Below are 230,686 nucleotides of genomic sequence, written 5' to 3' on the forward strand. Positions count from 1 at the left end.
GCTCATGCTTTAGTGTCCATTTTAACATTACGCAACATGAGCAATTCAAAAAATCATTCATTAAGTACTTTACTGTATGTAAAGAAGCATCGCATCAAGGAAGGTTTAGCCCCTTTGTATCTGCGAATTTCAACCACCAATTCGAGAGTAGAATATTCACTCAGTAGAAAAGTAGAATTCAAAAAGTGGAACTATAACAAGCAAAGGTTAGGAGGATCCACTCAGGAAACAAAAAAGTTAAATCGTTTCCTGGATCAACTAATAGATAGAATTCACAAAATTTATGAAGAGCTGATACTGAACCAAGAATATGTAACAGCCGAAGTAATTAGAAACAAACTTTTCAACCTGGAAGAAGAAAGCGAAATCACCCTACTCTATCTTTCAAAGTATCACTTAGAGAACTTCACCAAGAAACTAAAGTGGAGCACACTAAAACACTACAAAGTGACAGAGAGATATTTTCAAAGATTCCTAAAGGCAAAACACAAGTTAAGCGACATCCCTTTGAAAAGTATTGACTATAAATTTCTAATCGATTTTGAAGATTTCCTTCGCAATTGGAAACCAAAGGACCATCAAAAGGCACTAAATAATAATGGTGTGATGAAGCACATGATAAGATTTAGGAAACTTTTAAAACTAGCCCAAAGGCTCGATTGGATAGAAAAGAACCCATTTAAAAAATATCAAACCCATTTTGAAAAAGTTGAAAGAGAATATCTGGATGGGAATGAACTTCAAGCCATTGAGGAAAAAGAGTTTAATATCCCAAGGCTCGAAATGGTAAGAGATATCTTTATATTCAGCTGTTATACAGGCCTATCTTATGTTGATATCTATCATTTATCGAAAGATAATATTTCTATAGGCATGGATGGTGAGAGATGGATTCATTTGAAAAGAAAGAAAACGAATACATCCTTCTCGGTGATGCTTTTGCCAAAGGCAGAACACATTATTGAAAAATATACAGATCATCCAAGAGCTTTTGAAAATCAGCTTTTACCTGTTTTATCTAACCAAAAAACCAACGCCTATCTAAAGGAAATTGCAGATCTATGCGGCATAAAGAAAACGCTAACCTTTCATATAGCCCGACATACCTTTGCCACCACGGTTACTCTTACGAATGGAGTACCGATTGAAACAGTGAGCAAAATGTTAGGCCATACCAAGTTGGCCACCACACAGATTTACGCTAAAGTGGTCGAGAATAAAATAGGTGAAGATATGGCTGCACTAAAGCAGAAATTATCACAATCCGAGCAACTGAAAAAGGCAGATTAATCTGCCTTTTCTTTTTTACCAGAGCAATATAATTTAATACCCAATAGTTTTAATTATTATATTTTAAATACAACAGTATACTTATGGAATAATATTTGATATCAAACGAACCAATATTTCAGTCAAAACAGAACCATTCTCCCCACTTTTGAACCAATAATTAAACTATTAAACCCTATTGAAAAGTGAGATATGAATTAGACCTATTTGACTATATCGTCTCTGAGTATTTTAAAAATGAAAAACAACAACTATCAAAATCAGAATTTCATGAATGGAAGCAGAACCTCTTAAAAGAAGAAGAACGGCTAAGGCAAAGCTTAATGAAAATGGTCTTTGTCAATCAGGATGACCAAGCCATTGAAAGGCAAGTACAATTCTACCAGCACAAACTGATTACCATTTCAAAAGAGGTAGCCAATCAGATTGAATACCTCCCAATTCCTTATGAGCGCATTATCAAAAAAGATGACTACAGATCTCAATTAGGGCATCTATTTCTTAAAATTCTCTCTGACCTATTAACCTTTATTGAAAATCACTTTGCCCGATATTTCAATCAGGACAGCGAAGTACCCACCACTTATTTTGAAAGGTCCAGTACACAGCTGCGCTATAAATTATTTAAAATCAAAGAGCTCGGAGACCTTAAAAATATAGATCCTCCCCTTTTGAAAATTATTATTCATCACATTCAAAAAGCAATAGACAACCCAAAAGGCATCTCCTACCGCAAGTTTATCTATTGTAAAACATTCCTTTCTGAAATGCTGGTTATGCTTTCTCGAGATCCGAAAGGCATTAAGATGGAAAAACAGATTATTACCAACTTAATATATCTGAACTTCAATGTATTTGCCATTTACAATTACATTAGCAACCGACTTACTGAGCACTATCAAGCCAAATCCAATTATAATGATCAGCTACTGCAATTGCAGCTTTTCAAAAAGTTGATCAATCAATCTCATATAAAGCCTGATTTTGAATTTCATTCCAATACTCCAAGTCTTAAAGAAAGCCTTTTAATTTGGATTGAGGAGGAAGTATTCTACTTCAAAGAAAGAAAGCAGCTTTCAATTCAATACCAACAACCAGAGGTAGCCTGGAATAAAGCACATAAAACCAAAAAGCTTTACAGTACACTTTCAGTATCACAGCTAGCCTATTTCATGAGGTTATTGTCAAATGCTAACATTATAACCCTTGAAAGTAAAGCCAAATTAATTGAATTAATATCAGATAACTTTTCTACTACGAGTCAGAAAGACATCTCCGTTAAGAGCTTAAAAAATAAAATCTATTCACCCGAATTTTCAACAATTGAGAACATTCAAAATCTGTTAGAAAACTTAATCCAAATGACCGAAAAGGATAAAACGATAAATTAATTTCATTTTTTTTCGTTTAAAAACTCTATTTAAACAAAATGGAAAGGGGTTATAGGGGGTTATATAACCCCTTTGCAACTGTTTTAGCATTCCTCCTTTTTGCAGCTTTGCCATGACAACAAAAACAAGTAAATAGTATGGCAGCGGAAATAATCACAACAGATGACTTAAGAGAATTCAAACTGGAATTACTCGATGATTTCAGAAAGCTTTTAGCAGAACAAAAAGGGATCCCCACCAAAAAGTGGCTACGATCCGAAGAAGTCAAAAAGCTTTTAAACATCAGTCCGGGTACACTCCAAAATTTGAGAGTAAACGGCACACTCCCCTTCACAAAAATGGGTGGTGTTTTATACTACGATGCACAGGATATTCAAAATATCTTACAATCAAATAAGATAGGCTGATGAATACAGCAGAAAATAGTATGAAGAAACCGGTGAATTTTATTCACCAGTTTCTTTCCGCTATGGATAAAATATCTGAGGAGAAAAGCTTCAATCCAACACATGTAAGTCTTTATGTGAGCTTATTCACAAGGTGGAACTTAAACCATTTTAGAAACCCAATATCCATCAACAGAGAAGAGGTGATGACGATTTCTAAAATAGGTTCTAAAAACACCTATCATAAGTGCTTAAAGGATTTACAAAAAAGTGGATTTATTGATTACCTCCCTTCTCATAACCCTATGAAAGGCAGCCAAATCAACATGCTCAAAATCAGTACAACTACTGATACAAGCACTGAACAAGTGGTGGACAAGTACAATACAACTACTACACAAGTAGTGAGCCCTTCATTAAACAATATAAACAGTATAAACAATACAAAGAATATAGATATAGGCTCGAATAAAAATTCAACTAAAAAATTTAAGCCACCAAAATTAGACGAGGTGAAAAATTATCTAAAGGAGAAATCAAAAGAATATGAACTACAGAAAAAAGAAATCGACCAGGAGGCCGAAAAATTCCTCAACTACTATTCAGCCAAAGGCTGGATAGTAGGCAAAAATTCAAAAATGAAAGACTGGCAAGCTGCTCTTCGCAACTGGTTATTGAATTACAAAAAATTCAACCCATCAGACACCAAACAAAACCAAGCCGGCCACCTCCACAACAACGAAATCAAAGACTATGATATACCCCTCTAACCTCTGCAGCATAAGGTCTGCAGAAACCAGCGCGCAGGAAGGTCAAAATAGCGGGCCAGCTGCTGGATGCAGCGTTGAAGCATCATATTGTTGTGCCTTTTGAATACTTTTTGGCTAGAAAAAGTTGAACTGACAGCTCCTTTCTTTGAGCGAGGGAAGGACAAAATAGCGGGCCAGCGGTAGCCATGCGGGTGGAAGCATCATTTTGCCTTGATTTTTGCAATACTTTTTATCAAGAAAAAGTATGAAACAGAAAACCTAAAACTATAAAGATAAAACTAATGAAAGCAAATACTCAGCAAATAAGCACAATCCCTAGGCGGGCTGGATTGGTGAAAAGGCGGGCCAGAGTTGGCCAGTGCATGGCAGCATCTTTTCACCATGCTTTTTGCATACTTTTTAGCTAGAAAAAGTATGAAGTAAATGACTTCAATATTTATTAATAAGGATTACGATGGCATCAAATGAAATAAACTTAAAGAACTATAGATCAAAAAAATTCCAATTCCACCACTGCTTAAACTTCCTTCAAAAAGCAGGACAAACAGAATTCGGAAATCACTTCAAAATCCATGAAGCCGATCATGAAATTCTCTTCAAAATACTGGCCTACTTCTATGAAGATGAAGAAATCTGTAGTGATAATAACATCTCATTGCGGAAAGGATTACTACTCACAGGACCAGTAGGCTGCGGCAAAACAAAACTAATGATGCTCTTCAGGCACTTCCTCCACAAAGTCCATAAATACTCAGTAAAATCAACTAGAGATATTGCTTATGAATTCATGGAACATGGCTTCTCCGTAATCAACAAATATTCAAAAGCTCACTTTCAACGTTATCAAGACCAGCTGGTACCCAAAACACTATGCTTAGATGACCTAGGACTTGAATCCACTATCAAACACTTTGGTAACGAAACCAACACCATAGCTGAAATCCTCCTAAACCGTTACCACCTTTTCACCACCAGGAGCATGATCACCCACGCCACTACAAACTTAATTCCTACTGAATTAGAAAACCTCTATGGAAATAGAGTTAGGTCGAGAATGAGAGAAATGTTTAATTTGATTGCATTCCATTCTACTGATAAAAGAGCTTAACTTAATATTCAACAATTTTTCTTAATTATGTAGTGTAAATAAAGTAATGTAATTTTATTTACACGTAGAGTAAAATTGTTTACTTTATGGAATTGTTATATACCATTAAGATAGTGCAATGAAACAGTATAGTAGAATTTTAGGAATTGTAAGTTTTATAGCCTGTATAGGTTTGTTCGGTCTTCTGATTTTTGGCTTCATCGAATCTGAAGAAGAACGATGGATACTAATACTTCTTTCTATACCTCTATACGCTTTTATTCACTTCATTCTTCTTCATAGGTTTGGCTTCAATTATAAAGCTGAATTTACTAAGCCTCAAAGTATTGCTGTAGTTAGTCTCTCTTTAATATTTGGATTGTCATTTTTATTACTAATTCCACCTAATATCGTCAGATTTAACTCAATTATAAAAGAAAATGAAAAACTTGCAGAACCATTGAAACTTGGAATTGATACAACAGCATATGGTTATTCAGCTGGGTTAAATACTAAATTTCTTAATGGTCAGATTAATTACCAGTTTCAGACTCTAGCAAGCGAACCCTTTAAAAAAGACAGACCCAACGTTCCTTCGTTCACTATTAAATTTTATGATGAAGATGGGTTTTTTATTAATGAAATAGAAATCAGTAACTACACTCGAAATGTTGATAGTGAAGGTAACGTTACAGGTATTTCAGCTAACTCTAGTGAATACATGAATTCAGGTGACTATAAAAGAATTGCTGACTGGGGTCTAGTAATAAATAAATCGAAATGAAAGTCATTGGCACTATTTCTAAAAAGCTTAAAGAAAAACCCTATATCTATAGAATTGAACTACTTGACCGATTTGAAAAGCTTCTATCAGATAAAGAAATTGTTTTTGTAAGACCATCAACTTGGCAGGACCCTCTTGAAAATCTTATTTTCAATGCAAAACTGGTAAAGGATGGTAAAGAGTATCACCACCCAGTTAAAGAAAAAATCTATTCGCAATGTTGGAGCTATGAAGGAGATTCCTATGCTCTATGGCAGATTTACACTACAAAAAAGAATGATAAGGGCGAATTCAAAAGACATTTGGGCGTTCGAATAACAACAAAACTTGACAAGTTACAACAAATATCAAATCTCAATAATGGCGATTTTTACTATGGTCAGGTAAATTATTTATGCAAATACCAACTTGAAAAACTACCTAAAGACCTATCTATAATTAAATCATTAAGAGATACGAATTTGAATGAAAATCATCTAAAGACACTTCTGATAAAACGTAAATCATACCATTATGAAAATGAGGTGAGATTAATTGCAAATCCTATTGACAAATTGATAGATAAAACTGATAATCGCTTATGCAGATTAAAAATAGAACCAATGAATTTCATCACCTCTGTCAGATTTGACCCTGCAATGCCTTATAAGGACTTTAAAAGCAAGAAGGAGGAACTAATTGATAAGTTTGGTTTTAGACCAAAACAAATCACGCAATCAACTTACTTTAAGAAAAATAAATTCGTTATTAAATTATAAAGGCAAATAGTAAATGCTAAAAATGAATATGCATACTGAGCCATTCAAGGGCTTATGCTAGAATTAAATACCAGCGCTGTTAGCAACTGGGTCACATACTCATTTTAGCTGTGCGTAGTGTTTTATTTTTTCAAGCTTATTATTTCTTCGTAGGTAGCTTTTTTGACATCGTGAAATTTACTCCAAACCTTTCTGTATTGTCGAATTATTGTGTCATCCTTGTTTATTTCTTTCATAACGTGATTTGCCTTGTTCAGATAACTGATAAAATTACCCCAATCGTAATGTTTAGAAGGACTATAACCAGTTGCACTGTTCTCATCTGGTAACCACTTTAGCCGTCTTTGCGAACCTAAATGTGTAAATCTCTTATATAGTCGCGTTTCAAAAAGTGAGTCAGAGGGTATGTGAGCTGATTTTGCAAAATGAACACCCCTTCTAAATGACCTTTTCATAGTTCTATAAAATTTCGAAAAACCTGCTGTTTTTACTCTGATTTTTGAGCCGTCATACATGAACCCCAAATATTCTAATTGTTTGTTAGGATTTAATATCTCATTTTTTATTAAACCGCCTTTAAATTCTGTGTTTTTGTTTAACTCATATCTGTAGATATTAGTTTTTTTTGGTTGAATGTCAAGATTTGCTTCGACTTCAATTTCTTTTTGAATTAATTGATAAAAGTGCTTTTCATCTTTCTGGTCGCAAATTATTATTAAGTCGTCACTATATCTTTGGTAATATGCGTTTCTTGATGTTGTCTCTGAATAAACTTTTTCATCAAAGTCTAACATATAAATATTTGCTAGTGTTGCACTTATTGGTGTGCCCTGTGGTATTCCTTTCTTTTCTTCTTTATTCAGTTTTTTTCGAATACCCTGTTTATATGGCTTGTCCGCTCTTATTAAATCAGTAGCTTCTTCAAAGAACTCATTCTTATCACAAAATGCGACTACATTTTCGTGTCGCATATTGTAAATTTCACTAACCTTTTTACGCTTGAGTTCTTTTTGAGAAGTATCATTTGGTAAAAATCTTTCAATTATAAGTTTATGCTGAAACCTTTTAAATAATTCGTTTTCATTTACATATTTGTTATCCACCAAATTTTTAAAAATTGTATAATGGTCATCTGGTAAATTAGTGGAATTCAAAACTCGTTTCCATTGACGATGTAAGATCCGATGGTCTAAATTGTCAAAGAATGCAGTAACATCAGCAACTATAATTGATAGTTTTCGATGTTTGTTGTTTTCTACAAATTCAAAAGACTCAAACGCAAATTCGATATTGGATTTATTTCCGCTTTTACCATTTCCAATTGGTATTTTTCTGTAAGCAACAGCGACAGAGCCATAAGGCTTATTCTCTAAATATTCTTCATAGGCTTTTGTTAGAAGATGGCTGTAATAGCTATAAATATTAGAATCTAAATGGGTTGGAAAGTAAATATGACGTTCTTTTTTATCACTAACTGTACGTTGCCTTTTACCACTGCTGTTTTTTGGCGCATTTTCAGTGGGTCTATATTTTCTTTGACTTAAAGTTCTGTGCAACAGAGGTACAAACTTGTGATTGGCAATATTCTCAGGATTTTCAATATAGTCTTTTAACCAACCTTTGTCTTTTTTGCTTGTTAGTGGTTTACCAATGTGCGGATACTTTTTGAATTTAAGCCATTCATCATTCATAGGCATATATTAGTTAAAAAAAGGATTGAGGTTGGTCGTGGCTTACTTTTCGATAGATACAATCCTGAAGTTGCTTTTCACTTTCGCTATAGGCAACGCCACTCATTGATAGAATAGAGTTCGTATCTTTACTAACACCATCAATTATGAAAGTATTCGCAGAAATAGAAACTAAGACAGTTCATCTCGCATTCCTCACAATGCATCTTGTAATAACATTGATAAAGATTTGCAAGATTGGAATCTCTCTTCACACGTCAGCCAAAGTCTGCGTGTGGGACACTAATGTGCACTTTACATAAAACGTACCTATCAGTCTTGACCCAACTCTCAACCATTATCATCAAGTTGTCACAAATCATTCCAATGTTAAAATTGTGACGAAATCAGTTTGATTTATTGCAATTTATGCCATTTTGGCATTATTACTTGCAGTTTCTAAGGAATCTTAATGAATTGTCGAGTTTTATCAATCCCTATTTAGTTTTCACATTGAGTACAACATCCCTGTTTTTAATTCTTTCTTCCTATTAATTTTTGCCATTCCTTTATATTAAATCTATTTTTGTCCATACATTTTAATAAAATTTAGCCCTTAATGATTATTTATCATAAAATTGACAACTTCATATTTTCGTTATTCAATATCCAGTCTGAAGATGAAGGAAAACTCATAGAGGCTGCCAAGCAATTTTATTCCTTCCAAGGCATGGAACCAACCGTTTCTATTTCTGAAGGCCTACTCAAAATAGAACTTAATGAAAAAGCTTCAAATCAGGCTAATCAGGAGTTTCGAAAGGTATTGGATTTATGCAATAGCCGTCAATTTGAAGCAGCAAAGCCACTAATAGAGTCCATTATAAAGGATTCACCTCAAGTTTCAGAATTCCATAGAGTCTATGGCCAAATCCTATCTGAATTGGGCGATCAAGAAGAAGCACAAAACGAGTTGATTGACGCTTTAAAATGGGATCCAAATAATGAATGGGCATTACTCATGATGGGCAATATTTTAGTCAAAGAGAAAAATGATATTGATGGAGCCCTGAAATACTATGACCAAATTCTTGAGACCAATCCAGAAGAAAACATCACGCTTAATAATATTGGTGCAGTCCTCATGAACCAAGGCAGATTCTTAGAGGCTCAAAAATACTTTCAAAAATCAATAGAAATCCAGCCTGAGTTCCCTAACCCTTACTATGCATTGGGCAGATGTCATTCAGCACTCAAGCAACATTCAAAAGCTTTTGATTTAGCAATTACCGCAGCTAAAAAGAATAATCAGCGAGATGAGATTTATACAAGCTCGCTTCAATTAGCTTTAGATTCTGCCACAGCCATTCGTGAAGAAAGGGATGAATTCGAAACAGTAGAGGATTATAAACTGCGATTGCAAGATAGAGCAGGTATCGAAATTAGAATTGAGGATGATATCAGCATCCAAACGGCAGCTAAATTGGAAATTGATGAGAAATACAAACGAGGCTACCATTTAGTCAAGTTCAATCCCAAGCATTCAAATGTCGAGCATTTAATTATGCACGAGCTGGTGCATTTGGAGTTTATTTTGGACGCTCGTGACAACGGTGAGAACTTCCTTTTCACCTCCTCTCAAGAGCATAAATCCAAGTTCGATAAGTCTTTTGCCAAATATCGAGTTAAACTTATTAAAAATGGGCTTGCGCCCGAAAAGGCAGATAACTTCCTTACCTCTTTGTTTGATGGGCTCAATGGACAATTATATAATACACCCATTGACATCTTCATTGAAGATCTCCTATACAAAAGACATCCAAATTTAAGACCAACCCAATTCCTTTCAATCTTCAATATTGTTAAGGATGGTATCAAAGCCACTACTTCAAAAGATATTGTCAATCTAACCCCTGCAAAAGTGGTTTCCGTTTCCAAAATTTTAAACTTGGTCAATGCCTTTCATTTTAAAGACCTATTCGGGGTAGATTTAATTCAACAGTTCAAAGCTACTCCTTTAGAGAAAAAGCAAGCCGAAGAATTTTTTGAAGAGTTCAGTGAATATAGGCAAGACAAACAACCAGGGGAAGAATATGAAATCATTCAACATTGGGCGGAAGATCTAGAAATTGATACTTACTTCGAATTAAAAGATGAAAAGAAAGTTTACAAATCTCAATCAGCAAAAGTAAATTCTCCTGAAGATGTATTGGAATCAATTGAGAAAGATCCTTACGGATTAGATCAAAAGAATCCTGATAATGAAGCAGAGATGAAAACATTCATCGAAACTCATTCCAAAGGAGATGTGAACATGGCGGTGGCCATGTACATGGTGGAAGCTTTAAAATACTTCTCCAATATGCCGCAGGAAGATATTAAAAAAATAGCTTTTGAAATTGCTCATATTGGCATTACTGGTATCAACCCATCAAGTAATTATAAGGTAAGTTCCATTCCGGGTAAATCCTTTTCAGGTTATCACCTTTTAGCATATTATTACACAAGCTGGGCTTTGGCAGTCCCGGAAATGCTTTCGCAACTCCAAATGCCATTCGATGAAGAATTCAGACTGGCTACACTACTTAATGAAAATTAATCATGAAACTACCTCCACTCTCCAAATGCTTTCCTAACACCGAATCTTTGGCTGAACTATATGGCGGTTGGTCAGAAGGCCCAATCTTCAAAGTCAGCTTTACAGCTGAAAGCTTTGAGTTGGCAATTGAGAAAACCAACACCTATTTAGCTCAACATGGCTTTAACTATGAACTTCAATTGGAGGACTTTGAGGAAGAAAAATCTATCGATTTTGCAGATTTAACATTTGCCAGAAACATCACTGCAAAAAATCAAATACTTTTAGCCTACCACCAACCACTTGATAATAACCCTTTAGATAATATCTTGGCTTTCCTTAACAGCTTCAGAGAAGAAAGAGACTGGAAGAAGTTCCACACTTCCAAAGACCTATCCCTTGCCATTAATTCCGAAGCAGGCGAATTAGCAGATCTATTCCTTTGGGATCGAGCGGAAAGGGTCAACGAGGAAAAGGTAAAAGACGAATTAGCAGATATTATAACTTATTGCATATATTTAGCAGACAACTACAAAATAGATTTATTGGATGCTATAGTATCCAAAACCATATCAAATTCAGAAAAATACCCTGTGGCCAAATCAAAAGGCTCTGCGAAAAAATATAACGATATATGATTGTATACAAATCAACCAAAAAAGATTTTCTAGTAGATGTGTATGATGCCGATATTCAAGACATTGTCAGGGAAGCAGTTGAGAAAAAATTGTTTATTAAAGTTGGTGATAGCGAGCTTAATTCATGGGGCAACTCAATTCCTCAGGTCGAAATAATTCTTAGGGATAAGGACATCCCTGATGATGCTTTGGTGGCGATTGAATATAACATTCCCCGAACACAAAACAGGATTGATTTTATCATCAGTGGCACCGGTGAAAATGGAGAGGATAATGTAATCCTGATTGAATTAAAGCAATGGTCCAAAGCTACGCTTACAGAAAAAGATGCCATCGTAACTACTCGCTTCGCTCATGGCGAAAAAGAAACAGTTCATCCTAGTTATCAAGCTTGGTCATACTCTATGCTTCTCAGAGGGTATAATGCTGCAGTCTATGAAGGAAAGATCAACCTTTTTCCATGTGCCTATCTCCACAATTATAATGATGATGGCATCATATCAAATGAATTCTATAAAGATCATATTACAAACGCTCCGCTTTTTTGTAAAGGAGATAAAAGAGATTTTAGGGAATTTGTCAAACGCTTTATAAAATATGGCGATAAAAAGGATTTGATTCTAACCATTGAAAATGGAGAATTAAGGCCTTCAAAGAAGCTAGCCAGCAGTTTAGCTTCATTACTTAAGGGTAATAAGGAATTCACTCTAATTGATACGCAAAAGGAAGTATACGAAACCGCAAAAACTTGCGCTATTGCAGCAAAGAACGGCCACAAAAAAGTGCTGATTGTGGAGGGTGGCCCTGGTACTGGAAAATCGGTAATAGCCATTAATTTATTGGTAGAGCTCACTAAAAAAGGGCTTATTACTCAATATGTCACAAAAAATTCAGCTCCTCGCGCAGTTTATGAATCCAAATTAACTGGAACAATTAAAAAAACACAGTTCTCAAATTTATTTTCAGGCTCAGGATCTTATTCTTCTGCCAAACCTAATTCTTACGATGCCCTTATTGTAGATGAGGCTCATCGATTAAATGAGAAATCTGGTCTATATTCCAACTTAGGAGAGAACCAAATCAAAGAAATTATATCATCATCCGTTTTCTCTATTTTCTTTATAGATGAGAAACAAAAAATACACATCAAGGACATAGGTTCTATTGAGCAAATTAAAGCGTGGGCAGAATTGGAAGATGCAGAAGTTCAAGTGATGGAATTAACTTCTCAATTTAGATGCGAAGGTTCTGATGGTTACTTATCATGGCTTAATAATTCCCTTCAAATTAAAACAACGGCAAACAGAATTCTAAATGCAAAAGAATATGACTTTAGAGTTTACGATAATCCCAATGAACTACGTGATGAGATTTTCAAATTAAATAAGGTAGATAATAGTGCTAGGCTTTTGGCTGGTTATTGCTGGGATTGGAACAGTAAGAAGGATCCTGATCTGATGGATATTGTGATACCGGAACATAACTTTGAAATGCAGTGGAATCTAAATAAGAATGTCATGCTATGGATGATCAAACCTGATTCAGTATCTGAAATAGGATGTATTCATACATCTCAAGGCTTAGAAGCTGATTACGTAGGTGTAATTATTGGTCCTGACCTAATTGTCAGAAATGGCAAGATTATCACTAACGCATTCGAGCGGTCAGGAATGGATCATTCGATCAGAGGTTTCAAAAAACTTCATAAAGCTGACCCAAAGTCAACAAATTTGTTAATGGATCAAATTATCAAGAACACCTATTACACTCTTATGACAAGGGCAATGAGAGGCTGTTTTATTTATTGCACTGATGAAGAAACATCTGATTATTTTAAAAATTTAATTGAGCATTAAATTAATATAGCCTCGAAAATTCCCCTGCCATGAAACTATATTCCGGATCATCTTCCGATTTTATAAATGACAATAACCAAAACTTAATAGTCTCAAAGCTTCAGTCAGAATTCTTTAAGCATTTCCGCCAAGATCCCCAGCCAAGTGAAATCAGGTCCTGGAAGGAATCACTGCAAGCAATGAGCAGCATTTTTGAAAAACTAAAGTTCACCTCTCATGGTGTCCTACTAGAATACCAACTTCCATTAACATCCAAAAGACTCGACTGCCTAATCTGCGGTAAAGACGATAATGGAAAAGAAAATGCAGTTATAATTGAGCTTAAACAATGGTCGGAAACCTTTGATTCAGATTGTGAAAATTCCCTTTCTGTCAATTATGGAGTAGAACTAAAAGAATTATTGCACCCCTCAGTGCAGGTCGGCCAATATGCCGAATATCTTTCCGAAAATCATTCGATTTTCACAAGCAATACCGATATCCCTCTTTTCGCTTGCGCTTATTTACACAACTATGATTACTCATCCACTGACCCTCTCTTCAATAATAAGTTTTCAGATCAGATCTCCAAATACCCTATTTTTTGTAAAAAGGAAGAATCAAATCTAGAGGAATTCTTATTATCTAAACTTTCTAAAGGAGATGGCTTGCCAACTTTGGAGAAAATCCAGGAGGGTAAATATAATCCCCCAAAAAAATTACTCTCTGAAGTCAGTGAAATTTTAAAAGACCGATCGCCTTATATTCTTCTTGATGAGCAACTGGTCGTTTTCGATAAGGTGAAAACATTAATTAAAAATGCATACCAGACTAATAAGAAAGCAGCCGTTATTGTAAAAGGTGGCCCTGGCACTGGCAAATCTGTCATAGCTTTAAACTTACTTTCTTACTTTTTACACAACAAGTATAAATCACATTACGCCACGGGCTCAAAAGCTTTTACTGAAACTTTCAGGAAAATATTTGGAGCAAAGTCAAGAAATTTTTTCACCTACTTTAATGAATACAGAAATGCCTATCAAGATGATCTCGATGTACTTATCTGCGATGAAGCGCATCGCATAAGGGAGTCTAGTAACAACAGGTTTCAAAAAAATAATGGAAAAACAATCCCACAATTATATGAAATCTTAAAAGCTTCTAGAGTTACAGTTTTATTTATTGATGATTTTCAAATAGTGCGCCCTGGTGAAATAGGTTCAATCAAATATGTAAAGGAATATGCAGAATCAAAAAATGTCCAAGTCTTTGAATATGAATTGGAATCTCAATTCAGATGCAATGGTTCTGATGGTTTCATCAATTGGCTAAATAACACATTAGGCATCAAAGCCACAGCCAATGTCATTTGGAAAGAAGCGGATCACTCTACTTATGACTTTAGAATTATCGATTCCCCTCAAAAACTAGAACAATTAATTATCAAAAAAAATAAAGAAGGTCATTCTGCCAGAATGGTAGCAGGTTTTTGTTGGCAATGGTCAGATCCTGATCCAAAAACAGGGCAGTTGAAAGAAGATGTTATAATTGGAGACTTTAAAAGATCATGGAACGCAAAAGAATTTTCTAAGAACAAATTAGCCCCTAATATCCCTAAATCCTCATTATGGGCATATAGCAAAAATGGCATTGGCCAAGTAGGTTGTGTTTACACTGCTCAAGGATTCGAATTTGATTATGTAGGTGTGATTTTCGGGAAAGACATGGTCTATGATCTGGATAATGGAACATGGAAAGGACTTCCTGAAAACTCACATGACAGACCTGTAAAAAAAGATAAGGTCAATTACGAAAACTACATTAAGAATACCTATAAGATATTAATGTCACGAGGCATAAAAGGCTGTTATATTCATTTTATAGATAAAGACACAGAACGCTTTTTCAAATCGAGAATGGAATAATACAAATGAATTAAAATGGTCTTAAAAAAGAAATTTATGTTATTTGACTTAATTGATGAAACCTTTGATAAAACAATAAAGACTGATTTACAAAATAACTACCTCAATCAAGTACAAGTATCAAAAAGATGGGCATGTTATAGTGATTATTGTTTTGATGATCCACAAAAGCCAAATGATGTTGTTTGTTTTACTTTAATTCCCTATTTCGATGATTTCCACCAACTATCAGATAAAATTCAAGATTTGGCTAATGTTGATATTAAAAATACAAGAAAGGTCAGAAAAGAATTTACAGAATTTCTAAAAACATATCCTTTAATTAATTTTTCATTTATACTAAATGATAAAAAGAAGATTTTTGGTAATAATCATGAAGAAAGGAAAAAGACACTCAAAAAAGAATATACCGACCTAAAGAAAAAATATAAAGAATGGCTTAACAATCAACCAGATCAAAAAGAATATTATAGTCAAATTATTAAAAAAATTGACTGTGTTTTACTATCTATTGAGAGGAATAAAAAAATTAAACAAATTATTGGGATGACTTTAGTAACAGCATTAGGTGCATATGTCTCCAACCAGGTAGTTAAAAAACTGGATTTAGATATTTTTGGTTGGTTTTCAGACAGAGATAGTATAAATGAAGTTTGTGATAATTTTTCTATTCAGTTATTTCACACTTATTTACATAATTTTTCAGATGGTAAGCAATTCAAATTTTTAGCTTCTCCAGCAGGAAGCACAGCTAATGCTTTTTATGAACAACTAGTAAGAATTCCAGACTATATATCTGGAACAATTTCTGACTATGATAGGAAACTTAATCAGATCAGTAATGATAAGTTTGACGCAATGCTTACAAACTACATGGCAGGTAATACTCATAATAACTTTGTATTGAAATTATCGACTGATGTTAATGGATTATATTGCTCAAGAATATTAATAGATCTAAAGGAATAAGCCTTCCTAATTAATATCCATTCTGTTAAATTTTAGATGTAAAAAGCGAATTTGCATTTCGATAATTTGCAAACCAAACAGCCGGTTTTTTTTTCAAAATTAATCATCTAACTTCATAACTATATTTTAAAATAAAAGAATGAAATATCAGAGGATACCCACTCAATCAATTTTCATAGATTAAATAAACCTAGAAATAAACGATATAAAACTATACCTTAACTCAAATTCAACCAACATGAAACCTCAACTAACCTTATTTTTAGCATTTCTTGTATTTTCGCTTTCAGCTCAAATCCCCGAAGGCTATTATGAAACTACAGCTGGTCTCGATGGTGAAGAACTAAAGGCAGAACTTCATGAAATCATTAACGACCATGAAATTTACACCTACACAAGTTCCAATACCGATACTTGGGACATCCTCAAGCAAACCGATAAAGACCCAGAAGATGGAAGCTATGTAATTGGCTTCTATTCTGGTTTCAAAATGGATGCATCTAAAGAGTACGATAATGGCAATGGCTGGAACAGAGAACACGTTTGGGCTAAAAGCCGTGGGAGTTTAGGCACAAATAGGGGTCCAGGCACTGATGTTCATAACCTACGAGCTGCAGACATCTCAACTAACTCAGCACGAAACAACCGCAATTTTGACGAAGCAGATGACCAATACATAGATGAATCAGGTCAACACCAAGGAGAAACAGACAGCTACACAAGTTCATCCGAATGGATATGGGAACCAAGAGACAAAGTTAAGGGAGATGTAGCAAGAATACTTTTCTATATGGCCACTCGCTACGAGGGCACAAACGGAGAACCTGATTTAGAACTAAGAGAAGAACTACTAAGTAATGACAGCAATGAACCCTACCATGCGCGTCTTTCAGTTTTGCTCAAATGGCATGAAGAAGATCCCGTAGACGAAATAGAAAGAAATAGAAATGATGTCATTTATTCATTCCAGGAAAACCGTAATCCTTTCGTTGACCATCCCGAATTCGTTTCACTCATCTGGGAGGGTGAGGAAGCTGAAGAACCGGAACCAGTCCTATCCACAAAAGAAGAAATCAAAAACAAATTCAAATTCTACCCTAATCCAGTAAAAACAAATTTCACAATTGATGCTCCGAGAGGTACAAAATTCACAGTTATAGATTCAACTGGTAAAGTTATAATTGAAAATAACTCGAAAAGAAAAACTCAAAATAAGATAGCATCATTTAATGCTGGTATCTATACCCTGCTTACTCAATTTAAGGATATAGAAATTTCATTTCAACTAATAAAAAGTGAGTGATTTTTTTACTTATTAATTACCTCTTTTTTTTCTATCAAATTAAACACCCTAAATAAAACATATTCGATCAAATACCTTTAAAATATATTATTTTCCTTAATTTAACTACTTATACTCCAAGCATACATTAATTAGTAACAATTTATATCTGCAATATAATTATTATCTGTATCTGGTATGTGCTAAGTAATTGAAGCCAAATAAAAAAACCATGAAAATTAAATTACCCAAAATAGAAAAGCACATCCATACTAATGGCAGTAATTCTATAAAGCAATATTATAAAGAGTCAATTACAGCAAACTTCGAATTTGTTAAAAGCACACCTTTTATAATTTCCTCAAACGAAGAATCATATTTTATCACTAGTAGAATTGATGATGAAATTCCTAATAATTGTAAATACGCTTTACTAGCTTCAAAAAAACCAAAAAAAAAGGATTTCTTATCAAATTCATTAAAATTAAAAAGATGGCTAAAGCATCCTTTATTTAAAGACTTGTCACCTCAAGAAGTTGTTTCTTCATGGAAAAATAACTTTAGGTTTATAAAAGAAGATGTTGAGAACGGAATTAAAGGATTACGGCCTCCCCAAATTGGTGCTCTTTATTCCATATTAGCTCATATCCAAACACCAGAGGAAAAGGGCATTGTAGTTATGCCGACTGGAACAGGTAAAACAGAAACAATGATATCAACCTTAGTAGCTAATGAATGCAAAAAATTATTAGTTGCTGTCCCATCAGATTCATTACGTACTCAGTTATCAGCAAAATTTAGCACCCTTGGATTGATTAGGGATTTTGGGATGGTCAATGATTCTTGTCATAATCCTATAGTAGGGATAATCAATGAGAAATTTGAAAGTGAAGAATATCTTTTAGAGTTTATCACTAAATCAAATGTAGTCATTACAACAATGAGCATTCTTGCAGGTAGTTCCTATGAACATCAAATTGCTTTTTCTAACTCATTTAGTCATTTATTTGTTGATGAGGCTCATCATTCCGAGGCAAGTTCGTGGAAAGAATTTATCAATCATTTTAATAAAGAAAAGGTCTTTCTTTTTACTGCAACTCCGTTTAGAAATGACGGTAAGAATTTAGATGGTAAATTTATTTTTAATTTATCCCTTAAAGAAGCACAAAGACAAGGGTACTATAAACAAATCAACTTCTTACCTATAAGAGAATATGATAAAACTGAAGCAGATAAGAAAATAGCAGTAAAAGCAGTAAATAAATTAAAAGAAGATATTGCTAATGGGTATCCCCATATAATTATGGCAAGATGTGTTTCAAAGAACAGAGCTGTAGAGGTCTTTGAACACTATAGGATATATGAAGATTTAAATCCAATCTTAGTGTACACTGGTATTCCAAATCTGAAAAACAAATTAAAAGCAGTAAAGGAAAAAAAACATAGTATTGTTGTATGTGTAAATATGCTTGGAGAGGGATTTGATCTTCCTGAATTAAAAATTGCTGCTATTCATGATGAAAGGCAAAGTTTACCAATTACTCTTCAATTTGTAGGTAGGTTTACCAGGACATCTTTTAATTCTCTAGGAAATGCTAGCTTTATAACAAATATCGCATACCCTCCAATTCAAGAAGAACTCAATAATCTTTATGCCAAAAATGCTGATTGGAATCTTTTGCTTCCAAACATGAGTGAAGGTGCAACAGACAAAGAAATTGATTTCCAAGAATTTTTAGATGGTTTCAATAATCTAGAGGATTCTAAAATACCCTTTCAAAATATAAACCCTGCAATGAGTTCAGTTGTGTTTAAAAATAGTGGAAGAGAATGGTACCCTAATAATTGGAGGCAGGGTATTAGCAACATAGGAACATATCAACATCAATTTAGTAATCATAATCCTGATAAGAAAACATTGGTAATAATATTAGGAAAGGTAGAAAAGGTAGATTGGGGTGATTTTGATGTTGTGCAAGATATGGAGTGGAATATGATTGTTGTACATTGGGATTTGCGCCACGATAGGAATTTGATATTTGTTCATACATCATTAAAAATTTATCATCAGAAAAGTTAACTAAAGCAATTTTTGGTGAAGACGTTAATCAAATTGACGGCACTAACATGTTTAAGATTTTTCATAATGTTAAAAGACTCACATTGTATAATGTAGGCGCTAGACCAGGTGCAGGACGCGATATTAGTTTTCAGTCTTTCTTTGGGAAAGGTGTACAGGACGGCTTAAGTTTATTAGAGCAAGGCACACTTATCAAAAATAATATTTTTGGTGTAGGTTTTAAAAATGGAGAAAAAATATCGTTAGGATGCTCTATCAAAGGTAAAGTTTGGTCTTACTTAAGAGGGAATTTAAATGAGTTAACTCAATGGTGTGAGTCTATTGGAGATGCACTTGATGATCCTAATATAAATCCAAATACTGTTTTAGAAAACACGCTTGTCCCAGAAATAATAACCCAACGGCCAAATGTAGCTCCCATTGCAGTTGAATGGCATTATAAAATGTTTCAGTACTCAGAGAACAGATATATAATTAGCATTAATGGTAACGATTATGACCTTTCTAATTCAGAACTAAATATTGTTGATAGTCCTGCCGATTCGCCTTTAAGGTTTTGCTTCAAATGCAAAGACTATATTATAAATTATGAATTAGTATTAGGGTCTAAGTCTGTCAATAGCAAACCAGAGGCTTTCTTTGAAGTGAAAAAAAAATCTACGGAAGATCCTATAATAACTTATGGTAGCACTAGAGAAAGTCTCACTTACTTTTTACAAAAATACACTCCCACTTTTTGGTTTGCCAACGGTGCCCAATTATTTCAAAATAATCTTGTTACGCCTAAAGAAAGTGTTGATGGAATTTCATTAAAAAACATCATTCCAATGAATTGGAATGGGGTTTCTATAAGAAAAGAATCCCAAGGCATTGCTCCATACGAAACAGATTCAATTCAATATCATTTTATAAATGAAGTTCACAAAGATTTTGAAATCATCTATGATGATGATGGTTCTGGCGAAATTGCAGATGTTATCGGAATAAATAATGGAGACAAAACAATTGACATCCACTTATTTCATTTGAAATATGCTAAAAACGGTCGGACTAGTAACGATATCAGTAATTTTTATGAAGTCTGCGGTCAAGCACAAAAATCTTTGAATTGGAAGTATCGTGATGGTAAGGATTTCTTTAATCATCTATTAAGAAGAGTAACAAAATCAAAAAACGATGTCACTTGTAGCAGAATAATCAAAGGCAACGAGGAAGATTTGGAACTTTTATTAAATGCTGCCAAATGGACTAAAGAAATGAAATTTCATATTTACATTGTTCAACCTAGTCTAGTCAAAAATGAGGCCTCGAAAAGTATTTTGCTATTATTAGGCAATACTCAACATTATTTACAGACTGTCGGAAATGTTGAATTAAAAGTTTATTCAAGCTAAAAGTAATTATTTACATAGAATATTAAAAAAATAATAAGAAAGGGCTTTTATGATTAAAGCTGGAGATATGAAAAACTTCTTATTAAAAAAAGCCGAAAGGCCCCCTTCCATCGGCTTATTTCAACCAAAACCTACAAAGTCAGGATTGACTTATAAGAGCTTCAACGTAAATTAATTACTTTGGTATATACAAATATTTTGAAGAATAAATCTTAAAATTTCCTTCCTTAATCCCACCAATGCAGCTTTACTTCAACAAAAGCATTTCATCTTACAGTTATAAAATCCCCCACCATGCGCATTGCCTAATTTCCCTCCATCCCTTTCACAATCCAAAAAATTAGCCAAAGCCCATGGCTCCCTCAGCCAAAAGCCTTTAATTTCCCTAAAGGGTAAATCAAAGGCCCTCGGCTAACCTGCAGCACTTACCCGCACAAACCTTCCCTCAGAGGCTTTTGCTTTTTTTTGATAAAGCATTTAAAGCAGTAAAAAAGCAAAAGAAAGTGGTCTTTTTGGCTCCCAAGCCAAAAAGCTGTTGTTTGATATACCAGCCGCACGGCCAGGTACAATGGTGTGATGCCCTTGAGCTGCGGCAAAGGTTCTCGCCAGCATTGGCTTCAGGCTTTCAAATAAGTGTTAATTTATAAGGTATTGAAAGCCAAAAGCCAACCCCTTTGGGGCTGAGGTGCTGTCATGCCCTTTGCAGCTTAGCCCAAGTGCATCACGGCAACCTACTTTGTCTGTTGCTTTAAAATTCCGTTAACTCCATTCAAAAGCAACAGCCATCGGTTGCCAGTGTTAGGCTCGCCTGCGGGCGACCCCGGGCTGCGGCTTGTCATGGTTTTTGTAGCCCTACGTGACTAAAGCCCCTTATGATAAAGGCGCTTTGGCACTCCCGCAGCAAGAATAAGCCAGCCATCCTGCCCTCATATCCTTTACTTCCATGGCTGCCTTAACCTTGCTTTTACCTTCCCAACAAAAAACCACGCCAAGCCTTGTTCGCTCAGTTACTCTTCTCTCATGGCTAGCCCCCGTTCCCTGCGGTCACTCTCGGTCTACCACCCGGGGTCGCTCTCGCAGACGGCTCGACACACAGCGGATTGCAAACCATTCCGTAAACTCCATTATTTGCAACCGCTCTTCCTGCGTTCTTCCATTCCTCAGCTTCACGACATCAGTGCCTTGATTTACCTTAGTGCAAATACGATAGGTCAGCATTCCACATCCTTTCCCAAATTCCCCACCTCTCATTTAATGTGCATCTGTTAGCTGCAATGCGTTAACCCCAGGAATTTGATTTGATGACTTTTTGCTTCTTATTTAAATATTTAACTAATAAAATAAAGAAAAGAGGAAAGCAAAATAGGGCTGCTTTCGCTTTTAGGCCGCAAGCCCAAGCCTTTCAGGTTTTTTGAGAAATCTCCACCGCCAGCTGGCGGTTGTATTTCCCAAAAAAGGCTTGCCCCCTGAGCGAGCAGCCCAAAAAGAAACCGCTTTCTCTTTTCTTTTTTCCCTTTTTGTTTTCTCTTTTAATAATATTATATATGGAGGTGCAGAATATCAAGAGGAGGTTTTCCATAGCTGATTTCCTACAAGATTGCGTGCTTTTACAAAAAGCTTTAAGCCAATTACCCTGCAACTGGAAACTTAAAAAAATAACACAAACATAGGCAATTTACAGGCATGCGGATGAGAATGATGACAAGAGTACGCGTTGCCGGCTACAAAAAAAATCTCCAGCATCCTTCCCGACTTCCAAACCCTTCATGCTCGTATTTTTTGTTTTGCCGCTCTTGCATCTATCTCACCGTTCCTGTGTGGAGGCGCACTATGTTTAAATTAATTTTTAAAGTACGTATCGCCAGCAAGTGGCTGGTGGCGTACGTTCGCCTGCGCCCTGCTTTTCGCTTCACGCGCTTCTATGTTCAATCTGAAAGTTATTATTTCTCTCAGTTCTTATGGCTTGAGCTTAATTTCTCGCCCTTGCCTTTTTAATCTTTTTGCCCAGTAGGTTCTGCCTGCTGGGTTTTCCTTTTTTTTGTGGATTGTAAAATAGATAAAAAAAAAGCCATAGTCATGAACTACGGCTCTTTATTTTCCTGACTACCCATTTCATAGCCAGTGACACACAAAAACTGACCAGGGCTCCAATGGCAGCCAGAATACAGGTCTTTACCAAATCAGCGGATTGCAAATTCACTAATACAGTGAGCAATGTTCCTCCTGCTACTCCTGCCTTATCATGGACTTGCATGATCCTGACTTTTACTAAGCTTCTCTTTCGAATCTATTGATTCATTTTCTACCGTTACCTGACTGACTGCAGTCAATACACTAGCCCCTACAGTCAAATAACCTGCTAGGGTAATCACTCCAGCGGGTAAACTTATCGGTGCACTCAATATAGCACCTCCTATGGCGGCCAATATCAGTCCTGCAGTTCTTAGCTTCTTAAAGAATTTAGGGGTTGGCTGCTGAGCTCGTTTTATAATATTCATATTTGATTGTTTTTTAATGGTGAGATATACCAATTCATTTTCTTTTTGAACCTCCTCAAAGGATTCTAAAAGTTTATCCATTGCTTTTCGTGAATGAATACCTTTACCTATACCGCTAAGCTTCATCACAGGAGCTATACATCCCTGCAATTCCGTAAGCGCATCATTCGCAGGATGGATTAAAATCCAGCTTCGTCCTGGTAAATTTTTCAAGATCAGATGAAATCCTCTTTCATGAGTAATCCTTTTTTCCAAAAGGTATCTCCCCTCAGGAATGCAACTGATATTTACTTTATTCTCCCTCCAGGGAAGTTCGATGGTATGACAGACCAGTGATCCATCATACCAAAGAGCTCCATTAGTTCCGCTTGGTTTATAGGTTCGCTTTAATTCAAACTCCACTATAAATACTATTTAGCGTCATTTTCGATCTCAACCAATGCCAGTGAATTGAATGCACCATTTTTAAGCGGATACATTGTCCCATTCACTTCTTGAAGAAATTCAACTCCAAACAGCAAAAAGATCGGCTCTTGTCCTCCAGCAGGAAGAGTAGCTGTTAAAGTAATAGCAGCTTCAGTTTGAGGACCTATAACAATTTCGCTGCTTTCATCAGTATCCAGATTAAAAGTTTCCTCAGCAAAATCCACTTTACTTGCAGCGGCTACTAAACGCATATGAGTAGCACCTCCAGGAGCAGCAAAAGTATTCTGAGGAATAAAATCCGGAATGTTTACTGTTGCTTCACCCGTTGCTCTGTCTATAGCAGCCGTATAAGGCGCATACATGGTCGCATTCAGCTTTCCATTCTGATTGAACTCAAACCCTCTTAATAATTCAATGTCTCCATCAACAGCCGTTCTTTCTCCTCTAGCATTAGAGGTATCGCTTTTCACAACCTTCACCAATTCTCGAGTCATTCTGCTGGTCACCCGACTATCCGCAGCTTTCAAAAGCAACGGCCTTACAGAGGTTCTCAAAAGCCTCCCAGCTTTTCCAGCTCTCCCAAATTCAGATCCATTTTCTCTGGTCCTTTGGAAAGCAGGATCATTCTGAATTCTTGCTTTATCAACGCCTCCTTTTTCCCTGGCTAAATAGCCATCCTTAGTTTTGTAAAAAGACAGATCCCCGATCTTTCCCTTTAGCTTAATCACTCCTTTTTGTCTTGCCATTTCTAAAATTATATTTGATGAGCAAGCAAAGTATTCTCTCTATAGGCTGTTGTCAAAAATCCACTTCCGCCCCTGTTCATCATGACTTAAATGGCAAGTATTGTCGTTATAGCCTAAAGGAATTTGGCTATATTAGTGTATAGCATCCTTATGGATAAAGTATAGATAAAGTATGAAGTCATGTTATTGAAAAGAACCGTCATATATCCAAAGGACATTCAGCGCATCACAGGTAAAAGCGAACGCACCGGAAGAAGAATATTAGAAAAGATCCGAGAAAGAAAAGGAAAAGAAAAGCACCAGCTCATCACCGTTGCCGAGTTCGCAGACTACACTGGAATTGATGCCGAAACAGTCCAGGAATACCTCACCGATTAGCAGAGAAAAAGCCTATTCTAATCCCCAAATTACCCGCCTTTTATACATAATATTTGCCCTTTTTTGTGTATATTTAGTATATCAAAGAAAAGTTCTTTGGAAGTATGTAGCAGGAATACAGTCATTAGATAGCACCAATATTATATAATAAATCAGGTGTCCAATTAGTGTCCATAAAAATTAAACCACTAATATATAACTGACAATCAACACCTTATAAGATTTAACGGTAGCCCAGGTGGGCCCACTTTCAAAAATCATTTTGAACTACAAAAAGCCTTAAATCTTACGATTTAGGGCTTTTTTTATTTTTATGGTTCATTAAAAACCAATCTCTAATAAATAATAAATGGCCTGACCTTTATTTTTCAACAGTATATCAATACCTAGTTAGAATCCTATTCATAGCAACTCGTATTTAGTAACTAGATATAAATTGCTTAAAAATCATCGGTAAGAGTAGTATTTTTAGGAAGGATTGATTTTGTTGCTTGCTCTTAAACTACTATAAATGAAAGCAGCAACATTAGCAGAAATCAAAAAGGAATTAAAGCATAAATCAGAAGATGATCTACTATCTTATTGTTTGAGTTTATCTCGTTTTAAAAAAGAAAATAAAGAACTTCTCACTTATTTGCTTTTTGAAGCCTCAGATGAAGAAGCTTATATCCAATCTGTAAAAAATGAAATAGATTTACAATTCTCAGATATCAATACTCAGAATTATTATTGGATGAAAAAGACAATAAGGAAGATATTGAAGGGAACTAGAAAGTTTATCAGGTATTCAAAAAAGAAGACTACTGAAGTAGAATTGCTGCTATATTTTTGCTCTCAAATGGATTCATTATCTCCCTCAAATAAAGAAAATACAGTACTAAGCAATCTGTATGAACGCTTGATTATATCTATTCGAAAAACAATTTCAAAAATGGAAGAGGATTTGCAGTATGATTACAATCTACAAGTCGATGAGCTTGAAAACAAATCATAAATAACTCAAATCATTTATGTATGATTATCGTAATCAATCAGCGTAAAAGGTAAAAAAGACAAATGGAATATAAGAAAGTTGTCATTTCAGAATATGGAGCTCCAAACGTATTAAAAACAGTTAGTGAAAAAGAACTTCCCAAGCCTAAAAAAGGTGAAATCAGGATTAAAGTTTTAACTACAAGCGCTTGCTTTACAGACACACTTATACGAAGAGGTGTTTATCCTGCAGTCAGAAAAAAACCACCGTTTTCACCTGGATATGATTTAATAGGTGTGGTCGATGCTTTAGGTGAAGGAGTTGATAATTTAGCTGTTGGGCAAAAAGTTGGCGATTTAACTGTAATTGGTGCTTACACAGAATACATTTGTCTGGATGCTAACGCTGTAGTTCCAGTTCCAGCTCAATTAGATGATGCAGAAGCAGTTAGTATGATATTATCTTATCTTACAGCCTATCAAATGCTTCATAGATTTACCAAAGTGAAGAATGGGGATACGATTTTGATTCATGCCGTTTCAGGTGCTGTGGGTGCAGCATTAGTAAAGCTAGGTAAACTCATGAATCTAAAAATGTATGGTACTGCTTCTGAAAAAAAACATGAGTTTGTAAAAGACTTAGGAGCAATTCCTATTGACTACAAGAATAATGATTTTGAAGAGGTAATAAAAGCAAAAGAACCAGATGGTATTGATGCTGTTTTTGATCCAATTGGAGGAAATTATTTTCCAAAGTCATTAAATACTCTTAAAAAGAATGGAACTTTAATAGCTTATGGCTATCAGAATTCAGTGGATGGAAAAGGTGGTAATGTAGTATTCGATTTCTTTAAAGTACTTTTTTGGAATTTACTCCCAACAAAACCTTCCGCTAAGTTTTATGTAATCACTTCTGAAAGAAAAAAACATCCTAATTGGTTTAAAGATGATCTAAAAACACTTTTCAAATTATTAGAAAAGAAAAAGATCAAACCAAGTATTGGTAAAATAATGAACTTAGAAGATGCTGCAGAAGCACATGAGTTAGTAGAAAATTATAAAATAGAAGGGAAAATTATTTTACGAGTAAACAATCCATAAAAGACACTTTAAACTATGGTGTACCTAATCAAAATTAGTTCTAGTATCGTAGGAGAAAATAGCAAACCCTCAGTTCATAAACTGAGGGTTTTTAGTTTTTCATAGATATTAATTACTGTTTTTTAATAATCTTGAGCATACTTTGATTACCATTTTCTGATTTCAGGTAATATACTCCTTCATCTAAATCTGTTAAATCGATCTCCTGATTTTGTTCATTTCTTAACCAAATAGTTTTAACTATAGCACCATTACTTGAGACGATAGAGACTTCTTGTTTCTCTCCTTGATATCCATTTAGATAAAGAATGCCCGAAGTTGGGTTAGGGAATAAGTTCAGTTGATCTATAGCTAAGTCATTGGACAAAATAGTGATAATTTCAAAGTCTACTATACCCTTATCATTTATATAAACCATTACACTTAATTCAATTATTTGCCCATCAATAGGTAATTCAAAAGAAGTTGCTGACTCTTCAAGGCCTGGTATATCTAACAGTAATTCGAACTCACCATTAGTTAAGTTTTCCATTTTGAAATTCCCTTCTAGATCAGTCACGGCACCGTTTACTACCTCACCATTTGCATCATTTTTAAGGTATAAAATCACCTCACTAACGCCTTCTCCATCTTCTAATTTACCAGTAGACACCCTTGAGTTAGACTGATTGTCAGACCACACAACTTTACCATTAATTTGACGATTTCCATTTGAGGCACTCCTTTTAGCCTTCATTTTCATGTTTAAGCTTAAATTATTATTTAACCTTAGTGGGGAAGCAGCCTTATTAAATAAGGTATTAGCATAGTAAGTAGGGAAAATATCAGACGTAAGACTACCCACTGGAATTATCTGTAATATATAGTCAGCAGAACGCACGTCTTCAAAGCTTAAATCACCATTGGTAAATTCAGTTCTTTGATACAGTCCACCATTTAGGTAAAAAAGCTTTGCTATCCCCTCTTCTAAAGGAGAGTCATCTGGTCGCTTAACATTAACAGAAATATCATAGGTACCTAGCACAGCTACCGTTTTAATTACCTCAGCGCTGTTTATGGTATCATTTCCTACTTGATAGGCTTTAACACTAACCACTGATCCGCTGGTTATGATAAGTTTGTTATCAAAAATACTAGCTGATCCTCTTTCTACGCTGAAACGAACCGGCAGACCACTAGAAGATGAAGCTACCAAGGGATAAGGAGACTGATCCTGAGACAATGTATCTGGAAGATTGAAGGTAATGGTTTGATCTTCCTTAACTATCTCCGCTTTTGTCACAATAACTTCCCAATCTTGAGTTGTACTTTCATCTTGAGCAGTGACCGTATATTGCACAGCTTCGGTAAAGTCCCTACCTATGTTAGTCGCTGGAGAAATAGAAGCACCCTCTGAAATTTCAATTTCCGGAATTAAATCAGTGAGATCGGTCAAGCCTTCCACTTCAATTTCTACCGTATGATTTTCAGTATTAATAATAGCATCGGATGTAGAGGATTCTAACTCAAAGCTAAGGATATCGGTTGCTGTGTTAGGCTTGGTAAATATTTCAGCGGAAAGGCTAGCAGTACAAGCTGAGCTGGTATCGGTAAGCTGAATATTATAATTACCTTCCGATAAACTATCAATTATGATCTCCTGCGTATTTACATTGACAATACTAAAGAATTCTCCATTTAAAAGAATTTCATAAACACGATTTGGTCTGCTTATCTCAATCGTAATAGAACCATTGGCAACAGAACCGAAATCTTTATCTTCGCTATTCAATATGCTTGCGGTAAATGAGGCCTCATCAATAATTTCAATTGTTTCAATATTAGTCAGGCAACTCCTATTATTATTCATTGCTTGAACTGTATAAAAGCCAGGTGCTAAACTATCTAATATTGCGCCAGTTTCATCAAAATCAGTCTCGTTTTTTACTGCAGATCCTTTATACCAGAAGAAAGTGTAATCAGCTTCCGTATCTAAATCAACGATTGCTTCTATCCTACCATTATATGGATTACAAGTGGTAACAGGATCTGTTGTTACAGTTAAATTTGGAATAATGATGTTATTATTGATCGTTACAATTTCAGTAGCCGAACATCCGGTGTCATTATTGGTCACTTTTGCCGTATACTCTCCACCGCCAAGTCCGCTAACACTTGTTCCTGTTCCAACAATTGTAGCTGTTGTTCCGGCACCTGCGAACCATTCAATAGTATGATCAGCTACATTACCGATTATAGAAACGGTTACCGTACCATTTGGATTACTAATATCACATGAGTTATTTTCTGTGCTTGAAATAGCGTCTATTTCCGGAGCTTGAGTTTGATTCACATCAACTGTTACCAAGTCAGATTCACAACCACCTGTATTATCAGTTACTTTAACAGTGTAGCTTCCTTCAGGAAGATTATTTACAGTAGCCCCAGTATAATCAGGCGTAGGTTTTTCACTAGTCCCTATATACCATTCAAAAGTATATCCTGCAGTATTGCCTCCTACAGAGGCCGTTACTACTCCAGAATTCGTATCCGAACAAACAATATCTGTGGCACTCGCTGTTGCTACAGGAGGGTTAGTTTCATCAGGTACATTAATAGATTCAATAGTTTGGCAACCTGTTGCTATCTCAGTTACCAATACCGTATAGGCAGCTGAACTCAAACCTGTTGCAATATGACTGTTACTGATTTGAAGTCCACCCCCAACAGTATTTCCTTCATACCATTCGTATTCAAAATTCCCAACAGGCTCTCCGCCATTTACTGCTACTGATAATTCTCCATTCGGAATTTGACAGTTTGAATTTCCACTGTTTACTGTAATTGTAGCATTTAATGGTTCTATATAATCTTCTACTACCACTTGAATTGTATCAGAACTACAGCCTACTAATGTGTTGGTAGCAAACACAGTGTAAGTACCAGCTTCTAAACCTGAATAAGTGGAGCCTACAAAATCAGGAGTACCTAATACTGTAGTTCCATCAAACCAATAGAAATCATAGTCAGCGGTAACTTCAGTAGTTCCTTCTAACTTAAATACTCTGACAGAGCCATTTGGTGGCAAGCCACCTGAGCTACAAGTTATATTATCTATTACTTCAGTGGATAATTCAAAAGGTATTGGATTGATTTCTGCTGAAATAATATTATTGAAGAAATCACATTCTAAAAAATTAGTATTTGGTAGAGTTATAGGGCTAGGATTAGAAGAACCATCATCATTTAGAACAGCATATAACCTAAAATTAGCTCCTGTACCATTAACCGTAACATCCTGAGCTGAAACAGTTTCACCTACATCAATATTAACTGAGATCAATTCAGTATTTAATTTAGTAGCACCTGCAACTAAAGGATCACCATCATAAAAGGTAACTGGAATCTGTCCATTAACAGCCACATCACCTATGTTTTCAAAGTCAAAACTTAAGGTGAAATCCTGATCAGGACAGGTTGGTTCGGAAATTGCAAAAGTTGAACTAATAATACTTAGATCAGAGGAAGGATAAGTCGGACATCCATCAGAACTTAAAAAGGGTGACTGATTTAAAAAGTTATTTAATGGACGGCTCGGTCCAGCGGTACACACTCCATTAGAAAATACTGCCTGATGCTTCTGCTGATTTTGGGGAACGGTTAAATCATCATTGATATTGACATTAAAATACGCATTCTGATTCCAAACCCTTCTTGCAGGTACCCATGGTGCTCCAGCTGATTTATAGATTCTTACTTCAGCAGGATCACCCAATCCCAGTTCAACTCCTCTTGAACCAGGCCTGAAATCTTCACTAAAGCAAGTCACACAAATTTCGGCAGCTCCATCAGCATCTATATCTGCAACTATGGGGTTTTCAATTTGAGTTCTGGAACGACATGATAGTTGAGTGTCAATACTTCCATCATTTCCATTGATTATATAAAGATAATCTTCATCTCTGTAAATGATTTCGGTTAGTCCATCTCCATTTAAATCAAATAAAGTACTACTTGTTATACCAGAAGATTCTTCATTTATTACGATTGGATTTGGGTCACCAAATGAATCATTCCAATGAGACTCCCAGTTCTCGTCTAAGGCATAGAAATATCTTCCAGAGACAAATACTGCATTTAGTAGCCCATCTCCATCAATATCTCCAACATTAACTCTTCCCATCCCTCTTCTCCAGCCAAACTGGTAATCTCCAGTACCACGTGGATCGCTAAATAATTTAGTAGTATTATTAGCAACATCCCATAAGAATACAGTAGTGACATTCGTTGTGGGATCACCATTTGTGGCCCCAGTGACAATCACATCTAAATTACCATCTAAATTATAATCAACAACAGTTGTGCTTGAAGATGTACCAGAATTATAACTACCGCTTTTAACACGAAAAGATGCTGGCATAGTAGCTAGAAGCGTTAAATTACCCGAATCCTGACTTCTATCCCCCAAATTAACCGCATAGATTTTATTACCTAATACTAATTCTAAATCTTCATCTCCAATTATATCTACTGCAACTCCACCCCCAGGAATTTCATCCCAATTTACAGTTTGAGACTCCACGATTCTAGTTCCTGTAAGAGGGTCTCTAATTTCATCCTTATAATACATTTCGGGCACACCATCTCTATTAAAATCTGCATAATTCAATTGAACTGGATTTTGATTTAAACTATCTGAAACCCACAATAGATTCAATTGACAATCTAAAGAAGCTATTGTATACCTATTTAAAGAAACCTCACTAATTACAAATACTTCTCCACAATTATCATCTTCAAGATTAACCATTGAAGCTGAATAAAAACTTGGATTGTTAATTGTAGCTTGGTGCTTTACTGTGGCATCATCACCACTTAAAATATAAACTCTGTCTCGATATCTATTTGTAGATAATATTTCAGGAATTCCGTCCCGATCTAAATCTCCAACTGCAATACGGCTCAGACTTAAGGTCACATCATTATTTGATTTATATCCTTGCTGTATTGAAAATGGGGAGAACATATTGGGCTCGGCATTACAGGAAACATCGTTGCTCATATAAAAGCCATCACAAGCTGTATCTGACGCACAATCTCCATCGAAACAGTCAATAAAACCGTCTCCATCATTATCAATGCCATCATTACAGATTTCTTGAGCGATGCTAATTGTTAAAAAGGAAAAGAGGGAAATGATAAATAGAAATAATTTTTTCATTATAGGTTGAATTAACTAACTGGCTATTGAAATACCGAAATCAAAATAGCGTGCAACATACTAATTTTTTAGTATATTGGTATAGTTACAGTCAATTAATTTAATTAAATCCACGAATTGTTATATAATTATAAGAGGATTAATATCTATCTACCACCTATCTCAGCAAAGTAATGCTTCCTGCTTTAATTTTACCTCTCTCCGCACTTTTAACAACATAGTAATACACACCATCCGGTACTTGGGTTCCGCTGCGAGTTCCATCCCAATCATTGTTATAAGGAATCGCGTTATAGATTAGATTTCCTTGCTGGTCGTAAATTTCCACTTCAAAATCAGAGAAAAATTGTATATTCTGAATTCTCCAAAAATCAGCTACTCCATCTCCATTTGGCGAGAAAAATTTCATAGCCTCTAACTGATCTCCTAAATCCTCCCCTTGCTGTACTTCAATTATGACCTCTGCAAAACCAAAGCATCCGTTTTCATCAACTCCCTCTACTATGATAGAGGTGGTAGATAATGGAGTTATTTGAATCTCATCAGATGAACTTTCAATTAATGTGGAATCAGCATACCATTGAAATGAATCTAAACCATCCACCGCAAGTGTCACCGTATCGCCAATACTCACGGCTAAACTAGAAGCTTCAATTTCCACTTCAGGAATAGGATTTACCTCTATTTCTATCTCAGAAAATCCCTGACACCCATTAGCATCTACAACGGTTAAACCATAGGTACCATCTTCTGTAACAGTAATTGATGCAGTTTCTTCACCTGTATCCCATGAATAAGATTCAAACTCACCTTCAACAGACAAACTCACTTCATCACCTTCACAAACAGAAGTCTCCGATGCGGTTATTGAGAAATTTATTGAACCCAGTACTGTTATCTCCTGAGTGAAAGTTTGGCTGCAGGATGATAAACCTTCGTAAGATACTTCCAAGCTTACCTCAAAAACTCCTTCCGAATTATAAACATGAGTAGGGTCCTTTTCATTTGAAGTATTTCCATCTCCAAAAATCCATCGATACCGTGCTAGTGACTCATCTGCTACAGTTGATTCATCATTAAAAGCAACTGCTGTTCTTATGCAGGCATTTTCAGGTAGAGAAAAATTTACTTCAGGAGCTTCTAAAAAATCTACATTGAGTGTATCAGTATAAATTTTCGGACAAAAAGCATTGACTTGATCGGTAATTTCAACATAATATTCACCAGACTCGGAAGGATTATAGGTAACATTGGTTGCATCAGTAATTGGGCCATTAGAATCGAACCACTGATATGTGTAATTTGAGTTATTAGGTGAAACAGTCAACTCAGAAGATTCTCCTTGGCATAAAATCCCACCCTCGGATTGGGTAATAGAAAAATTGGGGCTTGCAACAGCTTCTACTATTATACTTTTGCTATCTATTATACATGAACCAGAATACACATCAAGAAAATATCTTCCCGCTTTAGTTGTATTAAAATTTCCTACTTCAACTGATATTCCTTCTGCAGTGAAATCTTCTGGGCCACGCCATTCGTATTTATTGGCTCCTACATCTGTAGAAGTTAAGGTAAGAGTCCCACCAGTGCAAACAGGATCATTAGCACTTAACTCTGCACTTGGCAAAGTTGAAGCATCAGTAATTGAAACCTCAATTTCTTCAGACACTTCATTACATGCTCCATTTTCAGTTGATAAACTTACAGTATAGGTTCCGGAAGAAGCAATATCAGAAAATTCAATAAAATTCTCAGGACCAGTCTTAACGGAAGCACCGTCCTTAAACCATTCATAGGTTAAGCCATCTATCTTTTGTGTTTCTAATCGAACCGTATTCCCCTCGCAAAAATTGATTGGACCTTCGGGTGTAATAATGGGCTTAATACACCTATTATTCCTTAATATTGAAATTTTAGAAGCTACAATATTATTGTTGTCATCATCTACGCTAGAGAAAACAATATCTGGTTTGCTATCTCCATCGATATCACCAACCTGAATGTTTCTATTGATAAAATCTACTGGGATAGAAACAGTATTAAAGCTTAAATTATTTCCACCTTCATTATTTAAAACATTGATTGCTTTGTCTTCTCCAATTGTGGAAGTAACAATATCAATATCACCATCACCGTCAATATCTCCAAAATCAAGGCCCCAAGGTCTTCTATCTGTGGAAATATTCTGTGCTGAACCAAAATCTGGTACACCGCCATTAGGTGTTTGATTTAAAAAAACAGCAACAGCCGAACTTAAAAACAAAGTAGCCACTACATCCGGTTTATTATCATTATTAAGATCTGCTACTTTAAGGTTTACGAATGTACCTGCCGAATTGAATTGCTTAAAATCAGTAAATGATATATTTCCTACACTCCCTTGATTGGTAGCAACATAAAATCCACCACCATCCGTTAGAAATTGATTTGTAATGATTTCAGGCTTACCATCATTATTCAAATCCTCAACTTCTAAACCTGCAGTACTTTGTGCGTTATCAACAGTTAAATAAATAGGATTATCAAATGATACACTTCCATTAGATGTATTTTTTAAAATGATAATCTGATTGTTTGTTTGGTCAGATATGGTTAAATCAATTCTACCATCCAAATCAAGATCTTTGGCAACAATTCTTTTGGTTGAAGCACCTTCTATCCTGATATTTTGTATAGAAAAATTAGGGTTACCTGGGGTACTATTGTTAATAAGAATTAATATTCGATCTCCATCATTCCCTTCAGAAAAAATGAGTTCTGGCTTCCCATCACCATTCAAATCTCCAGCGGTTACATTTAAGGATGAGGTTTGAATATTCAGGTTGTTTCTAGCTAAACTTAATGAGCCTGGCGTACTTAAATTCCTGGCTATAGTTACAAAATTAGCATTAGAATTAGCCCCAACTATATCATTCTTTCCATCTCCATCTATATCAGTAATAACAACATCGAACAACCCACTTGCAGCATCTATATTAGTTTGAGGTGTATCAAAATCTGAACTTTCAACACCTTGATCTCCCCCAAAACTTAAAAAGAAATCATCTGCTGAATAATATAAGCCAGTGGTAGAATTAAAAAGAAGGACATTATCATAAGTTGCACCTGAAGGTACTTCTGCTTCAACTAGTTGATCTGAAGAACTAATTACCACACCTTCTGAAGCTCCAAAAAAAACTCTATCAATTCCTGTTAAGCCTGATCCGGTAATTTCAATTTGATTACCTGAAAAAGTATTTTTAGGCTTAATGGATTCTACAAAAGTATCCTGAGCTATGGAGGAATATCCAAAAAGGGTAAAAATAAAAAAGATGATATATTTTTTTAATAATTTCATTCTAAATATTAAAGAATACAATTTCTTATTCTGGATCTACTACAATTACCTTCACATTTTTGAATTTAGTTACTTCCTCAGCAATTTTCTTGTCTTTATAAGCATCTCTACGTGAGTAAGTTTCATAAATATACACATAATAGATTCCATTTCCTTTGTTGAAGAAAATATCTGCCACTATATCATTTTCTTTTTTCAACTGTTTAACCAACTTATCAGCAGAATTAAAATCTTTATATTCTTTTACTACAACATAATATTTAGTTTGTTGAGCCTGCCCCTCATCCCCTCCGTATTGTACATTTTCGCTAGAAAATCTTGGAGCTCTCTCCTCAGTTCTGCTTAAACTTTTTAGCTTCGGCCTTTCTCTCAGTTCTTCCAGTTTACCCCCAATATTAAATTTCAATTGAATTTCATGCGAACCATTTACAATACCATTTACAATATTGGTAGAAGGCTCATAAGCATAGCTGAAAGCAAATTTTTGCATATTTAAACCCACCATGCCAGCAAACCCATAATTAAGCCGATATGATGCCCCAAGCCAGAAAAGTTCGTCAAAACTGAGTGTACTCATGAGTTCTATTCTTTGACCCACCACTTGAGAATATTGATATATCGCATAAAATTGTAAAGGCGCATAAACATCTTCTAGCTTAATTCTTTTTTTAAATCGACCCGTGCCCCTTGTCACTAATTTGTAATCAACAGGTTTCTTGAAATAGGCCATCACCAAAAATTCATCAAAGGGCGAAAAATCAAATCGCTCGAAATTTTGGATACTATTATATCTCGAATTGAACATGCGAGGAAGACTAGCTCCAAAATTAATTCCTGTCGCACTTTCAATCTTCAACCCAACATTGGCTAATGGCTGAAGGTTATTATTTAAAAAATTGGAGATTGAAGGATCACTTAAATCGGATACTTGAGTGAAATCCAGACTATTAGAAGTAACACCACCTGAAATACCAAAACGCAGTTTTGTATCTTTTGTCAAATTCACAATATAGGAATAGGTGGCTAATACATCATTTGTTGAAAGTAATCCGCGATTAAAATTTCTTAAAGTACCGCTCAAACCAAACTTTTTATATTGAAAAGGAGATTCGAAAGTTAAAGTTGTAACCATTGGAGCTCCTTCAACCCCTATCCATTGTTGTCTATGATTTATTGAAGCAGTTCTAAATGGAAACATAGCCGCTTCTGCAGGATTATATAAATAAGGCGTAGTATAAAAATGATTATAAACAGGTAATTCTTGAGCACATATTTGCCTGACAAATAAAAATAATAAAGAATATAGTATGAATGCTCTAATCATGAACAAGATAAGCCAACAGTTGCTTTAATTATCAAATTTTCTTCTAAATGTAGCGAACTTTAAAATCTAAAAATATTAATCGTGAAACATAAAAAAAAATAGTTTGCTAATAAAGATTAATCTTTTCAATTAATTAGCTTTGAACTTACTATGAAAATATCTTGTCTAAATTATTAATATGAACTAACGTAGACCGATGAGTTACTTTAAGCCTATAAAATCATTCTTTATTATAATCTTACTTATTCTAACAATAGATTCTGCTTATTCTCAAATCTACCTGGGATTAAAATCAGGCGCTAGAATGAATTGGTTAAAATATGAGGAATTTAATAGTGAAGACTACTCAAGGGCTCCATTCTACGGTTTTAGTGCAGGATTTAGCTCAGCCTTTAAAGTTCAGAAACGATTTTTACTTCAGTTTGATGTACTTTATGCACAAAATGGTAAAAACATTATGGGTATTGAAGATCCTGTATTAGAAAACAATGCACGCTATCATTACATAAACACTCCAATTGTTTACAAATTAGATTTTATTGAAGCGATAGGGAAAAGAACATTTAAATGGCATGTTGGAGTTGGCCCTAATGTTGATTTTTGGTTAGGCGGCAACGGAAAATTAAAATCAGTAGAATTATTGGAGGAAAATATTGATGAAATTGAGTATAAAGTGAAATTTGGTGATTTCCCAGCAGATCCAGAAGATGGAACACTTTATTTTAGGGATGCCAATAGAGTGCAATTAGGTTTAATAGTATCGACTGGTTTAATATTAGAACCAGCTCCAGGGCAGGTTTTCCAACTTGATTTTATGTATTTGTGGGGACATAGCAATATAGCAAAGGAAGAAGGCAGGTATTCAAATGTAATCGGATATCGAGATAACTTAGATGCCTCTTTTCAAAGTTTTCAGGTAACAATTTCATATCTCTATGACTTTATAAACAAAGGAAAAAAAGAGAAGAAAAATTATTATGAAAATAAATGACTTCTACAATTGTTTGTAATTTTATCGAAGTTTAACCCTGCTTTACCTTTTATTTATATCTATTCGTAGAATAAGAAAATTATTATTCTTAATTAATCGAATTTTTTCAACCCATGTAAGGAAATCCTTGCAGATCACAATGTCTTTTCTAATTTTAGTAGTATTTTTCGAATTGATTTTAAAATCCGCTAAGGATATGAATGCGTAATTTCAACTGCTATGAAAAAATATATACAACTAGTCTTTTTTATATTTATAATTCCTGCGTTTTCATTTGCACAAGAGATTTGTAATGATGGGATCGATAATGATGGAGATGGATTCGTAGACTGCTTTGACGGTGATTGTACTGATACTGCAGACTGTGATGGCTTTTTCCTTGGTAATGATGCCTCTTGTGAAGCAGAGCCTTTGGGTTTTCCACGTTTTGTGCTGGAAAGAGGATATACTTCCCCAAGAAATGTAGTAAATAACTTGAATCAATTAGTAGTTGGAGATTTAGATCGAGATGGAACTCCTGAGATTATTACGAATAACGCATATACAAATAGGGTATATATTCTCAATGGTGATGATGCAACAATAAAACACCAAGCAACCATAAACTATCCAACATTTAGAGGCGGAGCCATTGCGAATATAGAAGATGATAACTGTGCTGAAGTATTCTTTATTTACTATAATGGTAGCGATCGTAGATACAGAATAGTAGCATATGACTGCGAATTAAATTTTTTATGGGAATCTGAAAATCTTCGTAATGACCCCGTATTCCTTAGTTTTGCTGATTTCGATAGAGATGGACAGGCTGAAATGTATTACAAAGATGAAGTACGCGATGCACTAACCGGAACCAGAATTGTAAGATCTCAAACTACAAATTGGGAAAGAATCAATAGTGGAGGAGTTGCAGTAGACATCCAAGGAAATGGCGACTTAGAACTAGTAATTGGAGACAAAATATATGGAGTAAATTTAGGTAATCGTTCTCAAGATGCAGGTAACCTTACTCTTCTAGCTTCCATGCCAACCAGCATGTTTAATTATAGAGTTAAAAATAATGATCAAGAATACAGTGCTACAACTTCTGTAGCAGATTACAATTTAGATGGTAACCTTGATGTAATTTTTACTGGGGCAACCAACGGAACCCCTACTACAAACGTAACTAGTGCTTTCTTTTGGGATGTAACCAATGATACAGTTGCTATTTTTAATGACCCAAGAGGTGGAGGAAATTATAGTGCCGGTTGGTATAATGGTATGGGTAGAATCAATATCGCTGATTTAGATGGAGATGGGCAATTAAATGCAGCCTTTGTTTCAGGTAGATATTTATACGCATTAGATGAAAATTGGGAAATCCTATGGGAAGATGAATTCGGAAATCCTGGTCCAAAAACAGTAAATGAAGAAACTTCTGGTATTACGGGTTGTACTTTATTCGATTTTAATGGAGATGGACAATCAGAGGTAGTATACAGAGATGAAGATTTCGTATATATTATTAATGGTTTTGATGGTAGCATAAATACGCAAGTTCCATGTAGGTCAAGAACAAATGTTGAATATCCAGTTGTAGCAGATGTGAATGCTGATGGCTCTACAGAGATATGTGTAGTATGTACCCCTGAGAACTATAGAGCTGGAGATTTTGGAAGACAGTTGCCGATTTCAGGAGATGCTGAAGTAAGGGTATATGTTTCAGGTGGTGAACCCTGGGTTCCTGCCAGAAGATTATGGAATCAGCATGGGTATTTTAATGTCAATATCAACGATGATCTAACTGTACCTCAAAACCAGCAAAAACATCAAGCAGTATTCTCAACAGGTGTTTGTACAACGGGACCTTCAAGACCACTAAATAGTTTCTTAAATCAGTCTCCATTCTTAAGTTCGGATGGCTGTCCAACTTATGCCTCTCCAGATTTAAATATTTTAGAAAATACACTAACTATTAATGCACCAGAATGTCCTAATCAGGATTTCACCATTAGCTTTGATTTAGAGAATATCGGTGATGTTCCGCTAACAGGTTGGGTTCCTATTACTTTCTATGATGGAGATCCTTTAGTGGCAGGAAGTAATAAATTAAATACAGATTCGATTTCATTAACAAACTTCACTCCAGGATCAGTAGCATCATCGCCAAGCTTAACTGTAAATGGAACTGGAGGAAATTTCACATTGTATGTGTCTTTAAATGATGATGGAGCAAGAACTCCTACGCCTATCTCTTTTCCAGCTTCTAATTTTTTGGAATGTGATTACTTTAATAATATAGTTTCAGCCGAAATAAATCCAATACCTTTTGCACTGTCATCAGTTGTTACGAAAAATATTGATTGTTCATCTGGCGGGGTTCCTGCTAACGGCTCTGCCAGAGTATTTAAGTTAGAAGGCACTACTGAGGTGACGGCTAACTATGATTTCTTTTGGTTTGATGGAACTACGGTTACCGGAACTCCTGATTTTGTTGGATCTACTTATTCAGGATTATCGGCAGGTACTTATACCGTATTTGCAAATAACACTTTAGTAGGCTGTACTTCCGACACCATACAAGTTGTTATACAAGACAGTGCAAGGAATGTTACTGCTGACTTAACGGTTGTAAGAGGTAATTCAAACTGTTTAACTCCAAATGGGGAATTAACAGTTAGTGTTAATGGTGGCCAAGCTGTTGGTAATTTTGAATACGAATGGTATGAAGGAAATACTGTTGGGGGTGGACTTCAAATCAGTAACAGTCATATTGCAACAGGTTTGAGTTCAGCTGCCTATACGGTATTAGTAACTGAGATAGCAACAGGTTGTCAAACTATTGAATCTATTAATGTTCCTGATGAAACTAACCCTCCTGTAGCAACAGCGAGTGCCACAGATATTGTTTGTTCGGATACGAATTCTGGAGTAGTAACGGCCTCTGTAGGGGGCAGTACTGCAGGATATACTTTTGAATGGTATATAGGGACTAGTGAAAAACCTACGCCTGATTACACTGGGTCAACTGTTAATAATTTACCAGAAGGAAGCTATACCGTAAAAGTCACAGATAACAGTTCTGATTGTGAATCTGCATTAGTAACTGTAGAAATAAACAGAACACAATCTCCAGAAATAGATACTATCTCTAGTACTGAAAATAACTCATGCGACACTAGCAATCCAAATGGAAGCGTAACCGTTTCTATAATTGGCAATGTAGCTGATCATACTATTGAATGGTTCGCGGGTGCTGGAACAACAGGTACCGTTGTTGGAACAGGAACAAGCGTTAGCGGACTTGGCGGTGGAGAGTACACAGCAAGAGTGACCAATAATGACACAGGATGTTCGGCTACTGAAAGAGTAACGATAAATAACAACATCATTATTCCGAATTTGTCTGCAACAACAGAGCCTGTTACTAACTGTGATCCCTTTAATGGTAGAATAGAGGCAAACGTTGATTTAGATACTGAAGCAGATTATACTTTCTTTTGGTATAACGGAGATCAAGTTATTGCTGCTTCCCAAATTCCAGATGAATCTACCAGTATATTGGCTAATCAACCTCCTGGCTTGTATACTGTTCAAGCCTTAAATAATAACAGAAGCTGTTTAACCGATCCTATTACTGTTGAGATAATAGACAACGCTACTGTTAATATAAGTCAAAATACCACTAGGGTTCAACCTGCAACAGCTTGTGATTTAGATAATGGAGAATTAGAAGTGGAAATTTCTTCACCTGGAAACACTCAAGGTTTTGATGTTGATTGGTATGAGGGCTCAAATGCAAGTGGTACCGCTTTCCTCACAGAAGAAGGAGTTACACAATCAGTAGCTACAGGGCTTTTTACAGGTCTTTACACTGTAGTAGCTACAGATCTTAATACAGGTTGTTCGAGCCAAAGAATTTTAAATTTACCATTTATCGGTGCTCATGAACTTGATTCCGTTGAGGTGATCAATACAACCACATGTAATCCTTTTGATGGAAGTATTGAAGTTTCATTAACTGAAGCAGCAGGTACTGATAAGGACGATTATTCATTTACCATCACTAAGGAAAATGAAGCTGGTGATTACGATCCCGTAAATATAGCTTCACACCCAACAGCAGGTGTAATTGGACAAAACAATTACATTTTTGGTGATTTAGATGAAGGGAATTACATTATTGAAGCGATTAATGACCTTACGGGATGTTCTGTTTTCTACACTGAAACTGTAGGTAGAAATTCAGTTGATCCTGTTTTCAGTATTGAGGAAAGAATTGCCAATACTAATTGTGAACCCACTTTTGCCAATGGTTCATTAGAACTTAATATAGATAATGGCGCAGATCCAGCCGATTACGATGTTTTCTGGTATGAGGGTACAGACACCTCTACTCCATTAGGCACTAATATTGGTACCACTGCTGGGATAAATGGCGAAATTGCTACTGGTTTAACTGGCGGTAATTATACAGTTGAAGTCATTAATGATTTTACAAGATGTTCTACAATCAGAACCTTTAGTTTAGTTGATAATCCTACCATTGTTTCAATTCCTACATCTGAGATTGAAATTGACCCGATTACACTTTGTGATACAAATAATAGCCGAGTAGTAATCAATAACATCTTTGAAAATGGTGTTGTAGCAGATTTAAGCGATTATAATTTTGAATGGTTTGATTCAGATATGACGCTTATTTCAACTGCTCGTGATAGTATTAGTGGCTTAGATTCAGGAACATACTTCCTTCAGGCTACCAGTACGGTATCAGGCTGTGCAACTTCTTTGATTGAATTCGAAATAGAAAGAGATATTACAGAGCCAGTAATAACGGTAGATTTTGCTAATCCTGAGCAGTGTGTTAATCCTGCCTTAGGCTTTTTAACGGTAAATGCATCAGCTCCAGGTGCAAGCTTTTCATACACTTGGTACAACGGTCAAAGCGCTTCAGGAACTGTTGCTCAAAATGGGCAAGATTATTTTGATTTAACAGAAGGTTTTTATACCGTTGAAGTGTTCGATAGTCTTACAAACTGTAGCTATGTTGAAACCTATGAATTAGTTACAGAGATCAATCCTGTTAATTTAAGTATTTCAGCAACTCCTGTTACGAATTGTGATTCTCCAAATGGATCAGTATTCGCAACTGTAACTTCAAATGGAAGCGCAGTTTATGATTATGAATGGACAGATGCAAATGGAAACATTGTGGGTACTACTAAAGAAATTGACTCCTTAGCAGTTGGAGAATATACTGTAACTGCAATTGATGTTGATGACCCATCATGTCAAAATACAGCGACTATCACCGTGGAAGATCAGCGAATAATTCCTGAAATTACAATGGAAGAAATAGCTCCGCTCACTGTTTGTGATTTAAGTAGAGCGAATGGCGCAGCTAGAGCCTCTATAAATGGAGAGTTTATTGGATACACTTTCGAATGGTTTGAAGGAAGTTCAGCAAGTGGAAATGTTTTATATGTAGGCCCTGATTTCTCAGGTTTAGAAGCCATAACCTATACAGTACGAGTAACTGATAATATTACACAATGTAGTAATGAAGCCTCAATCACCATTTCATCAGACATTCCTGAAGTAGATAGACCTACAATTGAAGTTATTGCTAATGACACAGACTGTCAAATTGATAATGGTGTTTTACGTGTAGATGTAAATGGAAATATTGCTAACTATGAATTTAATTGGTATGAAGGAGATGAAGGACGAGGCACTGTAATTGGAACAGGTGATAGAATTACTGATTTAGCTGCAGGAGAATATTCAGTAACTGCAACCGATTTAAGAACTGGATGTATTTCAGAAGTTGTAAGTGCAGAAATTGAAGAAATATTGGTTTTCCCAGTTCTTGAAACAGAAACAATAGCCGCAAACTGTAATCAGGAAAATGGTTCAGCTTCTGTATTTGTTAGTGGTGAAGCTGAAATAAAAAATATCACCTGGTATACTGAATTTGGGAATTTAGTTGCAAGAGGCCCTGTTTTAGACGGAGTATCAAGTGGTAATTACTTCGTTAGTGTAGAATCTTTAAGAGGTTGTATAACCGAAGCAAATGTTACGATTCCTACTTCTATTAATGCCTTTAATGGAATCTCTAGAAATGGGGATGGTGCGAATAGCTTCTTTAAAATAGAATGTATAGAAAATTATCCTGACAATTTGGTCAAAATTTATAACCGAGCTGGTACATTAGTCTATGAGGCAGTAGGATACGACAATAATACTGTTAAATTTGATGGCGTTTCCAATAGAGGGATAAATATTTTAGGAGAAGATTTACCTGATGGAACATATTTCTACGTGATTGATAAGAAGGATGGGTCTAAACCAGAGAATGGTTACTTAGAAATTGTTAATTGATATTTATGAATAAAAGCAGAATCTATAAAACTTTATGTATAACGGTATTTCTGAGTATAATTGCTTTAACTAGTGTTGCTCAGCAATACCCAATTTATTCTCAGTATATTTTCAATGGCTTAATTCTAAACCCTGCTTATGCCGGCAGTCATGTGCAATTAAGTGCATCTGCCATGTACAGAAATCAATGGGTGAATTTTGAAGGTGCTCCAAAAACTTTATTTTTTAGCGCCCATTCCTCATTTATGGATGAAAGAATGGGCTTAGGCTTGATTGTTAATGATGATAGAATTGGAAGCTATTCGAATCAAAATATATATGGCAGCTACGCATTTATAATCCCTACACCTAAAGGTAAATTGGCATTAGGGGTGCAAGCTGGGATAAACATATTATCGGCTGATTTTTCAGGCTTAAATCTGGATGACATAGGCGATAACTCTTTTGCAAGTATTAGTGCTAATTTGAAGCCTAATTTTGGAACTGGTGCTTATTTTTATAATAAAACGATGTTTGCAGGCTTTTCAGTACCGTTTTTAATTAATAATGGATATGAAAACGTAAATTTTGAAAATACACTAAATGAATTACGTTCTGCCAGATATTATTACTTACATGGTGGGCTAATGCTTCCACTTAACATGGAGAAAAATATTCATCTGCAACCATCTGTTTTAATTCGAGGCCAAGAAGGTGCTCCGCTTAATTTTGATATCAATACTAGCTTCGTTTTTTATGATATTTTAAATGTTGGAGTTTCATATCGTAATATTGATGCAGTAGTATCCTATATTGATTTCAAACTATCTGACTCATTTCATTTCAGTTATTCATATGATTGGACAACTTCAGCCATCAGAGCTGCATCAGCAGGTACTCATGAATTTATGTTAAATTATAGAGTCCGTATAAAAGACATACATGATGATGTAAAGTGTCCTAAGTTTAACTACTTCATGTAAAAAAGCTTTTATCATTTTTGATATTTTTAAAGCCTATGGATTGTGATATCCATAGGCTTTTTCGTTTATTTTAAATCTTTCTGAACCCTAAAGGTTTCTTAAAGTTAATACTATGTGGTTTTGATTCAGAAATGAAGAAAAAGACATTTTTATATTAACTTTTGTATCATTTTTTATTAGCTTAAATCCTTAATGGAAAACTATCTTAACCGATACCAAGATATTAGAAGGACTACTGAAAGTATATGTGAACCTCTTGCAATAGAAGATTATGTATCCCAACCAATAGAGGATGTCAGTCCACCAAAATGGCACTTAGCCCATACGACTTGGTTTTTTGAAACTTTTCTGCTCAAAGAATTTGCTACTCACTATAAAGAATTTCATCCTAAATATGCTTATCTGTTCAACAGCTATTATGTTTCAGCTGGTGAACGAATGTTAAGACCGAATAGAGGAAATATGACCCGACCCACTGTCGAAGATATTTATAAGTATAGAAAATATGTGGATGATGCAGTTTTTGAATTATTAGGAGGTTTTATTTCAGATGAAATGAAAGAAATTCTTGAAATAGGATTTAATCATGAGCAGCAACATCAAGAGCTTTTATTTTATGATATAAAATACATATTAGGTCATAACCCTTTATTTCCTGTATATGACAAAGGCTTTGAAGAATACTTCCCTGAAGATTTTAAACACGATTGGATTCAAATTAACAAAAGGAATTATAAAATTGGTTTTGATGGAAAGGGTTTTTCTTTTGATAATGAGCACAATAAACATGAAGTGCATTTAGAAGGAGCAAAAATCAGCAATAAATTGATTACCAATGCTGAATATGCTGAATTTATTGAAGACAAAGGCTATGAAAATCACGAGTTTTGGCATTCTGATGCCAGAAGCTGGTTAGATGAGAGCCAAATTAAAGCACCCTTATACTGGCATAAGATTGATAAGCAATGGCATTATTATACATTAGCAGGATTAAGACCTATTAATGAAGCTGCGCCCTTGATGCATATTAGTTTTTATGAAGCTTATGCATTTGCTGAGTGGAAAGGAATGAGACTACCTACAGAATTTGAATGGGAAACTGCATCTAATCTATTTGACTGGGGTAAAAGATGGGAACATACTGCTAGTGCTTACCTCCCTTATCCTGGTTATAAAAAACCAGCTGGAGCTATTGGAGAATACAACGGGAAATTTATGGTAAATCAAATGGTTTTAAGAGGTGCATCAAGAGCTACTTCAAAAAATCACTCTAGAAAAACATACAGAAACTTTTTTCATCCCCATCTGCAATGGCATTTCAGTGGGATAAGACTTGCTAAAGATTTATGACAACAACTACTACCGAAAATATTAGCTTTTCTGTAGCCGATGCGGTTAAAGATGGCTTATCAAAAAAAGAAAAAACATTACCCAGTTGGTTATTTTATGATGCAGAAGGAGATCGACTCTTTCAAAAAATCATGAATATGCCAGAGTATTATCTCACAAACTGTGAGTATGACATTTTTCAGAAGTATAAAAATGATTTACTGAACCTCATAACGAAGGAAACAAATAAGTTTAGCTTAATAGAATTCGGGGCAGGTGATGGCTTAAAAACAGAAATACTGTTAAAGCATTTTGTAGAAAATGACACTAATTTCAGCTACAAACCTGTAGATATATCAGAAAATGTTATTCAACTGCTACAGAATAGAATGGAAAAGTCAATTCCCGATTTAGATATCACTCCAATAAATAAAGAATATTTCTCAGCATTGGATGAGTTTAATGAAGCTAGAACTAATCCTTGTATTGTACTATTTATGGGAGGAAATATTGGGAATTTTGAAATGGAAGATGCTCAATCTTTCGTAAATAAAATTGCCGCAAAATTAAGAACTGGGGATCGCTTTATTCTCGGATTTGACTTGAAAAAGGATCCACAAATGATTTTAGATGCATATAATGATGCAGGTGGAATCACCCGACAATTTAATATGAATTTGCTTAAGCGAATGAATAATGAATTGGATGCTGATTTTGATAGTTCTGCATTCAAGCATTTCCCAACTTATGACCCGCAAACAGGGACAACCAAAAGCTTTTTAATTTCACAAAAAAAACAAGAAGTGAATTTAAACGCTATCGACACTATCATCTCATTTGATAAATGGGAACCTATACATGTTGAGATATCCCAAAAGTTTGATTCGGAAATGATTAACGAAATGGCTACTAAAGCAGGATTATCAGTTGAAAAATACTTTTATGATGATCAAGAATATTTTACTGATGTAGTGATGAGAAAGTTATAAATAATCATCTATGACTATCCTCATCCTCCAAAATACTTAAATAGCTCTCATATCTACTGGGGGCTATTTTTCCTTCTTCCATTGCTGCTCTAAAAGCACAACCTGGCTCATGGGTATGGGTACAATTATTAAATTTACACTCTCCAATATATTCTCTCATTTCTGGGAAGTAATGACTCAGTTCCTCATCTCCTATATCCCATAAACCTAATTCTTTAATACCTGGAGTATCAATTACAAATGTGTTTTCCCAGGCTTCAAACATTTCCGCAAAAGTAGTGGTATGTACCCCTTTTCCTACTGATTCAGATACCTCTCCAATTCTTTGATCGATGTGAGGAGAAATAAGATTTAGTAAAGTAGATTTACCCACTCCAGAGTGGCCTGAAAATAAAGAAGTCTTCCCTTCTAAAACTTTTTTCAAATCCTCTATCCCTTCATTTTTCTCTGCGGAGACTAATAAAACTTTATAGCCCAATTCTTCATAATCAAATTTTAAAGCTTCGTAATATTCTAAAGCCTCATCATCAAGCAAATCTGATTTATTAAATACCAATACGGCTGGAATTCGAAAGGATTCACAACTCACTAAAAAACGATCAATAAATCCTAAACTAGTTCTTGGAAAGGCTAAAGTCACTACCAAAACAGCCTGATCTATATTAGCAGCAAGCCTGTGGCTATGCCTTTTCTTACGGGTTGATTTACGTATTATATAATTTTCGCGAGGAAGAACTTCTTTAATTATGGCTTCTTTCTCATTTTCAGGAGTTATCTCTACCCAATCCCCTACCGCTACAGGATTAGTAACCTTTTCCTCATCTAAACGCATCTTCCCCCTTAATCTACATTCATAAAACTTCCCCTCGGCCAAAACAGTGTACCAACTACCCGTAGATTTATAAACTCTTCCTTTCATGATGCAATTTCTAATTTGTCGATTATGGGAGCAATATGATTCAAAATAATTTGAGTGGCTCCAATATTCTCATCCACATATTTTAGGGCCGAATTGGAAGCCTTTTCCAAATCAAAATCAGCACTGTTAAATATTGAGATAAATTCCTGCGAATCTTTTAATGGATAAGCCGCTTTAAGTCTTATCAGATCTACTGCTTCTTGAAACTTCATATAATTTTGATCTCCAAAAAAGATTGGCATTCTAAAGCAAGCTGCTTCTAATGTATTGTGTAATCCATCTCCATAAGCACCACCAATAAAAGCTATTGTACCGTATTGATAGAGAGAAGAGAGTAAGCCTATATTATCTATAATGATCACTTTTGTTTCAGTCTTAATAACACCATCAATTTTAGTAAACCTTTCAGATGATCCACCAATTAGTTGTTCATGTAATTTCAAATTCTTTTCAGAAATATCGTGAGGTGCTATTATGGCTTTCCAGTCTGGATATTCTTTTAAAAATGGAGCCATCACTTTAATATCTTCCTCCCAAGTGCTCCCTCCTATCAATACTTTTTCATTTCTAGCAAAATCATCAAATAACTTAATTGATTTAACATTTTGAGAAATGGAATAAACTCTATCAAATCTAGTATCTCCACTTATGGTGACATTATGAAGATTTATCCCTTTTAAGAGGGACTCTACTTTTTTGTTCTGAACAAAAATATGATCAAAATGATGTAATATTTTTCTATGAAAGCCACCATAAAATTTAAAAAACCTTTGATTAGCTCGAAAAATGGCAGAAATAGAATAAACCCAGCAATCTGAATTGGATAAAGCTTTTAGGTGATAATGCCAAAATTCATACTTTATAAAAAAAGCAATTTTTGGCTTAGTTATTTCCACAAATAGTTTTGCATTACTGGCAGTATCTAAAGGCATATAGTTCACATAATCCGCGCCTTCGTAATTCTTTCTTACCTCATAACCAGAAGGTGAAAAAAAAGTGAGTAAAATAAAATAGTCAGGATATTGCTGTTTGAAAGCTTCAATGATTGGCCTAGCCTGTTCAAACTCTCCTAAAGATGCACAATGAAACCAAACCACATTTTGATTAACTTGACTGAATCGATTCTCTAATTGCTCAAATAAATTTCTGCGGCCTTCAACAAACTTTTTAGATTTTGTATTGAACAGTGAATGAATTTTCACTCCAATACCTAATAAACTTATCCCAAATCGATAGAATAACTCGCCCATAAGGTAAAATTAAGGGTAATAAATTAAACCACCTTCAAATATGTTTGAGTTTATATTAAAAGACTTATTTAAAGCATTTATTTGATTGACTATACTTCAATTAATTATGAACTTTCTCTAACAAATAATGCAACTAATGCTGAAGTAAATATACCTAAGACTGCCGCACCTATCATAGCTTGCCAAAGGTAATTACCTAAATTAAAGTATTGAAGCGCTTCTTCATTAGTCTTTTGACCTTGATTAACAGCATAAGCACTTACGTTTTCAAAGTAATCTGGCGTGATCAATTCATGGGTTATGAGCTGACTTAAAGGAGTTAAAATCACTACTACTGCTGTTATAATTAAACCAGAAATAAAGCCTTGTTTCCAGCTCATTACATTATCAAAATGCTTTTTTCTCTTATCTATCAATGCAAAGACATAAATCAAAATGGAAGGAATAGCTACTAAGTTAGTATAGGTAGCATGATCAGCAATATTTACATCATGCCAACCCATAGCTTTTTCGAAGTACATCCAAAGGAGCATCATGATAACGAAAATTAATCCCCATTTAATTTCAATTAGGCGCTTCTTCATTTTTGGTTCTTTTTTGTTGACTTACTAAATATACTCCAAAAAATATCATCAAAGCAAATAAGGCTTTCTCCCATTTGAAAGTCTCTTGCCCGAGCATAATCGTAATGAAAGTTGCGAAAACAGGCTGTAAATAAATATAGTAACCAACAATGGTAGAATTAACATGCTTCAAAGCCATAGCATTTAATAAATAGGCTAAAAAAGTAGTACCGATGATAACATAAACAATACTACTCCAGATTTCCGTAGGAAATGAAGAAAAATCAACTTTAGTGATAGGGAAAATCCCAAATGGAATAATCATGATGGTTCCAAATAAAAACACCCATTTCACAACAGTAATGGGTTCATATCTTTGCATCAATGGTTTTACCATTACCAAGTAAATACCATAAAAAGTAGCATTTAAGAAAATAAAGATGTCACCTAAAAAAGCATCATTTTCTATGCTCACCTCCTTATTCAATACTAATAGGATCACACCAATAGCACCGAGTGAAATACCAATAATTTTCCGCCAGCTTATTTTTTCATTTAATAGCCAAAAGGAAATCAATAATACAATAATAGGATTTGCCGTCATGATAATACTGGCATTTACAGGACTTGTTAAACTCAATCCATTAAAAAATATTAGTTGATTACCCATTACTCCAAAAATTGCACATTTGGCAAAATGTAAATAATCCTTCTTTCTGATTACTTTTTCTGTAGATGTTAAAGCATGATAAATCCAAAACAAAATAGTGGCTATTGTAGCTCTTAATAAGATAAAAGCATTAGGACTCATGTAATCAGGCATAACGCCTTTTGCGATCACATAATTACCACCATATATTAAGCCTACTATTGCTAAAGCCCCATGTACGTGCCACTTTTTATTCATTTGGCAAAAGTAAGGGATTATATGGATATTGCAGTTTTAAAAATTGAAAGGAATATGATGTTTGGAGAAGAAAAACCATTAGCTGAAAGAATGCGTCCCACCAAGCTTGAAGAATTAGTTGGTCAAAAACATTTGGTTGGGGATAAAGGGGTTTTAAGGCTTACCATTGCTCAAGGAAAAGTACCTTCTATGATTTTCTGGGGACCTCCAGGAGTGGGTAAAACTACAATTGCCAATATCATTGCCAATCAAGTGAAAGCACCTTTCCAGACTTTAAGTGCAATTAGTGCAGGCGTAAAGGATGTTAGAGAAGTAATTCAGCGAGCCTCGCGATCTGGTAAAATCATTCTTTTCATTGATGAGATTCATCGATTTAATAAGTCACAACAGGATGCTTTATTGGGAGCCGTTGAAAAAGGTGTGATTACGCTAATAGGCGCAACTACTGAAAACCCATCATTTGAAGTAAACTCCGCATTATTATCTCGCTGTCAAGTTTATACCTTAAAGGCACTTGAATTAGATGACTTAAAAGGATTGCTTCATAACGCAATGGAAGAAGATGATAAACTAAAAGAAAAAAAAATAACAATCACTGACTATGAGGCACTGATCCAGCTTTCAGGAGGTGATGCACGAAAATTACTTAATTTATTCGAATTAGTAACCGATGCTTTTTCATCCGATGAAGAAATTGAGATCACAAATGAAAAAGTAAGAGAAATTGCTCAAAATAAAATGGCTGTATATGATAAGTCTGGAGAGCAACATTATGATATCATATCCGCATTTATAAAAAGTATTAGGGGTAGTGATCCAAATGCCGCTTTGTACTGGTTAGCCAGAATGATTGAAGGTGGTGAAGATGTTAAATTTATTGCTAGAAGATTATTAATCTCTGCTTCAGAAGATATTGGCCTAGCAAACCCAAATGCTTTGCTCATAGCTACCAATACTTTTCAGGCCGTTAGCATGATTGGATATCCAGAAGCTGAAATAATTCTTTCGCAATGTGTTACCTATCTTGCATGTTCTCCTAAAAGTAATGCCTCCTATTTAGCCATTAAAAAAGCAAGGCAATTGGTTCGTGAAACTGGCGATTTATCAGTTCCTCTTCATTTAAGAAATGCTCCTACAAAATTGATGAAAGACATGAATTATGGAGCCGGATATAAGTATCCTCATGATTTTTCCGGGAATTATACCTATCAAGAGTACATGCCGAATGAAATTAGTAAAAACACCCTTTACGAGCCACAGGACAATGTTAGGGAAAAGGATTTTCGACAAAAGCTTAAAAATCTCTGGCGAAAAAAGTATGATTATGACTAATCTAAGAATTATAGTATTTTTTTTATTAAATTAAATCCCTACCTTTAATTATTAAGTTAACTAAGAAAAATAATATTATAACAAAACATGGATCCAAAACTGGAAAAGTGGAAAGAGATCGAGTTTAATGTTGATCTGCCTCACGCAAAATATGAAGTCTCCAATTACGGCAGAATTAAAAGCTATTCTACTCGTGAAAATGGAAAGATAATTAAAGGCTCAAATGTAAACGGCTATCAGGCCATAATGGTAAGATTCGATAAAAGAATTACTCAAAGCTATTATGTTCACCGCTTAGTTGCAGAATCATTTATTCCAAAAGACAGTGATGACCAAGTTTATGTAACTCACCTAGATTATGATAAATCAAATAATCACATCAGTAACTTAAAGTGGGTTTCTGAAAGACAATTGGCTGATCACAATAATAAAAACCCTAAGGTTTTGAAGAAAAGAGTGACTGGTTATAAATTAACAGAGTCAGATGTTAAAGTGATTAAGAAAATGTTGAAGAACGAGAAAACGCGCTACAGTCAGATAGCTCGTCAATTCGGGATCACTCATACTCAGTTAAACCGAATAAGAAAAGGACATAACTGGGGGCACGTGACAATCGATGATTAACTTATTCATTTTAGAGATATTTTAAAGCATGCAAATTAAGATTTAGCATGCTTTTTTATTTTCATACCTAGAGCAATTTATACTTTACAAATAAATATCTGTTCGATTCAAAAAGCTTCACGCTAATCAATTGTTTATCCCGTAAATCTGCGCTAATTTTAAGGTCAAATTGGATTAGAAAAATGCAGAGAGATAATTTAATATTTGACCTTATAAAAAAGGAGCAAAAAAGACAAGAGGAAGGGATTGAACTAATTGCTTCTGAAAACTTTACGTCACCAGAAGTAATGGAAGCTATGGGTAGTGTGCTGACCAACAAATATGCTGAAGGCTTACCCGGAAAAAGATATTATGGTGGTTGCGAAGTGGTTGATGAAATTGAAAACTTAGCGATAGATAGAGTAAAAGAGCTATTTGGTGCTTCTTGGGCTAATGTTCAACCTCACTCAGGGGCTCAAGCTAATGCTGCAGTTATGCTTGCTTGTCTTAATCCTGGAGACAAAATTTTAGGGTTTGATTTATCACATGGAGGTCATTTAACGCATGGATCAACAGTCAATTTCTCTGGAAAATTATATCAACCCTCTTTCTACGGTGTAGAAGAAGAAACTGGTCTTATTGATTGGGATAAGGTTGAAGCTACTGCTAAGAAAGAAAAACCAAAGATGATTATCTGCGGTGCTTCTGCTTACAGCAGAGAATGGAATTATAAAAAGTTAAGAGAAATAGCAGATGAAGTTGGAGCTATTTTGTTAGCTGATATCTCTCACCCAAGTGGCTTAATCGCAAGAGGATTGTTAGATGATCCATTGGATTATTGCCATATCGTAACTACCACTACGCACAAAACATTAAGAGGCCCAAGAGGTGGATTAATAATGATGCGTGATGATTTCGAAAACCCATTTGGATATAAAAATCCAAAAGGCGAGTTACGCAAAATGACTCAATTATTAGATTCTGGTGTTTTTCCTGGAACTCAAGGTGGACCATTAGAACATGTGATTGCTGCAAAAGCAGTAGCCTTCGGACAATGCTTAACCGATGAATATTTCAATTACATCCTTCAAGTAAAGAAAAATGCTGAAGTTATGGCAAAAGCATTTATGGAGAAAGATTATAAAATCATATCAGGTGGAACTGATAACCATTTAATGCTTATTGATTTAAGGTCTAAAGGCATAACTGGTAAAGTAGCTGAAGCTGTTTTAGGTGAAGCTGATATTACCATTAATAAAAATATGGTACCTTTTGATGATAAATCTCCATTTGTAACTTCTGGCATGAGAATAGGTACTGTAGCAGTGACGACCAGAGGCTTGGTAGAAAGTGATATGGAAAAAATAGTAAACTTTATAGACACTGTAATTACGAATCATGAAGATAAAGCGCAGATAGCTTCTATAAAGAAAGAAATTAATGAATGGATGGTAGAGTTTCCTTTGTTTAAATAAGATATGCCTGCAGATCAACCACAAGCGGAGATGAGCTTTTTGGATCATCTGGAAGCCTTTCGGTGGCATATCGTAAGGGCTTTATCCGCAGTAGTAATATTTTCAATTATTGCCTTTGCTTCCAAAGAATTTGTATTTGGAACCTTAATTTTAGGCCCTTCAAGACCTGATTTTTGGTTTTACCAAATGGCTTGCAAGCTAGGCGAAACTGTTGCTAATTCAACTGCCTTTTGTATTGATGATTTACCTTTCATTATTCAAAGTAGGAAAATGACTGGGCAGTTTAGTATGCATATCACCTCTTCTGTTGTGCTTGGGATAATTGTAGCTTTCCCTTATTTTTTCTGGGAAATGTGGCGTTTTGTTAGTCCTGCACTTTATGAAAACGAAAAAAAGACCAGCAGAGGTGCTACATTCTTTGTGAGCTTATTGTTTTTATCAGGTGTACTATTTGGCTATTATATAGTATCTCCAATATCAATAAACTTCCTAGCAAATTATCAAGTTGATCCGAGCGTACTTAATGAATTTGACATCACCTCTTATGTATCGACTGTAACCATGTTGGTATTAGCTTGTGGTTTGATGTTTCAATTACCTATGGTAATTTTATTCATGAGTAAGGCAGGGATTATAGATCCTCAGTCATTAAGAAATTACCGGAAAATTGCGATTGTAGTAATACTTGTGATCAGCGCATTTATAACGCCTCCAGATCCCATAAGTCAAATTTTAATTTCTTTACCATTGCTATTATTGTATGAAATCAGTATTTATATTTCAGCAATTATCCATAAGAAAAAGCAAAAGAAAGAGGCTGAAGAATTAAAGAAATTAAAAGAGCACTAAAAAAAATAAATAATGCTTTTTGCCGATATACCAGGATTAAATGATTTAAAGGAGCAACTTATCAAAGGTGTGAAGTCTGGAAAGATTGCTCATGCTCAATTATTCTGGGGTAAATCGGGTGCTCCTAATTTACCTTTGGCATTAGCTTATGCTAATTATCTCAACTGCGAAAATCCTGGTGAAACAGATGCATGCGGCACTTGTAATTCGTGCCATAAAAATGCAAAATTCATTCACCCGGATTTTCAATTTTCTTTTCCCACTGCAGCAAATGATAGCATAAAAGGTGATGATGCTAAGCTAAGCAATAACTTTTTGAAACATTGGCGATCATTTCTTTTAAAAGATCCGTTTGCTTCAGCATTAGACTGGATAGACCACATTGGATCAGGTAATCGTCAGCTTAATATTGCAAAAGACGAAAGTAAGAATATCATCCGAAACCTTTCACTAAAAGCATTTGAGGGGAAGTATAAAATTATGCTGATTTGGCTACCAGAATATCTACACCCTTCTGCCGCCAATGCCCTGCTTAAAATTATTGAAGAGCCTTCCGATAAAACCATCTTTTTACTAGTCTCTAATGATAGAGAAAAATTAATTGGAACAATTACTTCAAGGACTCAGGCAGTACATATTCCAAATTATTCCGATCCTGAATTAAAGGATATATTGGTTTCTAAATATGGAGTGGAAGAATCTCATGCCAAACAATTAGCTCATATATCACAGGGCGATCTTCACAAAGCAGTCCAGCTCGTTGATGATGTTTCTGACGATGCTCAGCAGGAGTTCGAACAATGGATGCGCGAATGCTGGGCTAATGACTACACCAAGTTGGTTAAACGCTCTGAAGACTTTCATAAATGGGGTAAAATGAACCAGCAGCAATGGTTGATTCATGCTGAAAATATCTTAAGAGAATCATTAGTAGCTTTGATGCAAAGCACTGAATTAATGCGGGTTCCTGATGAACACGAGCAATTCGTTTTGAAATTCAGTAAGACATTAAGTCTAGAGAAAATTATTCAAATGACTGAAATACTAAACAAGGCCATCTATTACTTAGAAAGAAATGCAAGTGCTAAAATGACCTTATTGAATGTTTCATTAAAAATTGCTTCCATTCTAAGAAGTAATTAAAGACTTCCCTAAAAGTTAATGCTAGCGAAGTGTATCAACTCTTGATCATTTCCTCTAATTTCTAGATCAACTCCTAAGCCATTATTCGTTTCATTAATTTTAATAAGGCCATAGTTCAGTTTTGTAACTAATTCTCCTAATCTATATCGGTTATCTTCCTCAGCATCTTCCCATACATGCGTTAAACCGCTTGATGTAATCTCAACCAGTGGATAATCTAAACCCTCTAAATCTATTCTTGATATCTCACCTATATGACGATCTCCACTAAGTAAAACAACTCCTTTAGGTTGTTTTTCTTGAATTAGATCAAGTAGTCTTTGCCTTTCTTTAGGGAAATTAGCCCACTTCTCGTAATCATGATCTTCTGGAATCATTTGTATACCACTTGCTATAATATACAATGAGACAGCATCGTCAGAGAGTTGATTTTCCAGCCAATTCCACTGTTCTTCACCTAATACCGTTCCTGTTTCATTCTTTTGATAAACACGGTTTATCCTTTCTAAGCTATCTCGAAAATACCTGGCATCCAGCAAAATGACTCTAATAGTTTTAGAATTCCAATTTATATCATGAGAAGAATAGACTCCTTCTCTCTTTCTTCTAGGATCATCTTTTGGAACATCAAAAAAATCTAAAAATAACTGCTGGCTTTCTTCTTTGAATTCATATTCTTTTCCTGCATCATTCTTACCGTAATCATGATCATCCCATACTCCAATAACCGGTGTTTCCTGTCTAAGCTTAGTATACCCTTCATTTTGTTTTTGGCGATTATATTTTTTCTGCAACACCTTCATATTGTCAGTATCACCATAAATATTATCGCCTAAAAACATAAACAAATCTGAATTATGGGCACTGATCGAAGACCATAATGGTTGAGGAAGATTTTCTCTATTACATGAACCAAAGGTTAAAACCAATTCATCTTTCGATTGAATTTCGAATGTTTGATCTTGGGCCTTTATTGAGTTTGATAAAATCAAAACACAAAATGCAACTAAAAGATAATTTCTCATGATTTCTAAATTTTAAACCGCAAATTAATGCTTAATAAAATTTAAATTTAGAAAAACGGATTATTTTTATGTAAACAACAGGAATGTTGTTTTTAATTAGTGAGCTATAATATTAAAAACTGTATTGATTCTTTCAGAATCATACAGATTAAGTGCTTGTTGCAGCCTTTGGCTAGCTAATTTTAAATCCTGATTATTAATTGCAATCAACCCTTGATTAAAGTACTGCAGAGCTACTAGCTGTCTTAGGCTAATCTGTTTATAAATAGTTCTTGAATTAGGATTTCCATACTGGAGCTCGCCTACTTTCTCATTATTCATTAAAGTATTAACCTGACCCATGGGTAAAAACTCCGCTTTAAATTGAGCTACTTTTTGAGGATCAGAAATAAATCCAGCTTGAGCATCCGTAGATTCAAATATGTATTCTTTTTCCTCAAGCTCGGCTATGATAAAAACATGATAATCCGTTTCAATGATTCGGTGAGAAATATTAAAATAATTCAGCAGTACAGAAAACATGATACTTCCTGAAACACAATCGTAATCTCCACCAGATAACAATTCATTTATGGTAGTACCCTTATTATAGTTTTTAAGCATTTTTTGATGAGAAGTGTAAAATAAATACTTCAAAAAATACTCTTGATCATAAGCTGATCTGCGTTCCAATTTATTGATTAATCTGTTCCATTTTTTATGAGTTTCGAAGTCTTTTTGTGAAACTGCAAATTCCTTATCCTTCAAAAGAAACTTATCTTCTAGCTTTAGGGGCTGCCCCAAAACTGGTGCAATGAGTAAAAGGCAGAATGCTGCTATTACTCCTAATAGGATTGAAACTTTGTGATGATATGGTTTTTTAATGTTATCCAATATTAACAAATTGTTAACATATAACGATTTTTACTAATCCAAAGTTAACAATTAATTAATAAAAATAATAAATAGATAACATTATTTAAGCATAGCCCTTACATAAAGGACTGATTAACATGTTTTTATAAGATCGTGTTAATGTTAAAGCTTGTTAATATTATCTAAATAATAGTTGGCTTGATTGAGTAATTCCTCTTTTTCTTCTTTACTCTTTTTATCCCATGTTCTGTACATCATGGAAATTCTCTGGTTCTTCTCTAGCTTTTCTCTGTGCTTATCATAAAAATTCCAGTAAAGACTATTAAATGGACAGGCATTTTTTCCGGTTTTCTTTTTATGGTCATAATGGCATTTGGAGCAATAATTACTCATTTTATGCATATAATTGGCACTCGCCAAATATGGCTTAGAACCTACAATTCCACCATCTGCAAACTGACTCATACCCCTCGTATTGGTAATTTCCACCCATTGAATAGCATCAATGTAAATTCCTAAATACCACGCATCAACCTCATCAGGATCCGTCATATTCAATAATGCAAAGTTCCCGGTCACCATCAACCGTTGTATATGATGAGCATAAGCATCAGATAAAGATTGTTTGATAGATTTTTCAAGGCATTTCATTTTAGTATCACCTGTCCAGTAAAATTCAGGTAATTTTCTTTTATGCTCAAAGAAATTAAGCTTCTCATATTCTGGCATTTTTGCCCAATAAATTCCTCGCATGTATTCACGCCAGCCAATAACCTGTCGGATGAAACCTTCTACTTGCGCTAAGCTAATTCGATCTGAATCATCTTCCCATGCTTCAATCACTTTATCAACCAATTCTTTAGGATGAATCAATTTTGTATTTAAAGCAAATGATAATCTAGAATGGAAAAGAAATTTCTCATCCGTGTGCATTGCATCTTGATAGGTTCCAAAATACGGCAACAGTTCTCTACAAAAATACCTAATAAATTGTAAGGCTTGTTTCCTGTTAATCGGCCAATCAAAATGATCCGCATTAATTTCCCCCAAAGTATCAATTTCCGCATCTTTTATTTCTTCAAGAATATCTTCTACATTGTTTTGGTAACTATATTCCTCTGGTATTGAAACCTCTCCTTTATATTTGTTGCGATTATCATGATCAAAATTCCATTTTTCACCAACTGGATCTTCCCCATTCATCAAAATATCATGATCCTTCCTCATTTGACGATAGAAGTTCTCCATCAAGAACTGCTTTTTACCTTTAAAGAAATTAGCGATATCTTCTCGTTTGGTCAGAAAGTGTTCTGTATCCATAGATTCTGAAGAAATTTCGATCTGATTACAAAATTCTTTAAGCTGCTGATCGAGCCTGTATTCATCGGGTAATAAATATTCAAAATGCTCAATTTTTTCGCTTTTTATTATCGCTTGCAAATTCTTAGTTAAAGAGTGTTGATTATTATCGTCATTGATTTTATAATATATTATGTGATGGCCCTGATCTTTAAGATATTCTGAAAAGGATCGCATAGCTGTAAAAAAAGCTACAACTTTCTGGATATGATGTTTTACATAATCTGTCTCTTGACGCATTTCCATCATCACATAAATAATTTCATTATTTACATCTGAAAACCAGGAATGACGTTCGTATAATTGGTCCCCTAGAACTAATCGCAATGTCTTTTTCATATTAAAAATTTGTATATCAACTCTAGGATAAAATAAATGTTGATAAAATACATTGATAATAAAACGACAATGCTGCCTAAATAGGAACTTTATGAATTGATAAATGACGCTATACTTTTGCTATCATTTTTTATTTATAAATTTACATTTGCATTCAACTAAGAAAAAATTATGAAAAAGCTATTAATCATTCTCGCCAGTATTGTAGGATTATTGGTTTTAACTATTGTCCTGGTACCTATAGTATTTAAGGATAAAATTATATCAAGCATTCAAACTGAGATTGACAAGTCACTAAATGCAAAAGTTAATCTTGACCCTACAAAAATCAGAGTTTCATTGATTTCAAACTTTCCAAATATGACCTTAGGAGTGGAAGATTTCTCCATTTCCGGAAAAGAAGTATTTGAGGGAGACACCCTTTTTGCAGCCAAAGACTTCGCTGTAGAAATGGATATAGTAGCTATTATTAAAGGAGAACCTCTGAATATTAAGGGAATCACATTAGACCAGCCATTAATTAATATTTTGGTATTAGAAGATGGCTCAGCCAATTATGATATCACCTATCCTTCTGAAGAAGAAACTCCTGAAGAAGAAACTACTTCAGAGGATGAATTCACCTTTGGTATTGACCACTGGGAAATCAAAAACGGTAGAATTAACTACATGGATCAGATGTATGGAGTAGCTATTTCGTTGTTAGGAGTAGATCACTCTGGTAATGGTGATTTCTCACTTTCTGTTTTTGATATGCAAACCAATACAACGGCTGAAGATTTTTCTTTTGCCTATGATGGAGATGTATACATTGCGCATAAAAAATTGAAAGCCGATCTGTTGTTTGGTATGGACCTAGATAATTTTAAGTTTACTTTCAAGAATGCCAAAGCATCCTTAAACGATTTCAACCTAAATTTTGATGGATATTTTGCGATGCCTACTGATGACTATGATATGGATATCGCATTCTCAACCACTGATACTCAGTTTAAGAGTTTACTTTCATTAGTGCCGGGTATGTATGCTGAGGGATTTGATGCGTTAGAAACCAGAGGTGAATTTGATTTCTCAGGTTATGTAAAAGGAATTTACAGCGATACTAAAATGCCTGGGTTCTCAGTTGACCTTGCCGTAAGAGACGCCTACGTTAAATCCCCAGATGTACCATTGCCAATTGAAAAAATAGCTATGGAGATGCATGCTTCATCTCAAAGTGGCGATATGAAAGATGGTTATCTTGAAGTCAAAAATTTTGGCCTCAGCATTGATAAAGACAGATTTACAGCCAAAGCAAAAGTTAATAATTTCGATTCTCCTATTTGGGATTTAAGTGTAAACGGAGGATTAAATTTAGATATTATTTCTAAGATTGAACCTACCGAAGATTTCACATTAGCAGGAATGATATCCGCAAACCTAAATTCAAAAGGTTCCTATGTTGATGTAGAAAGTGAAAACTATGCTAAGCTGAATACAAGTGGTAGCATGAGCATGAAGAACTTTTCATATTCAGAAAAAGGTTCGCCAGATTTTAAAATCACAACTGCAGACATGAGCTTTGATCCTAAAGCCATTACGCTTAGTAATTTTGCTGGGAACTATGGTAAAAGTGATTTCACTTTAAATGGAGGTGTAAGTAATTACATTGCTTATGCTTTAGATAAAAAAGCCGTTATTAAAGGAAATATGGAATTAAAATCATCCTTATTAGATATTAACGAGATGATGGGAGTATCTGAAGAAGAAGCGACAGAGACTCCTGAAGATACTACAGCTATGGAAGTAGTAGTTATTCCTGAAACTATTGATTTCACTTTTGATGCCACTGTAGGAACAATCAAATATGATAATTTTGATATGAAAAATGCAGTAGGTAAAATCATTATAAGAGATGGAATCTTAACATTGGATCCAATGAAAGTGGATATGTTAGGCGGATCAATCAAAATGGCAGGTATTTATAATAGCCAAGATGAATATGAACCTAAGTTTGATTTTAAACTAGATATATCTGAATTCAGCATACCTGAAACCTTTAAGAATGTTACTACAGTTCAAAAATTCGCTCCAATAGCCGAAAAAATGGATGGTAAATTCAGCACGAATTTCTCCATGAATGGATTATTGACTCAAACTATGATGCCTGATTTGAATACTTTATCGGGTGGAGGATTGATTAAAATCGTGCAAGCTGCCGTTAAAGATTCCAAAGTGATTAGTGGAGTAACCTCCTTATCTAAACTAGATAATACAAGCGAAGTGAAAATTAATGATGTTAAGGTTCAGGCAGAAATTAAAGATGGCAGATTGAATGTAAAACCATTTGATGTGAAAATAGGAAACTACAATGCCACTATTGATGGAAGCACTGGATTAGGTGGAGACATTGCCTATAATTTAAAAATGAATGTTCCTACAGGAAGCATGGGAAAAGCTGCTAATTCGGCAATTTCAAGCCTCTTAGGCAACAACTTGAATGTAGTAGGTAATTCCATCAATTTAAACTTCAATATCGGGGGTACTTACGATGATCCAAAAGTTAAACTAGGCAGTACAACTTCTGAAGGCGGAAGCACAGTTGCTTCTTCAGCAAAAGAACAGATAACAGAAAAAATTGATGCTGAAAAAGATAAGTTAAAAGCCGAGGCTGAAGCCAAAGCTAAAGCAGCAAAAGATAGTGCGACCGCTGAAGCAGAAAGATTAAAGAAAAAAGCTGAAGAAGAGGCTAAAAAGAAAGCTGAAGAGGAAAAAGAAAAGCTTAAAAAGAAAGCCAAGAGCAAGCTTAAAGATATGTTTGGTGATGGTAAATGATCAGAAATAAATAATTCAAAATAGCATTAAAGGAAAATCAGTTTGATTTTCCTTTTTTTATGTCTTCGAAAATGCCGCTGTACTGTTTCTCAATTTTAAGAAAGACCAGATTTAAGAAAAAAGGCATTTGCTACAACAAAATATTTTAAAATCGTAAGCATGAACAAGGGGTAAAAATTCAGAAGGTAAAATCGAGGCAATCTGAAATATTTACCTAATTTTAGACTTTTATTTTTCAAGCATAAATTATTTAATAATATGTCAACAGCAATTTACAAGGTGCCAGTACCTAAGAACGAACCTGTTAATAGCTACGCTCCTGGAACTCCAGAAAGAGCTTCTTTACAAGCTAAGTTAAAAGAGCTAAGATCTCAAGAAGTTGATGTTCCAATGTACATTGGTGCTGAAGAGGTAAGAACAGGAAAAACACATCCTTTAAATCCTCCACATGATCATCAGCATAAATTAGGTCAATTCCATGAAGGCGATGCCAGCCATGTAGATCAAGCTATAAAAGCGGCTTTAGCAGCTAAGCAGGAATGGGCTGATTTACACTGGCAGCAAAGAGCTGCAGTATTCTTAAAAGCTGCTGACTTAATCGCTGGTCCATACAGAGATAAAATTAATGCGGCTACAATGTTAGGTCAATCTAAAAATGCTTATCAAGCAGAGATTGATTCAGCATGTGAGTTAGCCGATTTCTTAAGATTCAATGTAAAATATATGACCGAAATCTATGAGGAGCAACCATATTCTCCTGATGGAATTTGGAACAGAATGGAATACAGACCATTAGAAGGTTTCGTATTTGCCTTAACTCCATTCAACTTTACTGCTATTGCAGGTAACCTTCCGTCTAGTGCAGCCCTTATGGGTAATACAGTAGTTTGGAAACCTGCTTATTCTCAAATCTATTCTGCCAATGTAGTAATGGAAATCTTCAGAGAAGCAGGAGTACCAGATGGCGTTATCAACCTAATTTATGTGGATGGTCCAACTGTAGGTAAAAAAGTATTTACGCATCCTGATTTTGCAGGTATTCACTTTACAGGTAGTACTGCAGTATTCCAGACGATTTGGAAAACTATCGGTGAGAATATTGAAACCTACAAATCTTATCCAAGAATTGTTGGGGAGACAGGCGGTAAAGATTTCATCTTAGCACACAAAACTGCAGATGCTAAGCAAGTGGCTACGGCTATCACTAGAGGAGCATTTGAATATCAAGGACAAAAATGTTCTGCTGCCTCAAGAGTTTATGTTGCGAATAATATTTGGGACGATGTTAAAAAGAATCTTCTTGCAGATATCAAAGATATCAAAATGGGAGGACCAGAAGATTTCGATAACTTCTTTAATGCAGTAATTGATAGAAAAGCTTTTGATAAAATTAAAGGTTATATCGACCATGCGAAAGAAAGTAATGTAGCAGAAGTGATCGCTGGTGGTGAGTGTGATGACTCAAAAGGTTATTTCATTCAGCCTACCGTAATTGTAACTAAAGATCCTCAGTATGTTACTATGCAGGAAGAAATATTCGGTCCAGTGGTTACCATTTATGTTTACGAAGCGGAAAACTTTGATGAGACCTTAACATTAGTTGACGAAACATCACCTTATGCATTAACTGGAGCAATCTTCAGTAATGATCGCTACATCATAGAGAAAGCTACAAAAAGATTAAGCCAAGCGGCTGGTAATTTCTATGTAAATGACAAGCCAACAGGTGCAGTGGTAAATCAAAACCCATTTGGAGGAGCTAGAAAATCAGGAACTAACGATAAAGCAGGTTCTAAATTGAACTTATTACGTTGGTGTTCTGCAAGAATGGTGAAAGAAACATTCGTTACTCCATCTGATTACAAATATCCGTTCATGGGAGAATAAGATCTAATTACTCATTAGAGTAACTGAAAGCCTTCGAGTTTATTCTTGAAGGCTTTTTTCATGCACTTACTTTATCCTTATTTATTTCCCCCTATCCTCTTTCTTCACCTTCTTAAATAATTAATATTTTCGAAACTTTTCGATGTAATATTTGTATTATATTCGCATTAATTTTAAAGTAAATCAATTTAAAACCAATCAACTTATGATGAAAAGACTTATAATCGGGTCTTTGTGCTTAATGATGTCAATAGGCGCATTTGCACAAAAAAAAGAGATTGAATTCACTGAATTTGATCTTGACAATGGAATGCACGTGATTTTACATCAGGATAACTCTACCCCAATTGTAGTTGTTTCTGTAATGTACCATGTTGGTTCAAAAAATGAGAATCCTGAACGTACTGGATTTGCGCATTTTTTCGAACATTTATTATTTGAGGGTTCAGAAAATATTGAAAGAGGTAAATTCAATAAATACATCACCAATGCAGGTGGTGTTAACAACGCAAACACTTCAAATGACAGAACTTATTATTACGAAATACTACCTTCAAATCAATTAGAACTTGGGCTTTGGCTTGAATCTGAGCGATTAATGCACGCAAAAATTGAAGATATTGGGGTTGAAACACAAAGAGAAGTAGTGAAAGAGGAAAAAAGACAGCGTGTTGATAACCAGCCTTACGGAAGCGTGTTGGAGGAAGTAATGAAAAGAGCTTACACAAGGCACCCTTATCGTTGGACGCCAATTGGTTCTTTAGAGCATTTAAATACGGCTTCATTAGATGAATTTGTTGAGTTTTATGAAACATTCTACGTCCCGGAAAATGCAACATTATCTATTGCAGGTGATATTGACACTGCAGAAGCAAAAAAAATGATAGAAGATTACTTTGGCACTATACCAAAGGGAGGAAAAGAAATTCCAAGACCTAATATTGTAGAACCAGAGCAGAAAGAAGAGGTGAGAGATACTATCTATGATAACATCCAATTACCGGCCGTAATTCAGGCTTATCATATGCCAGCACAAGGTACTGAAGATTCATATGCTCTTGAAATGTTGAGTACAGTATTATCTGGTGGTCAGTCTGCCAGAATGTATAAATCATTGGTAGATGAACAGCAAAAAGCTTTACAGGTAGCCGCTATCCCTTTTTCGTCAGAAGATCCGGGCCTATATCTATTATTTGGATTACCAACTATCGGGGGTGATTTAAAAGAATTAGAAGCAGCTATGGATGCTGAGATCAAGAAGGTACAGGAAGAATTGATTTCTGATAAAGAATTTGAGAAAATAAGAAATCAGAAAGAAAACGACTTTATCTCAGGAAACAGTAGAATGGCCGGTATAGCTGAAAGCTTAGCAAATTATCATGTTTACTATGGCGATGCTAATTTAATCAATAAGGAAATTGACAGATTCATGAATGTAACTAAGGAAGATATCAAAAGAGTTGCTAATGAATACCTTAATGAAGACAATCGAGTGGTATTGTATTATCTACCAAAATCGCAACAAAACCAATAAGTCGTTTCACTTTATAAATGAATAATGATGATTAAGAAATTATATATAAGCTTAATTTTTACCCTTATTGCAAGTTTTGCAATAGCACAGGTAGACAGAACTACGGCTCCTGAACCAGGGCCGGCAAAGGAAATTAACATTGGCGAACCAACTACTTTCACTCTTAAAAATGGACTAAAGGTATTTGTAGTAGAAAACCATAAGTTACCAAGAGTTGCATTTTCTTTAACCTTCGACAGAGATCCAATCTTAGAAGAAGATAAAGCAGGCTATGTGAGCATGGCGGGTCAAATGTTAATGAAAGGAACTAAAAATAGAAGCAAAGCAGAATTAGATCAAGACATCGATTTTATTGGGGCTAACATCAGCACATTCGCAACAGGAATGTTTGCTACCTCTTTAACTAAGCACCAAGATAAATTAATGGAGTTGATGACTGATATCTTATTTAATCCATCTTTCCCGGAAGAGGAATTAGATAAGTTAAAAAAACAATCATTATCTGGTTTAGCTGCATCAAAAGACGATCCGAATGCTATTGCTTCAAACGTTAGAGGTAAATTAGTATATGGAGACAATCACCCATACGGTGAATTCGAAACTGAAGAAACGATTGAAAATATCAATTTAGAAGGCATCAAAGAATATTATAATACCTACTTCAAGCCAAATATTGGCTACCTAGCGATTGTAGGTGATATTACGCCTAAAGATGCTAAGAAGTTAATCAAGAAAAATTTCGAAAATTGGGAAAAAGCAGAAGTTCCAACAAAAGAATATGAAATGCCTACTCCTCCGGAAGAAACTTTCGTGGCTTTAGTTGATCGTGAAGCTTCCGTACAATCTGTGATCAATGTGACTTATCCAGTTGAGCTTCCAATTGGTAGCGAAGATGTAATTACAGCAAGAGTTTTAAATGAAATTTTAGGAGGTGGTTTCTCTTCAAGACTAAATCAAAACCTTAGAGAAGACAAGGCCTTTACTTATGGTGCTGGCTCTTCATTGAGTGCAGATGAATTAGTCGGAAGCTTTAATGCAAGCGCTAGTGTGCGTAATGAAGTGACTGATAGTGCTGTGAATGAGTTTATGGCTGAATTAGTGAAAATCAATAAAGAAGGTGTAACACAAGAAGAATTAGATGCTGCTAAAGCTTCTATTTCAGGCAGTTTTGCCAGATCTTTAGAAAGCCCACAAACGGTAGCCTCATTCGCGATCAATACTGCGCGATACAATCTTCCAAAAGATTATTATGCGAACTATTTGAAGAATTTAGAAGCGGTAACTTTAGAAGATGTAAAAGCAGCGGCTCAAAAATATATCCTTCCCGAGCAAGCTAATATTTTAGTAGTGGGTAAGGGATCTGAAGTAGCAGAAAAATTAGAGCGTTTTGGTGAAGTGAAATACTTTAACCGTAAAGGCGAAGAGTATGATCCGAATGACAAAAGCGCGATGCCTGCTGACTTAACAGTTGAGAAAGTATTCGAAAAATACTTTGAAGCATTAGGCGGAAAAGAGAATATCGAAGCAGTAAAGTCTATCAAAACAGTTTACTCAGCGAGTGTTCAAGGTCAGAATATAACCATTACGGAAGTAAAAAATAATGCCAACTACAAAAATGAGACTGCTATGGGACCAATGGTATTAAGTAAAGTATTGGTAACTGATGAAGATGTGAAAGTTTTTCAGCAAGGACAGGAAGTTCCAGTACCAGATGCGGCAAAGGATAATATCAAATTTGGCGCTAAAATTTATCCTGAACTTTATTACGATGAAATTGGAGCTACTTTAAAATTGACGAATGTTGAAGAAGTAAATGGCAAACCTGCCTATGGTGTAAGTGTCACTTTACCTTCCGGAATAAGCTCTACTTCTTACTTTGATGCAGAATCAGGATTAAAAGTGAAATCAAGCTCTGCTCAAGGATCTGAAGTCATTAAATCATACAAAGAAGTGGATGGAATCATGGTTCCTGAAAAAAGAGCGATCAGTCAGGGCTTTCAATTAAGTGCTGATTTAGAATCTGCAGTGATCAATTTCGAAATCAAAGAAGATACTTTTAAATAAAGGATTAATAACATTTTAAGAAAAGCCCGAATAAATCATCTTTATTCGGGCTTTTTTTATTGAATCTAAAAAGATTAAAATTGGCGATTAAAGTTAAATAGTTATTTAAATTGTTCTTTATTCCTCTTAACAAAGCCAAGGAAGCTTTCAGGCTTTTTTCCACTTATCTTCAAAACAGAATCACTTATTTCCGGAGTTGTTTGAAATCTTGGGAAATAGTGTAGCATAATCATTACAAATATCAGCATAGTAGGCACTCTCTCCTTCCTTTTTCTAAAAAAGAAAGAGAGCAAGTTGGGGGATATGAATATAATATTTTGACCTGTCACTTGATTGATTTGACTTACCATTTCTCCAAAAGTCAATTTTTCATTATTGGTTAAATCATAAGCTTTATTTTGATGCATTTCTGGATTTTGCAATATTTTAGCTCCTACTTGACCGATATCGTTTACATCTACAAGGGTGAACTTCGCATTACCCGCTGGTAAATACACCTCCGCTTTTTCAATTATATCCTTCCTTAGGGTGGTAGTAAAGTTTTGCATAAAATAAGCTGGCCTCAAGAAAGTATAGTTAATACCTGAGCCCATTATCATTTTTTCAATTTTATGATGAGGAATAATACTGTTTTTGTCTGCACCCTGAACTGATAGAAAAACAATATGTTGAATGTCCACTTGAACTGCTGCTTCTATTAAAGGCTTAAAATATTTTTTCGTATCGGATATTTGAGGTGGTCTCAATAAAAACAAAACGTCCACACCGCTTAAGTAGTCGTTGAATTGATTGACATTTTCAAAGTCAAACTCCTGAAATTCAAGAGAATGAGACTTTTCAAAAGCGGTACTATCCTTTTCTAAATCTCGAATTCCAGCAATTATTTTTGATTCGATTTTGAGTTCCAATAAAGCCGCTATTGTTGCTTTCCCAATATTTCCGGTGGCACCAGTGATTAAAAGTTTCATGATTTTAATTTGATAAATTCTAAAAAATATATTTCTAATGCTTCTATAGCTTCAACATAATTCTGAAGAAGCCATTCAGCTTTTAGCTGTTTTATGATGCTGGGCCCTTCATATTGATCAACATATTACTTAAGCTTAAGGGAAAAATATTGATACAAGGTCCATCAATAGCTTACAAAAGGCATCTGTTTATTATACTTTGCAAAATTTTCATCCTTGCAAAGCTGGAGAATATAATCGGCTAAATCTTCTCTTCCTATTTTGGTACTTGCATTAACACCGACCCAGCCCACTCGATAATCATCTTTTTTGGGCTCATCTGTCAACCTTGGCCCCCTTACAATAATCCAATCCGTAGCACTATTTTTCAACAATTCAGCATGCTCCACAGCATCATTAAGTATTTTAGGAACCGCCAACTTCATGATGAAACGAATCATCTTGTCCATGAATTTTGGTTGGTCTTTATCAGGAAAAGGTAGCCCACCACCTGATAGAGAAATAATTTGGTTAACTCCTGCTGTTCGCATAGCTTTTATGATATTTTGGGTACCTTTTGTTTGTAATCCTTCTGGTGATCCTTTTACATGACCGAACAAACTTATTACCATGTCTGTACCACTCACTGTTTTAGTTACATCTTCTGGATTTAAAACATCTCCTTGAATGATTTCTATTATTGACTTTTTAGTTTTGATTTTTTCAGGATTTCGAACCAATGCTTTAATCGAATAGCCTGCGTCAAGTGCTTGTTCTACAAATTTCTCTCCTGTTTTTCCACTCGCTCCGAATACAGCTAATTTCTTCATATCTTTAATTACTCCTTAGTTATTTGCTATTATACCCAATAATTAGGTACTTGTTCAGTAATTATATACACACCTTTTTGTAAGTATGGAAAAAGACATTGCTAAAGTAAGTCCGAGATGTCCTATTAGAACCACGCTTGAATTAGTAGGCGGAAAATGGAAGCTTCTAATTATCATTCAACTAGCGCATGAACCGAAACGTTTATCAAAATTAAAACGGGATATTCCTGACATCAGCGAAAAAATGTTGATACAAGAATTAAAGAATTTAGTAGATAGTGAATTAGTATTCAGAAAAAATTATGGAGAGGTACCCCCTAGAGTAGAATATGAATTAACCAAAAAAGGAAAACTAGCTTTGCCGCTAATAGAACACATGAAAGATTTTGCAGAACAGTATACAGCTCTATAACAATCAAAAAACTATTCTTTTCATGTTTATTGATTAAGACTCTCCTCCAATAAAATCATCCAATTCTGTCCTAATTCAACATATGGGAGTTGAAATTATATGCTTCCATATCAACACAGACAATTCCACTTCTTCCTACATTTATGTATTATTACATCTATAATGTGAAAGATATAGAAAAGCTGATCTGCAATTAGGGGATAATTTACTACATTTTTTTACTTCATCGCATAATTTTCTCTAATGAATAATCGCAAGAGAACGCTAAAAGAGCAGCAAAATTTCTATTTGATTAAAACAGTGAACAAGAGAGCTCAGCATTTAGAGTTAGCCCTAAAAAATTACCACTAATTCAATTTTGACCTCTTACTTAAAAAATTGCAAGATAGCTTCAGAAAGCAAGTCTGCATTTACTCTTTCAATAGGATGCTTCGTTTTGGGGAACACCTGCATTTGACCATTCTGAAGTGCTTTGTAAAATGCATTCGTTTCCTCCAAACTCACCATATGGTCTTGATCGCCTAAGCCCAATCTTATCGGAAGTTCTAACTTATTCACATTGGTGGTATTTAGTAAAGGATGACTTCCTAAATCCAACATCATTTCAGCTGTTTGAGTACATAGGGCTGACCAATTTTCAGCATGTTGAGATTTCAAATGCTCGGCAAACTGAGGTACTTTCTCCTGAATTTTCTCTGGATCTAACATCTTCACTTCCTGCTTAGCTTGTTCTGCTTTCCAGTCGAGCTTAGTACCCAAAGTCATGATTCTATTAAACAAATCCGGCTTTTGCAAGGCAAGTGCTAATGCGACATATCCACCCATACTGAACCCAAAAACAGCTGCATTTGAAATATTATCTTTCGTTAAAATAGATTCCAAATCATCCACTAAATCTTGCATTTTAAAGCCAGCGCCACCCTCGGCCCTACTTCCGTGCCATTTAAAATCAGGGGTAATGAGTTTGAAATCCTTTTCCAGTTTCGGAATTAAAAATTCGAAAGATTTTGAGCTTCCTAAAGCTCCGTGTAATAGAATAAGGGTTGGTTTATTTGCCATAAAACTGTTTCCTTTTTTATTAATTTATCATTTAATTTTCTTCTGATAAAAAAACTAAAACCTGTCAGGTTTTATCTGCTCTTTATTCCGAAAATGACTACTATTCTACTCTTTTTATTCTGTGAAACCTGACAGGTTTAGAAAATTTTGCTGAACTGCTTTAAAATGAAAACCGTCAGATTAATTCGGCTCAAATAGTTCAAGCGTCCGCTTGGACTTTTCATCTTAAATTATCAGCTTTCAATTGACTACCAAAACCTGTCAGGTTTATATCTGCTCTTTATTCTGAAAATGACTACTATTCCACTCTGTCAATTCCTCGAAATCTGATGGGTTTACTTAATCGCAGTATCTGATATTCTAAACTAGTTCAAGCGTCCGCTTGGACTTAATAACTTAATATAACTGTTTATAAATTACAAATAACCTGCTAGCCAATAAGCGGTATAGCCCATCCATTCTTTAAACAAGGTGTGCCATTTGAATAGAGCATCATCTGAAGGAAGAAACATGGACGGACTAATGAGCTGGTCGTTTGTATAATAAACTGTTGGGTATTCTGTCAATTGAAAGCCTTGCTTTCTAAAGCAGCCTGCCGCCCTGGGCATATGAGAAGCACTGGTAATCAGTAATAAGGGTCTGCTTTTATCAATGAAGTCAGAAGCTAAACGAGCGCTTTCCACTGTATTTCTAGATTGATCTTCAATTTTTACCCGAGCCACAGGAAAATTGATAGATTTCAAATAACCGAGCAGCACTGCAGACTCTTGTAAGTCCTTTCTTAATGCGGTAGCACCTCCTCCTGAAATGTATAGCGTATCGATTATTCCTTGCTCAAAAAGCATGATAGATTGTAAAAGTCGATCCGCGTTCTGATTGAAATAAACTCTATCTTTTGGCTCTTTGAGGGTATTGGTCATCCCTGTGAGTAAAACTCCATAGGTATAATGCCTGGATTTAATCTGTTGCAAGTCGGCAGGCGGAGACTGATATGCCTTTAGAAAACTATTGGCTAAAAAATCATTGGTAAAAATGACAAATAAGCTAAAGCCCAAAATGGCTAAATATTTTCGGAATTTCCATCTGCGGAAAATGAAAAAAGCTAGCCAAACAAGGCCAATCAAAGTGGCTGGCATTAATAAATAACTTATGGTTTTGGAGAGGATGAAGAACATATTATTTAAAGATTCAACTTTTCCAAAGTTTGGAACTTTGGAAAAGTTATTCCCACTTTATTGATAAATCCTTTTATACTGATCTTGCTTTACAGTACAGTTGATCCATCCTTCATCTAAATCTGCACCAATGGCTTTATAAAATTCAATAGAAGGCTCATTCCAATCCAGCACTTGCCAGGTTGTTAACCTACAATTTAGCTTATCCGCTTCTTCAAGTATAGCATTTAACAATTTTCGACCATAGCCATTTCCTCTTTCTGACTCGGTTACAATTAAATCTTCCAAATACATCACCTTTCCGTTCCAGGTAGAATAGCGGAAATAATATAAGGCTATGCCTACAATTCCATTTTCCGTTTCTGCCACAAATAAACCATAGGCAGGATTATCACCAAAACCATCTTTAATGAGTTCTTCCACATCCACCACTACAGCATCTGGCTCACGTTCGTAAACCGCTAATTCCTGGATTAACTCTAAAGTTCTTGGTATATCTTTTTCGCTTGCTTTTCTTATCGTTACACTCATAAAAATAAATTTAATCGCTTAGAGGATAAGGCGCAAAGAAATGATGGAAATAAATTGGCAAGATGCCATTTGGTGAAAGCTTTAAGCTGTCTCCATCGCTTTCTTTGATTTTCTGTATAAGAAATTCTGGAAGATATTTCTTTTTGCAAAGCGGTAGGGTTTATCAGCATTACAAAGCTTTTGATAGACATTCTTATTCACACCAAAATATTCGTAAGTCGTTCCGTCTAAAAAGCTAACCTCTAACAATAATCCCTTATGTCTGAAATCCAAAATATTCGATTCGGTAGTAGTTTTGGTATACTCTTCCAAATTGGCCTTATGGGTTTCAGGTGCAATACTGATTAAGAAATGATAGCCATCAATGATCTGCTGACTTTTGATTTCAGCTTCTTCTGCTTTAGGATCGCCAGCCTGAAATTTATCGGGATGCCATTCTTTTACTAGATTTCTATAGGTGGTTTTTAATTGCTTTAAGTCAATAGGACCTTCCACATTAAATAATTTTTTGTATTCTTTAATACGCTTCATAAGGGTGCTTTCTAATTAGAGCGCAAAGGTAGTTAGGACATGCTTAAAAACGCATTTTCCAATAAAAATTTGTTTGTGGGAAAAATATATCAAAAACTATTACGCTTTTGATAACATGAGCAAGGATTTTCTCTAGATCTCTCCACTTTTCCTTGCACTTCAAAAAATTTGAAATTCAATTTTTTGAGCTAGCCTCAGGCACGCCACCTACTGCCCGGTCGAAGATTAAGGTATAGGCATACCCCTGCACTTCGACCGATTGTATCTGACGTACCTGAGACTTTTTCAGCAAGCCCTAATTAAATAAAGTTCGTAAAATGCTGTTGATGAAAAATATAGCATTGAAATTAAAGTAGATTTTGCAGAACTGTAGTCCGAAAAACAACTAAAATTGCTAGCAAACAAGACCTGTCAGGTTTTGAAAACCTGACAGGTCTCAGCAGTAAAGCACTTAGCCGTAGTTAAAACTCATTCGCAATTTCTATCATCTTCAGATAATCTTGTACGAGCTCTTTATTTAGTTTTTTCGGGTCAATTTTACTTAATAATAATTTCAATTGTTGAACCGCTGCCAGTCGATCATCCAATTCGTCATCATCTATGCAATTGATTAAATCAATGCATGCATCATATTTAATGGCACTACTTTCAGCTAAGAGCTCTACTCCTGCTATTAATGATTGTAAGCTTACTTTCTGGCCATGGCTGTCACGCAGGAAATTGGATAAATCCAGAATTAAATTCTCCAGTGAATTCGTTTTAAAACTCGCCAGATTTTCATTGATAATGGTAGCCGCTTTTTCCTTGGCGAAGGAAGTATCTACACCCGGTGGTTTATCAAAATAGCCTACTAATAAGCCCATCACCATATGGAAATGATTCAAGCTCACCTGCTCCTTTTGATCAAACTTCTTTTTCTCCTCCTCCGACAGGAAGTAGGGCAAACTAAAATCAGCATTCGCATTTAGTCTTTTCCCTACTGCAGAATCTTTTTCAAAATGCTTCCAGATCACGGCATACTTTTCTGAACTCATGGGCTTCTTTTTTGGTGAATTGAGATTACAAATCTGCAAGCTTTAGGTAGGATTAGCAAGAGAGGAACTAGCTATTTATTAAGTTCAGATTTTATTAAACTGAAATTAGTATAAAAAAACCTGTCAGGTTTATGTGCTCCATTAATTGTTGGACTTGTTATGTTACTTCACTGAAATTTCAGGAAACCTGACAGGTTTAGAATATCTGTAATCTCAGGCCTACTTCCTTGATCTCAACACCTTTCCTATTGCTTCTCCAATTGGCTTAAATTCATCAGGTGTAAATTCATCAGTTTTGGCATTGTTGCACCAGTAGCAAGCCATAACTAAATTATCATAAAAGTATTCCTGATTAGGTTCTTTACGATCTATTTCTAAATTCCAGCCACGCTCATTCTTTTTATAAATTTTACCAGCTTCAATAAGCTCCTGTATCTTTTCTATGCTGGTATTACAATAGTAGCATTCTGTCTCTTTTATCAACTTTTCATATTGATTTTTAGATAAAATCCTTGAAAAGACCTCAATAAAATACCCCACTCGCCATTCTTCTAATCTTGGCTTTAGTTTGTTTTCCGAGTCTTTGATAAATTTATAAATCTTATCTATTTCAACTCCGTCTACTGAATCATTTCTCTCCTTGTGATAATACTCAGCAGTGTATTTATAAATTAACTCTTCTTTGTCTCTTAAATCGAAATCCATAAACTCCTGAAGTGAGGGTTTGAATTCAGCATTTTTATGCTTTAATACTTTTTCGAATAAGTAAAACCTTAAGCGAGTGTTAAAGCTGTCAGTGGATTTGGATTGATAAGACATTCTTATGTTGAAATCTTATTGATAAATAAAAACATGAAAAGATTTTCATCCAAAAAAGGACTAATTATAAAAAAGATATTCCACTTTTCTAGTTGTGAAATAAGGTCTGACTTTAATCAGGAGGAAATATCCCAATAGAAAAAAGAATATCGATATTAAAACAAGAGATATACTCGGAATAAAATCAAGAGAAAGGAATTTAGTTGCGTAAATAGCAATAATAGGACTGCAAATTAAAAATGTTAGAGAATACCCAATAAATCTCTCTTCCCATTTTTTCCACTTCGGACAGAAATAAAATTTCCCATTTAAATATGTTATTGTTCCACTCAAGTATAAAATCCGAAGCTTTTTTCTAGTAATGAGTGGATTAGCTTCCCTTAATTTTATCAACCAGGGCAAGTCTTTTTTCTTAGCTTCTGGGAACATTAATTGAGATGACTTTTTGTATTCTGACTCTATTCGTTCTAATCTATTTATGAACCTTGATAGTTTTATTTTTCCTTTATCATATTTTGATTCTTTAGCTCTCAACTTGTAAACGTTTAAAACTAAGTTAGCAATACTTATTAAAACTGATATAATTTTTATTAACATAGCTCCTATTTCTTTTTTATTAAAACAACTCTATATTCTCTTTATACTCATTAAACTGGCTAAAGTGAATCACTTTTTCATGTTGTAGCCTTCCAATAATAATCCCCGGATGCATTTCAATTTCATTGGCAAATCTTTCTAAATCTTCTGTAGATTGTACCTCCTCCATCATTCTAGAATAGTTCGCTCTAGGGATTAATTGGTCTGCAGCAAACTGATCTGCTTCTGCTTCCTTTTCCAAATCTGTATTGTCTGTATCTAAACCATCTAGGAATATCTCTTTCTTACCATGCAATAAAATGTGGCCAGCTTCATGGAAGAAAGTAAACCAAAATCTGTCATTTGTTTTATAGCGATCGGATAATTGAATTAAAGGATTATCTCCCTCCCATTTAGTGGCTCCGCTAATTGCGGCTTTTGGAAGTTTTGGTGTATACACCAAATGGACACCAGATTCTCTACACAATTTAATTAATTGTTGTGCGAAATCACTAGGCTGTTGAAACGCTAAGTTTCTAGCTTCTTTCAGTGCAGCTCTAAATTTACTTTTGTTGAATTCAGTCAGTTTTTCTTTTTGGGCTTCAAGTTGTCCTTTGCGTAACCAAACCGATAAAGCTTGAGGAGAAGAAGTATGTGCTAAAGATGCTCTGAATGCCACCGCCACTTCTTTTTCCTGCACATAAATATGATTCCATCTTTCGGGACTGTTAACCCCAAAATACTTTAATAATTCATCGCATAATATTGATTTGTCTTGAGTATCTGACAACCAGCCAAATTTCTTCATTTCTTTGACAGGAAATGATTTTAACCAATCTTTACATTGCTCCAAAAATTCTTCAGCCTCTATATCGGCTAATTGTTCTCGATATTCCCTTTCTCTATTAAGCCAAAATGATTTAGGAATTCCTAAAACTCGCTCGAGACCTATTGCAGTAGTCATGGTTAAAGGTTCATTACCCTTAATTAAAGAGTTGATTTTCTCTTTAGGTCTATCCATTCTTTCTGCCAATTCTTTTTGGCTCATCCCAATGCCATCTATAGTTTCTTGAATATCGTCTCCAGGAGGTGTGAGTTGTTCTCTGCGTAATTTCAATACATCATTCATCATTGAAATAGTTAAGTGCTTAATGGTAATCTGTTATCTCTTGAACTTCTATGATGGTAACTGACTCCCAATCCAGTCCACCACTTTTATTTTCTGGGATCGGATCATGATCAGGTTTAAATATCAGTCGATAATTACCTGATACATCCACAGCCAAACAGCCTTTATAATTTTCCTTTAGCTCATGACAGCCACCCGGTAGTGTTTTCATCACCGCCAGATTATCGGCAGCCTTCAACATTTTCAATCGCTGATTAATCTTTCTAGCCAGCTGACCATAATGTTTATTGAGCTGCTTGGGGTCAGTCAATTGCTTTTGTAATTTTTTGGTTTTGTAGTTTATTAACAATGCAAATGTAATAAAAGTTAACGAAAAAAGGTAATTATTTTTAATATTTAGTTTTACTGTTCTTTTAATTCAAATAAAACTTATAATTCTACTTAATCAAACTCATTAGATAATCTAAGTCAGTATCTGGAACCACCAATGCGTCAAAATGCCCCAAATCCTAATGGCAAATATTGAAAACATCTGCAAAGAGTTGTTTATGGTCATCCAACTTCTTACACTTTTTCAAATAGTAAATTTAACTTCGTGACCTCTTAGGTGAAGCAAATTTAATTAACGGACCTGAGTAAGTAGGAACCACCTCAGGTTTCCCTAATGACCAATTATTTTCTTGCCGAAATACTTGCTGATGATATCTGACTTGTTCTGAGTCAGTATAAATAATAGAAATGTTATCATCTTCTGATAATGAATCAATTTGAAAACTTATTGGACCAAGCACCGCATCTTCTTCTAGAAGTCTACTATTAGTCACTCCATTAACCGAATATGCTCTACTGTTCGAGACATTAATATCTTTAAAAGAAATAGGTCCAATCATCACTTTTAAGGAAAACAAGTACCCTCTCACAGATTTTTCAAAATCTATTATTTTAAATTGAGGCAATATTTTATCAGCATGAATAATTTTATTAAGCCTTACCATCTCATTATGTGCTTTAGCGCTAGATTCAAGTTGCTTGCGGTTTTCACGTAATTCCTCACGTTGTAAACGTAATTCTTGTGTTTGTAATAAAGAAGTGTAGATCAAAAGAGAAAAGGCTAATGCTGAAAAGAGCGCATTTACCATTCCAAAACTGTCACCAACTTGGCCAGGTTCTTGAGCAAAATACAAAACAATAAACGTTGTCGCCCAAATTGTAAATACTGCTATTATTGATATTACTAAAATTCTACCAATTCTTAATTGTCCGTTTTCGCCTTTTATAAAACTCATATTAAAATCCTTATTCCAACCACTCAAATAATTTAACCAGTTCATTTTCTATTTCCTTTTTGCTATTACCTCTGTTTTCCAACTCTCTAGCAAATTTATCTTTTGGACTTACCCCAAACTGAGTTAAATTAAATGGTAGGTTTTTAATAATTCGCCAATTGAGAAAATAACTTATCAGTGACCCGTCTTTATTTCTACTTTTAATTTTGTCGTCACCCCACCAAACATTCCCAGCTTTAAAGAAACTATTAAAATAAATCATAGCTTGTTCATGATTAGAAAGCTGAGCCCTCAAGGTTTTAATGTATTCATACTTAATTTTCTGATCTTCTTCTAAATCATCAGAAAAAGGAGGCGCTAATACAACGAATTTTATGGTTTGATAAAGATGTCTAAAATAATGGCCTAGTTTCGATGCATGCCCCATCATGGGATTATATTTCGCATCCCATATTTCAATCTGGGTTCCCTTATTTGGAATTCTGGCGCTTATATGACCTGCTTCTTTTTTTTCAGTATGCACTTTATTATTACAGTATTCTATTACTTCCTCAAAAAATTTATCATCCTTGCTTTCGTATATCAAACTACCTTCTTCTAAATCCCCTACTCCAAAAAAGAAAATTGTATAAGCAATTTTCATGTAGTAATCTTCATTATCGTTAACTGCTTTGCCTTTCTCTTCCCAATTTTCTCTAATAGCATTGACAATAAAATAGATAAATCTAAATTCTACATACATCTTAATAAAAGCCTTCCTACCTTTATAGTTATTTCGAATCTCTACTTCATTTATGTTCTCTTTATGTAATCTTAACATTTCATAGAACTTATTTTCAAATCGCTCACGTTGAAATTGCTTCGTGATTTTTTGATTGGCATCATATTGAGCAATAAAAGCTAAAAAGGTAGTTATTACCGCTAATCCACCCATTAATGGTGCGAAAATGCCATTGATAGTATCTCCAAGACTACCAGAAGTTGAAAAAGCATCTTTGGTACTTGTAATAGTCTCTTCAGAAAGACCATGAATAGAAATTATCGATACTATATAGACAACACATAAGAAGATTAATATAGGACCTGCAACCCTTAATGCAATTTTGATTAAATATTGTGTTGTAAAATCCTTGTTCATATTTTCAAAATTTAGATTAAGCCCTCATCCCTTCCACAAACACCTGCACAAATTCTTTCATTTTGGTGATGATTCGCTCGCCTATGGTTCGGGCTTGTAAAACACTAGGTCGATCGTCAAGGCATTCAAAAACTTCATCTCTCAAGGGTTCCTGCTCACTATAGATGTAGGCATCGATCAAGGCTTTGAATTGCTGTTGGTCTAAATTCTCTTCATCACATAATTCCTTTAGAGCCATTATTCGCTCATTTTCCCAAAAGCTCTCAAATTCATCTGCAATTTTATCTGTGTCTTCTATCTTAGGAAGATGCTCATCTATGAATTTCTCTATCAATTCTCGCTTAGAACGTAGCTCGATCTCCCCTCCCATTAAATCCATGATATGCTTTTTCTGAGCGGCTCTTTCACTTTCCTTCGACTCCTTATATTTTGCCAATAGCTTGAGGATGTAACTCACATTGATTTCATCTCTATGGATAAGCTCCAATTCGAAATCGACATCATTTAAAATGGATACCTTTTCTTTGGTATGCTCATTTTTGACTTTATCTCTTAGATCTAGGTATTTACTGGTATAATCAAGAAACTCCTGCTCTGTCAGCGGCATATCTTCCCAGTCAAAGTCAGTATATGAGCCTAGCACATTCTTTATCCGCATTAAGGAACGGAAAGCCTGCACAAAGGCCAATTCATCTTCTTCGGTCAATAAATCATCTACACTTTCCACGCTTGGCGTAACTGCTTTCAATTCCTCAAAAGCATTATAAAATTGATTGACTACCTTCTCATAATCAGGCATTAATATCTCTTCCTTGGCCTCTTTATTGGAGAATAAAGTAATTGCCTCATCGGTGGACTTCTTTAGATTTCTGAAGGATAAAATATTTCCCTGCGACTTGGTGTCATTAATGATGCGATTGGTACGCGAGAAAGCTTGAATCAATCCATGATATTTCAGATTCTTGTCAACATATAAGCTATTGACCATCTTGGCATCAAAACCTGTCAAAAACATGTTTACCACTAAAAGAATATCCAGACGATCTTTATCTTGAAAACTTTCCTTTTCTCTTTCCTTCAGCCGCTTAGATAGGTCTTCATAATAATTCTGAAATTGTTGACTGTCTTTGGTAGTAAAGCCCGTCTGATAGAGTGCATTGTAATCTTTGATGAAAGACTCCAGCTTATCTCTTGTGTGGCTATTTTGATACTGTGCCTGTGGCTCCGCTGCCATGGGTAGATCATCACCCGGCAACATTCCTGAGGCATCATCATCTTCCTCATTAGCAGCATAAGAAAATATAGTAGCCACTCTTAAATCGTGCTTACCCTCTTCCCGTTTCTTACGGAATAGCTCGTAATATTTTATCAAATTGGGAATACTACTCACCGCCATGATAGAGGAGAACATGCGGTTGTGGGTTTTGACATCATGATAATCAATAAGATAATCCACAATCTTTTCCAGTCTCACTTCAGAATCAATGACCTCTTTACGATCAATATCTTCTACTTCAATATCCAAAAGCGTTCTTCCCTTCTGCTTATATTTGCCTACATATTCAATTCCGAATTTGAGGACATTCTGATCGCGAATAGCATCTGTAATCACATACTTATGCAAACATTCATCAAATAAATCTTTGGTGGTCCTCTTGCCTAATTCATTTTTAGCAGCATTATCAGCAAAAATTGGAGTACCCGTAAATCCGAAGAGCTGACTATTGGGAAAAAATTCTACAATCCGCTGGTGCGTCTCTCCGAACTGAGAGCGATGACACTCATCAAAAATAAAAACTACCTTTTTATCTCTTAAACTGCTCAATTGCTTTTCATAATGCTTTTTACCTATGGCATTATTTAGTTTTTGCAAAGTAGTTAATACCAGCTTGGATTGCTCATTAAATTGCCTCACCAATGAAGCCGTATTCTTGGTGACGTCCACACTATCCTTCTTGAAGCTATTAAACTCCTTCATGGTTTGGTAATCCAGGTCTTTACGGTCCACCACAAAGACTACCTTTTCCACAGAAGGAATATCCATAATGATTTGGCTAGCCTTAAAGGAAGTCAAGGTTTTGCCTGAACCTGTAGTATGCCAAATATAGCCATTGCTATTGGTATCTTTTACCCTTTTTATTAGGGCTTCCACCGCATAATACTGATATGGTCGCAAGGCCATCATGATCTTATTCGACTCGCTCATCACTATGTAGTGCCCAATCATTTTTGCCAAATGAGAAGGCGCTAAAAAGCTATCGGTAAATTTGTCTAATGGCTTAATGTTACGGTTCTGTTCATCCGCCCAAAAGAAAGTTTGCTTAAAAGATTGCAGTCGGTTGTTAGCCAGGTACTTAGTATTAACTCCATTACTGATAACAAAAAGCTGCACATATTGAAAGAGCCCATGATTACTCCAAAAAGAATGGCGCTGGTAGCGATTAATTTGGTTGAAGGCTTCCTTCATTTCCAAACCTCTCCGCTTGAGCTCAATCTGTACCAAAGGTAGACCGTTAATGAGTAGCGTCACATCATAGCGGTTTTTATAACTTCCTTCTTGAGTGATTTGGTGGGTAACTTGAAATAAGTTGCGATCGAGTTGCTCGGAATCAAAGAATTGAATGTAAACAGCTTCTCCATCCTCGCGCTTGAAAGCAAAACGATCTCTTAGGGTTTTCGCTTTTTCAAAAACGTTTCCTTTTCCTAAATGATTGAGAATCTGGTCAAATTCTTGGCTAGAGAGTTTAACATCATTAAAAGCTTCCAGCTGCGCTTTTAGGTTTTGCGTAAGCGCTTGCCCATCCGTAATGGCAACTTTCTTATAACCCAGTGAGTTTAATTGATCAATTAATTCTTGCTCAAGTTGGGCTTCGGATTGTGGACTCATTTCCATAGATCCTCCTTCTCCCAGTTTTCCTTCATTCCTAATGCATTTGGGTCAACACTAGGATATTTTTCAAATAGATTCAAGAGTCTTTTTGTAAAAGTATTTTCTGGAGCTATTATATTTACCATATACTTCATAATACACAAATGAATATATAATCTTTGAAATTCATGTTGCTTTGGCACATCTGCAATCCAAGCTTTGGGTGGTTTCGATAAAAGCTTCACAGTACCAGGAAGATTCTTATTCCATAAACGAGCGTGGTGCGCACAAATATTTCGAATTTGAGCTATGGACTGAAGCCAACTTGGTAAATAGGTATGATTGACCGCTCCGAAATCCTCAGCTATTACATCTTTTGACTTTATCGTATTTTTAAGATTTCCGTATAATTTCGATAAGCCTCCAAAGCTTGTTAACTCTAATGTCTTCCAGGCTGGCGGAAATCTGCAATCATTTTTATATTTTTTCTTATGCTCTTTCATGAAGGTTTCTTTCGACCTTTCCACCTCTTCCTGAAGACTGTAGAGTGTTTTAATTAATGCTTGACTGTCATTAAACAAACTAACATTTTCGAACCACCATGGATCATATTCATGTGATAAGTGATATATTAATTTAGTTCGAAGTGAAATCTCGATTTTTTCTATTACATCAAATACCAAGAGTTTTAACTCTCTATCGAAATTGTATAGATGAATAACATCAGAGAATAGACTACCCTCTTTAAATATGTGTTTCTCTTTATCAGATTGCATTGGCCACCAATAGCCTGCAAGCCTGTAGTAGCTGACATGGGTCAAGTAATGATTAGCTAGATCCTTCTCATCTATTGTAAGTCCTCGCTCTTTCAGGAGTTCAATTTGATCATCGATCGAGTGGGGAGACTTTTTATATTGCATTAAGGATTAAAATAATTGCCTGAAATGCTAATATAATCTTTATTATAAGAAATTGAACGGTAAGAAGAAGGAAATTTATACAGATTAATAGGATGGGCTATAAAAACAAAAGACTCGCCCTGGGACGCTGTTCTACGGGTAGCGTGGCGAGTACTGTTAATACAAAAGTAGTGTATATTATTTGTATATAAAAATATACATTAAATATTTTACAGAAAGCTCCTTATTGAGTCTATTTTTTAACCTTAATCATTATTATCTATTGCTCTCCCAAACCTTCCTTTACCAAAAAGAAAGACATTTTTTAATTGTAATATATAATCCTTCTTTGCTTGCTCTAAAACAAAATCTATATTTTGATCTGTTGCTTTTGGAGCCCAGGGTTTATTCTCCTCTATTTTTTGATAGTCTTGTTTAATTCCGTCAAAAAATCCCCTTTTTAATTCAGGATTTGAATTAATATCCTCATCCCATTTTATAAGAGCTTCATCAAATATCATTTCAACATCCTTATAATAAAACTTGGATTCAAAGTTTTCTCGTGCCTTATATGCCAAAATGAAATCACGTAGTTTAATAAGTTGATCAAAAAAAGGATCAAAATATTCTCCAATTTCTGAAGGACTTATTTTTTTACTTGTGGATAAAAAAGCGCAAAAGGGTGCTTTTTTTGCAGTGTCAATCGTTTTATAAAGAAATCTGCCATAGCAATTGGCCATACTAATATAGAGCTTATTGTCTGCTTCATAGTTTATAGTATAAAGAGGTTCCTGCAACTCAGACCAAGAAACCATATCTCCATTAGCTAAATGAATACCATCCTCAGAACCATGAGACTCAATATGAATCAACAGACCTAAATTCATGTTTGGAATTGTAGATTTCAAGTGATCAAGAAGATTGAGGAGTTCGTCTTTAGATGATAGTTTGATATGATAAGTAATAAGTTTTAAATCTCTTTGAGAGAATTCTGCATATCTCTTGATTATATCATTATACAACTCAGCCCCAGTTTGTCTCTCATCTTTTGGCAAACTCTCAATAACATATATAGTATTTACCGAGGCACTTATCATTCTAAATAAACATCTTTTGCAATAAACCCTTTTTAAACTCCTGAGCCTTTTCAATTTGCTGCCCCACCTTTTCCACCTTCTCATCCAAGGCCGATAAGAAATTGGCTATTTTTTGTTGTTCTAATAATGATGGGAATCTCAGATTGAAATTTATAAAATCAAGATAATGAACTCTTTTCTTTTCTTCCAAACTTCCAGTAGCCATCTTATTGTAGTATTGAATCATATTATAGGAAGTCAAATAAGTCTCAAAATAAAGGTTATTGGCAAACTCATTACAATAAAAGATATTGTAATATTTTGACACAGAAACTACTTTATTTTCTTTATGTCTTGCCAATGCTCCATATCTTAAATTCATAGGATTAAATGCGAAATCGTTTTGCCTCATTACTTTATAGGCCTTCCTGTTGTCTTTTACTAAAAAGCTTCTTTCATATCTATCTGTCTTAGGCACTATTCCATTTTCAATTGTCAGGCTATAAAGCGGGAGTTCCTTATCAGGATATTCCGATCTTTCCTGTAAAAAATGGCCCAACTTCTTCTCTTCCCAATCAGGAAAGTCACTGCCATCTTCCTGTTTAAAGCGGATTTCCTGAGCAAAAAGATTTTGCATCATGCCCTTTTTGTATTGCTCCAACAATTCCTTTTTGCGCTGCAGCTGCTGTATTTTTTGATCTACCGCACTTAAGAAATCGGCTATCTTTTGCTGTTCGGGGAAGGAGGGAAAATAAAACTTTAAATTTTTAACAATCTTTGCTGAAAGATTACCTTGGCCACCTTGTAGATATCTAGCAACAATCTTGTTCTCATTATAGCTTAATAAAAGTGCAACGAAATATATATTTAATTCCTCTGTCCTTATGCACAATATGGCTTGATTAATTGCCCCTTTAATTTCGGAAATTGCTACATCACCACTATTCGCTCCGTACAAAGCATATAATAAATCACCCTTCTCTACTAATTTAGCCGAAGAATGTTGCAAGGCTTCTTTAGTTATAAATGATTCTACTTCTTTATGATGAATATTGCCTGAGCCGATAAATGGTATATTACCATCGTAGTAGTTTTTATTGCTGCTAGTGGGCGTTCCTCCTGAAAAAAAAGTGCAAGATTCATTTAATCTCTTTTTTACCCATCTTTCGTTAAACTCCTTAAACCTTAATTCAGGCACTTTCTTTTCTGCTTCACTCATGATTAAAAAGGGCTTTCAATTCCTAACTCCTTGCAATAGTCCGCTATGCTTTGGTCGGTGCTTTGCATATCCTTTTCCAAATTTTTTAGTTCTTTAGCAATAGCTTGTATGTCCACCGGCTCTTCTTCTTCAAAGGTATCTACATAGCGGGGTATGTTCAAGTTATAGTCGTTCTCGGCTATTTCTTCCAAGCTAGCTACATAGCTGTATTTGTCTTCTACTTTTCTTTCTCGGTAAGTACTGATTAGCTTATCCAGATCTTCTTCCCTTAGATAATTCTGTGTTTTCACCTTTTCAAAATGCTGGCTGGCATCAATAAAAAGCACATCATTTGTATGCTCTCTCTTTTTCTTTAACACCAATATCGATGTAGGAATACTGGTGCCGTAGAATATATTGGCAGGCAGTCCTATCACTGCATCAAGGTAATTCATTTCCTTTATCAGATATTCTCTGATATGTCCTTCCGCTGCTCCTCTAAATAAAACGCCATGTGGTAGCACGCAAGCCATGGTTCCGTCTTCTGAAAGCTGGTGCACCATATGCTGTACAAAGGCAAAATCGGCTTTACTACTGGGTGCCAGCTTCCCATAAGAAGAGAAGCGATCGTCATTGATCACAGCATCCGGGTTCCATTTAGCTGAAAAAGGAGGATTTGCCACAATGGCTTCGAAGCGTTCGTCTTCATGCTGTGGCTGCTCTAAGGTATTTTCATTTTTAATATCGAACCTACGGTAATGCACATCATGCATGATCATATTCATGCGGCACAAGTTGTAGGTGGTAGGATTCATTTCCTGTCCGTAAAACTTCCCTACTTCTGTTACTTCTTTAGAAACCCTTAACAATAGAGAGCCTGAACCACAGGTGGGGTCGTATACACTTTTCAATTTCTCTTTGCCTGTGGTCACAATGGCCGCTAAGAGCTTACTCACTTGTTGAGGGGTATAAAACTCTCCAGCCTTCTTCCCTGCCCCACTGGCAAATTGTCCAATAAGGTATTCATAGGCATCACCCAATACGTCTGAATCACTGTCCTCCAATTTAAAATCGATCTGATCTAAGCGATTCATCACTTTTACGATCAGCTCGTTTTTTGCATTAGGCGTTTTACCCAGCTTACTACTGGTCAGGTCAAGGTCTTCAAAGAGGTTATCAAAGTCTTCCTCACTATCAGTACCCATTGTACTCTGTGCAATGTTATTGAGCACCTTATCCAGATCATCCAAAATGAACTTGGTCTTGCCTTCTGCATTCCCTCTTTCCGCAAGCTTATGAAATAACTCTGAAGGCTTAAGGAAATATCCCAAAGCTTCTAAAGATTCTGCTTTGATGGCTTCCAGGTATTGCTGTCCTAAATCGGTTTCTTCATCGATATCATCATAGGTAAGCTTATCTGGCGCTAGAATTTTGTTAGCGTAAAGCTCCATTTTACGACTTAGGTATTTATAAAAAATGAAGCCTAAGATGTAATCCCGGAAATCATCGGCATCCATTTTCCCTCTCAGGTCATTGGCAATATTCCACAGTTGCTGTTCAAGCTTTTGTTTTTCTTCGGTCATGGTCTTTGATTAGGCTAAGGATGGTAAAAATCCAAATGCAGGCTCTAATTTAAGGGAAAAAGCTTGTAGAGAAAGCTAAAGGAGGATAAAAAGTTGGGTAGTAAATAATTCGATATTCTTTAAGGATCATTGCAGGTGACTATTTGTCAATTACCGATTTCTTAAATTTTCACAAAACTCTAAGGAGAACTCTCAAGCTTTCCTATTAATTCTTTTTGAATTTAAAAAGATAGGCAATTACTTCACATTGTCTTGAACAGGATTTAAAAGGATTATAGGATGGACAGGATTTTTAAAAACGAGATAGATATATTTACGGATTACACAAATAGTCTCGAATAGGATTAAAATAGATTAGAAGATGGACAGGAATTTTAAGAATGAAATAGATTTACTGACGCATAAGATTATTGGATGTGCAATGGAGGTTCATAACTCTTTGGGTAATGGTTTCCAAGAGGTCATATACCAGAGAGCGTTGGCGATAGAGTTTTCAACACAAAAATTGGATTTCAAAAGAGAATTAGAAATGGAATTGCATTACAAAGGTGAAAATATTGGCACTAGAAGAGTAGATTTTTATGTGGAAAACAAAGTTATGGTAGAAATAAAGGCTCTTGAAAAATTAGAAGGAGTGCATAAAGCACAGGCAATTAACTACTGTGAAGCCTATAATATAGCAGATGGGCTGCTAATTAATTTTGGAAGTCAATCCTTACAATTTCATCGTGTATATAATAGAAAATTAAAGCAATAGTAAATCTTGAACATCCTGAAATCAAAAAAATCATGTTCAAGACTATTTACTGGATTAAGGCTTTTCAAAAAAACTCTGACCGCCCTTTTATAGACAGCCAGAGTCTTTAAAGTCCTTTCTTTAGCATTTACATTAAAAAAATAGCTTAAAACCTGTCAGGTTTTCATTGGCAACTCATTGTGAAAAATAGTTCCATATCCACTATGAAGTTTCTGGAAACCTGACAGGTTTTGAGATCAACTTATCTTACATCTCATCTTTAAAAGGCTGCACGCCCATATTATACCAAGCGAATGAATATTTATCCGCTATTCCATCGATGATTTTATCGGTTGGCTTTCCTGCTCCGTGGCCTGCATTGGTTTCAATTCGAATTAAAACCGGGCTATCGCCTGCATGCTTTTCTTGTAGCTCTGCGGCAAATTTAAATGAATGCGCAGGTACCACTCTATCGTCATGATCAGCTGTAGTAACCATTGTAGCTGGGTAGTCCACTCCTTCTTTCACATTATGCACTGGAGAATATCCTAATAAGTATTCAAACATCTCTTTGCTGTCTTCTGAAGTACCATAATCATAAGCCCAACCAGCACCGGCTGTGAAAGTATGGTATCTTAACATATCCATTACGCCTACAGCAGGGAAGGCAACTTTCATTAAATTAGGACGCTGAGTCATGGTAGCTCCAACTAATAAACCACCATTCGAGCCACCTGAAATGGCTAACTTATCAGAACTGGTATAGCCTTCTTCAATTAAGTATTCAGCTGCTGCGATAAAGTCATCAAATACATTTTGCTTTTGCATTTTTGTACCCGCTTTGTGCCATTCTTCTCCATATTCTCCTCCTCCTCTTAAGTTAGGTTGCGCGTAGATTCCGCCATTTTCTAACCATACCAAACGGGCAACGCTAAAGCTTGGTCTTAAACTCACATTAAAACCACCGTAAGCATAAAGCTCGGTTGGGTTTTTACCGTTTTTCTCCATTCCTTTTTTATAGGTGATGAACATCGGGATTTTTGTTCCGTCCTTACTTTCGTAAAATACTTGCTCGGTTTCGTAATCTTCCGGATTGAAATCTATTTCTGGTTTCCAGTACAATTCTGAAGTTCCTTCCTCAATATCATATTCAAAAATGGCGGAAGGATAAGTGAAAGAGGTAAAGCTATAATACAGTTTTTCATCTTCTTTCTCCGCACCAAAACCACCGGCTGATCCAATGCCTGGCAATTCTACCTGACGAACTTTATTGCCTTCATAATCAAATTGATGCACTTCAGTTTTCACATCTACCATATAATTGGCGAAAATATAACCGCCAGCAGTACTCACATTTAATACATTTTCCGTTTCTGGGATGACATCTTTATAATTCTCCGTAGAAGGATTATTGACATCTACTTCCACCAATCTTCTATTCGGTGCATCGAGATTGGTTTCAATCAAAAGGCGATCGCCATCATTATCTAAGACCCCATGTTCGCTATCAAAACCTGTAGCAATAGGCACAATAGGGTTATTCCAATCGGATAAATCCTTTACATATAATTCATTACCGCTAGTGCTTACAGAGGCTGAAATGAAAAGAAAACGCTCATCATCGCTTACATAGCCGCCAATGTATCGTCTAGGGGTTTCGCTTCCGCCAAAGATCAATTCGTCTTCAGACTGAGGTGTATTCAATTTATGGTAATACAATTTATGCTCTTGCGTTTTGGCAGAAAGCTCACTTCCTTCCGGCTTATCATAACTGCTGTAGAAAAAGCCTTCATTGCCTTTCCAGGAGATGCCGCTAAATTTCACATTGCGGATGGTGTCTTCTACTATAGATTTATCTTCAGTATCCATTACAATTACTTTTCGCCAATCAGAACCGCCTTCGGAAATAGAATAAGCCAAGAGGCTTCCATCTTTAGTAAAAGAAGTTCCGGCTAGGGAAGTCGTAGCATCATCAGAGAATGTATTAGGATCTAAGAAGACTTCCTCTTCTCCATCTAATCCTTTTTTGCGATATACTACCCACTGATTTTGTAGGCCATCGTTTTTGTAGGTGTAATAATAATCTCCATGCTTACGAGGTGACCCTTCTTTGGCATAATTCCAAAGCTCAGTTAATCTCGCTTCAATTTTATCCCTGAAAGGAATATTATTCAAATAGCCAAAAGTCACTTCATTTTGTGCTTCTACCCATTCGGCTGTTTGCTCCGATCGGTCGTCTTCTAACCAACGGTAAGGATCTGGAACCTCAGTCCCAAAATAGGTATCTACAGTATCAACCTTTACGGTTTCTGGATAAGAATTAATCTCCATTTTCTCCTTTTTTTCTTCACTATTGCAGGCAAATATTGCCAAAGCAAGTGGAAAAGCCCATATTTTTTTCATAGTTGTAGCATTTAAATTTGAACTAAAATAAGGGCTTTTCGGGAGAAAATCAGCAGATTTATAAAAGCGGTGGAAGTTGGGGATGGTGGGTTTTAATAGATAATTAATTCATTTCGATTAAAACTGAATCTTTTTGTATCTCTATTTCAAAACTTCTATTTAACGAAGCTCCATTTGTATAGTAGCCGAAACACTTTTGATGTTTAAGTTCGCCTTTATTATAAACTTCTAATTGATAGCAACCATCACCTATTACTGTAGTGTCAAATCTAATGGAACCAGCATGTCTGCTATCAATTTTAACATTTCTGAATACTGTTTGATTGGCCTCAGATACAAAAATTAATGCACTGTCATAATCAATATCCGATCTATTAATTAAGACCACATCTGGTTCATTCTTAATGCAGCTCACTAGCAATAAAGTAAATAGTATTAGAACTGTTCTCATATCTTTTCAATTCGCATTTAGGATTCGGAAAAAATATTACAAGCTAAAGCTTAGCTCTATTGAACCATTTTTGGCTCGGTATGGATCAATAGTATATTTAACGACTTTTTTACCGTAGTAGTCACCATTAATTAAGGTGTCTATAGTGCCAGTAAGTACTATATCATAATATCCATCCCTTTTTATCTTAATGGAATCATTAACATAGCCTTTAGCTTGAATAGTCCAACTTACATAGGTTTTGTCCTCATACGGGATCAATTCTACCTCCTGAGGAGAGTCGAAATCAGAAAATGTGATGTCAGCTTCGTCTGTAGTTGGACTGCAAGATATAAATGCGAAGGAAATAAATAGTATGATAGACTTTTTCATCGCTCATTGATTTGTGGGTATCATTTCCGAATTTGACGTTGCTTCACCAAAAGAACCATTTTGTAAGTGAGATAATCTTCTCAAATCTCCCTAAGAAATTGCGATTGAATAATCTCTTCAAAAGAGAAATAATTCTGTAGAAAATCATAACTTTTATAAAAGCGGTGGAAGATGGGGATGGTGGCTATTATTTATTTAATTCTTGAGCATATCTACTGTTATTCAAGAAAATTCATATACCCTTTTAAAATAAATTTAAAAACAGACTCCAAACCTAAACATAATTAGCAATTTATTTTGTAAATACCTTGATACAAAGACTGTACTAATTTCCTAAAAAAAGAGGGCTTCTCATTTTGTACATCATATTCCTATTCTTATTTTTTATCGATTGAGTAACAATTGCATAAAGGTATTGATTCGATATATTTACTTTAAAAACTCTTCCTTTCGGTAGTTTATTAGATAAGTCGATGACTTTATCTTTATCAAAATACATCAATTTATACACACGATTTTCGGTTTCTTTATTAGCGAATAAACTATAAAACACAATGTGCCCATTCTCAAAATGGAATAACTCTGATGAAGCAATCTGATAATCTTCAACATTTGGTAAATCCGGAACTTTGAAAGAATTAAAGTTTAGTTCCTTGTCGAACTGATAAAGTTCTTTATTGTAGATGTCTATTATAGACATATTACTTTCTGATACACTGGCAGAAAAAGGGAAAATAACATCGAATGTGTGTTTTCCATCTATTTTATAGTTGATCACTTCTTTATTATCAATAAATACGCTTTGTTCACTATATTTTCTTCTATCTACCTGACTAAAGCTTACTAAATGAGATTGGAAGTAAAATCTTTCTGAGTCCTGATTTCCTTTACCTATATTTTCGCAGTTAACTGGATATACCACTTCATTATCTATTCTAAAGAATAATAACCCAGGCTCATAATCCAATGAACAAAAATCATTTTTATAAAAAAATAAAGGCTTAAAACTAAATAACTGTTTGTCATAATCATAAAATAAAGAAAGTTCTGCTGGTGCACATTTTACTGCAATGCTATCGAGATGTAAATTTTCTTTACTTAATAATATAATATAGGCTATAGAATTTCCAGGCTCTGTGGTTACAATCACTTTTTGATGACCATAAGTGATCATATCATGGATAGTTCCTTGATCATTGCCATAGATTAACTCGAAATCAGTAATAAATAAATCATCATCTATCGATTGTGCTTTCGAATGATTAGCCAGTATTATAAGCAAAAGCGTAAATACAATATTACTGAATATTGATCTCATATAAATATATTTTCTCGGAGTTAAAATCATTGGTGATCAGTGTGTCTTGTAAAACAGATAAATTTACAGCTGCATTTGGAAGTTTTATAGAATTAAGAAAAAGCATATCTTTATTAAATACACTAATTGTATTTCTATAATTTTTCAATATCACTTCTTCATCTGATAAATCTTGACCTATTTCGTTAAAGTCTAATTCCCTAATGATAAAAACTAAACTATCATTAAACAAATAGCTATCATAGGCTTGATAATATGGGGGCTTCACAACACTTTCATCTAAAAAGAAATCCATATCACCGCTAAACGGTAGAAGATCGGTCTTGATTGTATTGTATGCTTTATCAATTAGAAAATACTCTCCGTACCAATCGAATATTAATAAAAATCTACTATTACTGATATTAATTAATTTATGAGAGTAGTACATTCTTTCTTCAATATATTTAGATTCTACTTCTAGTTGTTTTACTAACTCGATTGAGGTGGCAGTTCTAGAAAAATCAAAACTGTACAGAGAAAAATGTTCATCTTCTTCATTGAATCCTGCAGTTAAAAAGCCACCATTCCATTTGATGACACTGTAGGCCATATCTAAACTAAAAGGGTATTTACCTAGCAGCTTCAGACTTTCGTCAAAGACAACTACAACATTAGGGCCAATTATAAATACATATTCATCAGTGATAGAGTGTGAATAAATATTGAGAATTTCATTAGGTGCTTCTCCTTTTTTAATCAAAGTCTTATTAAAAGAAAAATCAGAATTTAATGCAATAATAGACTCATTGAAAGGATCTTGGTATATCAAATATTTTTTAAATCGTTGAGGAGCTGTCCTGAATGCTGTTTGCATGTCAGGAATATTTAACTCTATATCTTTTAGCAATTTAATGTCAATTAAGCCCTTTTCAGTATTAGATTTTTTAGGATTGCAAGAAATAACGGCAATTACGAGCAACACAAGATATTTAGACAAATTATTCATTTTAAGGACAATAGAAAAGACGAGATTTCACTCGTCTTAAATTAATTTCAAAAATTTCACAAACAAACTTTAACAACAGCTCCACCATGACATTTAGCTACTGCTTGTGCGCTTTCGGAACTTAATTCACCTCCATCAATTTTTTTTAGTGCTTTTTTCAATTTTCTACAGCCACAATTAATAGCCAATGCCTGAGCTGTCATTCCACTACCTAAGGAAAGTAGGAAAAATGCTATGAATGTAATTCTTTTAATTCGTTTCATTTTTAATGAATTTGAGATTATAAAATAGATTTAATATCAATTCAATACTATACTACCATAAAAGAAAATGAAAACTAAACTTTATCCGTGGCGCCTTAGGGATAGGGAGGATAGTCATTCACTTTACAAGGTTTTGGTCAAACTAAATTCAGACTAAATCCTAACTTTTGAGTGTTAGTATTTTATTGATATCCAAAGAAAAATAAACTATTTAATTTTTCCTAATTCATTACAAGTGTTTTTTTGTATTCAAATTATTTTAGTAGTTCTTTATAGCCCTTAAAATTAATTTGAGCTTGTTTTTAGTACATTTCACTTTTATATAAAATATTTTTATGTGTTAAAACATACATTAACAATATAGATGAATCACGGGTATGGATTCACTCAATACCCATAAATTCGAGCTCATAGGCAGGCTCAAAGGCGGTGTTTTCTTCATAAGATAGTATATTCCAATTCACCATTTGTTTTTTGTTTCTTATAAAGCCCTTATTATTTCCCAATCGCATTTCAATTCTTAATGCCTGGCTTGATTGCTTATATTGTTGGAATGATATTTCATTATCAATTTGATAACCCACCAATTCAATGGCTATGACGATTGGATCATTTTTTGAAAATATGATTTTTTCTGCCAAAAAATCAGTTTCAATTACTTACTTTATTTTTCTGGCATATACCTTATTTGTTCTACTTGTAATCAAATTGGATGGCCGTCCATTGTCAGCTAATTCGTAAACATTTATCTTAATCAAGGGAGGGTGCTTACCTAATTTCACTGGTATTTTAACATTTGTTAATTGAACTTGATTGAATTCCTTCAACTCCACCACCATTCCTAATTCAAAGGAAGACATACTTAATACCATGAAGGTAGTCTTGTATTTGCCTTCAGGATAGATTGAAATTTGAGAGTCATCCACTGTTTTATTACCACTCACCTTAACTTCCTCAAGAAGGATTGGACTAGGTTTTAAGTAAATGATGTTTTCCGATAAATCATTTAAAAGGATGAGCGTATCTTTATAATTGATATGCGTGATTATTATCGAATCTGCTTCAATTGAAAGATTCCCTTCTCATCAGAATAAGTACCTGATCCATTTATCATGTTAATATGAGCAAATTGAACTGCAGCACTATCTTTTTTGATTTAATAGATGAAATTCTTGAGCATTGGTAAAAAACAAAGGTACACTAAGAAAAAGCGTCAATAAGTATTTCATTTATTGGGTTTTAGGTTAAAATAAATCAAAGTAATAAAAATCAAAACCCATTAATCTCGCACTTCACAATAGCAAGATTATCTCCATCTTCAAAGTTTTGAATTTTTGATAGTAGTGTTTGGTTGAGATCACTTTTTGATGAGTTTTTAATTAGCTCTTCCTCCAGATTTTCATTTTGGGCTTCTAAGCTTACTATAAAATAAATATGGTTGCCATTCATGGCTATGGGTCTATGCTGATATCCGATTTTTTCTTCAGTTTGCAACCCGAAAACATCATTACTGATCTTATCAACAACAGTTGATTCGCCTGTTTTGGTATTGGTATATACATGAAAATCCTTTTCCTTTTTTCTTACTAAAGCAAACATTAGGTCTTCTTCCAACAGAAAATTTCCTAAGCCATAGGCATATCCGCTTTTGGCCATAGCTTGGCTAAATTCTCTGACATCTTGATAGGAATTATCCAATAATTCGGCTGGAATGTTATCTTGACCAAAATCAAGATATAAAGAGTCTTTTACCCCATCTTCAATCAATTCATAAACATGTTGATTATAAACCTGATAGAAACTGGCGGGATTTTTCGAAAAATTTCTTGGCTCGATAAAAAGCATAAAATCTGCTTTTTGCTCATCAAAAGGGAGATAGCTTGCTTTCACTTTTCCTTTATTTCTATTCCAAATTTGCATTTGATAACCTGACTTTCCAGCATAGAAATTTCCTCCATAGAGGAAATAATCTTCTCCATTCAAACTCATTAAGCTTTTTGTCCCCTGCATAAGCTCATTTTGATAGACTGATTTCAAATTACCTTCCAAATCAAATGTTAATATTTTTCCGGACTGACCATCCAAAAGCTCGATTTGGCCATCTGGATTGATAAAAAAATTACTTAGTTCCTGATATTGATTAGGCCCCTCTCCTTTTTCAGATATCAATATCTCATTACCTGTAATCATGTTTTTAATGAGGAGATAATCTAATCCCCAACCGCAATGAAGCACTAAATAGTCATTATGTACGGAGACTTTCATTAGATTATCCACCACTAAACTGTCAGAAAAATAAATAATATCCTTAAGCTTGAAATGATCACTTGCTTTGAGCGTTTTCGCTTCATCCAGGTTAATCTGAATGGATTGGAAGGAAGTTTTTTCACCTTCTTTACTACCTCCACATGAAACAATTAAAAAACTAACGGCTACTAAGCATAAAACTCTAATCATAGACTAAATTCCAAAAACGAATAAACTGTATATCTTAATTTTACTTCAATAATTTCTTTAACTCTTTATCCTCCACATTGAGCAATCCTACTTTAGGTAATCTCTTCGTCAGCTCGCGCCAATTTGCATCTTCAGCATATATTTTTTGAAGCATTTCAACTGCTTTATCAGTTTTCCCGTCATTGGCTAGAGTAATAGCCGTCCAATATTGCATTTCCAAATTGTCCGGAAACATTTCCATGGCCGCATTATACTCATTCATGGCTTCTTGCATCTGCGCTTTTTCTACATATAGATCACCTTGATTCATATGCTGGTAGGCACGATACACCTTAACTAATCTGTTCAATTCCTTTACAGGATTCTCATGATCATCCACTCTCAAATCTAATACACTATCATTCCATGGTTCATCGCTAGCTTCTGGCTTAACAATTAACAAGGCAGCGGATTGCTTTCCTCTTATATCTCCGCCTTGAGCTTGAGCGGCTTCTAAAACTTTCACCATTCTTTCCGCTAATGGCAAATCGCTGTATTTTTTCCAAGCCTTTTCCATTTCGGGAACCACGGTATCGTTTAGCATCATATTGGCTTGCACGGAAAAATTTTTTCCATTCGCATGACCTGCTTCATCAATACATTTAGCTCCCGTGTGAGTTGCCACTCTTCCTTTAACATCCAAAATAGCAACTTGTCTGAAGGCTTTACCTTCATCATTATTCAATAGACTATCCAAGGCTTCCTGTGGGCTTAAACCAGACTTTAGCATAGCTAAACCTCTCATGCCAAATGATTTATTGGTGAAGGATTGAGTCGCTACTACTCCAACACCTGCTTCTCCCCAAGATACTGCTGTACCCACACTAAACCAATGGCTTTGAACTGCCACTGCCATTTCTCCTGTATTAGCATCTCTAGCAACTATTGAATAAGTATGCGCTAAAGGATCTGTCGGTCTATTTAATTGAGCAAATAGATTTAAATTCAAGAAAGTGATAAGTATTATTAAGAATGACTTTTTCATATTTAGATATTTATAGTATGACTATTCAATAGAATTTAAAAAGCTAGATAAAATTTCATTATACCCCTCCTGATTATCATTTAAGGTTGAATGACCTGCACCCGCAACTACGGCAAATTCAGAGTTAGATGTTTGTTTACTGAAATACTCGATCGTTTCAGGTCTTGCTTCATCAAACTCCCCTGTAACAAATAATGTTGGGACTTTTATATTCGGTAATTCATCAGAAGCATCAAAATCTTTAAGAGTACCTGTACATCTAAATTCACTTGGCCCCCACATATAATTATAAATCACACTATTAGATGATGCATCTACCGTATCCATTGGATGTTTCTTTCTTTCCGTTCTTACACCAAATTTTCCCCAATAATAATTATTAGCTGAATCATATGAAGCAGTGGTGTAGTTTCCAGTCTCATTTGCTTCATATATAATTTCTTGATAACGCTCAGGCAATGTAGTTACTAAAGTATCAGCATCTGCTTCCCATCTTGGCGTGCTAATTAGCGGACTACTCAATATCATAGCCTTTATACCTTCTGGATGTTGTGAATAATATTCAAGAGCTAGGGCTCCTCCCCACGAATGACCTAACAGATAAAATTCATCTAACTGAAGATCATTCACCACTTTATGAACTTGCTCCACAAAATGCTCAACTGTCATAAGTGTAGTATCAGTATGATAATCTGATCTTCCGCTTCCTAGTTGGTCAAAAAGTATAACTTTTCGGCTCTTATTTTGGGGGCTTAATTTGTAGAAATACCGATGAGTTCCTCCGGGGCCACCATGCAGTGTTAAGATAGGAGTTCCATCTCCTTCTCCCATTACTTTATACCAAATCTCCCCTCCTTCAACTTTAACTTTCCCTTCATGAGGTTTTAAACTTTCATTTTTCTGGCACCCAAAAAATAGAATTGTAAAAACCGCTGCTACTAAAAATCTCTTCATACCTTATTTTTCAATTAAATCTCAAATTAATAAATATAAAATTAAAAATAGAAGTAGAAATTATAGACATAAAAAAAGCGTATGAGACAAGGCCCCATACGCTTCATATTTAATTAATTTAAACTTACTTAACCATGAAATTAGCACTCACCGCTTCTTTAACGGTATGAGCTTTAAGAATATACATTCCTTTCTCTAAGGTACTAACATCAATAACATTTAATTCGTCTGCAGTAGAAATAGTTCTGATCAATGCACCATTGCTGCTGTAAATTTGAATTCCTTTAGAAGCATCAATATTCTTGATATTTACATTCAATTTATCAACAGCTGGGTTTGGATACATATTATAAACTGAAATATTATCTTCTTTCCCTAATAATTCAGAACCTAAGTCAGCCATTGCAAAATTAGCAGGACTATCTGTGATATTTATGGTATAATCTTCCACCTCACCGTATGAGAATACTTCACAAGGAGTAGCTTCTGCATTATACTTCATCGTTACTCTCATTCTTGTAGTACCTGTTAAAGCAGTAGAAGGAATATTTAAGGTTGCACTTAGTAAATTGCTGCTGCTTGATGATCCGTTTACTAATCTTTCACCAGATGAGAAAGTACCATCCTGATTTAAATCAACCCAGATGCTCCAGTATTCAGTATAACTGCTTCCGCTAAATGCAGCTTGAACGTTCATAGAAGTAGCTGCACCTCTCTGTACATTTGCTACCTGGCTAGTGAAATCAGCATATCCACCATTGTCTCCACTTGTATTGTCAATAGAACCTAATACTACTCTCTGAATCCATTCGTAGCTAGAGTTATTTCCGCTTGAATTACAATAAGTAATTACAACTGGTGCATCCGTAGTAAAGAAACTAGAAGATGAATAAGCACTATTACTGCTTGAACAGTTACTTCTAACCTGCCATTCATATTGAGTTTCAGCAGATAATCCACTAACACCAGTTGAATTTGAAGAAGAAGCTAAAGTGGTCCAAGTAGAAGTTCCGTTTACTCTAATTCTTAATGTATAATCATTGGCAGCGCTTTCGCTCGACCATGATAAGGTAGCCGTATTTTCACCTATACTTGAAGCTGATAAGCTAGTAGGTACAGTACATACTTCAGGAGTACCTTCGGTAATATTAACTGTATAATCCTCAACTTCACCGTATGAGAATGATTCACATGCAGTTGGCACGCCATTATACTTCATTGACACTCTCATAGTGGTATTACCAGAAAGAGCTGATGCAGGAACTGTAAAGCTTCCGCTTACTGGTGTAGCTTGAGTAGCAGATTGCGTCCAAACTTGCTCACCAGCGTCAGAGAAATCTCCATCCTGATTATAATCAATCCATACACTATAACCTTCACTGTAAACAGTACCTGTCCATTCCGGAGTAACCGTAATAGTTGCAGGATCCCCTTTACCTAAATTAGTTGATTGAGAAGTGAAATCAGCATAACCAGAAGCAGCAGCACCAGAAGAATTATCTAAACTTCCTAACTGTACTCTACCAATATACTCATCTGCCACGCTGTTTCCATTAGAATTACAATATACTAATTGAACTTCAGTAGTAGTGAAATTAATACTTGCCGAATAAGCAGAATTTGTTCCGCCAGAACATTTGCTTCTCACTTGTGCTTGATATTGAGTAGTTGCACTTAAACCTGTTAAAGTAACAGAGCTAGCAGAAACGCTTTCTACAGTCCAAGTTGAAGTACCAGCTTGTCTGTATCGAACATCATAAGTAGCACCCGTAACTGCATCCCAACTTAAATCAGCTGAGTTAGAACCTACATTTGATGATCCTAAATTAGTTGGTGTAGTAGCCTCACAAACAACTGGAGTACCCGATACACCAGTTACAATTAATGAGAAATTTTGGCTGCCACTATTTAAAGACCCCTTATGAGTAACTGTAATAGTATAAGTACCACTTGCATTATTTATATCAACTCTCTCGTAAGGATCTACATTATTATCACCTTTAGCATTGCTATTTACGCCTGTTAATCTGTATGGCTGATAGGTATTTGAACTTTGAGTTACTCTGATATCTAAATCATTTACTAAAACTGGAGTACTTAAATTAGTTGTACCCGTGTTTGCAGTTCCTCCTAAATCAGTCCATGAAATTGACGCTAATAACGGACTAACACCATCAGACTCTACCGTGATAGTATAAGATTCACCATTATTTAAAGTTAATTCTTCAATTTTACTTTCATTGCCAGCTGCAGTAATCGTTTCAGCAGCTCTTTTAGTATTCATTAATCCCCATCCAAAAACAGCATCAGGACCTGTGATCCCTGCATCATCTGCAGTATGAAGTGCTAATCCTTTAAGAGTAGCCGCTCTCATATAATTACCAAAAACATTGTTAGCATGCTCTTGTAATAATAATAAGCTACCTGCTACATTTGGAGAAGCCATTGAAGTACCTGTAATGGAGTTATAAGCAGTATTACTACTTTCATAAGTTGAATACACGCCAGTACCGTTACCTGTAATATCTGGCTTAATTCTGTAATCATCAGTAGGACCTTCACTCGAAGAGCTATTTATGGCAACCGCAACTAAATTACCATTAGCATCAATATTTGCGTCCTGAGCGTTAGCCACAACCATATTGTTTTTAGCCGTTGAATGACCTGATAATTTATCGAATGAGCTATTACCACCTAATGGGCTACCATTATAACTGTTTTGGTTTCCATCATTACCGGCAGCTACAACCATCATGTAATAAGGTGAATTATACATTAGATTATCCCAATCTCTTGATTCCGCAATGTAAGCACCAAAATACCAATCAGGTAATTGATCACCTCTATATCCATAAGAGTGGTTAGATATTAACATACCTCCTGCAGCGGCAGATGTAGCTTCAGATAAATCGTTATTCCAATCATACCCTACTGCATTTGCATGGGGAGCCATTCCTTTCGCTTGTGGATCAACACCAGATGCTATAATAGTACCTGTAACGTGAGCCGAGTGATAATTCAATGTGGTAGTTCCATCTCCGATAGAAAACCTATTTGTACCACCTGCTCCATCATACTCTTGGTGAGAAGCTCTTGCAAGGCCCCCATCCCAAACATGAGCAGTCATGTCATCACCCATTAAGTTTAGGCCTAAGCCTCCACCAGAGTTTAACCAATTAGCTCTTGTTGATCTTGCTGCATCTACATTGTAAGTGATATAATAAATGGGTTCTCCACTAGGGGTCAGCTTTTGTAATTCAGCTATTCTTCCATCATCAAACTGCATTCTAACTTCCCAACCTTTTTGTTTGGCAACTTTTATAGCCTGCTCCTTTTCTTTTTTTGCTTTGGTTGCAAAATCAACTTCAAGTTGTTTTAGTGTTTGAATATTATACTGATTAGAAATTTTCTTCCTCTGTTGCAATGTTTGAGCCATTGCTGTGCTTGTGAGCAACACGCAAGCAAGCACCAAAAAATTTAGTCTAGTAAAAATTGTTCTCATGTGATTTAGTTTAGGTTTAAAAATTATTGTTAGTTAGTGATAAAAAATTTATAATATAATTATTCTAATATTTACATGTGTTTAAATTTATATTTTTAACTGAATACTCTTCCCAAATGTCAATCGAGACTTTTAATACACTCAATAAAATTAATGTAAGTACATTATATGTATTTGATATTTTACTAAAAGAAACGATACAATAGTTATTAAATAAACTGAAGGGTTTAGGGAGCATTAGGGTCAGGTTTTGATCTTGATATTTGAACTTTTAATTGCATACAATTACAATTATAAGAATAATATTCTGTAAATCTAAAATTTTACGCAACATATCACTTTCAATTTTACGAGCTAATAAATATATACTTATGTAAAAACTAAGTTTAAACCATTATAAAACAGAAATTAAACCTATGTAAGTTTTTAATTTTTTTTCATATTTTTTATTAATGATCCTAACGGAAAAGTTATATAAATCTAAAAGAGATAAAATATCTACAAAACATACTATTATTGAATAATTCCTATATATTGACTTATCAATTCAAGATAACAATAAACAAAATCATAGAATTTGATTTAAATTGTATTTCCAAACAACTCATCAGTACCATGAAGAAAACACTTTTAGTATTTATAGTATGCTCATTATTCTTTTCAGAATTATTCAGCCAGTATTATCCTGATCAAAATTGGGAAAGAAAATCTGCAAAAGAACTAAAGCTTAATCAAGCATTATTAGATAGCGCAGTATCTGTGGCTGAAAATAATGAAAACGCTGTTAATAAAGATTTAAGAATTGCCATCATGGAAGCCTTTTCACGTGAGCCTGATTTTGAAATACTGGGGGAAGTAAAAGAAAGAGGTGGACCTGCAGGCGTGATTATTAAAGATGGATATATAGTAGCTGAGTGGGGCGATATAAACCGAGTGGATATGACCTTCAGTGTAGCCAAAAGTTATTTATCTACTGTAGCTGGACTTGCACTAGACGAGAACTTAATTTCTGACATTAATGATAAAGCCTACCATTACGTTTGGGATGGCACTTTTTCAGGAGCTCACAATAAAAAAATCACTTGGGATCATTTATTAACGCAATCCTCTGATTGGTCGGGTCAACAGTTCGGATTGTATGATTGGGCCGACAGACCCCCAAGAGAAGGTGAAATTGATGATTGGAGAGCCAGAAAGCTTAATGAACCTGGTACTTTCTATAAATATAATGACGTTAGAGTTAATGTATTAGCCTATTCACTATTACAAGTTTGGAGAAAACCATTGCCAGTGGTTTTAAAAGAAAAGATCATGGATCCTATAGGCGCATCTACAACCTGGCGATGGTTAGGCTATGATAATTCTTATGTGAATGTTGATGGATTAAAAGTACAGTCTGTTAGCGGTGGTGGTCATTTTGGTGGCGGTATATTTATCAATTCATTAGATCATGCCAGATTTGGATTACTATTCTTAAGAAATGGTAAATGGGGCAATAAACAACTAATATCTGAAGACTGGGTGAAAAGTGTTCAAGAATCTTCAACCGCAAACCCAGACTATGGTTATTTATGGTGGAACAATAGCCAGGAAAAATGGGAGGGTGTATCCAAAGATGTTTATTATGCAGCTGGTTTTGGTGGAAACTATATTATCATCGATGAAAAAAATGATATGGTGGTAGTAAGCAGATGGATAGACAACTCGAAGATTGATGATGTGATGAGATTATTACAGGAGGCAGTGAAATGAAGTACTACTCATTATATCTTTTTGTTTCATGTTTATTGATTCAGCCATTATCCATTTCAGCACAATCTACTTTTCAGAATGGTTATATTGTTACTAATGAAAACGACACTATATTCGGTCAAATAAAGGATCGAAGTGCAGAACCTTTTGGAGAAATATTCAAAAAGGTTAAAATGAAAAAAAAGTGGATTTTCTATAAAAAGTATAGCCCAAGAAGTATCAAAAGCTATAAGATTGGTGATAAAACCTATGAATCTATTTGGTACGATAGCTATACAGAACTTTTTTCCATATTTCACATAAGCAAAGCAGACCAAGGCGAAAAAACCTTTATGCGCCTAGCGGTAGATGGGGAACTGAAATTATACTGGAAAGAGTATAGAGATCACGCTAATAGTGATGGCTATGAAATAGCCATCCCCTTTTTCAAAAAAACAAATTCTTATGAAATGGTAAGAGTAACCCAGGGTGTTTTAGGATTTAAGAAAAAGCTATTACGGAATTTCTTTTCAGACTGCCCATCAATAGTAGAGAAAATTGACAATGGTGACTTTGAAGTGCCGGAACAAATAGCTCTTTATTACAATTCAAGCTGCAACTAAAGGCTGATTATAATGTAAATTTCAACTTTGTAAAGCTTTTAAACCCTTTCAAAAAATAGGCTATAATTATAGAGCGTGAAAATACTTCAGGGTGAGTAAAACCTTCCTTTTCATTTTGGGAATACTTTTTACTCATTTTTCGGAAATCACGATGTGCTTTACTTATAGATTTAGCATTTGAATACTTCCCTACTACCGTAAGCTGAATAAAGGCTATATAATCAAGTATTGTTCTTTTGAATTTAATTTTTACAAATTCTTTTTGGCTTAAATTCTTATAAAGCAATAACCAGTTATTTCTAAAATTAAGATAGGTTTTAAAAGGACTTTCGGTATTTAAGGTTCCACCCCCAACATGATAAACCGTACTTTTCCCACAATAGTAAATCTGTTTTCCTCTGTTTTTAGCTCGCCAGCAAAAATCTATCTCTTCCATGTGAGCGAAAAATTCAGCGTCAAGCTCGCCTAATTCATGAAAATCTTTTGCTCGTACGAATAAACACGCCCCGGTAGCCCAAAAAACCGATCGATTATCATCATATTGGCCTTGATCCTTCTCTAAAGTAGAAAAGATACGGCCTCTACAAAAAGGATAACCTAAAAAATCTATATAACCACCTGCAGCACCAGCATATTCAAAATATTTTTTATTATGAAAAGACCTAATTTTAGGTTGACAGGCTGCAATTTCTGTATTCTCATCCATGAGTTCAACCACAGGTTCAATCCATGATTTTGTAGTTTCAACATCAGAATTAAGCAACACATAATACTCTGCTTCTACATATTTAAACGCATAGTTATAACCACCAGCATAACCTAAATTTTCAGGTATCTTAATAAGTTGAATTTCAGGAAACTGAGATTCTAAGAAGTGAACAGAATCATCAGTTGAGGCATTGTCAGCCACAATCACCTGATAAGGGCTTGAGTTTTCTAATACATTAGGCAGAAATTGTTCAAGATAATTTCTGCCATTATAATTTAATATTACTACTGCTACTTTATTAGCCATTGAACATATTACCTAAGTCCATTCCAGGTATATTAGGCAATACCCCATCAGTAGCTTTTTTCATTTCTTCTTTAGCAAGACCATCTACCTCTTCCATAGCTTTATTTACAGCCGCTACAGTCAAATCTTGAATCATTTCCTTGTCTTTATCATTCATTAATGATTCATCAATCTCGATGCTGATCACTTGTTTTTTACCATTTACTGTTGCCTTCACCATTCCAGCACCTGCTTCACCATCTGCTGTAATGTGAACAAGGTTCTCCTGAGCTTGCTTTACTTTGCCCTGAACCTCTTTAATCTGTCCCATCATTTTCATCATATCAAACATAACTATCGAATTAAATTAAATACTCCACTTTTAAAATACTCTTCACCAAATTCGTCTACAACACGAATTGAATACGCATAGGTTCCCTCAGGAGCAGGGCGATTAGTTAAATATCCATCCCAGCCTATTTCTATATCATTACTTCTAAATACTAGTCCGCCCCATCTGTTATAGATACTAAATTCAACCTCATTTATAAATTTACCCCTTACTCGTATCACTTCATTTAATGCATCACCATTTGGCGTGAAAGCTGATGGAACAGAAAAAATGGAAGGTATCTTAAATCTCACAAGATTAGAAAATGAAGTTAGACCTGTCTCAGAAACTGCCTGAACCTGGTAAAAAACTAATTGATCATCCGTATCCGTTAAGTCCTCTTGAAAAGTAGTTTCTAAACCTATTTGCTCTCTTGAAATAAGATTCAAATCATTATCATATTTTGATAAGAAATAATTCGCGAGATTATTGGAATATCCTGTATATTCATTCCAGTTAAAATTTAGTATGTTGTCGTTTTGATTTAGTGTCAATAATATGTTTGAAGCTATGGTAGTAACTGGCGATATTCCTCCACAATTATTAGTGTAAGAAACTGAATAATAAAATTCTCTTTCAAAAAAAGCAAAACCAATATCCGTAAAACTATTTTGCTCTATCTCTGCAATTCTGGTAAAGTCATCTTCAAGCCTTTGCTTTTTATACACTATGAAATTATTAGGATTTAGTCCTGCTGGTACTTCCCAGCTTATTTGTAGCTCTGTATCAGATATAACATTCAATGATATTTGATCGATAGGGATAGTAGGTGAGCCTGTAAATGAAGTTACAGGTTTAATCAATGAAGATATTTCTATTCCTGATTCACTTACAGCTACTATTTGATAATCATCGCTTTGTCCACACAATAAATTCTCATCTAAAAAGGTGGAACTGCCTGAAAATATCAGTTCACCATTTTTAAAAACTCTACTTTCTTGAAAAGATTGAGAATTCCAACTTAATAAATTCCCTCTTTCCTGTGCTTGAGCAGCAAACTGAATAGTACACAACTCCTCTGAGCTTAAAGTTTCTCCTGAACATAAGCTTGAAGTAACAATTCTAACGCAGTAGAAATTTCCATCAATATCTAAGTTCTCAAAAGTATAATTACCTGAAGTTTGCCCACTGATTAGTTGAACATTCTGATAATTATCTTTCCCGTTCTCACTTAATTGTAATTGATAAGTTTGGTTTGCGTTCAATGAGTAGGCAATCTCAAAACTTTCATCCGATAGTATTTCTAAACTATTAAGGCTTGCAGCAGATTCTTGTTGATCAATGGGTATAAAAGATTCAGATGAGGTATTATTTTGACAGTTATTATTTCCAGTTCCATCGAAAAAGGGAGTTATTGATACGGTATATTCTATTTCAGGATCAGCGTAAGTATGACTTATTGGAAAATCACTGGACTGAACGCCTGTAAGATTAGAACCATCACCAAAATTTATATCATAACGGTCATAAATATCATTTTCTTGATTTAAATCAAAAATTGTATTGTCAGTACAATTCGATATTAACACCTCTACGGGTATTGATTCAAATATACTAACCGATATACTGTCATATACTTGATCATTTGGCAATTGCCTTAAAAATAATATATCGAAATTTCCTGCGTCATTATAGATAAAGCTGAAATCATCTGAAGACTGTGCTGGATTACCGAAGCATGAATTATTTGCTGCTAGATCCGATAAATCAGCATCAAAACAGATAAATACAGTACCTACGGTGTCTGTTGGAGTAAGAGTAATTCTTGTACCTTCACAACCTTTCAAATAATTTACTGTAAATAAACCATTTTCACTTTCAAAACTTCCTTGAGCTAAAAGTGCAAATGATAAAACAGTAAGAAATATAGATAATAATAGCTTTCTCAAATCTTGTAATTTTTAATAAAGTGTACTGCCTTCACTATGTCATCATGCAGTACTCGATCATCCTCAATCAACGAAACATCTTTTCTAAAATTACTAATTATTTTTTCTAATTGAGAACTTGTCCTCAATGGCCGTCTAAATTTAATAGCTTGAGAGGCATTTATCAACTCTATTGCTAATATCTGATATGTATTTTCTATGATTTTATACAATTTAGTTGCGGCATTTGCTCCCATACTTACATGGTCCTCTTGTCCGTTTGATGAAACAATGCTATCTACGCAAGCAGGAGTACATAATTGTTTACTCTGACTCACTAAACTAGCAGCACTATATTGTGGTATCATTAAACCCGAATTTAAACCCGGATTCATTACCAGAAAATCAGGTAATCCTCTGCTTCCAGAAATCAACTGATAAGTTCTTCTTTCTGATATATTACCCAGTTCAGCTAGCGCTATAGCTAAAAAATCAAGCGCTAATGCAAGAGGCTGACCATGAAAATTCCCACCTGATATTATTTCACCTTCTTCAGGAAAAATATTGGGATTATCCGTTACTCCCGCTAACTCTTTTCCAACTATTGACTTAACATATTCTATGGCATCGTAACTTGCACCATGCACTTGTGGAATACACCTAAAACTATAGGGATCCTGCACATGCACTTTTTCCTGCTTGATTATTTCGCTACCCTCTAGTAGTTCCAAAATCTCTTTTGCTACGATCTTCTGCCCATCCTGATTTCTGATCAGATGAATTTTTGAATCGAAAGGTTCGGGTCTTCCATCAAAAGCATCTAAAGAAAGAGCTCCAATATGGTTAGCCCAATTTATAATTTCCTCCGCAGCTAAAGCAGAATGCACTCCAAAAGCATTCATGAATTGAGTACCATTTAAAAGAGCAAGACCCTCCTTCGCTTTTAAATGGATAGGCTCCCAATTTTTCTCTTTTAATAATTGCTCACCACTAATTTTTTTGCCTTGAAAATAAACTTCACCTTTTCCAATTAACGGTAGCGATAAATGAGCTAATGGTGCTAAATCTCCTGAAGCCCCCAATGAACCTGATTCGTAAACAACTGGAAATATATCATCATTATAGAAATCTATGAGCCTATTAACGGTTGCTAATTGTACACCACTATGACCATAAGTTAGGGACTGAATTTTTAGCAATAGCATAATTTTAACTATGCGTTGATTAATTTCAGGACCAGTCCCACAAGCATGAGACATCACTAAATTAACTTGAAGTTGCTCTAAATCAGATTTTGAAATATTTCTATTGTATAAAGAACCAAATCCTGTATTAATTCCATACACTGGATCCTCAGAGCTTTGTATATGGTTATCTAAAAAATTTCTGCAGTTCTCTACAGCTTCAATGGCTTTATTAGCTAATTTGATTTTTAAATCATCAGCTAATATCCTCCTTATATTGGCAAGGCTTAGGTCGTGATTACCAAGCTCAAAAAAATTGCTCATAGTTTTAAAAATGTTTCAATATGCTATCCAAATTAAGGTTATCCTGAGTTCCATCCTGCATATTTTTAAAAGTAAGTTGGCCGGTTTTCACCTCTTCTGAACCAACCAAAATCACATATGGAATCTGTTTATCATTGGCGTATTTCATTTGCTTTTTTAGCTTTACTGGCTCAGGATAAAGCTCCGCTTTAATGTTAGCATTTCTTAATCTTTGTAGAACCTTCAAACTATATTTCCAGCTTTCATCATCAAAGCTAACAATTAATACTTGAGTGCTACTCTCGGAATTTTCAGGGTATAATTCTAATTCATCCAATACGTCATAAATTCGATCTACACCAAAAGAAATTCCTACTCCTGACACATCAGGCAAACCAAAAGTATCGGTTAAGCCATCATATCGACCGCCTCCACAGATGCTTCCCATTTTTACATTTTGTGGCTTTACTTCAAAAATAGCCCCTGTATAATAGGATAGCCCTCTTGCTAAGGTAACATCTAATTCAAGTTCTGGAACATTGGCCCCAAATGAATCTAATATATCAAAAACTTCATTTAACTCAGCTAATCCTTTTTGCCCTAGCTCAGAGTTTGAAAGGAAATCCTTTAAAAATGCTAACTGATCTTTATTACTACCCGATAATGAAAATAAAGGACTTAAGGTATCAATAGCAGATTGCTCAAAACCTCGCTCAATTAATTCTTCTTTTACCTTTTCTTCACCAATTTTATCAAGCTTATCAATCGCAACTGCAAAATCAGTTTCTTTACCTGCAGCGCCCATTACTTCAACTATACCCGAAAGAATTTTTCGATTATTGATTTTTATAGCATATTCTAAACTATCAGGCTTTTTAGTTTGCAGAAGCTTGAAAACTTCTTGGATCATCAAAACAATTTCCGCTTCGCAAAGCATAGAGTCAGTACCAATAGCATCTGCATCACATTGATAAAACTCTCTATATCTTCCTTTTTGAGGTCGATCTGCCCTCCATACGGGTTGAATTTGATAACGCTTAAATGGAAAGCTTAAGTTATGTTGATTCATTACTACATAGCGCGCAAAAGGAACTGTAAGATCGTATCTTAGGCCTTTCTCCGAAATCTTAGGTTGTAGTAATTTGGAATCTTTTAAATCTGACTCTTGAGTTTTTGAAAGAAAGTCTCCAGAGTTTAATATTTTGAAAAGTAATTGATCGCCTTCATCTCCATACTTACCTTGTAAAACACTTAGGTTTTCCATGGCAGGCGTTTCAATTGGAGCATATCCGTATTTTTGATACACCTTTTTGATGGTATCTAAAATGAAATGCCTTTTAGCCATTTCTGCTGGTCCAAAATCACGAGTTCCTTTAGGTATTGAAGGCTTTTGCTTACTCATTTCTTATTCTTTAATTTGGCGCAAATCTACGAATTTTGTTATAAAAATCTGCCTTTAACAAAAGTTTGACCCAAGTTTCACTCACTACTTTTCTTTACCAGCCGAAGTAAAAAAAGAAAAGCTTTTGAATGAATCAAAGCTTTTGAATGGATTAGTTAGAAAATACTGAATGTACTCAGCTGATCTATAAAATGAGGAATCACTCCAGGCCAAATCGCAACGGTAATCACTATTCCATATAAAGCACCAAATAAATGGGCATCATGATTAATATTTCCAGCTTGCCTTTTCCCTTGATAATAGGAATAAATAATATAAATAGCACCGAATATAAAGCCTGGCAAGCATAGAATACCATATAAACAAAGATCAGACATTGGGTTAAAAAGAATACTGCTGAAAACAACAGCAGAAACTGCTCCTGAAGCACCTAAAGCATTATAATTTGGGTTGTCCTTATGTTTTATTAAGGTTGGAATATCTGCTATTACGATAGCTGACAAATAGAAGGCAACATAAAGTATAGTTCCATAACTACTAATCTGGTTGAAATAGAATTCAACAGCATCACCAAAAAAGTAGAGCGTTAGCATATTAAAAATCAAGTGCACATAATCAGCGTGTAGAAAGCCTGAAGTAATCAGTCTATAAAACTGTTTTCTATGCACTACTTGATATGGATTAAACATCCAGGCATACATTCTTGTATGATTATTAAATGCAGGAATACTGATAATGCAGGTAACAATTATAATGATTAAAGTAGTACTCATTATTGCTCTCTGTTTATTAAATAGGTGAAAAATTCTTTTATGATTTCTTTCTTGTCATTCGATGCTTCCAAATCAGATAAATTTTGAAACGCCTTCTCGAAATACTCATTCATCTTTCTTTCTGTAAGCTCTTTTATTTTTAGCTCATCATAAATCTTTCGAACTGCTATTACTTTCTCATTCTTATCAAACTCCTCCTTTTGTAGCCAATCATTAAGCTCTACTTTATTTTCACCTTGCGCTAATTCTTTTGCTTTTATTAATAAATAAGTCTTTTTGTTTGCAATGATATCCCCGCCTACTTGCTTGCCAAATTTATCTTGATCAGCATATACATCTAATAGATCATCCATCAATTGAAACCCAATTCCCGCATTTACTCCCATTTGATAAAGCAAAGCTTGATCTGCTACATTATCCATTGCCAGTATACCTCCAAATTCTAAACTAAAACCAAGCAAAACTGCTGTTTTTAGTCGAATCATATTGATGTATTCCTTTTCATGTACAACATCTTCCTCTTCAAAATTCATATCAATTTGTTGGCCTTCACAAACCTCTATTGCACATTGATTAAATTTCTCAAGAATTACCTTCAACTTATCAGTAGGGCAATATTCAATTAACTGTTGGTAGGCTTTCACTAACATCACATCTCCAGATAAAATAGCCACGGGACTATTCCACTTTTCATGAACTGTTTCTTTCCCTCTTCTTAAAGGAGCATTGTCCATGATGTCATCATGCATCAGCGTAAAGTTATGAAACACTTCAACCGATACAGCTGCAGGGATTATATCCTTGGGTTCCGGATGATAAAGCTGATAAGCAAGCATAGTTAAAAGAGGTCGCATTCTTTTCCCTCCTAATGACATAATGTAGCGAATGGGTTCATATAATTCCCTAGGTTGTTCACCAAAATTTTCTTTTTCAATTGCTGAGTTAATTGATACTATATATTCTTTAATAGATGCGTTCATATTCAAATTTTAAAACCTAAATATAGCCTTAATTAAAAGCCCGAAAAATGAAAACTAGCTAAAACTAAAAAGGATTAAAGTTTTTGACTGAAATAGTGTAGAATAATTTGATCCTTTACTTTCTTCTCAAGACAAAATCTGACTTTAGTAAGAATTTTTTATTATAGATATTCTCTATTTTATTATCCAAAATATCAATCTATTCTTTTAGAGTAAGAATTGCTAAAAAATAATGATAGCCTTACCTTTGCAACTCAATTGGACGGGAGGTTTTGTAATCATTAGATTGAGACCAACTGATAAATTGAATTAACAATTAGAAATTTAATTTTTTAAATCTAAAACTTAAAAGAATAGTATGTCTTTAGTAGGAAAAAAAGCCCCAGTATTTAAATCAGGAGCAGTAATTAACGGAGAAGAAATAGTAGAAGATTTCTCATTAGAGCAGTACATTGGTAAAAAAGATGTTATGTTCTTCTTCTATCCAAAAGATTTCACTTTCGTTTGCCCAACTGAGATATTGGCATTCCAAGAGAAATTAGCTGAGTTCGAAAAAAGAGGTGTTGCTGTTATAGGTGCATCTACTGACACAGAAGAAACTCACTTAGCTTGGTTATTAACTCCACAAGAAAACGGTGGTATCGAAGGTGTTAATTACCCATTAGTAGCTGATGCTTCAAAAACTATTGCTAACAACTTTGGTGTTTTAGCTGGTGATTGGAACTATAATGAAGAAGGTGAATTAATTTTCGAAGGTGCTCCAGTAGCATTTAGAGGTACATTCTTCATCGATAAGCAAGGAATTGTTCGTCATGAAACAATCAATGATTTACCATTAGGTAGAAATATTGACGAAATGTTAAGAATTGTGGATGCTTGGCAACACGTTGAAAAATACGGTGAAGTTTGTCCTGCAAACTGGGAAGAAGGAAAAGAAGCAATGGAAGAGTCTAGAGAATCTGTTTCTTCTTACTTAGCAAAAAACAAAAAATAATCTAATTGATTATTAAAAATAAAACCTGCCCTTTTTAAGAGCAGGTTTTTTTATGTTCATTGCCTAAAATACCATTAGCTTAAAACCAAGAGATTTTATACTCATCGAATTCATCCCCGTCAGCTACTGATTTAACGTACTCTACCTTTGGACTCACTGCCTTGGTTTTTCTAATTAGCTCATCAATTAAACCAAATTGTAAAGTACTATTAAATGTTTGAGTTCTTCTCATGATGATATGCTTAGGAGCTGTTTCCAAAATTTCCCATCCTCTTCCTTCCGGATCTTTAATCATCATGGATGCTACTTTTGCCAAACCTTCCATCATTTCTTTTGGAGAAGCATCACTAGTAATTAAACCATTCGCTAACATTCCAGAATAAGCCGTTGCACCAATCTTTCTTCCTAACCTTCTTGTATTAGCCTGACCTATTTGTGACTCAATCCAATTACACATTGAATTATAAGTTTCCATAGGTACAAATTTCATTGCGCTAGATAAGTCTAACCCATTTGCCATTCTTTTTAGCTCTCTTTGGTAAGAGTCTTTGCCTTCATAAAGATCAATAATGTCTTTTACGAAAGCTGATGATAACGTAACCCCCTCTGTTGAATTATTCATAACTTCATATTTTTTCTTCAAAAATACAAATTGAATACTTACGATATAAGGGTTAAATCACTTAGAAACGTATAGGTAAAATTACTTATTTTTCATTTTTTTGGCTAATCTATTAACTTTTTAATGGTCTACTTTCAACTAAATTTCGAAGCTTTAAGAATCGCTAAATATTTTGCATCTCTGATTTAACAAAATTCATCAATTGACTAATATTTTCTTTACTAAAATCAAACTTAATATTTGCTTTTTCATATACCTCTGGAATTGACTTTGTATATCCAAGCTTTAAGGCTTCCATATAAGATTCCAATCCTTTTTCAGGATTTTCCTTAAAATTCTTCCATACTGCAATTGCACCCAGTTGAGCCATCCCATATTCTATATAATAAAAGGGTACCTCAAAAAGATGCAGCTGTTTATGCCATAAATAATCCTTTATCTCTTCTAAATCTGACCAATCCGTAAAGGAATCAGAAAAGGTATCAAATATTTTATTCCAAGCTTTCTTTCTATCTTCTAAGGTATGGTTAGGATTCTCATACACCCAATGTTGGAATTTGTCAATGGTAGCTACCCAAGGAAGTGTTTGAATAATCCCTTCTAAATGTTCTGTTTTGGCTCTTTTCAGCTCTTCTTCATCATCAAAAAATATATCCCAATAATCTAAGGTGATCAATTCCATACTCATTGAAGCCAATTCCGCTATTTCAGAAGGCGGATTCTTAAATTCTGTTAATTCTAAATCATTCATTAAAAAAGAATGCACAGCATGCCCACCTTCATGTAAAAGCGTTACCATATCTTGTAGCGTAGAGGTAGCATTCATAAATATGAAAGGTACTCCTGTTTCTGACAATGGGTAATTATAACCGCCAGGTGCTTTCCCTTTTCTGGATTCTAAATCGAGATGTTTCATCTCAATCATTTTCAGCAAACAATCGCCTAAATAAGGATCGAGCTTATTAAAAACCCTAATGGTTTTAGCGGTTAAGTCTTCTGCATCATTAAATGGTTTTAGTGATTCCTTGCCCGAAGTATCCACAGCTTTATCCCATGGTTTTAAAGTAATTAAATCTAATTTCTCCTTTCTTTCCTTAGCTATTTCATTTAAAAGTGGAACTACTTCTTTTTTTACGGATTCATGAAAATCAAAGCAATCTTGGGGAGTATAATCAAACCTTCCCATTGATTTGAACATATAATCACGGTAGTTGGCAAAAGCTGCATTTTTAGCCACATCTGTTCTGAGCCTTATAAGTTCTGAAAATAATTCATCTAATTTTGTTTTATCTTCTAATCTTCTGTTGGCTATTTTTTTATAAATACTTTCCCTTAATTCTCTGTTGGTTGATTTAAGCATAACCGCTGCTTGCTGAAGGGTTAATTGCTTGCCTTCATATTCAATTTCCATTCCGCCTAATATGGTCCCATATTTCTGGGAAAGACTTGATATCTCAGTTTCTAACGGAATATTCTCTTCTCTATAAATTTCAACATCTTTCTCCATTTCTCTGATCATGATGTCAAAACCATCCTTCTCTCTTACAGCAGCAAGAAATGGAGAAGATAATGCTTTTTGATTTAACTTATCGGTATAGGGAGCTATATGTGGTTGAATATTTCTTACAAAATCTTCAAATGATTCTGCTAGCTTTTCATCGGCAGTATCACAAGTCATCTTTATATATCGCCAAGCCATTTCCTCTGAAACAACCGCCTCCAATTCACTTAATTTATGAAACCAAGACTCTAATTCTTCTCCTGAATTAATTTCATCATTCAGCAAAGTCTCAAAATAAGGCTTTAATGTTTCCCAATCCTTTACTTTAAAGTTTTTAGGTAAATACTTTCTTTCCGGTATATGAAATTCCATAATTTAACTTTTTAAAATAAAAAAGAGGACAATGTCCTCTTTCTGTATTACTAATATTTTGGATGTATGTTTTATCCTATTTCGATTTTAACATCATTTGAAGTAGGGTGTCCTACACAATTCAATACAAAGCCCTCTTCTTTCTCTGCTTCTGATAATCCTTCATCTTCTTCCATTTCTACAGTACCAGACAATAATTTACCTCTACAGGCTGTACACAAACCACTTTGGCAAGAGAACGGCAAATCAATATCTAAGTCTAGGGCCGTTTCTAATATTGTTTTACCTGCAGGAACAGGGAATTTGTGCTCCTCACCATCAAAAAGAATAGTCACTTCATATTCTTCTCCTCCTTTAGATTCAGGTGCTTTTTTCTCGGCTTTATCAATAGTGCCCTGAACAAAACTTTCCTTAAATACATTTGACTTATCTACCCCGAAATTGTCCAGATAGATCTCAACATTTTTCATCATCCCTTCAGGACCACACATTAAATATTGAGTTTGATCATTACCCCAGTTTGGAATTCTATCTAAAATTTTCTTTAGCATTTCCTCATTCAACAAGCCTGATTCACCTTGCCAGTTAATAGGGGCATCATCCAAAATATGAATGACATGCATTCTACCTTCATATTGATCTTCAAGCTCATCAAACTCTTTCTTAAAAATTACTGATTCAAGATTTCTGTTGGCATAAATTAATGAGATAATGCTATCAGGTTCAGCATGAAGTATTGATTTTGAGATTCCCATCATTGGAGTAATACCACTTCCTCCGGCAAACATAATCAAATGACGTTTCTTGCTGGCCTCTACAGTAGTGGTAAAATTACCCATTGGTTCTAAAACCTGAAGTTTATCACCTTCTTTTAGGTTATCATTCAAATGGTTTGACATTTTACCATTCTGAACTCTTTTTACTGTTACCGCAGGATAATCATCAACCAAGGGTGAAGTACATAAGGAATAAGCCCTTCTTACACTTTCTCCATCTATATCTGTTATAAGTGTTAGAAATTGACCAGCCGTATAGGTCATTTCCCATTCAGGCTTCTCAAATTCTATGATGATAGAATCTGCTGTTGCATTAATCACCTTACGAACCGTTAGTTCTTTATATCTGCTTGATTTCTTAGTTTCTTTATCTTCTTTCTTTTTGAAAAAATTAAATGCCATTCCTTTTAAGTTTTATTTGAGTTAACTCAATGTTTCCATAATAGTTAGACAAAATTAATAAGCTTTATCAATTAATGCTCATTAATTACAAAAATGCTCAGAAAATCAATAATTTTAGTAAACTTTCCTTTTCATTAGTTAGTTAAAAAATAAAAAATTGAGATTATGGCAAGACCGAATATAAAATTGATCAACGCGATTAGGACTGCAGCCAAAAGAATTAATGATGGTTCGCATTATCAATGGGGACATATGGGTGGATGTAATTGTGGACATTTAGCTCAGGAGTTAACCCCATATTCTAAAAGAGAAATTCATGAATATGCAATGCGTAAATCAGGTGATTGGACTGATCAAGTTCAAGATTACTGTGGCACCAGTGCTATGCCTATGGATGAAATCATTTCAAGCATGATGGAATCTGGCTTGGAAAGAAAGGATATGATCGATTTAGAAAGATTGAAAAATCAGGAAGTAAGAAGATATATGGGAGACAGAGGGGTGAAGCTTTATCATAACAATAAACAAGATGTAGTTGATTACATGATAGCTTGGGCTGATTTGCTAGAAGAGCAGCTTATATCTGATATTCAATTACCTGAAAATATTGAAAAAGAAGAGCAAATCTCCATTGAAGAACTAAGCCTTGTGGAATAACATTTTAATTATCCGAAGCTTGATGGTTTCAGGCTTTTTATACTCCTACATAATAAAAAAGGGATGTTAAAACATCCCTTCATTTATATTATATAGTAATATATTATGCTATTTGAGCATCAATTTTGTCAGCCAATACTTGTTTAGGCACTGCACCGATTTGTTTGTCAACTACTTCACCGCCTTTAAATACTAATAATGTTGGTATACTTCTGATACCAAACTTAGCAGATACATTTGGGTTTTCATCTACATTCACTTTACCGATGACAGCCTTACCATCATAATCTCCGGCTAATTCTTCAACTAACGGACCGATCATTTTACATGGTCCACACCACTCAGCCCAAAAGTCAACCAATACTGGTTGATCAGATTTCAATATTTCTTCAAAATTGCTGTCAGTTATTTCTACAGTACTTGCCATTTTCTTTTTATGTTTAATTCTGATTTTCGAAACGTAAAGATAGAAAAAATTGTTGCTACATGTATTTCAATTTCAGTAACAAATGTCACATGAACGACTTTTATTGTTATATAACAAGAAAAATTATAGCTTCTCTTCTACTTTACCACATTTTAACATTTTATCCCCAAAATATGGGTTTCTAATTTCTTCCTTATCACTTAACCAAAAAGCCCCCTTATTGTTAAATGCCATTGGGCAGTATTGCTTATAAACCGTCTCCTTTTTGCTATCTGCATTTTCTTTCACTAAAGAGTAAACTTCCTTACTTAAGTCTTCAAATCCTTTTCTTATTTCTTCAACATCTTCTTTTTCATGCATGCTTTCAGAAATAGATTTAATTTGTTCCATTTCAGAACTTACAGATTCTAATAATTTAGCTAATGAAGATTTCGCTTCTTTCGCATCAGTTTTTACTAAAGCATCTTTAACACTGAAGTATGAAGACAATATACCCTTCAATTGCTCAGAACTCACTTCAGTTCCAGCTTTTAAAACCACTTCCTTCTTTGGCTCTTTTTCTTGGGAAGCTTGTTCTTCAGACTTTTTCTCTTGATTACAAGCGGATATCGCTAAGGTTAAAGCAAAAATTGATAAAAATACTTTTTTCATTTTCTTAAGATTTATAATGGTTACAAAATTAATTAATAATGTTTACTAATTGAGTCTTTTATGACATCATTTGGTACTTACAAAAACTGTAAGTAACAAATAGAAAAACGATTCGAATTAGAAGGTTTTTGAAAACATCTCCGCCCACTTATTTCATAAATTTGAGATATTAATTGATATAAAAGAGATTCAAAATTATCCCAATGGATAGCCATCCATAGGCTATAAAAGCAATATATTTTAAGGTTTTTTCAAATGCTGGACTTTTAGGAGCCATTTCTTTGTGATACATGATATCTTTTCCCTTTGCAAAACCGAAATATATCAATACAGCTGAAATCAATACAAAGCCGACATTCATGTAAAACGTATAATTGAACTTAAAAAATTCTTGTTCGGATATGGATACTGAATTGAATTCAGGCAGCATATCAAACCACTGAAAACCGTAATGTAAACCTAAAGAGGCTACAATTAAGGAAGTAAATAATAGGAACAAAATGAATAAACTCATTTTCCATCCATAGTATTTGGCGTTAATTCTTAAAACTGGAAATACGACCAAATCACTGAAAATAAACGCCATGACTCCAGCAAAACTTACCCCTTTACCAAAAAGTAAAGCTGCTAAAGGAATATTACCCATAGATCCAATAAAAGTAAGGAATGCAGCAAAGGGGCCAACCAATACATGTTCTAATAAGGTAAAAAAACTAAATGATGCCGTTTCGGTATTGGTATTGATAAATAATGTTTCAAAAAACCTATCTGGTACAAAAGCCGCTACAATTCCAGCTATTGTAAAGCCTATAGTAACATCTTTCCAAACCATTTTCCACTCCATGAAATACTGCTTCCCTACTTTTGACCATTCTTTTTGAGATTTCACTTTTTCACTAAAGGATTTATCATCACTATGATCATGTTCTTCAGAGCCTAAGTTTTCCTTTGCTTTTTTAATTAGCTTTTTTGGCTTAATAATTTTAATTAAAAGCCAACTTACTAAAATGAGAATAATACCTCCTACATATTCACCTACTACAAATTGCCATCCTAGAAAAATTGAAATTACAATACCCAATTCAATGACGAGGTTGGTGGAGGATAATAAAAAGGCAATAGAAGAAACAAAGCTTGCTCCTTTTTGAAATAGGGATTTAGCAGAAGCTAAGGCCGAAAAACTACAAGAGCTGCTAATAAATCCAAAGAAAGTTCCTAAGAATACAGACCTAGCTCCTTCACCGCCCATTGTTTTCTGCATTTTATCTTCTGTAATAAACACTTGAATAAAACTGCTGATGGCGTATCCTAAAATAAAAGCCCATAGAGCCATCCAAAAAAAACCTATAGTTGTTGAGGCGGCATTAGCCCAATTCATCAAAAAATCATTCATAATAATTAGTTTAAAATTTAACTAGCTATTGATGTTCTAAAAAAAATAAAATCATTACTTATAATACTTCCGTCACTTCACCACAACTGAGCATACTCGAGCCAAAATAAGGGTTCATTACAGGTTTCTCTCTACTTAACCAATCCGCTCCTTTATTATTGTCTGCCATTGGGCAGTGTTGTAGATAAAGTGTTTCATTATGCGGTTTGAACGTCTTTGTTAACTGAATCATCCAATCTGATAAAGCAATGAAGTTTTTTCTCAGCCCTTCTATATCTTCTTGATGCTGAATATGCTCTAGGATTTTCTGCATTTTTTTATGGTAACCCATCCATAATTCATGAGAATCATCCCTAAAAACTTCCATATCTACATTTTGAAAAGCTAACTTTAGTTCTTTTGATTTAGAAATTGAAGTAGAAAAATCATCTTGTATTAATGCATCTTTTAATTCAAAATAAGAATCGAAAAGTGGCTTAAATTCAAGTTTAGCTTCTTGAGAAAGCTCTACTGATTCCATTTTTTTAGCACTCATCATGCTAGGCTTTCCTGCTAACTGTGCAGCAGCATCAATACTAAAAGTGCCTGCTACTGCTATTACTTCTCCTTCATTCAAGCCTGATGTAACTACAAAGCTATCGTTTAGCGCCAGCCCTAAATCTACTTCTCGCATAGTGAAACTGATGCCGGATTGCGTTTCTTCTTTTACATAAACAACAGATCTTTTACCTGTCCACATAACGGATGATTTTGGAACTATGATTGCTGAACTATCAAACTGTTTAAATTGAATATTTGCAGTTACCAACATTTCAGGCTTCAATAGTCCTTCCCCATTCTGAATATTAGCTCTTACTTTTACGATTCTACTTATAGGATCCACTTTAGGAGATATGAAATCGATTTTAGAAGTAAACTCTTTTGATGGAAATGATTGAACATGAAATTTTACTTCACTCCCCAATTTCACAAATTGAATATCTTGCTCATAAACATCTAAATAAACCCATAATTTAGATAGATTATCTAGCTCAAATAAAGGCTCTCCCTTATTTAGGTACTTCCCTTCGGTGATATTTAGCTTTGATATATAGCCCGAAAAATCGGAAATGATATTAAATGTTTCTTTTACTTTGCCAGCCTCAATAATGCTTTGAATTTGCTGATTTGATAATTTCCAATTCTGTAATTTCTGTTGTGCAGCTTCATAATAGGAAGGATTATTTTCTCGCTGCTTATATGCCAGCAATAATTCTTCTTGCGCGGTAAGCAATTCAGGAGAGTATAGTTTCCCTATTATTTGTCCTTTTCTAACAAACTCACCTTCATAATTAACATAGAGTTCCTCTACCCTGCCTGGAAAATGTGCTGATTGAGTATATTCTTGATTTTCATTTTCTTGTAGTTTACCTGCAACCAAAATTTCCTTTTCAATCATGGCTTTTTCAACTGTAGCAGTTTCTACACTTGCTAATTTCATTGCAGTTGAAGACATACTCACTGCATTTGCACTTAATCCGTCTTGATTATCCGATTCTGAAAGTGGTATTAAATCCATTCCACAAATCGGACAATCTCCTGGTTCATTTTGTCTTACTGATGGATGCATGGAACAAGTCCATATCTGATTTTCTGCTTCCATATTTTGTGAATTGCCTTCTTGCTCATGTTGAGGATCAGAGGAACCATTTAGAAAAAATCCTATTAGCGTGCCCACTACAACACTAGCTAAAATGATAATGATATTGATTTTATTTAATTTCATGATCTTCATGATTTAATTCTATTTAAATATTTATTAAAGCTGTCTTTTAGAGGTTAAGTAATTATACTTTTCAATTAAAGTCGCTTGTTTTGCTTTTGCTATAGTTTCTAGCTTTTGGTATTTCAATAATTGTTGTCTACTTCTTAATAACTCTTCAAATTCTACCCCAGAAGCCGTATAAGTCTTTTCCAATATTGACAGCCTATTATTTACCTTTTCAATTTGTCGCCCGAACAACGATATGTACTCTAACTGTTTATTAATTTCATAAAGTGTAGAAGCATTCTCTGTACTTAAATCATTTAATAAATTTTCCTTTTTTAATTGGTATTGCTCTTGGATCAATTCTGCTTCCTTGATTTGAGCTTTATATTTTTTCCTGAAAATGGGTAAGCTAACACTTACCATTGGCATCAAAACATCCTTACCATTATCACTGGAGGTGACATCGTTTCTTTCACCTACAATCACATAATCGAGCCCCACTCCAATTTTTGGAAGTGATTGCTTTCTAATAGATTCAATCCTTTCTTTTGAGGACTCTTTTTTATAATCAATAGCCTGAACTAAAGGATGGTTTTGAAAAGCTGTATCCAAAGATATTTTAGACTCAAAGCCTGCTATGATAGGAATTGAATTAAGCTCGGGTTCCGTTTCCGAATTCAAAATATTCTGAAAAGCAGTCAATAATGATGGATACTTATCTTCAAGAAGTAATAGTTCGGTTTCAGCCTCATCAATCATGATATCCACACGAAGAACATCCACCATGCTCGCTTTTGAATTACTCAGCTTTCGTTCTGCTAAAGCTTTATATTCGTGAAGAATATCAATATTCTCCTTTTCAAGTTTTTGTAGTTTATGGTTTTCAAGAATATCATAATAAGATTGAGCTACTTTCCAATACAGCTTATTTCTACTATCTAAAAAATTCTGAAAGTATGATTCTGCTTCTAAAGCTGCTGCATTTTCATTTGCCTTTAATGTCCCAAACCAAGGAAACATCTGACTCAGACTAAACTTTGCCAACTGCGGCCCCACTCTGGTTTCTACAGGTGAAATAAAATATCCTATTGAAAAATTTGGGTCTGCTAATGCTGAAACTTGAGGCAACTTTTGAAGTGCCGCTTCATACGCTTTATAATCTGACAGTATAGCTGGATTATTTTTAACCGCAATTTCAAAGTACTCTTGCACTTTCAATTGAGTTTCCTGAGAATTAGAGCTATAGGAAAACAAAAGCATTGAAATAATGCACAGGAAAAATTTGCAATATTTATTTTTTATTGATGTGTCCATTTTCATCTATTTAATAATCTAATTATTAGATTTATTTGTCATCATTTCTTTTTTAAGCTTACTCTCTTCTTTAATTGCATAAAGCACAGGAATTAAAAAATAGGTAATAGATGCAATTAACATTCCCCCAAATGCTGGAATAGCCATAGGCACCATTATATCAGAGCCTTTTCCGGTTGAAGTTAAGATTGGAAGTAAGGCAATAATGGTTGTAGTAGATGTCATTACCGCTGGCTTTATTCTTTTTTGTCCTGCTGCAATCACAGCTAGCTTCACATCCTTTAAAGTATTAGATTTTCTTTTAGCAAAACTCTGATCAAGATAGGTAGCCATTACTACACCATCATCTGTAGCAATACCAAACAAGGCTATAAATCCAACCCAAACTGCCACACTCAAATTGATAGTTTGAATCTGAAATAAGGATCTAAAATTAATACCGAAGCCGTCTATATTTAAAAACCAACTTTGATCATATAACCATAACATGATGAACCCTCCACTGAATGCCAAAGCAATTCCTGTGAATACCATCATACTCGTTAAAACAGATTTAAACTGAAAATAAAGTATTAGGAAGATAACCAAAAGTACTATTGGTACAATGAAACTTAATCTCTTCTCTGCTCTAATTTGATTTTCATAACTTCCTGAAAATTTATAATTAACTCCTGTAGGCACTTCAATCTCACCAGCATCCATCTTTTGCTGAATTAATTTTTTTGAATCTTCTACTGCCGTAACCTCTGCAAACCCATCCTTTTTATCAAATAATACATACCCTACCAGGAATGTGTTTTCACTTTTAATAGCTTGAGGACCTCTCTCATATTTTATATCTACAATTTGCCCTAAAGGAATTTGATAATCAGTGGGTGTACTAATTAACATTTTTGATAAATTCTCAGGATTATCTCGCAGCTCTCGTGGATAGCGAACTCTAACAGGAAAACGTTCTCTACCTTCCACTGTATTGCTAATCACCATTCCACCAATTGCAGTCTCAATAAACTGTTGAACATCTTCAACAGTCAAACCATACCTGGCAATTTCCTGCCGATCAATATCCAGTAGCATATAAGGTTTCCCAACTATACGATCCGCAAATACCGCTTCAGATTTTACAGAGTTTACCTCTTTCAACACATCCTCTAATTCGAGGGAGAATTTTTCTATTGAACGCAAATCAGGTCCAAATACTTTAATCCCCATAGGTGCTCTCATTCCGGTTTGAAGCATCACTAATCGAGTTTCTATAGGCTGTAGTTTTGGAGCTGAAGTTACACCTGGGATTTTAGTAGCTTTAGTAATCTCATTCCATATATCATCTGGAGTTTTAATATGATCCCTCCAATTTCTAAAATAAAGACCGTCTTTATCTGAGATTAGGAACTGTTTGAAATTACCATTTACTATCTGTTCAATTTCAGTTTGAATTCTTTCATCTAACTCCTGACCTTCCACATTAATGAATTTCCTGCTTTTTGTAGAAAAATAGATTTCCTCAGGAATATCATTTACTGATTTTAAACGCTCAGAATTTATGTAGAAATTGCCATCAGAATTAATTTTAAACCTCTGCCTTTCTCCTTTTTTATTTAGAATAAATTCTGGTTTATAATTTATGATATTTTCGAACATTGAAACCGGTGCAGGATCTAAAGCGGATTCTGCCCTACCTAATTTCCCTACCGTTAAGTCAACTTCAGGGATATTGGTTAGGATCATATCAAGCTGTCCTAAAACTTTACGGTTGTAGGCAACACCAGAGTGAGGCATAGAAGTAGGCATAAGCAAAAAGCTTCCTTCATTTAATGATGGCATAAACTCTTCTCCTATACCTGGAAATGTATTCGATAAAGTAATCCAAGGTTCTGATTCATCAATATCAAAACCTACTTTTTCAAAGACCGAAGAAACAAATCCGAAAACCGTATTAAAACCCAACCAAATTACAATTCCAATCAGAATCAAAAATGAAGGAATCGTTAAAAAGGTCTTTTTGTATTCTAAACATAGGTGTAAAATAGACTTATAATAAGCTTCTATCAAAATGAAAGCCGATAGAATTATTCCTACAATAATCCCAACAAAAATAAAATTTGAAAACAATGACTTGGCAGGTCCAAGAGGCAGCCAATATTCAGCTAACAACCAAAGCACTGCAAACAATATGATAATTATATCAGCCTTATTGATTATCCATTTTAGAATCTTATTTAAACTTATATCTCTTTTGACTACTGCAGATTTTACAATCCCCATGATTCCAAAAAGAAATAGTACAACACCTGACCAAGTATGACCAAAAATGATCAAAATTAAGCCTGCAAATAGTAAAACTGGATCTATTAAACGGATAAACCACTTATTTTTCAATTTCAAACCAAAAAATAAATGAGCCAGAGCAGGTAATATTAATAAGCTGACCAAAAGAGCTGCAACCAATGCAAAAGTCTTAGTAAATGCCAGTGGGCTAAATAATTTCCCTTCAGCAGCCTGTAAAGAAAAAACAGGGATGAAACTGACTATGGTAGTAGAAACCGCAGTCAAAATTGCACCTGATACTTCTGAAGCTCCTCTATAAATGACATCAATTAGTTTATCTCCAGCTTTTGACTCATCTAGGTGTTTTATAATATTCTCAGTCAGAATAATTCCCAAATCCACCATGGTTCCAATAGCGATGGCTATACCTGAAAGGGCTACTATATTTGCTGTAATTCCCACATAGCGCATGACTATGAATACAATTAGAATGGCAATTGGCAACAAAGAAGAAATTAATAGAGAAGCCCTTATTCTGTAAACCATTATGGTAATTACCAATATTGAAATCAGTACTTGCAGGCTAAGAGCATCCTCAAGCGTATTAAGTGTTTCATAGATTAAATCAGATCTATCATAGAAAGGCACAATGGTAAGCTTACTTTCTGTTCCATCCGTTAAAGTTTTAGAGGGTAAGCCTGGTGCAATTTCTTTTATTTTTGTCTTAACATTGTTGATCACTTGCAGTGGATTTGCTCCATACCTTGCCACTACTACACCACCTACCACTTCAGCACCATCTTTATCCAAAATTCCTCTTCTTGTAGCGGGCCCTAAGCTTACACTTGCAATATCTTTAATACGAATCGGTGTATTATTCTCAACTGCTACTACAGCCGATTCTATATCTTCTTTATTCTTTATATATCCTAAACCACGAACTAAGTATTCCGCCTGGTTAATCTCTATAGTTTTAGCGCCAACATCTCTATTAGAATTTTTAACAGCTGAAAGAACTTTATTTAAGGATATATTATAGATTTTTAAAGCATTCGGATTTACATCAATTTGATATTCTTTTACAAAACCTCCAATTGATGCTACTTCAGATACATCTTCAGCTGCATTTAAACCATATTTCACATAATAATCTTGAACAGATCGGATTTCATCCAAATTCCAGCCTCCTGTAGGATTTCTATTCTGATCCCGACCTTCAATGGTGTACCAATAAACTTGTCCTAAAGAGGTTGCATCTGGCCCCAGGCTAGGCTGTACTCCTTCAGGCAATAGACCTTGAGGTATAGAATTCAGTTTTTCCAGTATTCTAGATCTGGTCCAGTAAAATTCATTTTCTTCATCAAAAATGATATAGATACTAGAAAAGCCAAAAATTGAAGAGCTTCTAATAGTTTTTACACCTGGAATACCTAATAAATAAGTGGTTAAAGGATAAGAAATTTGATCTTCAATATCCTGAGGAGAACGTCCCTTCCATTCTGTAAAAACTATTTGCTGATCTTCACCATAATTAGGAATAGCATCAACAGGAACTGGATTTGAAGGCAGGAAATTAATATTCCAACCAAAAGGAGCTACCGCTATTCCCCAGGCCACAAAACCTATCAATAAAATAAAGGTGACTAACTTATTATATAAGAAAAATTTAATAATTCGATTTAACATAAAATTACCATTGATTTAAACATAGATGTTTCATCAAAGGAGCATTTGCTCTCTTTGCTTGTTTAAAGCAATGGTAGTATTAAATCAAAAAGCTTTGGTAAAGTACTTCTAAAGAGGCTTTATAAAGTGGGGGATCGTCAAAATCTACAACGCTAAATCTCGCCTGATTATCTAGTGGACTAGAAAATAAATAATTAACCAAAACATAGATAACTGAAACAAAAGAAGATCCAGATTTCAGAATGGAATTACTTTCCTTCTCTTGCTGTATATCATCAACAGATATTTTTTGTGTTTCAGTTTTACAGCAGCCTTCATTATCAGATTGGTGCTTATGACAAGGCGGCATTTGTTCATCATCCTGATGGTGTGTGCAGTGCTGGTCACTTTTCGCCAAAGCCACATCTTGTAGGTTATCACCACAGTAGTGCTTATACATCACCGCACCCAAGCTTGTACTCAATACAAGAAAGGATAAAAATAGTGCTAGTATAGTTTTCTGCTTTGGCATGAGTTTCAATTACGAATGTAAATGTAAAAGGTTTTAAATGAACATAAAAATGTTACATTATCCAGATGATTTTAATAGAGCAATAATATTCATCTAGGTTAAGAAAAAATAAACTTTTTAAAACTTCTTATATAAAGCCCTGAATTTGAAAACTATTTATTCTCATTCAGGTTTATAGAAAAGTTATTTCAGATAACAATTTAGTTTTCATGTTCAATTAGGTTTGGCGACACGTTTAGTTCACGTGTCGCTTTTTTTATCTATTGCAAATAGTTCTATAAGGACAATACGTACAATTCTCTATTTTATTAGTTTGATCGAATTCTTGATCACTGATAAATATTTCCTCCAAGATTTTTTTTAATCCCTCCTCAAATTCATCCATCAGTAATACTGCATTATTCAGCTCTTTAGAATTCATTTTTAGTTTCTCAGAAAAATCATTTTGAAATAAACCTTTCCCATTATATAAACCTGGCATCACGCTCTTTTCGCCATCATAATCCGATGATTTAATGTATAGAAATGAATAAATTAAAGTTTGCATAGCAGCACCATTTCTATCTTTATGATCCCGGTCAAATAAGCTTTCAACATCCGGAAACCTAACCTCATCTCCTCCAGATTTATAATCGATAACTCGAATTGTATTTTCCTTTTCATCCAATCGATCAATAGAACCTTTCATTCTGATGTTGCAACCATTATCCAATGGTACTTTGTACTCAAATTCACCTTCAACGGCTTTTACAGTAAAAGGAGCAATTTTGATATCATAATCAAGAATTTGCGCTATCATTCTTTTCACCACATCTCTAATAATGATATTTCTTCCTTCAAACTTATACTCTTCTACATCTTTTCCATTTCCGTATAGATCAGCAAATTCTTTACGAACTATTTTATCTATATCCTTTTTTAATAAAATGATTTTATTCTGGTCCAGCGGTTCTCCTAAAACCTTCCCATAAAGCTCCTCCATGGTATGATGTAAAATATTACCAAAGTCAGCTGCATCCAAATCCTCACTTACTTCTTCCCTTTCTTTTAAGCCTGCTATGTATTTAAAATAAAACTGAAGCCTACAGTTTAAATAAGTTTTAAGTGCTGAGGCCGATAAATATCTTTCATCAGAATATTGATCAAGAATTGAACGAATCTCTTCATTTTTCCCAATACTGATGGGGTATGATTCTGCTGCCTGAGGATCTTGATTTAAATTTTGAAGTTTTATCTTTTCAGACTGAAGTCCTAATTCATATTGTAATTGTAAAAGATAACGACTAGGTTCTCCTCCTTTTCCACCAGTATTATCACTATTAAACATTAAATTAATTTCCTTAGATCGCTGAAGAAGTCTATAAAATAAATACGCATAAATAGCATCTCTTTGCTCTAAAGTGGGAAGGCCGTACGCTTTACGAATATTATAGGGGATGAAAGATTGATTACTAGCACCACCAGGAAAACTGTCTTCACTAATGCTTAGAAAATAAATGTGATCAAAATCCAGATTCCTAGATTCAAGTACTCCCATAATCTGAATCCCCTCAAGCGGTTCTCCTGAAAAGGGCACTCTTATAGATTGAATAATTCTATTAAATAACCGTATAAAAGCATTGATATCGAGTGATAGATCAAAATCGCTAATTATTTGTTCTAACTGACTTATTTGTTTGTATATCTCAGCAGTGAATTCTTGTTCAGTAGTTTCTATTTCCTCAGAATGAACAAATTGTAATATATTCCTTAAGTAAAGGAAATAATTTTCTGATCCATCTTTAAATAAAATCTTTATCAGCTCATTGTGTTCTTGAGTTTCTAGGAATAAATCCTCTAATTTCAATCGAATTAAATTATTGCTTTCTATATGTTGAATAAGTGATTTCGCCTCTTCCTCTAATAAATTCCCTACAAATGGATGCTTCAATACTTTTAACACATCTCTATGATTAAAGGAAATTTTGTCTTCATCAGTCCTACTATTTTTCTGTAAATGAAGGCAAGTATTCATTAATTGATAAATAGAAGCAAAACGCAGTGGATAGCCCATTGTAACATTCACCTTTTTGATATTTTCAGGTAATGCATACAAAACAGGGAATAGTAGGGTTTCATCTCCTAAAATTATTGCAGTTTTTTCAGGAAATTCTAAATTTTGCTTCAACAATAATTGCCCTAAAAATTTTGTCTGTGCAATATTTCCTTTTACCTCCGTAATATTTATTTGAGGTGTATTATCTAAGATTTTATTAGGCAAATCAGAAGGCATTGTCTTCCCTAAAATACTATGATTTGCGTATTCCCTGAAAAAATTTCCTGCTTCCTGATTTATATTTTCTTTTGAAGCATAATAAGCATCCAAATCCCAAAAAACCTCTGCTCCATTTTTAACTGCTTCAGAAATAATGACTTCTTCTGTTTTGGTTAAGGCGTTAAATCCAGCAAAAATTAATTTATCAGATATCCTTTCTTTACCTGAAAGTAATTTTTCTGCATAAATCCTATATAATAATCCGTTATACGCCTTTTTATGTTGTAATAATTTATTTCTAAAATCTTCATAAACTGGGTATAAGATATTCCAATTACGTGTAAATTTCTCTTGGGCTTCTTTGGGTTTTGCTTCAAAACTTCTCCAAAATTTCTCTATCAATAGAAGTTGTTCTTTTGTTAAGAAATCTGTGTCTGATAATTTTTTCCATTCAAATAAATTAGCAAATAATGGTTTAGCATCAGCCATATAATGATCTACATCATTAAAATCTTTCACTAACATATCCCCCCAGAAATAGAACTGCTCAAAATCCTCCTTAAAAGGAGCATGTTTTTGAAAAACTTCATGTAAAGTAAACACTAAACTGAGCTGATCAGGAACAGCATATTCACTTTGCCGTTTCACAAAATCCTCTATTGAAATAGATTCGGGTGCCCAAATGGGTTTATTTATCAATTTCCTAAGAGCTGTATTAAAAAATAAACTAGCTCTTCTATTCGGAAAAATTATAGTGTAGTCGGAAATGTCTTCTCCGTATTTATGATGAATATTTTGAGCTATTTCTTCTAAGAATGTCATTTTGATATCAATTAAATTTGATATTTGTAAGGTTATTTATTTTACTAAACTTCTAAAATTTCAAGAGGATCCAGATAAGCCAAATGAGCCGTTACTTTTTGATAGCCCATTTTTTTCAATGTCTTCTTATAAAAGTTTAATTGCTTTTTGTCTGCTTCAGATTTTTTACCTGTTTTGAAATCTAAAATTCTGGCTTCATTTTCTTTTATTAAAACACGATCCAATCGGATTAATGATCCATCTGGAAGTAAAACCGGAACTTCGGTTTTAACCTGCCAATCCGTTTCAAACCATTCCAGTAAGTCACTTCCTTTTTCCAAGTTTGAACTAACAATTTCTTGTATATCATTAAAGTCACTTTCTGACAATGATTTCTCTGCCTTATACTTATCAAGCAGTACAGGTAACTCTTGAATATCATTTAACTTTGATAAAATATCATGTACATAAATTCCAAAATCTGTTCTAGATATTCCTGAATCATCCTCTATTAGTGCATTAGATTCTTTTATTTGAAGCTTATTATGCCAGTTATGACTTTCGTAATATGTCAAATTTATAGACTCATTAGTAGCATCATCTTTATTTCGATTAACCTCTTTTGCAATTGAAACTAATTCTTCATCACTACCTATTTGCAGTCTGAATTCTTCTATATTCCAATCAGAATGTTCAGAAGCAAACTCTTGAATAAGTTTTGATATATAACCTGTTTTACTTTTAGCATTTGAATTGACAATCAAAGCATCTCCTGCTCTGGTCATGGCAACATATAACACATTCAAATTATCTAAATAGCTTTTTACTTCTTCCTGCCAATACGCATTTTCAAAAACTGAATTGATTAAAGAAGAACCATGTTTTACTGGCAAATATGAAATTTTATCAAAAGGGGTTCCATTTGTATTCACCCAAAGTGTTGGAGCCATTAATCCGTTCGGACTCAGTTGCCAATCCAATAATGGAATCATACATACTGTAAATTCCAAGCCTTTTGATTTATGAATAGTCATTAATCTAGCAGCATTTTCATCAGATTGTAATTTTATAGCATAGGAACTATTATTCTGCTCCCACCATTCCATAAAATCAGGTATGCCGCCTTTATTTCCAAACTCTAATAAAACATCTTGAAAAGCTGACAAATAAGCCTTTTCTTGTTGAATCTTTTTCAATTCGAAAATTTGAATTAATTGCTCACTCATTTCTAGTAAACTCAAACTCATTAAATGCTTTTGAGAGGATAAAAAGTGTGAAGGAATCAAATCATCAGTTGAGTTCTTTTTAACCAATTGATGAGTTGCCTGATTTTCATTCAGAATGATTTGGTGGTAATAAAATTTAATCTGTGCTAAGGCTATATCATCTTCGGTGTAGAGATAATTAAAACAGTTTAAAAGAAAATTCACAATATGAGCACTTGAAAGTAGGAGTGTTTCATCTGAAATAATATTATAATGATAGCGCCTCAGTTTTTCAGGATTCTCTTTTTTGTACACTTCAATATAGTCTTGAATCTCAATCCCCTCAGATTTTTTTCTAACTAAAACTCCAACTTCTTTTAAATTAATGCCCGCATCCTGAAGCTTTTCTAAATCTGAAATGAATTTTGAAATCGCTTTAGCTTTCCAGCTAATTTTATCTCCATTTTCTAATACTTCCTCTTCAAAAAACTGTAGGTCCACATATCCATCGAATGGATACTTATCTTTCTTTTGTTGAACTACCTCATGATATGCAGCGGGTAAATCTTGAAGTAAATGTTCGACATCCTCTGAAAATTGATTTGTCTTCTTATTAGTTGCTTGGCTAATAATTAATTCTGGAAGACTAGTAAATAGATCATTATTAAAATCTATAACATTAGGCTTACTTCGAAAATTATGAGTTAATTCTTTCTCTTGATAAAATGCAGTTGGTATGTCATCTTTAAGGCCCTTTAGTAGAAGTCTCCAATCACCACCTCTCCATCTATAAATAGATTGTTTTACATCTCCTACCACTAAATTTTCATTACCTTCGGCTAATGAGTTCTCAATTAAGGGTTTAAAATTTTGCCATTGTAAAGTTGAAGTATCCTGAAATTCATCAATTAGAAAGTTATCATAAAAACTTCCCATTTTTTCATACACAAAAGGACTTTCTGTAGGATCAGTACCTATGATTTCATTTAAAAACTGAGTGGTGTCTGATAAAAATTGTATTCCTTCTTCTTGTTTATAATTCGCAAGTCTTTGATTAAAGTGTCGAGTTAATCCTATTAAATAAATATTCTTATGGATATTTACAGCTGTTCTATAATCGCTACCTTTTTTCTTAATAAACTCAATCGCTTCATTAAAATAATCTAACAATCCCTCTTTAGCAGTTTGAATAATTAGCTCTTTATGAGTAGAAGTTTTTGCTGCTAAAGTTTCACCTTCAGAATCTAAAGCTTTTTTAACAGTACTATTTACAAGGTTTGCTAAATCATAATTTTTAGTAGTCTTATTGATCTTATTAAAAAAGTTTGGTGCAGATCTTCTTTTACCACTAAAATCATCTAGGCTTAAGCCCTTCGTTTCTATTAGTTTTAAAGCCTTCTTACTAATTCCATCTAACGTATTTTCAAAACTGGCAATTATTTCCTGAATATACTTTTTAAATGCGTCAAGCTTTTTATAATCACTCAAGTCATAATTTAAAGCCTCTTCTATAACTTTAAAATCATCTTTTAATAGTTCTTCAGTAAATGATAGTATATCATTTCTCACATCCCATCTTCCTTTATCTTCTAACTTATTGATAGAAAAATCAATTACCCAGTTCTTTAAAGATACATTATTGGGATCACTAATATCTTCTAACAATAAATCCAAAACTGATTGACGAACTTCATCAGTATTCAATAACAGCTCACCATCACCCTGAATACTTAGTTCTCTGGCAAAGGAACGGGTTACATTTTGAAAAAAAGTATCAATTGTTTGAACTGAAAATCTACTATAATTATGTAGAATGGCGCTCAAAAGATCTTTTGATTTCTGCTTTACTTGGCTATCGTTAATATTCAGATATGCTTTTAGCTGTTGAGCCATAACTGAATCCGTAGAGCGTGTAAATTCAAATAAATTTTGAATAATACGCTCCTTCATTTCTTGAGTAGCCTTATTTGTGAAGGTTACAGCTAATATTTTTTTGAAATGATCAGGAAAACGGAGAGCGAGTTTTAAATATTCTTTTGTAAGTGTGAAGGTCTTCCCACTTCCTGCAGATGATTTATATACTTTAAACAATTTATCTTCCTCTTGCATAAAGGAAAATTAATTGAAGTAGAAAGAAATAAAAAGCAGTTAGTTTAATATATTAACAAGTATTACAGCAGAAGCTATAATACACTCAATACTAATTACTATTGCTGAGATAATATCTCCTGTGGAACTAGCATCGATAAACGATTTATATTTAACTTTTACATTCAAAACTTCTCCCCTATTATAAATATCTTGTTAAGATAACAAATATAATAACACACACAGAGAGAAAGAAACTTACAAATAGATTAATTGATAAAATATACGTTTTACTATATTTTTTAGATTTATTATTATATTTTTAGGTGTTTTAACTATATTAACAGGTGTTTTTTCAATCAAACATTACATCTCTTCCATACCGCTTACACCTCCAGAAACAATAAATTTCATTGCATCAGTACTATTAATATTCCATGGATGAACTAATTCATTTTTCACAATAATAATGTTACCAGAGAAATTATAAGAGTGAGGCATATAAATGGATGAAAACCCATCAAGGCTTAGCTTACTTAAATCATTTTGAGTAATAAAACCAGGTTTAAAAATTTTAGCATTCTCATCAAACTGAACCATAACTGGTTGATTGAATTTTTTCTTGTCGCCTACAAAAGCACCGATTAAATCTTTTATTGAATTATAGATTAAACTTAAAAAAGGGATTCGTTTAATAAATGTCTCAAATACCTCAAATACAGGCTTCATAAAATAAGTGGTACCTAAATAGCCAATTCCTATGATAGCAGTAAATAATATCAGTATTCCTAAACCTGGAATTTCAACAGGTAGCAAATCATCAAGCCAATTAAAAACTGCTTGAATAACTAATATTGTAAAGGCAATGGGCGCAACAAAAAGTAGTCCTCTGAAAAAATAACTTCCTATTTTACTTAAAATCTTCTGTTTCATAATGCAATAAAAAAGTTAAAACGAAAAAAGCCTTGATGATATTCACCAAGGCTTGATAATATTTTATTTGGATACCTTAAATTGAGATTCCCATGAATGACATGAAAGCAATTCCCATTAATCCAGTGATTAACATTGTAATTCCTAATCCTTTTAATCCATCAGGAACATTTGAATATTTTAATCTTTCTCTAATTGCAGCTAAAGCAATAATAGCCAAGAACCATCCAATACCTGATGAAAATCCATAAACTGCAGATTCAGATAAGCTGTAATCTCTTTGAGCCATAAATAAAGAAGACCCTAAGATTGCACAGTTTACAGCAATCAATGGCAAGAAAATACCCAATGAACCATATAATGATGGAGAAGTTTTTTCAATAACCATTTCCACTAACTGAACCATAGAAGCAATTACTGCAATATACATGATAAAGCTTAGGAAGCTTAAATCTACAGTTGCAAAATCCTTACTGATCCAAGCTAAAGCTCCTTCATTTAAGATATATTCACTTAGTAACCAGTTTGTAGGAACAGTAATTGTTAATACAAAAACTACTGCTAATCCTAATCCAAATGCAGTACTTACCTTTTTAGAAACCGCCAAAAATGAACACATTCCTAGAAAATAGGCAAATACCATATTTTCTATAAAAATTGATTTTATTCCTAAATTAATTAAATCCATTGTATAAAAATTTTAGCGATTAATGTTCTACGTAACCAGTCTTGTTTCTTTGTACCCAAATTATTAATCCGAGTATGAAGAAGGCACCCACAGGTGTTACCATAATACCATTGGCTTGATAATCAACTCCCATCCATCCCTCTTTAGAGAAACCAATTGCTTCGAATACCTCGAAACCAAATACAGCACCTGAGCCAAATAATTCTCTAAAAAAAGCGACCGCTAAGATTATCCAAGCATAGCCTAGACCACTGCCTAAACCATCCAAAACCGAATCATAAGGTTTATTACCTAAAGCGAAGGCTTCAAGACGACCCATAATGATACAGTTTGTGATAATCAAACCTACAAATACACTTAATTCTTTGTACATATCATAAGCAAAAGCTTTTAGCACCTCATTTACTAAGGTTACCAAAGTAGCTATCACTGCTAATTGCACTATGATTCTAACACGGTTAGGGATTGCCTTTCTAATTAAAGATATAGAAAGGTTAGAAAACACAATTACGAAAATAACCGCAATCGACATTACCATTGTTGGTTTCATTTGAGTGGTAACCGCTAATGCAGAACATATACCTAATACCTGAATGGTAATCGGGTTATCATCATTTAATGGATCAGAAACAATTTTTTTTCTTCTTTTGGAAAGAAGAGCCTCTGATTCTTGTTTTACTGGTTTATCTACAGTTTCTGTACTCATATCTTTGTCTCTTTAAATTATAAAGATGCTGTTGCTCCTTTTTTATTGAAATATGACTTATAATGACTGAAGTAATTCTCAAGCATGGCATTTAAACCATTCCCTGTAATAGTAGCTCCAGACATTCCATCAACATGGTGCGCATCAAGCTTACTTGGAGGATTGTTTTCCCCTTTTAACATTTTAACTGATACTAATTCACCTTGATCGTTATATAGCTCTTTACCTTCAAATCTTTTCTGAACCTCACTTTCAGTAATTCTTGCCCCTAAACCAGGAGTTTCGCCAGCATGTGCAAAAACAGCTCCTTTGATTGTTTTACCTTGAGTATCAAGTGCTACATATCCCCAGATGTTATCCCATAGACCATTACCATAAACAGGTAGGATATAAGATTCGATTTCTTCACCTCCATTTTTACCAAAAAATTTAAAAACAGGATAAAGTCTATCTTCTGGAGCTTTTTCAAACTCTTTTTCAACATTTACATCCTCTGCAACTATTTCATTGCCTTCACTATTTTCAGTAACAATGTTTCCTTGATAATCAACTACTTCAGATTGAATAACTTTCTCATAGGTAGCCAATACATCCATATCGGAATCTACATCCATTACTGCACCAAGAATTTGTTTCTTTGTATCCAACTCTACTGATTTTTGTTGGATTGGCCCTAATCCTACTGATGTAGCCGCTAACAATCCGCCTAATACTACAGTAAGAATGACGGAGAATATGATAATATAAGAATTAGACTGTTGCACGTTTTAACCTCCTCTTTTTATTTGATTCAACAACATAATGATCGATTAATGGAGCGAATACATTCATCAATAAAATGGCTAACATAATTCCCTCCGGATAAGCTGGATTTACTACTCTAATTATTACAGTAAGAACACCAATTAATAATCCATAAATCCATTTACCAGTTTCGGTATGAGAAGCAGACACTGGATCCGTAGCCATAAAAACTGCTCCAAATGCTAAACCTCCAATTACTAAATGGTAATGAGCTGGCATATCCATAAATGCGTTTACACCAATAGCATTAAATCCTAATCCCATTAACCAAGCACCTGCAAAAACACTCACTATGATTTTCCAGCTACCTACTCCTGTTATAATTAATATTAGAGCACCCACTAATGCTAGCAAAGTTGAAGTTTCTCCAATTGAACCTGGAATAGCTCCTAAGAACATATTTGAAAATGAATACATACCTTCTGCCCAATAATTTCCAAAAGCAGAAACAACAGATCCTGTACCATTCAATGCAGTATCGTATGCTACACCTAAAGCAGTTGCACCAGAATAACCATCAACAACTGCTGCATCACCTAAGTATGTCCAAACCTCACCTGAAATATCAGTTGGATAAGCGAAGTAGAGGAATGCTCTAGCAGTTAATGCTACGTTAAGTACATTCATCCCAGTACCACCGAATACCTCTTTAGCAATAACAACTGCAAAAACAGTAGCTAAAGCAACTTGCCATAATGGAATACTTGGCGGCATAATTAAAGCAATAAGCATACCCGTTACAAGGTAGCCTTCATTTACAGGGTGATTTCTTATCACACATATAGTAAATTCTGTACCTAAACCTACTGCGTAGGATACGATTACAATTGGAAGAGCTTGCATAGCTCCTATTCCAATTTTTTGTAAAAAAGTAGCTGTTTCACCTATAGCTAAAAAATGCTGATGACCAATATTCCAAATTCCGAATAGTAAACAAGGAATCATAGCGATCACAACAGTGATCATGGTTCTCTTTAAATCATTTGCATCTCTAACCTGAACACCTTTTTTACCCGTTACTAATTTAGGCCTAAAAAGGATTGTACGGTGACCTTCGTACAATGTGTAGTACTTCTCGTATTTCCCCCCTTTCTCAAAAAGAGGTTCAATTTTATCGAAGAATTTTTGTATTGGATTCATATTGTATAGTATGATTATTTTTATTGATGTTAACCATAAAGATTAACTATCTATTATCCATTTATCATTAAGTTGATTCCTTTTCTTAAAAGGATCTGTAATTCATGTTTTGAAACATCAATGAATTCACATAGCGCAACATCTTCTTCCACAAGCTCGAATATACCTAAGGCTTCCATTTCATCAAAATCTTCAGCCATTATAGCTTTGAATAAATAATTAGGAAGAATATCCATTGGTAAAACTTTCTCGAATTCACCTGTCATCACAAATGCTCTTTCTTCTCCGTTAGTATTGGTATTCAATACATATTCTTTCTTTTTATTTAAGAAAGATAAAAGACCAATAGCTCTATGGAAGCTTAATTTTGAAGTAGTTGGTTTAATCCATCCTAATAATTCTTCAAAATCACCTTCCGGCACGACTGTGATTTGCTCGTCATAAAAGCCAAGATAACCATCAGCATCAATTCGCTCACCTGTAAGTACGTTTCCTGAAACATATCTTACGTGATCACTTTTAATATTGTCTTTAATGATGTTTTTGATAGATGCTCCTGCATAAGTATCATAATACTGAGGTTCTTTAACTTCAGACCCTGTTAATGCTACTTTTCTAGAGGCATCGTATTTTCCATTTAAGAATAATTTACCTATTTGAATTACTCCAAGAGGCTTAATCGTCCATGCTACTTCTCCTTTATTAATAGGATCGATGTGATGGATTTGAACGCCAACATTTCCTGAAGGATGTTTTCCTGAGAATCTGTTAATTTGAACACCTTCTGCTTGGCTGAACATTTTCAACATTTCTCTATCTTCCGAAATATTGACATGAACCTTTCCATCAGTAAATTTCTTAATTATTTCTAAACCTGCCGCAAAAGCTTCCTCTTCTTCTTTAAAAGTGAAGTTATAGTCAGGAGCTAAAGGATGGGTATCAAAAGCTGAAATGAAAATTGCTTTTGGTTTATCTTCAGGATTAGCTACAATACCATAAGGTCTTTGAACCAAATTAGGCCAAACACCACTTTTTAGCATCAATTCTTTTGCCTTTTCAACATCTAAAGAATTAATATCTGATTTTGAATGAGATCCGAAATCTTCAAATTCAACCTCTTTATCCGCTAAAATCCTAATTTCTAGTAATTTACGCTTTTCACCTCTTCTAATTTCTGCAACTTCACCGCTCACTGGAGAGCAATACATTACATTTTCAGCCATTTTATCATAGATAAGAGGTGTTCCAGCTTTAACTGAATCTCCTTCCTCTACTAATAACTTAGGCCTAGTGATAGCTGGGAAATCCGTTGGTTTTATAGCAAACGTTTCCGGTTTAGGTGCTTTTGATATACTTTTTTCAGCTTTTCCAGCTAAATTAATATCAAATCCTTTTTTAAGTTTAATGGTATGAGACATGTCTTTATTTAACAATGAACCCTTATTTGAAATTGAGGCAAAATTAAGAATTATTTTGCTAAAAAAAATCTTTTATTATAATAATGCTACACGAAATCCAATCTACACAAAACTTTTACTTAACAGCTAAGAAGGCTTTCCTGTTTAATATTTTCTACAAATTTTTTCACTTCCTTCATTAGCCACATTGGAGTTGAAGTTGCACCGCATATTCCAACAGTTTTTTTACCCTCAAACCAAGCAGTATTTATTTCTTTTTCATTCTCTATAAAAAAGCTATTCTCGTTCTGATTTTTACAAACTTGATAGAGCGCTTTGCCATTTGAACTTTTCTTACCACTTACAAAAAGGATAACATCGTGTTCATTGGCAAAAACTTTCAATTTTGGCTCGCGATTGGATACTTGTCTACAAATACTATCATTTGCATTTAAAGTAGCCATCTCCCCTTCTCTTAAGTCTGCTTGAGAGTTTTCTAATCTCTTTTCTATTTTCTCTTTTATATCGTAAAAGCCTTTGGTACTTTTTGTAGTTTGACTAAATAATGTAACAGGTCTTGTATAATCAATTTTATCAAGATCATCATCATCCATAATTATGATCGCATTACCATTTGTCTGACCATTTAGACCTGTAACCTCGGCATGACCTTTCTTACCATAAATCACTACTTGACCCTTATCAGCACACATTTTATCATGCGCATTTTTAACTCTATTCTGTAGTTTAAGTACAACTGGACAGCTTGCATCAATCAACTCAATATTATTATCCAATGCCAGCTTATAAGTTTCAGGAGGCTCACCATGTGCACGAATTAATACTTTACAGTCTTTAAGTTCTTTCAACTCTTCGTGAGAAATCACTCGTAGCCCTTTGTTATAGAGCCTTTTGACCTCCATATCATTATGGACAATATCACCAAGACAGTATAATTTCTCTGTATCCTGCATCGCATCTTCTGCCATTCTTATAGCATATTCAACGCCAAAACAGTAGCCAGAATCTTGATCTATCGTAACTTGTAATTTATCCATCATTTTCAATCATTTTCTCAGTAGCCAATTGTAATACAAATTCCACTTGCTCTGGAAAAGTAAGCTCACTTGTATCTAAGATGTAAGCATCTTCAGGTATAATTAATGGATTCTCTTTTCTTTCAGAATCCATTTTATCTCTTGCCAATAAATTTTCCTCAATTTCTGGTAAAGGGACAAGCTGATCTTTTTCTAACAATTCTTTTTGTCTTCGTTCAGCTCTAACAGTTAAGTCTGCCTTCATAAAAACTTTTAGTTCAGCATTAGGAAAAACATTAGAGCCTATATCTCTTCCATCCATCACAACCCCTTTTTTCTTTCCTAACTTACGCTGTTGATTTACCATATCTTTTCTCACCTCAGGAATAGCACTTATTTTACTTACCTGATTCGAGATGTACATTTTTCGAATTTCCTCTTCAACATTTAAGCCATTCAAATAAGTTTCGCTAAAAGCCATTCTTTCATTAAAATTAAATGAAATGTCTATATTTTCTAATGCTTTTGAAACTTCTTTAGGATTATCACTTGTGATATAATGCTCATGAAAATATAAGGTAACTGCCCTATACATGGCTCCTGAATCGATATAATTATATCCTAATTGATTGGCTACTTCTTTTGCTGTACTGCTCTTTCCACAAGCAGAAAATCCATCTATTGCAATAACTATTTTCCTCATTTTAGCAATCTTTTACAGGGCATGGTAAAGGCTTCTTTTTTGGCATTGATTTTCTAGCTCCATTATTTATACATGAAGAAGCTATAAAAGCTGTCAGCATGAATATGACATATATTGTTTTCCTTTTTGAATTTAGCATGATTTGACTACCCTGCATAATGTTTGCAAATATAAAGCATAGTAAAGGAAAACCATTGGTTTTTAATTGAAATACTAATCTTCTATTACATCTATACAAAAAAATACAAATATGAGAGATTCGTAACAATAGTAAATATTGACTGTTGATATGATGAACCAATATATGTTTACCTATGAAAAAAGATTCAATTGAATACAATGGTATTGTTGGAGGAATTGGTGTTTTACTAGGACTAATTGCTCTGTTTATAATAATGAAGCTTACTGGTCTTGAACATAATTTAGAATTAAGAGCACTCAATATCTTTATTATGGGGGCAGGTGTATTATACTCTATAAAATCGATTAAAAAGCATAATTCTGAATTCAATTATTTTAAAGGAATAGGAACAGGAATGCTTACAGCAGCGATTTCATCCATAGCTTTTGCCACATTTATTTTCATTTACTTAATGGGGAATCCTGATTTTTTAATGGAAATTAAAAATGTAGAACCATTTGGGAATTATCTGAATGCATTTACCATTTCATTCATCATAATATTAGAAGGGGCTGGATCAGGTTTTTTCTTAAGTTTTGGAGTTATGCAATGGTATAAAAAAAGGCATTCTGATGATTTCTTAAAAAGCCAGCAAGAAAATAGAAAAACTAATTAAGTTATTAATCAGATGCTGATAGAGAAATTGATAATTGATTTTATTAAATTTGATTACTACATAATTTAATAGGACATGGAATACACTAGTGGTAAAGCCGAAGAATTCTTCAGAAAGGCTGGAAGAAGAATAGATGAATTACTTCAAGAAGTAAGCAGCAGCAATATTTCTGAAAAGCTAGAATTAAAAGAAAGGCTTGCTGAGTTGAAAAGGAATAAAGAATCTTTAGAAAAAGATTTCGATAAATTTACAGAAGACAATAAAGAAGTATTGCGCGATATATCAAAAAGCTTTGAAGAATCTATAGAGGATATTAAAAATGTCTTTCGCAATAAGAAAAATCAGAATGGATAACCTATTCCAATATTAAGGGCAGGGCCATAGTTCTGCCTTGTTCCTAAATTCCATTCTGAAATAGTCCATCTTTCTCCTGGCTCTCTAGCAGGATCGTATAATTTAAATCCTAAGTCAAATCGGAGAATAAGGAATGAAAAGTCAATACGTAAACCAAAACCTGTTCCAATCGCAATTTCTTTGTAAAACTCATTAAGCTTGAATTGACTCCCAGGGTTTTCTGCATCATCAGCAAATGTCCAAACATTTCCTGCATCTAGGAATAAAGCCCCATCTAAGAAATTGATCAGATTTCTTCTTACTTCAAAGCTTGTTTCCAATATTATTTCTCCCGGTTGCTCAAAATTATAGATGAAATTACCTTCATCATCGGTCTCAACAAAGCTACCTGGACCTAAACGTCTTGGAGCCCAAGCGCGAATACTATTACTACCCCCTGCAAAATAATATTTTTCATAAGGAAGAATATCCTCGGAAAAACGTCCATAAGGTCTCGCTACTCCAACATTAAAACGATAAGCAAAAGTACTTTCTTTACCATAAGGAATATAGGTTCTGTAATCAATTGAAGCTTTCAAAAATTGAAAATATTGTAATGAATCTTGATTTAAGCTTTCATTGATTGCATTAATATTTAGTAAATTCCCACCTGTTTCCGCAAATAACCTTAGATAGCTCGCTCTACTTTTCGCCTGACCATAATTATTAAAATTCTTGGAGACTGTAATTGAACTACTAGAAACAAATGAGGGAAGGAAAGATCTACTTAGCTGGCCTCCAAAGCGGCTTTCTCTTTCAAGCAACTGTTGAAAAGTACTATCGAGGGCGGATTCAATAAAGTTAACATCAGTTACAGTAAGATCATATATCCATCTCTTCTTATTTTGCCAAGAATAACCAAAACTCCCATTCAAATTACTTCTCTCATATTCAGGTCTCTGCGTAAAATTAAACCCGACACTTGTTTTAGTTTTAGGGTTTAATAAAGCAAATTTTGACTTAACGGTTGTTCCTAATGGAAAAAGAAAATGAGGAAATGTAAACCCTAAATTAGCTCTTGCTTCAGTAGCTGTTGTTACATTAGTTTGATCCGATAGAGTTGCCACTGCTTCATATCCAATCCTTCCAGATAATTCCATTATCTCTACGCCACCAAATGGATTTCGATTCTTCAGCGACACATTATAAAAAGGCCCGGGTAAACCAAAGGTTACATTTACATTAACCCCTACCTCATTACTCAGCTGAAATTTCTCTAATGGACTTGTGAAAATATTAGCAATAAAATCACCACCCGCTGTATCATATTTTATGTTTACGAAACGGAACATATCTAAATTTGCAAGCTGTCGCTGAGTATTAAGCGTATTTTCTAAACTATAATATTCTCCTGGTCTAATGAATACTCTTTGGTCTAATACTTTTTTTCGGTATGAATAATTATAATAGGAATAGTCAATTCCATTAAACTTTTCTGATGTTCTTTTAAGTCCACCTATCTGAGTATTAACATCAGTAGTGAAATTAACTTTATCTAAAGCGTATCTTTTGTGCTTACTTAAACCTTGTGGTTTATTTATAAGAATTTCTAAACCGAGAGCTGTAGTATCAGGATTTCTGAAAACATTATATTCTACATATTGTCTGGAAAAGGTATAATACCCATTATCCTTCATAATATTTTCTATTCGCTCCCTTTCTGATGTGAGTTTACTTTGTTCATAAACATCACCTACTTTAATTAGGCTATTTCTTTTGGAGCCAATCAATACGCTCATTATCGTCTTATCATCCCCTGCATCATAAAATATAGTATCTATTCTATAGGCTGAATTCTCTTTTACATGATAAGTAACTATTGCATGTTTTTTAGTAACCCCTCTAAAATCAACAGTATAATCTACTTCTGAATCAAAATACCCTTTTGATTCCAGATATAATTCCATTTGATTTTTAGTATCCTCTATTCTTGATGAATCATATACTGCAAGTGGTTCTCCCCAACGCATAAAAAGATTACCGTCTTCAAGTTTTGTATTGAATTTTTGATTTTTCTTGTTCAGTTTTCTTTCTAAACGAGTAGCTTTATTAAATTTATCATTATTTCTAGCTTGCTCAATTTTAGACGATAATTTGGCTTGAGTATTCTCCTTTTCTTTTTGAATTTCCTCTGCATCATACTCCGCTTTTCCTAATTCATAAATTGCAACAAATGGTGAAAAAGGAAGAAGTAATATGCGTCTGTTGGCCTTCTGTCTATATAGGTCTTCTAAGCGATCAGAAGATATATTTTCATTACCTTTGATTTTTTGCTTGTATAGAAGCTTTTCATCTTTTTGTAGGTAACTTGTACCCACACAAGAACTAAAAAAGACTATACTTAACAGTAAAAAGGTTTTTATTAATTTTATAATCAATTTGAGCGCTATCGATTAAATGCTTACTAAGAATAATACAAAGTTCATCAAATCTCTTCAATTAAAGAAATTCCGACAGAAAGAAGGGCTTTTTCTAGTTGAAGGTGCCAAAAACACCCTTGAACTGATCCATTCTTCCTACAAAATTAAAAACTTATTGGTTACGGATTCATTTTTATCTCAAAATCAAAATGTAATAAATTCAAATAATATTGAGGTCGAAATTTTAAAAGAGAAAGAACTTAGCAGCATCAGTACATTTAAAAGTAATGCTGATGCGCTAGCAGTAGTCTATGAAAAAACTCCGCCAACATATAACGCTGCTGGATTTGATTTAGTTTTAGATGATATCAGAGACCCAGGAAATTTAGGAACCATTATCAGGTTAGCAGATTGGTATGGAATCAAAAATATTATTTGCTCCTCCACAACAGCTGAATTTTACAACCCTAAAGTTATAAGCGCTTCTATGGGGTCTATTTTCAGAGTTAATTTATATAGAGAAAATTTATCTGAATTCTTAAAAAAGCAAAAGGATAGGGAAATCTATGGCGCATTATTAAAAGGAGAGAATGTACACAAAACAGACTTTAAGCAAAACGGATTATTAATAATAGGGAATGAATCACATGGTATTAATCAAGAGTTAATTCCAATGATTTCCAATCACATTACTATCCCAAGAATAGGGGAAGCAGAATCATTAAATGCTGCTATGGCTACTGCTATTATTTGTGATAATGTGTTTAGAAATCAATAAATCAAGCTTTCCAACTTTTGAATGAACTGACCTAAATGATAGCCATCCACAAATGCATGATTTACATGAACTGAAAATGGCATAAAAGTCTCTCCATTATCAGTAAATATCTTTCCAACTGATATTTTCGGCATGCTATCAGGAAACTTAAAATTTCTGGCATGTGATATTGAAGTGAATTTCATCCATGGTACAGCTGTAAAATGAATAACATCTACCATCCCTCCCATCAAATCAAGGCCTTTTTCATTTTCGATTCTGTCAATCTCACTTTGAACATTTTTTGAAAATTCATCAAAGGAATCTGAATAGAGCATACGAGAATAACCAAAGGTTTTATCGGACCTTAAAACTGTAGCAGAAATATGAACAGTTTCAACATCATATACATCACCCTCAATTAATCTATAACGCATTTCGGGCACGCTATTGACAGCTATTATAATTTTATGGAGATAATATTTATAAAATGATATTTTATTTTCCTTGCAGTAGTTATAAGCTTCACTACACTTTAGATTTATATTTACACCATAAAATGGCTCATCAAATGAATTGAAAAAATTAAAATGATCTGATCTGGGATGATTATTAAAATCTATTTTTTTCACAGCTCTATAATTTGAAGCATCAAAGGTAAATAATATTATTTCTTTTAATCTTCTATAATACCACCAATTAACTTACGTTTGTATTTAGTTACAAAATCAAACTATCAACCACTGGTATTACATGAAACATTCTTTACTCCTTATACTATTCTTTAGTATTAGCTATCACTCTTTTGCCCAAAATAGAATTAGTGGCTATATTAAAGATGCAGAAACAGGTGAAAACCTTATTGGTGCCAACATTTGGCAACCCGCTACCAAACAAGGGACATCCGCCAATAATTATGGTTTTTACAGTCTGAATTTATCTGCTGATACGGCAACTTTAGAAGTATCTTATGTTGGATATTCTACTGTCAAAAAATTCATAAAATTAGATGGAGATACTACTATTAATTTTGAGCTCTCCATATCCGATGATCTCTCCGAAGTAGTAGTAAAAGGAACCAGACCTGAGCTGGAACTCACAAAAATGAGTAGCATTACAATAACTTCTCAAAATATTAAAGCCATACCCGCATTATTAGGAGAGGTTGATGTTTTGAAAACGATTCAATTGATGCCTGGAGTTCAAAGTGGCTCCGAAGGAAGTAGTGGAATTTACGTAAGAGGCGGTGGACCAGATCAAAACCTTATTTTATTAGACGGAGTACCTGTTTATAATGCCTCTCACCTCTTCGGGTTTTTCTCTGTTTTTAATGCTGATGCTATTAGTAATGTGGAAGTCGTAAAAGGAGGATTTCCCGCTCGATATGGGGGTAGGCTTTCTTCAGTGATCGACATTAACATGAAAGATGGTAATATGAAAAACTGGCAAGCTGATGGTGGGATTGGCTTAATATCATCACGACTATCAGTTGAAGGTCCATTAATTAAGGATAAAGCTTCTATTATTTTATCCGGCAGAAGAACTTATATAGATGTATTGGCTAGGCCAATTATCAGAGCCAGTACAGATGATGTTGATCTAGGTTATTTCTTCCATGATTTCAATGGTAAAATCAATTATAAGTTCTCTGATAAGGACCGAGTATATTTAAGCGCTTACACTGGTAAAGATAAGTTTTACGCCAGAGATGAATACGAGTTTGAGGATGCAATATCTGTAAATGAATATAAAGATGAATCAGGAATCCAATGGGGTAATTGGACTACTGCTGCAAGATGGAATCACCTTTTTTCTAATCAGTTATTTTTGAATACAACCGCAACCTATAGTCAATATGACTTTGATTTATTCAATGAAAGTTATTACAGATACGCTACTCCAGATGATGAAACAGTAGAGAACTTTTATGCGGAATATAATTCAGGAATTACAGATTACGGTCTGAAAACTGATTTTGATTATTATTTGAATAATGGTCATTCATTAAAGTTTGGTACTAATTATATCTATCATATTTTTCGACCTGAGGCTTTCAACTTTGAGGCCGACTTTCAAGAAGATATTAATATCCCAGATACAAAACCTATTTATGGAAATGAATTTTCTGTTTATGTAGAGGATGAATTTGAGCCTTTACCAAAACTTAAAATAAATGCAGGTATTCATGCATCTGCTTTTAAAGTAAATGATGAATTCTACACTTCATTCCAACCCAGAATCAGTACTCGGTACTTAATCAATCAAAACTTATCTCTTAAAGCATCTTATTCGGAGATGGCCCAGTTTTTACACTTGTTAACTAATTCAGGTATAGGTTTGCCTACTGATTTATGGGTTCCTGTTACAGAAAATATTAAGCCACAATATTCGCAGCAAACTGCTGTTGGAATCTCTTCTTTACTAGCAGATGGGAAATATGATATGTCGGTTGAGGGGTATTACAAAAATATGAATAACCTTATTGAATATAAAGAAGGCTCCAACTTCCTAAACCTTACAGAAAGCTGGGAAGATAAAATAGCTATAGGTAATGGCTGGAGTTACGGTGCGGAATTCCTTTTTAGAAAAAAAGAAGGAGATTTTAACGGATGGATTGGTTATACCTTATCCTATAACAACCGCCAATTTGATGAGCTTAATTTCGGCAGAGTATTTCCTTATAAATATGATAGAAGACATGATATCAGTATTGTAACTAATTATCGCCTTAGTGAAAAATGGGAAATAAGTGGAACTTGGGTATATGGCACTGGAAATTCAATAACGCTTCCTATTGCAAAAATCCCACCACTATCAGAACAGCCTAGATTTTCTGACGGTTATTTTTACGGAAGCAATGAAGTATACCAATATAGTAATCGAAATGCTTACAGAATGCCCTCATACCACAGAGCTGATTTTGGTATAACCCGACATAAAGAAAAAGACTGGGGCAGTTCAAGCTGGACTATAAGTGTTTATAATTTATACAATAGGCAAAATCCATTTTTTATAAACACTACTACCAATAGCATAGGAGAAACATCTTTTAACCAAATAAGTCTTTTTCAATTAATTCCTTCTTTTACTTATAACTTTAAATTCAGGCCAAATGAAAAATAATCTAAAGTTTATCCTATTTTCATTAATTCTGCTCTCAGCATGTCAAAAAGAAGTGGATTTGAAAATCGATGAAAATGAATCCAAAATAGTATTAAATGCCTGGTTTAAAACTGAACAACACCCTGTTGTAGAAGTAAATCGATCAACTTTTATTTTTGACAAAAGAGGAACTGACATCATTCAAAATGCAGAAGTAATCTTGTTTGAAAATAACGAGGATATTGGCTTTTTGGAGCACTTTGGTTCAGGTTTTTATCAGAATGAAAACATTAAAATTAAACCCGATACAGAATACAAGATCGTTGCGAAAGTTGATGGTTTTGAAGATGTTACAGCAATCGAAAAATCATTAATGAAATTTAATGATAGTGAATATGAATTTGAATATGAATCGTTTTCAAACCCTGCTGGAAGTAATTATCAATCGCTATCAGATATTAAAATAACCCTGAAAGATAATAGCTCATCAGAAGACATCTACCTTTTCTTGGTAAAAGACACCAATAAAAGTTGGAGTAATGAGAATCCATACGACACGCTCTACAATGAATTTATTACCAATCTAAACTCATCCGATACTCAAATCGAGTATATCTATTCACCAGGTTTAGGGCAAATGCAAATTCTAAGAGATGAATTGTTTAATGGGAATGATTACACCATAAATTTCAGAACTAATGATTTAAGAAAATATGAATACAGTGATGAGGAACGCAGCTATATTTCTCAAAATGTAATTGAAATTCATAAAATTAGTAAATCCTTTTATTTGTATTTAAAAAGCATTGAAAATAATCAATATCCCGACCCCTTTACCGAGCCATCTCAAATTTACACGAATGTTGAAAATGGATATGGTATTTTGGCTACTTCTACAGTAAGTAGAATACAAGTTGATGAATTTACTGAAGAACTCAATGAATAATAATCTTGGTAAATATTTAATAATAATAGGCGGACTTATCATATTAGTCGGAATTTTGATCTACTTTTTCCATGATAAACTTCAATGGTTAGGAAACCTACCTGGAGATATTAGAATTGAAAGAGAAAATTTCAGGTTTTACTTTCCTTTGACCACCATGTTACTCGCCAGTTTGGTGATTTCAATTTTAATACGCTTATATAGATATTTCTTCTAATGAAAAAGGCTCAGTAGTGATTTACTGAGCCTTCTTATTTTTAAATATTGTTGATTCTATTTTTGATATACTACTTTGCCATCGAAAATAGTCATGGCTACATTAGTTTCCAAAATTTCATTCTCCTCAACTGTCATGATATCTTTATCGAAAACCGTGAAATCAGCAAGTTTGCCTACTTCTATTGATCCTTTTATATCTTCTTCAAAAGCACCGTATGCAGCATCTAAAGTGTAAGATCTTAAAGCCTGTTCTCTTGTCATTTTTTGCTCTGGCTCATATCCTCCTTCTGGTTTACCCTCTAGAGTTTTTCGCGTAACACTTGCATAAAAAGATGCTAAAGGATCAATCGGTTCAACTGGAACATCCGTACCATTCACAATAGGCACTCCTGATTCTAATAAAGCCTGCCACATATAAGCCCCTTCTTTTATTCTTTTTTCACCTAATCGATCAATCGCCCAAGGTCTGTCTGATGACATGTGAACTGCTTGCATAGCAGGAATTACACCTAACTCGGCAAATCTCGGTATATCATCAGGATGTAAGTGTTGAGCATGCTCAATTCTAAACCTATGATCTTCTGTTTTTTCAGGCTGTTCTTGCATTGCCTTTTCATATCGATCCAAAATTTCACGATTCGCTCTATCCCCAATTGCATGAGAACAAACTTGAAAACCATTTTCTAAGGCTTTTTGTGAAGTGGTGTAAACAAAACTCATCGGTAAAGTTTCATGTCCAAAGTGGCCTGGCTGATCTGTATATTCTTTTAATAACCATGCTCCTCTTGAACCTAAAGCACCATCACAATTTAATTTGATAGACCTAATCGTCAGCAAATGGGAAGAATCTACTTCAATGCCTTTCTCATACCATTCTTCTAAAAGCTCAGGGTCCCAGCCAGTTAACATTGCATACATACGAACCTTTAACTTGCCTTCTTCTTTCATTTTTCTGTATAAGGCAATGTTCTCTTTTCCAATACCTGCATCATGGAAACTCGTAATTCCATTTCTATGACTGGCTTTAACCGCTAATTCGAATGCTTTTCGGTCTTTTTCAGGGGTACTCTCTGGAATATGCTTAGTAATCAGGGTCATGGCTCTTTCATTAAAAACCCCTGTAGGATTACCCTGCTCATCTCTAAAAATTTCACCTCCTTCTACATCTAAATTAGCCATGCTTTCTTTCGATAAAGGTAAAACGCCAGCTATTTGCATTGCTTTTTCATTTGCCATACCCGCATGTCCACTTGCATGTCTTAAATACACTGGATTATTTGGAGAAACTTCACTAATCGCATGATGTAGCGGAAATCCATTTATAGTATTTTCAGGTAATTCATTCCATTTACTTTGATGCCATCCTCTTCCAGTAATCCATTGACCTGGCTCAGCAGCATCCACGGCTTCCTTAACTTTCTGGATAACTTCATCAAAACTTTTCGTTTGTAAAAGGTCAACATTCAACTCATTATAACCAAGGCCCATAAAGTGCCCATGGCCTTCTATAAAGCCAGGGGTCATGGTTTTACCCTTAAGATCAATGACTTTGGTATTATCATTTTTATACTGATCTATTTGAGTGGCTGCTCCTGCAAAAATGATTTTATTATTCTTTACGGCTACTGCTTCAACAGTGGGCATATTATCATTTACAGTATATATAGTACCTCCTGAAATGATTAAATCAGCCTTTTCTTGTTCATTTTGATTTTGACAACTCGCAAATACTAAAATAAATAGCATTGCGAGTATGGTTCTTATATTTCTCATACTTTTTTAAATTTGATTGAAAGTAATCTTAAAAAGCAAGAAATACAATAAGGATTATTTGAATGGAAGCAGCCCATATCAGGCTGCCTATTTTTAAGACCTTAAAATTTGAGCAGCCTCTTTTGCAAAGTAGCTTAGAATCACATCCGCTCCCGCTCTTTTTATGCTTAAAAGGCTTTCCATCATAGTGGCATCACCATCTAACCAGCCCTTTTCTGCAGCCGCTTTAATTAAGCTATATTCACCACTTACATTATATGCAGCAATCGGTAATTCATTATTTTCTTTCAAAAGATGAATGACATCAAGATAAGCCAAGGCTGGTTTCACCATTAAAAAATCAGCTCCTTCCTGTGCATCAAGTTCAGCCTCTATCATGGCTTCATGTTTATTTGCAGGATTCATCTGGTAAGTTTTTTTATCTCCTGACTTAGGAGCTGAATCTAATGCATCTCTAAACGGACCGTAAAATGCAGAAGCATATTTAGCGCAATAACTCATGATAGAAGTGTTTTCAAAGCCATTTTCATCTAATGCATCTCTTATGTATTCCACTCTACCATCCATCATATCAGATGGGCCTATGATGTCAATCCCTGTTTCTGCTTGCGCTAAGGCCATATCGGCTAATACATCCAGCGTTTCATCGTTTAAGATATTTCCATTTTCATCCACAATTCCATCATGGCCATCACTGCTATAAGGATCCATAGCGACATCAGTCATAATACAAGCTTCAGGAAATTTAGATTTTATTTCTTTTAAGGCCTTTATGTAGAAGAAATTCGGATCAGCACTTTTGGTAGCCATTTTATCTTTGTACTTCTCATCTACGACTGGAAAAACATCAAATGCTTTTATTCCCATATTTAGGCATTCCTCAATTTCCTTTAACATTAAGTCTAATGTAAAGCGGTAAATGCCTGGCATGCTATCAACTTCCACCTTCTTATTGGTACCTTCTAATAAGAATAGAGGGAAAATAAAGTCTTTAGTAGTAAGTGTGGTTTCTTCCACCATTTCACGAATGGCGGCTGATTTTCTATTTCTTCTAGGACGAATAAGCATATCTCTAAATTTTTCTTTCTCAAAGTTAAGGTTAATCTAGCGCATAAGAGATTAGATTCTAAAAAAACTCAAATGCTTTACAAATTTATATATAAGATCAAAAATAGACTCTATTTTTGTAGAAGGAAAAAACAACCGTTATGCGATTACTAATCATATTCATTTTTTCAATAGGAATTACAGCTTGCAATCAAAGTCTAAAAAATAAAACTATGAGCGCTGATGAAAAGCTCTCTTTACAACTGGGAAATGCTACCGTCTGGTTTCAGCAGTCTGCCGAGATGGAAGCTCTTTATCTGCAAGCTTATGATAGAGCAAAAATGCTTTTGAAATTGAAAATGGACACCTTATCGAAAAGTGATTTAGCACCAGCCGTTGTTTTAGATTTGGACGAAACTGTACTAGACAATAGCCCTTTTGAAGCCAGATTATTCTTAGATGGCGAAAACTACAGTCCCAGTAGTTGGGAAAAATGGTGCAAAGAGGCTAAAGCTGAATTATTACCAGGAGCAGCAGATTTTCTCGAATTTAGCGACTCACTAGGGGTTCGTATTTTTTATATCTCAAATAGAAAAAATGAAGTATTTGATGAAACTCTTAAAAACCTCCAAAATTTAAATCTTCCTCAATCAAATGCTAATCATTTACTTTTAAGAACTACTACGAGCGATAAAACTGAGAGAAGAGATTCCGTAAAAGCTGGTCATCAAATCTTATTATATATAGGGGATAATCTGACCGACTACAGTCAAATATTTGCCGACAGAGATTCAAATTTGGGTAAAGATTTAGTGCATAAGAATAAAAAAGAGCTGCTTAATAATTTCATTATGTTAGCTAACCCTATGTATGGTGAGTGGGAATCAGCTGTTTATAAAAACGATTACAGTAAATCCGCTTCTGAAAAAATTGAATTAAGAAAAGATATTTTAGACCCCTCCTATTGAGGTTTTGCTAAAATAAACGGAGATAAAATATAATTTATTTTATATTTTTCATTAATCTTCATATTTTGTGAAACTGTTTACAATTATATGAAGATTAATACATCGTTTTACCTTTTCATTCTTTCTTTTTTTGCTTTAAACTTAAGTTCCTATTCTCAAGAAGATATAAGTTGGGCTGAAGCTAAAGAAAAGAAAAGTGCCTCTTTAGATCTTCATTGGTATATTTCCAAGCCATTCATTTATCTTAATTCTCATCAAAAACTCGAAGGTTTAGAAGTTGAAATAATTGAATCTTTCAAAACTTATGTAAAAGAGGAATATGAAGTTGATCTTCAATTAAACTGGAAGGAATCGAAAAGTTTTTATGATATAATTAAAAACACATCCAATACGAATAAACCCAATTCTTTTGGCGTTTCTGCTTTTTCTATTACCAATAAGAGAAAGGAGATCGTAAAATTCAGTTCTTCCTACCTTCCTGACGTAGCCGTTTTAGTATCAAGTAAAGGAACTCCAATAGTAAGGACTTTAGATGGGATCAATAAGATGATGAAGGAAATGACAGCCGTTACTATCAAAGGGACTACTTATGAACAGCTATTAATTGACATAAAAAGGCAGCTTAATTTAGATTTTAATACACTTTATATTAAATCAGATAAAAATATCTTAGACGAAATAAGTAAAGCTGATGATAGATTTGGCTTCATAGACCTTCCAATATATTTAATGCTAATTAAACAGGGCGAAAGTCTTACCAGGCAAAATTTCTTTACGATTAAAGGTGACGGCTATGGTTTTATAATGCCAAAAAATAGTGATTGGAGCATTATTTTTGATGAGTTCATTCAAAACCCCAAAACTACCACACAATTAGCTAGGATAACCTCGAAATATTTGGGGCCTGAGCTTTATAATTTTATTGATGGATTATATAATGAAGAAAATATAAGTGCCTCTATACTTACAAAAGAAAAAGAATTACAACTTGAACAATTAAAGACTGCTAATCTTTTAATTCAACAAGAAAAAAACAATCAATTCACATACATAGCATTAGCTATATCCTCTTCAATTTTAGTAGCCATAACACTCACTTTATTTTACAGAGAGCAAAAATCATCTAAAGCATTAAGTAAAAAAAATGAGCAAATCGAAAAACAGCAATTAAGTATAAAAAGTAAAAATGAACAGCTTTCAAATAGAAATCTTCAGCTTACTAATTTAAATGAAGAGAAAAACAATTTAGTTAAAATACTAGCACATGACTTACGATCACCAATAAATCAAATTACCGGTCTATTAGAAATCTTAAAATTAAGTGAAGAAAACATAAGTAATAACGGTAAAATTACAATTAATCAAGCGCAGGATTCAGTTACTCGCATTAGCCAGATGATCAGTAAAATATTAGATTTTGACGCTTTAGAGGGTAATCGGATGAAAGTAATGTTGGAAGATATAAATGTTAGTGAGTTACTTGATTCAATTGAAAAAGAATTAGAGGTGCTTGCTGATAAAAAAAGTATTAAAATTGACTATAAAACTAATGAGGTTATATCAATTAAATCTGACCACCTGTTTTTAACTCAGATATTGGAGAACATTATTGTAAATGCTATAAAATTTTCAAATAAAGATACATCAATAGATGTTCTAGCTTTCAAAAAAGATAATGAAATCATCTTTTCCGTTAAAGATCAAGGCCCTGGCTTTACAGATGAAGATAAGTCCATGCTTTTCAAAAAGTTTCAAAAATTAAGTTCTAAGCCAACTAATGGTGAAAACTCAACAGGTTTAGGCTTATCAATTGTAAAAAAATATGTGGATTTATTGGAAGGTGAAGTGTGGGTAGAATCAGAAAAAGGAAAAGGAAGCACATTCTATGTAGCGCTTCCTAATGTTTAATAATTTTTTATTTCTCAGCTAACTTCTTTTTCAACTCTTCATTTTCTTTTTGAGTTTCATCAAGTTTAAGCTCATAATCTTTTTGTGTCCTCTGCATTTCTTCCTGAGTTGCAGAAAGCTCCTCCATATTCTGACGCATTTCCTCCTCTTGAGCTCTCATCTCTTCAGTTTGTTGCTGTGATTGCTCATAAAGCTCAGTAGTTCGTTGTGTTACTTTTGCTGTATTTAATGCCACTGCAATACTTTCGCCTGCCTTCTCTAGGAAGTCTTTTTCATACTCTTTCAATACTCTAAAACTTGCTAATTCAATTACACCTTCAATGGTTTCATCTCTTTTAACAGGCGTAATAATTATAGATCTTGGATTTGCATCTCCTAAACCTGATTTTATGTTAATATAATCATCAGGTACTTCTGTCAAATAAATGCTATCCTTTTCTTGATAAGATTGTCCTACTAAGCCTTCTCCTGGCATTAATTGCTTTTTAATTTTCTTCCTTCTATCGTAAGCGTAAGCTCCCTGAAGTTCAAGTACAGTTTCTCCTTTTTCATCTTCGGTTACAATAAAGAATCCTCCTTGATTTAGCTTCATATATTTCACTAGGAATTCAATCACCTCATAAGTTAAATCCTTAAGGTTAGTACCATTATCGCGGATGATATTTGATAACTCTGCAAGCCCTTTATTAGTAAAGCGTTCCTGCTCTTCTCTTAATGAACTTTTCTTGAGACTATCGCGCATATCAATTAGCGCTGCACTAAGCGGATTATCTTCGTCTACATCAAATTCCTTATCGTAATTATTATTGGCAATTTCTTTTGCAAATTCAATATTTACTTTAGTTGCTTTTTCTCTATCTTCACTTTCTATCAACTTTTCAAATAGAACAAAAGACCTTTGCTTACTATTAATTGAATATATTGATGCAATTATTACGGCCACCACAACTAAACCTACATGAAATGCGAAGGTTTGTAAATCCATATAATCTAGTTGAGTAAAATAGATAGATTGATAAGCTTCATTTCCTTCAATAAACCCTAAATATTGAATATATGCAAAAGATGCATGATGAATCGCTATAAATAAGGTAGCCGGAATAAATACCCTATAATCCTGATAAGCCATTAAAACTATAATAGCAACAAATGCAGTAAAGTGCATTTCAAAAAGGCCATGCATTTGATAGATGAATTGAGCCATGAATATACCCACTACCAAACTTCCTATATATTGGTGAGCTCTCTTACCTCTCAATATAAATTTAACACCGAAATACAATATTAAACTCAAAGAGCCAACTCCTAAACCGACCAACCATGTATCATAAAAGAAGGCTAAAAATATACCAAATATGTAATAACCTAATAATGTCCTTTCTATTAACCTATCCGCTCTGCAATTGATTTCATTCATAAAGGGTTTAAAGCGGTCTACAGAAATTTTGCTCATTTTTCTAAAAAATTAAAAAACTTATCAATTCTAGTTAAATCATTACCATTAGCTGGTAATTCACATCCATACGCTATAGTTGCTAACTCTGGAAATACGGGTGCTTCTTTTCCAGTGGTCATAGCCTGTAATGCTATGGAAGCAAACTTCGTATTTTGGGTTGTACAAAATCTTGCTTTATTGTAATTACCACTGAAATATATAACATTATTTTTAATTAAAACTGCTTGCGGAGTACTATAAATACCCAACTGATTTGCAATCTCGCCTGAGGTATCCAAATGTAATCGAATACCTAAATCATATTTTTCTCTGAATTCTTTAATTTCTTTAGGTGATTTATCAATGGATTCTAGAACCGCAATGAATTTCACCTTATCGCTATATTGTATTGTCAGATCCTTAAATTCTTTAATATTAAATCTGGAACAAGGGCAATCATAGTTGTAGAAGTGGACAAATACATCCTCTTCATTTTGAACTCCTAAGGCCTTTAATACTGAAGCTGAAACAGAATCTCCTGACTCTATTTCTATTAGGTTTTCTGGTTTTGGAGTAGGCTTAGAAAATTTCCATTCCTGATTCCAAAATATAAACCCGATTGTAGTTAGAATCGATAATATAAATATTATCGCAATTGTAATTCTCATAAATTCTCCCCTATATATCAGCAAGTTAGAAATATTAATAGGTTTTAAAAGTAGATACGAAATATAATCTACAAATAGATTTAATTTACGGATGTATATAAGGAAAATGAGGACAAAAAAAAGAAGTAGTAAAATCTACTTCTTTAAATTAGTTATTTATCAGGTCTATTTTGATGACGATCTTTTACCTTCTCTTTTATTCTGCTGAGATTACTCTTTGCAGTATCGTAGCAATCTTGTGCTGCTGTAACAAAACTATCTCCCTTTCCAGTTACAAAAAGATCGTTTCCTGGCAAAAAGAACTTTGCCTCAACTGTTTTTTCTCGATCATCATTTTGAGCGTTTGATTTTAAGTAAAGATCAATTCCCACGATTTGGTCATTATACTTACTTAGTTTGTTAAACATGTCTCTAACATGATCATTCAGTTCCTGACTAATATTAAAATCTACTGGTTCTAGCGTAATATCCATTATGATAAGTTGTTTTGGTATAAATCTGATTGTTCAATAGTTTCAGCTACATTCCTTAAATCCGCCAAAACATTAAAAACTTGTTGATGAGCGGTTTCAGCCTCTTGATTATATCGAGCATTTCTGAATGCCACTAAAGGCTCAATATTAATTTCTGCTGGCAGTTTTTGATTTTCCGATAACTCTCTCGCGGCCTGACCAATTTCCTGAAGATATTCATAAACTGTTTCTTTTACAGTTTCGTTTTTACGGAAATCTTCATAAGTCATGCCATCTGTTTGAGCATTAATTTGAGCTATATTATCTACTATCCTATTTAAATGTTGTACGGTTTCTTGTAATTGCATCATACTATAGAAAGCGTTTAAATCAGGATTTTGTTACGATTAATTCAGATTTACGGTAAGATAAGTAATTAAAAAAGCGCCTAATAATCTAGTAATTAATCCTTTGCTACTTCTTTTCTTTTTAAGTTCTCACAATTTTCAATAGTGCAATCTCCATAAAAAACTAAAGAATGATTTTTGATATCTGAACTTAGTGATTTCCCTATTCTCTTTTTAATTTCCTCTATGCTAGGGTCTAAAAACTCCTTTATTTTTAAGCAGTTGTTGCAAACTAAATGGTCGTGGTGCTCATAAGTTAATGCCGGCTCATATAGTGCATTCTTATCTTTAAAATTATGTTTTACCACTAAACCGCATTCCACTAATAAGTCTATAGAATTATAAACTGTAGCTCTTGAAATCGTATATTCCTTATTTCTCATTCTTAGGAATAAAGTCTCAACATCTATATGTTCATCCTGAGGGAGATAATATATTTCTTCTAATACAGAATAGCGTTCTGAAGTTTTTCTTAAATTCTGATCATTCAGATACTCATCTAATATGTTTTTTGCGCGCTGCAAAATTTCCTTCATCACTGGTTTAGAGATCGACATTATTAGCTTATTTTCTTTTTCAACCACTAAAGTTAAGTTTTGATTATGAAGTACAAAATAGCATAGGATTAATTTATTGAAGTTTAAAGCCATTCTAAACTAAATTTTTTAGTTACTTCCGTCTCCTTTACATATGTTATTATTTTTTTGTAGATTGAAGTGTGTGATAAATCTCAAGCCAAACCATGATAAATGTCATGTTTTTAGAACTAGACTGCTGCTAGTTTTGAATCTAGAAAATTTAGCTATTAATGAGTTTAGAAACAGCACAGAATAAAGCCTTAAAATGTACCCATTGCGGAGAGCCTTGTGTGGATGAATTAATCCAAAGCCAGGGAGAAAACTTTTGCTGCGAAGGTTGTAAGATGGTTTATGAAATCTTGCTGGAAAATGACTTAGATAACTTTTACTGTGTAGCAGATTCACCAGGAGTTAATAAAAAGAAAAATAATAGTTTCGAATATTTAAAAGAAGAAAGCTTTGCGAACAGCCTGCTCGATTTTAAAAATGATGAAATAAGTAAAGTTCGATTCTTTATTCCAGCAATTCATTGCAGTGCTTGTATTTGGTTACTTGAGAAATTATACAAATTGAATTCTGGCATTGTAAGCAGCAGGGTGGATTTCAATAAAAAGACGGTTATCATCTCTTTTAAGCATAATAATCTTTCACTGTATGAACTAGTAAAATTATTAGATTCCATTGCTTACACACCTGATATTCAACTTGAAAATAAAAAAACTAATCCCTCTCCTTATAGAAGAATTTGGCTTCAGATTGGCATAGCAGGTTTTGTTTTCGGTAATAGCATGCTTTTCAGCTTACCAGAATATTTTGGACTTGATATCCTGAATGAAGATTTACTAACCAAAATATTCCCTTATTTAAATGCTTTATTAGCTATTCCAGTACTAGTTTTTTCAGCCCAAGATTATTTTAAATCTGCTTGGGGTGTCATCAGGCAAAGACAAATCAATATGGATGTTCCCATCAGTATCGGGATCATCACTTTATTTATTTATAGCTATTACATTATATTTATTCAATCCGGTTTAGGCTATTTAGATTCCTTATCTGGCCTGATATTCTTTTTATTACTAGGGAAATATTACCAACAGAAAACTTTTGATCACCTTCGATTCGATAGAGACATTAAATCATTCTTTCCTCTTTCAGTAAGTAGAATAAAAGGAAGGTTAGAAGAACAAGTGTTATTAAATAATATTCTTCCATCTGATATTTTAAAAATCAGAAACGAAGAAATTATTCCAGCAGATAGCTTATTAATTTCAGATTCTGCATCAATAGACTACAGTTTTGTAACTGGCGAATCTTTACCGGAAATCAAGCAAAAAGAAGAGCTAATTTATGCAGGTGGCCGTTTAAAAGGATCTGCAATCTTAGTTCAGGTAAAAAAGAGACCTTCTCAAAGCTACTTAAATCAGTTATGGGATGATGAATCCATTCAAAGTGGTGCGAAAGCAGCCGTACAAAGTACTGCAGATAAAATTAGTAAATATTTCACTGGAGTTGTTTTATCAATTGCTTTTATCGCCTTCTTAAGCTGGTTATTCATAGGGTCGTTTGAAAATGCCATCACCGCATTTACTACTGTCCTGATAGTGGCTTGTCCGTGTGCCTTAGCACTAGCTACACCTGTTACACTTGGTTTTGCAATGAGAATACTGGCTAAAACTGGATTCTTTGTAAAAAACACCCAAGCCGTAGAAAACTTATCAAAAATTGACACAATAGTATTTGATAAAACGGGCACATTAACTTATTCAGATAAAGCAGAAGTAGTATTTGAAGGAAATATGCCAGAGCATAAAGTTTTAGCAGCTGTAAAAACCTTATTTAACCAATCAAAGCATCCATTAAGCAGAATTATTTACAATTGGCTTCCATCCTATCCCGTTCAAAATATTGAGGATTATAAAGAAATCAGTGGCCAAGGCATTTCTGCAAAAGTTAATGGCCAAATCATTAAATTAGGTAAAAAGGAATTTGTTGATCACCAATTAAAAAGTGATAATAATACTGTAAATAGAACGCAAGTCTATATTAATGTAGATGGTTTAACTTATGGCTGCTTTAATGTTAAGCACGTTTTTAGAGAAAACATAGGTGATTTATTCAATAGTCTCACTCCTGAATACGAATTAAGTCTGCTTTCTGGTGACATTTCTACCGAAAAAGACTACTTAAAGAAGTGGATAAAGGAGGAAAACCTTTATTTTGAACAGCTTCCTGGTGATAAAAAGGAATTCATACTAAAATCTCAAGCTGCAAATCAAAAGGTATTAATGGCAGGAGATGGATTAAATGATTCTGCTGCATTAAAGAGCAGTGATTTTGGATTAGCCATTACTGAATCAACCAGTCAATTTAGTCCTGCTTGTGATGGAATTTTATTAGGAAATAAAATTCAACAGTTGCCAAAAATCATGAAATTCTCAAAATCTGCTTTCAAATTAGTGATTGCTGGTTTTATAGTATCATTCCTTTACAACATTATCGGTTTAAGCTTGGCAGTTCAAGCCTTATTATCCCCTGTTATTGCTGCTGTCTTAATGCCTATTAGCTCCTTTTCTGTAGTGCTTTTAGCTACTGTAGGCACAAGGTATTATGCTAAAAAATACTTCTTCAACCCTCAAAATAAGAATGAGATATGAGTGTAATGATCATCCTAATTATAGTGAGTTTGTTCGTTGCCAGTGGATTTCTGGCGGCATTCATCTGGGCTGTAAAATCAGGCCAGTTCGATGATGCCTCCACTCCATCTTATCGCATGCTGTGGGATGATGCAACCACTCAAAAGAAAATAAATAAACAATCGTCTAATCATAAACAAAAATCAAATGGGAATTGAAAAATTTCACTATGACAACAAAGTCGTCAAATACTTTGCAATAGCAACAGTAATTTGGGGCGCTATAGGAATGCTGGTTGGCTTATTGGCCGCCACGCAATTATTTGCACCTGAAGCCAATATGGGTAATGAATATACCACCTTTGGCCGAATAAGACCTCTCCATACAAATGCCGTAATTTTTGCATTTGTAGGGAACGCAATTTTTGCTGGGGTTTATTATTCGATGCAAAGACTCCTAAAAACAAGAATGTTTAGTGATGCTCTATCATGGATAAACTTCTGGGGATGGCAAATCATCATTCTTTCAGCTGTTTTAACCTTACCATTAGGCATCACCACTTCTAAAGAATATGCTGAATTAGAATGGCCAATTGATATTGCCATTGCTCTAATTTGGGTAGTATTCGGTATCAATATGATTGGTACTATCATTAGAAGAAGAGAAAAACATATGTATGTTGCTATTTGGTTTTACATCGCTTCTTTTGTAACAGTTGCAGTACTTCATGTAGTAAATTCATTTGCACTTCCAGTTAACTTTTTAAAGAGTTACTCTGCTTTTGCAGGTGTACAGGATGCTTTGGTACAATGGTGGTATGGGCATAATGCGGTTGCATTTTTCTTAACAACACCTTATTTAGGTTTGATGTACTACTTCTTACCTAAAGCTGCAAACAGACCCATTTATTCTTATAAACTATCGATCGTTCACTTTTGGGCTTTGATATTTTTATACATCTGGGCAGGTCCACACCACTTATTATATACTTCTTTACCAGAATGGGCACAAGCTCTAGGTACAGCTTTCTCTATTATGTTGATTGCGCCATCTTGGGGTGGTATGGTGAATGGGTTATTAACCTTAAGAGGTGCTTGGGATCGCGTTAAAGAAGATCCTATCTTGAAATTTATGGTAGTGGCGATTACTGCTTATGGTATGGCAGTATTTGAAGGTCCTATGCTTTCATTAAAAAATGTAAATGCTATTGCTCACTATACAGATTGGATTGTAGCACATGTGCACATTGGTGGTTTAGGCTGGAATGGATTCTTAACCTTCGGTATTTTGTACTGGATGATTCCACAAATGTGGAAAACACAGCTATTCTCTAAAAAATTAGCAAATACACACTTCTGGTTAGGTACTCTAGGAATTGTATTCTATGCATTGCCAATGTATGTATCAGCCATTACACAAGGCTTAATGTGGAAAGAATTTACAGCAGAAGGTATCTTACAATACCCTAACTTCTTATCTACCACCTTACAGATCATCCCTATGTATATGCTAAGAGCATTTGGAGGATTATTATACTTATCAGGTGTTTTTGTTATGGTTTATAACCTTATCAAAACAGCTAAGCAAGGAACATTTGTGCCTAACGAAGCTGCTGAAGCTCCTGCTTTAGAAAAAGCAGTAAGCACAGGAAAAGAATACTGGCACAGAGTATGGGAAAGAAAACCTGTTTTCTTCACTATTTTAACTACAGTTGCTATTTTGTTAGGAGGTATTTTTGAGTTGATACCATCTTTCATGATGAAAACGAAAGATGTTACAACCATTGCATCCGTTCAGCCTTACACGCCACTTGAGCTTGAAGGTAGAGATATTTATATCAGTGAAGGTTGTGTAGGGTGTCACTCTCAAATGATTCGACCATTCAGATCTGAAACTGAAAGATATGGAGAATACTCTAAAGCGGGTGAATTCGTTTATGACCGCCCATTCCTATGGGGTTCAAAAAGAACGGGACCCGATTTACACAGGGTAGGAGCAAAATACCCGGATTCGTGGCACTACAACCATATGTATGATCCAAGATCCATGTCTCCAGGTTCTACCATGCCTCCATATCCTTGGTTATTGAGCCAAGCTTATGATTTAGAAGGACTTCCTGATAAGATCACTACAATGAGAAAATTGGGAGTTCCTTACGAAGATGGATTTGAAGAGGATGTACAAACAAATGCATTAACACAAGCTGATAAAATTGTTAAAAGCTTGAAAGCAGATGGAATTGAAACAGTACCTGAAGCCAAAATTGTAGCCTTAATTGCATACCTACAAAGACTGGGTACTGATATTAAAACTGAAGTAGCAGAAAATTAAAATAAGAAGACATGTTTAAACACTATTTTGAAAAAATCGATAATGTGGAAATTTTTCCAATCATCTCTTTAAGCATATTCTTCATATTCTTTATTGGGTTGATTTGGTGGGTAATCAAAGCAGATAAAAATTATATCAGCAAAATGAAATCCTTACCGGTGGAAGAGGAAACTAAAACACTTAAAACGGACCAACAATGAAAATTTTTAATAAAAAGTTATGGACTGGCCTTTTCCTATTTGGGATAGGCCTTCAGCCAATTTTTGCTCAAACTGAAGAGGTTTTGGAAGATATCACAATTGAAAAAGTTTCTATCTGGGATCAGTTAATGCAAACTGAACAGGGTAGAATGTTACTGTTGATTGGTGGATTGCTAGCGACTTTAATAGTACTACTAATTGTACTAACTATCCTTATGGTTAAAACTGCTGATATAATTCTCAATAAAAGAGCAGCAGAAAAAGGAGAAGTTAGATTATCCTTCTATCAGCAGTTTAAACAAAGATGGATTACAGGTAAATTAAGACCGGTTGATCAACAAGGTGACATGATGCTGGATCACGATTATGATGGCATTAAGGAAATGGACTATGGAATGCCTCCATGGTTGAGTTATGTTTTCTTAGGCACTTTCCTATTCGCTGTATTCTATATCCCTGCTTTTTTAATTTTTGATATTGTACCAGATCAGCAAACTGAATATCAACAACAAATTGAAGAAGCAGCTTTATTAGCAGAAGCCAGAGCTAAAGCTGGAATGGTAGCTATTTCGGCAGAAACTGCAGAGTTTTCAGATGAGCAATCTGTAATTGAAGCAGGTAGTGCTATATATCAGAAAAACTGTGCTGTATGCCATGCAAATGATGGCGGGGGTGGTGTTGGTCCCAATTTAACAGATGAATACTGGTTGCATGGTAATGACATTTCAGGAGTTTTTACTACGGTTTCTGAAGGTGTACCGGCTAAAGGTATGATTCCTTGGAAAGGGAATTTAAGTCCTAAAGAAATTCAAGATGTATCAAATTACGTCTTGAGTTTAGTGGGAACAACTCCTGCTAGTCCGAAGGAACCTCAAGGTGAGATTAGAAAACAAGAAATGGCAGAAGAGAGAATAGAAGAAAAGGTTGAGGAATTACCTGAAGTAAAGGAAGTAGAATAAATATATTTTAAAAACCTGTCAAGCATATCAATGCCTGACAGGTTTAAATTACAGTAAAATGGATAGTTTAAATCAAGAGCAGTTTAGAGGTCAATTAGCCACCGTTGGCGAAAAAGGAAAAAGAAATTGGATTTTTCCCAAGAAGCCTAAAGGCTTTTACCACAATTATAGAAGGATATTGGCGTGGCTTTTATTGATTTTGTTTTTTGCTGGTCCATTTATCACCATAGGTGGTCACCCTTTACTATTATTCAATATTTTTGATCGAGAATTCGTAATTCTTGGTAGTGTTTTCTGGCCTCAGGATACTCACCTACTCATTTTTCTTTTACTGATCTTTGTAATCTTTGTATTATTATTTACAGTAGTTTTTGGAAGAGTTTGGTGCGGATGGGCCTGCCCTCAAACTGTGTTCATGGAAATGGTATTCCGTAAAATTGAATATTGGATCGAAGGTGATGCCAATCAACAAAGAAAACTTGCGGCTGCTCCATGGAGCTTTAATAAAATCTGGAAAAAGAGTTTAAAACAAGCAATATTCCTAGCCATTGCATTTTGGGTATCGCATACTTTCATGGCCTATTTATTAGGAATAGATGAAATGACTACCGTCATAAAAGCGGGGCCTAACGCTAATTGGAGTGGCTTTACAGGGCTCCTAGTTTTTACAGGTATCTTTTATTTTGTATTTTCTTATTTCAGAGAACAGGCTTGTACCGTAGTTTGTCCATATGGTAGACTTCAAGGTGTTTTCCTTGATAAAAAATCAATAGTTGTGATTTATGATTGGCTTAGAGGTGAACCAAGAGGGAAAATGAAAAAGAGAGAACCTCAAGCGGATAAAGGTGATTGTATAGATTGTAATTTATGCGTTCAGGTTTGCCCTACAGGCATAGATATTCGAAATGGTACGCAAATGGAATGCGTAAACTGTACGGCTTGCATTGATGCTTGTGATGAGGTAATGACTAAAATTGATAAACCAAAAGGTTTGATCCGATTTGACTCTGAAGAAGGGGTTGAAAAGAAAAAGAAAAAATTGATTACGCCTAGAGTCATGGCTTATTCAGCAGTACTTGCTATTTTAGTAGTAGCCATGGGCTTTTTATTAGTGCAAAGAGCTCCCATTGAGGTGACCGTTACCAGAACGCCTGGTTCAATTTATCAAATAAAAAATGATTCTATTATTAGCAATATGTACCAGATGGAAATGATTAATAAATCATTTGATGATATGAATCTAAGCTATAAAGTGATCCCAAAAAGTGCAACACTATTTTTCCCAGCAGGTCCTATAAAAGTTTTAGAAGGTCAAGCAAAAGAGGATACTTACGTATTTATAGAAATGACAAAAGATTCCTTCTCAAAAATTGATGAGGAAATAGTAGTTGAAATATACCGCGATGGAAAGTTAATTCAAAAGGTAGATTCTCGCTTTCCGGGACCAAAAACATTTAATAACGCATTATAATATGAATTGGGGAAATAAAATAACCATTGTTTTTATCAGTTTTGTGATTTTAGTGATCACTATGGTAACGATAAGCATGAAGCAGGACTTTTATTTAGTAGAAGAAAACTATTATGAGGAAGAGATTGCCTATCAATCGAAAATGGAAGAAATAAAAAATGGGCAAAATTGGCAGGGGAAAATTCGCACCATTCAAAATGGAAATATAGTATCCTTAAGTTTTGAAGATGCTGATAAGGTGTCTGGAAAAATAAGCTTTATAAGACCTGCCGATGCTAATCTAGACTTTTTCATTCCACTAACCGAAGAAGCCAATATTCCAGTAGAAAAATTTGAGGTAGGAAATTGGAAAGTTGCCTATGAATGGGAACAGGGTGGAGTGAAATATTTCAAAGAAGATAAAATCTTTATTCAAAAGTAATATGATTTGGGCAGCACTTAGCATCGGACTTTTAGGAGGAATGCATTGCACCTTAATGTGCTCTCCATTAATGCTAGGTGTTTTCCGAAATCAGCAATTAGCACTTGGTTTTGCAGCCTATCAATTCGGCAGAATAATAACCTATATCATCCTTGGTCTTGTCCTTGCTTTTGTAGGTGAAAGTTTATCCATATTAGGCTGGCAAAATGGTCTGTCTTTATTGATGGCAGTTTTCATAGTTTATTTTTATGTTATACCTAGCCGTTATAGGTTTCTAAACTTTATCAATAAAATAGAATCAATTCCTTATCAGAAAGTAAAGAATGGCTTTAAAAAATTCATTGGAAAGCCAGATCTTATTTCAAGATTTTCTATTGGTCTTTTGAATGGCCTATTACCTTGCGGTTTGGTTTACCTGGCATTATTAAGCTCCTTTACGACTGAAACCATAATGGATTCCATCGTATTTATGGCAGTATTTGGTTTGGGTACTTTACCGTGGATCATAGCAAGCGTTTGGGCTGGAAAAATGACCTTTAAAAAACTAAATGGCTTCACTCAAAAACTTAAACCAGTATTAGCCCTCACCTTAGCTCTGTTTCTATTTTTACGAGGCATGGAAGTGCAGTTTATTCATATCCCCCTTCCTGATTTAGGACAAAATCAAACCGAAATGCAAATTCCTATTTGTGGCGAAAGGTGAGAGAATGAAAAAACTTTTCCAAAGTGCTAAATTTTGGAAAAGTTATTAAGTAAGCTGGTTGTGAATTGCTTTCGAAATTGTATCTTATGAGATGATTCACAGGGCTGGTTACTTATTAGGCTATGGTGATGTTGTTGTGAATTGCTTTCGAAATTGTATCTTATGAGATGATTCACAGGTATCAACTTTAGGACCACCAATCATTTTTCGTTGTGAATTGCTTTCGAAATTGTATCTTATGAGATGATTCACAGGGGAGGAACAAACGCAACGCCTTTTGGTATTGTTGTGAATTGCTTTCGAAATTGTATCTTATGAGATGATTCACAGGTTATTATATCTTGATATAACTTCCTCTTGGTTGTGAATTGCTTTCGAAATTGTATCTTATGAGATGATTCACAGGGAAGCTACAGAGTTAGTAGAATCTACCTGGTTGTGAATTGCTTTCGAAATTGTATCTTATGAGATGATTCACAGGTAATTCAACTTCGCTTAATCTTCTTGTTGTGTTGTGAATTGCTTTCGAAATTGTATCTTATGAGATGATTCACAGGCCCATGGAAATGGTTGTATAGAACTCTATAGTTGTGAATTGCTTTCGAAATTGTATCTTATGAGATGATTCACAGGGAATCATCAATGGTAAAAAAGCACCTTATGGTTGTGAATTGCTTTCGAAATTGTATCTTATGAGATGATTCACAGGAAACTGATAGAGCATTCCCCAAGGGCTATGGTTGTGAATTGCTTTCGAAATTGTATCTTATGAGATGATTCACAGGTTAAAGCGCACCGCCCACTTGCTTCCCACTGTTGTGAATTGCTTTCGAAATTGTATCTTATGAGATGATTCACAGGGCTTTGAGCAGCTTTTCTTTAGTGAACTGGTTGTGAATTGCTTTCGAAATTGTATCTTATGAGATGATTCACAGGTAGCTTGTTCATTTTATCGAGCTTCTCGCAGTTGTGAATTGCTTTCGAAATTGTATCTTATGAGATGATTCACAGGGAAGAGGTGCAGGTTGATTTGGAAGCCGAAGTTGTGAATTGCTTTCGAAATTGTATCTTATGAGATGATTCACAGGTCTTCGAAAACGAAAGAATTACAACATCGTGTTGTGAATTGCTTTCGAAATTGTATCTTATGAGATGATTCACAGGGGATTTTTATACTTCCAAACTGATTGAAGGTTGTGAATTGCTTTCGAAATTGTATCTTATGAGATGATTCACAGGAGGCCTCCATGATCTTTGAAGCCAATTACCGTTGTGAATTGCTTTCGAAATTGTATCTTATGAGATGATTCACAGGGTTGGTCAAAGCACATTACCCACAGGTGTTGTTGTGAATTGCTTTCGAAATTGTATCTTATGAGATGATTCACAGGGCTATGTAGGTCGATAGCTGCTTGCTTATGGTTGTGAATTGCTTTCGAAATTGTATCTTATGAGATGATTCACAGGTTACCATGCTCTAAAAAGCTGGTAACCTGTTTGTTATGTCCAAAATTAGAATTTTAAAAAATACCTCCAATCCTCCCAAGTTTTTAAAATCTTGAAGGTTATTTTTATCCTGCTTTAGAAACAGAAAGGAGCAATTAACTTTTTCAAAGTTGACTTCGAAGAGCAATTTTAATATTAATCAATCTACTCACCTTATATAAATGAACTTTGGAAAAGTTTTATAAAAGTAAGCAGTTCAAAATAATTCCAATTGCTGCGCAGGTCTTTGGTTTTCCTGAGGAGCAGTACCATGAAATATTTCCATCATGCCAAACTGCCTGTCGGTTATGTGCATAATGCAGACTTTTCCTTTATCGGGTAAAATGTTTTTTACTCTTTTAATATGAACATCTGCATTTTCGCGACTGGCACAAAAGCGCGAATATATGGAAAACTGAAACATAGCAAAACCATCATCCAGTAAATTCTTGCGAAATTTAGTAGCTATCTGCCGGTCCTTTCGGGTTTCGGTCGGCAAATCAAAAAACACCATCACCCACATACTTCTATATTGGTTAAGTCTGGAATAATAATTAGCGTCCATATTCAGGATAGATAATTTTCCTGCTCACGCCCGCAAAACAATCAAAAAGCGAACTGGTCGTTCGACTAGCTGCCACCATTAACGGACTTCTACTTCCATCAATAAAAACATCCATAGCCGCAATGCTCAATAATTCAGATTTAAGGACAGTATTCAATTCTGAATAATCATCCTCATTTTCCACTATATGCGCCACAATCAAATCTACATAGGGTCGATAAGGCTCCATTAAATCATCTGCCAAGCAAAAAGGATTATATTTGTTCCTATGCCAAATCCCTAAAACGGTCAACATGCCTGAACTTACAATGGCTCTGGCTATAATGGCTCTTAAAATAGCATAGCCATAATTCAATAAATTATTGGGAGGAATCCCATGTTGCTCTCGGTTAAAATCTTCGATATCGAATAATGACTGCCAATAAACTGCCGCAGCTTGGGCCTCATGATTTCCACTGTCCCCTGATTGTACATTTCTAGAAAGATATTCCAATCTTACTGCATCCAGTCCTCTTTCCGTTAAGTGTGCCGCTTGATTTTGGATTTTAGCCGATACGGTTTGCGCCCAAAGATTTTTTTTCAAAGGTTTGCTGGCATTAATTTGGTAGCGAACCCTTTCGGTTAATTGCGTATGTCCATGGGTAGGTAAAAGTAAAGCTGTTGGCAAATGCTGTCCGTTACATGAAATCACGCTGCTTTTGTTTTCGGTTAGTTTCTGCAAGAGTCCGTTGGTAATGGTAATCTGTTGATTTTCCAGCACAATTATTCCAACATCTTCTATAGGAATCAATCGATCATCTTTTTCCTCCTCGGGAAAACTAACTTTCAGTTGTTGATTCTGGGTGCTTAGGTAAGCAGGATTTCCGAAAAATAAAGTACGTTTGATCATAGCTTTTGTCAATTATAAAATTTCTAAAGTTTCCAACTTTAAGAAAGTTGGAAACTTTCTTATACCCTTATTCTAAATTCATATTTAAAATCCTTCTCCTTTTCTCTTCTGAGCAATACAATAAGTTATCTATATTATCAAAATAGCCTATAGCTTTTGGTCTAGCTAATAGACTTCTAGACTCCATATTGTTATATGCGTGCCAACTACTCCAGTTCCAATCCTCAATTTTATTAGAGAATTTATGTTTTATAGGATTAATATGGATGTATAAAAAGGCCTCCTGCCATTGTTCAATCGATTCTATTGGTTTTCTTTTAAAATTCTTCATGAATAGGCTTCCTTTTCTGTTATATTTTTTGTTGAAAGCCATCGTGTAACTAATAAAAAGATTTGCAAATTGCTTTGAGGCTTTTGCTTCGATTTCATCCAAAGAATCCAACTTTTCGAAAGTTGGATTCTTTTTGAGCACATCAGCTTCTTTAACTTTTACTAAAAAATGAAAATGGTTGGGCATCAAGCAATAGGCATAAGTATCCACTACATCTGCCAAATGCTTTTTATATTGCTTTAAAAAGAAACGATAATTCTCTTCCTCTCGAAAGATATTTTCGCTTCCGTTTGCGTGGTTGTAGATATGGTAGGTTTGTCCTGTTTCCATTCTATTGCTATTTAAGGTTTCCAACTTTTGGAAAGTTGGAAACCTTCCTATTATCAGTTAATATTCTCCTACTTGTACTATTTTACCTAAATGATTAATTCTCACTTTGATAATACCATTTAATGGAGAGGTACTTCTAATATTTCTAAAAGCTTTATTTTTTAGTTTTTCATTTTCTTCAACATTTGTCTCTAAATGATGTCTAAACATATAATTTTTTGTTGCAATTTTCTGAACTCTATATAAATTGGGACTTATAAGATCATAATTATTTGGATCTAATAAATCAATTTCAGCAGGATTAAATTCATCGTTCGCAAAAACAAAAAACTCATTCTGCTTCATACTAAATAAAAACTCCCATCCTAAAGGGTGTTGCTTATTGATTATTGGTAGATTTTCATTTTTTCGAATAACTGCTTCAAAAAATGAAACCACTTCTTCTTGTAATTTACCTTTATCATCCTTGTAAATCGCTACATGATGATTATTACCTGTACTCACATAATCAGCAGGAATTTCATTACCATTTTGATCAAGTATTGGATTACCAAAATGGTCTCGTTTTATATGAAGGACTTCGGCATTATTAACTCCACTTATCTTCACTCGATTAATAGCGATTCCTTTATCTTTGTTTTGCCAGATAGGATTCTCTTCCAAATTGCCAAATGCCTCTTTTGCATTCCCATTGAACTCATCTAATCGGCTTTGCAAAATTCGTTTCAATCCAATATCCATTACTTTATCCACCTTAAGATCAGGTGAAACATCTTTTCTTATTGTATAGCCTGGTACCAGCTGAACCGTTTTTACTTTTTCATCCAATTTAATGTTCTGAGATAAATTAAGATAAATAGGATTTTTACTCAATGCATTTTTTCCTGTAAAGGCCTTTTTTGCATTGCCAGTATATTCAGCTAGCCGCTTCTTCAATGCTTCCCTTTCTGCTTTCCTAGCTACTGTTTTGATTTTTTCATAATCAAAGGCAGCCCCCACTTTTTCTAGTTTAGTTTCGTAAATATGTGATTTACCATAAATTGTTTCTTTATGGAGTTGTGCTCGTGGAGTATTTACTTTTTGTTCGTTAAATCCTCCTCGCTTTTTAGTTTTGTTGGTGTTTATTGTAACTACCTTGTTTTTTGCTTTATATGAAACTAGAATATTTGAAAGGTGCTTTTTTGCTTCTTCCCGGATATTATCAATTGGACTTTTAAAAAGAAACTTACCATTTACTTTTTCTAAATATTTCTGTTCAATTCCATAAATTTCTTTCCCCTTTTTATCCTCTCTACCCCTTGCATTTAATCTGTTTAAATATTGGATGAAAGCAGGCTTGGTAAAGGCAACGGCCAAGGCATCCATAGCATGATGACGGTGGTCATTGCGTTTAGTCCAATCCTTAATTTTTCGAAGCTTCTCACCATTTTTACCTTCAATAATTGTGGTTAAGCCTAGTGCATCATATTTGTCCCAATTCAGTTCTTTCATCACTTCTATCAGCCCCCAGTCTTCTCTTAACTTATCTGTAACCTTTCCAGTGGTAACGGTTACATTTCTTACAGCATCAAAAAGCACCTCAACTGCTTTTCTACTGATATATCTGGTTTCTTGTATCTGGCGTTCAATAAAATCCTCAGGGATTTTATCATTTGGCATTAGTAGTTTTTGGACTTTTGTTTTGCTGATTTTTCCATAAAAACTTTTTACACGCTCTTGATATTGCTCAAATTCTTCTTTAGTGAAAGTATCTTCTAAGAAACTATAAGCCGTGCTATTACTCTTATCTATATTAAGCTGTCTTTCACATAATGTTTTATTGGAAAAGGAATCATCAAATAACCTTGATTTAGGTATGATATGCTCAATGTCATACTCCTTAGAAAACAATTTACTTGCTTCAATAGGTTTTCCAGTGTATAAAGATATTCCGTCTGTTTCTAGCCAAAGCTTGTACCGTACTAAATCATTTCGAGTAACTCGTGACAGTCCAAATTCCTCTCTCAGGACTTTCCTATACTTTTCATGATCTCTGGTAGCTGCAGCAATATTACTTGTCATATTTTTACGCTGCTCAGCATTTGCCTTAAGTTCTCTAGCCATTTCTACCCTGATTTCATCTGGTTTACCTAGTTTAGGATCATCAATAATAGCATTTACAACATTAATCATTTGGTTGAGAATTTTCTCAACCACTGGGTTTCTTAATGAATTCTTTTTAAGTAAATCTATTTTATCAACCAGTTCTCTTTTTTCATTATCTTCTCTTGTTAATGAAGATGAATGATTATAGCCTGCAATTTTACAAGCTTCAGTATAATCCAAACCTTCTTTTAAATGCGGTAGAATTTTTTTAATAGCTTTACTACTCAACTCAGCATGTTCATCTTGCAAACTGATGTTAAGTAAAAACTTACAATGGCTATCCTTGAAGCCAAACTTTTTGATAAGGTTCTTTTTAAGACTATCATTTTCTTCAGCTGAATAAATTAGATGCCAAAACTGAATATAAGGCTGTTTTTCGTATTCCTCTCCCTCAAATTCTTCAATCAATTTAAGTAGATCAGTATTAATATTAAATCTTAAAAACGCTTCGGAAAATTGATCTAAAATATCGTCTGAGGTCATCTTGGAAAGATCAATTTGTTCACCGTCCTCTAATTCAATTATTTTTGCAAAAGCCTCAAAAAATACTGAATTTGTCCTATTACCTTCTACTTTAGGGAAATTTAATTCAAACTGCTTACTATTAAGTGGCATATGTTTAAACAAATCATTTTCAGTCATTTGATTTTTAAAAGCCAACTCTTTTGCTATTTCTTTTTTTAACTCTAGTTCAAGTACTCTCTTGTCATTAGGATTACCTTTTTTTGTTACCAGGAGGTTATTAAGGTTCTGCCAAATTCTAAATTCTTGAAATAATGGATGTGATTTTGGAACTACCTTATGGTTGGGCTCAAACTCACACTTACTAATTAAATGTTTTTGTGATTTGAGCTTTCTTTGGTAAAAAATTGTTACATCCCTTACTTCCTTCTTTAATTTTTCCGTTAGCTCTGGATGAAATTTGATCTGAGTTTCCCAAATTCTTTCAAATTCATCCAAATAATCTTGTCTGTAAAACACTTGCCCCTTTAAACGGGTATGTGGTTTTTTTAGAATTTGCTTGTATAGGTTCTGACCTACTGTTTCATTGTTGAAATAAAGTTCTTTGCTTCTATCACTAATGGCTCCCAAATAGCCACTAGAAGCGTTTATTTGGCTGTTAATTTGAGATAAAATAAATGCTATTTCTGACAATTCAAGTCTTTCATATACTGACTTATTCCTCAATTCAAATTCAAATAACTTCTTTTCATCTCTCTTACCCTTTACTTCTACCAACTGGATATTGACATGATTAAATGCTTTTTTGGTATCGTTAGCATTTTTCCCCCTTATTTTTTCTAGAAAATCATCTGTAAAAGTTTCAGGATGATGTATTTTTTGACTTTGTACAATTTCATCGAACTCTTCCTGTAAATCCGAGCGATAAAAATCCGGTACTTTTACTGTCCCCTTTTGAAGTCGTTCATAAGTATATTGTCCTGGGGTAAGTTCTCTTTCGTATAGTTCTTTGGCAATACCCATGCTATCAATTGCCTGACCTTCATCATCAGCTTGAGCTTTCCTACTACTTTTATATCCTCTTTTTTTATTGATTTGAAGCAGGACTTTCACTAACTCTTGCTTTGATATTTGTTCGCTTGCTGCTTTAGCTCTTAATTTTAAGGTTGAAAAAGTAGATGAAGGACCATCTTCTGCATATCGAAAATTAGTAGGTATGAAATCATTCTTTTTAAATATTTCTATTAATGCATTTCTACGTTGCTTGTAGCGTTGAAGGTTTCTTCTTGCTCCTCTTTTCAAAGTCCTATCAGCATTTACAGAAATCGTATTTCCTTTAGCAAAATCATTTTCCTCATCAGAAGTAAGCGGTACAATTCGCACACCCAAATCTATAATTTCGTTTACTTCATTTTCATTTTCTGCTTCATGAACATAAGCCCAACCAATCGATGTTGTCCCTAAATCAAGTCCTAAAATCTTTTTCATTTGTTTTTATCTAAAAGTTTTGGTTATATTTGAGTACAATTTCGAAGCAATTCACAATAAGGATTATTCCGTTGTGAAAACACTTAAAGGAGTCCCAATTTTCTATTGAAGGTTGGGATTGCTTTTTTATACACCTCATAATACAAATATTCTCCTTAAAAATTATACTTTTTCGATAAATACTATTCTATTACCGTTCAATATGTAATCTATTTTTAGCTTCCTTGCACTAATACAACTTTTCCAAAGTTCTAAACTTTGGAAAAGCTTACTGCAAACCCCACCAAAATCCTTTATTTTCCATACTTTTGCTGTGCAAAGAAACATTAGACTATAACTCAACTACTATGGAATTGAAAAAAGTAGCAATAAATGACATCCACGAGCAATTAGGGGCGAAAATGGTACCTTTTGCAGGCTACAATATGCCTGTTTCCTACTCAGGTTTAATTGAAGAGCATAATACCGTTCGTAATGCTGTTGGAATTTTTGATGTTTCCCATATGGGGGAATTTTTAATTTCTGGGCCAAAAGCTTTAGATCTAATTCAAAAAGTAAGCAGTAATGACGCTTCTACTTTAACAGTAGGGAAAGCTCAATATACTTATTTACCCAATGATGAAGGAGGAATAGTAGATGATCTATTGGTTTACAAAATAGGTGAAGAAGAATATATGTTGGTGGTTAATGCCTCCAACATTGAAAAAGATTGGAACTGGATTTCTAAGCATAATGAGGCATTTGGAGCCAAAATGGTAAACATATCTGATGACTTTTCATTATTTGCAGTACAGGGTCCTAAAGCAGAAGCTACGCTTCAAAAGCTCACTACGGATATGGACCTATCCGCTATTAAATTTTATAATTTTCAGGTAGCTCCTTTTGCTGACGCTAAATATGTCATCATGTCGAATACTGGCTATACAGGTGCTGGTGGTTTTGAAGTCTATATGCACAATAAGGATGCTGAAAGCATCTGGCATAAAATCATGAATGCGGGTGAAGAATTCGGTATTAAACCAATTGGCTTAGGCGCCAGAGACACCCTGAGAATGGAAATGGGATATTGTTTGTATGGTAATGATATTGACGATACTACTTCTCCTATTGAAGCTAAGTTAGGATGGGTAACAAAGTTCACTAAAGACTTTGTTAATTCTGAAGAAATAAAGAAACAAAAAGAAGAAGGCGTGGAGCGCAAACTAGTAGGTTTCTATATGAAAGACAGAGGTATTCCAAGAAAAGGATACGAAATATTGGATATGGAAGGAAATACTATTGGATTGGTGACCTCTGGAACACAATCCCCTACTTTGGGTCATGGAATAGGTTTAGGGTATGTCAAAACTGAATTTGCTAAACCTGAAACTGAAATCCAGATTGCAGTGAGGAAAAATAAATTGAAAGCAGAAGTAAAAAAATTACCTCTTATTTAAATATATCATACTTTTAAAAAATCCTTATCAATTCATTTTGGTAAGGATTTTTTCATTAAGGGCCCATTGAATTTCAATTATCCAACAGAATCTAAATTGTTATAAGATCTACTTTTTTCAAGCTAAAAAATACCCTATCTTAAATCAAATTAAAATAATCACACATTGGAAGTATTAGGCATTGACATTGGTGGCACTGGAATGAAAGCCGCTATTGTAGATTTAAAAACTGGCGAATTTATTACAAAAAGAAAGCGATTTAAAACACCTCAGCCCGCTACTCCTGAAGCTATGATGAAGACGGTGGTAAAACTCCAGAAACATTTTGAATGGAATGGCCCAATTGGTTGCGGATTTCCCGCAGCTATAATCAACGGAACTGTAAAAACTGCCTCTAATATCGACAAAAGTTGGATTGATAAGCCACTGGCCAATATGATCCGTAAAGCAACAGGCTGTGCCACCCGTGTAATGAATGATGTGGATGTAGCCGGTTTAGCTGAAATGAGATTTGGGGCAGGTAAAGGACATGAGGGTACCGTACTAGTACTTGCTTTAGGCACGGGTATAGGATCAGCCTTGTTCCACAATCAACAATTAATGCCAAATACAGAATTAGGTCATATCCAATTTAAAGGTGATATAGCAGAAAAATATGCCGCTAATTCCATAAGAGAGAATGAAGATTTAAGTTGGGAAGTATGGGGAAAACGCCTGAATCAATATCTTGTTGAGGTCAACAAACTTTTTTGGCCAGATTTAATCATCATTGGAGGGGGAGTAAGCAAAAAATTCAAAAAGTATGAAAAGTACATTGATGACAAATTGAATGTCATTCCTGCCGAGCTTAAAAATCATGCGGGTATTGTAGGAGCAGCCAGTCAGTTTTTATAAATTAATCAATTGAAGTTAGTTTATATTCATATACCCTATAATCTTTCCAATCCTCTTCCCCTGTCATTAAGTATTGTTGAAAAAGTAATAGACTCATCAGGTGATTGGCTTTCCCAAATGATGAGATAAACATTTTTGCTCTTTCTATCGCTTTAATTTTATCTGTTTCTTCAGCTTCTATTTTAGCATATAATACTGCTTCATATGCTTTACCGTATTTTTGAAAGTATACTTTATCAGAACTCAATAATTTGTTTATCATAAGCTTTAGTTCTGGAGAAAAATCATCTAGTGCTAAATGAGTTTCAATGTATAATTCATAAAACTTCAAATTATTTGGATATTGAGCATTCAGCCATTCAACATATTGCCGTGCCTTTTCAGGTTCATCTTCAATTCTTAAATAAATATGAGCCAAATAAATATTGGCTTCTGTCTGAACAAAGCTTTCTTCTTGAGCTACTTCTTCTAACCATTTTAAGCCTGTATCTTTATCTCCCTCTTTGAAAATCCAACTGAAAGCGAAAAATGCAGGTTTTTGTTCCTTATAATAATGGTAATAAAAATGGTAAAGCCCCGATAAAAATTTTATCTCACTAAGCTCCGGTTCTTGCTCCAAATGGTCCGATACTATTTCGTAAATATCGTTTCCATATTTAAAAGCCCTGTAATAATTCCCCTTGTTATAATGGTATTCAGCCTTTAATAAAGTAGAGTTAATTTCACTGTAGTTTAAATCTTTCAATAAATCCTCATGCTTTATGTCTTCAACTCCAGACAAATAGTCTTGATAGCGCTCAATTATTTGATCAGATTGCTCATGAATAGGCATCATATACCAGCGATAATAATGGGATTTTAAAAAATTGAAAAGACTTGGGTTTGCAATAGAATCTATTGCTTCAATTTGATGATTGGCACCTTCAAAATCAAATCTGTAAAGTGATTTCAAAACTGAATCCACTTTTGATAAGGATACTTGAGCACTTAGCGATGAGGAAATGCACAGCAAAATCAAGCTTAAAATGATAGTTTTAAATTTCACCTTCACTGTTCTTATTTTAGCATTGCGGGATGCAGTTTCAGTAAAGACTGATAAGCTTTACTTCTATATAAATCAATTTTTTCTTCAGCATTCTCCTTTGCTCTAAGATATCCACCTTTATGATAGCGCTCAAACCATGGAAAAACAACGAGATAAGCTTCAATTAAAGAAAACTGATCAATATAATTAATATACAAGGCGATGAGCCCTGTAGTTAAGGCTAAGGAATTGAGTCCATTCTGCCAATCCCCATATAAAATCTGGCCAGATCCTGGTAAAACAACACTCATCCACATGGCTAAATTAGGCTTTATTTTAGCCGCCTTCTTTTCCCACTTATTATGCAAAAGCAATTCATCTTTACCTTCAATATTTTGATCAGCAGTATATTGACTCAATTGCTCATGGTAGGAAGCAAAATCACCTTTCAGATAATAGGTTAATGTTTTATAAAATGTCTTTTTTTGGGCTACTGTCTTATTTTGAAAACTATTAATAGAGGTTAAAGAGATCAAAGCCTGATCATAATTCTCCAATTGAAGATAGGCTAGACTCTTTTTGAAAATAATCACATTTTTCAAATCTGGATCATTCTCAGAAAAATAAGCAATATCATAAAACCTTATCGCTCGCTCTTGATTGCCAGCTGCGAAGTAGACATCTGCTAATTTTGTATAAGTATCAGCAGAAGTATGGTCCTCAAAAAATATAGCACGCTCAAAAGCCAGTAAACTATTATTATAATTCCCTAACTTTAATTGCTCCTCGGCAAATTGATAGGTTTCTTCAACATTCTGGCTAAATACTGACCATGAAGAAAATAAACTAATAGCTAGAACGAATAATATCTTTTGCATCCTTTTCAATTTCTAACCAAAATTCAGTATTTCTAACTTGAGCTGATTTAGCTGAACCATAAATATTTCCGGCATAAAAACCAGTTGCCACTGCCCCAAAAATCCATCCGGAGGCTGAAGAAACTCCATTTTTAGAAAACCCTCTATAGGATTGAAAAGCAAGCCCACCTATTGCAATGAAACTAAAAGCACCATCTTTCCAATTCCCTGTATAAAATTTCCCGCCTCCTGGAATTACAGCTGATAGTAATCCTGCAACCCATGGCTTTTTAGGCTTATAACTTTCATGCTTATTGTATAGCATTAATAAATTACCCATTGACGGATGATCATCTTCAGACAATTGTATGGTTCCTTGCTTTACTTGTTCCCAATTCTGGGATAAAAAGTCCTTATGAAACTGATAAATTCTCTTATCATTTTCTTTAAGAGGCAATTCTTTGAATTCATTATCAAAAGTAGAAAACCGACCACCCAGTATTAAAATCTGAGTATATAACTCAGCCATTCGAATGCTCAAATCCGCTAAAGATGGATATAAATATTGTGTTCTATCCAAAGCTTTATCAATTTGTTCATTTTGGAAATAACTGTTTATTAAGTTGTATTTAAGGGTGTCATTATCCTCATCCAGAAATAATAGACGTTCGTATTCCATAGCAGACAGATCATATTGACCACTCTTGAATAAATAACTTGCAAATTTTTTACTTTTCTCAAGCCCATAAATATCTTGCGAATAGCTTCTGAAAACTGCTAGCAGTAGTAGAAGGAAAAGAAAGTTATATCTCATTATAATGTTAAAGGATCTTTTAATAATTGTGTCTCAGGATCTAATTCATACTTTTCAGGTGAGAGTGAATTACATCTTGTTAATCGATCAAATCCGTTGAGCATCCCCCTTAAAACTCCCTGCTGTTTTACAGCTTGTAGTGCATATTCTGAACAAGAAGGAGTGAAAGAGCAGTTTTGTGCATCCTGTGAGGAAATAAATTTTTTATAGCCTATAAATAGACCAGAGAATAGCATTTGAAGCTCATTTGTATTCTGATTTACCGCTTCATACTTATCCTTGATTTTTGAGGGCTCCTTTTTTTCTTTTACCTCTCTCAATTCACTTAATAATTCCAACTCATTAGGTATTTGAGAATAAGCATTTAAACTAATTAGATTAATTAGACAAATCAACATTATACATCTCATCACTTTCTAATTCATCAATTTTAACATTACTAAAAGTAGTCATTTTATAATATTCAGCCCCATCTATATAGCTGATTTGAATAACTTTTGAAGGGAAAGGTAAACCTTTTATACTTTTATATTCTTGATAAAACTTTTTTGCGGTTAACTCGCCTTCAGGATTAAAAAGTGCGATCCCAAAAAGTTGCCCTTCTTTAAGTGATAAAACCACTTTCCCCATTTTATCTTCTAAATAAGATGGAGGTAGCCATTCTATTATGGTTTGATCGCCATTCTCTTCGATGGTGTTAATGGCATAACCCGTTTTTTGTAAACCGAAATTTCTTAGATCACCACTTAAGGCTAAGTTAAATACCGTAAACTTATTGGTAGAGGGAACAAACTGTTGACTTACTACTTTTTTATTGACCAACTGATACATTTGGGTATCAGCCATAACCAACATCTTTTTATCAGGAAAACTTATATTGTAAACTACTTTATTTACCTCTTTATCAAAGAATACTTTGCCTTTATAAAATTCTGATCCTTTTGGATTTTTGTCCTTAATAGAAAAGTCAGCACTGATTCTAAAATAAGCTTGTGAAAAAAGTGTGAATGAAGAAAACGTTAAAAACAGGAATAGATAAAAGAAATGTACTCTCATAAAAACTAAAAAGGCTGATTAAAGGATTAATCAGCCGTTTAAATGTTATTAATTCTTAATTATAGACCTATATAATAGGTTCCTAATCCTCCACTGAATAAGAACCCAAGGCCTGCTCCTATAAAGTAAGATATTTTGTGATCACTTCCTTTATTATCATTCAATAATACAGTAAAGACACCAATCGCAGCACCAATAGGAAAACAACAGAATCCCCATGCAAAAGAACCCCACTCAAAGCTGTCCATTGAAAAGCCATTGTGGCCCATCATACCCTCAGCACCATAGGATAAATTCATCCCTGCTACTAAATTGGAATTCTCTGAATAAACAGTATTCAGGGTAACGTCTTCATTCATTGCAACGAATTCTTCTAATTCATTCAATTCTTTGAACTCTGTATTTATCTTTTCTTCATTTAATGTGAAAAGATCAGTATTAGAAGCATAAGAAGTAGAGGATACTACAAATACAGCTATTAAGGCTAAAAATACTTTTTTCATGTGTCAATAGTTTTTAGTTTTTCAAATATCAGGCACAATTAACAGTTTTAATATGTTATTTCATAACCTTTATATAACTTTTTTTACTTTAAACTTAAATTTTATCATCCTATTCTGGCAAGTTTTTTGTGTAGAACAAGTATTCAAATATTTTCTTTATTTAAGAATTATCAATCAAAAGAAAACACATTTATTAAACACCAACGTAATAGTTAAATATTTATAAGTTTACATTAAAAAAAGAACCATGAACAAAATAATTATCTCGTTAATTATCGCCACAATTTTAAGTACTTCTTGTACAAGTCTTCAAAGATCTATGCAGCAGCCAAATACTTTGGTAAATCTTGAAAAAGATGACTTTGAATTTTCAGATCAAGTGGCAGGAAGTGCAAAAAGCACTAGAGTTTTCGGTATAGATTTTCAAAGACTCTTCAAGCAGGAGGGTGCAAGGGTGGAAAAAGAGTCAATTGTAGAGGATCCGTTTACCAGAGAAGTTTCTAATCTATTTGCAAGCATTCCGGTTTACGGGAATCTGCTTAGTGACCCCACCGCTAATTATGCATTATATGATATGATGCAAAAAAATGAAGGTTACGATGTTGTTTTCTATCCTCAATATGAGGTTAAAGTGAAAAGACCCGTACTAGGTTTAGGCTTTATTTTTAAAACCACTGAGGTTGAAGTAAAAGCAAAATTGGCTAAAATAAAATAATGGTAAATGAAGGGGTGGTTTTCAAAAAACACCCCTTCATTCTTATCTCTATTCTACTACTTTTCTCGGAATATCTTGAGGTAATCGACTTAGCAACTCATAATTCAACTGGTTACTTAATTCTCCAAAACTGGCTACAGAAACCGTCTGCTTGCCATTGCTCCCAATAATGATCACTTCGTCTCCTTTTCCGATGTTTTTGCATTCGGAAACATTTATAATCATGAGATTCATATTTACAGTGCCGATAACGGCTACTCTTTTTCCGTTTACAATCACCCGACCTTGATTGCTAAGCGATCTTGCAAAACCGTAAGCATACCCAACAGGAACAGTGGCTATCTTCATTTTTTTTGTAGCCTGGTAACTGGTGCCATAGCCAATGAACTCTCCCACTGGCACTTCCTTTACAGACATTACCTTACTTTTCCAGCTGATTATTCGTTTCAGAGGATGTCTAACTTTCCTTTTTACATCATCTTGCCCGTAGCCATTACTTCTTTGATAGGCGATAAAAGTCTCCTGACTAGGCCAAAAACCATAAAGTAAGATTCCAACTCTTACCATATCCATTTGCGTTTCAGGATAGGACATGGCCGCTGCTGAACATGCTGTATGCTTATTTTTAGGCATGAATCCGTTTTCTTCAAAAACATCGGAAATCTTATGATATTTTTTGATCTGGTCCATTACTCTTAAGTAATTCGTGATGCTTTCAGCACCTGCATAGTGTGTACACAAGCCCTCAAAAATAAAATGGTCTTTATTATCCTGCATCAAGTCAATTACTTCTTGAAGATGCTCCTCTTCAAAGCCTGTTCGGTTCATACCGGTTTCAACTTCGATATGTAGTTTTGCTTTTTTACCTAATTTCTTAGCATAATGAATTGCAGCCTGTAGTCTCCCTATTTCAAATACATAAAATTCAATATCATTGGCTATGGCCCACTCAACGGCTTCATCTTCCATCCAACCCATAACCATCACTCCAGTAGATTTACTTTTGAATTCACAGACTTGTGCAGCTTCATGAGTTGAGAATACTGAGAAATGCTTAACGCCAGCAGCTTCAAATAAAGGTACCATTTGTTCAATACCATGGCCGTATGCATTTCCTTTTACCACAGCAGAAAGTTTAACACCTTTATGCAATTTTCGCTTTACAAAACGGACATTTTGCTTTACCGCCTTTTTACTTAAACTGATATTAGAAGTGCTAAACATATTTTGATGCATTTATAAAGTATATCTTAAATTATAAGCTTAATCAATCTTGATGACCTACAGTAACTAATAGAGTAAAAATTGGAAAGATTAAATAACTTTAAAATATTTCATTAAACCAATATACATTTTTACTCCCATTGGAATAATGTCATCGGGAAAGTCATAAAATTCATCATGCAAATGAGCGCATTCCACCCCAGATCCTAAGCCAAAGAATCCGGTTTGTGACTGTAATTTATAATGCCCAAAATCTTCACTCCATTTAAATGGCTTTTCTAATGGAACATAATCAAGGCCCATGGATGAAGCTGATTGTTTCAGAATATTAACCGTTTCTTCAGAATTTTCGGTTGAAGGGAATATTTCAGTATAGGATATTTCACAACCCAAGCCTTCATCTTCACAATGCTTTCTAGCTAGATTTTCAGCCTCCTCTATCAGGATTTCCATATCCTCATCCTTCATTGCTCGTAAGGTAACCCTGATTTCAGCATAACCAGGGGTGGTACCAAATGCAATCTCACCTAATTCCGCATGAATTACAGTTGCTAATGCTAAAGATGAAAAGTCTAATTCTTTATGAAGATTCGTCATCTGAGTGGTGATTTTTGCCATGGCCAATACTGGACTGATCCCAAATTCAGGTTCTGCAGCATGGCTGGTTTTCCCAAATAGCTTGATCACCATACCTCTTGAAGCAGCTGCAAAAGTTCCGCTTTTGCTTAGTATTTTCCCTTTAGGGAAATCAGGTAGGTTGTGCAATCCAAAAATATAATCCAGATGGATATCTAAATCTTTCAAGGCTTTATTAATTCTCTCCGCTCCTTCTCCCGTTTCTTCTGCAGGTTGGAATAAGAGATATACATTCCCTTTCTGTACTGGATTGTTTTTTAAATAAGCCGCAATTCCTGCCACCATGGTCATATGTCCATCATGACCACACTTGTGAGCCGTATGAGGTGTTTTAGAAGCATATTCTAAGTGGATGGTTTCTGCAATATGTAGTGCATCGGTATCGGCTCTGAAACCTATATTTTCACCAGGCTCCTTGCCTTTGAACACAGCAATAACACCATGGCCACCCTGATTACTCCAAATTTCATCAGGCTTTAAATCTTCTAAAAATTCAACAATGATTTTTGCTGTTTTCTCCTCATTATTAGAAGTCTCAGCATTTTCGTGTAAGAGATGTCGTAACTGAATAAGTTCCTCTACATCTAAATTCAAATCCATAGGTTTACCTATTCTACAGTTTTTTCAATATAATTTGAATTGAGGATCCCTAAAGCTCCCATATACTTTAGCTTGAAATTTATTAAATCTCCCACTTTTCTTTTTTCCTTATTATCCCCTAGATCAATAACAATCATATCAGAACTTGAGCCAACAATTTCAAAGTCGTAATCATCAAGTATTAAGTATTTTGGATCAATATCCAATACCCCAATATCCAATATGGCTCTGTAACTGGTTTCACCATATAAGGACTCATCAATTTCCGTTACTTCTCCTTGAGGATTAGCGGCCATTTCACCCATTGGCACTTTCGGTTTTTCAGTTATTTCGATTATTTCAGTGAAAAGCTCTAAACAATCATCATGCATACCCTCAATAGTAGTTTCTTCAAATAAGTTTGCTCCGAAATATAGGGTTTCACCTATTCTAAAATGATTGATACCAGCGGGTATTTGCTTATTCATTATTAGTGGAATGGTAACCGATGTACCACCAGAAACTAAAGGCAATTTTCTATTGAATTTTAATTCAATTATCTGTTTATACAGACTAAGTTGAATTAATTTATCTTGTGAAGGCATAACTCCGTGTAGGCAGTTCAAATTGGTGCCTATCCCCTCAATCTGAATATTGGGCAATTCAAAAACCTTAGCATAAAAATCAATCAAATGATCCCCCATAACCCCTTCTCTGAGGTCACCGGTTTCCACCATAATGATTACCTTATGTGTTTTATTTTGCCTAACTGCTTCATCTGACAATAATTTGAGTGTGTAATACTCGGTATTCATACTCATATCAGCATATTTTACAATATCCGATATACTTCTTTTTGCAGGAGGCTTTATGTAGCAAGTCTTAACGTTTGAATTTATTTCCTTTACCTTTTTAAGATTCGCAATTCTGGAATCATGTATTTCTTTAAATCCAAGGTTGATTACTTCTTTTAAATAAAGCTCGTTACCGCAAAAAAGCTTAGTTACCGCTCCCCAGTCTAGATTATTGTCAGTAAATAGCTTATGTAGGAATTCAAAATTATGTTTTAGTTTATTTCTGTATAGTTTTAAAAATGCCATTTTTAGTTCTTTAACCTCATCTCCAAATATTTATTGGTGAAGCCTAATTTTTCATAAAGGAATTTTGCAGGATTATTGGGTTCAACATGAAGGGCGATATCTCCTTTAGCTGTATTAATTGCTTTTTTCATTAATTCCTTTCCAACACCTTTACCCCTCTGATCAGAATGAACGGCTATATATACTAATATGTTTTCAGGAATATAACCCGACATACCGGTTTGATTCACCACAACGGCACCTTTTATACTTCCATTTTCTCTGGCTAAAACTACAAATCCACCTTGATGACCAAATGAACTAAGCGCGTAATCCAAGCATTTCATGATGTCGTCTTTGGGATCACCGAATTCATCTAGATGAGTATAGAGAAAATCTGCTATCTCATTTTTTTGTAAAGTAGTTGCTGAGTCTATCGAAGTTAAAGTTTGATATTCCATGTATTTATTTAGTTTTTGGGTATATTAAAGAGAAAGATACAAAAATTATTGCTGAAAAAAAGATACCAAATACGTTAGGGTCTAAACCGAGCGGCAATTTGAATAGAAAATCACTAAATGGCAGCTCAATTATTTGCATTTTATTCACCACATTCACCATTTGGCCTGGAGTCATCTCCGCTAAGTTCAAATCAGCAAAACCAACATAATTAGAGGCTCTCTCTATAAATGTTCGTATTTCATCCATTTTAGTTGCAGTTCCAAAGGTGATTTTATTGGCTTGAAGAACAGCAGTTATAAACCCACCGGTAAGCATAGAAGCAAAGGCAGCATTATTATTACTTTTTTTCCAAAATAATCCTCCCAAAATAGGAACGAATAAGCCCGATACCATAAAAGCATAGCTATAGAGCATTAAACTCAAAACATTTTCCATAGCACTGGCGAGCAATAAAGCTAAGGCACCCACTATCAAGGTAACCACTTGTGATAATCTTAACTCCTTTTTATCAGTGTTAAATTTATTGGTAAACTGCTTAATGAAATCAGAAACAAAGTTTCCTGAGGAAGCCATTAAACAACTATCCGCAGTAGAAAGAATAGCTGAAAAATAAGCTGACATCATAATTCCTAGTAAACCTACCGGCAATACGGTGGCCAGCATCATAGGCAAACCTTTTTCAGGATCGGCCTGAGCAATATTATCAGGACCTAAAGCTGCGAACATCCCTTGATCAGCTGCCACTCGAGCCAATAATCCTAAGGCAACGCCCATAAAAGCCATCACTGGCCATTCAAATAAGCCTGCAATAAACCATGCTTTTTTAGCTGTTTTCACATCCTTACTCGCATAAATTCTTTGATAGAGGGTCATGCCCACAAACCAAATGGGGATGATGGTAACTACCCAATATACTATATCCTGCCAATTTAAATTAGTTAAGGAAAGCATTTCAGGATCGAGCGTTTTTTTAATGGCTGACCATCCGCCTACTGAATAATAGGATAAGGGTATCCCGATTAGAATTAAGCCCCCCAGTAAAATAATCCATTGAATAGTGTCAGTATAGATCACCGCTTTTATTCCTCCCATTACGGTATAAACCACTGCGATAACACCCATAATGATCAAAGCCTGGTTCAAGCCGATTTCAGGAAATGTACCTGAAGCCAATTTTGCCCCTGCCAATATTTGAGAACTAGTAAAGCCTAAATACCCAACTGCAGAAATTAATGCGGCAGCAATGGCCGTCTTCTTATCAAAGAAATAAGCAAATAACTGTGGCATGGTATGAAACTTTTCAAAAGCTTTATTGCCTCTTACTTTCGGGATTAGAAAAACAGCCGCTAACCATGCTCCTATTAAACCGGTGAACAACATCCATGAACCGGATATTCCAATCGTAAATCCTAAACCACCCAATCCTATAGAAAAGCCTCCACCAACATCGGTTGCCACTACACTTAATCCAATATGCCAACTGCTCATTTTTCTTCCGCCCACATAATAGTCATCCATACCCGTATTTGATCGCAAAAAATAATAGCCTACCGCCAGCATAGCCAGCATATATATGACGAATATTGAAATATCTATAATGTGCATATCTTAAGCTTATTGATTGATTTAAAGAATAGTTAATCTTTAAACTACAAAAAATAAGTTGGCTAGTAAAATGAACTTATTTTAATGAGGTTTTTATAGGGATGAGTGAACTTTCTTAAAAGCTAACTGATAATTTTACTTAGCCTAAAAGAATGATATTTGTCATGTTTAGCAACATTTATTATTATTTTATTTACATAATAATCAAGTTGTTATGATTTTTTAATTAATTATTTCATATATTTACTTGTGTACAGAAATTACAAACTATATACATTAAAGTTATGCCTAATTATAAAAATTTAACTATTCAGGAATTTGATCAAGGAATCAAAGAAAATCCTGAAGCAATAATTTTAGATGTTAGAACTCCATCAGAATTTGCAAGCGGTCACTTAGAACATGCAGTTAATGCACCTAACATAAGTGAAGCCATCTCTTCACTGGATCCTGAGAAAGAGTATTTTGTTCACTGCCGAGTAGGAGGCAGAAGTGCAGTTACTGCACAATACTTATCCATGAAAGGCTTTAAAAATATCAATAATTTGAATGATTCAATTGACAATACCAGTTTGAAACTTCATAAATCGAGCGTAAAAGTAGCTTAAAATAATTTCTAATTCTTCTATGATACAATAAGGGTCTTATCGCATACTAAGGCCTTTGTTGCATGCATTAGTTTTCAACACACAGAAGATGAAAACTATACCCCAAGATATTCTTTTACTACTTTCACCGACATATATTCCATCTGTTGCTCGCTAAATGCTTTCTGGAAATTACCGTAATAGTTTTTAAACGCTATACCCTGAAGCATATTTAAAAAGTAATCACTACCGTACATAATTCTACTTCTGATTTTTTGATTATCAGCAGTATCTGTTTTAAAATAGCGTTCTGCTATAGTTTGAAGCATCTCAGGCTTAGTTTGACAGGATAAATCAGTATATACATTATCAAAATCCAGGATCAGGCGTTTGATTTCTTCTTGCCATTCGTGACTTCCTCCACCAAAATGAGCTAAGCATATTTTCAGATCAGGATACTTTTCTAAAACCTTACGCCATAAAGTTGGATGGTTTAAGCGATGCGCTCTTTCTTTAATCGACTTATCAAAACCACCCTGCAGTAGGTTGTATTCGAAATCATGATAGGCTTTATCTTTAAAAACTAATTTATAGGTATAGTCATTGTCGCTAGTGTCCTCCTCTTGGGTGCACAGGTCACCATAAATTTGAATGCGATCCGTAAAAGTAGCAAAGCCAGAATCAGAGCAGTGTGCCATAATGGGAATCTGGTTTTCCTCGCACCATTTGTACAAACTTGTACCATGCACAAAGGCATTATCAGGATCAAATAGATTTAAATCGGTGGGCGAATATCCGTTTGGCGTGTAGAGCTTTACCCCATGGAAAACTTTGTCCTTCCCGATATTCTCTTCCACTTCCTGAGCCATGCCTTCTCTACGAGGATCAACAGCTAGGAATGGAAAGATATCATTTCCGTAAAGCGTCTTTAATTGCTCTAATTCCTGCTTCTGGGTTTTATAGGAATTCTTTGCATCCTCTAAAACCGCAGCGTTCACAAGGTTCAAGCCTTTTATAATCTTTTTGGCATATTTAAGAATTCTCACTGAATCTTCATTTGGCACCTTTTCATCGCTAAAGATAAACTCACCATTCTCCTCAAAGCGCTGAACCAGACTATCCATTTGATCTAAAAATTCAGCATGTTTCACTTTAAACTCTTGCATTTTTTCAGCAATTACGGAAGCTGCATTATCCGCATCATAATCATTTCTGAAAGTCATTTCTAAATCGAACATAAGGGGAATGTAGCGAAAGGTTTTAGGCTGATGCGCTCTAGTTTCCCAATAATCTTCTTCCAAATCATCTAGCATTTGGCGAGCGCCTTTATTGAATAAGAAATAATTAAATACATTACGAATTACCCTGCCAATTCCATGTTCACTTCCCTCTCCCTCTCGTGTGTTGATCGGTTCAAGCTGCTCATCAGGATTGTCCTGATCAAGATAATCTATTATATCGCCCAATAACATTAAGATAAGCCTACCCGTGATCACATTTCGACCAAACAGATGACAATGCGCATCAAAATGATCGATAGATTTTAGTTTGTTATAATCTACTTTTTCAGCTTCTTCGGTAAAGAAAAAGCTTTCAATTTTATCCTGACAATCCTGCTTTTCAATCAATCTGCCATGTAGGGCATCATTAATCATATGCTTTTTGTATTTAGCTGGATTATAGCCGGCTATGGCCACATATTGACTCGGCAAACTGAATTGATTTTTGGTGCTGATCACCCAATCATTATGTTCCGATAAGATCTTATCAATTCCTAACTCTAGCTTTCTAGCGCCCCACCCATTATTTTCATAATTTCCAGCTATAGGCAGATAGCGCGTAGTCTCTTGAATAGGCGTATTATAAATAATTTTATTTAAGGCTTCACTTCCCGGCTTCATCACCTCCACACCCGGTTGCTTAATCACCCATTCGAATGAATGTTGCAATAAAGCTGAGATAAACACAACAGGCGCTCCAATCCCAATCTTTCGCATTACCTTTTTCAACATTTTAAAGCCAAAAGCCATGCCTTCTGCAAAAGTGAGATAGCCTACCCCATTTCCAGAAGCTACCAAAGCTACTTTGCCGACTCGAAGACTGTCCTGCCCGTAATTGGCTAGAAATTGTGCCAACAATCCTCCCTGACTGGTTCCTATTACATCCACTTCCTGATCAAAGGCCTGAATATCTAACTCATTGAGCATGCTAAACATCTTCTTGATATTGCCTTCAGCATCCCAGAAAAAGGTAGGATGATCAAAGGCAATCACTTGCTCATAATTCCCCTCCTTTAAGAAATCATGAAGCCAATCATAAACTTCACCAAAGGAGCCTTTTGTACTGGCGAAGGTTCCATGTAGCAGCAATAAGGTTTTCTTACTTTCCTTTATAGAACCAAAGTTTGCATTTCTAAATTTACCCTTATCATTCATTACCAATAGCTGATGATCCTTCACAAAAAGGCCCGTTTTATAGCTGGCCAATTCATCTTCAATCAATTCTACTATTTCCTGACTATTAGAGGGTAAATCCTTTTCCTTATTCTTTCTGTAGGCTCTTTTGAATACCAACACTTTCACAATGAATTCCTCCTGCTTGTATTGGGTGGATAAGCGATAGCGATTCGGAATACCCGGAACGGCTTCTATGGCTTTATGGGGTAGCGCATTAAATATATAGGTGAGGCGATCGCGCTCATTGGTATTATGAGCTGGAGTAGCTATCGGTAAAATGTAGTCTAATTCTGCCGCTTCATTATTTTCTCTTTGGTGCTGATAAAAGGCCAAAGCGCCCTGTTCAGGACCAAGAAAAGCATCTAATCTTAGCTTAGGAATTTCTTCTAAAGCAAAAATATCAGGATAGGGAATGTCTAACTCACTAAGGTTGATTACCTTTTCTTTGATGTCATTTTGAAGATCCAGCTCAGGATACATCTCCTTAATCAGCTTTACCTCCTCCCCAATGGTAGATTTATCCTCAAATTGATCATTTCCCTCATTCGAACAATACAGCTGCCCTTCCCAATCGACAGGAGTATTATCGGCATAGCCCAGAGTACCCCAAACGCCCGGCATTTTATCCGCGTCCTTCCGGTTCAGGATTTTAGGGATGGCAAAATTTTGAAGGTAGTTAAGGTCCTTATCCGCTTTTTCAGAACGTAATAAAATAAATTTCTTTTCGATGGGTGATGCCATAAAAGAACGGGCATCAAGTGCTATAGGTCTCATATTGGAAGGTTTTAGTTGAACTTGAATCCTTATACAAATTCGCACTTTTAAAGCAGGAATGCAATACCTATTTATGGGTAAGTTCGCTTTGAGTGGAGAATTTGAAATCTGTAAAATTTCAAAAAACTCCATTTTTTCATTACATTTAGCGCATCAGTTCATTTACAACCAAAACCTAATGCTCAGCTTTATTTTTTGAATTGTGAGGACTGACAAAATAGATATATCATCACCTAGGGGTGACGATATATAAATATAGTCACCAGGGGGTAACTATATTCAGTTGTTAGCCACAAGGTGAAAACCAATCTACAAGAATAAAAAATGGAGAAAGATTATTTTCTTTTAGAGGACAAAAAAAAGGAAATTGAATCCAAGTTCTTAATCAAAAATGGTTGGCTGAAAATTTATGAAGATGATTCTAAAGACTTTGACGATTCTGCTGGATTATATTGTTGTCTAATATCAAACGACAAAGTTGAGAAATACAGTCAAGATTATAATTGGCCACTTTCAATGGGAAGTGAAGGAAAGCCATCTGTTTACGGAGACAACACGTATAAATCAAATGACGAAGAAGGTTTAGAACCTTTTTTATTCTACAAAAGCTTTTCATTACAAGAAACTTCAATAAAATATATAGATGTTGCAGAAGAATTTATTCTCTACTTTCGACTTTACGAAAAAGGGAATGACAAACAAAACCGCACATTTTATTATGTAAGCGATTATGGAGAATTAGATGAAGTTCTAATCATTGAACCAAAATTGATTAAGGTAAAAATCAAGTATTTGAGGGAATATATCACAATGAGAGATATGAACTTCGTAGTATGCTATGATTTTATGAGATTGCTAAAAGAAATCCCTTCAGATTGGAACATCAAACACAAGGATAAATTAATCAAAGAAAACGACTTTATTTATAGTCATTTAATTCGCAATGTATCCGACAAAACTCAAAGTTGGATTATGGGAAAAGTATTTATTAAACCAAATGAATTAAAGAAATCACATTTTGACTTTGGAGAAGCAAAAAATGAAAGATTTATAATCGGAATTGATGACGAAGGAGAATTAATTTATGAAGATTGCGGAAAAACAGACGGCAATCATTTTAAAGTTACTTATTTCAAAAAAGAGGTTTTAAACAAATACTACAATGAACCAAACAAATATCAAGTTGATGGATTTAGTGTTGGCTCAAAGTTTTTTAGATTAAAAATAGACAATAATGTAGATGAATACATTCCTGTCTTTCTTACCAATTTGAGAATGCTTCCAGAAAAGGAACAACTTCATTGGAAACAATATAATATTCCACCAAAAGAGGGAATGAATATTAGTAGAACTTATTACAGAACAATGATAGAAGGTCAATGGGCAGAACAACCTGAAACTGTTGACTTGTTCTTTAAATCAAAGTATAAAAGCTTCAATAAAAAATGGCAAGAAAAGTTTGGTTGGCAATTGTACAAACCATTATCAAAAAAAGATGAGCATCTATTTACTGCATTACATAAAATAACAACAAATAACGTTAAAGCTTTCTGTGAGCAAACTCTAACAATAGTAAAACTGACTATTGATAGACTTAATGAAAAGGAATTGGCAAAAGGGTTAGATTTAGAGTCAAAAATTCGAGGAATTGGAAAGTTTGAAAAGTTTTTAGAGTCAAAAGGAATGAATATTCCCGATATGTTTGTGTTTTTAAGAAATCTTCAAAATTTAAGGTCTGGACTAATTGCCCATACATTTAGTGAGTCTAATAAAGACTGTAAAAAAGCTATTGAATATTTTGGAATTACAGATAGCAATTACATTGAAGTTTTGGAAGAAATATTTGTAAAATCAATATTTACATTTAATACTCTGGAAAAATTTTTTGAGTTGAAAGAATAAAAGCCCCATGGCTAACAATGTATATAAAAAATAGCGGTTTTATCGCTTTAAGGAAACAAAATGAATAAATTAAAGGTCAGTAATAAACCAAAAAGTCAGTGAGGAAAACTCGCTACTTTTCATATACGAGACCGTTAGGCTAAATTGATATGTCATCAAAAAAATGATTTATATATTCCTAAGTATCTGTTTTCAGTTAATCAGCATAAATTCAACTTCAACCTTTGATCAATTCTTCAAAGCTTCATTGGATAACTATTTAAGCAAACCTTTAGATTTTCCGGCAAATCTGGAAAATGAAATTTTATATCGCTGTATTTATGACTTTAATAATGACGGTTTAAATGATGTGGCTCTAAGTGGTCAAAAATCAGGAGTCTTCGGAAAAGGCGGAGGAGAATGGTATATATATTTTCAAGGAGACTCATTTAAAAGTAATGAGAGCCAAAAGACTATGCTTCTAGGTTGCGACTTTAGTGGTATTATTGATCAAAATAAAATACTATTTTTCAATTCTTATGGTTGTTGTGCTGGTGAATTAATTGAGTACACCTTTTATGGGAATTCTTTCGAAATGATATCTAAAACATTAGAAAACAGTGAAAAATACGACCTGTGGAGCGAAATAAATAAAAGCTTCGAGAAGCTGGATAAATTACCATTTCAAGAAATTAAATATTCTGATTTAATTGAAGGTAAAGCATGGAACGATAAATAAAACGTAGCCTTCATTCCCGCATGCTTTGCATGCTTAGAAATTATTATCAATACCTTAAGACTTAAACACCAAGCCTGCTTATGAAATAGGCTTCCTGCGTCATTTTACCCTCTCCTGCGTGAATATGACCCTTTCCTGCGAGACTATTGAGGCTTCCTGCGGCACTAATACCCTTTCCTGCGCCATTTTTACCCCTTCCTGCGGTACTTTAATGGCTTCCTGCGTGACTTATACCCCTTCCTGCGCCAAGTTGGGGGCTTCCTGCGAGACTTTTGACCTCTCATGCGCCAAATTATCAATTTCCTGCGCACTTATCAGCATGGCTGTATGAAAAAAGCCCTCCTGAATTCAGGAAGGCTTTGTATTATGAGGCTTGTCTCATCCTAAAATATCGGCTCGAATAGCCTTTTCGTCTCGCTTCATCTTTCCAGAAGACGTATTTACCAGCTTCATAGATTTCATCTACTGCTTGTTTTAAATAGCTGTAGGCTTTATCACGGGTAATTTTGGGGCTGCTATTTTCTTTACGCTCACCATTCGCCTTGGCTAATAAAATGCTCATTTCAGAAGCCTGACTAGCCGCAAGGTGTAGTTTATCTTCCTCAAAATTAATAGCTTTTAAGAGCGGTAAATTGGCTAAACCCAAGGCTGCTAAGTCACTTAAATCCTGCACTAAGTCGGCATTGGAAGTGCCTTGCTCCACTCCTTGCACTTTGGATAGTAAATCCTGTCTTTTTCGGAAAGCAAAACGGAAGGCGTGTTCAATTTCATTTTTCAAGTCTACCGCTTTCGGGCTCATTTCGTCCCACTCCTGCTGGGCTTCTTCTTTGGTGTATTGATCTTTATTCCAGATGGATTGAGCATAGCGTAAAGCTCCAATTCGAGCCTCAAATTCATCGAAATAATTTTTGGGCACTCCTACCTCAATTAATTGCTTTTGATCGGCTTTACTCCATTCGAATAAATCGGAGGCTTCCTGCAAGTAAACGTCAACAGGCATGTTAGGAATTTTCGTTTCTGCCGCTTCCATAGCCGCAATGCTCCCCTTTAGGGTTTCAAAGTTCTCTTTGGACATAATCTTATGTTTTGGTTGATACTTATTAAAGCCTCAATATATAGCGTACGAAAGTATATGTCAAGAACTTTTAGTGTAAATATTTTAGGAGTATTAGATTTATCATATAAGCTTATCCTATTATCTAGCCGTTATCAACTACTATTTTCTTTCTTTAAGGATTTTAATTACATTTATTGCATCAGTTCATATACAAGCAAAACCTAATGCTCAGCTTTATTTTTTGAATTGTGATGACTGACATAATAGATATATCATCACCTATAGTTGTATATAAACAACTATTGTAAGCACCGATATGAATACAATAAAAAATCCGTTAGATTAGTGCTAAAAATATATAAACGCAATAATAGCGTTTGCACAATTGTTAGCGGTGATTTAAAATACTAATCACAACTGAATGAAGCAACATTTGAAATATATAGGGATACTGATAATAACACTTTCAATATCCAATTTGAAAGCTCAGGAATCTATTGACTCACTGGTGGGCACTTATATGTCGACAAATAAAATACCAGGACTTTCTCTTGCCATTATTGAAAATGACAGTGTTAAAACAATAAAAGCTTACGGTCTATCAAGTATTCAAAATGATGTGAAAGTTGACGTCAACACTACTTTCGAACTTGCATCTTTAACGAAACAATTTACTGCGGCTGCCATTCTAAAACTTCAACAAGATGGCAAATTAAACGTAGATGAATATTTGCATCAGTATTTCCCTGAATGTCCAGAGCGTTGGAAAGCGATAACTATAAAACAATTGCTATGGCATACTTCAGGATTACCGGGTATGTTTCCACATGACAATTTCACACAAAAATCATTTACGGGCTATTCTAAAATGACAGCTGCGCAATTAGACATCATGATGCAAACAAATACTGTCAGTAAAGATTTAGCAATAAAGTCCATTATTACGGATTCACTCGATTTTAAACCAGGTTCTGCCTACAACTATAGTGATGTTGGATATTTATTGTTAGGGATTGTCATTGACAATATAACAGGTAGTTATAAAGACTATTTGACGGATATTTTTGACCAAAATGGTTTGCTGAATACTTATTTCGTTAATCAGGAAAAAGTTGTTAAAAATCAAGCAAGGGGTTACTCTCTAAAAGATGGAGAATGGATAAACATAATGAGAACATGGGACTATGAAATACCTTCCCATTTCGGTGTCTTTTCGAATTTATCGGATTTAATGAAATGGTATAAAGTAATCTCGGGAAATGACTTTCTTAATGAGACTAACCAAAATTTTCTGTTCTCGAAAGGTACACTAAATGACAAATCAAAAATTGCTTATGGTGGTGGTTGGGAGATTAATGATATCAATGGATTAAAATTCATTAGTCACACAGGAGTAACAGGAACTATTTTGGTCAACATTCCGCAAAAAAGCACCACAGTTATCATACTTTCAAATTTAGGATATAATGGAAACGACATGGTAAATCCTTGGAATTTAGCTTATGAAATAATTAATAAGATAGGAATAGAAACCAAAATTAATCGCAGTCATGTTACCTCAAGTGGACTTAAACAAATAGAGCCGAATAAAGCAGCTTTTAGAAATCTGACGGGTACATATTTTACAGCGGACAGCCTAGAAGCTAAAATATATATAGAAAGTGGGAAGGCTTATTTTGAAAGTCAAGGAAGTAAGAATGAATTATCTCTATTAGAAAATGGAAGTTGGCTTGTGCTATGGTTCGATTATGAGTATATACTAACGTTAGATGAAAATGGACAAATATTGGAATCGAATTACGGAAGAATATTTAAGAAAGAATAAAAACCACAGCTAACAAGGTATATAAAAAATAGGCGAAACAGTAGTAAAATCAAGGGTTTTAGCTCGTGTCAAACTTTATGCTTAACCTAAAGTAAAGCGCTTCGAAATCGCCTACTTTTCATATACTAATCGTTACAGTAAATCCTCCATGAATCACTCATTAATGACGACAATATTTTTGCTTTTCACAATAACTGTTTTCGGTCAAACTGATGGAATAACAGAGATTAAGAAACTATACAATGAGACTCAAGACAATAAATCAACCTATAAGACGCTGACAGCAGATGATTTTGAAAATTCATCCGAGGGCGGAGAATTAAAAGCATTTAAGGATTCACAAGAAGTTCGTTTAATCGAGGCAAGGTACTATGGGCACATGGGTAAGACCGTGGCGGAATTCTATTACCTGAACGGACAAATTTACTTTATTTTCCTCAAGGAATTTAGATATAACATGCCACCTACAGAATCGGGGTACGATCAGGACAAAACCACAATTGAAGAATCTCGATACTATTTTTGGGACAACAGAATGATCCGCTGGATCAGCCCAGATGGTGAGTATGTGGATACGAAATCACCTGAATTCCTAAAGACATCAAAAGAGAATTATGACTGGGCTGATGAACTTTTGGAAACAGTTAAATAAAGTCTGTAACACTAAGTATAAACCATACGCTTCAGCAGTTTCTTGCAAGCAAAACAGTTGATTACCGCAATTTTTGGCTGGCAGGATCATAGTCTCATTGGAACTTTAGTAAGCAAAGCAACCGAGCCATTGGTAACAAAGTAAAAATTGCTATCTTCATTACCTTAATTAATAGTGGCACACGGTATTTACACGCGCCCGATACTTGCAATTAAGAAGATGAAGTATGAAAGCTGTTTTTATAGTAATTAGTCTACTTGTCTCAATAAAATTATATGCTCAGTCAGATAGTGTATATACTCAATCCTATTTAGACAAGAGTACTCGATTTGCTTGGCTGACATATGGTGGTGATTTGAACTATTTGAGTGGTGGCACAACACAGCAATTTATTAATGGTGTTAAGCAAGATACCGATTTTGGAAGTACCTTAATGCCCAGGTTGACTATTGGTGGTATTCACTTTTGGGGTCATGCGGACTTCTATGTAACTTTCCCATTATCCTTTTTAAGGCTGCAAGATAAACCAAGTGGACTAAATCAATTAGATATTTATCAAGGAGTTGAAACAGGTATGCGACTCTACCCCTTAAAACTTCAACCCCAAAGATTAAGCCCCTTTTTAGGTATTAGTTTCAGGAGGTTTCGTTTTTCTCAGGAATCAGAACAGAGTAATAGTAGCAAGGGTGTTCCATCCTATGGTCGCTTTATTCATCCCTTACAGTTTGGATTAACTTACACATCTGATAAGTGGCATATTTCGGCATCAGGATATAATAACTATCAAAATGAATTTGACTATTATATTTCCCCAACCGAAACAGCTAATGTCAGATTGAATCCCGTATCGGTTAATTTAAGTTTGCTGAGATATATTGACACAGACCGGCACTTTAGAACACCTAGTGCAGCGAGGCAATTAAATGATTATTATAAAAAACTTAAAAGTGAAAACTTATTGAGTGCCTGGTTTTTTGGAATAGGACCTTCAGCTGCCTTACAAATGAATAAATCTACTTATTTGAAGGAAAACCATCCATTTTTATATGATAATTATTCTGCTGCTATTCTACCTGACCTCACTTTTGGTAGATATTTCAATAATATCGATGCAAATTTAAATTTGGCTTACCGAACTTATGGTGACCGGTTTGAAGGTTTTGGCACTGAAATTAGAACTAGAAGACATTCAGTTGGATTTGAGTCCGTTAAATTCCTTTTCAACTACCTCGGTTTTGTCCCTTTTGTAGGGCCAATCCTTTCCTACGAAAACCTGAATACCACAGTAAATGGTATCAATTACTCTGAAAATAAATTGGCTTTAGGCGTTACATTTGGTTGGGATATCAGGGTAACAAAGACAGGCATAAGTCTTTTGAGGACAAATCTACGTTATAATCCTAACTTACACATGAGTGTTGAAGGGGAAAAGATGATGTTCGACCATCTCGAATTCAATTTTATTCAATGGGTACAATTTATTGGCAGAAAAAAGGCCCTAAGGAAATAAGTTCTGATTCGTATGAAACTAGGTAATTATCAGAAATCTTGACTCTTACTAATCACTTAATTATGATATACTTAGTATTATTTTCAATAAGAACGCACGACCATAAAATATAAACTTCCTTAATTTCATTTAGTCTTTCCGAGAAATCATTAAGTTCCCTCATTTTGATTCATAGAAATTTGTGAAACAAATAAAAAAATGAGGAACCATGATTAAAAAGATATTCGGAATTGCCCCTACAAAAGAAAAAAATGGCTCAGCTTACATCCCATCTCCCATGGGAAGAATGCTTGGAGTAGATAAGGTAAGTGGATTTAAAGCAAGCACATTTGAAGGAAAAAAATATAGAGGCGATAAAAAGATCTTAGTGCTTTGCACTGAAGAACGCTATTTTGAAATGGCCAATGGTAAACAGTTTTCTACAGGTAATAATGTACAGGAAACCATGGTCCCGATAATGCACTTAGTGAATGGCGGCTTTGATTTTGAAGTAGTGACGCCTACAGGTAAAAAAGCTATTTTAGAAGAATGGTCAGTACCTCTCAAAGATGAGGCAGTAATCAAATTTAGAACTGAAAATCAATTAAAATTTAATAATCCATTATCACTCAAAAAGCTTATTGAAAATGATGAGCTGAATGATACCTCAAAATACATTGCACTTTTTCTACCAGGCGGCCATGGTGCTATGGTAGGCTTACCTGAAGATGAAAATGTAGGAAAATTGCTTCGTTGGATAAAAACATCTGATCGATACTTGGTCGCTGTATGTCATGGCCCCGCTGCTATGATAGCAAAAGATAAAAAGGATGAGCCGAACCCTTACAAGGGATATAAAATGGTTGCTTTTCCCGACAAGTTTGATAAACAGTCCCCTTCCTTGGGTTATTTACCCGGACAACTTCCATGGTTTCAATGTGAAGCACTAGAGAAAGAAGGGATTGAAGTGATCAATGACAAAATCACAGGCGCTACTCATATCGATCGAAAGCTTATTTCAGGGGACAGTCCGAAGGCTTGTGACGAGCTAGGGAAAATAACCGTGGATACCTTATTTAAGGAATTAGAGGTTAACTAATAGCTTTTATAATGACGGAAAACATGGAAATTATGAAGCAGTTCGAAATATATATCGCTGCCCAGAGAGCCACTGGAATGCAAATCACCATTTTTGGTATAGCCCTTCTCCTAGTCGCTGTCCTACTGCATTTTAGCCAGCTTAACCCTATCACTCAGGGTTTAAGAAATAGCTTTTTAGTGATCAGCATATTACTGCTAGTGAGCGGAATTGGGTTTATAGTCAATCAAAAAAGTCTTTTGAAGAGCAAAACGGAAACCTATCAAGCAGATCCTTCTGAATTCAAAAAGCAGGAAGTAGAGCGAATGGAAGGTGTGAACAAAAGTGTGCCTAAAATCATCTTGGGGCTAAGCATTATCCTGATAATCATACTCTTGGCCTTAATTTTATTGATCAAGCAACCTTTATGGAGAGGCGTATCCTACGGTATATCGATCTATTTCCTGGGTCTTTTGATCGTAGAATCTATCTCTTACCTCTCAGTAAAGACTTACCTAAACGCTTTATTAAACTAAACACATAAAAATAAAAAAACATGAACAAGACCATTTTAATAACAGGAGCCAGCTCAGGAATAGGAAGAGCAACTGCCTTATTATTTCAAGAAAAAGGATGGAATGTAATCGCTACCATGCGAACACCCGAAAAGGAGTCTGAGCTTAAAGCCTTAGATAAGGTATTGGTGAATAAGCTTGATGTATTAGAAATCGATACTATCAAAAGTTCAATAAAAGAAGGAATAGAGAAATTTGTTAAAATTGATGTGGTACTCAATAATGCCGGATACGCTTTGATGGGAACCTTTGAATCCGCCAAACGCGAAAGCATCATCCGTCAATTTGGAGTGAATGTACAGGGGCTATTTGATGTTACGCAAGAAGTATTGCCCCACTTCAGAGCCAATAAAGACGGAATGTTTATTAACATATCTTCTATCGGAGGAAAAATGACTTTTCCTTTAATGCCTCTTTATCATTCCACAAAGTGGGCGGTGGAAGGATTTTCAGAATCATTACGTTGGGAAATGGCGCAAATCGGAGTTGCTGTTAAATTAGTTGAACCGGGTGGTGTAGCCACTGATTTTGGTGGTCGTTCTTTAGACATGCAACATAATCCAGAACTGACAGAATACAATGAGTTTGTAGGCGCATTTACGAAAGCTATGCAAGCTTCCATGGATCCTTCCAATATGAGCAAAGCAGAACAAATTGCAGAGGTAATTTACACAGCTGCTACCGATGGAAAAGATACTTTACGATACAGAGCAGGGGCAGATGCAGAGCAATTATTAGCAGCTCGTTCAAAAATGTCCGATGAAGAATTTTTTGCCATGCAAAAACAGCAGTTCAGCTTATAATGAGTTAAATTAGAGACAGAGATAGGGAACAATCCTATCTCTTTATATACAAAAACAAGATGGAATCTTATCAAATCAATTCAATCAGTCAGGCGCATCAAGCCATGGGGCTCCCTGCTCCCAAGCATCCTTTGGTCACGGTAGTCCAAACAAAAGATTTTGATACTAAGCTTGACTTTAATGGCGTAAAAGTCATTAATAATCTGTACCAAATTACGCTCAAACAATTAGGCTGCGGGAATTTATTTTATGGTAAAAACTCCTACGATTATGAGGAAGGCACCTTGGTATTTACCTCCCCTGGGCAAGTAACTAGGTTTGAGGGTGAAATGCCCGCACAAGAAAGTGCTGCTGAAGGTTGGACTCTGGCTTTTCATCCTGATTTAATTAGAAAATCCACTTTATCGGATAAAATCGATAGTTATTCTTTTTTCAATTATGATGTGAATGAAGCCTTGCACCTTTCGGAGGAAGAGTTGGCTACTATAGAAGGGCTTTTAGAAAAAATAGTAAAAGAGTATAGTCAGAATTTAGACAAACATAGTCAGAACCTGATTATAACTAACATTGAACTCCTGCTGGATTATTGCACACGATTCTATGATCGCCAATTTTATACAAGAACCAATTTAAACACCGACATCGTCTCAAAATTTGAAAGGCTCATCAAAGCCTTTTATCAAACAGAGATGGTGCATGAGATCGGTATCCCCAATGTGCAATATTTTGCAAATGAATTAAACTTCTCTGCTAACTACTTAAGTGATTTACTGAAAAAAGAAACCGGTAAATCAGCGCAAGAACACATCCATCTTTTCTTGATTGAACGTGCGAAAAACACCTTACTGAATTCTAAGCAATCCATTAGCGAGATTGGCTATGCGCTGGGTTTTGAGTATCCGCAACACTTTAGCAATCTGTTCAAGGCCAAAACAGGTATGAGCCCGAGTGAATTTAGGAGTTTGAATTAAAATATTGTACCAAACGGGGTATAAAAGCAATAGCGATTCAAGTATAAACTTGAGCCGTTTTTTTGCTTAATTAGGTATATTGCTATGTGAAATGAAATTTAAGAGCGCTAATTCGATAATGTTCTTAAACAGAACGTTAGCCTCAATTAAAATAAACAATGTACCAAAGAATAGCACATATCGCTTTAGTAGTTGAGGATTATGATGAGGCGATTGAATTTTATACGGAAAAGTTGGATTTTACACTTCTTGAGGACACGAGAATAGATGAAAAGAAAAGATGGGTGATGGTCGCTCCACCAGGAGCAAAAGAATGTTGCTTATTACTAGCTAAAGCTGCTAATCAAAGACAAAAGGAAAGTATAGGAAATCAATCTGGAGGACGAGTTGGATTTTTTCTATTCACAGATGATCTGTGGCGAGATTATAACAATATGATAAATAGAAAAATAGATTTTATAAGACCTCCTTCTAAATTTGAATATGGGACTGTTGCTGTGTTTACGGATTTATATGGCAATCTTTGGGACTTGATTGAACCCAATGAAAACAATAAAGGATTAATTAAAGAATAAAAAAGGTAGGTAACATTTTTAAATGAAACCATTGCATCCTATGAAATGCTATGATTTCAACGACTTAGCGTTTTGTGTCAACATATAATCATCCCAAAATTTAACATTTGAATAAATTTTAAATTTTTAGAAAAAAATGTCCAAAATTGAATACACCAAATGTTTTTAGAGTGAACTAAAACATTTTACAATGAAAAAATATTTATTGCTTCTTCATGAAGACATAGAAAAAATGCAAAAACTTTCCCCTAAGGAAATGGAAGAATTAACAAATTCCCATATGGCTTGGGCGGAAAAGTTAGGCAAATCGGGTCATTTTATTTCTGGCGAGGGCCTTGAAGAAAATAGTGTTAAAATTTCTGGAAAGGATAGTATCGTTAAAGATGGGACATTCTTGGAATCAAAAGAAATGATTGGTGGCTACTATTTACTACAAGCCAAAGATTTAGATACGATTATAGAATTGGCAAAAGGTTGTCCTTGCCATTTATGGGGTGGAACTACCGAAATCAGACCGATAATGGAATATGAAGAATAAAATTTCTTCGGTTGTCGAATCGAGTTACAGAGCTTTTTACGGAAAATTATTTTCGGCTCTTTTCAGTCAATTCGGTGCGAATTATGTAAGTGAAATCGAAGATGCAATTCAAAATTCATTTTACAAATCTTTAAAAAGTTGGAAACCTAATCAAGTTCCTACCAACAAAGAAAATTGGCTTTTTATTGTTGCCCGAAATGAAGTTTTGAACCAAATAAAAAAAGACAGCCGACAGCAATCGCAATCTGATTTTAAAAGCAAGGTAGAAACAGAAAATCCAAAAGAAGATTTAAGGCTAAAAACTATCCTATTTTTATCTAAGTCTAAAAAGGCATCTTCAAAAGTAAAAGTGATTTTTGTTTTAAAAAATATCTTTGGACTGCACATCAAAGAGATTAGCGAATGTACTTTACTATCTCAAGATGCTATTTACAAAAGCATAAACAGAGCTAAAAAAGACTTTCAACAATCTACAAAAGATGAAAATTTTGATTTGACTTTTGAGCAAATAGCCGATCAAGAAATTAAAATTGTAGAGGAAATTCTATATGCAGTTTTCAACATTGGTTTTGACTCTTTCAACGAAAAAACCAATTCAATAATCAATGAAGATTTGTGTTTAGAGGCTTTATCACTTTCAAAAATTTTGTCCGATACGTTTCAGCGAGTAAGCACAAAAAATCTTCTTGCATTATTTTGCTTCCATCTTGCAAGAATTCCGGCAAAGATTAAAAATGACAAAATCGTTTCATTCTTTGAGCAGGATAAAACCAATTGGGATTACGACTTTATAAAATTAGGTTTCCACTATATGGAAAAACCTGAAAAGCTTAATAAATACTATTTAGAGGCTGTAATTGCAAGTAAACATATAACAGCAAGTAAGAATGACATTGAGCATTGGAACGAAATAATAAAACTATACCAATTATTGATTTCGGTTTCTAATTCGCCAATTACGAAATTGAATCTTTGTTATTGTTTAAGTAAGGCACATAGGATCGAGGAGGCAAAAGAATTATTGGAAATTGTCGAAAATGAATTACCTGACGAACACATCTATCTTTCTTTGGTAAAGGCTAACATGCTCTCAAATAAAGAAAGCTATGAATCCGAAAAAATAATTAAGCAAGTATTAAAAAACATTAAGCAAAAAATCAGACGGGAATACATATTAGAAAATATGTCAACTAGCTTCTGAATAGAACATTAGAATTATGTAAACACTATATAATCCTCATCATAACTTAAACAAAGTCTAGTACAGAAAAGAGCGACTTTTCTACACAAAAAGACAAAAAATAAAAAGTAGTTGAGCAGTATTTTGAACATTTCTCCAAAATCTGACAAGTCTGTTTTAGCAGGCACAAGTTAGGGAGGTTTTGCATCAAGCTATATTACCTTTAGGCACTCGGATGGTATTGGGAATGTCCTCTCGCAATCAGATTCCTATTGGATATATCCAGAAGAAAATGGGAAACTAATCAATCTGTATAAACAGAGTGAACGATTGCCTATCAAATTCTATATGGATACCGGATTATACGATGCGGGTGCATCAATGCTCAGAGTGAACCGACAATTTCGAGATATCCTTGAAATAAAAGGCTATAAAGTAGATTATCGTGATTTTAAAGGCGGCCACAATTACATAAATTGGAGGGGAACACTTTCAGACGAATTAATATCCTTGATTGGAACTGAATAAAGGAAGAAAACCTATATTACATTACAAATGAAATTTTGGCTGTTCTTCGCTATCATTTGTAATTTAATCTTGAATATTGTTTTTGAATGAAAAGATATTTTCCAATAAACAGGAGGCAACTTCAACCGAACAAACGAACTGGTTTATTCGGTATCATAACTCTTGTGGCTATACTTTCAGGACTTTTACTTTTTTTCACAAATGAAAAACAGAATGCAGAAATTCTATCCTCTTATTGTGGGGGCTTCGGTTTATATGGGAAATCGTTGGTGTTAATGAAAGACAGCACCTTTAGGTTCAGTTATTATGGATGTAGTCAAACAAATGGATATGTCTCGGGTCAATGGAATTCTAATGGCCAAATTTTAACTTTAATACCGGCTCAAATAGATGACGTTCTAAATTTAAAGTATCAAAAATATAAATCTAAACTAATTCCATTGAAAGATTCTTCAGAAGCTGAATTTGTATTGTGCAAAAACTACGAGCATCCTACCAAAAAAGAATATTAACCTCCAATTGCCATAATAATCAAAGGATTATCTTTTTATGCCTTTACTAAAATTCAGATGAAACATTAGCCAATAAAAAAAGGGCCGAAGCCCTTTTAAATATATTTTAATGAGGTTTTATTCTTGAGAGCCTACTTTAGCACTAAGAAATTCTCTATTCATTCTAGCAATATTTGAAAGATCGATACCTTTAGGGCATTCAGCTGAACATGCACCTGTGTTGGTACAAGCACCAAAGCCTTCAGCATCCATTTGCGCTACCATTTTCTGTGCTCTTTCTGCTCGCTCAACCTGTCCTTGTGGTAACATTGATAATTGAGAAATTTTAGCACTTACAAATAGCATGGCTGATGCATTTTTACATGCTGCAACACAAGCTCCACATCCAATGCAAGTAGCAGCATCAAAGGCCTCATCTGCAACTGACTTAGGAATTGGAATTTCGTTAGCATCAGGAGTACCCCCAGTATTAACACTAACATAACCTCCAGCTTGTATAACTCTATCAAATGCGCTTCTGTCCACTGCTAAATCTTTCACTACTGGGAAGGCTTTTGCTCTCCATGGCTCAATAGTAATCGTTTCACCGTCTTGGAAACTTCTCATGTGAAGCTGACAAGTAGTAACTCCTTTTAATGGACCATGTGGCTCACCATTAATGTACATGCTGCACATCCCACAGATACCCTCTCTACAGTCGTGATCAAAATGAACAGGGTCTTCATCCTTTTCAATAAGTTGCTCATTTAAAACATCAATCATTTCTAGAAATGACATATCAGATGATACACCATCTAAATCGTATGTTTTAAAAGCTCCTTTATCTTGATTATTCTTCTGTCTCCAGATTTTTAATTTAAATTTCATAATTAAAATATTTTGATGACCTCAGGATTATTTATAGCTCCTTTGCGTCAGTTTTACATTTTCAAATATCAATTGTTCTTTATGAAGGGTTTCTGGTTTTTCAGGACCAGTGTATTCCCAAGCAGCAACATATGCGAAGTCTTCGTCATTACGTTTTGCTTCTCCTTCAGGAGTTTGATGTTCTTCTCTGAAGTGACCTCCACATGATTCTTCTCTATGCAATGCATCATCAATCATCAACTCACCTAATTCTAAGAAATCAGAAACTCTTGATGCTTTCTCTAAAGAACTATTGAATTCTTCATTTGAACCTAAAACTTTCACATTCTTCCAGAAATCTGCTCTAAGCTCTTTGATCATTTCTTTAGCTTTTTTCAAGCCTTCACCAGTTCTAGACATACCGCAGTAGTCCCACATAATTTTACCTAATTCTTTGTGGTACTGGTCTACTGATTTTGAACCTTTGATAGATAATAGCTTATCAATATTATCTTTCACAGCTTTTTCTGCTTCTTTGAAAGCTTCGTGATCAGTGCCTACTTTCTCGTATTTTTCGCCTGCTAGATAGTTACCGATAGTGTAAGGTATTACAAAATAACCATCTGCTAAACCTTGCATTAATGCACTAGCACCTAATCTGTTTGCTCCGTGATCAGAGAAGTTAGATTCACCAGTCGCATATAAACCATCAATATTAGTTTTCAAATTGTAATCTACCCAAAGTCCACCCATAGTGTAGTGTACTGCAGGGAATATTGTCATTGGCTCTTTATATGGATTACTTCCTGTGATTTGCTTATACATATCAAACAGGTTACCATATTTACCAGCAATCACATCCTCACCATCACGCTTAATAGCATCTCTGAAATCTAGGTAAACGGCTTTACCTGTTTCATTTACCCCTCTACCTTCATCACAAACATATTTAGCATTTCTTGAAGCCACATCACGAGGCACAAGGTTACCGAATGCTGGGTATTTTCTTTCCAAATAATAATCTCTTTCGTCTTCAGAAAGATCATTTGGATGGATTTCTTTTTTTCTAATTTTTTCTGCTAACTCTTTCGTAGCCGGCACCCATACTCTACCATCATTTCTTAATGACTCTGACATTAAGGTCAGTTTTGATTGATGATCTCCACTTACTGGAATACAAGTCGGATGAATTTGAGTATAACATGGGTTAGCCATTAAAGCTCCTTTTCTGTGAGCTCTCCAAGCTGCTGTCACATTCGATCCCATCGCATTAGTAGATAAATAGAAAACGTTTCCGTATCCACCTGTAGCTAAAACAACTGCGTGAGCTGAATGAGATTCAATTTTACCTGTAACTAAATTTCTGGTTACAATACCTCTTGCTTTTCCATCTACCATTACTAAATCAAGCATTTCTGTTCTTGGGAAAAGCTCAACTTTACCGTTGGCAATTTGACGGCTTAAAGCACTGTAAGCACCTAATAATAACTGCTGCCCAGTTTGACCTCTAGCGTAGAAAGTACGTGATACTTGAGCACCACCAAATGATCTGTTTGCTAATAAACCACCATATTCTCTTGCAAAAGGAACCCCTTGCGCCACACATTGGTCAATGATATTAACACTTACTTCAGCTAATCTGTAAACATTAGCCTCTCTTGAACGGTAATCACCCCCTTTGATAGTATCATAGAATAGACGGAAAACACTATCACCGTCATTTTGATAGTTTTTAGCGGCATTTATACCCCCTTGAGCGGCAATAGAGTGGGCTCTTCTGGGGCTATCCTGAAAACAGAAAGACTTTACATTATAACCTAATTCTGCTAAAGAAGCTGCTGCAGAAGCACCAGCCAAACCAGTACCTACAACGATTACATCGTATTTACGCTTGTTCGCTGGGTTAACCAGCTTCACATTAAATTTATGATTCGTCCATTTCTCTGCTAATGGACCTTCAGGTATTTTTGACTCTAAATTCATAGTACAGTAATTATCCTTAACTATTCAAAAACATGATTATTGGAATTATTGCAAAAGCAGCCGGTATTAAGACTGCATATACAACACCTAATTTCTTAATAAATGGAGTGTATTTGCTATGATTTAATCCTAGTGTTTGGAAAGCACTTGAGAAACCATGAGATAAATGGAATGCAAGTCCTATCATACACACAACATAAATCGCAACATACCACCATTCACTGAATGCAGCACTAACAACTTTATATAGGTCTTTGTTTCCAGCTTCATCCATTGGGATAGATCCCCAGTGCATTTCATACCAAAAGTTTCTTAAATGAATCACTAAGAAAACAAAAATGATGAAACCGAGAATCCCCATGTTTCTAGATGAAAAAGAACTGTTTGCAGACCCTTTTACTTCTGCATATCCAACTGGTCTAGCCGCTTTGTTTTTCATAGCCAATGCGATAGACATTGCAATATGGATTAATATGAATGCATATAATCCATAGGATGTTGTTTTAATTATGGGATTAGAAGTCATGAACTTTGCATAAGCATTGAATGCCAATCCACCATCATCAGCTAACAATTGAAAATTTCCTGCTAAATGGACAACTAAAAAAATGATTAAAAACAAACCGGTAAGCGACATTACAAGTTTCCTACCAATTGTACTCGTTAACGTTTCAGAAAGCCAACTCATATATTGTATTAGTTATGGGTTTATAATAAAATATTTGTTTCAAAGTTACATTTGGAACAATTAGAAAACAATTGTGTTTTCTATTTTAAACAATTCTAAATAATGGCATGATTTTAGAAAGTAATATTATTTAGGAATTCAAAAAGAATTGATGTTTTAAGAACATATTTTTATAAATTAACGTTTTTTAATTTCGCTAAGTAAGCATATTGTGAAAAAAATACTCATATTTTCTATTTTAACCCTAAGCTTTTTAGGTGAGGCTCTAGCCACCCATATCAGGGCTGGAGAAATTACTGCCAAAAGAATTGGTTGTAATAGTAGAACTTATGAATTTACACTTACCGCCTATCGTGATACAGGATCAGACATTTTATTTGGAAATGGAGAATTTAAATATGGAAATGGAGAATCCATAATCTTAAATCCTGACGGCTACAGTCGAAAAGAGATTATTGATGATGAAGTTGAATTAGTTGAATTTAAATTTGAATATACTTACAGGTCGGATGGAAATTATATAGTTTCTTATGTCGAAGATTATAGAAATCGTGGCATTGTAAATATGAGTCAGTCAGGACAAACTGCTTTTTATGTAGAAACCTTGATCAGAATTGATACATTTTTCGGATGCAATGATACACCCGTTTTCTTAATCCCTCCTGTAGATAAGGCAGCAGTTGGCGCTTTGTTCTACCATAATCCTGGAGCTTTTGATGTAAATGGGGATAGTATAGCATTTAAAATGGTGATTCCACAAAGTAGAGAAGATGTAAACGTGGGTAATTATCGATCACCAGAAGTGGCAGCTGGCGGGCAAAATAGTCAACAAACTGGGCCCGCAACCTTAACCTTAGATGAAATCTTGGGTGATCTCATATGGGATGCTCCAGGTTTGAAAGGAGAATACAATATAGCTTTTATAGCAGAGGAATGGAGGAGTATAGAAGGTGAATGGATTCTTTTAGGAAGTGTTACTCGAGACATGCAAATCATTGTAGATGAAACCGATAATGATCCGCCAGAATTAGAAATTCCAATGGACACTTGTATAGAAGCAGGAACACTTTTAGAAGCGGATATTATTGCTACTGATCCAAATCCCGAATCTTTAGTAAGAATTGAAGGCTTTGGTGGTCCTTTTGTTTTAAATCCTCCTGCAACCCTTACTCCTAATACAAATGCATTTTTCGAATCCCCTACCACATCAAAATTCTCATGGCAAACTGACTGCTCTCACATCCGGGAGAACCCATATTTAGTTAGGTTTAAAGCTACAGACAATGGGCCAGGTATTCGTTTAACAAGTTTTGAGACTTGGAGTGTTACCGTAGTGCCACCAGCACCTAAAAATGTAATAGCTGAAAGTAAACCTCAACGTTCAATTGAAGTATCATGGGATGAGTATAATTGTGGCGATGCAGAAGTAATTCAAGTTTACAGAAGAGTTGATAGTTTTGATTTTACTCCTGAAAATTGTGAGATTGGAATTCCTGAAAATGGAGGTTATGAATTAATTGGAGCTGTTCCGGTAGATCAAACTTCTTTCCTTGATGATAATGCTGGTCAAGGTTTAGATTTTGGCGCAACTTATTGCTACAGATTAGTTGCTGTTTTCCAATTACCAAAAGGAGGCGTAAGTTATGCTTCAGAAGAAGTTTGTCAAAAAATTGAGGCAACTGGTCCAGTAGTTACCAATGTTAGCGTAGATCAAACCAGTGATGTAAATGGAGAGATAACCCTAAGCTGGCTTCCACCTTTAGACATAGACACGGATGTTTACCCAGCTCCGTACAAATACCAAATATTAAGAAGCAATGGCGGAGGATTCGAAGCTGTGGGAGTAATTGAGGATGACACAACATTTATCGATACAGGATTAAATACTTTATCGATACAGTATGAATATCAAGTTGAGCTTTATTTAGTAAATGATGAGATAAATGAAGATAATTTGATAGAGGTTTCTGCTAACGCTTCTTCTGTAAGGCTATCATCAGTAGGTTTATTTGAATCAATTGAGCTAAACTGGGAGGCAAATGTTCCGTGGTCAAATACTAATCAAGATCACCCTTATCATTATATATACAGAAATAAAGCAGGATCGAACGCCAGCAGCTTAGTGCTTATCGATTCAGTTGATGTTACTTTAAATGGATTCCATTATTTAGATAGCGGTCAGTTTAATGGGGAAACTCTTATCAACTCTGAAGAGTATTGCTATTATGTTACCACAGCGGGCGGGTATGGAAATGATGAAATCTTTGAACCTTTATTGAATGATTCTCAAATAATCTGTGCAAGGCCAGATGATCAAATAGATCCATGTCCCCCATTTGAAGTTGCTTTCGAATTAGATTCTCCTGAAAAATGTCTTGATTTCTTGGCCGATAAAGATTGTGAATTCAATCAATTCCAAAATGAACTTTATTGGAATGCTAATCTAGCCGATAGTTGTGACAGTGATATTAGCTATTATGAGATTTTCTTCCAGGAAGAACTCGATACTGAATTTGAATTAATAGGAACTACCAGAGACACTTTCTACATCCATGATAACTTACCTGAATTTGCAGGATGTTACATGATCAGAGCGGTTGATCAGTCAGAAAATAGAAGTAGTTTTTCAGAAGTTTTCTGTAAAGAAAATTGTCCTAATATTGCGTTCCCTAATATTTTCACACCAAATAATGATGGAAAGAATGATACCTTCACTCCTTTCTTCCAGAAAGAATTTGAAGCTGAGTCTATTCCATTAAATAAATGCCCTAGATTTTTAGAGCAAATTGTATTTAATGTATATAATAGATATGGAAAACTAGTATATAGCTATAAAAGCGGAGGCGAAAACGGACTATATATAAACTGGGACGGTACTAATTTTGGAGGAGAAGAGTTGCCTTCAGCTACCTATTTCTATGAGGCTATTGTAACCTTTGATATGTTAAGACCAGAGAATAGAGAAAAAAGGTATAAAGGATTTGTTCAAATTATCAGATAGCTTGAAAAATTCTAATCCTATCATATATTTCGATGGTATTTGTAATTTATGTAATGGCGCAGTAAATTACATCATTGACAGAGATTCTAAAGCCATATTTAAATTTGCTCCTCTGCAATCTAAACACGCTGAAAAAAACCTTCCTGTTGAATTAATAAAAAATACCGACAGCATTATTTTACAAGTAGATGGTAATTTTTATCAAAAAAGTACTGCAGCTCTAAAAATTGCCTCTCAATTGGGTGGGTTTTGGAAATTATTCTATGTTTTTATTATTCTACCTCCCTTTCTAAGAGATTTTATTTATGACATAATTGCAAAAAACCGTTATAAATGGTTTGGGAAAAGAGATGTATGCAGGCTACCAACTCCTGAGCTTAAAAATAGATTTTTAGAAATGGATTAACCCATAGTTTTATATAGATTTTATAACTTGCCATCATATTCAAGAAACAAAAAAAATCGATATGAAAGCTTATGTATTTCCGGGCCAAGGCGCTCAATATCCTGGAATGGGAAAAGAACTTTATGATAATAATGCAGAAGCAAAAAAATTATTTGATCAAGCAAATGAAATATTAGGCTTTGAGATCACAAAAATAATGTTTGAAGGCACAGCCGAAGAGTTAAAAGAAACTAAGGTAACTCAACCCGCTGTTTTTTTACATTCTGTAATCAATGCCATAATTCATCCAGATTTTAAACCTGATATGGTAGCAGGTCATTCTTTAGGAGAATTTTCTGCCCTTGTTGCTAATGGCACCTTATCATTTGAAGATGGATTAAAGCTTGTTTACAAAAGAGCTTTAGCGATGCAAAAAGCATGTGAGATAAATCCTTCAACAATGGCTGCTGTTTTAGGCTTAGAAGATGAAGTGGTTGAAAAAGTTTGTAGTGAAATAACAGAAGAAGTAGTAGTTCCTGCAAACTATAATTGCCCTGGACAACTCGTTATTTCAGGTTCTAACAAAGGAATTGAAATTGCTTGTGAAAAAATGAAAGCGGCTGGCGCTAAAAGAGCTATGCCATTACCTGTAGGAGGCGCATTCCATTCTCCATTAATGGAGCCTGCTAGAGAAGAATTAGCTAAAGCAATTGAAGAAACGCAATTTAACAAACCAAAATGTCCTGTTTATCAAAATGTAAATGCTCAGGGATCAATTGAAGTTGAAGATATTAAAAATAATTTAATTTCACAGTTGACAGCTCCAGTAAGATGGACGCAATCAGTTCAGCAAATGATTCAAGATGGTGCTACCAGCTTTACAGAAAGTGGTCCGGGCAAAGTGCTTCAAGGATTAGTAAAAAAGATAAACCGGGAATCTGAAGTATCACAATTATCGTAAATTGTGAACAATCAGGATTGCAATTCATTCTAATTTATTGAATTGCAGAAATAATTTTATGCAGAAGCCAAAAATACCACATAATGAAAAAGATAGGCTGGCCGATCTTAAACGGTTACAAATTCTAGATTCTGAAAAAGAAAAAGATTTTGATGATCTTGTAGATTTGGCTTCTGCAATTTGTGATGTCCCTATCTCTTTAATTACTTTAATTGATGAGAACCGACAATGGTTCAAAGCAAAGAAAGGCTTAAAAGTTGAATCAACAGACCGGGATATTTCATTTTGTGGTCATGCAATTAATTATGATGATATTTTTATAGTTGAGAATGCAGTAGCGGATAAAAGGTTTTATGACAACCCCTTAGTAACTGATGATCCAAATATTAGGTTTTACGCTGGAATGCCAATCAAATCGGAAAAGGGATTTAATTTAGGTACATTATGTGTTATTGACTCAAAACCAAAAAAGCTCAACGAAACTCAAATTGCTGCCTTAAAAACCCTGAGTACTCAAGCCACTAAGCTAATTGAATTAAGAGATAAGAAGCATGAGCTTGAAAAGAAGAATCACGATTTAGAAAATCTAAATAACTTAAATAATCAGATTACCAGTATAATTTCTCATGACATTAAAGGCCCAATCAGTAGTCTTAGATCCTATATGAATTCAGATTATGTGAATATTAATGATCTTAATGCTTTACAAGAATTATTTCCTGTTGTCAAAGAGAATTTGAACAATCTGGGAGTATTGGTAGAGAACCTTTTAGAATGGTCCAGCAATATAAATGATGTTCATATCACCTCCTTTAACTTATTTGATCTAATCATAGAAATTTCAAGCCTATTTGAATCCGATATGAATCAGAAAAATATCAAAATGGAGTTTGATATTGACTTTGATTTAATAATATCAGGTGATGCCTCTATGATTAAATTTATTATGAGAAATTTAATCAACAATGCTGTAAAGTTTACTGAAGATGGCACAATTAGAATTGAAGCTCAAAAAACACAAGAGCATAGAATTGAGATCAAAGTGAAAGATACTGGAGTTGGAATGAGTCCAGAAATTATTGAACGAATTTTCATTAAGAAAAAGAAAGTATCAACTAAAGGAACTCGCAATGAAAGAGGAACCGGTCTAGGATTAAAACTTATTAGAGAATTCCTAACTATTCATAATTCTGAGTTGAATATCGATTCAAAAGAAAATGAAGGTAGTATATTTTCTTTTACACTACCTTTATCCTTTGAAAAATAAATAATTTTTAAATTCTAGTAACCTAAAATATTCAACATACTTTCACTCGTTTGCTCCTCAGCAAATAATCTTGTAGAAATATTTCCTTGATCATCTTTATCAATCAAAACATGCTTTGGTGCTGGAATTAAACAATGTTGAATTCCTCCATATCCTCCTAATGATTCCTGATATGCACCAGTATGAAAAAATCCTATATACTGCTTTTCATTCCTTTCTACTTTTGGTAAAAACACTTCAAATGAATGTGCTTCTGAATTATAATAATCCATTGAGTCGCATGTTAAACCTCCCATTTTCACTTTATGAAATGGTTCACTCCAATTATTAATGGCCATTAGGATAAACTTTTGATTCAATCCCCAAACATCTGGTAAGTGAGTAATGAAAGAACCATCAATCATGTACCATAGCTCCTTATCATTTTGTAACTTTTGATCCAAGATGGAATAGATAGTTGCACCACTCTCCCCTACTGTATAACTACCAAATTCAGTGATTATATTTGGAGTATCTACATTATTCTTCTCGCAAATCCACTGAATATTTTCAATGATTTGGTCTACCATGTATTGATAATCATATTCAAATCCTAAAGAAGTTTTAATAGGAAAACCTCCTCCAATATCAATTGTATCTAATTCAGGAGCAATTTTTTTAAGTTCACAATATTTATCCACAAATCTACCTAACTCACTCCAATAATATGCTGTATCCTTAATCCCTGTATTGATAAAGAAATGAAGCATTTTTAAGGTAGCTTTTTCACTTTTAGCTATTTTATTTTGATATAGATTCACTACATCGTTATAGCGTACGCCTAAACGACTAGTATAAAATTCAAAAGTTGGTTCTTCATCCGAAGCAATTCTGATCCCCACTTTATAAGGCTTTTTAGCATCCGCCTCATAACTATCTATTTCATTCAAATCATCTAAAACAGGAACTACATTTTCAAATCCATCATTGATCAATTCATTTATATATTGTCTATATAATGGACGTTTAAAGCCATTGCATACAATAAAATGCTGCTTAGACACCAAACCTTTCTCATGTAACTTCCTCACAATGGGAATATCAAATGAAGAAGAAGTTTCAATATGAACGCCTGCCTTTAAGGCCTCCTCCATGACGAATGAAAAGTGTGAAGATTTGGTACAATAGCAATAGGTATAATTTCCTTTGTAATTATATTTCTCAAATGCATTTTTAAAATATTCCCTCGCCTGATTAATGTTCTGGCTAATCTTGGGAAGGTAAGTTAGTTTCAAAGGTGTGCCATACTTTTCTATTATATCCATTAAAGGAACACCATGAAACCTCAAGGCATCATCCTTTACATCGAACTCCTTTTGTGGCCAATAAAAAGTCTGTTCAATTAAATCAATGTAACTCTTCATTCTCTAAAGTTTAGTATCATCATAAAATGCAATATTGAAATATTATTGCAATCTTTGCAAAACTAAAATTTTAGCTCAGAATCTCTGATCTTTTTCAATTAAATAATTGAATAATTTTTTATGATAAATGTATATGTAAATGATGAAACTGCTCCTTTAAAGACAGTTATTTTAGGCACTGCTAAAGGTATTGGCGATACACCCGATTTAGATGATGCTTATGATCCAAAATCAAAAGAACATATAGCTGCTGGCACCTATCCGAAAGAAGTGGATATGGTTGCAGAAATGGAGGCATTTGCAAAGGTTCTAGAAAAACATAATGTAGAGGTTTACCGACCTGAAATAATCGAGAACTATAATCAGATTTTTTCCAGAGATATTGGTTTTGTGATTGAAGATAAATTCATTAAACCTCGAATTCTTAAAGACAGAAAAGAAGAAATTAAAGGAATTCAATATATTTTAGATAAAATAAATCCAGCCCAAATCGTTTCCGTGCCTGAAGATGTTAGAGTTGAGGGCGGAGATGTAATGCCATGGAATGATCACATTTTTGTAGGATATTCCGAAAAAGAAGATTTCGAGAAATATATAGTTGCACGCACTAACAAAGCGGGTTTAGATTTCTTAACAAATGAATTCCCAAATAAAAAAGTAAAAGGATTTCAACTGAATAAATCGGATGAAGTAGCAAAAGACAATGCTTTGCATTTAGATTGCTGCTTTCAACCTATAGGTAATAATCAAGCCATAATTTATAAAGATGGGTTTAAGTTTGAAGAAGACTATAACTATCTAAAAGATTATTTTGGAGAAGAAAATTTAATTCATATTACAAGAGATGAAATGTATGAAATGAATTCAAATGTCTTCTCTATCAGTCCAAAAGTGGTAGTATTAGAAAAGAACTTCACTCGTTTAGCAAAGATTTTAGAAGAAAAAGGCTTTACCGTGGAATTAGTTCCTTATGCTGAAATTTCTAAAATGGAAGGTTTGTTAAGATGTTCCACTTTACCATTAGAAAGAGAAAAATAAGATCATATTTCTAAACAGATTAAACATGAATAGCCAACAAAGTACCGATACCCTAATGATGATAAGACCTGTTCAGTTTCGATTTAACGAGCAAACTGCAGTTAATAATTATTATCAAAAAGCTATAGAAGGCTTATCTGCTACAGAAATACAAGCAAAAGCTGCCAAAGAGTTTGAAAGCTTTGTGAATAAGCTGAAAAGTAAAAACATCAATGTTATTGTAATTGATGATACTCCAGATCCAAGCACGCCTGACTCCATATTTCCTAATAACTGGGTATCATTCCACGAAGATGGAAAAGTAGGCTTATATCCAATGTATGCTGAAAACAGAAGGCTGGAAAGAAGAGAGGACATTCTAGATAAATTAAAAAATGATGAAGGTCTGAAAATCAGCGAAATTATTGATCTATCTTCTTTTGAAAATGACTCACTGTTTCTGGAAGGAACCGGAAGCATGATTTTGGATAGGCCGAATAAAATTGCTTATGCTGCTATTTCAACAAGAACAAATGAGAAAGTATTAGATGCTTTTTGTGATAAATTTGGATATAAGGCTGTAAAATTCACTGCTAATCAAACGGTTGAAGGTAAAAGATTAGCAATATATCATACGAATGTGATGATGTGTGTCGCAAACGACTTTGCAATTTTATGTGCGGATTCTATAGATGATATGAGTGAGAAAAAAGCAGTAATTGACAGCCTGGAAAAGACGGATAAAGAAATCATTGAGATTACCGAAGATCAAAAACATCATTTTGCTGGAAATATGCTTCAAGTAAATGGTACTGATGGTAAGCCGTATCTTATCATGTCAAATGCTGCACATCAATCTTTAACGGAGGATCAAATTAATAGAATTGAGAATTATTGTGAAATCATAAGTAGTTCGCTTGATACAATTGAAGCTTTAGGAGGTGGAAGTGCCCGCTGTATGATGGCTGAAGTATTCTTACCTAAATCTTAATTTATCAATTCTAAAATAGCACAAACAGTAACAATATGTTGAATTTATCAGAAGAACTTAAATCCCTATCTATAAAAGCATTCAAATCTCTTTTCGATCACGATTTGGATGAGAAATCAGTACAAATACAACCTACTCGAAAGGAATTTGATGGAAGCCACACTTTAGTTTGCTTTCCATTAGCTAGATTTTCAAAACTAAAACCTGAGCAAACTGCTGAAAAAATAGGCGAATATTTAAAGTCAAATTCTGAATTAGTTAGTGATTTCAATGTTGTTAAAGGTTTTTTAAATATTGTTGTTGCGGACAAAGTATGGCTACAGATAGCTGATCATATTCTGAAAACGGAAAATTATGGCTTTACCGCTCCTACTGGAAGAGAAGTGATGGTTGAATATTCATCGCCAAACACGAACAAACCCTTGCATTTAGGTCATTTAAGAAATAATTTCCTAGGGTATTCTGTCTCTCAAATCCTTAAGGCAAATGGTAATAAAGTCCATAAAGTACAAATCATAAACGACCGAGGCATCCACATCTGCAAGTCAATGGTTGCCTGGCAAAAATTTGGTGAAGGGGAAACACCAGAGTCGAGCGGGATGAAAGGTGATAAGTTGGTAGGTAAATATTATGTCATATTTGATCAAAAATATAAAGAGCAGATCAAAGAACTAGTTGAAGCTGGCAAATCAAAAGAAGAAGCTGAAAAAGAAGCCCCAATCATGAAAGAGGCGCAAGAAATGCTTTTGAAATGGGAGCAAAAAGAGCCCGAAACTTATGCACTATGGGAAAAGATGAACTCATGGGTTTATAAAGGATTTGAAAATACTTATAAAACCATGGGAGTTGATTTTGATAAACTATACTATGAATCAGAGACATTTTCTTTAGGTAAGGATGAAGTATTAAGAGCAGTTGAGGAAGGCATTGCTTATAAAAAAGAAGATGGTTCAGTTTGGATTGATCTTACTGAGGATGAACTAGATGAAAAACTGCTATTAAGAAAAGACGGGACTTCTGTTTATATGACTCAAGATATTGGAACTGCAATTCTTAGATACAGAGAATTCCCTAAAATTGAGCAGCAAATCTATACAGTAGGAAACGAGCAGGAATATCACTTCAAAGTACTCTTCATTATTCTAGATAAATTAGGATACGAGTGGGCGAAAAGCTGTTACCATTTATCATACGGTATGGTTGATTTACCAACCGGTAAAATGAAGTCAAGAGAAGGAACAGTGGTAGATGCTGATGATTTGATGGAAGATATGTTTGCTACTGCCAAAAGCAGAACTGATGAATTAGGTAAAATTGATGGCTTCAATAAAGAAGAAGCTGAAGATTTATACAGACAATTAGGTTTGGGGGCATTGAAGTATTACTTATTGAAAGTAGACCCTGTAAAAAGAATGATGTTCAATCCTGAAGAATCAATTGATTTTCAGGGAAATACCGGGCCTTTTATTCAATACGTTCACGCAAGAATCTGTGCCATCTTAAGAAAAGCCAATCAGCTAGAAGTAACGCCTGAGGTTAGCGAAAAAAGGGATTCATTAGAACCTACTGAAAGAAATGTATTACAACTTATAGTTGATTTTCCTGCAAAAGTTGATGAGGCCGCTAAAGAATATGCACCATCAATTATTGCAAACTATGTATATGAAGTAGCTAAAGCTTATAATAAATTCTATTCTGAAGTTTCAATTTTTAATGAATCAGATCAGGACGCTTTAGCTTTTAGAATTGCTTTCTCTAAAATTGTGGCTGAAACCATAGAAAAAGCAATGAATTTATTAGGAATAGAGGTTCCTCAAAAAATGTAGATTATTGATAAAAAGTTAATTTTAATGACATGAACAAAGCTTTCTATTTTCTGTTTCTTTTTGTGAGTCTGATTAGTTTAACATCATTAAAACAAAACAATATGTCGATATACGATTTTCAAATAGAATCTTTAGAAGGTGAAAAAATAGATTTCTCAAAATATAAAGGTAAGAAGTTACTAATAGTAAATACAGCCAGTGAATGCGGGTATACTCCACAATATGCTGATTTACAAGAATTGCATGAAAACTTTGGAGATCAAATTGAAATTCTAGGCTTTCCGGCTAATAACTTCGGTGGTCAGGAACCAGGCTCAAATCAGGAAATAGCTCAATTTTGTGAAAAAAATTATGGAGTAAGCTTTCAAATGTTTGCAAAAATAAATGCAATTGGCCCTAAACAGCATCCACTATATAAACTTTTAAAAGAGAAAACTGGGAAAGAACCAAACTGGAATTTCTGTAAATATTTAGTTTCGGAAGATGGAGAAGAAATCAGTTTTTACCCGTCTTCAGTTAATCCTGGTGAGATAGCTGAAAAATTATAAAATGATTAAAAATTGGATAGAAGCATTTAGGTTAAGAACTCTTCCCTTAGCCTTGTCTTGTATTGGAATGGGTAGTTTTTTAGCTGCTTACTTTGGTGAATTCAACCTAGCCGTGTGTATACTAAGTTTAACTACCACCCTATTTTTACAAATCCTTTCAAATTTGGCTAATGATTATGGTGATAGTATTCATGGAGCCGATAGTGAGCATAGAGAAGGGCCTCAAAGAAGTGTGCAAAGAGGGAGTATTTCATCAAAAGCAATGTTTAATTCTATCATTGTTTTTGTCATTCTATCTTTTACCAGTGGTATACTACTTTTACATTACGCTGTCGGCATCGGTAGCACTACTTTTTATGTATTCTTAGGTTTTGGATTAGCCGCTATAGCTGCTGCTATTGCCTACACTAATGGAAAAAGACCTTATGGTTACAGCGGTTTAGGTGATATATCAGTATTAATATTTTTTGGGCTTTTAGGGGTTTGCGGAACTTATTTTTTACATGCTGAAAGTTTCGAACCTTTTATTCTTTTGCCAGCTATAAGTTGCGGATTCTTTGCAACTGGTGTTCTGAATGTAAATAACATTAGAGATATAAAATCAGATAAACTAGCAGGAAAAAACAGTATACCAGTAAGAATCGGTAAGCAAAAGGCACTTCGATACCATATTGCACTTATTTCTTTAGGATGTTTAAGTACTATTATATTTCTAGTTTTTCAGGACAAAATAAGAAGTATTTTTTTACTATCTCCTGCATTTTTCTTTTTTGGGAAACATCTTCAAGAAATGATGCAAGCTGACAGTTCATCAAAATTTGACCCGCAATTAAAGCAATTGTCACTCAGCACCTTGTTATTCGTAGTTTTATTTGGATTATCGATATTAGGCTTATAATTCACATTTTATAGTGCTTTTCTCATCATTTTATAATAAGATTCGTATATTCAAATGAACAATAATTGAAAACTATATCACTATGAAAAAAATACTGGTACCAACCGACTTTTCAGATCAGGCTAAATATGCATTGAAGCTAGCTACTGAGATCGCAAAAAAGACAGATGCTGAACTTATTTTACTTCATGTAGTGGAAATACCAGGTCAACAATCATTCAATACAACTGGAGAAGCTAATCATGCTGATGGTATGGAAGGGGTGTATATTATGAAAATGATTGAATTGGGCAAAAAGAAACTTCATGCGCTAAAGGATGATGAAATTCTTGAAGGGTTAAATGTTCATGCTAAATTAGAAGCAGGTAATACATTCTATAATATTTCTTCAATCGTAAATGAACACAATCCAGACATAATTATTATGGGTACTAGTGGTAGCAGCGGTGTTGATGAAATACTTATTGGTTCCAATGCTGAGAAAGTAGTAAGAAATGCGAAATGCCCAGTACTTACATTAAAAGAAGAAATCAGCTTAGCTAGTATTGATAATATTGTATTTGCAAGCTCTTTGAAAAACGATGATAAAGAATTAGCGAATAAGCTCAAAGAAATTGCAAAGCTATCCTATGCTAAAATCCATTTATTAAAAGTAAATACTCCTAATAACTTTGAATCTAGTACTAATACTAACAAAAGAATGGATGAGTATATGAAGAATAATGGTTTAGAGGCAGAAAAACATATTCATAATGGAATAAATGAAGAAGAAGGTATTCTTGAGTTTGCAAAAGAAAATAATATCGATTTAATAGCAATGGGAACACATGGTAGAAAAGGTTTAATGCATTTATTAAGCGGCAGTATAGCTGAAGATGTGGTGAACCATTCAAAAAGACCTGTTCTTACTTTAAAACTAGGAGATTAATATTACGGTTGATTTCAATAAAATTAAGCCTCTTGATTACTCAAGAGGTTTTTTTATAACTAATTTTAAAAATTACTAATTCAACCTACTATCATTTATTCATTTTTAGAAAGATTATGAGGTTTACTCTACTCATTAGTTTTTATCTATTTTTTAGTATATCTACTTTTAGTCAGATAAATGAAAGATATGCAAATGAGCTTCATCAGAAAACAACTAATTACATTTCAAAGTCATTAAACTACTTAAAAAGTCGTCAACTAAAAGAAAACGATTCAATCTTTAAGTTTAAAGGTGAATGGGAAACACAAATGAGTATGAACTTTTGGTTTCCGATGTTAGGAAATGAAACTAGTGCTTATGACTCAAATTGCTTCTCAACGGCTACTATTCACAATATTTTAGCTGAAATTTATTTGAATTATCCAGAATATGAGCAAATTCCCTTAATGCTAGATTTAGCTTTCCAGAGGATTTTAGCTTATAAAACAGGATATACTTTCAACTTCTGGAACGAACTACCTGATTTAAAAAGCTATAGAAAGAATAAAGAAATTGAGTATGTAAGGAGACCAAACAATTTTTCATTACCCGTTAGGTACATTCAAAAAGCAGCAAATGTAGCAGATGATGCAGATGATACAGCTGCCGGACTAATGGCTATTTATTATCAGAATAAAATAAATGATCAAAATATACCAGACAGCTTAAATGATATACATAAAATATTTGACCAATATATTGATTACAATAGGAATAACCGAAACTGGTATAACGTATGGCAAGGACAAGGAATAAACACTAAAGCCTATTTGACTTGGTTTGGAGAAGAACATTCTGAAACACGACCTTGGAATATACTTCGTGAATTTTTACATCAGATTTCTTTGTTAACCCCACTAAGTAAAATGTATCCTCATGCTGGAGAACCTTATATTCCATACGGAAGTAATGATATTGATATTGTGGTAAATATGAATATTTTAAGAATGTTTAGCCTATATGATAATAATGAAAGTTTAGTGAAACACTATTCCGCTGCATTTGTGGAAGATCAAATTTTGAAAGAAAAATTTGATTATAAAGCAGTGTATTATCCAAACCAATTTCATATTCCGTATTATGTTACTAAAGCTTATCATTCAGGAGTTAAAGAACTTGAGAAAAGCAGTAAAATTGTTGAGAAGTTTATTCTACAAGAATTTGAAGAAAACGGTCATTGGGTATCTAGAAGTGGTATTAACAAAGGAGACAGTTTGCAATCTACCATTTATGCAGTAAGTGCTCTTTTAAATTCTGGTGGTTTAAATTCTGCAAAATCTGAAAAGGCTATTGTAGCCGGATTAGATTCTATACTTTCAAAATCAATTGAAACTGACAATGAGATGCATTGGACAGGTGGAGTGTTTTTTTCTGGTGGAACTGTGGTGCGGGATGTTCTTCATTGGAAATCTGATGCAGTAACTACAGCATTAGTGCTTGAATTATTGGTTAATTTGAGAAGCCATCTTGAAAATAAATACCCAGAATTAAAGGATTAAAAAGAGCCACCTAATTCAAATCAGGTGGCTCTTTTGATTATTTATTTGGTCTGTTTCTTACCATTGCTACTGAGCTTGATCCTCTACTACTATTTGAGGAGCTGGAGCTTCTTGAAGAATACCTGGCATTATTCGATCCAGCGTTATTACTTCTTGGCTTCACTGATGAACCTTTCCCATTTCTATTTGAAATGTTCGAATTTCTACTTCTAGAGTTCATAACTACCTCATTTCTACTATGTGATGATCTGTTATTACCTCTATTATACTCTCTAGAGTTTCCCCTATTGTCATTTTTATACTTATTATGACCATGACCTCCTCTATTATTTGGATGACTTCTATAAACCTGTCTATTACCAGCACTACTTCTAGCAGCGTAGGAATTATAATTTCTATTACTTCTATACGCTATGTGGTTATGACCTAGGTGGTTTACGTGTCCATGCCCATGACCTCTATGATTACAAGCTACTCTGTAGTTTCTATAAAAATTACCGTGGAAACCACAATGACCTGTACAGATATGTTGAACTAAAGGATAATTTATAAAGTGGTTGATATCCAAAATCACAGCGTTTCTATTGAAAAACACTTCCACAAATCGGCCCCTTCTTTCTAACAATACATTGAAGAATAGATTTCTTCCTCTTCTTTCTCTATTGATATGAACGATCTGATGATAAGGATAATAGTAATCTATTTCATATAGTATTGCATTCGGAACTGCCCAATTATGTGCTGTACCAAAAGAAGCAACTATTTGAAAATTTTGAGACTTGGTAGAATTAGAGTAAAAGAAAATTCCTAATCCTAACATTAACGAAAGTAGTATGTGCTTCTTCATAACTTTAAATGTTTAGTGTTATGAAGAATTAACCAATGATTGTGCCAAAATCACAATACTTGAATTAATGCGCTGTATATCAGAAACTTGTAAACATAGTAAAATAGCTATTCGTAAGCAGTTCTACTCACTATACTTCTTCCCAAAGTTATTTCATCAGCGTATTCTAATTCACCGCCAATTGGAATTCCCCTAGCTATAGTGCTAGTCTTTATTCCTAAAGGTTTAACTTTTTTACTGATGTAAAAAGCAGTGGTATCTCCTTCCATTGTAGGTGATAAACCAAAAATAATTTCTTTTACTTCGGTATCTTTATCAGAAACTCTTTCCATCAAACTATCAATGGTCAAATCTTCAGGGCCTACACCCTCAATAGGTGAAATGATACCACCTAAAACATGATACAAACCATTGTATTGAGAAGTGTTTTCAATAGCCAAAACATCTCGAGTATCTTCTACTAAACAAATTATGGAAGTATCTCTTTTATGACTTTTACAAATGTTGCAAATTTCATCATCAGAGATATTGTGGCATTTTTCACAATATTTGATATTTTGACGCATGTCAATTAATGACTGTGCAATATCAGTAGTTAAGCTTTCTTCTTGTTTTAATAGGTGTAATACTAGTCTTAAAGCCGTTTTTTTTCCTATACCTGGAAGTTTTGAAAATTCATTAACCGCAGATTCAATCAGTTTTGAAGAAAACTCCATATTATTCTATCTCAGCATTGATTCCAGCATCCACAACTCCTTGTCTGTAAGGAATAAGGTCAACATATGATCCTTTTTTAACAGCACATTTGCCTTTATAGTGAACTAATAATGTACACTGTTCAGCTTGCTCAGGTGTGTGCTTGCAAACTTTGACAAGAGTATTAATGACATGCTCAAAAGTATTCACATCATCATTGTATACTACTAAATCATTAATGTCCTCATCTGAGGTAGTTTCTACTACCTCTTCTCTTTTATCTTCTTGAAATTGAAAATATCTTTTTAATTCACTCATCACGTCACAATAACTTTATAGAACAAATAATGTTACATCTTCAGAATTATCACTCACAAATTTACGAAAATTTAACCAACTTCGGATTTATTATTCATAACTCGGTTTATAATAATTAATGAAAAGTTACATTAAAACGAGCATTCATTACTAATTTAGGCCTTAATTTATTAAAAAATTAACATTTAACTCCTTTGCATGAATCCAATATTGGTAATTTCTGTAATCGCAATATACTTCTTAGTATTGATGGGAATATCCTATTTCACATCTAAGAATAATGATAATTTAACTTTTTTCACAGCTAATCGTCAATCCCCTTGGTATCTAGTGGCTTTTGGTATGATTGGAGCTTCTTTATCTGGTGTTACCTTTATAAGCGTACCTGGTGAAGTTGGCAATACTGCCTTTGCCTATTTTCAAGTTGTATTGGGATATTTGGTGGGTTATTTTGTAATTGCTACTGTTTTATTACCACTCTACTACAAGCTAAATCTGATTAGCATTTATACTTATCTGGAGCAAAGATTTGGCTTCTATTCTTATAAAAGCGGGGCCTTTTTCTTCCTATTATCAAGGATTGTAGGTTCTTCATTCCGATTATTTTTAGTTGCTGGAGTGTTACAATTAGCAATTTTCGATGCTTACGATTGGCCTTTTTCTATTACAGTAGCTGTAACCATTGCTTTAATCTGGCTATATACATTCAGAGGTGGAATCAAGACCATTGTTTGGACTGACACTTTACAAACTCTATTTATGATTTCAGCTGTTGCGATAAGTATTTATTTAATAAAAGATGCTTTAGATGTATCGTGGCTACAATTAAGTGATAAGATTTCCAATTCAGGCTATTCAAAGATTTTTATTTGGGATTGGCAAAGTGGTCAAAACTTCTTCAAGCAATTTATTAGCGGGGCTTTTATTGCCATTGTAATGACAGGATTAGATCAGGATATGATGCAAAAAAACTTAACCTGTAGAAGCTTGAAAGATGCTCAAAAAAATATGTTCTGGTTTTGTGTAGTGTTGGTGATTGTAAATTTTATGTTCCTGTCAATGGGTGCTCTTTTGTATGTATATGCTGCTGAAATGAATATTTCAATACCAGCAAGAACGGATGACTTATATCCTTTATTAGCTTTGGAACATTTTCCATTAGTTGCAGGAATAGTTTTTTTATTAGGAATAACTGCTGCAGCCTATTCTAGTGCTGATTCTGCCTTAACGGCTTTAACTACTTCCTTTTGTGTTGACTTTCTAGGTTTGGGTAATAATGACAAACCAATTTCAAAGAAAATTAGAATTCGAGTTCACCTAGTTTTCTCAGTCATATTATTTTTAGTAATTCTTGGCTTTAAAGCAATTAACGATCAAAGTGTAATCACTGCAGTATTTGTGGCCGCTGGATATACTTACGGTCCTATTTTAGGATTATTTACATTTGGATTAATCACGAAATATAGTCTAAAAGATAAATGGGTTCCATTAGTTGCGGTCTTGTCTCCCATAATATCCTACATAATCAATTTAAACTCTGAAGCTTGGCTTTACGGCTACAAATTTGGTTTTGAAATTCTAGTAGTGAATGGTTTATTAACTTTCCTTGGGTTATTCTTAATACGAAAAAAAGATTCGCTACAGGCTCAATTCAATTGATGGATCCCAGAAAATTTTATTGAAATTTTTGATTTGGTCTTTTTCAACTTTAATACCTTCTGCTTCCAGAGCATTTTGCATAGCATTTGGAGTTTCGAAATGCATTTTGCCTGTTAATAATCCATTACGATTTACAACTCTGTGAGCAGGGATATCATCCATTGTATGGGAAGCATTCATAGCATAACCCACTACTCTGGAACTTTTTGCTGCTCCTAAATATTTAGCTATTGCACCATATGATGTAACTCTGCCATGAGGGATTAATCGAACTACTTGATATACCTGATCGAAAAAATCTTTCTTTTCATTCATATTATGTGTTTCGTATTTATAGATTTATAATTTTGGAGTTTATTTATGACGAAATTACTCTATATTTTCTTAATCCCCTGGACTTTGTTTGCATACGCTAGCCAAGGGCAAGCTTATGCTGAATTCCCTTATGATAGCACTTTAGATATTTTTTCTCAAAGTGGAAAAAAAGGAATTAAAAATAAAAAGGGTAGCATTATACTTAAACCAGAATATCAGGATTTCGGCTGGTCGAATGGTTATAAAAAAGCAATAGGAAATTCTTTAGGATACCAGCAAAATGATTTATGGGGTTTGATGGATAATGAACTCAACATTATCACCAAACCACAATTTAAAAGCTTAACACCTTTTACGAATGACCTTTTTATAACAGCAGAAAAAAGTAAATATTCAAAAGTTATTTTTTATGGCTTGATTAAGCCAAATGGTCGATCAAAAATTAAATCAATTTATAGAAATCTTTATCCTGCGGCTAATTATTTAATCGCAGCTAATAAGGATAAGCAAACTATTTATTTTGGTGTTTTAGATGCAGATGGTAAAACCGTAATTCCTTTTGAATATTTCCATATTGAATATTTAAATAAAAATAATTTTATAGTTACTAAAAATAACGGATCAAAAGAACTCATTAAGTTGAATCCGAAACCAGAGCTTCTACTTTCAAATATTGATAGTGTTTCAACATTTAAAGATGGGGTTGCCGTTGTATTCAAAAACGGAAAACAAGGTTTAATTAGGCAAGATGGGAAATTATTACTACCCATTGAATATAAAAAGATAGAATGGAATGAGGGAAAACAGATATATGTAACCCCCTTAGATGAATGGACTGCTTACAAAAGCAATGGTATAAAACTGTCCAAATTCTATGCTGATTCCGTATTCTATCTCAATGATAGCCTGTTAGTGAAAAATACTTCTTCATTTGCTCAAATATCAAATATTGTCAGAAATGAGGACCGCCAAGTATTTCATGCTAAAATAAAGGGGGTATTCGGAGAGAAATTTATACTTGAGAAATCTAATCAAATATTTTTAGCCAAAGATAGTAGTGAAATTCACCTCAAGAAATTTAGTACTAAAACAAGCTGGACGGATGATTTATTTATCGCTCAAAGAAAAACCTATGAAGGTTATGAAAATGTCATCTATAACAAGTCAGGAAAATCAATTATTGCAGATTCTGCATATGCATTGGGACAATATTTAGCACTAAAAAAAGGAAACCACTGGGGGCTTTTTAATCATAATTTACAAGAAGTTATTGCCCCATTGTACAATCATATTAGTCAGAATGGGAATCACTTTATAGTTAATTTTAAAAATCAATACGGTGTTATTGACAAAGAAAACAACTGGATAATACCTCCTTTATATAAATCAATTTATCCAATTGATGAATCGCATTATAAGTTAGTAGATAATTACTTAATGGAATTTATATCAGACGGTAGTCAAAAAAATGAAGCCGATCTTTATTTTGATTTTTATGATGAATATGGCATTGAAATTAATACACAAAATCAGTCACGGTTAATCTCAATTAATGGGGATCCTTTTACGAATTATAAAAACGGAGTTTATAATGGACACGGAAATTTAGGATTGCTATTGAAAAACAATAGCCAACACTTATTACTGAATAAATCTGGAGATGAATTATTTAGGATAAACGACTACGACACCATTATTTTCACAAATGATGAATACCTGATTATTCAAAAAAATAATCAATGGGGCTTTATAAATGAAGAAGGGATATTAAGAATTGCTAATCGATATGACTCTGTCAGACCATTTTTTAATAATCGATCAGCCATAAAAATTCGAAATTCATGGGGTTTTATTAATAAACAAGAAGAAATCGTAATTCAACCCTATTTTCAAAAAGTATCCGACTTTGAAAATGAAACTGCTTATGTTCTTTTTAATGGAAAATATGGAGTGATTGACCTGGAAGGAAATTATATCA

Annotated in this window: 190 protein-coding genes and 1 CRISPR repeat array (1 of these 191 cut by a window edge); of the genes, 85 read left to right on the forward strand and 105 right to left on the reverse strand. The window is 34.3% G+C overall.

The genetic code is table 11. The features are described from left to right. Positions 1-36: 36 nt before the first annotated feature. The 7 genes from QYS47_RS15165 (at position 37) to QYS47_RS15195 (ending at position 6,466) form a co-directional block, all read left to right on the forward strand. Positions 37-1,290, forward strand: a complete 1,254-nt coding sequence (locus QYS47_RS15165; protein WP_322346996.1) for a site-specific integrase — start codon at positions 37-39, stop codon at positions 1,288-1,290. A 185-nt stretch (positions 1,291-1,475) separates the two neighbouring features. Beyond that, positions 1,476-2,681, forward strand: a complete 1,206-nt coding sequence (locus QYS47_RS15170) for a hypothetical protein (protein WP_322346997.1) — start codon at positions 1,476-1,478, stop codon at positions 2,679-2,681. 137 nt (positions 2,682-2,818) lie between these two features. Next, positions 2,819-3,088, forward strand: coding sequence for a helix-turn-helix domain-containing protein (locus QYS47_RS15175; RefSeq protein ID WP_302123329.1), 270 nt, complete (start codon positions 2,819-2,821; stop codon positions 3,086-3,088). After that, a complete protein-coding gene (locus tag QYS47_RS15180) occupies positions 3,088-3,837 on the forward strand; it encodes a hypothetical protein (RefSeq protein WP_322346998.1) in 750 nt (249 codons plus the stop codon). The genes QYS47_RS15175 and QYS47_RS15180 overlap by 1 nt, the downstream gene beginning before the upstream one ends. Positions 3,838-4,291: 454 nt before the next feature. Then, positions 4,292-4,945, forward strand: coding sequence for an AAA family ATPase (locus QYS47_RS15185; protein ID WP_302123326.1), 654 nt, complete (start codon positions 4,292-4,294; stop codon positions 4,943-4,945). A 118-nt stretch (positions 4,946-5,063) separates the two neighbouring features. Then, positions 5,064-5,708 (forward strand): hypothetical protein, encoded by a 645-nt coding sequence (locus tag QYS47_RS15190; RefSeq protein WP_302123325.1) that lies wholly within the window; start codon positions 5,064-5,066, stop codon positions 5,706-5,708. Continuing rightward, a complete protein-coding gene (locus tag QYS47_RS15195) occupies positions 5,705-6,466 on the forward strand; it encodes a DUF2971 domain-containing protein (protein ID WP_322346999.1) in 762 nt (253 codons plus the stop codon). The genes QYS47_RS15190 and QYS47_RS15195 overlap by 4 nt, the downstream gene beginning before the upstream one ends. Before the next feature lie 122 nt (positions 6,467-6,588). Here the strand turns inward: QYS47_RS15195 and QYS47_RS15200 are convergent, their stop codons facing one another. Then, positions 6,589-8,157, reverse strand: coding sequence for a reverse transcriptase domain-containing protein (locus tag QYS47_RS15200; RefSeq protein WP_322347000.1), 1,569 nt, complete (start codon positions 8,155-8,157; stop codon positions 6,589-6,591). A gap of 598 nt (positions 8,158-8,755) precedes the next feature. Between QYS47_RS15200 and QYS47_RS15205 the strand changes: the two genes are divergently transcribed. The 8 genes from QYS47_RS15205 (at position 8,756) to QYS47_RS15240 (ending at position 20,834) form a co-directional block, all read left to right on the forward strand. Continuing rightward, positions 8,756-10,732 carry a tetratricopeptide repeat protein gene (locus QYS47_RS15205; protein WP_322347001.1) on the forward strand — a complete coding sequence of 659 codons (1,977 nt, stop codon included), beginning with the start codon at positions 8,756-8,758 and terminating at the stop codon, positions 10,730-10,732. A 2-nt stretch (positions 10,733-10,734) separates the two neighbouring features. Beyond that, complete coding sequence (locus tag QYS47_RS15210; protein ID WP_322347002.1) at positions 10,735-11,349, forward strand: nucleotide pyrophosphohydrolase; 615 nt, start codon at positions 10,735-10,737, stop codon at positions 11,347-11,349. Further along, positions 11,346-13,205, forward strand: coding sequence for a DUF2075 domain-containing protein (locus QYS47_RS15215; RefSeq protein WP_322347003.1), 1,860 nt, complete (start codon positions 11,346-11,348; stop codon positions 13,203-13,205). Before QYS47_RS15210 ends, QYS47_RS15215 begins: the two co-directional genes overlap by 4 nt. Positions 13,206-13,234: 29 nt before the next feature. After that, complete coding sequence (locus QYS47_RS15220; protein WP_322347004.1) at positions 13,235-15,109, forward strand: DUF2075 domain-containing protein; 1,875 nt, start codon at positions 13,235-13,237, stop codon at positions 15,107-15,109. Between the two features lie 36 nt (positions 15,110-15,145). Beyond that, positions 15,146-16,078 carry a hypothetical protein gene (locus tag QYS47_RS15225; protein WP_322347005.1) on the forward strand — a complete coding sequence of 311 codons (933 nt, stop codon included), beginning with the start codon at positions 15,146-15,148 and terminating at the stop codon, positions 16,076-16,078. A gap of 238 nt (positions 16,079-16,316) precedes the next feature. Then, the gene (locus QYS47_RS15230) at positions 16,317-17,381 is read left to right on the forward strand and encodes an endonuclease (RefSeq protein ID WP_322347006.1); all 1,065 of its coding nucleotides are present in this window, start codon (positions 16,317-16,319) and stop codon (positions 17,379-17,381) included. 211 nt (positions 17,382-17,592) lie between these two features. Next, positions 17,593-19,440: a DEAD/DEAH box helicase gene (locus QYS47_RS15235; RefSeq protein WP_322347007.1), complete on the forward strand. Its 1,848-nt coding sequence runs from the start codon at positions 17,593-17,595 to the stop codon at positions 19,438-19,440. A 47-nt stretch (positions 19,441-19,487) separates the two neighbouring features. After that, complete coding sequence (locus QYS47_RS15240) at positions 19,488-20,834, forward strand: hypothetical protein (RefSeq protein ID WP_322347008.1); 1,347 nt, start codon at positions 19,488-19,490, stop codon at positions 20,832-20,834. Between the two features lie 477 nt (positions 20,835-21,311). Here the strand turns inward: QYS47_RS15240 and QYS47_RS15245 are convergent, their stop codons facing one another. From QYS47_RS15245 to QYS47_RS15255, 3 genes are all read right to left on the reverse strand, one after another. Continuing rightward, positions 21,312-21,446: a hypothetical protein gene (locus tag QYS47_RS15245; RefSeq protein WP_322347009.1), complete on the reverse strand. Its 135-nt coding sequence runs from the start codon at positions 21,444-21,446 to the stop codon at positions 21,312-21,314. A gap of 1,628 nt (positions 21,447-23,074) precedes the next feature. Beyond that, entirely contained in the window at positions 23,075-23,734 is a 660-nt protein-coding gene (locus tag QYS47_RS15250; protein WP_322347010.1) for a DUF5675 family protein, read from the reverse strand. 8 nt (positions 23,735-23,742) lie between these two features. Beyond that, on the reverse strand, positions 23,743-24,504 hold the full coding sequence (locus tag QYS47_RS15255) for a hypothetical protein (RefSeq protein WP_308356887.1): 762 nt from the start codon (positions 24,502-24,504) through the stop codon (positions 23,743-23,745). A gap of 180 nt (positions 24,505-24,684) precedes the next feature. On the opposite strand from QYS47_RS15255, the gene QYS47_RS15260 reads away from it, so the two are divergent. The 3 genes from QYS47_RS15260 (at position 24,685) to QYS47_RS15270 (ending at position 26,955) form a co-directional block, all read left to right on the forward strand. Further along, a complete protein-coding gene (locus tag QYS47_RS15260; protein ID WP_302123281.1) occupies positions 24,685-24,882 on the forward strand; it encodes a hypothetical protein in 198 nt (65 codons plus the stop codon). 511 nt (positions 24,883-25,393) lie between these two features. Then, positions 25,394-25,876 carry a hypothetical protein gene (locus tag QYS47_RS15265; RefSeq protein ID WP_322347011.1) on the forward strand — a complete coding sequence of 161 codons (483 nt, stop codon included), beginning with the start codon at positions 25,394-25,396 and terminating at the stop codon, positions 25,874-25,876. A gap of 62 nt (positions 25,877-25,938) precedes the next feature. Continuing rightward, positions 25,939-26,955, forward strand: a complete 1,017-nt coding sequence (locus tag QYS47_RS15270; RefSeq protein WP_322347012.1) for a medium chain dehydrogenase/reductase family protein — start codon at positions 25,939-25,941, stop codon at positions 26,953-26,955. A 112-nt stretch (positions 26,956-27,067) separates the two neighbouring features. Here QYS47_RS15270 and QYS47_RS15275 read toward each other — a convergent pair whose 3' ends face one another. The 3 genes from QYS47_RS15275 to QYS47_RS15285 form a co-directional block, all read right to left on the reverse strand. Further along, positions 27,068-32,155, reverse strand: coding sequence for an FG-GAP-like repeat-containing protein (locus tag QYS47_RS15275; RefSeq protein WP_322347013.1), 5,088 nt, complete (start codon positions 32,153-32,155; stop codon positions 27,068-27,070). Positions 32,156-32,312: 157 nt separating this feature from the next. Further along, a complete protein-coding gene (locus tag QYS47_RS15280; protein WP_322347014.1) occupies positions 32,313-35,495 on the reverse strand; it encodes an FG-GAP-like repeat-containing protein in 3,183 nt (1,060 codons plus the stop codon). A 25-nt stretch (positions 35,496-35,520) separates the two neighbouring features. Beyond that, on the reverse strand, positions 35,521-36,819 hold the full coding sequence (locus QYS47_RS15285; RefSeq protein WP_322347015.1) for a PorP/SprF family type IX secretion system membrane protein: 1,299 nt from the start codon (positions 36,817-36,819) through the stop codon (positions 35,521-35,523). Positions 36,820-37,015: 196 nt separating this feature from the next. Here QYS47_RS15285 and QYS47_RS15290 point away from each other — a divergent pair, with 196 nt between their 5' ends. The 5 genes from QYS47_RS15290 to QYS47_RS15310 all read left to right on the forward strand — a co-directional run bounded on the left by QYS47_RS15290 (position 37,016) and on the right by QYS47_RS15310 (position 47,456). Then, positions 37,016-37,810: an outer membrane beta-barrel protein gene (locus QYS47_RS15290; protein WP_322347016.1), complete on the forward strand. Its 795-nt coding sequence runs from the start codon at positions 37,016-37,018 to the stop codon at positions 37,808-37,810. A 219-nt stretch (positions 37,811-38,029) separates the two neighbouring features. Beyond that, a complete protein-coding gene (locus QYS47_RS15295) occupies positions 38,030-44,176 on the forward strand; it encodes a gliding motility-associated C-terminal domain-containing protein (protein WP_322347017.1) in 6,147 nt (2,048 codons plus the stop codon). Between the two features lie 5 nt (positions 44,177-44,181). Next, on the forward strand, positions 44,182-45,138 hold the full coding sequence (locus QYS47_RS15300) for a PorP/SprF family type IX secretion system membrane protein (protein ID WP_322347018.1): 957 nt from the start codon (positions 44,182-44,184) through the stop codon (positions 45,136-45,138). Positions 45,139-45,330: 192 nt separating this feature from the next. Continuing rightward, positions 45,331-46,488: an ergothioneine biosynthesis protein EgtB gene (gene egtB / locus QYS47_RS15305; RefSeq protein ID WP_302123231.1), complete on the forward strand. Its 1,158-nt coding sequence runs from the start codon at positions 45,331-45,333 to the stop codon at positions 46,486-46,488. Next, positions 46,485-47,456, forward strand: a complete 972-nt coding sequence (locus QYS47_RS15310; RefSeq protein ID WP_302123230.1) for an L-histidine N(alpha)-methyltransferase — start codon at positions 46,485-46,487, stop codon at positions 47,454-47,456. Before egtB ends, QYS47_RS15310 begins: the two co-directional genes overlap by 4 nt. Positions 47,457-47,460: 4 nt before the next feature. On the opposite strand, the gene rsgA is transcribed toward QYS47_RS15310, so the two are convergent. The 4 genes from rsgA to QYS47_RS15330 all read right to left on the reverse strand — a co-directional run bounded on the left by rsgA (position 47,461) and on the right by QYS47_RS15330 (position 51,095). After that, entirely contained in the window at positions 47,461-48,375 is a 915-nt protein-coding gene (gene rsgA, locus QYS47_RS15315) for a ribosome small subunit-dependent GTPase A (RefSeq protein WP_302123229.1), read from the reverse strand. Then, complete coding sequence (locus QYS47_RS15320) at positions 48,372-49,625, reverse strand: 3-deoxy-D-manno-octulosonic acid transferase (protein WP_322347019.1); 1,254 nt, start codon at positions 49,623-49,625, stop codon at positions 48,372-48,374. The genes rsgA and QYS47_RS15320 overlap by 4 nt, the downstream gene beginning before the upstream one ends. Positions 49,626-49,729: 104 nt before the next feature. Continuing rightward, positions 49,730-50,209, reverse strand: a complete 480-nt coding sequence (locus QYS47_RS15325) for a DUF4199 domain-containing protein (protein ID WP_302123221.1) — start codon at positions 50,207-50,209, stop codon at positions 49,730-49,732. Continuing rightward, entirely contained in the window at positions 50,190-51,095 is a 906-nt protein-coding gene (locus QYS47_RS15330; protein ID WP_302123220.1) for a DMT family transporter, read from the reverse strand. The genes QYS47_RS15325 and QYS47_RS15330 overlap by 20 nt, the downstream gene beginning before the upstream one ends. Before the next feature lie 54 nt (positions 51,096-51,149). Here QYS47_RS15330 and QYS47_RS15335 point away from each other — a divergent pair, with 54 nt between their 5' ends. From QYS47_RS15335 to QYS47_RS15355, 5 genes are all read left to right on the forward strand, one after another. Beyond that, complete coding sequence (locus QYS47_RS15335; protein ID WP_322348406.1) at positions 51,150-52,427, forward strand: replication-associated recombination protein A; 1,278 nt, start codon at positions 51,150-51,152, stop codon at positions 52,425-52,427. 87 nt (positions 52,428-52,514) lie between these two features. Further along, the gene (locus QYS47_RS15340) at positions 52,515-53,051 is read left to right on the forward strand and encodes an HNH endonuclease (RefSeq protein ID WP_302123216.1); all 537 of its coding nucleotides are present in this window, start codon (positions 52,515-52,517) and stop codon (positions 53,049-53,051) included. A gap of 182 nt (positions 53,052-53,233) precedes the next feature. After that, on the forward strand, positions 53,234-54,505 hold the full coding sequence (locus QYS47_RS15345) for a serine hydroxymethyltransferase (protein ID WP_322347020.1): 1,272 nt from the start codon (positions 53,234-53,236) through the stop codon (positions 54,503-54,505). Positions 54,506-54,508: 3 nt separating this feature from the next. Then, positions 54,509-55,354, forward strand: coding sequence for a twin-arginine translocase subunit TatC (tatC, locus tag QYS47_RS15350; protein ID WP_308355859.1), 846 nt, complete (start codon positions 54,509-54,511; stop codon positions 55,352-55,354). Positions 55,355-55,366: 12 nt separating this feature from the next. Beyond that, on the forward strand, positions 55,367-56,497 hold the full coding sequence (locus QYS47_RS15355; RefSeq protein WP_322347021.1) for a DNA polymerase III subunit: 1,131 nt from the start codon (positions 55,367-55,369) through the stop codon (positions 56,495-56,497). An 8-nt stretch (positions 56,498-56,505) separates the two neighbouring features. On the opposite strand, the gene QYS47_RS15360 is transcribed toward QYS47_RS15355, so the two are convergent. The 3 genes from QYS47_RS15360 to QYS47_RS15370 all read right to left on the reverse strand — a co-directional run bounded on the left by QYS47_RS15360 (position 56,506) and on the right by QYS47_RS15370 (position 60,075). Further along, positions 56,506-57,522: an alkaline phosphatase D family protein gene (locus tag QYS47_RS15360; protein ID WP_308355857.1), complete on the reverse strand. Its 1,017-nt coding sequence runs from the start codon at positions 57,520-57,522 to the stop codon at positions 56,506-56,508. A gap of 96 nt (positions 57,523-57,618) precedes the next feature. Then, entirely contained in the window at positions 57,619-58,395 is a 777-nt protein-coding gene (locus QYS47_RS15365) for a hypothetical protein (RefSeq protein ID WP_302123211.1), read from the reverse strand. 144 nt (positions 58,396-58,539) lie between these two features. Continuing rightward, positions 58,540-60,075 (reverse strand): cryptochrome/photolyase family protein, encoded by a 1,536-nt coding sequence (locus QYS47_RS15370; RefSeq protein ID WP_322347022.1) that lies wholly within the window; start codon positions 60,073-60,075, stop codon positions 58,540-58,542. 171 nt (positions 60,076-60,246) lie between these two features. Here QYS47_RS15370 and QYS47_RS15375 point away from each other — a divergent pair, with 171 nt between their 5' ends. The 4 genes from QYS47_RS15375 to QYS47_RS15390 all read left to right on the forward strand — a co-directional run bounded on the left by QYS47_RS15375 (position 60,247) and on the right by QYS47_RS15390 (position 68,374). Continuing rightward, a complete protein-coding gene (locus QYS47_RS15375; RefSeq protein ID WP_322347023.1) occupies positions 60,247-62,889 on the forward strand; it encodes an AsmA-like C-terminal region-containing protein in 2,643 nt (880 codons plus the stop codon). 258 nt (positions 62,890-63,147) lie between these two features. Further along, positions 63,148-64,776 (forward strand): L-glutamate gamma-semialdehyde dehydrogenase, encoded by a 1,629-nt coding sequence (pruA, locus tag QYS47_RS15380; protein ID WP_308355853.1) that lies wholly within the window; start codon positions 63,148-63,150, stop codon positions 64,774-64,776. Positions 64,777-64,981: 205 nt separating this feature from the next. Then, on the forward strand, positions 64,982-66,310 hold the full coding sequence (locus tag QYS47_RS15385; RefSeq protein WP_322347024.1) for a M16 family metallopeptidase: 1,329 nt from the start codon (positions 64,982-64,984) through the stop codon (positions 66,308-66,310). Between the two features lie 24 nt (positions 66,311-66,334). Further along, the gene (locus QYS47_RS15390; RefSeq protein WP_322347025.1) at positions 66,335-68,374 is read left to right on the forward strand and encodes a M16 family metallopeptidase; all 2,040 of its coding nucleotides are present in this window, start codon (positions 66,335-66,337) and stop codon (positions 68,372-68,374) included. A gap of 101 nt (positions 68,375-68,475) precedes the next feature. Here the strand turns inward: QYS47_RS15390 and QYS47_RS15395 are convergent, their stop codons facing one another. Together QYS47_RS15395 and QYS47_RS15400 are read right to left on the reverse strand one after the other, a co-directional pair. Continuing rightward, a complete protein-coding gene (locus tag QYS47_RS15395) occupies positions 68,476-69,342 on the reverse strand; it encodes an NmrA family NAD(P)-binding protein (protein WP_322347026.1) in 867 nt (288 codons plus the stop codon). A 164-nt stretch (positions 69,343-69,506) separates the two neighbouring features. Then, positions 69,507-70,151, reverse strand: coding sequence for an NAD(P)-dependent oxidoreductase (locus tag QYS47_RS15400; RefSeq protein ID WP_322347027.1), 645 nt, complete (start codon positions 70,149-70,151; stop codon positions 69,507-69,509). A gap of 85 nt (positions 70,152-70,236) precedes the next feature. Between QYS47_RS15400 and QYS47_RS15405 the strand changes: the two genes are divergently transcribed. Continuing rightward, positions 70,237-70,563, forward strand: a complete 327-nt coding sequence (locus QYS47_RS15405) for a winged helix-turn-helix transcriptional regulator (protein WP_322347028.1) — start codon at positions 70,237-70,239, stop codon at positions 70,561-70,563. 366 nt (positions 70,564-70,929) lie between these two features. Here QYS47_RS15405 and QYS47_RS15410 read toward each other — a convergent pair whose 3' ends face one another. The 16 genes from QYS47_RS15410 to QYS47_RS15485 all read right to left on the reverse strand — a co-directional run bounded on the left by QYS47_RS15410 (position 70,930) and on the right by QYS47_RS15485 (position 87,466). Continuing rightward, entirely contained in the window at positions 70,930-71,622 is a 693-nt protein-coding gene (locus QYS47_RS15410) for an alpha/beta fold hydrolase (RefSeq protein WP_322347029.1), read from the reverse strand. A gap of 416 nt (positions 71,623-72,038) precedes the next feature. Further along, positions 72,039-72,758: a YdcF family protein gene (locus QYS47_RS15415; protein WP_308355847.1), complete on the reverse strand. Its 720-nt coding sequence runs from the start codon at positions 72,756-72,758 to the stop codon at positions 72,039-72,041. Between the two features lie 96 nt (positions 72,759-72,854). Beyond that, positions 72,855-73,328, reverse strand: coding sequence for a GNAT family N-acetyltransferase (locus QYS47_RS15420; protein ID WP_302123183.1), 474 nt, complete (start codon positions 73,326-73,328; stop codon positions 72,855-72,857). 81 nt (positions 73,329-73,409) lie between these two features. Next, a complete protein-coding gene (locus tag QYS47_RS15425; protein WP_322347030.1) occupies positions 73,410-73,859 on the reverse strand; it encodes a KTSC domain-containing protein in 450 nt (149 codons plus the stop codon). Between the two features lie 461 nt (positions 73,860-74,320). Beyond that, positions 74,321-74,893 (reverse strand): hypothetical protein, encoded by a 573-nt coding sequence (locus tag QYS47_RS15430; protein WP_322347031.1) that lies wholly within the window; start codon positions 74,891-74,893, stop codon positions 74,321-74,323. 219 nt (positions 74,894-75,112) lie between these two features. Beyond that, the gene (locus QYS47_RS15435) at positions 75,113-75,712 is read right to left on the reverse strand and encodes a hypothetical protein (RefSeq protein ID WP_322347032.1); all 600 of its coding nucleotides are present in this window, start codon (positions 75,710-75,712) and stop codon (positions 75,113-75,115) included. Between the two features lie 60 nt (positions 75,713-75,772). After that, positions 75,773-76,309, reverse strand: coding sequence for a hypothetical protein (locus QYS47_RS15440; protein WP_322347033.1), 537 nt, complete (start codon positions 76,307-76,309; stop codon positions 75,773-75,775). 19 nt (positions 76,310-76,328) lie between these two features. Next, positions 76,329-77,420, reverse strand: coding sequence for an ImmA/IrrE family metallo-endopeptidase (locus QYS47_RS15445; RefSeq protein WP_322347034.1), 1,092 nt, complete (start codon positions 77,418-77,420; stop codon positions 76,329-76,331). 16 nt (positions 77,421-77,436) lie between these two features. Next, positions 77,437-77,766, reverse strand: coding sequence for a type II toxin-antitoxin system RelE/ParE family toxin (locus QYS47_RS15450; protein WP_322347035.1), 330 nt, complete (start codon positions 77,764-77,766; stop codon positions 77,437-77,439). A 238-nt stretch (positions 77,767-78,004) separates the two neighbouring features. Continuing rightward, positions 78,005-78,748: a hypothetical protein gene (locus QYS47_RS15455; RefSeq protein ID WP_322347036.1), complete on the reverse strand. Its 744-nt coding sequence runs from the start codon at positions 78,746-78,748 to the stop codon at positions 78,005-78,007. Beyond that, positions 78,714-79,841, reverse strand: coding sequence for a putative phage abortive infection protein (locus QYS47_RS15460; RefSeq protein ID WP_322347037.1), 1,128 nt, complete (start codon positions 79,839-79,841; stop codon positions 78,714-78,716). Before QYS47_RS15460 ends, QYS47_RS15455 begins: the two co-directional genes overlap by 35 nt. Positions 79,842-79,857: 16 nt before the next feature. Next, positions 79,858-82,728 carry a type I restriction endonuclease subunit R gene (locus QYS47_RS15465; RefSeq protein WP_322347038.1) on the reverse strand — a complete coding sequence of 957 codons (2,871 nt, stop codon included), beginning with the start codon at positions 82,726-82,728 and terminating at the stop codon, positions 79,858-79,860. Further along, complete coding sequence (locus tag QYS47_RS15470) at positions 82,725-83,630, reverse strand: Abi family protein (RefSeq protein WP_322347039.1); 906 nt, start codon at positions 83,628-83,630, stop codon at positions 82,725-82,727. Before QYS47_RS15470 ends, QYS47_RS15465 begins: the two co-directional genes overlap by 4 nt. Positions 83,631-83,875: 245 nt before the next feature. Next, positions 83,876-84,706 carry a hypothetical protein gene (locus QYS47_RS15475; RefSeq protein WP_322347040.1) on the reverse strand — a complete coding sequence of 277 codons (831 nt, stop codon included), beginning with the start codon at positions 84,704-84,706 and terminating at the stop codon, positions 83,876-83,878. Between the two features lies 1 nt (position 84,707). Further along, entirely contained in the window at positions 84,708-85,904 is a 1,197-nt protein-coding gene (locus QYS47_RS15480; RefSeq protein ID WP_322347041.1) for a restriction endonuclease subunit S, read from the reverse strand. Positions 85,905-85,906: 2 nt separating this feature from the next. Further along, positions 85,907-87,466 carry a type I restriction-modification system subunit M gene (locus QYS47_RS15485; protein ID WP_322347042.1) on the reverse strand — a complete coding sequence of 520 codons (1,560 nt, stop codon included), beginning with the start codon at positions 87,464-87,466 and terminating at the stop codon, positions 85,907-85,909. A gap of 361 nt (positions 87,467-87,827) precedes the next feature. On the opposite strand from QYS47_RS15485, the gene QYS47_RS15490 reads away from it, so the two are divergent. Continuing rightward, a complete protein-coding gene (locus QYS47_RS15490) occupies positions 87,828-88,223 on the forward strand; it encodes a GxxExxY protein (RefSeq protein ID WP_322347043.1) in 396 nt (131 codons plus the stop codon). A 246-nt stretch (positions 88,224-88,469) separates the two neighbouring features. Here QYS47_RS15490 and QYS47_RS15495 read toward each other — a convergent pair whose 3' ends face one another. The 12 genes from QYS47_RS15495 to QYS47_RS15550 all read right to left on the reverse strand — a co-directional run bounded on the left by QYS47_RS15495 (position 88,470) and on the right by QYS47_RS15550 (position 101,934). Then, a complete protein-coding gene (locus tag QYS47_RS15495) occupies positions 88,470-90,605 on the reverse strand; it encodes a prolyl oligopeptidase family serine peptidase (RefSeq protein WP_322347044.1) in 2,136 nt (711 codons plus the stop codon). A gap of 103 nt (positions 90,606-90,708) precedes the next feature. After that, positions 90,709-91,056, reverse strand: coding sequence for a hypothetical protein (locus QYS47_RS15500; protein ID WP_302123145.1), 348 nt, complete (start codon positions 91,054-91,056; stop codon positions 90,709-90,711). A gap of 36 nt (positions 91,057-91,092) precedes the next feature. Further along, positions 91,093-91,428 (reverse strand): hypothetical protein, encoded by a 336-nt coding sequence (locus QYS47_RS15505; protein ID WP_302123144.1) that lies wholly within the window; start codon positions 91,426-91,428, stop codon positions 91,093-91,095. 325 nt (positions 91,429-91,753) lie between these two features. Next, entirely contained in the window at positions 91,754-92,746 is a 993-nt protein-coding gene (locus QYS47_RS15510; protein ID WP_322347045.1) for a hypothetical protein, read from the reverse strand. After that, on the reverse strand, positions 92,727-93,725 hold the full coding sequence (locus QYS47_RS15515) for a hypothetical protein (protein ID WP_322347046.1): 999 nt from the start codon (positions 93,723-93,725) through the stop codon (positions 92,727-92,729). Before QYS47_RS15515 ends, QYS47_RS15510 begins: the two co-directional genes overlap by 20 nt. A 65-nt stretch (positions 93,726-93,790) precedes the next feature. Then, a complete protein-coding gene (locus QYS47_RS15520) occupies positions 93,791-93,997 on the reverse strand; it encodes a hypothetical protein (protein WP_302123140.1) in 207 nt (68 codons plus the stop codon). Between the two features lie 383 nt (positions 93,998-94,380). Next, positions 94,381-94,638: a hypothetical protein gene (locus QYS47_RS15525; protein WP_302123139.1), complete on the reverse strand. Its 258-nt coding sequence runs from the start codon at positions 94,636-94,638 to the stop codon at positions 94,381-94,383. 18 nt (positions 94,639-94,656) lie between these two features. Then, complete coding sequence (locus QYS47_RS15530; protein ID WP_322347047.1) at positions 94,657-94,941, reverse strand: hypothetical protein; 285 nt, start codon at positions 94,939-94,941, stop codon at positions 94,657-94,659. Between the two features lie 325 nt (positions 94,942-95,266). Beyond that, positions 95,267-96,454, reverse strand: a complete 1,188-nt coding sequence (locus QYS47_RS15535; RefSeq protein WP_322347048.1) for a 6-bladed beta-propeller — start codon at positions 96,452-96,454, stop codon at positions 95,267-95,269. 40 nt (positions 96,455-96,494) lie between these two features. Continuing rightward, a complete protein-coding gene (locus QYS47_RS15540; protein WP_322347049.1) occupies positions 96,495-97,478 on the reverse strand; it encodes a DUF1028 domain-containing protein in 984 nt (327 codons plus the stop codon). 21 nt (positions 97,479-97,499) lie between these two features. Further along, positions 97,500-98,432 (reverse strand): proline iminopeptidase-family hydrolase, encoded by a 933-nt coding sequence (locus tag QYS47_RS15545; RefSeq protein ID WP_322347050.1) that lies wholly within the window; start codon positions 98,430-98,432, stop codon positions 97,500-97,502. Between the two features lie 124 nt (positions 98,433-98,556). Next, on the reverse strand, positions 98,557-101,934 hold the full coding sequence (locus tag QYS47_RS15550) for a GEVED domain-containing protein (protein WP_322347051.1): 3,378 nt from the start codon (positions 101,932-101,934) through the stop codon (positions 98,557-98,559). A 615-nt stretch (positions 101,935-102,549) separates the two neighbouring features. Here QYS47_RS15550 and QYS47_RS15555 point away from each other — a divergent pair. Continuing rightward, positions 102,550-103,686 carry a serine hydrolase domain-containing protein gene (locus tag QYS47_RS15555; protein WP_322347052.1) on the forward strand — a complete coding sequence of 379 codons (1,137 nt, stop codon included), beginning with the start codon at positions 102,550-102,552 and terminating at the stop codon, positions 103,684-103,686. Then, a complete protein-coding gene (locus tag QYS47_RS15560) occupies positions 103,683-104,288 on the forward strand; it encodes a hypothetical protein (protein ID WP_322347053.1) in 606 nt (201 codons plus the stop codon). Before QYS47_RS15555 ends, QYS47_RS15560 begins: the two co-directional genes overlap by 4 nt. Before the next feature lie 7 nt (positions 104,289-104,295). Here QYS47_RS15560 and QYS47_RS15565 read toward each other — a convergent pair whose 3' ends face one another. The 7 genes from QYS47_RS15565 to QYS47_RS15595 all read right to left on the reverse strand — a co-directional run bounded on the left by QYS47_RS15565 (position 104,296) and on the right by QYS47_RS15595 (position 112,183). Continuing rightward, a complete protein-coding gene (locus QYS47_RS15565; protein ID WP_322347054.1) occupies positions 104,296-105,303 on the reverse strand; it encodes a glycosyltransferase family 2 protein in 1,008 nt (335 codons plus the stop codon). Next, on the reverse strand, positions 105,296-105,634 hold the full coding sequence (locus tag QYS47_RS15570; protein WP_308355823.1) for a YbaB/EbfC family nucleoid-associated protein: 339 nt from the start codon (positions 105,632-105,634) through the stop codon (positions 105,296-105,298). Before QYS47_RS15570 ends, QYS47_RS15565 begins: the two co-directional genes overlap by 8 nt. A gap of 2 nt (positions 105,635-105,636) precedes the next feature. Beyond that, entirely contained in the window at positions 105,637-107,562 is a 1,926-nt protein-coding gene (locus QYS47_RS15575) for a T9SS type B sorting domain-containing protein (RefSeq protein WP_322347055.1), read from the reverse strand. Next, positions 107,559-109,049 (reverse strand): histidine ammonia-lyase, encoded by a 1,491-nt coding sequence (gene hutH / locus QYS47_RS15580; protein WP_322347056.1) that lies wholly within the window; start codon positions 109,047-109,049, stop codon positions 107,559-107,561. Before hutH ends, QYS47_RS15575 begins: the two co-directional genes overlap by 4 nt. Before the next feature lie 4 nt (positions 109,050-109,053). Further along, positions 109,054-110,430 carry a histidine--tRNA ligase gene (hisS, locus tag QYS47_RS15585; RefSeq protein WP_302123087.1) on the reverse strand — a complete coding sequence of 459 codons (1,377 nt, stop codon included), beginning with the start codon at positions 110,428-110,430 and terminating at the stop codon, positions 109,054-109,056. Positions 110,431-110,585: 155 nt separating this feature from the next. Next, on the reverse strand, positions 110,586-111,203 hold the full coding sequence (locus tag QYS47_RS15590) for a rhomboid family intramembrane serine protease (RefSeq protein ID WP_302123085.1): 618 nt from the start codon (positions 111,201-111,203) through the stop codon (positions 110,586-110,588). Continuing rightward, positions 111,203-112,183: a polyprenyl synthetase family protein gene (locus QYS47_RS15595; protein WP_302123084.1), complete on the reverse strand. Its 981-nt coding sequence runs from the start codon at positions 112,181-112,183 to the stop codon at positions 111,203-111,205. The genes QYS47_RS15590 and QYS47_RS15595 overlap by 1 nt, the downstream gene beginning before the upstream one ends. A gap of 358 nt (positions 112,184-112,541) precedes the next feature. On the opposite strand from QYS47_RS15595, the gene QYS47_RS15600 reads away from it, so the two are divergent. Continuing rightward, positions 112,542-113,177, forward strand: coding sequence for a peroxiredoxin (locus tag QYS47_RS15600; RefSeq protein WP_322347057.1), 636 nt, complete (start codon positions 112,542-112,544; stop codon positions 113,175-113,177). Between the two features lie 79 nt (positions 113,178-113,256). Here the strand turns inward: QYS47_RS15600 and QYS47_RS15605 are convergent, their stop codons facing one another. The 3 genes from QYS47_RS15605 to QYS47_RS15615 all read right to left on the reverse strand — a co-directional run bounded on the left by QYS47_RS15605 (position 113,257) and on the right by QYS47_RS15615 (position 116,850). Next, a complete protein-coding gene (locus tag QYS47_RS15605; RefSeq protein WP_308355816.1) occupies positions 113,257-113,799 on the reverse strand; it encodes a hypothetical protein in 543 nt (180 codons plus the stop codon). A 163-nt stretch (positions 113,800-113,962) separates the two neighbouring features. After that, positions 113,963-115,672, reverse strand: coding sequence for a M3 family oligoendopeptidase (locus tag QYS47_RS15610; RefSeq protein ID WP_322347058.1), 1,710 nt, complete (start codon positions 115,670-115,672; stop codon positions 113,963-113,965). Between the two features lie 71 nt (positions 115,673-115,743). After that, positions 115,744-116,850: a ferredoxin--NADP reductase gene (locus QYS47_RS15615; protein WP_322347059.1), complete on the reverse strand. Its 1,107-nt coding sequence runs from the start codon at positions 116,848-116,850 to the stop codon at positions 115,744-115,746. A 165-nt stretch (positions 116,851-117,015) separates the two neighbouring features. Between QYS47_RS15615 and QYS47_RS15620 the strand changes: the two genes are divergently transcribed. Continuing rightward, positions 117,016-117,507 carry a hypothetical protein gene (locus tag QYS47_RS15620; RefSeq protein WP_322347060.1) on the forward strand — a complete coding sequence of 164 codons (492 nt, stop codon included), beginning with the start codon at positions 117,016-117,018 and terminating at the stop codon, positions 117,505-117,507. Positions 117,508-117,610: 103 nt separating this feature from the next. Here QYS47_RS15620 and trxA read toward each other — a convergent pair whose 3' ends face one another. The 17 genes from trxA to cmk all read right to left on the reverse strand — a co-directional run bounded on the left by trxA (position 117,611) and on the right by cmk (position 141,263). Continuing rightward, complete coding sequence (trxA, locus tag QYS47_RS15625; RefSeq protein WP_308355812.1) at positions 117,611-117,934, reverse strand: thioredoxin; 324 nt, start codon at positions 117,932-117,934, stop codon at positions 117,611-117,613. Positions 117,935-118,057: 123 nt separating this feature from the next. Next, the gene (locus QYS47_RS15630) at positions 118,058-118,585 is read right to left on the reverse strand and encodes a DUF3347 domain-containing protein (protein WP_322347061.1); all 528 of its coding nucleotides are present in this window, start codon (positions 118,583-118,585) and stop codon (positions 118,058-118,060) included. A 169-nt stretch (positions 118,586-118,754) separates the two neighbouring features. Next, the gene (locus QYS47_RS15635; protein ID WP_322347062.1) at positions 118,755-119,978 is read right to left on the reverse strand and encodes a permease; all 1,224 of its coding nucleotides are present in this window, start codon (positions 119,976-119,978) and stop codon (positions 118,755-118,757) included. Between the two features lie 58 nt (positions 119,979-120,036). Further along, entirely contained in the window at positions 120,037-121,743 is a 1,707-nt protein-coding gene (locus tag QYS47_RS15640; RefSeq protein ID WP_322347063.1) for an efflux RND transporter periplasmic adaptor subunit, read from the reverse strand. A 33-nt stretch (positions 121,744-121,776) separates the two neighbouring features. Further along, complete coding sequence (locus QYS47_RS15645) at positions 121,777-122,940, reverse strand: TolC family protein (RefSeq protein ID WP_322347064.1); 1,164 nt, start codon at positions 122,938-122,940, stop codon at positions 121,777-121,779. Positions 122,941-123,060: 120 nt separating this feature from the next. Next, a complete protein-coding gene (locus tag QYS47_RS15650; protein WP_322347065.1) occupies positions 123,061-126,996 on the reverse strand; it encodes an efflux RND transporter permease subunit in 3,936 nt (1,311 codons plus the stop codon). A gap of 79 nt (positions 126,997-127,075) precedes the next feature. Then, a complete protein-coding gene (locus tag QYS47_RS15655; RefSeq protein WP_322347066.1) occupies positions 127,076-127,507 on the reverse strand; it encodes an HYC_CC_PP family protein in 432 nt (143 codons plus the stop codon). A 256-nt stretch (positions 127,508-127,763) separates the two neighbouring features. Beyond that, positions 127,764-130,583: a PD-(D/E)XK nuclease family protein gene (locus tag QYS47_RS15660; RefSeq protein ID WP_322347067.1), complete on the reverse strand. Its 2,820-nt coding sequence runs from the start codon at positions 130,581-130,583 to the stop codon at positions 127,764-127,766. Positions 130,584-130,627: 44 nt separating this feature from the next. Then, positions 130,628-133,876, reverse strand: coding sequence for a UvrD-helicase domain-containing protein (locus QYS47_RS15665; protein WP_322347068.1), 3,249 nt, complete (start codon positions 133,874-133,876; stop codon positions 130,628-130,630). Positions 133,877-134,221: 345 nt separating this feature from the next. Then, on the reverse strand, positions 134,222-134,788 hold the full coding sequence (locus QYS47_RS15670) for a DUF502 domain-containing protein (protein WP_302123028.1): 567 nt from the start codon (positions 134,786-134,788) through the stop codon (positions 134,222-134,224). Between the two features lie 76 nt (positions 134,789-134,864). Beyond that, positions 134,865-135,476: an NADH:ubiquinone reductase (Na(+)-transporting) subunit E gene (nqrE, locus tag QYS47_RS15675; protein WP_302102013.1), complete on the reverse strand. Its 612-nt coding sequence runs from the start codon at positions 135,474-135,476 to the stop codon at positions 134,865-134,867. Positions 135,477-135,495: 19 nt separating this feature from the next. Further along, positions 135,496-136,182 carry an NADH:ubiquinone reductase (Na(+)-transporting) subunit D gene (locus QYS47_RS15680; RefSeq protein WP_308355802.1) on the reverse strand — a complete coding sequence of 229 codons (687 nt, stop codon included), beginning with the start codon at positions 136,180-136,182 and terminating at the stop codon, positions 135,496-135,498. A 17-nt stretch (positions 136,183-136,199) separates the two neighbouring features. Then, positions 136,200-136,946: an NADH:ubiquinone reductase (Na(+)-transporting) subunit C gene (gene nqrC / locus QYS47_RS15685; RefSeq protein ID WP_308355801.1), complete on the reverse strand. Its 747-nt coding sequence runs from the start codon at positions 136,944-136,946 to the stop codon at positions 136,200-136,202. Continuing rightward, on the reverse strand, positions 136,933-138,126 hold the full coding sequence (locus tag QYS47_RS15690) for an NADH:ubiquinone reductase (Na(+)-transporting) subunit B (RefSeq protein WP_308355800.1): 1,194 nt from the start codon (positions 138,124-138,126) through the stop codon (positions 136,933-136,935). Before QYS47_RS15690 ends, nqrC begins: the two co-directional genes overlap by 14 nt. Positions 138,127-138,179: 53 nt before the next feature. Then, the gene (locus QYS47_RS15695; RefSeq protein WP_322348407.1) at positions 138,180-139,544 is read right to left on the reverse strand and encodes a Na(+)-translocating NADH-quinone reductase subunit A; all 1,365 of its coding nucleotides are present in this window, start codon (positions 139,542-139,544) and stop codon (positions 138,180-138,182) included. 119 nt (positions 139,545-139,663) lie between these two features. Next, positions 139,664-140,584, reverse strand: a complete 921-nt coding sequence (locus tag QYS47_RS15700; protein WP_322347069.1) for a 4-hydroxy-3-methylbut-2-enyl diphosphate reductase — start codon at positions 140,582-140,584, stop codon at positions 139,664-139,666. Then, positions 140,574-141,263, reverse strand: coding sequence for a (d)CMP kinase (gene cmk, locus QYS47_RS15705; RefSeq protein ID WP_308355797.1), 690 nt, complete (start codon positions 141,261-141,263; stop codon positions 140,574-140,576). The genes QYS47_RS15700 and cmk overlap by 11 nt, the downstream gene beginning before the upstream one ends. A 314-nt stretch (positions 141,264-141,577) precedes the next feature. On the opposite strand from cmk, the gene QYS47_RS15710 reads away from it, so the two are divergent. After that, entirely contained in the window at positions 141,578-142,060 is a 483-nt protein-coding gene (locus QYS47_RS15710; protein ID WP_302102015.1) for a DUF4199 domain-containing protein, read from the forward strand. A 75-nt stretch (positions 142,061-142,135) separates the two neighbouring features. Continuing rightward, positions 142,136-142,414: a hypothetical protein gene (locus QYS47_RS15715; RefSeq protein ID WP_302102017.1), complete on the forward strand. Its 279-nt coding sequence runs from the start codon at positions 142,136-142,138 to the stop codon at positions 142,412-142,414. Here the strand turns inward: QYS47_RS15715 and tamL are convergent. Beyond that, the gene (gene tamL, locus QYS47_RS15720) at positions 142,402-144,831 is read right to left on the reverse strand and encodes a translocation and assembly module lipoprotein TamL (RefSeq protein WP_322347070.1); all 2,430 of its coding nucleotides are present in this window, start codon (positions 144,829-144,831) and stop codon (positions 142,402-142,404) included. The two genes, QYS47_RS15715 and tamL, sit on opposite strands and share 13 nt — an antisense overlap. 19 nt (positions 144,832-144,850) lie before the next feature. On the opposite strand from tamL, the gene QYS47_RS15725 reads away from it, so the two are divergent. Beyond that, a complete protein-coding gene (locus tag QYS47_RS15725; RefSeq protein ID WP_322347071.1) occupies positions 144,851-145,591 on the forward strand; it encodes a TrmH family RNA methyltransferase in 741 nt (246 codons plus the stop codon). On the opposite strand, the gene QYS47_RS15730 is transcribed toward QYS47_RS15725, so the two are convergent. Then, complete coding sequence (locus tag QYS47_RS15730; protein ID WP_322347072.1) at positions 145,585-146,202, reverse strand: CatA-like O-acetyltransferase; 618 nt, start codon at positions 146,200-146,202, stop codon at positions 145,585-145,587. The genes QYS47_RS15725 and QYS47_RS15730 overlap by 7 nt on opposite strands. Positions 146,203-146,323: 121 nt before the next feature. On the opposite strand from QYS47_RS15730, the gene QYS47_RS15735 reads away from it, so the two are divergent. The 3 genes from QYS47_RS15735 to QYS47_RS15745 are packed head-to-tail and all read left to right on the forward strand — an operon-like array spanning position 146,324 to position 149,835. Next, positions 146,324-148,693, forward strand: a complete 2,370-nt coding sequence (locus tag QYS47_RS15735; RefSeq protein WP_322347073.1) for a TonB-dependent receptor — start codon at positions 146,324-146,326, stop codon at positions 148,691-148,693. Beyond that, positions 148,683-149,618: a DUF4249 domain-containing protein gene (locus QYS47_RS15740; RefSeq protein ID WP_322347074.1), complete on the forward strand. Its 936-nt coding sequence runs from the start codon at positions 148,683-148,685 to the stop codon at positions 149,616-149,618. Before QYS47_RS15735 ends, QYS47_RS15740 begins: the two co-directional genes overlap by 11 nt. Further along, positions 149,611-149,835 (forward strand): DUF2905 domain-containing protein, encoded by a 225-nt coding sequence (locus QYS47_RS15745; protein ID WP_322347075.1) that lies wholly within the window; start codon positions 149,611-149,613, stop codon positions 149,833-149,835. Before QYS47_RS15740 ends, QYS47_RS15745 begins: the two co-directional genes overlap by 8 nt. A 56-nt stretch (positions 149,836-149,891) precedes the next feature. Here the strand turns inward: QYS47_RS15745 and QYS47_RS15750 are convergent, their stop codons facing one another. Both QYS47_RS15750 and hemB read right to left on the reverse strand, forming a co-directional pair. Then, positions 149,892-151,610: an amidohydrolase gene (locus tag QYS47_RS15750; protein ID WP_322347076.1), complete on the reverse strand. Its 1,719-nt coding sequence runs from the start codon at positions 151,608-151,610 to the stop codon at positions 149,892-149,894. 93 nt (positions 151,611-151,703) lie between these two features. Further along, positions 151,704-152,678 carry a porphobilinogen synthase gene (gene hemB / locus QYS47_RS15755; protein WP_302122998.1) on the reverse strand — a complete coding sequence of 325 codons (975 nt, stop codon included), beginning with the start codon at positions 152,676-152,678 and terminating at the stop codon, positions 151,704-151,706. A 140-nt stretch (positions 152,679-152,818) separates the two neighbouring features. Here hemB and QYS47_RS15760 point away from each other — a divergent pair, with 140 nt between their 5' ends. Both QYS47_RS15760 and QYS47_RS15765 read left to right on the forward strand, forming a co-directional pair. After that, a complete protein-coding gene (locus QYS47_RS15760) occupies positions 152,819-153,625 on the forward strand; it encodes a 5'-nucleotidase, lipoprotein e(P4) family (RefSeq protein WP_322347077.1) in 807 nt (268 codons plus the stop codon). A gap of 87 nt (positions 153,626-153,712) precedes the next feature. Then, positions 153,713-155,533, forward strand: a complete 1,821-nt coding sequence (locus QYS47_RS15765; RefSeq protein ID WP_322347078.1) for an ATP-binding protein — start codon at positions 153,713-153,715, stop codon at positions 155,531-155,533. Between the two features lie 7 nt (positions 155,534-155,540). Here QYS47_RS15765 and QYS47_RS15770 read toward each other — a convergent pair whose 3' ends face one another. From QYS47_RS15770 to QYS47_RS15790, 5 genes are all read right to left on the reverse strand, one after another. Continuing rightward, positions 155,541-156,986 carry a GAF domain-containing protein gene (locus tag QYS47_RS15770; protein ID WP_302122987.1) on the reverse strand — a complete coding sequence of 482 codons (1,446 nt, stop codon included), beginning with the start codon at positions 156,984-156,986 and terminating at the stop codon, positions 155,541-155,543. Continuing rightward, a complete protein-coding gene (locus QYS47_RS15775) occupies positions 156,983-157,636 on the reverse strand; it encodes a TlpA family protein disulfide reductase (protein ID WP_302122986.1) in 654 nt (217 codons plus the stop codon). The genes QYS47_RS15770 and QYS47_RS15775 overlap by 4 nt, the downstream gene beginning before the upstream one ends. Positions 157,637-157,788: 152 nt before the next feature. After that, a complete protein-coding gene (gene hpf / locus QYS47_RS15780) occupies positions 157,789-158,109 on the reverse strand; it encodes a ribosome hibernation-promoting factor, HPF/YfiA family (protein ID WP_322347079.1) in 321 nt (106 codons plus the stop codon). After that, entirely contained in the window at positions 158,109-158,459 is a 351-nt protein-coding gene (locus QYS47_RS15785) for a HepT-like ribonuclease domain-containing protein (RefSeq protein WP_322347080.1), read from the reverse strand. Before QYS47_RS15785 ends, hpf begins: the two co-directional genes overlap by 1 nt. 92 nt (positions 158,460-158,551) lie before the next feature. Continuing rightward, complete coding sequence (locus tag QYS47_RS15790; protein ID WP_302128896.1) at positions 158,552-159,052, reverse strand: Fur family transcriptional regulator; 501 nt, start codon at positions 159,050-159,052, stop codon at positions 158,552-158,554. A gap of 251 nt (positions 159,053-159,303) precedes the next feature. Here QYS47_RS15790 and QYS47_RS15795 point away from each other — a divergent pair, with 251 nt between their 5' ends. From QYS47_RS15795 to QYS47_RS15830, 8 genes are read left to right on the forward strand one after another with little or no spacing between them, the layout of a single operon-like run. Further along, positions 159,304-161,727: a heavy metal translocating P-type ATPase gene (locus tag QYS47_RS15795; protein ID WP_322347081.1), complete on the forward strand. Its 2,424-nt coding sequence runs from the start codon at positions 159,304-159,306 to the stop codon at positions 161,725-161,727. After that, positions 161,724-161,924, forward strand: a complete 201-nt coding sequence (gene ccoS, locus QYS47_RS15800) for a cbb3-type cytochrome oxidase assembly protein CcoS (protein WP_302122978.1) — start codon at positions 161,724-161,726, stop codon at positions 161,922-161,924. The genes QYS47_RS15795 and ccoS overlap by 4 nt, the downstream gene beginning before the upstream one ends. Further along, complete coding sequence (gene ccoN / locus QYS47_RS15805; protein WP_322347082.1) at positions 161,914-164,037, forward strand: cytochrome-c oxidase, cbb3-type subunit I; 2,124 nt, start codon at positions 161,914-161,916, stop codon at positions 164,035-164,037. Before ccoS ends, ccoN begins: the two co-directional genes overlap by 11 nt. Positions 164,038-164,048: 11 nt before the next feature. Continuing rightward, positions 164,049-164,237, forward strand: coding sequence for a cytochrome C oxidase Cbb3 (locus QYS47_RS15810; RefSeq protein ID WP_302122973.1), 189 nt, complete (start codon positions 164,049-164,051; stop codon positions 164,235-164,237). Further along, complete coding sequence (locus tag QYS47_RS15815; RefSeq protein ID WP_322347083.1) at positions 164,234-165,196, forward strand: c-type cytochrome; 963 nt, start codon at positions 164,234-164,236, stop codon at positions 165,194-165,196. Before QYS47_RS15810 ends, QYS47_RS15815 begins: the two co-directional genes overlap by 4 nt. 58 nt (positions 165,197-165,254) lie before the next feature. Then, a complete protein-coding gene (gene ccoG / locus QYS47_RS15820) occupies positions 165,255-166,667 on the forward strand; it encodes a cytochrome c oxidase accessory protein CcoG (RefSeq protein WP_322347084.1) in 1,413 nt (470 codons plus the stop codon). Position 166,668: 1 nt separating this feature from the next. Then, entirely contained in the window at positions 166,669-167,088 is a 420-nt protein-coding gene (locus QYS47_RS15825) for a FixH family protein (protein ID WP_302122970.1), read from the forward strand. Between the two features lies 1 nt (position 167,089). Continuing rightward, complete coding sequence (locus QYS47_RS15830) at positions 167,090-167,791, forward strand: sulfite exporter TauE/SafE family protein (protein ID WP_322347085.1); 702 nt, start codon at positions 167,090-167,092, stop codon at positions 167,789-167,791. A gap of 57 nt (positions 167,792-167,848) precedes the next feature. Then, positions 167,849-169,258: a CRISPR direct-repeat array (repeat unit 46 nt; unit sequence GTTGTGAATTGCTTTCGAAATTGTATCTTATGAGATGATTCACAGG). A 235-nt stretch (positions 169,259-169,493) separates the two neighbouring features. On the opposite strand, the gene cas2 is transcribed toward QYS47_RS15830, so the two are convergent. The 4 genes from cas2 to cas9 all read right to left on the reverse strand — a co-directional run bounded on the left by cas2 (position 169,494) and on the right by cas9 (position 175,486). After that, a complete protein-coding gene (gene cas2, locus QYS47_RS15835) occupies positions 169,494-169,841 on the reverse strand; it encodes a CRISPR-associated endonuclease Cas2 (RefSeq protein WP_322347086.1) in 348 nt (115 codons plus the stop codon). Next, entirely contained in the window at positions 169,831-170,730 is a 900-nt protein-coding gene (cas1, locus tag QYS47_RS15840) for a type II CRISPR-associated endonuclease Cas1 (protein ID WP_322347087.1), read from the reverse strand. Before cas1 ends, cas2 begins: the two co-directional genes overlap by 11 nt. Before the next feature lie 67 nt (positions 170,731-170,797). Continuing rightward, a complete protein-coding gene (locus tag QYS47_RS15845; RefSeq protein WP_302122963.1) occupies positions 170,798-171,391 on the reverse strand; it encodes a transposase in 594 nt (197 codons plus the stop codon). Positions 171,392-171,448: 57 nt separating this feature from the next. Further along, on the reverse strand, positions 171,449-175,486 hold the full coding sequence (cas9, locus tag QYS47_RS15850; RefSeq protein ID WP_322347088.1) for a type II CRISPR RNA-guided endonuclease Cas9: 4,038 nt from the start codon (positions 175,484-175,486) through the stop codon (positions 171,449-171,451). Positions 175,487-175,833: 347 nt separating this feature from the next. Between cas9 and gcvT the strand changes: the two genes are divergently transcribed. Then, positions 175,834-176,922, forward strand: coding sequence for a glycine cleavage system aminomethyltransferase GcvT (gene gcvT / locus QYS47_RS15855; RefSeq protein ID WP_322347089.1), 1,089 nt, complete (start codon positions 175,834-175,836; stop codon positions 176,920-176,922). Positions 176,923-177,087: 165 nt separating this feature from the next. Beyond that, positions 177,088-177,816 carry a polyphosphate--glucose phosphotransferase gene (gene ppgK, locus QYS47_RS15860; protein WP_322347090.1) on the forward strand — a complete coding sequence of 243 codons (729 nt, stop codon included), beginning with the start codon at positions 177,088-177,090 and terminating at the stop codon, positions 177,814-177,816. A 1-nt stretch (position 177,817) separates the two neighbouring features. Here ppgK and QYS47_RS15865 read toward each other — a convergent pair whose 3' ends face one another. Genes QYS47_RS15865 through QYS47_RS15890 form a run of 6 tightly spaced genes read right to left on the reverse strand, consistent with a single transcriptional unit; the run spans position 177,818 to position 182,070 of the window. After that, complete coding sequence (locus QYS47_RS15865) at positions 177,818-178,861, reverse strand: hypothetical protein (protein WP_322347091.1); 1,044 nt, start codon at positions 178,859-178,861, stop codon at positions 177,818-177,820. Between the two features lie 11 nt (positions 178,862-178,872). Then, on the reverse strand, positions 178,873-179,718 hold the full coding sequence (locus QYS47_RS15870; protein ID WP_322347092.1) for a tetratricopeptide repeat protein: 846 nt from the start codon (positions 179,716-179,718) through the stop codon (positions 178,873-178,875). Beyond that, on the reverse strand, positions 179,687-180,511 hold the full coding sequence (locus QYS47_RS15875) for a tetratricopeptide repeat protein (protein ID WP_322347093.1): 825 nt from the start codon (positions 180,509-180,511) through the stop codon (positions 179,687-179,689). The genes QYS47_RS15870 and QYS47_RS15875 overlap by 32 nt, the downstream gene beginning before the upstream one ends. Continuing rightward, complete coding sequence (gene yidD, locus QYS47_RS15880; RefSeq protein WP_322347094.1) at positions 180,511-180,849, reverse strand: membrane protein insertion efficiency factor YidD; 339 nt, start codon at positions 180,847-180,849, stop codon at positions 180,511-180,513. Before yidD ends, QYS47_RS15875 begins: the two co-directional genes overlap by 1 nt. A gap of 40 nt (positions 180,850-180,889) precedes the next feature. Next, entirely contained in the window at positions 180,890-181,567 is a 678-nt protein-coding gene (locus QYS47_RS15885) for a hypothetical protein (RefSeq protein ID WP_308355767.1), read from the reverse strand. A gap of 59 nt (positions 181,568-181,626) precedes the next feature. After that, positions 181,627-182,070, reverse strand: a complete 444-nt coding sequence (locus tag QYS47_RS15890; protein ID WP_308355766.1) for a hypothetical protein — start codon at positions 182,068-182,070, stop codon at positions 181,627-181,629. Positions 182,071-182,317: 247 nt separating this feature from the next. On the opposite strand from QYS47_RS15890, the gene QYS47_RS15895 reads away from it, so the two are divergent. Then, positions 182,318-182,785, forward strand: a complete 468-nt coding sequence (locus QYS47_RS15895; RefSeq protein WP_308355765.1) for a hypothetical protein — start codon at positions 182,318-182,320, stop codon at positions 182,783-182,785. 48 nt (positions 182,786-182,833) lie between these two features. Here QYS47_RS15895 and alr read toward each other — a convergent pair whose 3' ends face one another. The 5 genes from alr to QYS47_RS15920 form a co-directional block, all read right to left on the reverse strand. After that, on the reverse strand, positions 182,834-184,009 hold the full coding sequence (alr, locus tag QYS47_RS15900) for an alanine racemase (protein WP_322347095.1): 1,176 nt from the start codon (positions 184,007-184,009) through the stop codon (positions 182,834-182,836). A 90-nt stretch (positions 184,010-184,099) separates the two neighbouring features. Beyond that, positions 184,100-185,245: an amidohydrolase gene (locus tag QYS47_RS15905; RefSeq protein ID WP_322347096.1), complete on the reverse strand. Its 1,146-nt coding sequence runs from the start codon at positions 185,243-185,245 to the stop codon at positions 184,100-184,102. A gap of 8 nt (positions 185,246-185,253) precedes the next feature. Then, the gene (locus QYS47_RS15910; protein ID WP_322347097.1) at positions 185,254-186,324 is read right to left on the reverse strand and encodes an alanine/ornithine racemase family PLP-dependent enzyme; all 1,071 of its coding nucleotides are present in this window, start codon (positions 186,322-186,324) and stop codon (positions 185,254-185,256) included. A gap of 2 nt (positions 186,325-186,326) precedes the next feature. Continuing rightward, a complete protein-coding gene (locus QYS47_RS15915; protein WP_308355761.1) occupies positions 186,327-186,764 on the reverse strand; it encodes a GNAT family N-acetyltransferase in 438 nt (145 codons plus the stop codon). Between the two features lie 4 nt (positions 186,765-186,768). After that, positions 186,769-188,370, reverse strand: coding sequence for a sodium:solute symporter family protein (locus QYS47_RS15920; protein WP_322347098.1), 1,602 nt, complete (start codon positions 188,368-188,370; stop codon positions 186,769-186,771). A gap of 284 nt (positions 188,371-188,654) precedes the next feature. On the opposite strand from QYS47_RS15920, the gene QYS47_RS15925 reads away from it, so the two are divergent. Then, positions 188,655-188,978: a rhodanese-like domain-containing protein gene (locus tag QYS47_RS15925; protein WP_322347099.1), complete on the forward strand. Its 324-nt coding sequence runs from the start codon at positions 188,655-188,657 to the stop codon at positions 188,976-188,978. 95 nt (positions 188,979-189,073) lie between these two features. On the opposite strand, the gene QYS47_RS15930 is transcribed toward QYS47_RS15925, so the two are convergent. Continuing rightward, positions 189,074-192,187 (reverse strand): DUF7379 domain-containing protein, encoded by a 3,114-nt coding sequence (locus QYS47_RS15930; protein ID WP_322347100.1) that lies wholly within the window; start codon positions 192,185-192,187, stop codon positions 189,074-189,076. Positions 192,188-192,511: 324 nt separating this feature from the next. On the opposite strand from QYS47_RS15930, the gene QYS47_RS15935 reads away from it, so the two are divergent. Together QYS47_RS15935 and QYS47_RS15940 are read left to right on the forward strand one after the other, a co-directional pair. Next, positions 192,512-194,089 carry a hypothetical protein gene (locus tag QYS47_RS15935; RefSeq protein ID WP_322347101.1) on the forward strand — a complete coding sequence of 526 codons (1,578 nt, stop codon included), beginning with the start codon at positions 192,512-192,514 and terminating at the stop codon, positions 194,087-194,089. A gap of 163 nt (positions 194,090-194,252) precedes the next feature. Continuing rightward, a complete protein-coding gene (locus QYS47_RS15940; RefSeq protein WP_322347102.1) occupies positions 194,253-194,807 on the forward strand; it encodes a hypothetical protein in 555 nt (184 codons plus the stop codon). Between the two features lie 364 nt (positions 194,808-195,171). On the opposite strand, the gene QYS47_RS15945 is transcribed toward QYS47_RS15940, so the two are convergent. Continuing rightward, positions 195,172-195,882: a hypothetical protein gene (locus QYS47_RS15945; RefSeq protein WP_322347103.1), complete on the reverse strand. Its 711-nt coding sequence runs from the start codon at positions 195,880-195,882 to the stop codon at positions 195,172-195,174. 403 nt (positions 195,883-196,285) lie between these two features. Between QYS47_RS15945 and QYS47_RS15950 the strand changes: the two genes are divergently transcribed. From QYS47_RS15950 to QYS47_RS16005, 12 genes are all read left to right on the forward strand, one after another. Further along, positions 196,286-197,689 (forward strand): serine hydrolase domain-containing protein, encoded by a 1,404-nt coding sequence (locus QYS47_RS15950; protein ID WP_322347104.1) that lies wholly within the window; start codon positions 196,286-196,288, stop codon positions 197,687-197,689. A 163-nt stretch (positions 197,690-197,852) separates the two neighbouring features. Then, entirely contained in the window at positions 197,853-198,341 is a 489-nt protein-coding gene (locus QYS47_RS15955; RefSeq protein ID WP_322347105.1) for a hypothetical protein, read from the forward strand. 226 nt (positions 198,342-198,567) lie between these two features. Continuing rightward, positions 198,568-199,851: a hypothetical protein gene (locus tag QYS47_RS15960; protein ID WP_322347106.1), complete on the forward strand. Its 1,284-nt coding sequence runs from the start codon at positions 198,568-198,570 to the stop codon at positions 199,849-199,851. A gap of 208 nt (positions 199,852-200,059) precedes the next feature. Continuing rightward, positions 200,060-200,929, forward strand: coding sequence for a DJ-1/PfpI family protein (locus QYS47_RS15965; protein WP_322347107.1), 870 nt, complete (start codon positions 200,060-200,062; stop codon positions 200,927-200,929). Between the two features lie 32 nt (positions 200,930-200,961). Beyond that, positions 200,962-201,444 (forward strand): hypothetical protein, encoded by a 483-nt coding sequence (locus QYS47_RS15970; protein ID WP_322347108.1) that lies wholly within the window; start codon positions 200,962-200,964, stop codon positions 201,442-201,444. 20 nt (positions 201,445-201,464) lie between these two features. After that, on the forward strand, positions 201,465-202,286 hold the full coding sequence (locus QYS47_RS15975) for an SDR family oxidoreductase (RefSeq protein ID WP_322347109.1): 822 nt from the start codon (positions 201,465-201,467) through the stop codon (positions 202,284-202,286). 59 nt (positions 202,287-202,345) lie between these two features. Beyond that, on the forward strand, positions 202,346-203,257 hold the full coding sequence (locus QYS47_RS15980; RefSeq protein ID WP_322347110.1) for a helix-turn-helix domain-containing protein: 912 nt from the start codon (positions 202,346-202,348) through the stop codon (positions 203,255-203,257). 158 nt (positions 203,258-203,415) lie between these two features. Continuing rightward, positions 203,416-203,832: a VOC family protein gene (locus QYS47_RS15985; protein WP_322347111.1), complete on the forward strand. Its 417-nt coding sequence runs from the start codon at positions 203,416-203,418 to the stop codon at positions 203,830-203,832. Positions 203,833-204,022: 190 nt separating this feature from the next. After that, the gene (locus QYS47_RS15990) at positions 204,023-204,370 is read left to right on the forward strand and encodes a YciI family protein (RefSeq protein WP_322347112.1); all 348 of its coding nucleotides are present in this window, start codon (positions 204,023-204,025) and stop codon (positions 204,368-204,370) included. Next, the gene (locus QYS47_RS15995; RefSeq protein ID WP_322347113.1) at positions 204,360-205,571 is read left to right on the forward strand and encodes a DUF6596 domain-containing protein; all 1,212 of its coding nucleotides are present in this window, start codon (positions 204,360-204,362) and stop codon (positions 205,569-205,571) included. The genes QYS47_RS15990 and QYS47_RS15995 overlap by 11 nt, the downstream gene beginning before the upstream one ends. A gap of 327 nt (positions 205,572-205,898) precedes the next feature. After that, positions 205,899-206,078, forward strand: coding sequence for a hypothetical protein (locus tag QYS47_RS16000; RefSeq protein WP_322347114.1), 180 nt, complete (start codon positions 205,899-205,901; stop codon positions 206,076-206,078). An 86-nt stretch (positions 206,079-206,164) separates the two neighbouring features. Next, the gene (locus QYS47_RS16005) at positions 206,165-206,590 is read left to right on the forward strand and encodes a hypothetical protein (RefSeq protein WP_302102113.1); all 426 of its coding nucleotides are present in this window, start codon (positions 206,165-206,167) and stop codon (positions 206,588-206,590) included. Positions 206,591-206,707: 117 nt separating this feature from the next. Here QYS47_RS16005 and QYS47_RS16010 read toward each other — a convergent pair whose 3' ends face one another. The 3 genes from QYS47_RS16010 to QYS47_RS16020 are packed head-to-tail and all read right to left on the reverse strand — an operon-like array spanning position 206,708 to position 210,107. Further along, positions 206,708-207,457: a succinate dehydrogenase/fumarate reductase iron-sulfur subunit gene (locus QYS47_RS16010; protein ID WP_308355743.1), complete on the reverse strand. Its 750-nt coding sequence runs from the start codon at positions 207,455-207,457 to the stop codon at positions 206,708-206,710. Between the two features lie 27 nt (positions 207,458-207,484). After that, complete coding sequence (locus tag QYS47_RS16015; RefSeq protein ID WP_322347115.1) at positions 207,485-209,419, reverse strand: fumarate reductase/succinate dehydrogenase flavoprotein subunit; 1,935 nt, start codon at positions 209,417-209,419, stop codon at positions 207,485-207,487. A gap of 16 nt (positions 209,420-209,435) precedes the next feature. After that, on the reverse strand, positions 209,436-210,107 hold the full coding sequence (locus QYS47_RS16020) for a succinate dehydrogenase cytochrome b subunit (RefSeq protein WP_302102114.1): 672 nt from the start codon (positions 210,105-210,107) through the stop codon (positions 209,436-209,438). Between the two features lie 211 nt (positions 210,108-210,318). On the opposite strand from QYS47_RS16020, the gene QYS47_RS16025 reads away from it, so the two are divergent. From QYS47_RS16025 to QYS47_RS16040, 4 genes are all read left to right on the forward strand, one after another. Then, complete coding sequence (locus QYS47_RS16025; RefSeq protein WP_322347116.1) at positions 210,319-213,108, forward strand: T9SS type B sorting domain-containing protein; 2,790 nt, start codon at positions 210,319-210,321, stop codon at positions 213,106-213,108. Between the two features lies 1 nt (position 213,109). Then, on the forward strand, positions 213,110-213,514 hold the full coding sequence (locus QYS47_RS16030; RefSeq protein ID WP_322347117.1) for a thiol-disulfide oxidoreductase DCC family protein: 405 nt from the start codon (positions 213,110-213,112) through the stop codon (positions 213,512-213,514). Between the two features lie 61 nt (positions 213,515-213,575). Then, positions 213,576-214,454 (forward strand): ACP S-malonyltransferase, encoded by an 879-nt coding sequence (gene fabD / locus QYS47_RS16035; protein ID WP_322347118.1) that lies wholly within the window; start codon positions 213,576-213,578, stop codon positions 214,452-214,454. 58 nt (positions 214,455-214,512) lie between these two features. Next, entirely contained in the window at positions 214,513-215,721 is a 1,209-nt protein-coding gene (locus QYS47_RS16040) for a GAF domain-containing sensor histidine kinase (RefSeq protein ID WP_322347119.1), read from the forward strand. A 14-nt stretch (positions 215,722-215,735) separates the two neighbouring features. Here the strand turns inward: QYS47_RS16040 and QYS47_RS16045 are convergent, their stop codons facing one another. Further along, positions 215,736-217,124: a type III PLP-dependent enzyme domain-containing protein gene (locus QYS47_RS16045; protein ID WP_308355737.1), complete on the reverse strand. Its 1,389-nt coding sequence runs from the start codon at positions 217,122-217,124 to the stop codon at positions 215,736-215,738. Between the two features lie 120 nt (positions 217,125-217,244). Here QYS47_RS16045 and QYS47_RS16050 point away from each other — a divergent pair, with 120 nt between their 5' ends. The 7 genes from QYS47_RS16050 (at position 217,245) to QYS47_RS16080 (ending at position 224,873) form a co-directional block, all read left to right on the forward strand. Beyond that, complete coding sequence (locus QYS47_RS16050; RefSeq protein WP_322347120.1) at positions 217,245-218,162, forward strand: dimethylarginine dimethylaminohydrolase family protein; 918 nt, start codon at positions 217,245-217,247, stop codon at positions 218,160-218,162. 25 nt (positions 218,163-218,187) lie between these two features. Continuing rightward, positions 218,188-219,132 (forward strand): citrulline utilization hydrolase CtlX, encoded by a 945-nt coding sequence (ctlX, locus tag QYS47_RS16055; RefSeq protein ID WP_322347121.1) that lies wholly within the window; start codon positions 218,188-218,190, stop codon positions 219,130-219,132. 35 nt (positions 219,133-219,167) lie between these two features. Beyond that, the gene (argS, locus tag QYS47_RS16060) at positions 219,168-220,958 is read left to right on the forward strand and encodes an arginine--tRNA ligase (protein WP_322347122.1); all 1,791 of its coding nucleotides are present in this window, start codon (positions 219,168-219,170) and stop codon (positions 220,956-220,958) included. Between the two features lie 101 nt (positions 220,959-221,059). After that, positions 221,060-221,506, forward strand: coding sequence for a glutathione peroxidase (locus tag QYS47_RS16065; RefSeq protein WP_302104042.1), 447 nt, complete (start codon positions 221,060-221,062; stop codon positions 221,504-221,506). A 1-nt stretch (position 221,507) separates the two neighbouring features. Beyond that, complete coding sequence (locus QYS47_RS16070; RefSeq protein ID WP_322347123.1) at positions 221,508-222,404, forward strand: 1,4-dihydroxy-2-naphthoate polyprenyltransferase; 897 nt, start codon at positions 221,508-221,510, stop codon at positions 222,402-222,404. 82 nt (positions 222,405-222,486) lie between these two features. Beyond that, positions 222,487-223,332: a universal stress protein gene (locus tag QYS47_RS16075; protein ID WP_302122862.1), complete on the forward strand. Its 846-nt coding sequence runs from the start codon at positions 222,487-222,489 to the stop codon at positions 223,330-223,332. Positions 223,333-223,448: 116 nt separating this feature from the next. Continuing rightward, positions 223,449-224,873: a hypothetical protein gene (locus QYS47_RS16080; RefSeq protein WP_322347124.1), complete on the forward strand. Its 1,425-nt coding sequence runs from the start codon at positions 223,449-223,451 to the stop codon at positions 224,871-224,873. Positions 224,874-224,910: 37 nt separating this feature from the next. Here QYS47_RS16080 and QYS47_RS16085 read toward each other — a convergent pair whose 3' ends face one another. The 3 genes from QYS47_RS16085 to QYS47_RS16095 form a co-directional block, all read right to left on the reverse strand. After that, positions 224,911-225,720 (reverse strand): hypothetical protein, encoded by an 810-nt coding sequence (locus tag QYS47_RS16085; protein WP_308355731.1) that lies wholly within the window; start codon positions 225,718-225,720, stop codon positions 224,911-224,913. A gap of 107 nt (positions 225,721-225,827) precedes the next feature. Next, complete coding sequence (gene recR, locus QYS47_RS16090; protein ID WP_308355730.1) at positions 225,828-226,436, reverse strand: recombination mediator RecR; 609 nt, start codon at positions 226,434-226,436, stop codon at positions 225,828-225,830. 1 nt (position 226,437) lies between these two features. Then, positions 226,438-226,734 carry an ATP-dependent Clp protease adaptor ClpS gene (locus QYS47_RS16095; protein WP_302122854.1) on the reverse strand — a complete coding sequence of 99 codons (297 nt, stop codon included), beginning with the start codon at positions 226,732-226,734 and terminating at the stop codon, positions 226,438-226,440. A gap of 198 nt (positions 226,735-226,932) precedes the next feature. Here QYS47_RS16095 and QYS47_RS16100 point away from each other — a divergent pair, with 198 nt between their 5' ends. Beyond that, positions 226,933-228,393: a sodium:solute symporter gene (locus QYS47_RS16100; protein WP_322347125.1), complete on the forward strand. Its 1,461-nt coding sequence runs from the start codon at positions 226,933-226,935 to the stop codon at positions 228,391-228,393. Here the strand turns inward: QYS47_RS16100 and QYS47_RS16105 are convergent. Further along, a complete protein-coding gene (locus tag QYS47_RS16105; RefSeq protein ID WP_302102132.1) occupies positions 228,373-228,708 on the reverse strand; it encodes an MGMT family protein in 336 nt (111 codons plus the stop codon). The genes QYS47_RS16100 and QYS47_RS16105 overlap by 21 nt on opposite strands. A gap of 45 nt (positions 228,709-228,753) precedes the next feature. Here QYS47_RS16105 and QYS47_RS16110 point away from each other — a divergent pair, with 45 nt between their 5' ends. After that, positions 228,754-230,686, forward strand: the 5' portion of a protein-coding gene (locus tag QYS47_RS16110) for a WG repeat-containing protein (RefSeq protein ID WP_322347126.1). 317 nt of this gene lie beyond the right edge of the window; 1,933 of the gene's 2,250 nt are visible here — the first part of the coding sequence; it begins with the start codon at positions 228,754-228,756; its stop codon lies off the right edge, out of view.

The sequence above is a fragment of the Marivirga arenosa genome, assembly GCF_030503875.2.
Taxonomy (GTDB): Bacteria; Bacteroidota; Bacteroidia; order Cytophagales; family Cyclobacteriaceae; genus Marivirga; species Marivirga arenosa.

Coding starts and splice junctions, on each gene's coding strand:
- QYS47_RS15665 (WP_322347068.1), bottom strand. CDS start 133,876: ATGCAAGAGGAAGATAAATTGTTTAAAGTATATAAATCATCTGCAGGA.
- gcvT (WP_322347089.1), top strand. CDS start 175,834: ATGGAATTGAAAAAAGTAGCAATAAATGACATCCACGAGCAATTAGGG.
- QYS47_RS15615 (WP_322347059.1), bottom strand. CDS start 116,850: ATGGCATTTAATTTTTTCAAAAAGAAAGAAGATAAAGAAACTAAGAAA.
- QYS47_RS15655 (WP_322347066.1), bottom strand. CDS start 127,507: ATGCCAAAGCAGAAAACTATACTAGCACTATTTTTATCCTTTCTTGTA.
- QYS47_RS15405 (WP_322347028.1), top strand. CDS start 70,237: ATGGAAAAAGACATTGCTAAAGTAAGTCCGAGATGTCCTATTAGAACC.
- QYS47_RS15390 (WP_322347025.1), top strand. CDS start 66,335: ATGATGATTAAGAAATTATATATAAGCTTAATTTTTACCCTTATTGCA.
- QYS47_RS15915 (WP_308355761.1), bottom strand. CDS start 186,764: ATGGAATATCAAACTTTAACTTCGATAGACTCAGCAACTACTTTACAA.
- QYS47_RS16040 (WP_322347119.1), top strand. CDS start 214,513: ATGCAGAAGCCAAAAATACCACATAATGAAAAAGATAGGCTGGCCGAT.
- QYS47_RS15290 (WP_322347016.1), top strand. CDS start 37,016: ATGAGTTACTTTAAGCCTATAAAATCATTCTTTATTATAATCTTACTT.
- tatC (WP_308355859.1), top strand. CDS start 54,509: ATGCCTGCAGATCAACCACAAGCGGAGATGAGCTTTTTGGATCATCTG.
- QYS47_RS15265 (WP_322347011.1), top strand. CDS start 25,394: ATGAAAGCAGCAACATTAGCAGAAATCAAAAAGGAATTAAAGCATAAA.
- QYS47_RS15240 (WP_322347008.1), top strand. CDS start 19,488: ATGTTTAAGATTTTTCATAATGTTAAAAGACTCACATTGTATAATGTA.
- QYS47_RS16105 (WP_302102132.1), bottom strand. CDS start 228,708: ATGAATGAAAAGAAAGATTTTTTCGATCAGGTATATCAAGTAGTTCGA.
- recR (WP_308355730.1), bottom strand. CDS start 226,436: ATGGAGTTTTCTTCAAAACTGATTGAATCTGCGGTTAATGAATTTTCA.
- QYS47_RS15890 (WP_308355766.1), bottom strand. CDS start 182,070: ATGAAAAAAGTATTTTTAGCCTTAATAGCTGTATTTGTAGTATCCTCT.
- QYS47_RS16020 (WP_302102114.1), bottom strand. CDS start 210,107: ATGAGTTGGCTTTCTGAAACGTTAACGAGTACAATTGGTAGGAAACTT.
- QYS47_RS15300 (WP_322347018.1), top strand. CDS start 44,182: ATGAATAAAAGCAGAATCTATAAAACTTTATGTATAACGGTATTTCTG.
- QYS47_RS15980 (WP_322347110.1), top strand. CDS start 202,346: ATGGAATCTTATCAAATCAATTCAATCAGTCAGGCGCATCAAGCCATG.
- cmk (WP_308355797.1), bottom strand. CDS start 141,263: ATGAGGAAAATAGTTATTGCAATAGATGGATTTTCTGCTTGTGGAAAG.
- QYS47_RS15280 (WP_322347014.1), bottom strand. CDS start 35,495: ATGAAATTATTAAAAAAATATATCATCTTTTTTATTTTTACCCTTTTT.
- QYS47_RS15510 (WP_322347045.1), bottom strand. CDS start 92,746: ATGAGATCAATATTCAGTAATATTGTATTTACGCTTTTGCTTATAATA.
- QYS47_RS15810 (WP_302122973.1), top strand. CDS start 164,049: ATGTTTAAACACTATTTTGAAAAAATCGATAATGTGGAAATTTTTCCA.
- QYS47_RS15715 (WP_302102017.1), top strand. CDS start 142,136: ATGGAATACACTAGTGGTAAAGCCGAAGAATTCTTCAGAAAGGCTGGA.
- egtB (WP_302123231.1), top strand. CDS start 45,331: ATGGAAAACTATCTTAACCGATACCAAGATATTAGAAGGACTACTGAA.
- argS (WP_322347122.1), top strand. CDS start 219,168: ATGTTGAATTTATCAGAAGAACTTAAATCCCTATCTATAAAAGCATTC.
- QYS47_RS15555 (WP_322347052.1), top strand. CDS start 102,550: ATGAAGAAAACACTTTTAGTATTTATAGTATGCTCATTATTCTTTTCA.
- QYS47_RS16100 (WP_322347125.1), top strand. CDS start 226,933: ATGAATCCAATATTGGTAATTTCTGTAATCGCAATATACTTCTTAGTA.
- QYS47_RS15200 (WP_322347000.1), bottom strand. CDS start 8,157: ATGAATGATGAATGGCTTAAATTCAAAAAGTATCCGCACATTGGTAAA.
- nqrE (WP_302102013.1), bottom strand. CDS start 135,476: ATGGATTTAATTAATTTAGGAATAAAATCAATTTTTATAGAAAATATG.
- QYS47_RS15545 (WP_322347050.1), bottom strand. CDS start 98,432: ATGAAGAGATTTTTAGTAGCAGCGGTTTTTACAATTCTATTTTTTGGG.
- QYS47_RS15445 (WP_322347034.1), bottom strand. CDS start 77,420: ATGATGAATGATGTATTGAAATTACGCAGAGAACAACTCACACCTCCT.
- QYS47_RS15815 (WP_322347083.1), top strand. CDS start 164,234: ATGAAAATTTTTAATAAAAAGTTATGGACTGGCCTTTTCCTATTTGGG.
- QYS47_RS15710 (WP_302102015.1), top strand. CDS start 141,578: ATGAAAAAAGATTCAATTGAATACAATGGTATTGTTGGAGGAATTGGT.
- QYS47_RS15905 (WP_322347096.1), bottom strand. CDS start 185,245: ATGGATTTGAATTTAGATGTAGAGGAACTTATTCAGTTACGACATCTC.
- QYS47_RS15695 (WP_322348407.1), bottom strand. CDS start 139,544: ATGTCTCATACCATTAAACTTAAAAAAGGATTTGATATTAATTTAGCT.
- QYS47_RS15230 (WP_322347006.1), top strand. CDS start 16,317: ATGAAACCTCAACTAACCTTATTTTTAGCATTTCTTGTATTTTCGCTT.
- QYS47_RS15165 (WP_322346996.1), top strand. CDS start 37: ATGAGCAATTCAAAAAATCATTCATTAAGTACTTTACTGTATGTAAAG.
- QYS47_RS15565 (WP_322347054.1), bottom strand. CDS start 105,303: ATGGCTAATAAAGTAGCAGTAGTAATATTAAATTATAATGGCAGAAAT.
- QYS47_RS15910 (WP_322347097.1), bottom strand. CDS start 186,324: ATGGCATTTTTAAAACTATACAGAAATAAACTAAAACATAATTTTGAA.
- QYS47_RS15725 (WP_322347071.1), top strand. CDS start 144,851: ATGCTTACTAAGAATAATACAAAGTTCATCAAATCTCTTCAATTAAAG.
- QYS47_RS16080 (WP_322347124.1), top strand. CDS start 223,449: ATGAGGTTTACTCTACTCATTAGTTTTTATCTATTTTTTAGTATATCT.
- QYS47_RS15680 (WP_308355802.1), bottom strand. CDS start 136,182: ATGAGTACAGAAACTGTAGATAAACCAGTAAAACAAGAATCAGAGGCT.
- QYS47_RS15885 (WP_308355767.1), bottom strand. CDS start 181,567: ATGAGAGTACATTTCTTTTATCTATTCCTGTTTTTAACGTTTTCTTCA.
- QYS47_RS16000 (WP_322347114.1), top strand. CDS start 205,899: ATGGATACCGGATTATACGATGCGGGTGCATCAATGCTCAGAGTGAAC.
- QYS47_RS15400 (WP_322347027.1), bottom strand. CDS start 70,151: ATGAAGAAATTAGCTGTATTCGGAGCGAGTGGAAAAACAGGAGAGAAA.
- QYS47_RS15610 (WP_322347058.1), bottom strand. CDS start 115,672: ATGGAATTTCATATACCGGAAAGAAAGTATTTACCTAAAAACTTTAAA.
- QYS47_RS15895 (WP_308355765.1), top strand. CDS start 182,318: ATGAACAAAATAATTATCTCGTTAATTATCGCCACAATTTTAAGTACT.
- QYS47_RS15740 (WP_322347074.1), top strand. CDS start 148,683: ATGAAAAATAATCTAAAGTTTATCCTATTTTCATTAATTCTGCTCTCA.
- QYS47_RS16010 (WP_308355743.1), bottom strand. CDS start 207,457: ATGAAATTTAAATTAAAAATCTGGAGACAGAAGAATAATCAAGATAAA.
- QYS47_RS15990 (WP_322347112.1), top strand. CDS start 204,023: ATGAAAAAATATTTATTGCTTCTTCATGAAGACATAGAAAAAATGCAA.
- QYS47_RS15460 (WP_322347037.1), bottom strand. CDS start 79,841: ATGAACAAGGATTTTACAACACAATATTTAATCAAAATTGCATTAAGG.
- QYS47_RS15775 (WP_302122986.1), bottom strand. CDS start 157,636: ATGAGAATTACAATTGCGATAATATTTATATTATCGATTCTAACTACA.
- QYS47_RS15465 (WP_322347038.1), bottom strand. CDS start 82,728: ATGAGTCCACAATCCGAAGCCCAACTTGAGCAAGAATTAATTGATCAA.
- QYS47_RS15670 (WP_302123028.1), bottom strand. CDS start 134,788: ATGAAACAGAAGATTTTAAGTAAAATAGGAAGTTATTTTTTCAGAGGA.
- QYS47_RS15595 (WP_302123084.1), bottom strand. CDS start 112,183: ATGAACGCATCTATTAAAGAATATATAGTATCAATTAACTCAGCAATT.
- QYS47_RS15965 (WP_322347107.1), top strand. CDS start 200,060: ATGATTAAAAAGATATTCGGAATTGCCCCTACAAAAGAAAAAAATGGC.
- QYS47_RS15325 (WP_302123221.1), bottom strand. CDS start 50,209: ATGAAGAAGCGCCTAATTGAAATTAAATGGGGATTAATTTTCGTTATC.
- QYS47_RS15435 (WP_322347032.1), bottom strand. CDS start 75,712: ATGTCTTATCAATCCAAATCCACTGACAGCTTTAACACTCGCTTAAGG.
- ccoS (WP_302122978.1), top strand. CDS start 161,724: ATGAGTGTAATGATCATCCTAATTATAGTGAGTTTGTTCGTTGCCAGT.
- QYS47_RS15790 (WP_302128896.1), bottom strand. CDS start 159,052: ATGTCGATCTCTAAACCAGTGATGAAGGAAATTTTGCAGCGCGCAAAA.
- QYS47_RS15520 (WP_302123140.1), bottom strand. CDS start 93,997: ATGAAACGAATTAAAAGAATTACATTCATAGCATTTTTCCTACTTTCC.
- QYS47_RS15490 (WP_322347043.1), top strand. CDS start 87,828: ATGGACAGGAATTTTAAGAATGAAATAGATTTACTGACGCATAAGATT.
- QYS47_RS15945 (WP_322347103.1), bottom strand. CDS start 195,882: ATGTCCAAAGAGAACTTTGAAACCCTAAAGGGGAGCATTGCGGCTATG.
- QYS47_RS15440 (WP_322347033.1), bottom strand. CDS start 76,309: ATGTTAATAAAAATTATATCAGTTTTAATAAGTATTGCTAACTTAGTT.
- hutH (WP_322347056.1), bottom strand. CDS start 109,049: ATGAGCAATTTTTTTGAGCTTGGTAATCACGACCTAAGCCTTGCCAAT.
- QYS47_RS15270 (WP_322347012.1), top strand. CDS start 25,939: ATGGAATATAAGAAAGTTGTCATTTCAGAATATGGAGCTCCAAACGTA.
- QYS47_RS15650 (WP_322347065.1), bottom strand. CDS start 126,996: ATGTTAAATCGAATTATTAAATTTTTCTTATATAATAAGTTAGTCACC.
- pruA (WP_308355853.1), top strand. CDS start 63,148: ATGTCAACAGCAATTTACAAGGTGCCAGTACCTAAGAACGAACCTGTT.
- fabD (WP_322347118.1), top strand. CDS start 213,576: ATGAAAGCTTATGTATTTCCGGGCCAAGGCGCTCAATATCCTGGAATG.
- QYS47_RS15375 (WP_322347023.1), top strand. CDS start 60,247: ATGAAAAAGCTATTAATCATTCTCGCCAGTATTGTAGGATTATTGGTT.
- QYS47_RS15845 (WP_302122963.1), bottom strand. CDS start 171,391: ATGGAAACAGGACAAACCTACCATATCTACAACCACGCAAACGGAAGC.
- QYS47_RS15630 (WP_322347061.1), bottom strand. CDS start 118,585: ATGAAAAAAGTATTTTTATCAATTTTTGCTTTAACCTTAGCGATATCC.
- QYS47_RS15930 (WP_322347100.1), bottom strand. CDS start 192,187: ATGAGACCTATAGCACTTGATGCCCGTTCTTTTATGGCATCACCCATC.
- ccoG (WP_322347084.1), top strand. CDS start 165,255: ATGGATAGTTTAAATCAAGAGCAGTTTAGAGGTCAATTAGCCACCGTT.
- QYS47_RS15560 (WP_322347053.1), top strand. CDS start 103,683: ATGAAGTACTACTCATTATATCTTTTTGTTTCATGTTTATTGATTCAG.
- QYS47_RS15830 (WP_322347085.1), top strand. CDS start 167,090: ATGATTTGGGCAGCACTTAGCATCGGACTTTTAGGAGGAATGCATTGC.
- QYS47_RS15870 (WP_322347092.1), bottom strand. CDS start 179,718: ATGCAAAAGATATTATTCGTTCTAGCTATTAGTTTATTTTCTTCATGG.
- QYS47_RS15180 (WP_322346998.1), top strand. CDS start 3,088: ATGAATACAGCAGAAAATAGTATGAAGAAACCGGTGAATTTTATTCAC.
- QYS47_RS16005 (WP_302102113.1), top strand. CDS start 206,165: ATGAAAAGATATTTTCCAATAAACAGGAGGCAACTTCAACCGAACAAA.
- QYS47_RS15190 (WP_302123325.1), top strand. CDS start 5,064: ATGAAACAGTATAGTAGAATTTTAGGAATTGTAAGTTTTATAGCCTGT.
- QYS47_RS15395 (WP_322347026.1), bottom strand. CDS start 69,342: ATGAAACTTTTAATCACTGGTGCCACCGGAAATATTGGGAAAGCAACA.
- QYS47_RS15995 (WP_322347113.1), top strand. CDS start 204,360: ATGAAGAATAAAATTTCTTCGGTTGTCGAATCGAGTTACAGAGCTTTT.
- QYS47_RS16095 (WP_302122854.1), bottom strand. CDS start 226,734: ATGAGTGAATTAAAAAGATATTTTCAATTTCAAGAAGATAAAAGAGAA.
- QYS47_RS15935 (WP_322347101.1), top strand. CDS start 192,512: ATGGAGAAAGATTATTTTCTTTTAGAGGACAAAAAAAAGGAAATTGAA.
- QYS47_RS15920 (WP_322347098.1), bottom strand. CDS start 188,370: ATGCACATTATAGATATTTCAATATTCGTCATATATATGCTGGCTATG.
- QYS47_RS15295 (WP_322347017.1), top strand. CDS start 38,030: ATGAAAAAATATATACAACTAGTCTTTTTTATATTTATAATTCCTGCG.
- QYS47_RS15765 (WP_322347078.1), top strand. CDS start 153,713: ATGAAGATTAATACATCGTTTTACCTTTTCATTCTTTCTTTTTTTGCT.
- QYS47_RS15480 (WP_322347041.1), bottom strand. CDS start 85,904: ATGAGTGAAGCAGAAAAGAAAGTGCCTGAATTAAGGTTTAAGGAGTTT.
- QYS47_RS15245 (WP_322347009.1), bottom strand. CDS start 21,446: ATGCTGGCGAGAACCTTTGCCGCAGCTCAAGGGCATCACACCATTGTA.
- QYS47_RS15455 (WP_322347036.1), bottom strand. CDS start 78,748: ATGAACTGGTTAAATTATTTGAGTGGTTGGAATAAGGATTTTAATATG.
- QYS47_RS15195 (WP_322346999.1), top strand. CDS start 5,705: ATGAAAGTCATTGGCACTATTTCTAAAAAGCTTAAAGAAAAACCCTAT.
- QYS47_RS15275 (WP_322347013.1), bottom strand. CDS start 32,155: ATGAAAAAATTATTTCTATTTATCATTTCCCTCTTTTCCTTTTTAACA.
- QYS47_RS15955 (WP_322347105.1), top strand. CDS start 197,853: ATGACGACAATATTTTTGCTTTTCACAATAACTGTTTTCGGTCAAACT.
- alr (WP_322347095.1), bottom strand. CDS start 184,009: ATGTTTAGCACTTCTAATATCAGTTTAAGTAAAAAGGCGGTAAAGCAA.
- QYS47_RS15425 (WP_322347030.1), bottom strand. CDS start 73,859: ATGAAGCGTATTAAAGAATACAAAAAATTATTTAATGTGGAAGGTCCT.
- QYS47_RS15185 (WP_302123326.1), top strand. CDS start 4,292: ATGGCATCAAATGAAATAAACTTAAAGAACTATAGATCAAAAAAATTC.
- QYS47_RS15410 (WP_322347029.1), bottom strand. CDS start 71,622: ATGGCAAATAAACCAACCCTTATTCTATTACACGGAGCTTTAGGAAGC.
- QYS47_RS15205 (WP_322347001.1), top strand. CDS start 8,756: ATGATTATTTATCATAAAATTGACAACTTCATATTTTCGTTATTCAAT.
- QYS47_RS15950 (WP_322347104.1), top strand. CDS start 196,286: ATGAAGCAACATTTGAAATATATAGGGATACTGATAATAACACTTTCA.
- QYS47_RS16050 (WP_322347120.1), top strand. CDS start 217,245: ATGATAAATGTATATGTAAATGATGAAACTGCTCCTTTAAAGACAGTT.
- ccoN (WP_322347082.1), top strand. CDS start 161,914: ATGGGAATTGAAAAATTTCACTATGACAACAAAGTCGTCAAATACTTT.
- QYS47_RS15640 (WP_322347063.1), bottom strand. CDS start 121,743: ATGAAATTAAATAAAATCAATATCATTATCATTTTAGCTAGTGTTGTA.
- QYS47_RS16070 (WP_322347123.1), top strand. CDS start 221,508: ATGATTAAAAATTGGATAGAAGCATTTAGGTTAAGAACTCTTCCCTTA.
- QYS47_RS15330 (WP_302123220.1), bottom strand. CDS start 51,095: ATGAATAAAAAGTGGCACGTACATGGGGCTTTAGCAATAGTAGGCTTA.
- QYS47_RS15310 (WP_302123230.1), top strand. CDS start 46,485: ATGACAACAACTACTACCGAAAATATTAGCTTTTCTGTAGCCGATGCG.
- QYS47_RS15760 (WP_322347077.1), top strand. CDS start 152,819: ATGCGATTACTAATCATATTCATTTTTTCAATAGGAATTACAGCTTGC.
- QYS47_RS15500 (WP_302123145.1), bottom strand. CDS start 91,056: ATGAGAACAGTTCTAATACTATTTACTTTATTGCTAGTGAGCTGCATT.
- QYS47_RS15235 (WP_322347007.1), top strand. CDS start 17,593: ATGAAAATTAAATTACCCAAAATAGAAAAGCACATCCATACTAATGGC.
- QYS47_RS15175 (WP_302123329.1), top strand. CDS start 2,819: ATGGCAGCGGAAATAATCACAACAGATGACTTAAGAGAATTCAAACTG.
- QYS47_RS15570 (WP_308355823.1), bottom strand. CDS start 105,634: ATGTTTGATATGATGAAAATGATGGGACAGATTAAAGAGGTTCAGGGC.
- QYS47_RS15620 (WP_322347060.1), top strand. CDS start 117,016: ATGGCAAGACCGAATATAAAATTGATCAACGCGATTAGGACTGCAGCC.
- QYS47_RS15660 (WP_322347067.1), bottom strand. CDS start 130,583: ATGACATTCTTAGAAGAAATAGCTCAAAATATTCATCATAAATACGGA.
- QYS47_RS15600 (WP_322347057.1), top strand. CDS start 112,542: ATGTCTTTAGTAGGAAAAAAAGCCCCAGTATTTAAATCAGGAGCAGTA.
- QYS47_RS15825 (WP_302122970.1), top strand. CDS start 166,669: ATGAATTGGGGAAATAAAATAACCATTGTTTTTATCAGTTTTGTGATT.
- QYS47_RS15975 (WP_322347109.1), top strand. CDS start 201,465: ATGAACAAGACCATTTTAATAACAGGAGCCAGCTCAGGAATAGGAAGA.
- QYS47_RS15750 (WP_322347076.1), bottom strand. CDS start 151,610: ATGAGAAATATAAGAACCATACTCGCAATGCTATTTATTTTAGTATTT.
- cas9 (WP_322347088.1), bottom strand. CDS start 175,486: ATGAAAAAGATTTTAGGACTTGATTTAGGGACAACATCGATTGGTTGG.
- QYS47_RS15635 (WP_322347062.1), bottom strand. CDS start 119,978: ATGAATGATTTTTTGATGAATTGGGCTAATGCCGCCTCAACAACTATA.
- QYS47_RS15875 (WP_322347093.1), bottom strand. CDS start 180,511: ATGAGATATAACTTTCTTTTCCTTCTACTACTGCTAGCAGTTTTCAGA.
- QYS47_RS15770 (WP_302122987.1), bottom strand. CDS start 156,986: ATGAGCAAAATTTCTGTAGACCGCTTTAAACCCTTTATGAATGAAATC.
- QYS47_RS15420 (WP_302123183.1), bottom strand. CDS start 73,328: ATGAGTGTAACGATAAGAAAAGCAAGCGAAAAAGATATACCAAGAACT.
- QYS47_RS15505 (WP_302123144.1), bottom strand. CDS start 91,428: ATGAAAAAGTCTATCATACTATTTATTTCCTTCGCATTTATATCTTGC.
- QYS47_RS15485 (WP_322347042.1), bottom strand. CDS start 87,466: ATGACCGAAGAAAAACAAAAGCTTGAACAGCAACTGTGGAATATTGCC.
- QYS47_RS15360 (WP_308355857.1), bottom strand. CDS start 57,522: ATGAGAAATTATCTTTTAGTTGCATTTTGTGTTTTGATTTTATCAAAC.
- QYS47_RS15690 (WP_308355800.1), bottom strand. CDS start 138,126: ATGAATCCAATACAAAAATTCTTCGATAAAATTGAACCTCTTTTTGAG.
- hisS (WP_302123087.1), bottom strand. CDS start 110,430: ATGAGTAAGCAAAAGCCTTCAATACCTAAAGGAACTCGTGATTTTGGA.
- QYS47_RS15260 (WP_302123281.1), top strand. CDS start 24,685: ATGTTATTGAAAAGAACCGTCATATATCCAAAGGACATTCAGCGCATC.
- QYS47_RS15535 (WP_322347048.1), bottom strand. CDS start 96,454: ATGATTAGAGTTTTATGCTTAGTAGCCGTTAGTTTTTTAATTGTTTCA.
- QYS47_RS15255 (WP_308356887.1), bottom strand. CDS start 24,504: ATGGCAAGACAAAAAGGAGTGATTAAGCTAAAGGGAAAGATCGGGGAT.
- QYS47_RS15550 (WP_322347051.1), bottom strand. CDS start 101,934: ATGAGAACAATTTTTACTAGACTAAATTTTTTGGTGCTTGCTTGCGTG.
- QYS47_RS15370 (WP_322347022.1), bottom strand. CDS start 60,075: ATGAAAAAGACATTGCGATTAGTTCTAGGGGACCAATTATACGAACGT.
- cas2 (WP_322347086.1), bottom strand. CDS start 169,841: ATGGACGCTAATTATTATTCCAGACTTAACCAATATAGAAGTATGTGG.
- QYS47_RS15355 (WP_322347021.1), top strand. CDS start 55,367: ATGCTTTTTGCCGATATACCAGGATTAAATGATTTAAAGGAGCAACTT.
- hpf (WP_322347079.1), bottom strand. CDS start 158,109: ATGGATATTACGCTAGAACCAGTAGATTTTAATATTAGTCAGGAACTG.
- QYS47_RS15470 (WP_322347039.1), bottom strand. CDS start 83,630: ATGCAATATAAAAAGTCTCCCCACTCGATCGATGATCAAATTGAACTC.
- QYS47_RS15210 (WP_322347002.1), top strand. CDS start 10,735: ATGAAACTACCTCCACTCTCCAAATGCTTTCCTAACACCGAATCTTTG.
- QYS47_RS16065 (WP_302104042.1), top strand. CDS start 221,060: ATGTCGATATACGATTTTCAAATAGAATCTTTAGAAGGTGAAAAAATA.
- QYS47_RS15220 (WP_322347004.1), top strand. CDS start 13,235: ATGAAACTATATTCCGGATCATCTTCCGATTTTATAAATGACAATAAC.
- QYS47_RS15215 (WP_322347003.1), top strand. CDS start 11,346: ATGATTGTATACAAATCAACCAAAAAAGATTTTCTAGTAGATGTGTAT.
- trxA (WP_308355812.1), bottom strand. CDS start 117,934: ATGGCAAGTACTGTAGAAATAACTGACAGCAATTTTGAAGAAATATTG.
- QYS47_RS15700 (WP_322347069.1), bottom strand. CDS start 140,584: ATGATGGATAAATTACAAGTTACGATAGATCAAGATTCTGGCTACTGT.
- QYS47_RS15960 (WP_322347106.1), top strand. CDS start 198,568: ATGAAAGCTGTTTTTATAGTAATTAGTCTACTTGTCTCAATAAAATTA.
- QYS47_RS15785 (WP_322347080.1), bottom strand. CDS start 158,459: ATGATGCAATTACAAGAAACCGTACAACATTTAAATAGGATAGTAGAT.
- QYS47_RS16045 (WP_308355737.1), bottom strand. CDS start 217,124: ATGAAGAGTTACATTGATTTAATTGAACAGACTTTTTATTGGCCACAA.
- QYS47_RS15430 (WP_322347031.1), bottom strand. CDS start 74,893: ATGAGTTCAGAAAAGTATGCCGTGATCTGGAAGCATTTTGAAAAAGAT.
- QYS47_RS15540 (WP_322347049.1), bottom strand. CDS start 97,478: ATGAAAAAGTCATTCTTAATAATACTTATCACTTTCTTGAATTTAAAT.
- QYS47_RS15495 (WP_322347044.1), bottom strand. CDS start 90,605: ATGAAAAAAATATGGGCTTTTCCACTTGCTTTGGCAATATTTGCCTGC.
- QYS47_RS16085 (WP_308355731.1), bottom strand. CDS start 225,720: ATGAAGAAGCACATACTACTTTCGTTAATGTTAGGATTAGGAATTTTC.
- cas1 (WP_322347087.1), bottom strand. CDS start 170,730: ATGATCAAACGTACTTTATTTTTCGGAAATCCTGCTTACCTAAGCACC.
- QYS47_RS15735 (WP_322347073.1), top strand. CDS start 146,324: ATGAAACATTCTTTACTCCTTATACTATTCTTTAGTATTAGCTATCAC.
- QYS47_RS15340 (WP_302123216.1), top strand. CDS start 52,515: ATGGATCCAAAACTGGAAAAGTGGAAAGAGATCGAGTTTAATGTTGAT.
- QYS47_RS15745 (WP_322347075.1), top strand. CDS start 149,611: ATGAATAATAATCTTGGTAAATATTTAATAATAATAGGCGGACTTATC.
- QYS47_RS15345 (WP_322347020.1), top strand. CDS start 53,234: ATGCAGAGAGATAATTTAATATTTGACCTTATAAAAAAGGAGCAAAAA.
- QYS47_RS15970 (WP_322347108.1), top strand. CDS start 200,962: ATGAAGCAGTTCGAAATATATATCGCTGCCCAGAGAGCCACTGGAATG.
- QYS47_RS15795 (WP_322347081.1), top strand. CDS start 159,304: ATGAGTTTAGAAACAGCACAGAATAAAGCCTTAAAATGTACCCATTGC.
- QYS47_RS16075 (WP_302122862.1), top strand. CDS start 222,487: ATGAAAAAAATACTGGTACCAACCGACTTTTCAGATCAGGCTAAATAT.
- QYS47_RS15415 (WP_308355847.1), bottom strand. CDS start 72,758: ATGCCAGCCACTTTGATTGGCCTTGTTTGGCTAGCTTTTTTCATTTTC.
- ctlX (WP_322347121.1), top strand. CDS start 218,188: ATGAATAGCCAACAAAGTACCGATACCCTAATGATGATAAGACCTGTT.
- rsgA (WP_302123229.1), bottom strand. CDS start 48,375: ATGAAAGGAAGAGTTTATAAATCTACGGGTAGTTGGTACACTGTTTTG.
- QYS47_RS15925 (WP_322347099.1), top strand. CDS start 188,655: ATGCCTAATTATAAAAATTTAACTATTCAGGAATTTGATCAAGGAATC.
- QYS47_RS15940 (WP_322347102.1), top strand. CDS start 194,253: ATGATTTATATATTCCTAAGTATCTGTTTTCAGTTAATCAGCATAAAT.
- QYS47_RS15225 (WP_322347005.1), top strand. CDS start 15,146: ATGTTATTTGACTTAATTGATGAAACCTTTGATAAAACAATAAAGACT.
- QYS47_RS15985 (WP_322347111.1), top strand. CDS start 203,416: ATGTACCAAAGAATAGCACATATCGCTTTAGTAGTTGAGGATTATGAT.
- QYS47_RS15475 (WP_322347040.1), bottom strand. CDS start 84,706: ATGATAAGTGCCTCGGTAAATACTATATATGTTATTGAGAGTTTGCCA.
- QYS47_RS15385 (WP_322347024.1), top strand. CDS start 64,982: ATGATGAAAAGACTTATAATCGGGTCTTTGTGCTTAATGATGTCAATA.
- QYS47_RS15590 (WP_302123085.1), bottom strand. CDS start 111,203: ATGAGTACTACTTTAATCATTATAATTGTTACCTGCATTATCAGTATT.
- QYS47_RS15320 (WP_322347019.1), bottom strand. CDS start 49,625: ATGGGCGAGTTATTCTATCGATTTGGGATAAGTTTATTAGGTATTGGA.
- QYS47_RS15285 (WP_322347015.1), bottom strand. CDS start 36,819: ATGATTAGAGCATTCATACTATATTCTTTATTATTTTTATTTGTCAGG.
- hemB (WP_302122998.1), bottom strand. CDS start 152,678: ATGCTTATTCGTCCTAGAAGAAATAGAAAATCAGCCGCCATTCGTGAA.
- QYS47_RS15335 (WP_322348406.1), top strand. CDS start 51,150: ATGATGTTTGGAGAAGAAAAACCATTAGCTGAAAGAATGCGTCCCACC.
- QYS47_RS16015 (WP_322347115.1), bottom strand. CDS start 209,419: ATGAATTTAGAGTCAAAAATACCTGAAGGTCCATTAGCAGAGAAATGG.
- QYS47_RS15605 (WP_308355816.1), bottom strand. CDS start 113,799: ATGAATAATTCAACAGAGGGGGTTACGTTATCATCAGCTTTCGTAAAA.